The sequence below is a fragment of the Cupriavidus sp. GW822-FHT06G04 genome (genome assembly GCF_058799075.1).
This window is the reverse complement of record NZ_JBXALD010000002.1, coordinates 281,405-469,233: the sequence shown is the minus strand read 5'-3', so window position 1 is coordinate 469,233 and position 187,829 is coordinate 281,405. Positions and strand designations below refer to the sequence as shown.

At 64.2% G+C, this 187,829-nt stretch carries 171 protein-coding genes, 1 tRNA gene, 1 other RNA gene and 1 riboswitch (1 of these 174 cut by a window edge); of the genes, 99 read left to right on the top strand and 74 right to left on the bottom strand.

Features of this window, described 5'->3' with window-relative positions:
• The 5 genes from AC1RKI_RS06165 to rpmB all read right to left on the bottom strand — a co-directional run.
• A partial coding sequence (locus AC1RKI_RS06165) for a filamentous hemagglutinin N-terminal domain-containing protein (protein ID WP_492857505.1) occupies positions 1-1,738 on the bottom strand: 1,738 nt, incomplete at its 3' end.
• A 13-nt stretch (positions 1,739-1,751) separates the two neighbouring features.
• Positions 1,752-3,431, bottom strand: coding sequence for a ShlB/FhaC/HecB family hemolysin secretion/activation protein (locus tag AC1RKI_RS06160; RefSeq protein WP_492794481.1), 1,680 nt, complete (start codon positions 3,429-3,431; stop codon positions 1,752-1,754).
• 426 nt (positions 3,432-3,857) lie between these two features.
• On the bottom strand, positions 3,858-5,477 hold the full coding sequence (gene nadB, locus AC1RKI_RS06155) for an L-aspartate oxidase (RefSeq protein ID WP_490714840.1): 1,620 nt from the start codon (positions 5,475-5,477) through the stop codon (positions 3,858-3,860).
• Between the two features lie 185 nt (positions 5,478-5,662).
• Positions 5,663-5,833, bottom strand: a complete 171-nt coding sequence (gene rpmG / locus AC1RKI_RS06150) for a 50S ribosomal protein L33 (protein ID WP_008644909.1) — start codon at positions 5,831-5,833, stop codon at positions 5,663-5,665.
• A gap of 13 nt (positions 5,834-5,846) precedes the next feature.
• Positions 5,847-6,080 (bottom strand): 50S ribosomal protein L28, encoded by a 234-nt coding sequence (rpmB, locus tag AC1RKI_RS06145; protein ID WP_008644908.1) that lies wholly within the window; start codon positions 6,078-6,080, stop codon positions 5,847-5,849.
• 407 nt (positions 6,081-6,487) lie between these two features.
• Here rpmB and AC1RKI_RS06140 point away from each other — a divergent pair, with 407 nt between their 5' ends.
• The 9 genes from AC1RKI_RS06140 to AC1RKI_RS06100 all read left to right on the top strand — a co-directional run bounded on the left by AC1RKI_RS06140 (position 6,488) and on the right by AC1RKI_RS06100 (position 15,363).
• On the top strand, positions 6,488-6,991 hold the full coding sequence (locus tag AC1RKI_RS06140) for an FKBP-type peptidyl-prolyl cis-trans isomerase (protein WP_492794484.1): 504 nt from the start codon (positions 6,488-6,490) through the stop codon (positions 6,989-6,991).
• The gene (gene ispH / locus AC1RKI_RS06135; protein WP_061952849.1) at positions 6,991-7,983 is read left to right on the top strand and encodes a 4-hydroxy-3-methylbut-2-enyl diphosphate reductase; all 993 of its coding nucleotides are present in this window, start codon (positions 6,991-6,993) and stop codon (positions 7,981-7,983) included. Before AC1RKI_RS06140 ends, ispH begins: the two co-directional genes overlap by 1 nt.
• Positions 7,984-8,639: 656 nt before the next feature.
• Positions 8,640-9,848 carry a branched-chain amino acid ABC transporter substrate-binding protein gene (locus AC1RKI_RS06130; protein WP_061952847.1) on the top strand — a complete coding sequence of 403 codons (1,209 nt, stop codon included), beginning with the start codon at positions 8,640-8,642 and terminating at the stop codon, positions 9,846-9,848.
• Between the two features lie 219 nt (positions 9,849-10,067).
• Positions 10,068-11,003, top strand: a complete 936-nt coding sequence (locus tag AC1RKI_RS06125) for a branched-chain amino acid ABC transporter permease (protein WP_061952845.1) — start codon at positions 10,068-10,070, stop codon at positions 11,001-11,003.
• A gap of 12 nt (positions 11,004-11,015) precedes the next feature.
• Positions 11,016-12,170: an ABC transporter permease subunit gene (locus AC1RKI_RS06120; protein ID WP_061952843.1), complete on the top strand. Its 1,155-nt coding sequence runs from the start codon at positions 11,016-11,018 to the stop codon at positions 12,168-12,170.
• A 13-nt stretch (positions 12,171-12,183) separates the two neighbouring features.
• The gene (locus tag AC1RKI_RS06115) at positions 12,184-12,960 is read left to right on the top strand and encodes an ABC transporter ATP-binding protein (RefSeq protein WP_061952841.1); all 777 of its coding nucleotides are present in this window, start codon (positions 12,184-12,186) and stop codon (positions 12,958-12,960) included.
• A 17-nt stretch (positions 12,961-12,977) separates the two neighbouring features.
• The gene (locus tag AC1RKI_RS06110; RefSeq protein WP_150979607.1) at positions 12,978-13,697 is read left to right on the top strand and encodes an ABC transporter ATP-binding protein; all 720 of its coding nucleotides are present in this window, start codon (positions 12,978-12,980) and stop codon (positions 13,695-13,697) included.
• Positions 13,698-14,102: 405 nt separating this feature from the next.
• On the top strand, positions 14,103-14,714 hold the full coding sequence (locus AC1RKI_RS06105; protein ID WP_150979608.1) for a hypothetical protein: 612 nt from the start codon (positions 14,103-14,105) through the stop codon (positions 14,712-14,714).
• A 55-nt stretch (positions 14,715-14,769) separates the two neighbouring features.
• Complete coding sequence (locus tag AC1RKI_RS06100) at positions 14,770-15,363, top strand: hypothetical protein (protein ID WP_061952835.1); 594 nt, start codon at positions 14,770-14,772, stop codon at positions 15,361-15,363.
• A 182-nt stretch (positions 15,364-15,545) separates the two neighbouring features.
• Here AC1RKI_RS06100 and AC1RKI_RS06095 read toward each other — a convergent pair whose 3' ends face one another.
• Both AC1RKI_RS06095 and AC1RKI_RS06090 read right to left on the bottom strand, forming a co-directional pair.
• Positions 15,546-16,733, bottom strand: a complete 1,188-nt coding sequence (locus tag AC1RKI_RS06095; protein WP_061952833.1) for an acetylornithine transaminase — start codon at positions 16,731-16,733, stop codon at positions 15,546-15,548.
• A 261-nt stretch (positions 16,734-16,994) separates the two neighbouring features.
• Positions 16,995-18,050 carry a CDP-6-deoxy-delta-3,4-glucoseen reductase gene (locus AC1RKI_RS06090; RefSeq protein WP_244785986.1) on the bottom strand — a complete coding sequence of 352 codons (1,056 nt, stop codon included), beginning with the start codon at positions 18,048-18,050 and terminating at the stop codon, positions 16,995-16,997.
• A gap of 10 nt (positions 18,051-18,060) precedes the next feature.
• On the opposite strand from AC1RKI_RS06090, the gene AC1RKI_RS06085 reads away from it, so the two are divergent.
• The 11 genes from AC1RKI_RS06085 to hutG all read left to right on the top strand — a co-directional run bounded on the left by AC1RKI_RS06085 (position 18,061) and on the right by hutG (position 30,434).
• A complete protein-coding gene (locus AC1RKI_RS06085; protein ID WP_061952829.1) occupies positions 18,061-19,104 on the top strand; it encodes an NAD-dependent epimerase/dehydratase family protein in 1,044 nt (347 codons plus the stop codon).
• 336 nt (positions 19,105-19,440) lie between these two features.
• Positions 19,441-20,400: an ABC transporter substrate-binding protein gene (locus tag AC1RKI_RS06080; RefSeq protein ID WP_061952827.1), complete on the top strand. Its 960-nt coding sequence runs from the start codon at positions 19,441-19,443 to the stop codon at positions 20,398-20,400.
• Positions 20,401-20,416: 16 nt separating this feature from the next.
• Positions 20,417-21,289 (top strand): ABC transporter permease, encoded by an 873-nt coding sequence (locus tag AC1RKI_RS06075; protein ID WP_492794490.1) that lies wholly within the window; start codon positions 20,417-20,419, stop codon positions 21,287-21,289.
• Positions 21,286-22,065, top strand: a complete 780-nt coding sequence (locus tag AC1RKI_RS06070) for an ABC transporter ATP-binding protein (RefSeq protein ID WP_061952822.1) — start codon at positions 21,286-21,288, stop codon at positions 22,063-22,065. The genes AC1RKI_RS06075 and AC1RKI_RS06070 overlap by 4 nt, the downstream gene beginning before the upstream one ends.
• A 22-nt stretch (positions 22,066-22,087) precedes the next feature.
• Positions 22,088-22,849, top strand: coding sequence for a histidine utilization transcriptional repressor HutC (gene hutC, locus AC1RKI_RS06065; protein ID WP_404991767.1), 762 nt, complete (start codon positions 22,088-22,090; stop codon positions 22,847-22,849).
• Between the two features lie 92 nt (positions 22,850-22,941).
• Positions 22,942-24,504: a histidine ammonia-lyase gene (gene hutH / locus AC1RKI_RS06060; RefSeq protein WP_492794493.1), complete on the top strand. Its 1,563-nt coding sequence runs from the start codon at positions 22,942-22,944 to the stop codon at positions 24,502-24,504.
• A gap of 62 nt (positions 24,505-24,566) precedes the next feature.
• Entirely contained in the window at positions 24,567-26,270 is a 1,704-nt protein-coding gene (gene hutU / locus AC1RKI_RS06055) for a urocanate hydratase (RefSeq protein WP_227458982.1), read from the top strand.
• A complete protein-coding gene (locus AC1RKI_RS06050; protein WP_222156855.1) occupies positions 26,270-26,854 on the top strand; it encodes a HutD/Ves family protein in 585 nt (194 codons plus the stop codon). Before hutU ends, AC1RKI_RS06050 begins: the two co-directional genes overlap by 1 nt.
• On the top strand, positions 26,851-28,098 hold the full coding sequence (hutI, locus tag AC1RKI_RS06045; RefSeq protein WP_492794496.1) for an imidazolonepropionase: 1,248 nt from the start codon (positions 26,851-26,853) through the stop codon (positions 28,096-28,098). The genes AC1RKI_RS06050 and hutI overlap by 4 nt, the downstream gene beginning before the upstream one ends.
• Positions 28,095-29,567, top strand: coding sequence for a formimidoylglutamate deiminase (locus AC1RKI_RS06040; RefSeq protein WP_492794498.1), 1,473 nt, complete (start codon positions 28,095-28,097; stop codon positions 29,565-29,567). Before hutI ends, AC1RKI_RS06040 begins: the two co-directional genes overlap by 4 nt.
• 48 nt (positions 29,568-29,615) lie before the next feature.
• Positions 29,616-30,434, top strand: a complete 819-nt coding sequence (gene hutG, locus AC1RKI_RS06035) for an N-formylglutamate deformylase (protein WP_061952810.1) — start codon at positions 29,616-29,618, stop codon at positions 30,432-30,434.
• A 95-nt stretch (positions 30,435-30,529) separates the two neighbouring features.
• Here hutG and AC1RKI_RS06030 read toward each other — a convergent pair whose 3' ends face one another.
• The 5 genes from AC1RKI_RS06030 to AC1RKI_RS06010 form a co-directional block, all read right to left on the bottom strand.
• On the bottom strand, positions 30,530-32,158 hold the full coding sequence (locus AC1RKI_RS06030) for a bifunctional aspartate transaminase/aspartate 4-decarboxylase (RefSeq protein ID WP_150979618.1): 1,629 nt from the start codon (positions 32,156-32,158) through the stop codon (positions 30,530-30,532).
• Between the two features lie 41 nt (positions 32,159-32,199).
• A complete protein-coding gene (gene aspT / locus AC1RKI_RS06025) occupies positions 32,200-33,885 on the bottom strand; it encodes an aspartate-alanine antiporter (RefSeq protein WP_061952808.1) in 1,686 nt (561 codons plus the stop codon).
• Between the two features lie 84 nt (positions 33,886-33,969).
• Complete coding sequence (locus AC1RKI_RS06020) at positions 33,970-34,287, bottom strand: hypothetical protein (protein WP_492794501.1); 318 nt, start codon at positions 34,285-34,287, stop codon at positions 33,970-33,972.
• Between the two features lie 264 nt (positions 34,288-34,551).
• Positions 34,552-35,301 (bottom strand): metalloprotease LoiP, encoded by a 750-nt coding sequence (gene loiP, locus AC1RKI_RS06015; RefSeq protein ID WP_061952804.1) that lies wholly within the window; start codon positions 35,299-35,301, stop codon positions 34,552-34,554.
• A 351-nt stretch (positions 35,302-35,652) separates the two neighbouring features.
• Complete coding sequence (locus AC1RKI_RS06010) at positions 35,653-35,847, bottom strand: hypothetical protein (protein ID WP_492794503.1); 195 nt, start codon at positions 35,845-35,847, stop codon at positions 35,653-35,655.
• A gap of 122 nt (positions 35,848-35,969) precedes the next feature.
• Between AC1RKI_RS06010 and AC1RKI_RS06005 the strand changes: the two genes are divergently transcribed.
• The gene (locus AC1RKI_RS06005) at positions 35,970-36,737 is read left to right on the top strand and encodes a ChbG/HpnK family deacetylase (RefSeq protein ID WP_150979621.1); all 768 of its coding nucleotides are present in this window, start codon (positions 35,970-35,972) and stop codon (positions 36,735-36,737) included.
• Between the two features lie 265 nt (positions 36,738-37,002).
• On the opposite strand, the gene AC1RKI_RS06000 is transcribed toward AC1RKI_RS06005, so the two are convergent.
• Together AC1RKI_RS06000 and AC1RKI_RS05995 are read right to left on the bottom strand one after the other, a co-directional pair.
• A tRNA-Leu gene (locus AC1RKI_RS06000) sits at positions 37,003-37,087 on the bottom strand.
• A 126-nt stretch (positions 37,088-37,213) separates the two neighbouring features.
• On the bottom strand, positions 37,214-37,645 hold the full coding sequence (locus AC1RKI_RS05995) for an HNH endonuclease signature motif containing protein (RefSeq protein ID WP_490715126.1): 432 nt from the start codon (positions 37,643-37,645) through the stop codon (positions 37,214-37,216).
• 33 nt (positions 37,646-37,678) lie between these two features.
• Between AC1RKI_RS05995 and AC1RKI_RS05990 the strand changes: the two genes are divergently transcribed.
• Positions 37,679-38,620 (top strand): alpha/beta hydrolase, encoded by a 942-nt coding sequence (locus tag AC1RKI_RS05990; RefSeq protein ID WP_492794506.1) that lies wholly within the window; start codon positions 37,679-37,681, stop codon positions 38,618-38,620.
• Positions 38,621-38,710: 90 nt separating this feature from the next.
• Here the strand turns inward: AC1RKI_RS05990 and AC1RKI_RS05985 are convergent, their stop codons facing one another.
• From AC1RKI_RS05985 to AC1RKI_RS05970, 4 genes are all read right to left on the bottom strand, one after another.
• Entirely contained in the window at positions 38,711-39,388 is a 678-nt protein-coding gene (locus AC1RKI_RS05985; protein ID WP_157779430.1) for a LysR substrate-binding domain-containing protein, read from the bottom strand.
• Positions 39,389-39,897: 509 nt separating this feature from the next.
• Positions 39,898-40,776, bottom strand: a complete 879-nt coding sequence (locus AC1RKI_RS05980; RefSeq protein ID WP_492794509.1) for an NAD(P)-dependent oxidoreductase — start codon at positions 40,774-40,776, stop codon at positions 39,898-39,900.
• Positions 40,777-40,828: 52 nt separating this feature from the next.
• The gene (locus tag AC1RKI_RS05975; protein WP_150979624.1) at positions 40,829-41,974 is read right to left on the bottom strand and encodes a methyltransferase; all 1,146 of its coding nucleotides are present in this window, start codon (positions 41,972-41,974) and stop codon (positions 40,829-40,831) included.
• A 141-nt stretch (positions 41,975-42,115) separates the two neighbouring features.
• Positions 42,116-43,057 carry a CysB family HTH-type transcriptional regulator gene (locus tag AC1RKI_RS05970; protein ID WP_061952789.1) on the bottom strand — a complete coding sequence of 314 codons (942 nt, stop codon included), beginning with the start codon at positions 43,055-43,057 and terminating at the stop codon, positions 42,116-42,118.
• A gap of 174 nt (positions 43,058-43,231) precedes the next feature.
• Here AC1RKI_RS05970 and AC1RKI_RS05965 point away from each other — a divergent pair, with 174 nt between their 5' ends.
• The 7 genes from AC1RKI_RS05965 to cobA all read left to right on the top strand — a co-directional run bounded on the left by AC1RKI_RS05965 (position 43,232) and on the right by cobA (position 50,492).
• Complete coding sequence (locus tag AC1RKI_RS05965; RefSeq protein ID WP_492794511.1) at positions 43,232-44,005, top strand: sulfite exporter TauE/SafE family protein; 774 nt, start codon at positions 43,232-43,234, stop codon at positions 44,003-44,005.
• A 115-nt stretch (positions 44,006-44,120) separates the two neighbouring features.
• The gene (locus AC1RKI_RS05960; protein ID WP_492794513.1) at positions 44,121-45,803 is read left to right on the top strand and encodes a nitrite/sulfite reductase; all 1,683 of its coding nucleotides are present in this window, start codon (positions 44,121-44,123) and stop codon (positions 45,801-45,803) included.
• 19 nt (positions 45,804-45,822) lie between these two features.
• Positions 45,823-46,401 carry a DUF934 domain-containing protein gene (locus AC1RKI_RS05955; RefSeq protein ID WP_061952783.1) on the top strand — a complete coding sequence of 193 codons (579 nt, stop codon included), beginning with the start codon at positions 45,823-45,825 and terminating at the stop codon, positions 46,399-46,401.
• Positions 46,398-47,204: a phosphoadenylyl-sulfate reductase gene (locus AC1RKI_RS05950; RefSeq protein WP_492794515.1), complete on the top strand. Its 807-nt coding sequence runs from the start codon at positions 46,398-46,400 to the stop codon at positions 47,202-47,204. The genes AC1RKI_RS05955 and AC1RKI_RS05950 overlap by 4 nt, the downstream gene beginning before the upstream one ends.
• Before the next feature lie 38 nt (positions 47,205-47,242).
• Complete coding sequence (gene cysD, locus AC1RKI_RS05945) at positions 47,243-48,214, top strand: sulfate adenylyltransferase subunit CysD (protein WP_061952779.1); 972 nt, start codon at positions 47,243-47,245, stop codon at positions 48,212-48,214.
• A 139-nt stretch (positions 48,215-48,353) separates the two neighbouring features.
• Positions 48,354-49,658 carry a sulfate adenylyltransferase subunit 1 gene (locus AC1RKI_RS05940; RefSeq protein WP_492794517.1) on the top strand — a complete coding sequence of 435 codons (1,305 nt, stop codon included), beginning with the start codon at positions 48,354-48,356 and terminating at the stop codon, positions 49,656-49,658.
• A 39-nt stretch (positions 49,659-49,697) separates the two neighbouring features.
• Positions 49,698-50,492 (top strand): uroporphyrinogen-III C-methyltransferase, encoded by a 795-nt coding sequence (cobA, locus tag AC1RKI_RS05935; protein ID WP_492794519.1) that lies wholly within the window; start codon positions 49,698-49,700, stop codon positions 50,490-50,492.
• Positions 50,493-50,613: 121 nt separating this feature from the next.
• On the opposite strand, the gene AC1RKI_RS05930 is transcribed toward cobA, so the two are convergent.
• Genes AC1RKI_RS05930 through lptF form a run of 3 tightly spaced genes read right to left on the bottom strand, consistent with a single transcriptional unit; the run spans position 50,614 to position 53,295 of the window.
• On the bottom strand, positions 50,614-51,003 hold the full coding sequence (locus tag AC1RKI_RS05930) for a sirohydrochlorin chelatase (protein ID WP_061952775.1): 390 nt from the start codon (positions 51,001-51,003) through the stop codon (positions 50,614-50,616).
• Between the two features lie 4 nt (positions 51,004-51,007).
• Positions 51,008-52,174, bottom strand: a complete 1,167-nt coding sequence (lptG, locus tag AC1RKI_RS05925) for an LPS export ABC transporter permease LptG (RefSeq protein ID WP_061952773.1) — start codon at positions 52,172-52,174, stop codon at positions 51,008-51,010.
• Positions 52,171-53,295: an LPS export ABC transporter permease LptF gene (gene lptF, locus AC1RKI_RS05920; RefSeq protein ID WP_341248167.1), complete on the bottom strand. Its 1,125-nt coding sequence runs from the start codon at positions 53,293-53,295 to the stop codon at positions 52,171-52,173. The genes lptG and lptF overlap by 4 nt, the downstream gene beginning before the upstream one ends.
• 164 nt (positions 53,296-53,459) lie before the next feature.
• On the opposite strand from lptF, the gene AC1RKI_RS05915 reads away from it, so the two are divergent.
• Genes AC1RKI_RS05915 through AC1RKI_RS05905 form a run of 3 tightly spaced genes read left to right on the top strand, consistent with a single transcriptional unit; the run spans position 53,460 to position 56,009 of the window.
• The gene (locus AC1RKI_RS05915) at positions 53,460-54,992 is read left to right on the top strand and encodes a leucyl aminopeptidase (protein ID WP_061952769.1); all 1,533 of its coding nucleotides are present in this window, start codon (positions 53,460-53,462) and stop codon (positions 54,990-54,992) included.
• 25 nt (positions 54,993-55,017) lie between these two features.
• A complete protein-coding gene (locus AC1RKI_RS05910) occupies positions 55,018-55,452 on the top strand; it encodes a DNA polymerase III subunit chi (RefSeq protein ID WP_061952767.1) in 435 nt (144 codons plus the stop codon).
• Positions 55,449-56,009: a hypothetical protein gene (locus tag AC1RKI_RS05905; protein ID WP_341248168.1), complete on the top strand. Its 561-nt coding sequence runs from the start codon at positions 55,449-55,451 to the stop codon at positions 56,007-56,009. Before AC1RKI_RS05910 ends, AC1RKI_RS05905 begins: the two co-directional genes overlap by 4 nt.
• A 171-nt stretch (positions 56,010-56,180) precedes the next feature.
• On the opposite strand, the gene ilvD is transcribed toward AC1RKI_RS05905, so the two are convergent.
• The gene (gene ilvD, locus AC1RKI_RS05900; protein ID WP_244785957.1) at positions 56,181-57,854 is read right to left on the bottom strand and encodes a dihydroxy-acid dehydratase; all 1,674 of its coding nucleotides are present in this window, start codon (positions 57,852-57,854) and stop codon (positions 56,181-56,183) included.
• A gap of 153 nt (positions 57,855-58,007) precedes the next feature.
• Here ilvD and AC1RKI_RS05895 point away from each other — a divergent pair, with 153 nt between their 5' ends.
• Together AC1RKI_RS05895 and lgt are read left to right on the top strand one after the other, a co-directional pair.
• On the top strand, positions 58,008-59,009 hold the full coding sequence (locus AC1RKI_RS05895) for a LysR substrate-binding domain-containing protein (protein WP_492794524.1): 1,002 nt from the start codon (positions 58,008-58,010) through the stop codon (positions 59,007-59,009).
• A 188-nt stretch (positions 59,010-59,197) separates the two neighbouring features.
• Positions 59,198-60,016: a prolipoprotein diacylglyceryl transferase gene (lgt, locus tag AC1RKI_RS05890; RefSeq protein ID WP_061952759.1), complete on the top strand. Its 819-nt coding sequence runs from the start codon at positions 59,198-59,200 to the stop codon at positions 60,014-60,016.
• A 139-nt stretch (positions 60,017-60,155) separates the two neighbouring features.
• Here the strand turns inward: lgt and AC1RKI_RS05885 are convergent, their stop codons facing one another.
• The 3 genes from AC1RKI_RS05885 to AC1RKI_RS05875 all read right to left on the bottom strand — a co-directional run bounded on the left by AC1RKI_RS05885 (position 60,156) and on the right by AC1RKI_RS05875 (position 62,776).
• Entirely contained in the window at positions 60,156-61,181 is a 1,026-nt protein-coding gene (locus tag AC1RKI_RS05885) for a M48 family metallopeptidase (RefSeq protein WP_492794526.1), read from the bottom strand.
• A 23-nt stretch (positions 61,182-61,204) separates the two neighbouring features.
• Positions 61,205-62,281: a YjgN family protein gene (locus AC1RKI_RS05880; protein WP_492794528.1), complete on the bottom strand. Its 1,077-nt coding sequence runs from the start codon at positions 62,279-62,281 to the stop codon at positions 61,205-61,207.
• 90 nt (positions 62,282-62,371) lie between these two features.
• Positions 62,372-62,776 (bottom strand): hypothetical protein, encoded by a 405-nt coding sequence (locus tag AC1RKI_RS05875; protein WP_492794530.1) that lies wholly within the window; start codon positions 62,774-62,776, stop codon positions 62,372-62,374.
• Between the two features lie 326 nt (positions 62,777-63,102).
• Here AC1RKI_RS05875 and AC1RKI_RS05870 point away from each other — a divergent pair, with 326 nt between their 5' ends.
• From AC1RKI_RS05870 to AC1RKI_RS05850, 5 genes are all read left to right on the top strand, one after another.
• Positions 63,103-63,822, top strand: a complete 720-nt coding sequence (locus AC1RKI_RS05870; protein WP_150979634.1) for a GntR family transcriptional regulator — start codon at positions 63,103-63,105, stop codon at positions 63,820-63,822.
• Between the two features lie 64 nt (positions 63,823-63,886).
• Entirely contained in the window at positions 63,887-65,305 is a 1,419-nt protein-coding gene (locus AC1RKI_RS05865) for a malonyl-CoA decarboxylase domain-containing protein (RefSeq protein ID WP_490714077.1), read from the top strand.
• Positions 65,306-65,444: 139 nt separating this feature from the next.
• On the top strand, positions 65,445-66,452 hold the full coding sequence (locus AC1RKI_RS05860) for a Bug family tripartite tricarboxylate transporter substrate binding protein (protein WP_492794532.1): 1,008 nt from the start codon (positions 65,445-65,447) through the stop codon (positions 66,450-66,452).
• Entirely contained in the window at positions 66,452-67,234 is a 783-nt protein-coding gene (locus AC1RKI_RS05855; protein ID WP_492794534.1) for an enoyl-CoA hydratase/isomerase family protein, read from the top strand. Before AC1RKI_RS05860 ends, AC1RKI_RS05855 begins: the two co-directional genes overlap by 1 nt.
• Positions 67,235-67,336: 102 nt before the next feature.
• Positions 67,337-68,890 carry a malonate--CoA ligase gene (locus AC1RKI_RS05850; protein ID WP_061952745.1) on the top strand — a complete coding sequence of 518 codons (1,554 nt, stop codon included), beginning with the start codon at positions 67,337-67,339 and terminating at the stop codon, positions 68,888-68,890.
• 58 nt (positions 68,891-68,948) lie between these two features.
• Here the strand turns inward: AC1RKI_RS05850 and AC1RKI_RS05845 are convergent, their stop codons facing one another.
• The 5 genes from AC1RKI_RS05845 to AC1RKI_RS05825 form a co-directional block, all read right to left on the bottom strand.
• Positions 68,949-69,641, bottom strand: coding sequence for an SIMPL domain-containing protein (locus AC1RKI_RS05845; RefSeq protein ID WP_061952743.1), 693 nt, complete (start codon positions 69,639-69,641; stop codon positions 68,949-68,951).
• Between the two features lie 136 nt (positions 69,642-69,777).
• Entirely contained in the window at positions 69,778-70,251 is a 474-nt protein-coding gene (locus tag AC1RKI_RS05840; protein ID WP_061952741.1) for an EVE domain-containing protein, read from the bottom strand.
• Between the two features lie 95 nt (positions 70,252-70,346).
• Positions 70,347-70,564: non-coding RNA, 6S RNA (gene ssrS / locus AC1RKI_RS05835), on the bottom strand.
• A 322-nt stretch (positions 70,565-70,886) separates the two neighbouring features.
• Positions 70,887-71,210, bottom strand: a complete 324-nt coding sequence (locus tag AC1RKI_RS05830; RefSeq protein ID WP_061952739.1) for a cell division protein ZapA — start codon at positions 71,208-71,210, stop codon at positions 70,887-70,889.
• Positions 71,207-71,530, bottom strand: a complete 324-nt coding sequence (locus AC1RKI_RS05825; protein ID WP_061952737.1) for a hypothetical protein — start codon at positions 71,528-71,530, stop codon at positions 71,207-71,209. The genes AC1RKI_RS05830 and AC1RKI_RS05825 overlap by 4 nt, the downstream gene beginning before the upstream one ends.
• Positions 71,531-71,737: 207 nt before the next feature.
• Positions 71,738-72,022, top strand: a riboswitch (cobalamin riboswitch).
• Between the two features lie 79 nt (positions 72,023-72,101).
• Here AC1RKI_RS05825 and AC1RKI_RS05820 point away from each other — a divergent pair.
• Genes AC1RKI_RS05820 through AC1RKI_RS05790 form a run of 7 tightly spaced genes read left to right on the top strand, consistent with a single transcriptional unit; the run spans position 72,102 to position 79,004 of the window.
• Complete coding sequence (locus AC1RKI_RS05820) at positions 72,102-74,135, top strand: TonB-dependent receptor plug domain-containing protein (RefSeq protein ID WP_492794536.1); 2,034 nt, start codon at positions 72,102-72,104, stop codon at positions 74,133-74,135.
• Between the two features lie 3 nt (positions 74,136-74,138).
• A complete protein-coding gene (locus AC1RKI_RS05815) occupies positions 74,139-75,146 on the top strand; it encodes a FecCD family ABC transporter permease (RefSeq protein WP_492794538.1) in 1,008 nt (335 codons plus the stop codon).
• Positions 75,143-75,952, top strand: a complete 810-nt coding sequence (locus AC1RKI_RS05810) for an ABC transporter ATP-binding protein (protein ID WP_492794539.1) — start codon at positions 75,143-75,145, stop codon at positions 75,950-75,952. Before AC1RKI_RS05815 ends, AC1RKI_RS05810 begins: the two co-directional genes overlap by 4 nt.
• The gene (gene cobO, locus AC1RKI_RS05805; protein WP_061952729.1) at positions 75,949-76,578 is read left to right on the top strand and encodes a cob(I)yrinic acid a,c-diamide adenosyltransferase; all 630 of its coding nucleotides are present in this window, start codon (positions 75,949-75,951) and stop codon (positions 76,576-76,578) included. The genes AC1RKI_RS05810 and cobO overlap by 4 nt, the downstream gene beginning before the upstream one ends.
• Before the next feature lie 15 nt (positions 76,579-76,593).
• Positions 76,594-77,658 (top strand): nicotinate-nucleotide--dimethylbenzimidazole phosphoribosyltransferase, encoded by a 1,065-nt coding sequence (gene cobT, locus AC1RKI_RS05800; protein ID WP_492794541.1) that lies wholly within the window; start codon positions 76,594-76,596, stop codon positions 77,656-77,658.
• 9 nt (positions 77,659-77,667) lie between these two features.
• Complete coding sequence (locus AC1RKI_RS05795) at positions 77,668-78,444, top strand: adenosylcobinamide-GDP ribazoletransferase (protein ID WP_061952725.1); 777 nt, start codon at positions 77,668-77,670, stop codon at positions 78,442-78,444.
• Positions 78,429-79,004: a histidine phosphatase family protein gene (locus tag AC1RKI_RS05790; protein ID WP_492794543.1), complete on the top strand. Its 576-nt coding sequence runs from the start codon at positions 78,429-78,431 to the stop codon at positions 79,002-79,004. Before AC1RKI_RS05795 ends, AC1RKI_RS05790 begins: the two co-directional genes overlap by 16 nt.
• Before the next feature lie 211 nt (positions 79,005-79,215).
• Here AC1RKI_RS05790 and AC1RKI_RS05785 read toward each other — a convergent pair whose 3' ends face one another.
• The 4 genes from AC1RKI_RS05785 to cobU are packed head-to-tail and all read right to left on the bottom strand — an operon-like array spanning position 79,216 to position 82,839.
• Positions 79,216-80,115: a cobalamin-binding protein gene (locus AC1RKI_RS05785; RefSeq protein WP_492794545.1), complete on the bottom strand. Its 900-nt coding sequence runs from the start codon at positions 80,113-80,115 to the stop codon at positions 79,216-79,218.
• Positions 80,112-81,125: a threonine-phosphate decarboxylase CobD gene (gene cobD, locus AC1RKI_RS05780; RefSeq protein WP_492794547.1), complete on the bottom strand. Its 1,014-nt coding sequence runs from the start codon at positions 81,123-81,125 to the stop codon at positions 80,112-80,114. The genes AC1RKI_RS05785 and cobD overlap by 4 nt, the downstream gene beginning before the upstream one ends.
• Positions 81,122-82,111 carry a CobD/CbiB family cobalamin biosynthesis protein gene (locus tag AC1RKI_RS05775; protein WP_150979643.1) on the bottom strand — a complete coding sequence of 330 codons (990 nt, stop codon included), beginning with the start codon at positions 82,109-82,111 and terminating at the stop codon, positions 81,122-81,124. The genes cobD and AC1RKI_RS05775 overlap by 4 nt, the downstream gene beginning before the upstream one ends.
• Positions 82,108-82,839, bottom strand: a complete 732-nt coding sequence (gene cobU / locus AC1RKI_RS05770) for a bifunctional adenosylcobinamide kinase/adenosylcobinamide-phosphate guanylyltransferase (RefSeq protein WP_084003785.1) — start codon at positions 82,837-82,839, stop codon at positions 82,108-82,110. Before cobU ends, AC1RKI_RS05775 begins: the two co-directional genes overlap by 4 nt.
• Before the next feature lie 116 nt (positions 82,840-82,955).
• Here cobU and AC1RKI_RS05765 point away from each other — a divergent pair, with 116 nt between their 5' ends.
• Positions 82,956-84,524, top strand: a complete 1,569-nt coding sequence (locus tag AC1RKI_RS05765; protein ID WP_492794550.1) for a cobyric acid synthase — start codon at positions 82,956-82,958, stop codon at positions 84,522-84,524.
• Positions 84,525-84,559: 35 nt separating this feature from the next.
• On the top strand, positions 84,560-85,222 hold the full coding sequence (locus AC1RKI_RS05760; protein ID WP_061952715.1) for a nucleotide-binding protein: 663 nt from the start codon (positions 84,560-84,562) through the stop codon (positions 85,220-85,222).
• Here the strand turns inward: AC1RKI_RS05760 and AC1RKI_RS05755 are convergent.
• Positions 85,197-85,751 carry a GNAT family N-acetyltransferase gene (locus AC1RKI_RS05755; RefSeq protein ID WP_061952713.1) on the bottom strand — a complete coding sequence of 185 codons (555 nt, stop codon included), beginning with the start codon at positions 85,749-85,751 and terminating at the stop codon, positions 85,197-85,199. The genes AC1RKI_RS05760 and AC1RKI_RS05755 overlap by 26 nt on opposite strands.
• Positions 85,752-85,926: 175 nt before the next feature.
• Between AC1RKI_RS05755 and AC1RKI_RS05750 the strand changes: the two genes are divergently transcribed.
• Complete coding sequence (locus tag AC1RKI_RS05750; protein ID WP_061952711.1) at positions 85,927-87,123, top strand: PepSY-associated TM helix domain-containing protein; 1,197 nt, start codon at positions 85,927-85,929, stop codon at positions 87,121-87,123.
• Between the two features lie 100 nt (positions 87,124-87,223).
• Here the strand turns inward: AC1RKI_RS05750 and panC are convergent, their stop codons facing one another.
• The 3 genes from panC to AC1RKI_RS05735 form a co-directional block, all read right to left on the bottom strand.
• A complete protein-coding gene (gene panC, locus AC1RKI_RS05745; RefSeq protein ID WP_227459014.1) occupies positions 87,224-88,066 on the bottom strand; it encodes a pantoate--beta-alanine ligase in 843 nt (280 codons plus the stop codon).
• Positions 88,067-88,243: 177 nt separating this feature from the next.
• Positions 88,244-89,149: a segregation and condensation protein A gene (locus AC1RKI_RS05740; protein ID WP_061952706.1), complete on the bottom strand. Its 906-nt coding sequence runs from the start codon at positions 89,147-89,149 to the stop codon at positions 88,244-88,246.
• A 31-nt stretch (positions 89,150-89,180) separates the two neighbouring features.
• Positions 89,181-89,372 (bottom strand): DUF3460 family protein, encoded by a 192-nt coding sequence (locus AC1RKI_RS05735; protein ID WP_150979649.1) that lies wholly within the window; start codon positions 89,370-89,372, stop codon positions 89,181-89,183.
• Positions 89,373-89,589: 217 nt separating this feature from the next.
• Here AC1RKI_RS05735 and AC1RKI_RS05730 point away from each other — a divergent pair, with 217 nt between their 5' ends.
• From AC1RKI_RS05730 to bamE, 3 genes are all read left to right on the top strand, one after another.
• Complete coding sequence (locus AC1RKI_RS05730; protein WP_061952704.1) at positions 89,590-91,422, top strand: autotransporter assembly complex protein TamA; 1,833 nt, start codon at positions 89,590-89,592, stop codon at positions 91,420-91,422.
• Positions 91,422-95,558, top strand: coding sequence for a translocation/assembly module TamB domain-containing protein (locus AC1RKI_RS05725; RefSeq protein WP_492794552.1), 4,137 nt, complete (start codon positions 91,422-91,424; stop codon positions 95,556-95,558). The genes AC1RKI_RS05730 and AC1RKI_RS05725 overlap by 1 nt, the downstream gene beginning before the upstream one ends.
• Before the next feature lie 62 nt (positions 95,559-95,620).
• Complete coding sequence (gene bamE / locus AC1RKI_RS05720; protein WP_150979651.1) at positions 95,621-96,169, top strand: outer membrane protein assembly factor BamE domain-containing protein; 549 nt, start codon at positions 95,621-95,623, stop codon at positions 96,167-96,169.
• A gap of 74 nt (positions 96,170-96,243) precedes the next feature.
• Here the strand turns inward: bamE and metG are convergent, their stop codons facing one another.
• Both metG and AC1RKI_RS05710 read right to left on the bottom strand, forming a co-directional pair.
• Entirely contained in the window at positions 96,244-98,307 is a 2,064-nt protein-coding gene (gene metG, locus AC1RKI_RS05715; protein ID WP_061952691.1) for a methionine--tRNA ligase, read from the bottom strand.
• 322 nt (positions 98,308-98,629) lie between these two features.
• Positions 98,630-99,265: a YiaD family glycine zipper/OmpA-like lipoprotein gene (locus AC1RKI_RS05710; RefSeq protein WP_061952689.1), complete on the bottom strand. Its 636-nt coding sequence runs from the start codon at positions 99,263-99,265 to the stop codon at positions 98,630-98,632.
• Between the two features lie 365 nt (positions 99,266-99,630).
• On the opposite strand from AC1RKI_RS05710, the gene apbC reads away from it, so the two are divergent.
• The 4 genes from apbC (at position 99,631) to AC1RKI_RS05690 (ending at position 104,749) form a co-directional block, all read left to right on the top strand.
• On the top strand, positions 99,631-100,719 hold the full coding sequence (apbC, locus tag AC1RKI_RS05705; protein ID WP_061952687.1) for an iron-sulfur cluster carrier protein ApbC: 1,089 nt from the start codon (positions 99,631-99,633) through the stop codon (positions 100,717-100,719).
• 143 nt (positions 100,720-100,862) lie between these two features.
• The gene (locus AC1RKI_RS05700; protein WP_492794555.1) at positions 100,863-101,441 is read left to right on the top strand and encodes a superoxide dismutase family protein; all 579 of its coding nucleotides are present in this window, start codon (positions 100,863-100,865) and stop codon (positions 101,439-101,441) included.
• Between the two features lie 302 nt (positions 101,442-101,743).
• On the top strand, positions 101,744-102,310 hold the full coding sequence (dcd, locus tag AC1RKI_RS05695; RefSeq protein ID WP_061952683.1) for a dCTP deaminase: 567 nt from the start codon (positions 101,744-101,746) through the stop codon (positions 102,308-102,310).
• 174 nt (positions 102,311-102,484) lie between these two features.
• Entirely contained in the window at positions 102,485-104,749 is a 2,265-nt protein-coding gene (locus AC1RKI_RS05690; RefSeq protein ID WP_492794557.1) for an Orn/Lys/Arg family decarboxylase, read from the top strand.
• 95 nt (positions 104,750-104,844) lie between these two features.
• On the opposite strand, the gene AC1RKI_RS05685 is transcribed toward AC1RKI_RS05690, so the two are convergent.
• The 4 genes from AC1RKI_RS05685 to ppc form a co-directional block, all read right to left on the bottom strand.
• Entirely contained in the window at positions 104,845-106,578 is a 1,734-nt protein-coding gene (locus AC1RKI_RS05685) for a TRAP transporter large permease (protein ID WP_061952679.1), read from the bottom strand.
• Positions 106,575-107,117 (bottom strand): TRAP transporter small permease subunit, encoded by a 543-nt coding sequence (locus AC1RKI_RS05680; RefSeq protein WP_061952677.1) that lies wholly within the window; start codon positions 107,115-107,117, stop codon positions 106,575-106,577. Before AC1RKI_RS05680 ends, AC1RKI_RS05685 begins: the two co-directional genes overlap by 4 nt.
• Before the next feature lie 174 nt (positions 107,118-107,291).
• Positions 107,292-108,701 carry an argininosuccinate lyase gene (gene argH / locus AC1RKI_RS05675; protein ID WP_492794560.1) on the bottom strand — a complete coding sequence of 470 codons (1,410 nt, stop codon included), beginning with the start codon at positions 108,699-108,701 and terminating at the stop codon, positions 107,292-107,294.
• 241 nt (positions 108,702-108,942) lie between these two features.
• Complete coding sequence (gene ppc / locus AC1RKI_RS05670; protein ID WP_227459020.1) at positions 108,943-111,951, bottom strand: phosphoenolpyruvate carboxylase; 3,009 nt, start codon at positions 111,949-111,951, stop codon at positions 108,943-108,945.
• A 162-nt stretch (positions 111,952-112,113) separates the two neighbouring features.
• On the opposite strand from ppc, the gene hemC reads away from it, so the two are divergent.
• Genes hemC through AC1RKI_RS05655 form a run of 3 tightly spaced genes read left to right on the top strand, consistent with a single transcriptional unit; the run spans position 112,114 to position 116,492 of the window.
• Entirely contained in the window at positions 112,114-113,109 is a 996-nt protein-coding gene (gene hemC / locus AC1RKI_RS05665) for a hydroxymethylbilane synthase (RefSeq protein ID WP_150979654.1), read from the top strand.
• A gap of 10 nt (positions 113,110-113,119) precedes the next feature.
• Positions 113,120-115,297, top strand: a complete 2,178-nt coding sequence (gene hemDX, locus AC1RKI_RS05660) for a fused uroporphyrinogen-III synthase HemD/membrane protein HemX (protein ID WP_492794562.1) — start codon at positions 113,120-113,122, stop codon at positions 115,295-115,297.
• A gap of 4 nt (positions 115,298-115,301) precedes the next feature.
• Positions 115,302-116,492, top strand: coding sequence for a heme biosynthesis protein HemY (locus AC1RKI_RS05655; protein WP_061952667.1), 1,191 nt, complete (start codon positions 115,302-115,304; stop codon positions 116,490-116,492).
• A gap of 172 nt (positions 116,493-116,664) precedes the next feature.
• Here AC1RKI_RS05655 and AC1RKI_RS05650 read toward each other — a convergent pair whose 3' ends face one another.
• Positions 116,665-118,227, bottom strand: a complete 1,563-nt coding sequence (locus AC1RKI_RS05650) for a cryptochrome/photolyase family protein (protein ID WP_061952665.1) — start codon at positions 118,225-118,227, stop codon at positions 116,665-116,667.
• Between the two features lie 54 nt (positions 118,228-118,281).
• Here AC1RKI_RS05650 and AC1RKI_RS05645 point away from each other — a divergent pair, with 54 nt between their 5' ends.
• The 7 genes from AC1RKI_RS05645 to AC1RKI_RS05615 all read left to right on the top strand — a co-directional run bounded on the left by AC1RKI_RS05645 (position 118,282) and on the right by AC1RKI_RS05615 (position 123,949).
• Positions 118,282-119,001: a pseudouridine synthase gene (locus tag AC1RKI_RS05645; RefSeq protein WP_492794565.1), complete on the top strand. Its 720-nt coding sequence runs from the start codon at positions 118,282-118,284 to the stop codon at positions 118,999-119,001.
• Positions 119,002-119,087: 86 nt separating this feature from the next.
• Positions 119,088-119,660 carry a YqgE/AlgH family protein gene (locus tag AC1RKI_RS05640; protein WP_061952702.1) on the top strand — a complete coding sequence of 191 codons (573 nt, stop codon included), beginning with the start codon at positions 119,088-119,090 and terminating at the stop codon, positions 119,658-119,660.
• Positions 119,653-120,090 (top strand): Holliday junction resolvase RuvX, encoded by a 438-nt coding sequence (gene ruvX / locus AC1RKI_RS05635; RefSeq protein ID WP_061952661.1) that lies wholly within the window; start codon positions 119,653-119,655, stop codon positions 120,088-120,090. The genes AC1RKI_RS05640 and ruvX overlap by 8 nt, the downstream gene beginning before the upstream one ends.
• Positions 120,087-120,611, top strand: a complete 525-nt coding sequence (pyrR, locus tag AC1RKI_RS05630) for a bifunctional pyr operon transcriptional regulator/uracil phosphoribosyltransferase PyrR (RefSeq protein WP_061952659.1) — start codon at positions 120,087-120,089, stop codon at positions 120,609-120,611. The genes ruvX and pyrR overlap by 4 nt, the downstream gene beginning before the upstream one ends.
• 73 nt (positions 120,612-120,684) lie before the next feature.
• The gene (locus AC1RKI_RS05625) at positions 120,685-121,656 is read left to right on the top strand and encodes an aspartate carbamoyltransferase catalytic subunit (protein ID WP_061952657.1); all 972 of its coding nucleotides are present in this window, start codon (positions 120,685-120,687) and stop codon (positions 121,654-121,656) included.
• 156 nt (positions 121,657-121,812) lie between these two features.
• Positions 121,813-123,087: a dihydroorotase gene (locus AC1RKI_RS05620; RefSeq protein WP_492794568.1), complete on the top strand. Its 1,275-nt coding sequence runs from the start codon at positions 121,813-121,815 to the stop codon at positions 123,085-123,087.
• 43 nt (positions 123,088-123,130) lie between these two features.
• Positions 123,131-123,949: a lysophospholipid acyltransferase family protein gene (locus AC1RKI_RS05615; protein ID WP_492794569.1), complete on the top strand. Its 819-nt coding sequence runs from the start codon at positions 123,131-123,133 to the stop codon at positions 123,947-123,949.
• A 37-nt stretch (positions 123,950-123,986) separates the two neighbouring features.
• Here AC1RKI_RS05615 and AC1RKI_RS05610 read toward each other — a convergent pair whose 3' ends face one another.
• Positions 123,987-124,832, bottom strand: coding sequence for a symmetrical bis(5'-nucleosyl)-tetraphosphatase (locus tag AC1RKI_RS05610; RefSeq protein WP_492794571.1), 846 nt, complete (start codon positions 124,830-124,832; stop codon positions 123,987-123,989).
• Between the two features lie 274 nt (positions 124,833-125,106).
• Here AC1RKI_RS05610 and rfbB point away from each other — a divergent pair, with 274 nt between their 5' ends.
• The 24 genes from rfbB (at position 125,107) to AC1RKI_RS05490 (ending at position 149,012) form a co-directional block, all read left to right on the top strand.
• Positions 125,107-126,171 carry a dTDP-glucose 4,6-dehydratase gene (gene rfbB, locus AC1RKI_RS05605; protein ID WP_150979661.1) on the top strand — a complete coding sequence of 355 codons (1,065 nt, stop codon included), beginning with the start codon at positions 125,107-125,109 and terminating at the stop codon, positions 126,169-126,171.
• On the top strand, positions 126,161-127,078 hold the full coding sequence (gene rfbD, locus AC1RKI_RS05600) for a dTDP-4-dehydrorhamnose reductase (protein WP_490714055.1): 918 nt from the start codon (positions 126,161-126,163) through the stop codon (positions 127,076-127,078). The genes rfbB and rfbD overlap by 11 nt, the downstream gene beginning before the upstream one ends.
• Before the next feature lie 8 nt (positions 127,079-127,086).
• Positions 127,087-127,965 carry a glucose-1-phosphate thymidylyltransferase RfbA gene (rfbA, locus tag AC1RKI_RS05595; protein ID WP_244785909.1) on the top strand — a complete coding sequence of 293 codons (879 nt, stop codon included), beginning with the start codon at positions 127,087-127,089 and terminating at the stop codon, positions 127,963-127,965.
• A gap of 21 nt (positions 127,966-127,986) precedes the next feature.
• Positions 127,987-128,541 carry a dTDP-4-dehydrorhamnose 3,5-epimerase gene (rfbC, locus tag AC1RKI_RS05590; RefSeq protein WP_490714083.1) on the top strand — a complete coding sequence of 185 codons (555 nt, stop codon included), beginning with the start codon at positions 127,987-127,989 and terminating at the stop codon, positions 128,539-128,541.
• Positions 128,542-128,552: 11 nt separating this feature from the next.
• Complete coding sequence (locus AC1RKI_RS05585; protein ID WP_170292555.1) at positions 128,553-129,728, top strand: glycosyltransferase family 4 protein; 1,176 nt, start codon at positions 128,553-128,555, stop codon at positions 129,726-129,728.
• A gap of 109 nt (positions 129,729-129,837) precedes the next feature.
• Positions 129,838-131,253, top strand: coding sequence for a mannose-1-phosphate guanylyltransferase/mannose-6-phosphate isomerase (locus tag AC1RKI_RS05580; protein WP_150979666.1), 1,416 nt, complete (start codon positions 129,838-129,840; stop codon positions 131,251-131,253).
• Positions 131,254-131,267: 14 nt separating this feature from the next.
• Entirely contained in the window at positions 131,268-132,398 is a 1,131-nt protein-coding gene (gmd, locus tag AC1RKI_RS05575) for a GDP-mannose 4,6-dehydratase (RefSeq protein WP_244785905.1), read from the top strand.
• Between the two features lie 7 nt (positions 132,399-132,405).
• The gene (fcl, locus tag AC1RKI_RS05570) at positions 132,406-133,344 is read left to right on the top strand and encodes a GDP-L-fucose synthase (protein ID WP_150982928.1); all 939 of its coding nucleotides are present in this window, start codon (positions 132,406-132,408) and stop codon (positions 133,342-133,344) included.
• 43 nt (positions 133,345-133,387) lie between these two features.
• Positions 133,388-134,218, top strand: coding sequence for an ABC transporter permease (locus AC1RKI_RS05565; protein ID WP_492794573.1), 831 nt, complete (start codon positions 133,388-133,390; stop codon positions 134,216-134,218).
• A 2-nt stretch (positions 134,219-134,220) separates the two neighbouring features.
• Complete coding sequence (locus AC1RKI_RS05560; protein ID WP_492794574.1) at positions 134,221-135,546, top strand: ABC transporter ATP-binding protein; 1,326 nt, start codon at positions 134,221-134,223, stop codon at positions 135,544-135,546.
• Positions 135,543-136,310, top strand: a complete 768-nt coding sequence (gene rfbF, locus AC1RKI_RS05555; protein WP_150982921.1) for a glucose-1-phosphate cytidylyltransferase — start codon at positions 135,543-135,545, stop codon at positions 136,308-136,310. Before AC1RKI_RS05560 ends, rfbF begins: the two co-directional genes overlap by 4 nt.
• The gene (rfbG, locus tag AC1RKI_RS05550) at positions 136,307-137,386 is read left to right on the top strand and encodes a CDP-glucose 4,6-dehydratase (RefSeq protein WP_492794576.1); all 1,080 of its coding nucleotides are present in this window, start codon (positions 136,307-136,309) and stop codon (positions 137,384-137,386) included. Before rfbF ends, rfbG begins: the two co-directional genes overlap by 4 nt.
• Complete coding sequence (rfbC, locus tag AC1RKI_RS05545) at positions 137,383-137,934, top strand: dTDP-4-dehydrorhamnose 3,5-epimerase (RefSeq protein WP_492794578.1); 552 nt, start codon at positions 137,383-137,385, stop codon at positions 137,932-137,934. Before rfbG ends, rfbC (AC1RKI_RS05545) begins: the two co-directional genes overlap by 4 nt.
• A complete protein-coding gene (locus tag AC1RKI_RS05540; protein WP_492794580.1) occupies positions 137,931-139,160 on the top strand; it encodes a methyltransferase domain-containing protein in 1,230 nt (409 codons plus the stop codon). Before rfbC (AC1RKI_RS05545) ends, AC1RKI_RS05540 begins: the two co-directional genes overlap by 4 nt.
• 12 nt (positions 139,161-139,172) lie before the next feature.
• Positions 139,173-140,288, top strand: coding sequence for a DegT/DnrJ/EryC1/StrS family aminotransferase (locus AC1RKI_RS05535; RefSeq protein ID WP_150982926.1), 1,116 nt, complete (start codon positions 139,173-139,175; stop codon positions 140,286-140,288).
• Positions 140,278-141,048 carry a formyltransferase family protein gene (locus AC1RKI_RS05530; RefSeq protein ID WP_492794582.1) on the top strand — a complete coding sequence of 257 codons (771 nt, stop codon included), beginning with the start codon at positions 140,278-140,280 and terminating at the stop codon, positions 141,046-141,048. The genes AC1RKI_RS05535 and AC1RKI_RS05530 overlap by 11 nt, the downstream gene beginning before the upstream one ends.
• Positions 141,035-141,853, top strand: a complete 819-nt coding sequence (locus AC1RKI_RS05525) for a cephalosporin hydroxylase family protein (RefSeq protein WP_150982591.1) — start codon at positions 141,035-141,037, stop codon at positions 141,851-141,853. Before AC1RKI_RS05530 ends, AC1RKI_RS05525 begins: the two co-directional genes overlap by 14 nt.
• Before the next feature lie 20 nt (positions 141,854-141,873).
• A complete protein-coding gene (locus tag AC1RKI_RS05520) occupies positions 141,874-142,791 on the top strand; it encodes a glycosyltransferase family 2 protein (protein ID WP_490714048.1) in 918 nt (305 codons plus the stop codon).
• Positions 142,792-142,822: 31 nt separating this feature from the next.
• Positions 142,823-143,779 (top strand): class I SAM-dependent methyltransferase, encoded by a 957-nt coding sequence (locus AC1RKI_RS05515; protein WP_492794585.1) that lies wholly within the window; start codon positions 142,823-142,825, stop codon positions 143,777-143,779.
• A 36-nt stretch (positions 143,780-143,815) separates the two neighbouring features.
• The gene (locus tag AC1RKI_RS05510) at positions 143,816-144,694 is read left to right on the top strand and encodes an alpha-1,2-fucosyltransferase (RefSeq protein ID WP_341247901.1); all 879 of its coding nucleotides are present in this window, start codon (positions 143,816-143,818) and stop codon (positions 144,692-144,694) included.
• On the top strand, positions 144,691-145,683 hold the full coding sequence (locus tag AC1RKI_RS05505; RefSeq protein ID WP_341247902.1) for a glycosyltransferase family 2 protein: 993 nt from the start codon (positions 144,691-144,693) through the stop codon (positions 145,681-145,683). Before AC1RKI_RS05510 ends, AC1RKI_RS05505 begins: the two co-directional genes overlap by 4 nt.
• A 19-nt stretch (positions 145,684-145,702) precedes the next feature.
• Positions 145,703-147,139, top strand: a complete 1,437-nt coding sequence (locus AC1RKI_RS05500; protein ID WP_492880797.1) for a glycosyltransferase family 4 protein — start codon at positions 145,703-145,705, stop codon at positions 147,137-147,139.
• A 17-nt stretch (positions 147,140-147,156) separates the two neighbouring features.
• Positions 147,157-148,122 carry an NAD-dependent epimerase/dehydratase family protein gene (locus tag AC1RKI_RS05495; RefSeq protein WP_492794589.1) on the top strand — a complete coding sequence of 322 codons (966 nt, stop codon included), beginning with the start codon at positions 147,157-147,159 and terminating at the stop codon, positions 148,120-148,122.
• Positions 148,123-148,139: 17 nt separating this feature from the next.
• Positions 148,140-149,012, top strand: a complete 873-nt coding sequence (locus AC1RKI_RS05490; protein WP_244785878.1) for a glycosyltransferase family 2 protein — start codon at positions 148,140-148,142, stop codon at positions 149,010-149,012.
• A 44-nt stretch (positions 149,013-149,056) separates the two neighbouring features.
• Here the strand turns inward: AC1RKI_RS05490 and AC1RKI_RS05485 are convergent, their stop codons facing one another.
• The 6 genes from AC1RKI_RS05485 to AC1RKI_RS05460 are packed head-to-tail and all read right to left on the bottom strand — an operon-like array spanning position 149,057 to position 155,535.
• Positions 149,057-149,953 (bottom strand): glycosyltransferase family 2 protein, encoded by an 897-nt coding sequence (locus AC1RKI_RS05485; protein WP_492794591.1) that lies wholly within the window; start codon positions 149,951-149,953, stop codon positions 149,057-149,059.
• The gene (gene wzy, locus AC1RKI_RS05480; protein ID WP_170292663.1) at positions 149,934-151,289 is read right to left on the bottom strand and encodes an O-antigen polysaccharide polymerase Wzy; all 1,356 of its coding nucleotides are present in this window, start codon (positions 151,287-151,289) and stop codon (positions 149,934-149,936) included. The genes AC1RKI_RS05485 and wzy overlap by 20 nt, the downstream gene beginning before the upstream one ends.
• Positions 151,282-152,517, bottom strand: coding sequence for an MATE family efflux transporter (locus AC1RKI_RS05475; protein ID WP_244785872.1), 1,236 nt, complete (start codon positions 152,515-152,517; stop codon positions 151,282-151,284). Before AC1RKI_RS05475 ends, wzy begins: the two co-directional genes overlap by 8 nt.
• Positions 152,508-153,326 carry a glycosyltransferase family 2 protein gene (locus tag AC1RKI_RS05470; protein WP_170292662.1) on the bottom strand — a complete coding sequence of 273 codons (819 nt, stop codon included), beginning with the start codon at positions 153,324-153,326 and terminating at the stop codon, positions 152,508-152,510. Before AC1RKI_RS05470 ends, AC1RKI_RS05475 begins: the two co-directional genes overlap by 10 nt.
• Positions 153,327-153,328: 2 nt before the next feature.
• Positions 153,329-154,489 (bottom strand): glycosyltransferase, encoded by a 1,161-nt coding sequence (locus AC1RKI_RS05465; RefSeq protein ID WP_492794593.1) that lies wholly within the window; start codon positions 154,487-154,489, stop codon positions 153,329-153,331.
• The gene (locus AC1RKI_RS05460; protein ID WP_492794594.1) at positions 154,486-155,535 is read right to left on the bottom strand and encodes a glycosyltransferase family 4 protein; all 1,050 of its coding nucleotides are present in this window, start codon (positions 155,533-155,535) and stop codon (positions 154,486-154,488) included. The genes AC1RKI_RS05465 and AC1RKI_RS05460 overlap by 4 nt, the downstream gene beginning before the upstream one ends.
• 194 nt (positions 155,536-155,729) lie before the next feature.
• On the opposite strand from AC1RKI_RS05460, the gene AC1RKI_RS05455 reads away from it, so the two are divergent.
• Complete coding sequence (locus AC1RKI_RS05455) at positions 155,730-156,794, top strand: MraY family glycosyltransferase (protein WP_244785866.1); 1,065 nt, start codon at positions 155,730-155,732, stop codon at positions 156,792-156,794.
• 22 nt (positions 156,795-156,816) lie between these two features.
• Here AC1RKI_RS05455 and AC1RKI_RS05450 read toward each other — a convergent pair whose 3' ends face one another.
• From AC1RKI_RS05450 to AC1RKI_RS05435, 4 genes are read right to left on the bottom strand one after another with little or no spacing between them, the layout of a single operon-like run.
• Positions 156,817-157,911: a glycosyltransferase family 4 protein gene (locus AC1RKI_RS05450; RefSeq protein WP_150982566.1), complete on the bottom strand. Its 1,095-nt coding sequence runs from the start codon at positions 157,909-157,911 to the stop codon at positions 156,817-156,819.
• Positions 157,908-159,149, bottom strand: a complete 1,242-nt coding sequence (locus tag AC1RKI_RS05445; protein WP_341247908.1) for an oligosaccharide flippase family protein — start codon at positions 159,147-159,149, stop codon at positions 157,908-157,910. Before AC1RKI_RS05445 ends, AC1RKI_RS05450 begins: the two co-directional genes overlap by 4 nt.
• A complete protein-coding gene (locus tag AC1RKI_RS05440; RefSeq protein ID WP_492794597.1) occupies positions 159,134-160,267 on the bottom strand; it encodes a glycosyltransferase in 1,134 nt (377 codons plus the stop codon). Before AC1RKI_RS05440 ends, AC1RKI_RS05445 begins: the two co-directional genes overlap by 16 nt.
• 32 nt (positions 160,268-160,299) lie before the next feature.
• Complete coding sequence (locus AC1RKI_RS05435) at positions 160,300-161,619, bottom strand: sugar transferase (protein ID WP_150982564.1); 1,320 nt, start codon at positions 161,617-161,619, stop codon at positions 160,300-160,302.
• Between the two features lie 427 nt (positions 161,620-162,046).
• Between AC1RKI_RS05435 and AC1RKI_RS05430 the strand changes: the two genes are divergently transcribed.
• The 5 genes from AC1RKI_RS05430 (at position 162,047) to AC1RKI_RS05410 (ending at position 168,158) form a co-directional block, all read left to right on the top strand.
• Positions 162,047-163,432, top strand: a complete 1,386-nt coding sequence (locus AC1RKI_RS05430; RefSeq protein WP_404991666.1) for a phosphomannomutase/phosphoglucomutase — start codon at positions 162,047-162,049, stop codon at positions 163,430-163,432.
• On the top strand, positions 163,413-164,504 hold the full coding sequence (gene waaC / locus AC1RKI_RS05425) for a lipopolysaccharide heptosyltransferase I (RefSeq protein WP_492794600.1): 1,092 nt from the start codon (positions 163,413-163,415) through the stop codon (positions 164,502-164,504). Before AC1RKI_RS05430 ends, waaC begins: the two co-directional genes overlap by 20 nt.
• A complete protein-coding gene (waaA, locus tag AC1RKI_RS05420) occupies positions 164,504-165,778 on the top strand; it encodes a lipid IV(A) 3-deoxy-D-manno-octulosonic acid transferase (protein WP_492794602.1) in 1,275 nt (424 codons plus the stop codon). The genes waaC and waaA overlap by 1 nt, the downstream gene beginning before the upstream one ends.
• Positions 165,779-165,901: 123 nt before the next feature.
• The gene (locus AC1RKI_RS05415) at positions 165,902-166,720 is read left to right on the top strand and encodes a DUF4377 domain-containing protein (RefSeq protein ID WP_492794820.1); all 819 of its coding nucleotides are present in this window, start codon (positions 165,902-165,904) and stop codon (positions 166,718-166,720) included.
• An 82-nt stretch (positions 166,721-166,802) separates the two neighbouring features.
• A complete protein-coding gene (locus AC1RKI_RS05410; RefSeq protein ID WP_492794604.1) occupies positions 166,803-168,158 on the top strand; it encodes an O-antigen ligase family protein in 1,356 nt (451 codons plus the stop codon).
• 30 nt (positions 168,159-168,188) lie between these two features.
• Here the strand turns inward: AC1RKI_RS05410 and AC1RKI_RS05405 are convergent, their stop codons facing one another.
• The 4 genes from AC1RKI_RS05405 to AC1RKI_RS05390 all read right to left on the bottom strand — a co-directional run bounded on the left by AC1RKI_RS05405 (position 168,189) and on the right by AC1RKI_RS05390 (position 171,909).
• A complete protein-coding gene (locus AC1RKI_RS05405; RefSeq protein ID WP_492794605.1) occupies positions 168,189-169,655 on the bottom strand; it encodes a TolC family outer membrane protein in 1,467 nt (488 codons plus the stop codon).
• A 238-nt stretch (positions 169,656-169,893) separates the two neighbouring features.
• A complete protein-coding gene (locus AC1RKI_RS05400; protein ID WP_150982557.1) occupies positions 169,894-170,217 on the bottom strand; it encodes a rhodanese-like domain-containing protein in 324 nt (107 codons plus the stop codon).
• A 13-nt stretch (positions 170,218-170,230) separates the two neighbouring features.
• Positions 170,231-170,884 (bottom strand): protein-L-isoaspartate O-methyltransferase family protein, encoded by a 654-nt coding sequence (locus AC1RKI_RS05395; protein ID WP_404991661.1) that lies wholly within the window; start codon positions 170,882-170,884, stop codon positions 170,231-170,233.
• A gap of 251 nt (positions 170,885-171,135) precedes the next feature.
• A complete protein-coding gene (locus AC1RKI_RS05390; RefSeq protein WP_061952578.1) occupies positions 171,136-171,909 on the bottom strand; it encodes a TetR/AcrR family transcriptional regulator in 774 nt (257 codons plus the stop codon).
• 230 nt (positions 171,910-172,139) lie between these two features.
• Here AC1RKI_RS05390 and AC1RKI_RS05385 point away from each other — a divergent pair, with 230 nt between their 5' ends.
• The 3 genes from AC1RKI_RS05385 to AC1RKI_RS05375 all read left to right on the top strand — a co-directional run bounded on the left by AC1RKI_RS05385 (position 172,140) and on the right by AC1RKI_RS05375 (position 173,996).
• Positions 172,140-172,418: a hypothetical protein gene (locus AC1RKI_RS05385; RefSeq protein ID WP_061952576.1), complete on the top strand. Its 279-nt coding sequence runs from the start codon at positions 172,140-172,142 to the stop codon at positions 172,416-172,418.
• Positions 172,419-172,462: 44 nt separating this feature from the next.
• The gene (locus tag AC1RKI_RS05380; protein ID WP_492794608.1) at positions 172,463-173,029 is read left to right on the top strand and encodes a DUF1439 domain-containing protein; all 567 of its coding nucleotides are present in this window, start codon (positions 172,463-172,465) and stop codon (positions 173,027-173,029) included.
• Between the two features lie 85 nt (positions 173,030-173,114).
• Complete coding sequence (locus AC1RKI_RS05375) at positions 173,115-173,996, top strand: undecaprenyl-diphosphate phosphatase (RefSeq protein WP_061952572.1); 882 nt, start codon at positions 173,115-173,117, stop codon at positions 173,994-173,996.
• A 48-nt stretch (positions 173,997-174,044) separates the two neighbouring features.
• Here the strand turns inward: AC1RKI_RS05375 and trmB are convergent, their stop codons facing one another.
• The 14 genes from trmB to cls form a co-directional block, all read right to left on the bottom strand.
• Positions 174,045-174,803 (bottom strand): tRNA (guanosine(46)-N7)-methyltransferase TrmB, encoded by a 759-nt coding sequence (gene trmB, locus AC1RKI_RS05370; RefSeq protein ID WP_492794610.1) that lies wholly within the window; start codon positions 174,801-174,803, stop codon positions 174,045-174,047.
• Positions 174,804-175,064: 261 nt separating this feature from the next.
• The gene (locus AC1RKI_RS05365) at positions 175,065-175,973 is read right to left on the bottom strand and encodes a LysR family transcriptional regulator (RefSeq protein WP_003141085.1); all 909 of its coding nucleotides are present in this window, start codon (positions 175,971-175,973) and stop codon (positions 175,065-175,067) included.
• Between the two features lie 232 nt (positions 175,974-176,205).
• Positions 176,206-177,357, bottom strand: a complete 1,152-nt coding sequence (locus AC1RKI_RS05360; protein ID WP_033959556.1) for a S1C family serine protease — start codon at positions 177,355-177,357, stop codon at positions 176,206-176,208.
• A gap of 24 nt (positions 177,358-177,381) precedes the next feature.
• Positions 177,382-178,347 carry a zinc metalloprotease HtpX gene (locus AC1RKI_RS05355; protein ID WP_012761373.1) on the bottom strand — a complete coding sequence of 322 codons (966 nt, stop codon included), beginning with the start codon at positions 178,345-178,347 and terminating at the stop codon, positions 177,382-177,384.
• A complete protein-coding gene (gene psiE-GI, locus AC1RKI_RS05350; protein WP_012761374.1) occupies positions 178,325-178,822 on the bottom strand; it encodes a heat resistance protein PsiE-GI in 498 nt (165 codons plus the stop codon). The genes AC1RKI_RS05355 and psiE-GI overlap by 23 nt, the downstream gene beginning before the upstream one ends.
• Complete coding sequence (gene kefB-GI, locus AC1RKI_RS05345) at positions 178,819-180,534, bottom strand: heat resistance system K+/H+ antiporter KefB-GI (RefSeq protein WP_034067031.1); 1,716 nt, start codon at positions 180,532-180,534, stop codon at positions 178,819-178,821. The genes psiE-GI and kefB-GI overlap by 4 nt, the downstream gene beginning before the upstream one ends.
• A gap of 3 nt (positions 180,535-180,537) precedes the next feature.
• Entirely contained in the window at positions 180,538-180,978 is a 441-nt protein-coding gene (gene trx-GI / locus AC1RKI_RS05340; protein ID WP_023109331.1) for a heat resistance system thioredoxin Trx-GI, read from the bottom strand.
• Positions 180,968-182,113 carry an RNA polymerase sigma factor gene (locus AC1RKI_RS05335; RefSeq protein WP_003454962.1) on the bottom strand — a complete coding sequence of 382 codons (1,146 nt, stop codon included), beginning with the start codon at positions 182,111-182,113 and terminating at the stop codon, positions 180,968-180,970. Before AC1RKI_RS05335 ends, trx-GI begins: the two co-directional genes overlap by 11 nt.
• Before the next feature lie 79 nt (positions 182,114-182,192).
• Positions 182,193-182,804 carry a heat resistance membrane protein HdeD-GI gene (gene hdeD-GI, locus AC1RKI_RS05330; protein ID WP_016852018.1) on the bottom strand — a complete coding sequence of 204 codons (612 nt, stop codon included), beginning with the start codon at positions 182,802-182,804 and terminating at the stop codon, positions 182,193-182,195.
• Positions 182,805-182,900: 96 nt separating this feature from the next.
• Complete coding sequence (gene yfdX2 / locus AC1RKI_RS05325; RefSeq protein WP_016852017.1) at positions 182,901-183,788, bottom strand: heat resistance protein YfdX2; 888 nt, start codon at positions 183,786-183,788, stop codon at positions 182,901-182,903.
• A 102-nt stretch (positions 183,789-183,890) separates the two neighbouring features.
• On the bottom strand, positions 183,891-184,805 hold the full coding sequence (gene yfdX1 / locus AC1RKI_RS05320; protein WP_001022485.1) for a heat resistance protein YfdX1: 915 nt from the start codon (positions 184,803-184,805) through the stop codon (positions 183,891-183,893).
• A gap of 22 nt (positions 184,806-184,827) precedes the next feature.
• On the bottom strand, positions 184,828-185,286 hold the full coding sequence (hsp20-GI, locus tag AC1RKI_RS05315; protein WP_001275372.1) for a small heat shock protein sHSP20-GI: 459 nt from the start codon (positions 185,284-185,286) through the stop codon (positions 184,828-184,830).
• 87 nt (positions 185,287-185,373) lie between these two features.
• The gene (gene ftsH / locus AC1RKI_RS05310) at positions 185,374-187,191 is read right to left on the bottom strand and encodes an ATP-dependent zinc metalloprotease FtsH (protein ID WP_033959567.1); all 1,818 of its coding nucleotides are present in this window, start codon (positions 187,189-187,191) and stop codon (positions 185,374-185,376) included.
• A gap of 27 nt (positions 187,192-187,218) precedes the next feature.
• Positions 187,219-187,829, bottom strand: the end of a protein-coding gene (gene cls, locus AC1RKI_RS05305; RefSeq protein WP_033936152.1) for a cardiolipin synthase. The gene runs 820 nt beyond the window's last position; the window shows 611 of its 1,431 coding nt (coding positions 821-1,431); its start codon lies beyond the right edge, outside the window — the gene reads right to left on this strand; its stop codon occupies positions 187,219-187,221.

The window sequence follows — 187,829 nt, the reverse complement described above, 5'->3', positions numbered from 1 at the left end:
CGGCTTCAGCGTCGATCTGTGCTTGCCTGGCCGCCTGCTCGGCGGCCTGTTGCGCCTGGTATTCGGCCTGTTTGCGGGCATTCTCCTCGGCCCAATATGCTGCGCGTTCGGCGTCGGCTTGCGCACGGGCCTGAGCTTCAGCGTCGATCTGTGCTTGTCTGGCAGCCTGTTCGGCGGCCTTTTGTGCCTCGTACTCGGCTTGTTTTTGCGCGTTGTACTCGGCCCATTCTGCCTTGCGTTCAGCGTCAGCTTGCGCACGTGCCTGAGCTTCCGCCTCGGCGCGTGCCTTCTCGGCAGCCATCTGCGCCTCGTATTCGGCTTGCTCTCGGGCTTGGCGCTCGCGCCATGCCGCTTCATCCGCCGCGGCCTGCTCCTGGGCTGCCTTGGCGGCTGCTTCGGCTTGCGCTTCCCGTGCCGCCCTCTCCGCTGCCTCCCGTTCCGCGCGTGCCCGTGCCTCTGCCTCGGCTCGCGCTTCCCATGCCGCCCTATCCGCTGCCTCTTGTTCCGCACGTGCCTGTGCTTCTGCCTCGGCGCGCGCGATAGCGGCAGCCTTTTCCGCTTCGTGCTCGGCGTCGGCCTGGGCGCGTTTCGCCGCTTCGTCGGCTTCGCGGGCGGCGCGCTCTTCTGCCGTCTCGATATGCGGACGGTAGGTTGCCTGCTCTACCAGCGCATCCAGCTTGCGTTGCTTCGCGTTATCTGTCAGGCGCGCCTCGGCTTCCGGCGACCAGCCTTTTGCGCGATGCGATGCTTCTGCGTCGGCGCGCATATCGTGCCGGATACGCTCGTACAGCTGCGCTTCATCGGCCTGGCCCTTGTAGTGTTCCGTCCGAACGTCGTAGCCCGCGCCTTCCGAATGCGAAATGCCTTGGCCGGTGAGCTCAGCGCCGAACATCTCGACGCCAAGGCCGCCGTCGCCGGCCCAGATCGTGCCGGCATTGTTGACACCCAGGCCATACTCGGAGCCTTCCAGCAAGATCTTGTTGGCGTACATGCCGCCAAGTTCGGACACATCGAGCGCGACCGTCGGCTTCGTGCCTGCGGCGTCGTAGGTGAGCTTGCTTTGGAAATTGCCGTCGCTGTCCGCTTCGAACTCCGTGCCGTTCAACGAGTGAATATCCCAGCCCTTCACGGCGGCGTTGATCAGCGTGGCGCGCGAGAGCAGGTTCAGCTGCGCGGTGCCGACGTTCATGCCTTCGCCGTCGATAGAGATCGTGGCCGGCTGTGCGCGGCTGGTATCGACGGTGAATGCCAGCGCGCCGTCCGCCGTGGGCGTATAACGCGCCGCTGCCAGCGTGACCACGGGTGCGTTGATGGTGTTGCAGCCATTGCACGAGATGCCGGCGGCGTTGGCGATGACCAGATGCGCCGGAGCGCCTGCAACTTCCATCGCGCCGTTGAGCTCGGATGCCTTGCTCGACGACACGTCGGCGACGATGACCTTGGCAGCCTTGCCGCCCAGGTTGGCGTTTGCCGCCAGTTGGCCAGCCAGTTGGCTTGCGCCGGCTGCGGTCAGGTTGTTGAACACGACGCCATTCTGGTCGACGTTGAACTGGCTGAACGTATTGTGAGAAATTCCGCGGGCATTGGCGCCGGCGATATTGATGACCGGGGTATTGCCCGCGTTGCCGACCTGCGTCTGGCTGCCGCTGGGAACGATGCCAGGCGCGGCGTGGGCGCTCGCCGCGGCGAAAACCGCCAAAGCAGCGGAGCTGATGATGCGTAGTCTGAATTCAGACATATGGTTGACTTCCTTATAGTGCGAGGCTCAGCTGTGCACTGAGCACGAAAGGATCGGCATTCAACTGCGTGGGAGCCCACAGCGGGGTACCGATCGAAAGGGAGGCGTTGAGGCGCCGGTATGAGGCGGACACGCCGAGCGCGGCGCCCACTACGTTGCCGCCGGAACGGGGTTCGCCTTCCACGGGAACCACGCGCCCGGCATCGAGGGCAACCGTCAGCGCCACGTTGCCCTGGCCCCATGGCGCGGGCGAAGTCCAGTTGAGTTCGTTGCGCAGGTAGGCGCCGGTGTCGCCAAATAGATAGGCGTCGCGGAAACCGCGCACAGATGTGTCGCCGCCGATGGATACGCGTTCGCTGCCGAATAATGGCGATCGGCTCCACTGGCCGTAAGCCGAGGACAGCCAGGACAGGTGCGGGGAAATCTGCGTGTAGAGGCTGGCGCTCAGCGCGGCTTTGCGAAAGTCCGCGGGCGCGCCGCCACCGGCGCTCAAGTCCGCCGTGTAGTGGGGAATGCTCTGCGTCAGCTTCGGACCGAGTGTCAGATAGCTCTTGCTTCCCAGGCGCGTGGCGAAGTTGATGCCGGCCTGCACGGCCGCCACACGCTCCGAGCTGTAGTCCAGCCGGAATTCGTCGAGATAGGTGTTGCCCGTGTAGTGCGAAAACGCGAGAAACCCGTCGGTTTTCTGCCTGCCATTGCGCGAAAGGATGCGCGACGCCTCGACACGATGGCTGACCGTGTGGCCGTGATAGCTCAAGGTGAAGTCGTCGATCGCGAACGGGATGGCGTAGTCGCCGACGCTGCCCGAATAGCTGAAGGTCCAGGGACCGACCGGCAAGACCGCCGATGCGCCATAGTTGCGGCGAAACCGGTCACCGTCGACGGGCATGGTGCTGGTGGCGGAAAGGCTCAGTTGTTCGGCCAGGCCGAGGCCGTTGTTGAGCGACAGGATCGCGCCCGCCTGGTCCTTGCCGGTGCTTTCCTGGCCGGTGTTGTCCAGGCTGAAGGCCGCATGGAGGGCCGGCGATACGTCGCCGCTCAGGACTACATCGGAATACCCCTCGGTTGGTGCCGCGCGCACCGCAACTTGCACGCCGTCCCTGGCCACGCGCTCGATCTGCTCGACGCCCTGTTCGATATCGCGCAGGTTCAGCGGGTTGCCTGTCATGCCGGCGAACGCCATGCGCGCGGTGCGGTTTGCCGCGTTGTCGCCGCCGGAAAATTTCACGCTTGCCGTGCGGCCTTCCACGGCGGCGATGATCATGTGCCCGGGATCGGCGCTGTTCTGTGGCGGCAACCAAGCGTGACTGGTGATGTAGCCGTTGGCGACGTACCAGTCGTTGATTTCGTCCAGCATGCGCGCGACGGCTACCTTGCCGAGGCAATGCCCGGCGGCTTGCGCGGAAATCTGCTCCTTGAGCGATGCGGGTACCAGCGCTGCGCCGCGAAACTCCACATCGCGCACCTCCATGCACGGGCCGTCAGCGGGAGCCGCGTCGTCAGGCGACGCGCGCCGGGCGGGCGCGGGCGATGTCTGGCGCTGCTGGTCCAGGCTTTCCCGCTGTTCGCGGGCCTGGTCGAGCATGCGTTTTTGCTGCTGATCCTGAAGGTTGCGATCGACCGGAACGGGAACGCTCAGTGCGAAGCACGGCATGCAGGTCGCCATCAGCAGCGCGAACGCACTCAAGCGCATGCCAGGTGCCTTGTCGGCTGGCGCGGCTGACAGCTGGTTTGCTGGGATCCCTGCCTCTGAACATGAGGGGCCGCGCAGGGAAAAGGCCGGAAAGCGGGATGACATCACTGGCTCGCATTGGCTGATCGAGGCGTCCCGAAAATCCGCTTTTCATGGAGGATTGGCGGAGGGATCTGCGCCCGGAAACAGCTGAAACGCGAATTCTGCGTGGCAGTCTGATCGATAGAAATCGCTGTTCCGCGAATGTGATGGCGTGCTTGGCGCGGTTGCTGATCTTGTGCCGGCTCCTGCCGGCGATACGCCCTCTACGCGCGGAATTTCCGAACGTAGAACGCAAAAAAGGTCTGAGGCGCGCTAGGCGAGCCTCAGACCTTTCTGATCGTCAGTGCGACGATTCTGCTTCGACTAATTCTGTCGGCGGCGCATCTAGCGCTGGGCCTTGTGCTGGCGATGCCTGGCGGCCCGGCCCGTCAGCGGCTGAAGCACGGTTGGCAGTGCCTTGGGCAGCGTTTCGGGATAGTCGCGGCTGAAATGCAGGCCGCGGCTTTCGTGGCGTGAATACGCGCTGTCGACGATCATCGACGCCACTTCGACCAGATTGCGCAGTTCCAGCAAATCGCGCGTGACGCGGAAGTTGGCGTAGTACTCGGCGATTTCCTCGCGCAACAGGCCAATGCGGTGCTGGGCGCGTTCCAGCCGTTTGTCGGTGCGAACGATGCCGACGTAGTTCCACATCATGCGCCGCAGTTCGTCCCAGTTGTGCGAGACGACCACTTCCTCGTCGGCATCGGAAACGCGGCTTTCATCCCAGGCGGGCAGCGTAATGTCCGGCGCGCCGGCCTTGCCGTGCGCTGCGATGTCCGCGGCGGCGGCGCGGCCAATCACCATGCATTCGAGCAGCGAGTTGGACGCGAGACGATTGGCGCCATGCAGCCCGGTGCAGCCGGTTTCGCCTACGGCGTACAGGCTGCCTATGTCGGTGCGGCCCGCGGTATCGGTGACCACGCCGCCGCAGGTGTAGTGCGCCGCCGGCACGACCGGGATCGGCTCGCGTGCGATGTCGATACCGAGCTCCAGGCAGCGGGCATGGATGGTAGGGAAGTGTTCCTTCAGAAATGCTTCGGGCTGGTGCGTGATATCGAGATAGACGCAATCGAGGCCGCGTTTTTTCATCTCGAAGTCGATTGCGCGCGCCACCACGTCGCGCGGCGCCAGCTCGGCGCGGTCGTCATGCTCGGGCATGAAGCGCGTGCCGTCGGGCAATTTCAGCAAGCCGCCTTCGCCGCGCACCGCTTCGGAAATCAGGAACGACTTGGCGTACGGATGGTAAAGGCAGGTCGGATGGAACTGGATGAATTCCATGTTCGACACCCGGCAACCGGCGCGCCATGCCATGGCGATGCCGTCGCCGGTGGCGGTGTCCGGGTTGGTCGTATAAAGGTAGACCTTGCCCGCGCCACCGGCAGCCAGCACCGTGTGGGTTGCCGTGATGGTGCGGACTTCGCCGGAAGCCGCGTCGAGAACATAAAGACCGTAGCAGCGGTTGCCCGTCAGGCCGAGCTTGGCCGATGTGATCAGGTCGATCGCGAACTGGTCTTCCAGGATCGTGATGTTGGGGTGCTTGCGCGCCTGGTCGGCCAGCGTGGTGACCACGGCGTGGCCGGTGGCGTCGGCCGCATGGATGATGCGGCGGCGGCTGTGTCCGCCTTCGCGCGTGAGGTGGAAGCCGAGTTCGGCGTGTTCATCGCGCGTGAACGGCACGCCGCGGTCGATCAGCCACTGGATGGCTTCGCGGCCGTGCTCGACGATGAAGCGCGTCGCTTCTTCGTCGCAAAGGCCCGCACCGGCCACCAGCGTGTCCTGGGTATGCTCATCGTGGCTGTCGCCCGAGTCGAGCACCGCGGCGATTCCTCCCTGGGCCCAGTCGCTAGCGCCGGTGGTCATGGCGCGCTTGCTGAGGATGACTACCCGGTGGGTGTCGGCCAGCTGCAGCGCGACGGTGAGGCCGGCCAGACCGCTGCCGACGATCGCGACATCGAAATTCATGGTGCAGGGGAATCGCTTTGGGGGCGAAAAGCGTTGGGAGGAAAGCTGGGAAGTCTACACCCGCTTGCCACACTGCTGACATCTTTCCCTTGTCTGACAAGGGTTGCGGCATGGGCCGCGGCGCGGTGCCCCAAATGCAAAAAGCCCCGCAATTGCGAGGCTTTTGGCTGAAGACCGTGGATCAATTACTTGATCTTGGTTTCCTTGTAAGGCACGTGCTTACGGGCGACGGGATCGAACTTCGAGATCTCCATCTTTTCCGGCATGGTGCGCTTGTTCTTGGTGGTCGTGTAGAAATGACCCGTACCTGCGGTCGATTCCAGCTTGATCTTGTCGCGTCCGCCTTTGCTGGCCATGGTGTACTCCTAATTAGACTTCGCCGCGTGCGCGCAGGTCTGCGAGCACGGCGTCGATGCCTTTCTTGTCGATCAGGCGCAGACCGGCGTTCGAGACGCGCAGGCTCACCCAGCGGTTTTCCGATTCAACGAAGAAGCGGCGGTTCTGCAGGTTGGGCAGAAAACGGCGCTTGGTCTTGTTGTTTGCGTGGGAAACGTTGTTGCCGACCATCGGCGCTTTCCCGGTCACTTGACAGACGCGTGCCATGAAGCACTCCTAAATCTTATTCGTGGACAATGTTCGCAACAGATCAACAAAAGGCGCGCGGGCCCGGACTGCAGCGGATTGGTACTTCAGCGAAACGAACATTATAGACCGGAAACGAGCGGCGAATCAATGCATTCCGATAGTTTCGGAAGGATGGTGTTGCGCCGTGCCGCCTGCGTCACGTTGCGGGACGCGCGAGCCTGAGTCTCAGGAAAGCCGGTCTTGCTATGGGCGTTGCGGGAACCGCAACGCGGGCGCCACTGTAAAGGCATGCCGGTGCGATGTCCAGTCCCGTTACGCGCCGGCGCGCCACACAAGCTGCGGCGATTTCCGACACGGCAGCGCAGGCGCCCCGGCGGGGGACGGTCCAGTCGAATACAATGGCGGCTGTTGACCGGTGGATTCCCATGACTTTCCCAAATATCGCCTCCGAAGCGGCGCCGGAAGCGGACCGCAGCGGCACGACCGCGCGCAAGACCGTCCAGGCCGATTCCTTCCTGACGCTTCATTACAGCATCGCCCTCGAAAACGGCACCGAAGTCGTGAGCACGTTCGAGGAAAAGCCTGCCACGCTGCTGCTGGGCCAGGGGCAGCTCGCCCCGACGCTCGAACAGGCGTTGCTGAGCATGCCCGAAGGCGAGCGCACCACGTATCGTCTGGCGCCGGAGCACGCTTTCGGTCCGCGCAATCCTGAATTGCTGCAGTGGGTCTCGCTGGCCACGCTGCGCGAAAACAGCTCGTTCGAAGAGGAATACACGCCCGGCGATCTCGTCGAATTCAACGCGCCCGGCGGCGGCAAGTACGCCGGCGTGCTGAAGGAATACGGCGAAACCGCGGCACTCTTCGATTTCAACCACCCGCTGGCCGGACAGACGATCCTGTTCGACGTCCAGCTGATCGGAATTCTCTGATGTCCGCCGTGGCGATGGAACGCAGCATGACCGAACTCACTACATCTACCGACGCCGAAATCCTGATGGCGCAACCGCGCGGTTTCTGCGCGGGCGTCGATCGTGCGATCGAAATCGTCGAACGCGCGCTGTCCCTGTTTGGTGCGCCGATCTACGTGCGTCACGAAATCGTGCACAACGCCTACGTGGTAGCCGACCTGCGCAAGAAGGGCGCCGTCTTTATCGACGAACTGGACGAAGTGCCGGCCGGCTCGACGGTCATCTTCAGTGCGCACGGCGTATCCAAGGAAGTGCGCGCCGACGCGACGCGACGCGGCCTGACCGTGTTCGACGCCACTTGTCCGCTGGTGACCAAGGTGCACGTCGAGGTGGGCAAGATGCGCGCCGAAGGCTGCGAGATCATCATGATCGGCCACAAGGGACATCCCGAGGTGGAAGGCACGATGGGCCAGTCCGAGCAGGGCATGCTGCTGGTGGAATCGGTGGAGGACGTGAACCGGCTCGAAGTGGCCAATCCCGGACAGCTCGCCTATGTCACCCAGACCACGCTGTCGGTGGACGAGACCGCCGAGATCGTGGCGGCGCTGAAGGCGCGTTTCCCGCAGATCCGCGAACCCAAGAAGCAGGACATCTGCTACGCGACGCAGAACCGACAGGACGCCGTGAAGTTCATGGTGCCGCAAGTGGAGGTCGTGATCGTGGTGGGCAGCCCGAACAGTTCCAATTCGAACCGCCTGCGCGAACTCGCCGACCGTCTCGGCGTGCCGGCCTATATGGTCGACGATCCCGACCAGGTGAAGCCCGAGTGGGTCGCCGGCAAGCGCCGCATCGGCCTGACCGCCGGCGCGTCGGCGCCCGAAGCGCTGGCGCAGGCCATCGTCGAGCGCCTGCGCACTTTTGGCGTGAAGTCGGTGCGCGCGCTGGAGGGCGTGGAAGAGAACATGTCGTTCCCGCTGCCGCGTGGCCTCGCCAGCGTCTCCGTGCAGTCCTGACGCCCGCGCCGCTTCCCCGCGCACACCAGACGCCGCCGGCTTTGCCCGGCGGCGTTTTCATTTGGCAGACGCTTTCGATGCGCCGCCGCAGTCCGCCGTCGCGTGTCTTTCTCGCACGCACCTGACTGGTGCGACGGCTAATCCCTGCCTGCAGACATTCAAATCCCCGCAAGTATCCGCTGACCCGCTTTTCCTTTAATTATCGGTCGACAGCTGTAGTAACAGCCAGACAATATCAGGGTAATCCCCGAGAATCGGGTTTTCCCTATTATGGTGCGGCGCTACATTCTGCACATTAGAGCAGGCGTCCGGTTATTGAAATGAAATGCCTAATTAATACCAACGTATTATGTGTGAAGCCGGGACGGCCCGGATCGTGGCGCAGAATGCTCTTTCGGCCCTGTAGGCACGATTCTTGAAAGGGTAGCGGACGGGTCTGCCGAGTGGGCTTTGATTGCCCCAATCTGTGCATTGGGGAAATTCCCTAGCTCATTTGACGGGTAAATGGTTCAGGTTGTTGCGTCGCGTTATTGCATCCGCAAAGAAAGGGGATACAATGCGCGCGTTTCAAATTGAAACTAAACAAAGGCGGTCCAGGGAATACGTCCGGGAGGCGTAGTTATTTCCCTGTTTTTGAGAATCCTAGGAGATCACTCATGCAATTCACGTTTGCCAAGATTCTGCCGATCGCGGCCGCTGTGGCGCTGGTCGCTGCATGTGGCAAGAAGGAAGAGAAGCCGGCGGATGCGGCAGCATCTGCGCCGGCGGCCGCCGCGGCGCCTGCCGCTAGCGCCGGGGGCGAGACGGTCGTCAAGATCGGCCACGCCGCACCGCTGACCGGCGGCATTGCCCACCTTGGCAAGGACAACGAAAACGGCGCGCGCCTGGCCGTCGAGGAAGTGAACAAGACTGGCCTCGAGATCGGCGGCAAGAAGATCAAGCTGGAACTGGTCGGTGAAGACGACGCGGCCGATCCGAAGACCGGCACCGCCGTGGCCCAGAAGCTGGTGGACGCCCATGTCGTCGCCGTCGTGGGTCACCTGAACTCGGGCGTGTCGATCCCCGCGTCGAAGATCTACAGCGATGCCGGCATCGTGCAGATCTCGCCGTCGTCGACCAATCCCGACTACACGAAGCAGGGCTTCAAGACCACCTATCGCGTGGTCGCCACCGACGCCCAGCAAGGTCCGGCGCTGGCCAACTACGCCGCCAAGAGCCTGAACGCCAAGAGCGTGGCGATCGTCGACGACGCCACTGCCTACGGCAAGGGCCTGGCCGACGAATTCGAGAAGACCGCCAAGGCGGCCGGCGTGAACGTTGTGGCGCGCGAAGCCACCAACGACAAGGCCACCGACTTCAAGGCCATTCTTACCAAGATCAAGGGCAAGAAGCCTGACGTGATCATGTACGGCGGCATGGACGCCACCGGCGGCCCGTTCGCCAAGCAGGCCAAGGAACTCGGCATCCAGTCGAAGATCGTTGGCGGCGATGGCGTCTGTACCGACAAGGTGGCCGAACTGGCCGGCGACGCGGTGAGCAACATCATCTGCTCGGAAGCCGGTCTGGCGCTGTCCAAGATGGAACAGGGCGCCGATTTCGACAAGCGCTACCAGGCTCGTTTCAACGCGCCGGTGCAGATCTACGCACCGTTCACCTATGACGCCGTCATGGTCATCGTCGATGCGATGAAGCGCGCCAATTCGGTCGAGCCGGCAGCCATCCTGGCCGAGATGCCCAAGACCAACTACAAGGGCCTGATCGGCAATATCGCCTTCGATGAAAAGGGCGACATGAAGGAAGGCACCATCACGCTGTACGAGTACAAGGACAAGAAGAAGACCGTACTCGACGTCGTGAAGATGTAATCCGGGCTTATCGGCCCATACGAACGGCACCGTGCATCTTCTGCGGTGCCGTTCTTTTTAGTCTCGCCAACGTGTTAGCAGCATCCTTACCATGGATGGAACAGGGCGGGCAGCACACCAGCAATCCGAATACAAACCTACCCGACCGATCCAACATTACCGCCCAATCCTCGGCATCCACACCATGCCGGCCGGAGCAGGGCTGAAGCAGGAGTTTTCATGGATATTCTTATCCAGCAGATCGTGAACGGTCTGGTGCTCGGCAGCATCTACGCGCTGATCGCACTGGGCTACACCATGGTCTACGGCATTTTGGGCATCATCAACTTCGCGCACGGCGATGTGCTGATGATTGGCGCGCTGACCGCTTTGTCGGCAATTCTTGGGCTGCAGAAATACGCGCCCGGCCTGCCCGAATGGCTGACGCTGGTGATCGCCACACTGATCGCCATGCCCGTCTGTGCAGTGCTCTCATATACGATCGAACGCGTGGCATACCGGCCGTTGCGCAATGCGCCGCGCCTGGCCCCGCTGATCACCGCGATCGGCGTCTCGATCATCCTCCAGACCATGGGGATGCTGATCTGGTCGCGCAATCCGCTGACGTTCCCGCAGCTGCTGCCTTCCAGTCCGATCGACATCGGCTCCACGGGCGCCACCATCACCGGCAAGGAAATCGTCATCATCGGCCTGGCCGTGATGGTCATGGCCGGCCTGCTGGCCCTGGTCAACCGCACCAAGCTCGGCCGCGCCATGCGCGCCACCGCCGAGAACCAGAAGGTGGCGGGCCTGATGGGCGTGAACCCCAACTTCGTGATTTCGGCCACGTTCATGATCGGTGCCGCGCTGGCGGCGCTGGCCGGCGTGATGATGGCCACCAACTACGGCAACGCCCACTTCTACATGGGCTTCATTCCCGGGCTGAAGGCGTTCACCGCCGCCGTGCTGGGAGGTATCGGCAACCTCGCCGGCGCGATGGTCGGCGGCATGCTGCTGGGCCTGATCGAGGCGCTCGGCGCCGGCTACATCGGCGATCTCACCAATGGCGTGTTCGGTTCGAACTACCAGGACGTGTTCGCCTTCATCGTGCTGATCATCGTGCTCGTGTTCCGTCCGTCCGGCATCATGGGCGAACGCGTGTCCGACCGCGCCTGAGGGAGAGCATCCATGAACGCTCCAATTCAAACCGCGGCCGTGGCCGCACCGACGCGCGTACCGGCCAAGACGCTGGCCGCGCTGGTCGGATTTCTTGTGATCGCGCTGTGCGCGCCATTCTTCGTCCAGTCGTTCGGCGGCAATTACTGGGTGCGCGTGCTCGATTTCGCGCTGCTCTACATCATGCTGGCGCTGGGCCTGAACATCGTGGTGGGCTTTGCCGGCCTGCTCGACCTGGGCTATATCGCGTTCTACGCGGTGGGCGCCTACAGCATGGCGCTGCTCGGCTCGCCGCATCTCGCCAACCAGTTCGAATGGATCCAGCAGCTGTTTCCTAACGGCATCCACCTGACGATGTGGCTGGTGTTGCCCATCGCGGTGCTGATCGCGGCCACCTTCGGCGTGCTGCTGGGTGCGCCGACGCTGAAGCTGCGGGGCGACTACCTGGCCATCGTGACGCTGGGCTTCGGCGAGATCATCCGGATCTTCATGAACAATCTGGATCGTCCGGTGAACATCACCAACGGCCCCAAGGGCATCACGGCGGTGGATCCGGTCCATATCTTCGGCTTCGATTTCTCGAAAACGCACGAGATCTTCGGCATGAAGTTCACGCCGGTGTTCATGTATTACTACCTGCTGGTGTGCCTGGTGATCGTGATCGTGTTCGTGTGTCTGCGCCTGCAGACTTCGCGGATCGGCCGCGCCTGGGTGGCCATCCGCGAGGATGAGATCGCCGCCAAGGCAATGGGCATCAACACCCGCAACATGAAGCTGCTGGCGTTTGCCATGGGCGCGTCGTTCGGCGGCGCTTCGGGCGCGGTGTTTGGCGCATTCCAGGGCTTCGTCTCGCCCGAATCGTTCACGTTGTGGGAATCGATCTACGTGCTCGCCATCGTGGTGCTGGGCGGGATGGGTCATATCCCCGGCGTGATTCTGGGCGGCATCCTGCTGGTGGGCTTCCAGGAACTGCTGCGCGTGGTGGCCGAGCCGATGCAGACCGGCCTGTTCGGCCATGTGGTGGTCGATGCCGAAGTGCTGCGCCAGCTGATGTTCGGCCTGGCGCTGGTGGCGGTGATGCTCTATCGTCCGGCGGGCCTGTGGCCATCGCCGCGCAAGGAAGATCGCCCCGTGGTGCGCCGTGCCGGCAGCGTAGGCCGTTTCTGAACAGGAGGACAACATGAGCAATTCCGAATTCCTCCTGTCGGTACAGGGGGTCAACAAGCGTTTCGGCGGCCTGCAGGCGCTGTCCGATGTGGGCCTGCAGATCAAGCCGGGCGAGATCTATGGCCTGATCGGTCCCAACGGCGCGGGCAAGACCACGTTCTTCAATGTGATCACGGGCCTGTACACGCCCGACTCCGGCGAGTTCGTGCTGGGCGGCCAGCCGTACCAGCCGACCGCCGTGCATGAAGTGGCCAAGACCGGCATCGCGCGCACGTTCCAGAACATTCGTCTGTTCGGCGACATGACCGCGCTCGAGAACGTCATGGTGGGTCGCCACGTGCGCACCAAGGCCGGCCTGTTCGGCGCCGTGTTCCGCCCGCCTTCGGTGCGCCGCGAGGAAGAGGGCATCGAGGATATGGCGCACGATCTGCTCGACTACGTCGGCATCGGCAAATACGCAAACTTCACCTCGCGCAATCTGTCCTACGGCCATCAGCGTCGTCTCGAAATCGCCCGCGCACTGGCCACCGAGCCAAAACTGCTGGCGCTGGACGAACCGGCCGCAGGCATGAACGCCACCGAAAAGGTGGAACTGCGCGGCCTGCTCGAAAAGATCAAGAACGATGGGAAGACCATCCTGCTGATCGAGCATGACGTGAAGCTCGTGATGGGCTTGTGCAATCGCCTGACCGTGCTCGACTACGGCAAGGTCATTGCGCAGGGCCTGCCGCACGAGGTGCAAAACAATCCTGCCGTGATCGAGGCCTACCTCGGCGCGTCGGCGCATTGATGGCCGGAGGAAGCAACATGACACAGCAGACAATTCTGAAGATTTCCGGGCTGAAAGTGGCCTACGGCGGCATCCAGGCCGTCAAGGGCGTGGATCTGGAAATCCGCGAAGGCGAACTGGTGACATTGATCGGCGCCAACGGCGCGGGCAAGACCACCACGATGAAGGCCATCACGGGCCTGCAGGGCTGGGCCGGCGGCGATGTGGAATACATGGGCAAGTCGATCAAGGGTGTGCCCAGCTACGTCCTGCTCAAGCGCGGTCTGGCGATGGTGCCGGAAGGCCGCGGCGTGTTCGCGCGCATGACCATCACCGAGAACCTGCAGATGGGTGCCTACACGCGTGACGACGAAGCCAATATCAAGGCTGACATCGATCGCATGTTCGAGACCTTTCCGCGCCTCAAGGAGCGCGCCAACCAGCTGGCCGGCACGATGTCCGGCGGCGAGCAGCAGATGCTGGCAATGGCGCGCGCGCTGATGAGCCAGCCCAAGCTGCTGCTGCTCGACGAACCGTCGATGGGACTTTCGCCGATCATGGTCGAAAAGATCTTCGAGGTGGTGCGAACGGTTTCGGGTCAGGGCGTGACCGTGCTGCTGGTCGAGCAGAACGCGCGGCTGGCGCTGCAGGCGGCGCATCGCGGTTATGTGATGGAGTCGGGCCTGATCACCATGAGCGGCGACGCCAAACAGATGCTCGACGATCCGAAGGTCAGGGCCGCGTACCTCGGAGAGTGACCGCGCGCAAACGCGCCAAATCGTATCGATCGAGCGAAAGCCGAGTCCAGAAATGGGCTCGGCTTTTTTGTTGGCGTAATGTGCGCGCCGATGTTGCTAGCGCAGCTTCTGCACCTGACAGCTGTCAAGAATGAGGTCACGGTAATCCGATATGGTGCAAGCCGATCGATGAAGACCGCTGTCTGCGACATCCTGAAAATTCGAGGCGTGACGGCTTCATCGCGAATCTGAAAGATGCAAGGCAGTAGTGAGAGATTCCCGGCCACCAGCCCGCTGGCATTTCCGCGGCACGCCGTACGCATGGTCTGGCCGCAGACCGATCACGCATCGCTGATCGGCAAGCCCAGAAGCCGTGGGGCGACACGCCAAGCGAGAACACTTTTCGAACCCGACAAGGAGAGCGCGATGAAATGGGCTGAAGCGAGGGCGCTTGTGGTCCCTAATCCCGGCAAGAGAGCGGACGGATGGGTTCTGCGGACGGTAGATGCCTGGGCACACAGATATCGAATTCATCGATCTCATCAATTCGTGAGTGGCGGCTTCAAGGCGCCTGGATGCACGATGGCGCGCGCGACAAGCCTGAGCGGCATGACGCTCGCGTCGAAGCTGATCATCGTGGCGCACGGTAATCCGCACTGTCTGGCAGGACTATCCCCGAAGCAGACTGTTGACCTTCTATATAGCCTGGGGCTGCGACAAGTCGGCCTGTTGTCGTTCAAATCATGCGAGATCGGAGTCGGGGATTTCCTGAACCAAGTCGTCGACGCCGCCAGGCATCGCATCCAGATCGGCTGGTGCATCGGCTACAAGGATATCGTCCGAACCGCCGGACGTAACGAATTGGTGGGATCGGAGTGGCGCTGGCGGTGGATCGATGCGGCGCGCGAGATCAAGCGCTCGGACGAACGCCGGGTCAAGGTGGTGCGCGGCAATGTGCCAGTGTTGCCGCCACGAAAACCAAGTACCAGATATATGCCCTTGCCGCTGATGAACCAGCTCTACGCTCTCGGGAATTGAATGAATCGTTTTGTTTTCAGCAAGGTGATCCGCGCTGAGGTTTTTGGAGTTGGGTATGAAATGGAATGATGTCCGTGTGCTGGTGATTTCTGCAGCGGAGGACGGTAGGTGCAAGGCACTGATCAATGCCGCCAATGCGTGGGCAGATCGCTATAACGTGCCCAGTCAGCATCGAATCTTCGACGGATACGGTAGAAAAGCCGGATTCGTCAAGACGGCGACTGGCAGCCTGAGCGGGATGACCAGCGCGTCGAAGCTCATCATCATCGGGCACGCCAACGCGCACGGGATAGAGCAACTTTACGCAAAACCATTTTGTCCGTTCGGTCTGGTGAACTACCTGCATCGGATTGGCTTGCGCCAGGTAGGACTTATCGCACTGAAATGCTGCCTACTGGGACGGGGCGATTATCTTGAGCGATTCGTTGAGGAAGCCGACGGCCGCCTCGAGATTGGTTGGTGCATCGGCTATCGAGACGTCGCGTTGACCCGAGAGGGCCATGAATACGTCGGTTACGAATCTCACTGGCGAGACCTGATACCCTCGCTGAAACTCCCCGACAGCTGGCGCGTCAGGATCGTGCGGGGAACAATTCCGGTGGTGCCGCCCAATGCGCCGAGCCGACGCTTTCCGCCGTTACCGGTTTAGGCACCGCGCATCTTCCGGGGCAGGGAGTCGCCCAACCGATCCGGGTGTAGTGAGGCGGACGCTCCCGGAGCACGGGCCGCGGCTTGAGAGCGCGCGCCGCGGCTGCGCTCCGGCGCGCGCCGTATGGTGGCCCGCAAGCTGGCCCGCGCATGCAGCGCACGGCCCAGCATTACGTGCGGGCGTCAGGCCAGCTTCTTCAGCAGTTCGCGCAACATACCGATCATCTGATCGATTTCCTCGCGCGACACGTTCAGTGCCGGCATGAAACGCAGCAGGTTGGGGCGCGGCGCGTTCAGCAGCAGGCCCACCGGCGCCATCTCGCGCGCTTCTTCGACGATCTGCGGGCCGATATCCTTGTTCAGCATCAGCGCGCGCAGCAAGCCTTCGCCGCGCTCGCCGCCCAGGTTGAATTCGGCGGACAGCGCCAGCAGTTGTTCGCGTAGATATTCGCCCTTGGCCTTGACGTCATCGAGAAAGCCCGGCGCCGTCAGTTGCGAAATCACCGAGCTGCCCACCGCGGTCATCAGTGGATTGCCGTTATACGTGCCGCCCTGGTCGCCGGCTTCGAAGCTGGCCACATCCGCCTTGCACAGCAACGCCGACAGCGGCACGCCACCGCCGATGCCCTTGCCGAGCGTCATGATGTCCGGCTCCACGCCCGACAACTCGTACGCGAACAGCGTGCCGCAACGGCCGCAACCGGTCTGCACTTCATCGACGATAAACAGCAGCTTGTGCTTGTCGGCCAGCGCGCGCAGGCCTTGCATGAACTCGCGGGTGGCGGGGATCACGCCGCCTTCGCCCTGCACCGGCTCCAGCATGATGCCGACGGTCTTGTCGGTGATCAGCTTCTCGACCGACGCCAGGTCGTTCAGCTCGGCCTTCGGAAAACCGGGCACTTGCGGCGCGAAGATCGTGTCCCAGCCGGCCTTGCCCGATGCGCTCATGGTCGCCAGCGTGCGGCCATGGAAGCTGTGGTCCATCGTGATGATTTCGTAGGCGCCGTTCTTGTGTTTGCGGCCCCATTTGCGCGCCAGCTTGATCGCGCCCTCGTTGGCCTCGGCGCCACTGTTGGCGAAGAAGACCTTATCGAAACAGCTGTTCTCAGTGAGCTGGTTCGCCAGCTTGAGCATCGGTTCGTTGTAGAACGCCGGGCTCGGATTCAGCAGCTTGCGCGCCTGCGTCTCAAGCGCCTGGATCATGCCTTCGTTCGAATGGCCCAGTGCGTTGACCGCCCAGCCTTGCACGAAATCCAGATAGCGCTTGCCGTTATGGTCCGTCAGCCACGAGCCCTTGCCCTCGGTAAAGACCAGTTCGGGCCGGTTGGTGATGTACATCAGGGATTGGACGGGGTACTCAGCAAATGCCATGGCGGACTCCTGGGGTCGGCATGAAACGATGGACGGACAAAAACAAAAAGCCACGGGGATTGCCCGTGGCTTGTTGACCTGAACAGACGCTATCTACGGTCAGCCGCGCGGCACCCCGGAAGGGAGCAACGTACGAGCGCGGCGTCGGATCATGGCGGTGTTCATGGCGGCAAATATAAGACGCATGCGCCCGGGTGTCAAAGCGAAATTTGGCAGACCCGGGTGGCATTGTTGTGTCGGCGGAACGGCTGCGGCTGGCGCTCAGGCCGCGCCGGCCGGGTGCAGATCGGCTTCGGACGTGAACGAATCGGCGAAGAACGCGTCCTCGTGCAACTGGCACTGCGCGGTGAAATCGGCGCGTGCGGCGTTGACCATGACGGGCGCGCCACAGGCATAGACCTCGTGCCCGGACAGGTCGGGATGGTCGGCCATCACGGCCTGATGGACAAAGCCGGTGCGACCGGACCAGTTGTCCTCGGGCTTCGCATCGGACACCACGGGCACGTATTTGAAATTCGGCAGCTCGCGCGCCCATTTCTCGCACAGCGCGTGCATGTACAGATCCTGCGGCCGGCGGCCGCCCCAATACAGCGTCATCGGGCGCGTGATGCCGGTGTACGCGGCATGTTCGACGATGGCCTTGATCGGTGCGAAACCGGTGCCCGACGCCAGCAGGACGATCGGCTTGTCCGAATCCTCGCGCAGGAAGAAGCTGCCCAGCGGACCTTCGAAGCGCAGGATGTCGCGCTCCTTCATGGCCGGCATGCCTTCCTTCGCGCCAAACACGTAGTCGGTGAAAGCGCCGCCCGGCATATGGCGGATGTGCAGCTCGATCGGGCCTTCCTCGTGCGGCGGCGTGGCGATCGAATAACTGCGGCGCTTGCCGTCGCGCAGCAGGAATTCCACATACTGGCCGGCCAGGAACTGCATCCGTTCGGTGGCCGGCAGCTGCAGGCGCACGGCGATCACGTCGTCCGCCAGGCGCTCCATCGTGCTGACGCGGCACGGAATCTTCTTGATGGGGATATCGCCGGCGCCGTGCACTTCACGGCATTCGATCGTGATGTCCGAGGTGGCGTTGGCGCAGCAGAACAGCGCGCGGCCCTCGGTCTTTTCCTGCGCCGTCAGCGCGGACGCGGCGTGGTCGCCCTGGGCGATCGTGCCTTCGACGACGCGGCCCTTGCAGGACCCGCACGCGCCGTTCTTGCAGCCATACGGCAGGCCGATGCTATGGCGCAGCGCGGCGCCCAGGATGGTTTCGTCGGCGGCCACTTCGAACTTGTGGCCACTCGGCATGACGGTAACTTGATAAGCCATAATCGGGTCTATGAACCAAATTCTGTCGCCGCAAGCGGCGTTGTCTTCCCCACGGGGCGTCGGGCACGGCAGGCGTGGCCGCCGGCTGGGCCGGCCGCGCCTGCTGATCGTTGGCTGCGGCGACGTCGGCACGCGCATCCTGCGCCTGCTGGCCACGCGCATGCGTGTGTTCGCCGTCACCTCGCAGCCGTCGCGCCGCGCCGAACTGCGCGAAGCCGGTGCGATACCGCTGGTGGCCGATCTGGACCGCCCAGCCACGCTGGCCCGGCTGGCGCAACTGGCGACGCGGGTCATGGATCTGGCGCCGCCGCCCGGGCAGGGCAATGGCGATCCGCGCACACGCGCGTTGCTCGGCGCCCTGCGCCGCACCGCATGGCGCCGCGCGCGCACCACGCGCTTTGGCGTCGGTGTCGGCGAGGCCGCCATTCTACCCGAGCGGGGATGGCACCGGGCGTTTGAGGCGGCGGTCCGGCATCGGGCCGCGGGCGCCTTCGTCTACGCCAGCACCACCGGCGTTTATGGCGACCGGGGCGGGGCCCGCGTGCAGGAATTCCACGCCGTGCGCCCGCAGACCGCGCGAGCCCGCCGGCGTGTCGCGGCGGAAGCTGCGGTGCGCGATTTCGGCCGCAAGGCCGGCTGGCGCGTCAATATCGTGCGGATTCCGGGCATCTACGCGGCCGACCGCCTCCCGGTGGCGCGCCTGAACAAGGGCACGCCGGCGCTGGCGCCGCAGGATGACGTCTACACCAGCCATATCCATGCCGACGACCTGGCGCGCACCATGATCGCCGCGCTGTGGCGGGGCCGCCCGCAGCGCGTGGTGCATGCCAGCGACGACACCGAATTGCGCATGGCCGACTATTTCGATCTGGTGGCCGACCGCAAGGGCCTGCCGCGTCCGCCGCGCATCTCGCGGCAACAGGCGCTGACCACGATCGATCCCACGCTGCTGAGTTTCATGAGCGAATCGCGCCGGCTGGACAACCGCCGGCTCAAGCGCGAGTTGCGGTTGAAGCTGCGCTATCCCACCGTCGCGTCGTTCTTCGACCGCTAAAGCGTCGCCGCGCGTGCCAGTCCGCCGTCGCGCGGGCAGGCACGCCGATTGCTGGGAATCGTGCCGATTCATCCTGTCTATACAAGATCGACCCGGTTCGCACGCCTGCCGCAGCCGCATATGCCAGATCGTGATGCGGCATAGTGCGCAGATGCACAACCATGGCGCGTTGCAGCGCCATTTGTAGGGCAGTAGCGGAACGTGTGTTCAGGTAAACCCCGGGTTTGACTTGTATATACAGGATGGTAGATTGCCGGTCAGGCAGCGCGTGCGGTTGCGCCGCCCGACCCGCAAATCCAGCCCTGCCCTTAACGACGCCCATATGGAGCCGACAGCATGAAGCTGCACCGCCGCGCCGCACCGATTGTTTCCGCCATTGCCCTTGCCATCGCCGCCGTCCCCGCCGTCCAGGCCCAGACCACCGCAGTGGCGCTCGGCATGAGCGGCTGGACCGGTTTTGCCCCGCTTACGTTGGCCGACAAGGCTGGCATCTTCAAGAAGCACGGTGTCGATGTGGACATCAAGATGATTCCGCAGAAGGACCGCCATCTGGCACTGGCTTCGGGCGCGATTCAGTGCGCGGCGACCACGGTGGAGACCCATGTGGCGTGGAACGCCAATGGCGTGCCGATCACCCAGATCGTGCAGCTCGACAAATCGTACGGGGCGGATGGGCTGGCCGTGCGCGGCGACGTCAAGACGTTTGCCGACCTCAAGGGCAAGACGATCGGCGTGGACGCGCCGGGCACCGCGCCGTTTTTCGGGCTGGCCTGGATGCTGCGCAAGAATGGCATGACGCTCAAGGACGTGAAGCTGACCACGCTGTCGCCGCAGGCCGCCGCGCAGGCGTTCGTGGCCGGGCAGAACGACGGCGCAATGACCTACGAGCCCTATCTGTCGACGGTGCGCGCCAATCCGGACAAGGGCAAGATCCTGGCCACCACGCTCGATTACCCGATGGTGACCGATACGCTGGGCTGCGCGCCCAAATGGCTCAAGGACAACCCGAAAGCGGCGCAGGCATTGGTGGACAGCTATTTTGAGGCGCTCGAAATGATCCGCAAGGAGCCGGAGAAATCCAACGAGATCATGGGCGCGGCAGTCAAGCAGACCGGCGAGCAGTTTGCCAAGTCGTCGGCTTACCTGCGCTGGCAGGACAAGGAAGCCAACCGCAAGTTCTTCGCGGGCGAGCTGGCCAGCTTCAGCAAGGAAGCGGCCGACGTGCTCAAGGACATCGGCGTGATCCGCCAGGTGCCCGACGTGACGGCGATCTATGACGCCCGATTCCTCAAGTAAGCCGGAGGGCGTCCCGATGTCTCAAGTCACCACGCCGCCAACTGCCGCGTCCGCCCACGTCCAGCATGACGTCCAGGCCGCGGCCGGCGCGCCGCGTGCGCGTCATCCGTGGCTGTCGCCGCTGGTGCCCGTGTCGCCGCGCGCCCGCTGGACGCTGGGCCTGTCGTTTTTCGTCGTGTTCTTCGCGATCTGGGCCGTCGCCACGCTCGGCGGCTTCGTGCCGCGCACGTTCCTGGCCGATCCGCTGACGATGGCCAACGAGGGTCGGCTGCTGTTCACCGAATACGGCTTCATCGGCGATATCGGCATGACGGTGTGGCGCGTGGTGGGCGGCTTCGTGCTGGCCGCCGCGCTGGCCGTGCCGCTGGGCATTTTCATGGGCGCGTACAAGGCGGCCGAAGCGTTCTTCGAGCCTTTCGTGTCGTTCTGCCGCTATCTGCCTGCGTCGGCGTTCATTCCGCTGTTGATTCTTTGGGCCGGCATTGGCGAGACGCAGAAGCTGCTGGTGATCTTCATCGGCTCGTTCTTTCAGATTGTGCTGATGGTGGCGGTGACGGTGGGCGGCGCGCGCAAGGATCTCGTCGAAGCCGCCTACACATTGGGCGCCACGCCGCGCGGCATTGTGCGGCGCGTGCTGATCCCGGGCGCCGCGCCGGAAATCGCCGAGACGCTGCGGCTGGTGCTGGGCTGGGCGTGGACCTATGTGATCGTGGCCGAGCTGATCGGCTCGTCGTCCGGCATCGGCCACATGATCACCGACAGCCAGGCCTTGCTGAACACCGGCCAGATCATCTTTGGAATCATCGTGATCGGCTGTATCGGGCTGGTGTCCGATCTCGTCTTCAAGCTGGCCAACCAGCGCCTGTTTCCGTGGAGTTCGATCAAATGAGCGCGCTGTCGATCCAGCAGGTTTCCCGCACGTTCGAAAACCCGCGCGGCGGCAGCACGCAGGCGCTGCTGCCAGTCGATTTCGATGTGCGCGACAACGATTTCGTGACGATCCTCGGACCGTCGGGCTGCGGCAAGTCGACACTGCTGCGCATCGTGGCGGGCCTCGATACGCCCAGCGGCGGCCGCGTGCTGCTCGACGGCCAGCCGGTGGCGGGCCCGGGCGCGGACCGCGGCATGGTGTTCCAGTCGTACACGCTGTTTCCGTGGCTGACGATCGAGCAGAACGTGCGCTTCGGGCTGCGCGAACGCGGCATGAGCGAAGCCGACCAGAAAGAGCGCAGCGATTTCTTCATCGCGCGCGTCGGCTTGCGCGGCTTCGAGCAGCACTATCCGAAACAGTTGTCGGGCGGCATGCAGCAGCGCACCGCGATTGCGCGTGCGCTGGCCAACGATCCCAAGATCCTGTTGCTCGACGAGCCGTTCGGTGCGCTCGACAACCAGACGCGCGTGCTGATGCAGGAGTTGCTTCTGGGCATATGGGAGGCGTCGCGCAAGACGGTATTATTCGTCACGCACGATATCGACGAAGCCATTTTCATGGCCAACCGCGTGGCGGTGTTTTCCGCGCGGCCCGGTCGGATCAAGAGCGAAATCGCGGTGAATTTCCCGCATCCGCGCCATTACACGATCAAGACATCGCCCGAGTTTTCTGCGCTGAAGGCACGGCTGACCGAAGAGATTCGCGCCGAAGCCATGGCTGCGGCCGAGCATTGACGGGGCGATGCGCAACCACGCCATGAACCAGACCGCCGCTTCGGCAACTTCCTCATCGTCCGCGCCCGCTGCGCTGTACCAGCAGGTCAAGGAATATATCGCGCGCCAGATCCAGAGCGGCGCGTGGCAACCTGGCGACCGCGTGCCGTCGGAGCAGGAATTGGTGAACCGCTTTTCGGTGTCGCGTATGACGGTCAACCGGGCGCTGCGCGAATTGTCCGAGCAGGGCAGGGTCGTGCGCGTGGCCGGCGTGGGTACGTTCGTGGCGGAACACAAACCGCAGTCGACGCTGCTTTCGGTCGTCAATCTGCAGGACGAGATCCGCATGCGCGGCCATGACTATGCGTGCGACGTGATCCTGGTCGAACGTGTCTCGGCATCGATCGAAGTGGCCGCCGCGCTGGAGCTTCGCACCGGCGAGTCGGTGTACCACTCGATCTGCATTCATCGCGAGGACGGCGTGCCGGTGCAACTGGAGGACCGCTACGTCAACCCGCGCGCCGCGCCCGATTTCATCGCCCAGGATTTTGGCGACACGCAGCCCGGCGAATACCTGCTGCGCAATGTTCCGTACGATCAGGTGGAACACGTGGTCGACGCCATCGCCGCCACGGCGGAGCAGGCCGCGCAGCTTGAGATGCCGCCGACCCAGCCGTGCCTGCTGCTGACGCGCCGTACGTGGACGCATGGCGTGCCGGTAACCTTTGTACGCTGCCTGCATCCGGGCAACCGGTATCGGCTGGGCAGCCGCTTTCGCGCCGACGGCAATCCCGCCTTTGGCTAGAACTGGTGCCTGAGGCCGGTCAAAAGCCGGCCATCGGGTTTTATTTTCGACTAACCTGTATAGACAGGCTCATACAACATCGGCAACTGAAGATGACACAAGATTCCCGCTCTCTCCTGACTCTCAATCCCGGCCACGTTTCGCTGGACGACCTGCGCCGCATCTATCGCGGGGAGGTGCGCCTGGCGATGGCGGAATCGGCATGGGCCGGGGTCAGCGCCGCGCAGGCCACGGTGCAGGACATCATCGATGCCGATGCCGTGGTCTATGGCATCAACACCGGCTTCGGCAAGTTGGCGCAGTCGCGCATCGCGCATGACAAGCTGGCCGACCTGCAGCGCAATCTGGTGCTGTCGCACAGCGTGGGCACCGGCGCAGACCTGGCGCCCGACACCGTGAGGCTGATCCTGGCCATCAAGGCGGTCAGCCTGGCGCGCGGCCATTCCGGCGTGCGTCCCGCGTTGATCGAGGCGCTGCTGGCGCTGGCCAACCATGGCGTCACGCCGTGCATCCCGGCCAAGGGTTCGGTCGGCGCATCGGGCGACCTCGCGCCGCTGGCCCATATGTCGTGCACCCTGATCGGCGTGGGCGAGGTGATGATCGACGGCCGGCGAGTGCCGGCCGCGCAAGGGCTCGCGCACGCCGGGCTCGAGCCCTTCACGCTTGGCCCCAAGGAAGGCCTGGCGCTGCTGAACGGCACGCAGGTTTCCACGGCTCTGGCGCTGGCGGGATTGTTCGCCGCCGAAGACGCATTCGCGGCCGGTCTGGTTGCCGGGGCGCTGTCGCTCGAGGCGATCAAGGGATCGGTCAAGCCGTTCGACGCGCGCATTCACGAAGCGCGCGGCCAGGCCGGCCAGATCGCCGTGGCCGGCGCGGTGCGCGCGATGCTCGACGGCAGCGGCATCGTCGATTCGCACAAGACCTGCGGTCGCGTGCAGGACCCGTATTCGATCCGCTGCCAGCCGCAGGTGATGGGCGCGTGCCTCGACAATCTGTCGCACGCGGCGCGGATCCTGCGCATCGAGGCCAACGCCGCATCCGACAATCCGCTGGTGTTCTCCGAGCAGGGCGATGTGGTGTCCGGCGGCAATTTCCACGCAGAGCCGGTGGCGTTTGCAGCCGACATCGTGGCACTGGCCATCGCCGAAATCGGCGCGATTTCCGAGCGCCGTCTGGCATTGCTGCTCGATACCGGCCTGTCCGGTTTGCCGCCGTTCCTGGTGCGCGATGGCGGCCTGAACTCGGGCTTCATGATCGCGCAGGTCACGGCCGCAGCGCTTGCTTCGGAAAACAAGGCGCTCGCGCATCCGTCCAGCGTGGACAGCCTGCCGACCTCGGCCAATCAGGAAGATCACGTTTCGATGGCCACGTATGGCGCGCGCCGGCTTGGCGAGATGGCGGCCAACACCGCGGTGATCGTCGGCATTGAGGCGATGGCCGCGGCGCAGGGCATCGAGTTCCATCGCCCGCTGCACTCATCGCCGCTGATCGAACAGGAACTCGCGCGTATCCGCAGCCGTGTGGCATTCCTCGACGCCGACCGCTATCTCGCGCCCGATATCGAAGCGATGAAGCAATGGGTGGTGCAGGGCGATGCGGGCGCGGGCTGGCCCGCCGCCGTGCGGGCCATCCTGCCGACGAACCAGAGCGTCTGAGCATCCGAACGTGTGACACGCGGCGCCGCCGCGAACCTCTTTCCAAGAAACGCGAGACCACCATGAACGCCAACGAACACCAATTCACCGACACCGCGCGCGGCCAGCGCGAAATCCGCGCGCCGCACGGCAGCCAGCTGCATTGCAAGAACTGGCTGATCGAGGCCGCATACCGCATGATCCAGAACAATCTCGATCCCGACGTGGCCGAGCGCCCGCAGGATCTGGTGGTGTACGGCGGCATCGGCAAGGCCGCGCGCAACTGGGAATGCTTTGACGCGATTCTCGATAGCCTGCGCCGGCTGGGCGAGGACGAGTCGCTGCTTGTGCAGTCGGGCAAGCCGGTGGGCGTGTTCCGCACTCATGCCGATGCGCCGCGCGTGCTGATCGCCAATTCCAATCTGGTGCCGCATTGGGCCACTTGGGACAAGTTCAACGAACTCGATCGCGCCGGGCTGATGATGTACGGGCAGATGACGGCGGGATCGTGGATCTACATCGGCACGCAGGGCATCGTGCAGGGCACGTTCGAAACTTTCGTGGAAGCTGGCAACCAGCACTACAACGGCGACCTGACCGGCAAATGGATCCTGACCGCCGGCCTCGGCGGCATGGGCGGCGCGCAGCCGCTGGCGGGCGTGCTGGCCGGCGCGTGCGTGCTGGCCATCGAATGCCAGGAATCGCGCATCGATTTCCGCATCCGCACGCGCTACCTCGACAAGAAGGCCATCACGCTGGACGAAGCGCTCGCGATGATCGCATCGGCAACCAGCAAGGGCGAGGCAATCTCCGTGGGCCTGCTGGGCAACGCGGCGGAAATCGTGCCGGAACTGGTGCGTCGCGCGCGCGCCGGCGGCATGCGCCCGGACATCGTCACCGACCAGACCTCGGCGCACGATCTGGTGAACGGCTATCTGCCCGAAGGCTGGAGCGTGCAACAGTGGGAAGACCTGCGCCAGCGCGACCCCAAGGCAGTCGAGGCCGCAGCGCGCGCTTCGATCGTCCGGCACGTGCAGGCCATGCTGGACTTCCAGAAAATGGGCGTGCCGACGCTCGACTATGGCAACAACATCCGCCAGGTGGCGTTCGACGAGGGCGTGGCCAACGCGTTCGATTTCCCCGGTTTTGTGCCGGCCTATATCCGGCCGCTGTTCTGTCGCGGCAAGGGTCCGTTCCGCTGGGTGGCGCTGTCCGGCGATCCCGAGGACATCTACAAGACCGACGCCAAGATGAAGGAGCTGTTCCCCGAGGACAAGCATCTGCACCGCTGGCTCGATATGGCGCGCGACCGCATCGCGTTCCAGGGTTTGCCGGCGCGGATCTGCTGGGTGGGGCTCGACGAACGGCATCGCGCCGGGCTGGCCTTCAACGAGATGGTGAAATCGGGCGAACTGAAGGCGCCGATCGTGATCGGGCGCGATCACCTCGATTGCGGATCCGTCGCGTCACCCAATCGTGAAACCGAAGCGATGCGCGACGGGTCCGACGCCGTGTCGGACTGGCCGCTGCTCAACGCGCTGCTGAACACCGCGGGCGGCGCCACATGGGTCAGCCTGCATCACGGCGGCGGCGTCGGCATGGGCTTTTCGCAACATGCCGGCGTGGTCATCGTCTGCGACGGCACCGATGCGGCCGCCAAACGGATCGAACGCGTGCTGTGGAACGACCCGGCCACCGGCGTGATGCGCCACGCCGATGCCGGTTATGACATCGCCATCGACTGCGCCAGGGAAAAGGGCCTGAACCTGCCGATGGTGAAGCGTTGATGGCCGTGCAGAAGTTTGCAGTCGATGCGATCGCGCCGACGCCGTGGAAGAACGGCGGTGGCGCAACGCGCGAAATCGCCGTGTGGCCGCCTGGTGCCGCAATGGAGTCGTTTGCATGGCGCATCAGCGTGGCCGATATCGCTGACGACGGGCCGTTCTCCGCATTTCCCGGCGTGGATCGCCAGATCGCATTGCTGGAAGGCGCCGGCGTGCACCTGCAGGCGCATGACGATTCGTTTTCCCATCGGCTGGTGCGCGTGGGAGAACCGTTCGCGTTTTCAGGCGATACCGCCATGCATGCCACGCTGATCGACGGGCCGACGCGCGATTTCAATGTGATGACACGCCGCGGCGTGTGCCGCGCCGACGTGCGCCTGATGCGCCAGCCGTTCTCGGTGGTGCCGAGCGAGACCACGGTGCTGGTGCTGGCGCTCGACGGCGCCTGGGAGGCCGGCCCCAGCCTGCATCTGGCCGCCGGAGAAGGCATACTGCTGCCAGCCGGCACGCCGGCCATCACGCTGTCTCACAACGGGCTTGCCGCGCTGTGCTTGCGCGTGACCCTGCATATGGAGCGGGACCGATGAAGATCAACGATGCGCTGTCGGCAGACGGCGTCTGGCATCACTGCCATCTGCTGGCGGATGCCGATCCCGCGCACGCCACGCGCGACGCCGCCATCGCGGTCGAACATGGCCGCATCGTGTGGCTGGGCGAAGCGTCTGCCTTGCCGGAGAGCCTGCGGCGCCTGCCGCGGCACGACGCGGCAGGCGCGTGGATCACACCGGGCCTGGTCGACTGCCATACGCATCTGGTCTACGGCGGCCAGCGCGCCGACGAATTCGCGATGCGCCTGGCCGGGGCCAGCTACGAGGAAATTGCGCGCGCGGGCGGCGGCATCGTGTCGACGGTGCGCGCCACGCGCGATGCAGACGAAGCCACGCTGTTCGCGCAGGCCGCGCCGCGCCTGGAAGCGCTGCTCGCCGAAGGCGTCACCGCCATCGAGATCAAGTCCGGCTATGGCCTGTCGCTCGATGCCGAACGCAAGCAGCTGCGCGTGGCGCGGCAGCTCGGCGAGGCTTACGGCGTGACGGTCCACACGACGTTCCTCGGCGCGCACGCGCTGCCGCCCGAATATGCGGGTCGCGCCGACGACTACATCGAGCTGGTCTGCAACACGATGCTGCCGGCGCTGGCCGACGAAAAACTTGTCGATGCGGTGGATGCGTTCTGCGAGGGCATTGGATTCAGCCCCGCGCAGACCGAGCGCGTCTTCGAGGCGGCGGCGCGGCACGGCTTGCCCGTCAAGCTCCATGCCGAGCAGTTGAGCAATCTGGGCGGCGCGGCGCTTGCGGCGCGACATCGCGCGCTGTCCGCCGATCATCTCGAACATCTCGACGAAGCGGGCGTGGCCGCGATGGCGCAGGCGGGCACCGTCGCGGTGTTGCTGCCAGGCGCCTATTATTTCCTGCGCGATACCCACTTGCCGCCGTTAGCACTGCTGCGCCAGTACGGCGTGCCGATCGCCATCGCCACCGATCACAATCCGGGCACGTCGCCCACTACGTCGCTGCTGCTGATGATGAACATGGCGTGCACGCTGTTCCGCATGACCGTGCCGGAAGTGCTGGCCGGCGTGACCGTCCACGCGGCGCGCGCGCTCGGCGCGGCGGATCGGCACGGACGCCTTGCGGTGGGCCGCGTGGCCGATTTCGTGCTGTGGCGCGTCGATTCGCCGGCGGAACTGGCGTATCGCTTTGGCGGCAATCCGTGCGCGGCGGTGGTGCGTCAGGGCCGGCTCCATGTTCAAGGCAAAGGTATTCAACGATGAGTGCGACGAGTGCGACGAGTGCAGGCCGATTGTTCGCCCCCTACGCGCTGCTGCCCGACGGCTGGGCGCGCGATGTGCTGCTGGCGTGGGACGCGCAGGGCGTTTTCACGTCGATCGTTCCCAACGCGACGGGCGCGGGCGCTTCGATCGGCGCTTCTATTGCCGCTCCGACGGGCACCGCGGTCGGCGCCGCGCCGCGCGCTGCCGGTCCGGTGTTGCCCGGGATGCCGAACCTGCATTCCCACGCGTTTCAACGCGGGTTTGCCGGGCTGACCGAATTCCGCAGCGTCACGGATGGCGACGATCCGGCCGGTGGCGATTCGTTCTGGAGCTGGCGCTCGCTGATGTATCGCTTCGCGCTGCGCGTGTCGCCCGATGCGCTCGAGGCGATCGCCACGCAGCTCTACATCGAGATGCTGCGCGCCGGCTACACCAGCGTGTGCGAATTCCACTACGTCCATCACGATCCCGACGGCAAGCCTTACGCCGATCGCGCCGAGATGTCGCTGCGGCTGCTGCGCGCGGCACAGACCGCCGGCATCGGCATGACGCTGTTGCCCGTGCTGTACCAGACGGCCGGATTTGGCGGCAAGCCCGCGCAGCCTGACCAGCGCCGCTTCCTGAATGACACCGAGGCGATGCTGGCGCTGCTGGAAAAGCTTGCGCCGCATTGCGCCGCCTATGGCGCGCGGCTGGGTCTGGCGCCGCATTCGCTGCGCGCCGTGCCGCACGGCAGCCTGTCGCAGGCCGTCGCCGCGCTGCACGCGATGGACGCCACGGCGCCTGTGCATATCCACATCGCCGAGCAGCAAAAGGAAGTCGATGACTGCCTGGCGGCGACCGGCGTGCGTCCGGTGCAATGGTTGCTCGATCACGCACCGGTGGACTCGCGCTGGTGCCTGGTACACGCCACGCACATGGACTGGGACGAGCGGCGGCGGCTGGCGCACAGCGGCGCGGTGGCCGGCATCTGCCCGACCACCGAGGCCAATCTTGGCGATGGCGTGTTCGAGGCCGCGCCATACCTGGCGCAGCACGGCTGGTGGGGCATCGGATCGGACAGCCACGCCAGCGTGAGCGTGGCCGAGGAATTGCGCATGTTCGAATACGGCCAGCGCCTGGGACTGCAGCGGCGCAATGTGCTGGCATCGCAGGCGCACCCGCAGGTGGCGGACCGCTTATGGCTCGATGCCGTGGCGGGCGGCGCGCGTGCGGCGGCGCGTCCCGTGGCCGGACTGTCGGTCGGGCAGCGCGCCGATTTCATCGTCCTCGATGGCCAGCAGCCGACGCTGGCCGGGCTGGACGGCGCCCACGCGCTGGCCACCTGCGTGTTTGCGAGCCACGGACATGAGACACTAGCGGAAGTCCGCACGGGCGGCACGTGCCGCGTGCAGCACGGTGTGCATCCGCAGCAAACGGATGCGGCCCGGCTGTTCGTCGAGGCGCGCGCAGGCCTGCTGGCGGACTAGGGTCCCGAACCCTCGATAGCAGTTAACAGACCGCCGCCCCAAGACAAGATGTCCTCCTTCACCACCGATATTCCCGCTTTCACCCTGCATCGCGGCACCCGCCCGCTGCTGGTGTCGATGCCGCACGTCGGCACGTATCTTCCCGCGCAACTGGCCGAGCGCCTGACGCCCGAGGCCCGCACGGTGCCCGATACCGACTGGCACATGGATCGCCTCTACGATTTCGCGCGCGATCTCGGCGCATCGATCCTGATGGCCACGCACTCGCGCTATGTGATCGACCTGAATCGTCCGCCCGACAACGCCAACCTCTATCCGGGCCAGGACACCACGGGTCTGTGCCCGATCGACACGTTCGACAAGACGCCGGTCTACGCCGACGGCGCCAACCTGCCTGACGATTCCGAAATCGCCTTGCGCCGCGGCGCGGTCTGGCATCCGTACCACAACGCGCTGCAGGACGAACTCAAGCGCCTGCGCGCGGAACACGGCACCATCGCGTTGTGGGACGCCCATTCGATCCGCTCCGTGCTGCCGCGCTTCTTCGAAGGCAAGCTGACCGATTTCAATCTCGGCTCGGCCGACGGCAAGAGCTGCGACACAGGGCTCGCCAGCGATGTGGTGGCGATCGCCCAGCGCGTGCCGAACCACACCGCGGTGCTGAACGGCCGCTTCAAGGGCGGCTATATCACGCGCCAGTACGGCAATCCGGCCGAAGGCGTACACGCGATCCAGCTGGAACTCACGCAATCGTCGTACATGGAAGAACGCCATCCGTTTGCGTACGATCCGGCCAAGGCCGCCAACGTGCAGCCGGCCATCCGCCAGATGCTGGAAACCGTGCTGACGTTCGTCGAGGCGCGCTGACGCTTTGAGCGGGCTTTCGATAGCCCCCGCCAAAAGAAAAAACCCGGCCGCGCGCGATGCCGCCACGCGCGGGCCGGGTCTTCGGATGACGCAACTTATTTCCTGGTCACGTTCTTGTCGGCCTTGTTGCCGGTGGCCGCGTTGTAGCGCTCCACATATTCCTCGAACAGTTTGCGGATCGACTTGCCGATTTTTGCGTAGTCCGATTCATTGAGATTGGCCAGCGACACGCGACCCGACGGATGGCGCGTGCCAAATCCGCGGCCGGGCAGCAGTACCACGCCGGCTTCCTCGGCCAGGCGGAATAGCAGTTCCACCGGTTCGGCCGAGGACATCACCCATTTCACGAAATCCGGACCAAGCGCCTTGCCGCCCAGTTGCTCGATGTCGAGCAGCGTGTAGTAATCGACCACGTTCGGGTCGTCGACATTGTCCGGCGCGATGCCGATCTCGTTGAACAGCGCCGCCTTGCGGCTGCGGATCAGCCGCTTCATCGCCTGCTTGTAGGCGTCGGGCGTATCCATGAGCGAGAACAGCGAGAACAGCACCATCTGCACCTGTTGGGGCGTGGAAAGCCCCGCCGTATGGTTCAGCGCCACGGTCCGGCTGTCGGCCACGATGCGGTCGATGAACTTCAGCGTGTCGGGCGTGGTGGTGATCGAGTTGTAGCGCTTGTGCAGTTGCTGGCGCTGGTCGTCCGGCAATTTGGCAAGCTTGTCGTCGAAGATGTTGTCGCGATGGGTGGCGATGACGCCAAGCCGCCAGCCCGTGGCGCCGAAGTACTTCGAGAACGAATAAACCAGAATGGTGTTGCGCGGGCAGAGCGCGAACAGCGAGACGAAGTTGTCGGCAAACGTGCCGTAGACGTCGTCGGTCAGGATGATCAGGTCCGGGCGGTCCTTGACGATCGATGCCAGATATTCCAGGCTCTCGTCGCTCATGCGTACCGACGGCGGGTTGCTGGGATTGACCAGGAAGAAGGCCTTGACGGCCGGATCGCGCAGCTTGTCGAGTTCCTTGTTCGAATACTGCCAGCGCGATTCCGGGTCGGCATCGATCGACAGTTCCACCAGCTGGTAATCGTTGAGTTCAGGGATCTCGATATAAGGGGTGAAAATCGGCATGCCCAGCGCGATCTTGTCGCCGGCCTTGAGCAGATGATTTTCCCGCATCGAGTTGAACAGGTACGTCATCGCCGCGGTACCGCCTTCCACGGCAAACAGGTCGAATTCGCCAATGAACGGATGCTTGCCGATCATCTCCTTGCGGATGTACTGGCCGACGATGATTTCGCTCAGCTTGAGCATGCGGTCGGGCACCGGGTAGTTGCACGCCAGGATGCCTTCGCACATTTCATAGAGAAAATCGGCGGCGTTCAGTCCAAGCTGATCGCGCACGTACGATACGGCGCCGGCCAGGAATTTCACGCCGGGCACGTCGCGATTCTCGCGCGCGAACAGGTCGAAGCGCTCCTCGATGCCCTCGCGGCGCGGAAAGCCGCCGACGCCCTCGGGCATGTACTGGAACGACCGTTCCGACTCGCGCATGGCAAACAGCCCGAGCTGCCAGAAGCCGTGACGCGGCACGGTGGCCAGGAAATTGGGATTGCCGCGCCCGGCGTTCAGCATCAGGCGGTTGGCGTCGCTGCTGGCCAGCTTGATCAGCTCATCCTTGAGTTCGAACGGCGAAAGGCTGGACAGCGTGGAGAGATCCGGTTTGCTCATTGCATAACTCCTTTTGGGAATGCGTCGATTGGCGGTGCGCGTCAGACCAGGCCGACCACGAGCGGGCCGAGCAGCGTCAGCAACACGTTGGCCAATGCGTAGGTGATGGCGAAGGGCACGGTCGGCACCGGGCTCTCGGCCTTGTCGAGAATGCCGCCGAAGGCGGGGTTGGCGCTGCGCGATCCGGACAACGCGCCGGCCAGCAGTGCAGCGTTGTCGTACCGCAGCACGTAGCGGCCAAACAGCATCGTCAGGAACAGCGGCAGCAGCGTGACCACCGCGCCCAGCAGGAAGATCGTCAGCCCACTCTGGCGCAAGGTGTCGACGGCCTGCAGCCCGGAGTTGATGCCGACGATGGCCACGAACGCGGCCAGCCCGAAGTCCTTGAGCAACTGGCACGCCGCGGTGGGCATCGCGCCGTACATCGGATGCTTGGAGCGCGCCCAGCCAAACACCAGCCCGGACAGCAGCGCGCCGCCGCCCGCGCCCAGCGTCAGCGGGATCGAGCCCACGCGCACCACCAGCAGGCCGATCAGCAGGCCCACCAGCACCCCGGCGCCGAAGTAGACGAAATCGGTCTTTTCGCTCGGCGTAAGCTCGTAGCCGGCGCGCTGCGCGGCACGCTTGGTGTCTTCGGGCGTGCCGTAGAACGTGATGATGTCGCCGTGCTGCAGCTTGAGATCGGGCAGGATCGGCAGCGCGTGGTCGTAGCGCTCGATGCGCTCCAGGTACACGCCGTGGCGCATCTCGCGACTGACGTTGGCGATGATCTCGGACAGCGGCTTATTGTTCATGCCCTTCAGCGTGAACACCGCGCGGCGCGTCTGCATCACCATGCCCATGCCCTCGGCGTCGGCAACTTCTTCGCCGATCACCAGCGCCGTCGGCACCATCGCGTCGCGTCGGCCGACCAGCAAGACCAGATCGCCAGTCTCCAGCACGGTGTCCTGCGCAAACTTCATGGGCTTGCCGCCGCGCTGGAGTTTCTCGACGGTGATCAGGTCTTCGCCGCCCACCTCGATGTCCTTGATGGTCTTGCCCGCAGCGCCCGTTACACGGAACAGGCGTCCCACTAGGCGCGGCAATGCGCCGGCCTGACCGGGCCCGAACTGCGGCAGGCCGCCGTGCATCGCCGCTTCCACCTTCTTGGCATCCGTCTTCAGGTCGGACCCCATGAAACGCGGCAGGATATTGACGCAGACGATGATCGCGCCAAGCGATCCGAATACGTAGGTCACCGCGTAGCCGATCGCAACGTTGGCCTGCAGCGTCTTCACCTGATCCGGCGGCAGGCCGAGCTTGGTGATGGCGTCGCCGGCCGTGCCGATGATGGCCGATTGCGTCATGCCGCCCGCAGCCAGTCCGGCGGCGATGCCCTTGTCGAGCTGGAAGATCTTGGCAAGAACCACCACCGTGACGAGCCCCGCGACGGCCATGAAGACCGCCATGGCGATTTCGCGCAGCGAGTTGCGGTTCAGCGAGTTGAAGAATTGCGGGCCGCTTTCATAGCCGACGGCATAGATGAAGACGGCAAACATCACGGCTTTCACGCCATTGTCGATCTCTACGCCAACCTGGCTGATGATGACGGCCGCTAGCAGCGACCCAGCCACGCCGCCCAGCTGGAACTTGCCGAACGTGATCTTGCCGATGGCATACCCGATGGCCAGCGACAAAAACAGCGCTGACTCCGGCGATTTCTGGAAGATCGTATGCAACCAATCCATGGAACCTCCTGTAATGCGTGACGCAGGTTTGGGGACGCATGTCGTCGGCGCTTGTGACACCGGGACACGCCGTACAACGCTTTGCTAATGGGGAGAAGGGCCCAGCGCGCGGGCCATTACGTTTGTGAACACGGTGTGCAGGGGAAACGGAACGCGGGTGACGACGCGCGTGATGAGGCGCGCGATCACGCTTTGGATGGCTGCAGAAAGCGTCGAGGCCAGCACGCCCGGGAAGAGCGGGATCGGTCGATCTCTGTCGACCCGTACGATGCTTGCCGATGTGGCGCCGATGCCGCCTGGTCGCAGCGAGTCGGCGCATATCGCATTCACGGTGTGGCCGATGGCCAATGCCGACATCGCGATCTGCGGCGGTTCGGCAAGCAAGGCGGAAGCGATTTCCATGACGCGGCGAGGGCCTCCCTTGGATCACGGCAAGCCAGGCGGTGGGACCCGCAGGCGTGAGGCATTATCCGTGGGCGGTGCGCGTGCGCGTATTGAAAGCTTTTGATCGCGTATTAAACGCAATCAAGAAAACTGCTATGTCTGGAAGTATTTTTACAGAGTAATGACAAGGCCTCGCGCATGCAGACTGTTCGTCGCAACAGTGATGCGCTGGCGATCGACGGGCGCCCGCTGCCTATGGCCGCGAGCGCCGCAGTGCAGAACTTATTTTCCGCTGTTGAGCCGGTCCTGGATGTGCTGGGCGCGTGCCGCCGAGGCCGGGTGCGAACTGAGCAGGCTGGACTGCCCGCCGTCCAGCTTGGCCAATTTCTGGAACGCCGTGACCAGCGCCTGACGGTTGGCGTTGTTCTTGGTCAGCAGGTCAAACGAGTAGTCGTCGGCCTGGCTTTCCTGGCGCTGCGAAAACTGCGCGTTGACAAACGTTTCGCCCAGTTCACCGATTTGCGACGACGACAGCGCAGTCAGCGTGGCGTTGCCGGTGGAGCCGAGCAGTCCGCGCGCCGCTGCCGTGGTGTAAGCCACCTGCATGGCGGCCTTGGTGTGGCCCAGTGCGACGTGGCCGATTTCGTGACCGAGCACGCCGCGCACTTCATCGTCGGTCATCAGATCCATCAATCCGCTATAGACACGCACGCAGCCATTGGCCATGGCCCATGCGTTCACGTCCTTGGTCATGTAGACCTTGGCGTCGAGCGGCAGCCCGGTGTTCTTCAGCCCGCTCATGATGTTGGTCAGGCGCTTCGCATACGTGCTGTCGGCGGTGGCCAGCGTGTTTTTCTTGTCCATCTCCGCGCACGACTGGTCGGACAATTGCTTGACGTTGGTGTCGCTGAGCGTGGCGGCTGAAAACAGACTGCCGCCGGCTTGCGTCAGGCTATCCATGTTGGCGCCGGCGCAGCCAGCAAGCATTGCAGCGCAGCCGATGGCTGCGGCGGTAGCGAGTTTGCGCTTCATCGTCGATTCCCTGGTAATGACTTGGTGTTATGGTCGCGGCGCCCTATAGCCCCCATGCGGGAGACACCGCAGCGAGGAAGGATAAGCAAGGCGAAATCCGATTGCCAGCGGTGCGCGTCTGACATGGACGCCGCGCATCCATTTGCGCGAATTCAGATTCGTCTTATTGAGCGGTGTGGGTAGCTGCGGCGAAATAGCGGCATGCCACCAAAAAACAGATCGCACCCGATGTGGATCCCCAACCGTTCCCGAGCCCGCTATGTGCGCAAACGCTCAAATCGAGCGTGCTGCGAGGCGTTTCAAACTGTCAGCTGTGCGTAATCTGAGGAAAAAGCAGATGTGGTCGCATTGTCAAAATTGGCGAACCGCTTCAAATGTCACGGCATGTGCGCTGCCAGCACCGGACTGTCGTACAACGCGCGACAGCGCACATAAGCAAAGCGTGGGTGCAGGCACGATACGGGCTAAAGCGTTGTGAATGTATTGTAAAAAAAACAATAACGTCGTTGCACGGGAACGGGGATGGCCTGCGATCAGCGCGGCCATGGTCATCTAGTGTGATTTAAGCTCCATTTCCTGTCAGTTCGGCGACTCAGTCAGCATCGCGGCGGCAAAAAGCCCTCGCGGCGTTGCTCAAACCAAAAAACAGGGGAAGCGGAGATTCAGCCATGCGCAGTCTGATCATCAATGCCGACGACTTTGGTCTCGATTACGAAACCTGTGCCACGACGATAGATTGCTTCGAGGCCGGGTTACTGACCAGTGCAACGATCATGGTGGGCTGCGAGGCGTCGAAGCAGGCCTACGACTACGCCCGGCAGAATCGCAAGCGTTTTTCCTTCGGTCTGCATTTCAATATCGTCGACGGATTCGAGCCGCTTGCTGGCAAGGACACCTCGTTGTGCGACGAGCCAGGCGCGTTCCGGGAAAGCGACGCGCAGCGCTACGCGGCCATGGCCGGTTTGCTGGCCAATACCGAAATCCGGCGCGAATTTCGCCTGCAGCTCGAAGAGTTGCGGGACAACCATGTGGAAGTTACACATGTGGACAGCCACGGCCACCTGCACAAATTTCCCTCGATCATCTATTCGTTACGCCAGGAAATGCGCCGCGCCGGCATCACGTGGGTGCGTCGTCCGCAAAACGTCTTCCTTCGGCCAAACGCCCCGCGACGCATCATCAACAATGTCTTCGCCATCCCTTTCTGGGGCTTGATGCGTACCGACTATTACTGCGCCGTCGACGGCGGCGACGAAACGTGGGCGCAGCGCCTGCCGGACGCGCTGCCGGATGGCTTGACCGAAGTCTCGGTCCATCCGGGCCGCGCGGAGCCATGGCGGCGCATCGAAGCCGAACCGCTGCTGCATCCCGATGAATTGGGAACTGCACTCACCTCGGCCGGCGTTGCGCTGACGCGCTATCGGGCCCACGTCTAGTCAGCCGGCGCGCCAGCCGTCAACGCTTGCATGGCAAAAGCCAGCGCGCGGCAAGGTAACGCCGGCACATGCGTGAACGGACCGTCAACAGCGGATAGGGAAACAGCAGGAGCGGGGAGCAGCGGGGTGCGAATCGGGGGAAATAACTGCGTGGCGCGCAGCCAAGCCGAAGCAGAAAGCGGACGGGGAAAAGCGAAAGGGGGCGAAGGGTAAAACGGATAAAGCGGGGAGGGCGGAAAAGCGAGGAAAAGCGAGGAAAAGCGGATGGTGCCCGGGGTCGGACTCGAACCGACACGCCTTGCGGCGGGGGATTTTGAGTCCCCTGCGTCTACCTGTTTCACCACCCGGGCATGGGTGTCGCGATGTTCCGGAACGGGCAACGCGCTGCGATGAAACGCGGATTATGCCGCAAATCCGCACTGCGGACAACTGGCCGGCGCGCCGCCGGGCGTGTGCTCTGCGGTGTCCCGGGTGAGTTACCTCCGCGTCTTGACGGTGCGGCTACGGTCGTAGAAGCCGGGCGGCTTGCGTGCGATCCAGCGGATGAAGTCGGCCATGACCGGGTGCGCACGCAGCGCGGTCCAGTCGTGATACGTGATGGCCAGCTCAGCTTCGGAAAAGACCGAATGGATTTTCTGATGGCAGACGCGGTGCATCGGTACCACTTCACGGCCGCCGCGGCTGCGCGGCACCGGATGATGCAGATCGGTGCTGGCGTCGTCCAGCAGCGGACGGCCGCACAACGGGCAGCGGTTGGCCTGGGCGGGCGCGTCGGCGATCGGCGGTGGGCCGAGTTGATCATCCTGGCCGGCGCGCAATCGGCGTTTGACGACCATAAGGTTCCGGGCGAACAGCGGTTGACGGTAGAAGGACAGCGCTTGCGGTAGGATAGCGCGCAACTGCGACACGCGTCGCCGCCGCGATCCCAATGGAGCCGAGCCATGTCCGCCGAGCCGACCCTCGATGCCACGCCTGCCAACAGCGTTGCCGCGCTGGCCGCCTTGCCCTCGCAGGATCCGGCCTTCTATGCGCAGGCTTACAACAATCGCGCGAACGTTCCGGACAATGCTGTCCACATGGCGCGTTGGGCTGCCGATTCGGCGTTGATGCGCGCCAGCGCAGTGACATATTTCGAGAATCTCGCCTATGGCGATCCGGACTCGCCGCTGGCTGCGACGGAAACGCTCGATTATTTCCCGGCCGCCTCGGTCGATGACGACGCATTGCCGCCATTGCTGGTGTTCCTGCACGGCGGCTACTACCGCGCGCTGGACAAGCGCGATCACAGCTTTGTCGCGCATGTGCCGACCCGCCGTGGCGTGTCAGTGGCGGTGATCAACTATGCGCTGTGTCCGGCCGTGACCGTAGAAACCATCGTGCGTCAGACGCTGCAGGCCGTCGCATGGCTGTACCGCGACAGCGAGCGGCTGGGACACGATCGTCGTCGTATTTTCCTCGCAGGGCATTCGGTCGGCGGCCATCTGGTGACGATGCTGATGGCCGCCCGATGGCCGCAATGGGGCAAGGACCTGCCGCCGGATTTGATCAAGGGCGGCCTCACTATCAGCGGCCTGTACGATCTGGAACCGCTGCGCCTGGCCGACTTTCTGCAGGTGGATCTGCAATTGACGCCGGCCGATGTGGCGCGCCTATCGCCCGCCTTCATGACGCCCGCCACGCGCGCCCCGCTGATCACTGCCGTGGGGGAACTGGAATCGAGCGAATATCATCGCCAGCATGCGCTGATCCGGGCGGCGTGGCCGCACAATGCGCGCGAGAATTTCCGCCTGAAGGGACGCCATCACTTCAACGTGATGGATGATCTGATGCGGGATGACAGCCCGTTGTCGCGGGCGTTGCTGGGAATGATTGCCGGGGCCTGACGCAACCTGCCGCGTCACCCGCCCCGCGTTGCCGGTGCGCTCCCGAATCTTTCCACGACCGTTCGCCGCAAACGATTCACTACGAACAATTTACCGCGACGGTTCGCCGCAAAGTCGGCGGCGGACTTCCGGTTGCGTCACGTAATCCACGCACCATTGCCGCACGCGGCCCTTCTTCTCCGGGCGATAGACCAGGAACAGGTGCGTGGCATGCTTCTGTTCCTCGACGGCGCGGGCCACCAGGCGGCCTTGCGCGATCGCGGCTTGTGCCATGTGTCGCGGCACGTAGCCGATGCCGGCGCCTGCTTCGATCAGCGCAATGGCCACGCCGAAGCCAGGCACGAACAGCGGCTTTTGTGTATTAAGCAGCCACGCGTGCTGCGGGCTGAAGGCCAGCGATGTGTCGCGGACGTAGACCGCCGGATACTTGCGCAGGTCGCTTGAACGTAGCGGTTGTTTCTGTTGCGCCAGCGGATGGTCGGGCGCGATCACGAAGTCCCAAGCGATCTCGCCCAGCGATTCGCTGATCAATGCGTCCGAATGCGGCACCCCGTGAGGCACGCCGATGACCAAGTCGGCACGATCGCCGTACCGCGCGTCCCAGCAGCCGTTGTACACCTCGCGCAGGATGCTCAGTTCCGTGGTCGGGAATTGCTTCTCGAATTCCAACACCAGCGCCACCAAGGCATCTTGCGCGATGATGTTGTTGACGGCGATGCGCAACTCACGCTCGACCGCGTCGTTTTCCAGCCCTGTGTTTTGTCGCAAGACTTCCATTTCGTCGATGATGCTTTTGCAATGGCGGACAAGAAATCGCCTGCCTCGGGTCAATCGGATTTGACTGCCATCGCGTTGGAATTTTTCTAGCCGGGTGCTGGTCTTCAGCTGGCGGCGCGCATCGCCGGTGGCCGAAGGCATGTGGCCGAAGTGTTCGGGAGCCGACGCGTGGACTGATTTAATTGTATAAAGGCGGGAATTCCAAGGTCGAGCAATGATTGGAGTTATTCCCGTAAATAATTTGCTGATATCAGCAATATCGCAAACGCCTCAAATTTAATGCGTCACGAATTAGCGATATTGCGGTTATTGCAATATCGCTGGTTCAGGTGGGGGAATTAAGGGGAGGGAGATACAGCGGAGGGGGAAAGTGTGGCGAGGTGTGGCGGCACGTCGCCACACCAGAAGGCATCGGTCTTATCGCGATTGCAGTCTTGCAGGCGCCGAAATCTTCAGCGCCTGGCGTCCTTAGGAATTCGCATCCCTCTACGATTCGAGCCTCAGTGCTTCGAATCCTTCAGTTCCAGCATGCGCAGCAGCGACGACGTATCGTCCTTGCCCCAGCCTTGTTCCATCAGTTCGCCCAGTTGTGCCGACGTGGCGCGCATGGCGGGCAGATCGAGGTCGATTTGATTGGCGATGTCGGCGGCAAGACCGAAATCCTTGGCATGCAGGCGCGATTCGATGCCGGCGGAAAAATCGCGCGACACCATCTTCGGGCCAAGCATGTCGAGCATGCGGCTGCCCGCCATGCCCGTCGACATGGCCTGGAAGACCTTGCCGGTATCCACGCCCTGTGCATTGGCAAAGCGCATGGCTTCGGCGATGCCCTCAATGTTCACCACCTGGGCAATCTGATTGCACAGCTTGGCGACCTGGCCTGCGCCGTTGCCGCCGATATGGGTGATGGTCTTGCCCAGGCATTCCAGCAGCGGCCGCACTTTCTCCAGCGCCTCGGCGCGTCCACCCACCATGATGGTCAGCGTGGCCGCCTGCGCGCCCACCGTGCCGCCCGACACCGGGCAATCCAGTGCTTCCATGCCTTTGGCAGCCAGCGCCTGCGCAATCTCGCGCGTGACGATCGGCGAAATCGTGCTGTGATCGATGCAGATGGTGCCGGGCGCCGCGCCCTCGATGACGCCGCCCTGGCCGAGCAGCACGTCGCGCACGTCCTCGGACGATGTGACGTTGGTGAACACTACTGCCGCACCGCGAGCGGCCTCGGCCGGACTGAAAAACGGTTGCGCGCCCAGCGCACGCGCGGCTTCGGCGGCCTCGGGGCGACGCACGAAAGCGCGCACGGTGTGTCCTGCGCGAATCAGATGGCCCACCATCGGCGCGCCCATCGCGCCCAGGCCGATAAATGCTACGGTGGTCATGAATGCTTCCCTTGTCAGATAACGTTGGCGCTCCGGCGCCACGCACGGTGCGTTACTTTGCGGCGAGGCGCCACAACGAGGTGACTTCCGCCTTGCGTGCGGCGAACAGCGGATCCTCGGCGTCGTTGGCTTTGGGATGGTGCGGACGCACATCGGAACGGCCCAGCACCTTCAACCCGGCTGCATCGATCCAGCCAAGCAGTTGGTCGCGCGTGCGCAGGCCGAGATGTTCGGCGAAATCGGACAGGATCAGCCAGCCCTGGCCGCGCGGCTCGAGATGCGCGGCCAGACCGTCGAGAAAACCGCGCAGCATGCGGCTGTCCGGATCGAATACGGCGTGTTCGATGGGCGACGCCGGACGCGCCGGCACCCACGGCGGATTGCAGACGATGAGCGGCGCGCGGCCTTGCGGGAACAAGTCGGCCTCGATGATCTCGACGCGGTCGTCGAGCCCCAGGCGGGCGATGTTCTCGCGCGCGCAACCGAGCGCTCGCGCATCCTGATCGGTGCCGATCACGCGCTCGACACCCCGCTCGGCAAGCAGCGCGGCCAGGATGCCGGTGCCGGTGCCGATATCGAACGCCAGCGCGGTCGATGGCAGCATTTCGCGTGCCACAAGTTCGAGATATTCGCCGCGCACCGGCGAGAACACGCCGTACCACGGGTGAATCCGTTCGCCGAGGATCGGAATCTCCACGCCCTTGCGACGCCATTCGTATGCGCCGATCAAGCCCAGCAGCTCGCGCATCGACGCCACATAGGGCTGGCTGGATGGACCGTAGACCTGCTCGCACGCCTCGCGTACGTCCGGTGCGCGGCGCAGCGGCACCACGTGGCCGGCCTCGAACGGCAACAGCAGCATGCCCAGCGTGCGTGCACGCTGCGATTGCGCCAGACGATGCTTGTGAAACGCTTCGGTGAGGCTGGCGGGCGCCTTGTCGGCGTTGCGCGATTTGCGCTGCGGCTTGCGGTCGACGCGTCGCGCCATGGCCTGCAGCAGTTGCCGCGCATTCTGGAAATCGCCGCGCCAGAGCAGGGCGGTGCCTTCGCTGGCCAGCCGGTACGCGGTATCGGCCGGGGTCTGGTCGTCGGCAATCACGACGCGCTTCGGCGGCGGCAGTCCGGCTTCGGAGCGCCACAGCGCGCTGCGCTCGGCGCCGTCCTCGGTCCATTCGATTGTCGGGAGGGAATCAGTCACGGGTATCTATATAGAAGGGGAATCCTGACGCGCCAGGCGCGCGAGGAGGATGAAGCGATGTGGCTCCGGCGGGGCGCGCCGACCGCGTCGTCGGCAACGGTCGGGCCGCCCCAAGGCGCCGGAGTGATGGAAGCCTGCCGCTTACAGCTCGTAGGCCTCGTGGTCGCCCGACATGGCCTGTTCCACAAGCTTGCGGTTCAACGTCGGCGAGAACAATTCGATAAATGTGTAGACAAAGCTGCGCAGATACGCGCCCTGCTTCACGGCGAGGTGCGTGACATTGGTGCCGAACAGGTGTCCGGCAGGAATGCCGCGCAGGTTGCGGTCGCGCTCGGGATCATAGGCGAGTCCGGCCACGATGCCGATGCCCAGGCCAATCTCGACGTAGGTCTTGATCACGTCGGCGTCGATCGCTTCGAGCACGATGTCGGGCTGCAGCTGGCGCAGCTCAAAGGCCTTGTCGATCTTGGGCCGGCCGGCGAAATTCACGTCGTAGGTAATCAACGGGAAGGTCGCCAGGTCTTCCAGCGTCAGGTGTTTCTTTTCCAGCAGCGGATGATCGGGTGGGGTAATCACCATATGCTGCCATTGGTAACCGGGCAACGACACCAGCGCCTTGTCGCCGGAGATGCCCTCGGTGGCGATGCCGAGGTCCGCCTGGTCGTGGAGAATCATGTCGGCAATCTGCGACGGGTTGCCCTGCTGAATCGACAAACGCACCTTCGGGTAACGCTTGGTGAACTCGGCGATCACGCGCGGCAACGCGTAGCGCGCCTGCGTGTGGGTGGTCGCAATCGTGAAATTGCCCTGGTCCTGCGCCGCGTAGTCCTTGCCCACGCGCTTCAGGCTTTCCACCTCCTGCAGGATCTTCTCGACCGATGTCAGGATGCGACGACCCGGCTCGGTCAGGCTGCGGATCCGTTTGCCATGCCGTGTGAAGATATCGACACCCAGCTCTTCTTCCAGCTCGATGATGGCTTTTGAGACACCGGGTTGTGACGTATAAAGCGCTTTGGCGGCTTCTGTCAGGTTGAAGTTTTGCCTGACGGCCTCACGCACGAAGCGGAACTGGTGAAGATTCATATAACTTGGGCCGTATAAACAAACAACTTCTTATTAGTTTGAGATATGAGGCGAGTTTATTACGATTCTCGAACTTTGTTAAACGTTCGCCTGCCCGTATTGCGTCCGCGCCCGGCCTGAAAAGGTGAGGCCGGGCTCGCAGCGGCGCCAGGCGCAGTCGAGAAAAGCCCCCGCATGTCCCTTGCCTATACCGTTTCCGGTCTGCTGGTAGGCCTCCTGGTCGGTCTGACCGGCGTGGGCGGGGGTTCGCTCATGACGCCGTTGCTGACGCTGCTGTTCGGTTTTTCTCCGGCCACCGCCGTGGGCACCGATCTGGCGTTTGCGTCGATTACGAAGGGATTTGGCACGCTCGCGCACCGCGCGCACGGCCATGTGCAATGGCAGGTGGTGCGCCGCCTGTGCCTGGGCAGCCTGCCTGCCGCGCTGGCCGCGATCCTGGTGCTCAAGAGCGCCGGCGAGCTCGATGCGCGCTGGCTGCACGCGATCCGCCTGACGATCGGCGTGTCGGTGCTGCTGACGGTGGTGTCGTTGCTGTTCCGCAAGCAGATGCTGGCCTGGCTGGCGCGCAATCCGCGCTACCAGCTCGAAGGCCGCGCGCAGGTGGCGGCCACCGTGATCGTTGGCGCCGTGATCGGCGTGCTGGTGACGGTGTCGTCGATTGGCGCGGGCGCCGTCGGCGCGACGCTGATCCTGCTGCTGTATCCCCATATGAAGCCGGCCGAAGTGGCCGGCACCGATATCGCCTACGCCGTGCCCCTCACGGCGGTGGCCGGGCTGGGCCACGTGTGGCTCGGCACCGTTGACTGGAATTTGCTGCTGGCGCTGCTGGTGGGTTCGATCCCCGGCATCTGGCTCGGCGCGCAACTGTCGCGGGCGCTGCCCGAACGGCTGCTGCGCGCGGCGCTGGCGACGACGCTGACGCTCGTCGCCATCAAGCTCGTTTCGTGAGGTCGGCCATGGATGAACGTGTCGCCATGTCGTGTCGTCATACGGCCCTGCCGTGCTGACGGCTCATCCCTGACCCGCCTTCTCAACATTACCGAATACTGAACGGACCCACGCCATGTATCAGTACGATCAATACGACCAACGAATCGTCAACGAGCGCGTCGCGCAATTCCGCGACCAGGTGCGCCGCCGCCTGTCCGACGAGCTGACCGAGGAAGAATTCCTGCCGCTGCGCCTGCAGAACGGCCTGTACATGCAGCGTCACGCCTACATGCTGCGCGTGGCGATTCCGTATGGCCTGCTGGCCTCGAAGCAGATGCGGATGCTGGCCCATATCGCGCGCGAATACGACCGCGGCTACGGCCACTTCTCGACGCGCCAGAATATCCAGTACAACTGGATGGAACTGGAGCGCGTGCCCGACGTGCTGGCCGATCTGGCCAGCGTGGAAATGCACGGCATCCAGACTTCCGGCAACTGCGTGCGCAATATCACCACCGACCAGTTTGCCGGCGTGGCGCCCGATGAAAGCGTCGATCCGCGCGTGCTGGCCGAACTGCTGCGCCAGTGGAGCACGTTCCAGCCGGAATTCGCGTTCCTGCCGCGCAAGTTCAAGATCGCGATCTCGGCATCGAAGGATGACCGCGCCGTGGTGCAGATGCACGACATCGGCATCTATGCCTACCGGAACGCGCAGGGCGAAACGCGCCTGCGCATCCTGGCCGGCGGCGGCCTGGGCCGCACCCCGATCCTCGGCACGGTCATCAAGGAAGACCTGCCGTGGCAGCACATGCTGACCTACGTCGAATCGGCCATCCGCGTGTACAACCGCTACGGTCGCCGCGACAACAAGTACAAGGCGCGCATCAAGATCCTGGTGAAGGCCATCGGCGCAGAGAAGTTCGCCGCCGAAGTCGAGGAAGAGTGGCAGCACAGCAAGGACGGCCCGGGCACGCTGACGCAGGCCGAATTCGACCGCGTGGCGCAGTATTTCCAGCCGCCCGCCTATGAAAAGCTGGCCGATACCGACGCGACGTTCGAAACGCATCTGCTCGAGAGCAAGGCCTTTGCACGCTGGGTCACCCGCAACGTGCATGCGCACAAGGTGCCCGGCTACGCCGCCGTGACGCTGTCGACCAAGCCGGGCCCCGCGTCGCCTCCGGGCGATGCCACGGCCGAGCAGATGGACGCGGTGGCAGACTTCGCCGACCGCTTCGGCTATGGTGAGCTGCGCGTCGCGCACGAGCAGAACCTGGTGCTGCCCGACGTCAAGAAGCGCGACCTGTTCGCGCTGTGGGAAGCCGCCCGCAACGTGGGCCTGGCCACGGCCAACATCGGCCTGCTGACCGACATCATCGCGTGCCCGGGCGGCGATTTCTGCTCGCTGGCCAATGCCAAGTCCATCCCGATCGCGCTGGGCATCCAGCAGCGCTTCGACGATCTCGACTACGTCTACGACTTGGGCGAGATCTCGCTGAACATCTCCGGCTGCATTAACGCTTGCGGCCACCACCACGTCGGCAACATCGGCGTGCTGGGCGTCGATAAGGATGGCTCGGAGTGGTATCAGGTCACGTTGGGCGGCGCGCAGGGCAACGAGTCGGCGATCGGCAAGGTCATCGGCCCGTCGTTCAGCGCCGAGGAAATGCCCGATGTGGTGACCCGCATCATCGACACGTTCGTGGCCAACCGTGCTGGCGACGAGCGCTTTATCGACACGTTCGCCCGTATCGGCATGGCCCCGTTCAAGGAGCGCGTGTACGCCGACAAGCAGCGTGAAGAACGCGCCGAAGCCTGACGAACGAGAGAGACCGAACATGGCAAAGATCATTCAACTGCAACGCGACGCCGCCGACCAATTCCGTCCTGTCATCGTCGAAGACAACTGGACCGTGCTGCGCGCGACCGAAGCCGAGCCGCTCGACGAGGCACGCATTGCTGCCGCGGCGCAGGGCAGCGACGCCGTACTGTTTCCGCTGAGCGTGTGGAAGGCCCACGAGGCGCTGCTGGCCGGCCGCGACAAGGCGATCACCGGCGTGTGGCTGGCGCCCGAGGACGAGCCGGGCGACGCCGAAGCGCTGTTTGCGCGCGTCAGCGTAGTGGCCGTGGATTTCCCGGTGTTCCGCGACGGCCGCGGATTCTCGTCGGCCTACCTGCTGCGCACGCGCTATCACTGGGCCGGCCAGTTGCGCGCGATCGGCGATGTGCTGCGCGATCAGCTCAACTTCATGAAGCGCTGCGGCTTCGACGCATTCGCGGTGCGCGCCGACAAGAACATCGAAGACGCGATCAAGGGTTTCACCGAATTCACGGTGGCCTATCAGGCGTCGGTGGACGAGCCGCTGCCGCTGTTCCGCCGCGCGCGTGCCGATGTGACGGCAAGAGGCTCGGTATGAGCAGCGTGATCTCGGCAATCCCCGTGGTCGAGGAATCGGCCGCCATGTCGTCACTGCGCCCCCCAGCGCTGTGGACTACGCCGGTGTACACGGGATCGATCGAAGCGCTCGAGGCGAAGGAGCGCGAGCTGGCCCAGCGTCTGGCCGGTATCGCCGCGCGCTTCTACCGCGCGCGCTTTGCCACGAGCCTGGCAGCCGAGGACATGGTGCTGACCGACGCGATCCTGCGCGGCGGCGAGGCGGTGCGCGCCGGCATCCGCGTATTCACGCTGAACACCGGCCGCCTGCATGCCGAAACGCTGGCGGTGCTCGACCAGGTGAATACGCACTATGGCTACACGATCGAGCAGTTCACGCCCGATCAGGAAGCTGTGGACAACTACATCCGCAACAACGGCCTGAACGCGATCTACGACAGCGTGGACCTGCGCAAGAGCTGCTGCGCGATCCGCAAGGTCGAGCCGCTGAACCGCGCGCTGTCGCACGCCGACGCCTGGATGACGGGCCAGCGCCGCGAACAGGCCGTGACGCGCGCCGAGCTGCCGTTCGAAGAACTGGATGAGGCGCGCGGCATTCCCAAGTTCAATCCGCTGGCGGACTGGACCGAGGCCGAAGTGTGGGCCTACCTGACGCGCCATGACGTGCCGGTCAACGCGCTGCATGCCAAGGGCTATCCGAGCATTGGCTGCGAGCCGTGCACGCGCGCCGTGAAGGCGGGCGAAGACCTGCGCGCCGGACGCTGGTGGTGGGAAGGCCGCGACACCAAGGAATGCGGACTCCACGAGCAGAACATCAAGCACTGAACAGAACAATCGAGCAGAACAATCGAGGCCAGAACGACATGGGCATCATGAACGACATCGCAGACGCAGGCGTGGCCGCCAACGTGGAACACCTGCTGCAGGTCCAGAACGATCATCTGGATCGGCTGGAAGCCGAATCGATCTACATCATTCGCGAAGTGGTGGCCGAGTGCCGCAACCCGGCGCTGCTGTTTTCCGGCGGCAAGGACTCGATCGTCATGCTCCATCTGGCGCTCAAGGCGTTCCGGCTGGGCGATCGCAAGGTGGAACTGCCGTTCCCGCTGGTGCATATCGACACGGGGCACAACTATCCCGAAGTGATCGCGTTCCGCGACCAGCGCGTGGCCGAACTGGGCGCTCGCCTGGTGGTGGGCCATGTGGAGGACTCGATCAAGCGCGGCACCGTGCGCCTGCGCAAGGAAACCGATTCGCGCAATGCGGCACAGGCCGTGACGCTGCTTGAGACCATCGAGGCGCACAAGTACGACGCGCTGATGGGCGGCGCGCGTCGCGACGAGGAAAAGGCGCGCGCCAAGGAACGCATCTTCTCGTTCCGGGACGAATTCGGCCAATGGGATCCGAAGGCGCAGCGTCCGGAACTGTGGAGCCTCTACAACGCACGCATGGCGCAAGGCGAGCAGATGCGCGTGTTCCCGATCTCGAACTGGACGGAGCTCGATGTATGGCAGTACATCGCGCGCGAAAACCTGGCGCTGCCGCCGATCTACTACGCGCACGAGCGCGAAGTGGTGCGCAAGAACGGCCTGCTGGTGCCGGTCACGCCGATCACGCCTAAGCAGGATGGCGATGTGAGCGAAGTGCTGTCGGTACGCTTCCGGACCGTTGGCGACATCAGCTGCACATGCCCGGTGGCCAGCACCGCGGCGTCGCCAGTCGAGATCATCGCCGAGACCGCCGTGACCGAAATCACCGAGCGCGGCGCCACGCGCATGGACGACCAGACCAGCGAGGCGTCGATGGAACGCCGCAAGAAGGAAGGCTACTTCTGACACCGGACGCATTCGCGGGCACAGCGCGCCGTGACGCGCGCGACCGCGTACCGATGCACACGTCGCCATCCCGCGCCTAGCGCTGTATCCCGTCTATGCGCCGGAACATGCGGCGTCGAGAATGAACAGGAAAGATCATATGTCTCACCAATCTCAACACCAGGGCCTGCTGCGTTTCATCACCGCGGGTTCCGTCGATGACGGCAAGAGCACGCTGATCGGCCGCCTGCTGTTCGATAGCAAAGCCGTGCTGTCCGACCAACTGACCGCGCTGGCCAACGCCAAGAACAAGCGCACCGCCGGCGAGCAGATCGACTTCTCGCTGTTGACCGACGGCCTCGAGGCCGAGCGCGAGCAGGGCATCACGATCGACGTGGCCTATCGCTACTTCTCGACCGCGCGCCGCAAGTTCATCATCGCCGATACGCCGGGGCACGAGCAGTACACGCGCAACATGGTCACCGGCGCGTCGACGGCCCACGCGGCCATCGTGCTGGTGGACGCCACGCGCGTCACCGTCGAGAACGGCCGCGCGCAGTTGCTGGCCCAGACCAAGCGTCACTCGGCCATCCTGAAGCTGCTGGAACTGCAGCACGTGATCGTCGCCGTCAACAAGATGGATCTGGTCGACTACAGCGAACAGCGCTTCAACGAGATCCGCACCGCGTACACCGAACTGGCCACGCAACTGGGCCTGAAGGATGTGACGTACGTGCCGGTGTCGGCGCTGCGTGGCGACAACATCGTCTACGCGAGCGACGCCATGCCGTGGTACCAGGGCGAGCCGCTGCTGCCGCTGCTGGAAGCGCTGCCGGTTGAGGACCCCGCACCCGAGGGCGACGCCACGCTGCGTTTTCCGGTGCAACTGGTGGTTCGCCAGGATGGCGCGCAGTCGGACGATTTCCGCGGTTACGCGGGTCGCGTCGAGGCGGGCACCGTGCGCGTGGGGCAGAAGCTGCGCGTGCTGCCGGCCAATCGCGAGGCGGTCGTGGCCGAAGTGCTCACCCCCAACGGCGCGGCCGATTCGGCAAGCGCTGGCGATACGGTGACCGTGCGCCTGTCCGAAGATGTCGATGTGTCACGCGGTGACATGTTCGTGGCGTTCGACGCGGCCGCCACGGCGGCCAAGAAGCTGACCGCCGACCTGTGCTGGTTCGACGACGAATCGCTGAACCCGGCGCGCAAGTACGTGCTCAAGCACACTACGGCCAGCGTCTTCGCGCGGGTGTCCACGGTCGACCGCGTGCTCGACGTACACACGCTGTCGCAGGAAACCGGTCGCCGCGACATCCACCTGAACGATATCGGCTCGGTGCAGATTTCGCTGCAAAAGCCGATCGTTTGCGATACCTACGGCGATAATCCGGCCACGGGCGCATTCGTACTGATCGACGAGGCCACCAACCATACGGTGGCGGCGGGCATGATCCGTGCGTATGCCTGATATCGTCCCGAGCGGACAGCCAGCGCAATGGTGAGCGAGATGAATGGGCAGCAGGGCAAGTCGACAGGCAAGGTGTACCTGATTGGTGCGGGACCGGGCGCGGCCGACCTGATTACGGTGCGTGGCGCACGGCTGTTGGGTCAGGCGCAGGTCGTGCTGCACGACGCGCTGGTGTCGCCCGAGATGCTGTCCTGGTGCGCGCAGGCCGAACTGATCGAGGTGGGCAAGCGCTGCGGACAACGGTCCACGGCCCAGTTGTTCATCAACCGCCAGATCGTCGACCTCGCCACCAAGTTCGAACGCGTGGTGCGCCTGAAAGGCGGCGATCCGATGCTGTTCGGCCGTGCCGACGAGGAGCTGCAGGCGCTGGAAGCGGCCGGTATCGAATACGAAGTGGTGCCGGGCATTACCGCGGCGCTGGCCGCGGCCAGCGCGATCGCCAGGCCGCTGACCAAGCGCGGCGTGTCGCGCAGCGTGGCCTTTGCCACCCAGGCCAAGGCGGCCGATGCGATCGACGTGCAGGCCGATGTAAAGGCCGACACGATCGTTTACTACATGGGCCGCGACCAGGCTGCGCATATCGCCGCGCAACTGATTGCGCACGGCAAGCCGGCCAGCACACCGGCCTGGGTCGTCGAGGCGGCGACCACGCCCAATCAGCGCAGCCACCAGTTCACGCTGCGCCAGATGGCGGCAGGCGAGGCTTCGCGCTGGATGGATCCGGTGCAGCCAAGCCTGCTGATGATTGGCGAGGCGCTGGCGACGCGCGCCTCGGAATGCGCCGATGCTGGCGATCTGGACGACGCGGGCCCCGCGCACGAACGGGCCGCATAGAGACTGCGAAAGGCGCTGGGTGTAGGCGCCGGGTGTAAAGGCAAAAAGGCCAGAGTTCATCGCTCTGGCCTTTCTTTTTTCCGCATTCGGGCTGGATCCGGCCCTGCGAGTCCCGCGCGCCTTACCCGGACGCGGCCGGTGCCACCACTTGCACGCAGTACGCCGCGATCGCATCGAGCACGCTGTCCACTTCGCCCACCGCAGACGACACGCGGATGTCCAGCGATGGATGCCGTGCGCGGCATGCGTCGATCAGCAGCGGAAAATCGCGCCGCAGGTGTCCGCCCTGGCCAAAGAACACCGGGACCACGGTCACCACGCCAATCCCTTCGGCCGCCAGTTCGGCGATCGCATCGGCAAGCGTGGGCGGCATCAGTTCGAGAAACGCCAGACGCACTGCGCAGTCAGGCCGCAGCGCCGACAGCCGGGCGTGCAGGCGGTCGAATGGCTCGCGCCAGCGCGCATCGCGCGCGCCGTGGCCGAACAGGATGATGGCCTGGGTGGTTGTCATCGGCTCAGTGTCGATCCACCCAGCGCAGCGCCGACAGCGCCACCATCAGGTACAGCGTGCCGGGCACCAGCGCGGAAACGATCGGCGGCCACGTGTGCAGCAGCCCGACATGCGAAAACAGCGTGTTGGACAGGTGGAACGACAAGCCCAGCATGATCCCGCCAAACACCTTGACGCCAACTGCCCCGGCCCGCGCATGCAGGTATGCGAACGGCAGCGCCAGCGCCACCATCACGAACAGCGTGAGCGGATAGACCACCTTCTTCCAGAAAGCGATCTCGTAGCGCTGCGTGTCCTGCTTGTTGTCGCGCAGATGGCGGATATAGCGGAACAGGTCAAGCGTCGACATTCGCTCGGGCGTGACCAGCAGCACCGACAGGATCTGCGGCGTCAGTTCCGAATGCATCACCATGTTCGGGAACAGAACCTGCTCGGCGCGGAAATCGGGCGCCAGCGCATCGCGCGCTGCGGCCACCTGCGCCGTCGTGCCGGCGGCCTCGCGCAGTTCGATGAAGCGGGTCTCGTTGACATCGTTGAGCTGCCATTGCTGCGCGCCCTGGTAGCGGCCTTCCTTGGCAACGCGGATCACGCGCAGGCGGTAGTCCTTGTCGAATTCGTAGATTGTGATGCCCTGGATCGACTGGTCTGCCTTCAGCCCCTGCACGTTGACAAAGCGCGTGATCTCGCCCGAATTGTCGCGATCCCGGTCCTTGACCCACACGCCGGAGCGGAATCCCGCCGAAACCGTCGCGCCCACCGCTTCAAGCTTGATCTTCTGCGCGTACTGTTCCGCGGCCGGGCCGATGAACTCGCCGAAGATAAACGTGGTGAGGGCCAGCGGCACCGCGAGCTTGAACAGCGAAAACAGCGCCTGCCGCGTGTTCAGCCCGGCCACGCGGAAGATCGTGTATTCGGACTGGCTGGCCAGTTGGGAGAACACGTAGATCGCACTGATCAGCACCGCGATCGGCAGCACCTCATAGATGCGCGTGGGCGCCTGCAACATCACGTGGAAAAACGCCACCAGCGATGTGTAGTTGCCCTGTACGCTTTCCAGTTCGCTGAGCATGTCGAAGAACACGAACAGCGCCAGCACCGCAAACAGGATGAACGCGAAGACGCCGTAGATCAGGCGCGCGAAGTAACGCTCGTAGACCGACAGGATCCTCATGCCTTGCCCCCGGCCGCGCGCTTGCGGGGTCCCAGCCCGAATACCGCCCGCCAGCCGCCCAGGCTGCGGTTCTGCCGGTAACGGAACAGCATCAGCGCACAGATGAACACGATCACGTGGATCGGCCACAGCGCCATCCAGAACGAGAGCGAGCCGGATCGCACCCAGGCCTGCGCCAGATTGATCATGTTGCTGTAGGTCAGGTAGATCAGCACGGCGAAGACCAGCGGCGTATAGCGGCCCAGTCGCGGATTCACATAGGCCAGCGGAATGGCGATCATCACGAAGTTGAAGGCGAGGATCGGCAGCGAGAGGCGCCAGAGCAGTTCGCCCAGGTTGTCGCGCGTGGGATTGCGGATCAGGTCGATGGTGTCGCGGCTCTTGGCGGGGAGGTCCGCCTCGGTCTCGGGCGGCTTGTTGTCGACCTTGACCGCATATTTATCGAATTCGAGGATGCGATAGTCGAGCTGGCCCGGCACGCCTGCGTAACGGCGGCCGTGCTCCATGACCACCAGGCGGTCGCCGTTGGGCTGGGTCTCGAACTGGCCTTGATGCGACAGCGCCACGCCGATCTTGCCCGCTTCGGCATTGGCGACGAACACGTTGCGCGCATGCTTCATGTCGGCGTCGATGCCTTCGATGAACAGCACGTAGTTGCCGTTGGCTGGCTCAATAAAACGCCCCGAGGCGATCATCGACAGCACGCCGCGCTGCTGGAAGCGGTCGCGGAACAGCGAACTCTGCTGGTTGGCCCACGGCCAAGCGAACACGCCCAGCAGCAGCGCCATGACGAAGAACGGCGTGGCGAACTGCAGCACCGGCTTCACCAGGTCGCGCAGCGAGATGCCGGCCGAGAACCACACCACCATCTCGGAATCCTTGTACCAGCGCGTCAGTACGATCAAGGTCGAGATGAACAGCGTGGCCGACAGCAGGATCGACAGATAGCCGATGGTGGCCAGGCCGATCAGCATCAGCACGTCGTTGGGGCTGGCCTTGCCATTGGCGGCCATGCCCAGAATGCGGATCACGAGCGACGTGAGCATGAACGTCAGCATCACCAGGAACACCGCACCGGCGGTGTAGGCGAGTTCGCGTCGCAGGGCTTGTTGAAAGATCATGCGGGATCGCTTCCGGCTTCCGGCCGGAACGGGCGATGCGCCGGGGGCCGAGGGACTGGCAGGACCGCGGGCTGTCAGCTTGCAGGATCGGCGGCGGCAGATCGCGGATGAAAATCGCGGATAATGGGGGCTTTCTTTTCGACGAGCCCCTGGAAGGAAGCGCGATGGAATTTAGCACAAAAGCTCTGGATCTGAGCAAAGCCGGCCAAAATGGTTTCCTGGCCACGAAGACCGACTGCCTGGTGGTCGGCCTGTTCGAAGGCCAAAGCCTGGCCGGTGTGGCCAAGGTGCTGGACGTGGCCACCAAGGGGCTGGTGGCACGCCTGGTCAAGCAGGGCGACTTCGAAGGCAAGCGCGCAACGCAGCTGATGCTGCATGAAGTGGCCGGCATCGGCGCGGCCCGGGTGCTGCTGGTGGGCCTGGGCAAGGAAGCCGACTTCACCGACAAGGCGTTTGCGGAAGCGGTGCGCACCGCGATGCGTGCGCTGGGCGGCACGCGCGCCGCGTCGGCACTCTGGTGCCTGGCGCAGCAGCCGCCGCTGCAGCGCGACGTGGCCTGGGCGGTCATCACCACGATCTCGATCGTGCGCGACGCCGGCTATCGCCTGCTGGAACGCCATCCCGAACTCAAGCGCGCGCCCAAGGGCCCGGCCGCGGCCGACAAGCCCGCGCTGCGCAAGATCGTGCTGGCGGTGGACGCCAGCGACGCCAAGGCGGCCACGCAGGCTGTGGTGCGCGGCACCGCCATCGCCAACGGCATGGAGCTTGCGCGCGACCTGGGCAACCTGCCGTCCAACATCTGCACGCCGACCTACCTGGCCAACGCCGCGCGCGGCATCGCCAAGCGCCACAAGCTCAAGGCCGAGATCCTGGGCCGCAAGCAGATCGAGGCGCTCAACATGGGCGCCTTCCTGGCCGTGACCAAGGGCAGCGTCGAGCCGCCGCAGTTCATCGTGCTGCGCTACGACGGCGCCAGCGCCAAGCAGGCGCCCGTGGTGCTGGTGGGCAAGGGCATCACGTTCGATACCGGCGGCATTTCGCTCAAGCCCGGCGAGGGCATGGACGAGATGAAGTACGACATGTGCGGCGCCGCGTCGGTGCTGGGCACGATCCAGGCCGTCGCCGAGATGGGCCTGAAGCTGAACGTGATCGCCGTGGTGCCCACCTGCGAGAACATGCCGGCTGGCAACGCCACCAAGCCGGGCGACGTGGTCGTGAGCATGTCCGGCCAGACCATCGAAATCCTCAACACGGACGCCGAGGGCCGCCTGATCCTGTGCGACGCGCTGACCTACGTGGAGCGCTTCAAGCCGGCCGCCGTGGTGGATGTGGCCACGCTGACCGGCGCCTGCATCATCGCCCTGGGCAACGTGAACAGCGGCCTCTACGCGCGCAGCGACATGCTGGCGGACCAACTGCTGGCCGCCGGCAAGACGGCCATGGACACCGCGTGGCGCATGCCGCTGGACGACGAATACCAGGAGCAGCTCAAGTCGAATTTCGCCGACATGGCGAATATCGGCGGGCGTCCGGCGGGCAGCGTGACGGCGGCGTGCTTCCTGGCCCGCTACACCGAAAAGTACGACTGGGCCCACCTTGATATCGCCGGCACCGCCTGGAAGAGCGGCGCGGCCAAGGGCGCCACCGGCCGTCCGGTGCCGCTGCTGACGCAGTTTCTGATGGATCGCGCGTCCTAAACCGACCGCATCAAGGTAGCCAGCGATGACGCGAATCGACTTCCACAGCAACGTGCCGGACACCCTGGCCTACGTCTGCCGACTGGTCCGCAAGGCCTATGGGGCAGGGCAGAAGGTGGTGGTGTACGGCGCGCCGCAGCAGCTCTCGCAGCTTGACGCGCGGCTGTGGTCGTTTTCGCCGCTCGACTTCCTGCCGCATTGCGGGCTCGACAACCCCAATGCGGCAGTGACGCCGATCATCCTGGCCGCCACGCTCGAAGGCGTGCCGCATCACCAACTGCTGGTGAACATCGCACCGGAAGCGCCGCCGCAGTTTGCCAGTTTCGAGCGCCTGATCGAGGTGATCGGGGCCTCGCCGGACGCGCGCGAGGCCGGTCGCGAGCGCTATCGTTTCTATCGCGAGCGCGGTTATCCGCTCACTCACCATGACATCGGGCAGGCCAAAGGAGAATCGGCATGAGCGAACGCACGACATCGCGGGTGATCCCGCGGCTGGGCCCGCATGACAGCGTGCCGCTGCTGACCGAGGTCGTCGAGCTGCCTGACGAGGTGTTCGCGCCGACCCAGCCGCCCACGCAGTCACCCACTCAGGCGACTGCGCAGCCCGCGCAAGCGCAGCCGCCGCGCGCGGCAACGGTGATCGACACCGCGGACATGCCGGAGTCGGGCATGGTCACGTCAGTCGGCGATACGGAAGCGATGGCCGACATCGCAAATGTTGCCGACATCGGCGCGGCGGCCGATGTGCGCTCGCCGCAGGTCGACGCGGCCCCGTTCATGCCGGGCGAAGACGATTTGCGCGCGGTGCGCACGGAACTGCTGACGCGTGTGATGATGCGCTTTCGTACCGAATGGCCACAGGTGGTAGAAGCCCACACGGAGGCGACGCTGCAGTCGCGGCTTGCGCCGCTGACGGCGCAGTTGGCCAGCGAGCTGACGCAGGCGCTGGAGGCGCGACTGGTGGAATGGCTCGATGCAACGCTCGAGGAGATCGAGCGCGATCCGGGCGGCGTTTAGGCGGGGCGCGGCCGCGCTGCCGGTTTCTGAGACGCATAAGGCAAGGCCCGCACTGGTTGCGGGCCTTGTCATTTGCTGGCGTCGTTTGCGGACGTCGCTCGTGTGGCGTCGATTGCGCAGGCTCGCTCGGGCGGGCCTCGCGACGGTGGATCCCGCCGCGCATCCGCAATGTCAGTCCGTCACGGCGCCCTTGCTGGCGGTGGACGCCAGCTTGGCGAACTTCGCCAGCACGCCGCGTGTGTAACGCGCCGGCGGCTGGGTCCAGCCGGCGCGGCGCCTGGCCAGTTCCTCGTCCGGAACGTTCAGTTGCAGCAATAACTGATGGGCGTCGATCGTGATCGAATCGCCTTCCCGCACCAGCGCGATGTTGCCGCCCGCGTACGCTTCGGGCGCGACGTGGCCGACCACCATTCCCCAGGTGCCGCCCGAGAATCGGCCGTCGGTGATGAAGCCGACCGATTCGCCAAGCCCCTTGCCGATGATGGCGGAGGTGGGCGCCAGCATTTCCGGCATGCCCGGTCCGCCCTTCGGGCCCAGATAGCGCAGCACAAGAATGTCGCCAGCGTTGATCTTGTCGCCAAGGATCGCCTCCATCGCGCTTTCCTCGTTTTCGAACACGCGGGCCGGGCCGGTGATGACCGGATTTTTCAGGCCGGTGATCTTGGCCACTGCACCTTCCTCGGCCAGGTTGCCCTTCAGGATCGCCAGGTGGCCTTGCTTGTACAGGGCCTTGTCGATCGGCATGATCACGTCCTGATCGGCGCGCGGCTGGTCCGGTACGTGTTCCAGTTCCTCCGCCAGCGTGCGGCCGGTGATGGTCAGGCAGTCGCCGTGCATCAGGCCCGCGTTGAGCAGGATCTTCATCACTTGCGGAATGCCGCCGGCGCGATGCAGGTCGGTGGCCACATACGCGCCCGACGGCTTCAGATTGCAGATCACCGGCACACGTCGGCGGATGCGCTCGAAATCGTCGATGGTCCATTCCACTTCGGCCGAGTGCGCGATGGCCAGGTAGTGCAGCACGGCGTTGGTCGATCCGCCGGTGGCCATGATCAGCGACACCGCATTCTCGATCGACTTGCGCGTGATGATGTCGCGCGGCTTGATGTCCTTCTTGACCGCTTCGACCAGTACACGGGCCGATTCGGCGGCGCTGTCGACCTTTTCCTGGTCGGGGTTCGCCATGGTCGACGAATACAGCAGCGACATCCCCAGCGCTTCGAACGACGAACTCATCGTGTTGGCCGTGTACATGCCGCCGCACGAACCGGTGCTCGGACACGCATTCCTTTCCACGCCTTCGAAATCTTCCTCGCTCATGCGTCCGGCCGTGAATTCGCCGACCGCTTCGAACGACGACACGATGGTCAGGTCCTTGCCCTTCCAGTTGCCGGGCTTGATGGTGCCGCCGTAGACGTAGATGCCGGGCACGTTGGTGCGTGCCAGCGCAATCATGCCGCCGGGCATGTTCTTGTCGCAGCCGCCGATCACCACCACGCCGTCCATCCACTGGCCCTGGGTCGCGGTCTCGATGCAGTCGGCGATCACCTCGCGCGAAATCAGCGAGTACTTCATGCCTTCCGTGCCCATCGACATGCCGTCCGAGATGGTCGGCGTGCCGAAGATCTGCGGGTTGGCGCCAGAAGCCTTCACGGCATCGACCGCCGCATCGGCCAGGCGCTGCAGGCCGGCGTTGCACGGGGTGATGGTGGAATGACCATTGGCGATGCCGACCATCGGCTTGTCGAAGTCTTCCTTCCGATAGCCGAGCGCGTAATACATCGAACGATTGGGGGAGCGCGCCACGCCTTGCGTGATGTGCTGCGAACGCTTGTTGAATGCCATGGGTGTCTCCGGGGGAATTGTCGGCGCGCGGCACAACGGGGGGGCGCCGGGCGTGTTGTGCGGACAAGCATGCCGCTTGCGTTTTATCGTGTCAAATATATTATTTGAGGCCTATTGAGTCGAAAAACATATCAAAAGGACGGGTGCTTTACGGTGGATCTGCGCCAATTGCGTTACTTCGTCACGGTGGCCGAGGAGCTGCATTTCGGCCGGGCGGCGCGGCGGCTGGCGATGACCCAGCCGCCGTTGTCGCAGCAGATCCAGGCGCTTGAGGAGGAAATCGGCGTGCAGCTGTTTGTGCGCACGCGCCGCTCGGTGATGCTCACGCCTGCCGGCCAGCAATGGCTGCCCGAGGTGCGCCGTGTGCTCGGCGATGCCGCGGCGCTGCCGGGGCTCGCGCAGCGGCTGGCGCGTGGCGAGGTGGGATCGCTGGCGCTGGCGTTTGTCAGCACGGCCGACTACGGCATCCTGCCCGACCTGCTGCGGCACTTCCGCGCGCGCCATCCGGAAGTCCAGTTGCAGCTGCGGGAAGCCACCAGCGACGTCCAGCTCGAGGCGCTGGTCGAAGGGACGATCGACGCCGGACTGGTCATCGGTCCGCAACTGGCGGTGATGCCGCCAGGCTTGTCCTACCTGCCGCTGGTCCGCGAACCGCTGGTGCTGGCCGTGCCGGACGGCTGGCAACCACCCGGCGGCACCGAGCTCTCGGCGACCAAGGCGTCGGCGCAATCATCGGCCCGGGGAACGGCACCGACCGCAGCGCCGACATCGGTGCTGCTGCGCGACGCCGCGCACGAACCGCTGATCATTTTTCCGCGCCGAAGCGCGCCAGCGTTTTATGACATCATTACGGGCCACTATGCGCGCGACGGGCTGACGCCGACGATTGCCCAGGAAGCGATCCAGATGCAGACGATCGTCAGCCTGGTGTCGGCGGGCATGGGCGTGGCGCTGGTGCCGGCATCGTTGTGCAACCTGCGCCGGACCGGCGTGTCATACCTGCCGTTGCGCGATGCCGCGCCGGAGATCGAAACCGGCCTGGTGTGGCGCAATGGCGGAGCGGGCGTGGCGCCGGTGCTGCGCTCGTTCATCGAGATCGCCAGCGGACTTGCGCAGGCCATCGGGCTTGCGCATGACGACGGCATCCACGCATGACGCGGCACCATCGCGCCGTATCCGCTGCAAGGTGGCCGTCGTCCGCCGACCGTTACGCCCGAATCGTCACGTATCGCCCGTACACTGTGGGGCCGCCGCAGACCCGTCAGGGCCGCACCGGATCGCCATGACACATCGCGGCACGATGCCGCTCCAATCACCGACTACCGCAAACTTTTCGCTACGCCATGCTCGTTCATCCGCAATTCGACCCGGTCGCCATTCATCTGGGGCCGCTCGCCATCCGCTGGTACGGCCTGATGTATTTGGCTGGCTTCATCATGTTCCTGTGGTTTGGCCGCCTGCGCATCAAGCAGCCGCATATCGCCGCGCGCGGCTGGGTGTCGCGCGATCTCGACGATATGCTGTTCTATGGCGTGCTGGGCGTGATCCTGGGCGGTCGACTCGGCTATGTGCTGTTCTACAAGCCCACCTACTACCTGACGCATCCGCTCGAGATCTTCAAGGTATGGGAAGGCGGCATGGCGTTCCATGGCGGCTTTCTGGGCGTGCTGATCGCCATGTGGGTGTTCTCGAAGGTGCGGCGCCGTCATTGGACGGAAGTGACCGATTTCATTGCGCCGATGATTCCCTGCGGGCTGGCGGCTGGCCGCATCGGCAACTTCATCAACGGTGAACTGTGGGGACGTCCCACCGACCTGCCGTGGGGCATGATCTTTCCGCAGGCCGGCGACAACATCCCGCGCCATCCGTCGCAGCTGTATCAGTTTGCGGGCGAGGGCGTGGCGCTGTTCATCATCCTGTGGCTGTTTGCACGCAAGCCGCGGCCGATGGGCGCGGTGTCCGGCGTGTTCCTGATCGGCTATGGCGCATTCCGCTTCCTGGCCGAGTTCACGCGCGAACCCGACAGCTTCCTGGGTTTGCTCGCGCTGAAGCTGTCGATGGGCCAATGGCTGAGCCTGCCAATGATCCTGGCGGGCGTGCTGATGGTGGTGTGGGCGTATCGCCGGCAGGCGAACGGCGCCGCGGCGGGCGCCGCGCGCTGACGCTGATATGTGTGGCGCTCTCCGGCAAGCCGGGGAGCTTCGTGTAGACATGGTGGCCGGCGGCATGGCGAGGCGCCGGCGCCAGGGCGCCTTGCCGCGCGGGAGTAGCCCGATCGGCCCGGCGCGGCAGTCAGCGCGCCTACTGCTGCCGGATCGCTTCGATGCGCTCGCGCGTCAGCGGGTGACTCGAAAAGAAGCTGGCTTCGTCGTCCTCGTCGGCGGCAGGCTTGCGCGCTTGTCCGCGACCATGCGCGTCTTCGAGTTGCTGGAGCGCGTCGGCAAATGCCGACACCGGCAGGTGATTGTCGCGCATGACCTCCACCGCGAACGCATCGGCTTCGCGCTCGTGCTCGCGTGAATAGCGCATCGACATCATCGCGGCCGGCACCGCGGCAAGCAGCGAAGACACGTCCCCCAGGAAATACGCCGCCAGCGCGCCCACCGCGGACGCCTGGAAGGCCTGCTGCAGGCCATGGCGCTGCGCCACATGCCCGGCCTCGTGCGCCAGCACGCCCATCATGCCCGGGCCGCTGCCGATCGCCTTCACCAGTTCGTCCGTGACAACGATGGTGCCGCCGGGCAGCGCCAGCGCATTGGCGCCCAGGCGCTTGCCCTGGCGAAACAGGATCTGGTAGTCGTGATCCGGATCGTCGGGACGCCGCAGCGCGGCGAAGTCATTGCGAATGCGCTGCTGTCGCGCGCTGGGCAGCGTGCTCGGCGCGACCATGCCTTGGTCGAGGCTGTCGAGCGTGGCGCGTCCCAGTTCCGTTTCGATCGAGGCCGGTATCGTGCGCGCAACCAATGCGGCCGTCCAGGGCAGCAGGTACACATAAGAAAACACCAGGAACAGCAGCAGCCCCGCCAGCGCCAGGCCGGTGAGGCGCCAGCTGTTCTGCGCGCGCGACACCAGCCCTTCGCGATGACCGGTGGCCGCCAGGATCGCGTCGAAGGCGGCGTGGTCTGCGATTTCGCAGTACGCGCCGTCGTCGAACGTCACCAGCCGCGGGCCGCGCTTGATGCGCTCCGATACGCGCACCGACGACAGCGGTGCGCGGCGCAACTCCAGGCCGTCCGCGCCTTGCAGGATCGCGTGCCCATCGCGAACCGTGAGCATCACCGGATGCGCGCGCGACGAGCGCGTGTCGAAGTATTGCGCGGCAACCATGGCGGTCTCTCCGAGGCTCCCGATCAGAGTGCGATGTCGATGTCGTACCAGTCGACCGCCGCATCGCCGAGCGCACCCACGTGCTGCTGTTCGCCCGCCACGAAATCGTCGAGCTGGCCCACCGCGATCATCGTCATCGATTCCACGCGATAGCGCACCGACCGCACGCGCGCGAACGGATAGAAGAGCCCGAGCGTCAGCATCGTCAGGATCAGGTTGGTCAGCACAATCACGAACAGGCGGCCGGCGCGCACATCGCTGGCAAAGCGATGCGGCGCCAGCGTCGTATGGTTCCACACGAGGTTTTGCATCTTGGCCTGGAAGTACGGCCCGATCAGCATCAGGCCCGCGTACATGCCGAACACCATCAGTGCAATGCCCAGCGCCACCGCACCTGTCGACGAGCCTGTAAACAGCCCGAGCGTGCTGCCGACGATGCCGCCGCCGATCAGCAACGCCAACACCATTCCCACCGTACGCAGATACACGCCATAGAACGCGCCGGCCGTGGCGTTGAATGCGAATGGCGCCGTGCCGAAGCGCGTGTTGCGGTGCTGGTATTGCTTGAAGCGCTGATGCGCAAACGGCGCCAGCAGATAGAGCGACAGCACCGTCAGGATCGGCCAGAGCAGAAAGACCAGATAGCCCTCGCTGTCCTTGCCGGTGAAGGCGAAGCGCAGTCCACGATAGCTGGAATTTGCCATCCGGAACCGCAGCGAGCGCACCAGCAAAAAGGGGAAAGTAGCCGCCGCTACCAGCGCGATCAAAGCGCCGAAGGCGGGGGATGCTGCCATCGCCGCCTGGTAGCCCAGGATCAGCACGAAGATGATCGCGCGACCCTTCAATATCGCCTTGGCGCTGCCGTGATAGTCGAAGCTGGCGCCATCGAGCGAGGTGTTCCGATAGAAGTACTGCAGCGTGCGGACCTTGGCCCAGGCCGAATAGATGCCGAACGTGACGATGGTGAGCAGCGTGTTGACGATCCAGATCCGGAAGTATTCCGAGCCCGATCCCACGAAGGAAAACTTCAAGTGCCGCGGCGTGGCGTCGGCTTGGGCGCCGAAGTCGGCGCTCAGGGTGAATCGATCTTCCCAGTCCATCAAATGACCTCTCCGTTTGGATTTGCTTGGCGCCTGTTCGGTTGGCTTTCGGCGCTTGTTTCACAATTGCAACCACTTGGTGCGTGGCGTTCATGCGCTGTGCGCCGCATTCTCGCATCGCAGCGTGAGGTTTTGGCCACAATCGATGACGCTGACGGCGTCAGATGCCATTCGCAGCGTCCGCGAGGTCGTAACGACGAAGAAACATCCTGTTACATAACCCGTCATGTGTAACAAGTATAGAACCGTCCACGTCAATAAAATCAACGTCTTACAGACGATGGCACGGTCCTCGCTATAGATCCTGTTACAAGAAAGCGAGGCGGCAAGCAGCCGCTTGCGGCGATACCACAGGGTGAGCGCGCAGATAAAAGCGCGGGTGTCGCGGCAACCGACGAAAGCGAAAACGGGAAAAAGCGCGGGAAAATCTGCACCGGTATCGGTGCTTGAACGGGGCGGGCGCAGGGCAACGCCGGAAAACAATCTGACCCACATGCGTTCGGCGCGCCTGGCCCGACGCCAAAGAGATCGTCGCGGCTGTTCTTTCACGTGCGGGCAATTCTTCTGCAGGGAGGCAGGGGAATTGCCCGCCGCACCTCTGGCCACACGTCCCCTTTTTCGATTCCCCTTCATCACGGCCGCCGCGCGCGCGCTCATGTTCGATGGCGCGTCGCGCGCATGACGTCAGCACGCCACGGCAGTGCCCCGATTCCGCGGCGCAACATCGAAACCGCTTGCGGCGCGCAAGACCTTCTCCATAATTATGAATTATTGCGGCGAATGCGCCGCTCGGAGCAGGTATCTTCCGCCCAGGAGGCGTGATGCGAATCGTCCGGCAGGCGCTTTATCTGGAAGTGGCCGACAGGCTGCGCGCAATGATCGACGAGCGCGCGCTGATGCCGGGCGCATGGATCGACGAAGTCGCGCTCGCCGCCTCGCTCGGAACGTCGCGCACGCCAATGCGCGAAGCGCTCAAGGTGTTGGCCGCCGAAGGGCTGGTGCGGCTGGAGCCGCATCGCGGCTGCTTCGTCAATGCGCTGTCCGAACAGGATCTCGACGAGATCTTTCCGCTGATGGCCTTGCTCGAAGGGCGCTGCGCCTACGAGGCCGCCCGCAATGTCACGCCGGCCGATCTCGATGCGCTGGAAGGCTTGCACGCCGATCTGTCGCGATACGCGCAGGCCGGCGACATCGACGCGTACTACGAAACCAACTACCAGATCCACGAGGCCATCCAGCGCCTTGCCGGCAATCGCTGGCTGTCCGGCGTGGTCAGCGATCTGCGCAAGGTACTGCGGCTGTCGCGCCACAAGAGCCTGAAGTTGCCGGGCCGCATTCATGAATCGTGCGCCGAGCATCTGTCGGTATTTTCAGCCCTGAAAGCCCATGATCCGGAGGGCGCCGAGGCGCTCATGAAAACCCATGTGCTGCGCCAGCGCGGAGCGCTGCGCGCGCTCGACAGTGCCGAGCATGCCGGCGATGCTGCCACCGACGCCGCGCAACCGGGCGGCAACCATCTGCGCGTAGCCGGGCAGGGTTGAGCCTGCCGTCGATGCGAATTCCCGTTGCAGTTCTCACCGTCAACCGATTGAGCAGGATGCCCACATGATCGTCCTCGATCCCGCAGACCAACAAAAAGTGAGCGCACCGCTGGAAGCCAGCGAGCCCGTCAGCGATACGCTGTTCTCGCGATTTGGCCGGTGGTGGGGCCGCAAGGGCGACGATGCGCAAGCGCAGAAAGCGACCAGGGCGGAGCCCGCGCCGACGCTGTCGACGCGCGCCGTCAAGCGCCAGCGCGATCAGTTGCGCCAGTGTTTCGATGCGAGATTGACCGATGGCGCCGCCAATGCCGCCGCGCAAGCGTGGCAGGACGAATACCAGGCCGCCCCGGAGCCGTTGCGCCAGGCGATGCTTGGCGTACTGGCCGAAGTGGCCGCCGGGCGCGACGCCGCCGGGACACAGGGTGGCAGCGCTTCGGGCTTGTCGCAGGCGTTGTCGAACGCGCGCATCCGCTTTTTTAAGCGCTTTGCCGCGCAGCATGGACAACGCGGCGACAGCGCATGCGGCCTGCATTTCCTGATCCAGCTGCGGGCCGATATGCTGCGCTGGCACAAGCGCATTCCCGGTCTGCGAGAACTCGACGAGGACCTTGAGGCGCTGTTCTCCAACTGGTTCGACGTGGGACTGCTCGAATTGCAGCCGATCACGTGGGATTCCCCGGCGTCGTTGCTGGAAAAACTGATTCGTTACGAAGCGGTGCACGAAATATCGTCGTGGAACGACATGCGCAACCGACTCGATTCCGATCGCCGCTGTTACGCGTTCTTCCATCCGCGCATTCCGCGCGAGCCGCTGATCTTCGTCGAGGTGGCCTTCGTGCCCGAGATGGCGGCCAACGTGCAGGCGCTGCTCGACGAAGCCGCACCGCTGGAGGACCTGCGGCGCGTCAAGTGGGCGATCTTCTATTCGATCTCGAATACCCAGGCGGGCCTGCGCGGCGTCAGCTTCGGCAATTTCCTGCTTAAGCGCGTGATCGAGGAATTGCAGCGCGAATTTCCCAAGCTCAAGCAGTTTGCAACGCTGTCGCCGATTCCGGGGTTTGCCGATTGGCTGCGCAAGCAGGATGGCGAAACGATCGCCCGTATTCTCGGCGACAAGCGGCTGTCGCGCTGGCGTGAGCGACATGCCGACGCGCCGGCCGATGGCGCCGCGTGGCTCGCCGCCTTGCCTGCCGATGCGCAGGACCCGGTGATCCGCGATACGGCGCTGACGCTGGCCGCGCATTATCTGGTGCGCGCCGGCGACAAGGGCATGCCGACCGATCCGGTGGCGCGTTTCCATCTCGGCAACGGCGCGTGCGTCGAACGCTTGAACTGGGCGGCCGATCTGTCGCGAAAAGGCCGCGCGCAGGCGTGCGGCATGATGGTGAACTATCTTTACGTGCCGGATGCGCTGGACGACAATCTGGCTCGCCTTGGCGACGGCAATCCGCGCATCAGCCGGTCCGTCGCCAAGCTGCTGTGACCCCGGGGTCGGGCACAGCCGGCAGGCATGACAAGCCGGTGACGCGATTCAAGCCGGCAGAGGATTTTTTGTCGGGTGATAGTTGGGTGAAGTACTTCGATTGACTTTCCACGCAGTGAGTAGAGAGAGGAGACAGTACATGAATCGTCAGCGCATTCTGACCGCGTTCGCGCGTGTCTTTGCAGTAGCCGGCCTGATTGCCGGCACCGGGGCAACCCTGCATGCGCCGGCCGCGCACGCCGCCGATCCGTGGCCGAACAAGCCGATCACCGTGATCGTGCCGTTCCCGGCCGGCGGCGGCACCGACGCGTTCGCGCGGCCGCTGACCGCGCAGCTTTCCAAGCAGCTCGGCAAACAGTTCGTGATCGACAACCGCGGCGGCGCGGGCGGCACCGTCGGCGCCAGCATTGCGGCCAAGGCCGCGCCCGATGGCTACACGGTTTTCATTGGCGGTGCGCACCATGCCATCGCGCCGTCGTTCTACAAGAAGCTCGACTACGACATCGAGAAGGACTTCATCCCGATCACCGTGATCGCGCAACCGCCGCAGGTGCTGGTGGTGAATCCGACCAAGGTGCAGGCCACCACGGTCAAGGAACTGATTGCCTATGCCAAGGCGAATCCCGGCAAGCTGAACTACGCTTCGGCAGGCAACGGATCGTCGCACCATCTGGCCGGGGAACTGTTCAAGCTGCAAACGCAGACCGATCTGACCCACGTGCCGTACAAGGGCGCCGGTCCCGCGCTGTCGGACCTGATCGCGGGCCAGGTGGACCTGATGTTCGATGGACTGGGATCGTCGGCGCAGCATATCCGCGCGGGCCGCATCCGGGCCCTGGCGGTGGCATCGAAGACGCGCTCGGCCGCATTCCCGAATGTGCCGACGGCTGCCGAAGCGGGCGTGCCGAACTACGAGGTCTCGACCTGGTACGCGCTGTGGGCGCCCAAGGGCACGCCCAAGGAAATCGTCGACAAGCTCTACGCCGAAACGGCCAAGGCGCTGCACAGCCCCGAGCTGAAGGCGGTATGGCTGCAGAATGGTTCGGACACGCCGCAGTTCACGCCCGAACAGTTCGCGCAATTCCAGCATGCCGAGATCAAGCGCTGGGCAGACGTGGTGCAGCGCTCGGGCGCGAAGATCGACTGATGGGCGGCACTGTCACGTTCGCGCGCGACGGGGCCACGGCCCTGGTCACGCTATCGCATCGGGGCAAGCTCAACGCGATTTCGGCCGGCATGTGGCACGCGCTGGCGACCGGTTTTGCCGAGCTGTCGGCCGATACGTCGCTGCGCTGCGTGGTGGTGCGCGGCGCCGATGGCAACTTTGCCGCGGGCGCCGATATTGCCGAATTCCCGACCGTGCGCGGCGACGAGGCCGCGGTGCGTCGCTATCACATGGAAACCATCGCGCCCGCGTTGCAGGCGATCGCCGAATGTCCGCATCCGACACTGGCGGCGATCGAAGGCGTGTGCGTGGGCGGCGGCCTCGAAATCGCCTGCCATTGCGATCTGCGCATCGCCGCGTCGGGCAGCCGCTTCGGCGTGCCGATCAATCGGCTGGGATTTCCGATGGCGCCGGGCGAACTGCGCGGACTGCTGGCGCTGGCCGGGCGCGCGGTGGCGCTGGAAATCCTGCTGGAAGGCCGCGTGTTCGACGCCGACGAAGCCGCCCGCAAGGGACTGCTGACGCGCGTGGTGCCCGAAACCGCGTTCCATGACGAGATCGCTGCGACGATCCAGCGTCTGTGCGCGGGCGCACCGTTGGCCGCGCGCATCAACAAAGCGACGATCCGCCGCCTGTCGCCCGAGCCGGCGCCGCTCACGCAGGCCGATCTCGACGCGCATTTCCGTTACGCCACGAGCCGCGACCATGCCGAAGGCGTGGCAGCCTTCCTGGCGCATCGTCCTCCGGATTTCACCGGGGAGTAATATCCTGGCCGGCCCGCTATCATGGCCGGCTGCCACCGACGCCGTTGCCTGGCGTCAGCCATCCTTGCCACATCGGGCACGCCATTTTTCTTGCCTTGCACCATGAACGCCAATCTGTTCGCCCTGTTCGAAAGCCGTTTTCCCGCCGACCGCAGCGCCTGCTGCATCGAGACCCATGACGGGCTCTACTACACTTGGGACGACCTCGACCGCGCTACCGCCAAGCTTGCCAATCTGCTCACGGCGCTGAAGCTGCCGGCCGGTGCGCGCGTGGCCGTCCAGGTGGAAAAATCGCCCGAAGCGCTGTTCCTGTACCTGGCCACGCTGCGCGCCGGCTATGTGTATCTGCCGCTGAACACCGCGTACCAGGAAGCCGAGATCGATTACTTTGTCGGCAATGCCGAGCCGTCGGTGGTGGTTTGCAGCAGCAGCAATTTCGGCTGGGTCTCCAAGGTTGCATTTGCGCATAACACCGCGCACGTGTTCACGCTCGACGAAAACCGTACGGGATCGCTGTTGCAGCGCGCCGCCGCGCAGCCGGACACGTTCGAGACCGCGCAGCGCGGCGACGACGATCTGGCCGCCATCCTGTACACGTCCGGCACCACAGGCCGCAGCAAGGGCGCGATGCTGACGCACCGCAACCTCGCATCGAACGCCCTGACGCTGCACGAGTACTGGGGCTGGCGCAGCGATGACGTGCTGCTGCACATGCTGCCGATCTTCCACGTGCACGGGCTGTTCGTAGCCTCGCATGGCGCGCTGCTGGCCGGCGCGAAGATGATCTGGGCGCCGCGACTGGACATGGCGCAGATCCTCAAGTTCATCCCGCGCGCCACGGTGATGATGGGCGTGCCGACGTACTACGTGCGCATGGTGCAGGAGCCGCGTTTCGACAAGGAGCTTTGCCGCAACATGCGCTTGTTCGTGTCCGGCTCGGCACCGCTGCTGCTGGAAACGTTCGATGCATTCCGCGAGCGGACGGGACACACGATCCTGGAGCGCTACGGCATGAGCGAAACCATCATGCTGGTTTCCAATCCGTACGATCCCGCGCAGGGCGAGCGCATCGGCGGCACCGTGGGCATGCCGCTGCCCGGCGTGTCGGTGCGGGTGGTCGATGGGGAAGGGCAGCCGTGCGATGCGGGGGCGATCGGCAATGTGGAAGTGAAGGGTCCGAACGTGTTCAAGGGCTACTGGCGCATGCCCGAAAAAACCGCCGAGGAGTTCACCGCGGATGGGTGGTTCAGGACCGGCGACGTCGGCCGTTTTGGCGGCGCGATCGTCAGTCAGGCGGGTGAGCGTCGTGTGCCGGACAACTATCTGACCATTGTCGGCCGTAGCAAGGACCTGATCATTTCCGGCGGCTATAACGTCTATCCGAAGGAAATTGAGAGCTTTATCGACGAGATGCCCGGCGTGGTGGAATCGGCCGTGATCGGCGTGCCCCATGCGGATTTCGGCGAGGCCGTGGTGGCCGTGGTGGTGCGCAAGCCCGGTGTGGAGATCGACGAGGCGGCGATGATCGGCACCCTCAAGGGCCGCATCGCCAATTTCAAGGTGCCCAAGCGCGTGCACGTGGTGGACGAACTGCCGCGCAATACGATGGGCAAGGTGCAGAAAAACGTGCTGCGCCAGCAATATTCCGCCCTGTAGGCAAAGCATTGGGCGCTGTCCTCGCCGATGACCGGCGCAGGACAGCGCGCGGCGCGCGTTACTTCGCCATTTGCACCGACCCGTTGACCGACACGGTCACCTGGGTCTTGCCGCCTTCCACCGGGATCGGCGCGCCGGCATCGGCGGCCATGGCCTTGGCCGCGTACATGCGAGGCATCGGCGGGATCATGCCACCCGATTCATTGATCGAGACTTCCCGGATCGTGTAGCTGCTGTAGCCGAACAGCGCAGTGCTGGCCTGCGCCTTGTCGCGGAACGCCGCCACGGCCTGGTCCGCCAGTTTCTTCTCGGCCGCAAGGCGCGCCTCGCGCGACAGCGAGAACGCGATGTTCTGCACCTGCATCTGGTTGGCAAGTTCGCCGGCGAGCTTGGAGACGGCGCCAAAATCCTTCGACTTCAGGATGATTTCGGAGCGGCCGCGCCACGTACTGATCTTGCCGTTGCGGTCGGTGTTCGGATGAATCGTGAATCCGCCCGATTGCGCCTCGACGCCCGCGGTGCGCTTGGCTTGCGCCAGTGCCGCCTGGGTGCGCGACGACAGCGCGTTGGAGATGGCGGACGGCTCGGCGCCTTCCTGCTCGGCAGCGAGCGTGAGCTGGACGACGTCGGTCGGCACTTCGGTGACTGCCTGCGCAGACAGCGACAACACGCCCGAGGGCGCCGGCACCGTCTGGGCGCCAGCGATTGCAGCGGTCGTGCCGAGCAGCGACGCAGCCAGAAATTTCTTCATGGAGTTCTCCCGATCAAATGTGATGGCTGTCAGACGCGTGCCCCTGCAAATCGTTCCCGTGCGGGAGGTTGCGCGCGCCGTGCGGGACATGCAACGCGGCATTGTGCGCGGCGCTGGCCCGGCACGGCGGTCCGGCTTACTTCATCAGTTTTTCGGTGATATAGCGCCACTCGGCCGGCGTCACCGGCGTGATCGACAGGCGGTTACCGCGGCGTAGCACGACCATGTCGGCCAGCGCCTCGTGCTCGCGCAGCGTCGCCAGCGGAATCAGTGCGCTCTTCTTCACGAAGCGCACATCCACCAGCGACCAGCGCGGCTCTTCCTTTTTCGACGCCTTGTCGTAATAGCTGCTTTTGGGATCGAACTGCGTGGCGTCGGGATAGGGCTGCGAACATACCTCGGCAAGCCCGGCAATGCCGGGTTCGGGGCAGGACGAGTGATAGAACAGCACGCCGTCGCCGATGCGCATCTGATCGCGCATGAAGTTGCGTGCCTGGTAGTTCCGGACGCCGGTCCAGGGCAGGGTGCCCTGTTCGGCAAGATCGTCGATACTGGCCTCGTCCGGTTCGGACTTCATCAGCCAGTACTGGCGGGCGCGCTGGTCAGTCATGGATGACGAACGTGCTGGGTTGATCCGCGGCGATGCGCCGCAAATGCGGAAATGAAAAGGCGGTGGTTCGAACCACCGCCTCTTCACCACTTGAAGGGGTCCCCGCCTCGGCCGCTGGGTCGGCATCCTGAACCCAAGTGAGGTTCAGAGTGGCTGCGGAAGTCGTATTTCGGGTACATCGCCCACTCAGGGAGTCCAGGCTGGGCCCAGACTATGAATGCGGTAACGCGCTCGCCCACACGACATAATCCCGCACCATGCAATGCATATCGGTTCAAGGAGTTTATGACCCTCACGAACCAGGCAGGGAAACTGTCAAACGTCTGACGTTGGTTCCTGTGCGTGCAATACGCTTGGGATGTCAGACGTTTGCCGTTTCAAACTAGGATGGGATGGAAACGGCGGCCAGGCACGATAACCCGACCATCCAGCTGCTTCGGTCGCATGCACCGCGCAGTGGCTCCACTATACACCGCGACGTCAGGCATACCAAGTCGGACGTGCCGCGTCGTTACATTTTCCACAACGCCTGGCAACGCACCGCATGGCGCGCGGCACAGGCTTCACATGCACGTGATATGTGGCCATGGCCGCGCAATTCAAGCATGCGCCGACGTTTTCCCGCTGCAAGCCGGCTAGCGCGTGCCGACGTGCGCGTATTGCCGCAGCGCCTCGTCGGCGCGCTCGTTCAGTTCGCGGATACGCGCGCGCACGGCGTCCACCGGGATCGCGCCGTCTTCGTCCTGCTTGCGGCGCATGGCCAGCAGATCAGACGCAATGCTGATGGCTGCCATCACCGCCACGCGCTCCACGCCCTTGGACGCGACGCCGCCCTTGAGCTTGTTCATCTTGTCGTCGACCAGCGCCACGGCTTCCAGCAGCGCGGCTTCGTTGTCCGCGGAGATCGCGAAGCGGTAGGGCTGGCCCGCGATGTTCACTTCCACTTGCTTGTTGCTCATGCATGTTCTCCAGGGGCTTGCTGCGAGCCTTCCGATGCGGCGCGCGGCGCGCGGTCGCCAAGCAGGTCCAGCTGGCGCGCATCGCTGGCGGTGGGCAGCTTGTCCAGGATGGACTGGATGCGCAGTTGCGCTTCCTCGATCTTGATGTTGAGCAGTTCGCGGTCGGCCGCCATGGCTTCGCGGTCCGCGCGCAACTGGCTCGCCTCGGCCTGCAGGCGGTCGATGTCCGCGCGCAGCCGCTGGTTCTCGGCAGCCAGGGTGTCTGCGTGATGCAGTACGCGCCCGATCTTGGCGGCCAGCTGTTCGAGTTCGTTGAGCATAGTGCCTGTCGTGTCCGGTAGGAGTAAGGGTCAGGTTTTGGGGATTCTAGCCGATGCTCGCGCAACGGCTACCGGCAACGCCGCCGTTTCGGACCGGCGTGTCGCCCCGAAGTTGCACGGATCTGCGGCGATTGGCGCAATTTCGCGCGTCAAACACGGTTATCGGCATACCGGACCTCCGCATTGACGATAACTTTGAAACTCCCTACACTCGCGCACGTTCCAGGTGCTCGCGGACCTTGCCCAGTCGGGGCCGCAGTTCAACGGGAAACAGGGAGCCGGCGCTCGACGTGGAGGTCGGGGCGGGCCAACCTGTGCTGCCCCCGCAACGGTAAGCGACCGCGGCCGCGCATCGAGCGCGTCCGCAGGGCCGGCCAATCGCCACTGATCTTCTCGTCACGATTCTTCAGTTCTGAGGTGTCGCGCGCCGATCGGGAAGGCGGCCAGCCTGATGTCGTCAGCCCGGATACCGGCCTGAAGAACGCGGGCGCCTGTCCCTTCGGGACGGCGCGCCACATCGCCATCTGGTCCGCGGGGGAACGGGCCCGGCCGTTCTCTTCCATCCTTGCTCATGCGTTCCACGCCATTGAGGTCGACCGTCGCGGCAATGCCGCCGGTTTGCCCGTCCACGCCTGCCATCCTGGCGGCCATCGCCGTATTGTCGTACCCGTTCTGCGCTGCATCGGCGCTGGCTCAAGGTGCCACCGCCGACGAGGCAACGGCCACCGCGCCGTCTCCAGCCACATCCTCGGCCGCGTCTGCCTCGACGCCAGCCACATCGTCGGCCGCGTCTGCCTCGACGCCAGCCACATCGTCGCCCGCGCTGACGCCAACGGTCGTCACCGCGTCGCGCACCGCGCAGCGTGTCACCGATGCGCTGCCCCACACCACGGTGGTCACGCACGAGGACATCGTCAATTCGCAGGCGCCCGACCTGCGCTCGCTGCTGCGCGGACAGGCCGGCGTCGAGTTCGCGGCAAATGGCGGCATGGGCGCCAACACCACGCTGTTCATGCGCGGCGCCAATTCCAACCAGGTGCTGATCCTCGTCGATGGCGTGCGCATTGCCGGCGCCAGCGGCGGCACGGCGCAACTTGCCAACATCCTGCCGGACCAGATCGACCATATCGAGGTGGTGCGCGGCAACGTGTCGGCGCTGTACGGATCGGACGCGATCGGTGGCGTGGTGCAGATCTTCACCAAGAATGGCATCGGACAGGCGCCGGCGGCCAATGCGCAGATCGAATACGGCAGCAACAACACGCGCCAGGGCACGGTGGGTTACGGCGGCCAGGTGGGCGATACGTCATTCAACGTGACCGGATCGATCTTCAAGACCGATGGCTTTTCGTCGATCAACGCCGCGCAGTGGAATGCCGACAACCCGCGCAGCGTCGCGCGTGGCGTGGGTCCCAATCCCGGCGACAACCCGTACGAAAACAAGAGCGTGTCGGGGCAGGTGCGACACAAGATCACGCCGGACTGGGACGCCGGGTTCGCGGCGTATTACTCGAATAGCCAACTGTCGTACGACACCACCAGCGGCAAGCCGACCGACGACTATCGCATGGACAGCGAGCTGTACACGCTGTCCGCATTCACCAATGGCAAGGTGACGTCGAACTGGACCACGCATTTCAAGATCGCGCAGAGCCAGGACCGCAGCGAAGGCACCAAGAACGGCCTGTTCGACAGCCTGTTCAGCACGCGCACGCGCCAGTTCAACTGGCAAAACGAATACGCGTTGACTCCCGACCACAAGCTGCTGTTCGGCACCGACTGGCTGCAGCAGGCGCTGACATCGAGCGCCTACAACGCGCCGGTACGCAACGTGTTTTCGGTCTACGCCGGGTATGAGGGGCGCATCGGCCGCAACCAGCTGCAGCTCAACGCGCGCAACGACCACTATTCCGATTTCGGCAACCAGGGCAGCTTCTTTGCCGGTTACGGCTTTGACCTTACCGAACAGCTCAAGCTGATTGCCAACGTCAGCAACGCGTTCCGTGCGCCGACCTTCAACGAACATTATTACCCCGGGTTCGGGCAGCCCAACCTGAAGCCCGAACGCGCAAAGTCCGCCGAGGTAGGCGTGCAGTTCGATACGGCCGGCGCCGGGCTGCTGCGCGTGACGGCGTTCGAAACACGTTACGACGACCTGATCGTTTCCACGCTGACCGCGCCGGGCCTGTATCTGGCGCAGAACGTCAACAAGGCGCGGGTGCAGGGCGTCGAGGCGTCGTGGCGCGCGACAGTGTGGGGCACGGATCTCGGCGCGAACGTCACGTTCCAGAATCCGCTCGATGAAACCAACAACACGCAGTTGCTGCGCCGCGCGCGCCGTCATGCGTCGTTCGACGTCGGCCGCAACTTCGGCAACTGGCGTTTTGGGGGCGAATGGCTGATTTCTTCGTCGCGGCTCGACAGCGGCTCGCGCACGCTGGGTGGATACGGTATCGTCAACCTCAACGCCCGTTACAACATCGACAAGCAATGGTTTGTGGCCGCCCGCGTCGAAAACCTGTTCGACAAGAACTACATGCTCGCCTATCCGTACAACACGCAGGGCCGCGCCGGGTTCATCACGCTGGGGTGGCGGCAGAAATAAGCGATGAGTGAATTGCGCCGCGCGCTGATCGTCTGGATCGTCCTGGCCCTGGCCGGGGTGGCGGTGTTCGCGCTGTCGCTGGCCGTGGGCAGCGTCGCGCTCGACGCGCGCCAGCTCTGGCAGGCGCTGACCGGCGCGGATACGGGCACGGCCGGCGCGATCGTGCGCGAACTGCGGCTGCCGCGCGCGGCGGCGGCATTCGCGTGCGGCGGGCTGCTGGCCCTGTCGGGCGCGCTGATGCAAGTGCTGCTGCGCAATCCGCTGGCCGAGCCCTATGTGCTGGGCGTATCCGGCGGCGCCTCCACGGGCGCGCTGATGGCGATGCTGCTGATGCTGCCGCTGTGGCTGGTGCAGGCAGGCGCGGCCGGCGGCGCGCTGGTTTCCATGCTGCTGGTGGCCACGCTGGCGCGCCGCGATCTGCTGCATCCACAGGTGCAGGGCGGCCACCATGAAGCCGGCGCGCGGCTGCTGCTGACCGGCGTGATCCTCGCTGCGGGCTGGGGCGCGGTGATCACGCTGATCCTCGCCATCGCGCCAGAGTCACGCCTGCGCGGCATGCTGTTCTGGCTGACCGGCGACCTGAGCGGCACCGCCGTCTATGGCTGGGCGTTGGCCACGCTGATCGCGGCGCTGGCGCTGGCCATGCCGATGGCGCGCGCGCTCAACGTGATGCTGCTGGGCGAAACCGTGGCGCAATCGCTCGGCGTGCGTGTCGGGCGCGTGCGGCTGGCCACTTTCCTGATCGCGTCGCTATCGATTGCGGCGGCCATTACCACGGCCGGGTCGATCGGCTTTGTCGGCCTGGTCGTGCCGCATATGGTGCGTCTGGCGTGGGGCAACGACCAGCGCCTGTTGCTGCCGGCGTCCGTATTGCTCGGCGGGACGCTGCTGATGGCGGCCGACCTGATCGCGCGCACGATCATCGCCCCGGCGCAACTGCCGGTCGGTGTCATCACGGCATTGCTGGGTGTGCCGACATTTCTCTATCTGTTGCTGCGGAGGCCGCGATGAGCGATTGGTCCGAGCCGCTCGCGGCGTGTCCCGTGCTGGCGTTGCACGACTTGCGGCTGCGCACGCCCGGCCGCATGCTGGTCGATCGCCTGTCGATGTCGATTGGCGCGGGCCAGCTGTGGTGCATCGTGGGGCCGAACGGCGTGGGCAAGTCCACGCTGATGAACGTGCTGGCGGGCCTGCGCGCGCCCGACGACGGCGCGGTGGCGCTCGACGGCGCGGCCCTCGCGCATATTCCCCCAGCCGTGCTGGCGCGACAGCGCGCCTATCTGCCGCAGGCGGTGCACGACACGTTCTCGATGAGCGTCGAGGATGCGGTGCGCATTGGCCGACATCCGCATCTGAATGGCTGGGGATGGGGACGCCGCGATGACGACCGCATCGTGCGTGACGTCATCCACGAGCTCGATCTCGACACGCTGGCGGGACGCGATGTGCTGACACTGTCGGGCGGCGAACGCCAGCGCGTCTCGCTGGCCGCCGTGCTGGCGCAGCAGGCGCCGCTGCTGTTGCTCGACGAACCCGTGGCGCATCTGGATCTGCGCCATCAGATCCAGGTGCTCGATTTGCTGCGTCGCCTGACGCAGGCCGGCCGCCACGCCGTCGTGGTGATCCTGCACGACCTGACGCTCGCGCTGCGTTACGCCACGCATGCGCTGCTGATGGCCGAAGACGACCACGCGCTGCATGGCCCGGCGCAAGATGTACTCACTCCCGCACAGTGTTCGCGAGCACTGCGTACCCCTATCATCCGCATCAGCGACGGTTCGCATGTCGCGCTGGTGCCTGACGGAAGCCATTCATGAGCGATATCGAATCCACACCGGCCGACGACGGCCGCGATGAACGCCACAAGACGCGCATGGTGCGCAAGAAGGAAGTGGTCGATGCCAAGATCGCCGCCGCGCAGACCGAACGCGGCGTGATTGTGATCACCACCGGCAACGGCAAGGGCAAGTCGAGCTCGGGCTTTGGCATGGTGATCCGGGCGATGGGGCACGGCATGCGTGCCGGCGTGGTGCAGTTCATCAAGGGCGCGATCCCGAGCGGCGAGGAAATGTTCCTGCAGCGCTTTCCCGATCAATGCGAGTTCCATGTGATGGGCGAGGGCTACACGTGGGAGACGCAGGACCGCGCGCGCGACGTGGCCAAGGCCGAAGCCGCATGGGAACTGGCGCGCCGCATGCTGCGCGACCCATCGATCGGGCTGGTGCTGCTCGACGAACTGAACATCGCCCTGAAGTTGCACTATCTTGATGTCGACGCCGTGATCGCCGATCTGCGCGCGCGCCCCGCCATGCAGCATGTCGTCATCACCGGCCGCGGCGCGCCGCCGGCGCTGGTGGAGGCGGCCGACACGGTCACTGACATGACGCCGGTAAAGCACGCATTCCAGCAAGGCATCAAGGCCCAGCGCGGCGTTGAAATGTAATCCGAACCTGTAGTCATGACCCATATTTCCGAATTCGCCCTTGCCCTGCCACCGATCGCACCGCTCGATGAATCGCTGCGCGCCGCGCTGCAGGCCGTCATCGACGACAAGACCAAGCCGCCCGGATCGCTGGGCCGCCTGGAATCGCTGGCGATGCAGATCGGCCTGATCCGCGGCGAAACCGTGCCCGAACTCGATCGTCCGGCCATCATCGTGTTTGCCGGCGACCACGGCGTGGCCGATGCTGGCGTCAGCGCATTCCCGCCCGAAGTCACCGCGCAGATGGTGCTGAATTTTCTCGGCGGCGGTGCGGCGATCAACGTCTTCACGCGGCTGCACGGCATGGCGCTGGAAGTGGTGGACGTTGGCGTGCGCGCGCCGCTGCCGGCGGCGCCGGGGCTGGTCAACTGCCGCGTGGCCAATGGCACGCGCAATTTTGTCGATCAGCCGGCCATGACGCCGGCCGAGGCGGGCGCGGCGATCAACGCCGGCATCGCCCGCGTGCTGCGCCACGCGCAGCAGGGCACCAACGTGATCGGCTTCGGCGAGATGGGCATTGCCAATACGTCGGCGGCCGCCTGCCTGATGAGCCGGCTTGTCGGCCTGCCGCTGGAGGCATGCATCGGTCGCGGCACGGGGCTGGACGATGCGGGCCTCGCGCGCAAGCGAGAGGTGTTGTCGCAGGCGCTGGCGCGTCATCCCGAGGTGACCGATCCGCTCGATGTGCTGGCCACCTTCGGCGGCTTCGAGATCGCGGCGATGACGGGCGCCTATCTGGCCGCCGCCGCCAGCCGCATGGTGATTCTGGTCGACGGTTTCATCGCCTCGGCCGCTTTGCTGGTGGCCGCGCGCATCGACCCCAACGTGCTGCAGTACTGCGTGTTCTCGCATTGTTCGCACGAGCAGGGGCACCGCGCGTTGCTGGCCGAATTCAAGGCCGAGCCGCTGCTGGCGCTCGATCTGCGTCTGGGCGAGGGCACTGGCGCGGCGCTGGCATGGCCGCTGGTGGCATCGGCCGTGGCGTTCCTGCGTGAAATGGCGACGTTCAGTGGCGCGGGCGTCAGCAACGCACCGGCATAGGCGACGACCATGGCTGACGAATTCCGTTTTTTCCTGACCGCCGTCGGCTACTTCACGCGAGTGCCGTTGCCGCGACGCCTGTCGGCATGGGTGGGATTCGAGCCGCATTATCTGAACGCCGCGGCGCGATATTTCGCGCTGGTGGGATTGCTGGTGGGCGCTGCAGGCGCGCTGGCAACCTGGGCGGCATGGCAGGTCTGGTCGCCGCCGGTCGCCGTGGTGCTGGGCATGGCCGCCACGCTGCTGCTGACTGGCGCATTCCATGAGGACGGCCTGGCCGATTGCGTGGATGCGTTCGGCGGCGGCTATCGGCGCGAAGACGTGCTGGCGATCATGCACGATTCGCGCGTGGGCGCGTTTGGCGCCATCGCCATCGTCATCGCGCTGTTGCTGAAATGGCAGTTGCTGGTCTCGATCGGCGAGGCACAGGGCGTGGAAGCCCTGCTCGCAGTGCTGATCGCGGCCCACGGCGCCAGCCGTGCGATGGCCATCACGTTCCTTGCCACGCACGACTATGTGCGGCCCGAAGGCAAGGCCAAGCCCGTGGCGCAGCGCTTGGCCGGCCCGGGCCTGCTGCTTGCGCTGGCGTGCGGCGTGCTGCCGCTGCTGTGGGTGTCGCCGCTGTTCGCCGGCGTGGCAATCCTGGTGCTGGCCGCGCTGCGCGCTGCGCTGGGCGCCTACTTCGTCCGACGCATCGGCGGCTACACCGGCGATTGCCTCGGCATGGCGCAGCAGCTGGCCGAACTATCGATTTACCTCGTGGCGGCCGCATGGAAGTGGTACTGATCCGCCACGCCGCGCCGGACGTGTCGCCCGGCATCTGCTACGGCAGTCTCGATGTGCCGCTTGCCTCGCCGATGTCTCCTGCGGCCGCGGAGATTGTCGCGAAGCTCGCGCCCCCCGACCGCATCGTCGCCAGCCCGGCCGCGCGCGCCATGCAGACCGCGACGCGTCTGGTGGCCTGCATGGACAACGCGCCCGACATCGAGGTCGAGCAGCGTCTACGCGAACTGCATTTCGGCGCATGGGAAGGGCTGGCATGGGAGGCGATCGGGCGCGATGCGCTGGACCTCTGGGCCGCCGACCTGATGAACGCCCGCCCGCACGGCGGCGAAAGCGCGACGCAGGCGATGGGGCGTATCGGCGCATGGGCCGACTCGCTCGACGCAACGTCTGACGAGCGCATATGGGTCATCACGCACGCGGGGCCGATGCGCATGCTGGCAGCCCGATGGCTGGAACTGCCGCTGGAAAAAACGCTCGGATGGCGTCTCGCATTTGGCGCGAGCTGCGGATTTCAGGTGACGCCTGCATCGGCGTCGTTGTCCTGGTGGAATTGCCGCTGAATCTGCGCCACGCCCCGGTGCGGCCGACAGCGGCGGGCGCATTACAGGCCCGGCGGTCGGGACGGAAAGCGAATGTCTATATAGGCCTTGGCGCAGACGTACACGGGGCGGTACGGCCAGACTTCCGCGCCGTACAGCTTCGCCATATGTTCCAGTACTTCGTTGATGATGGCTTGCGGCAGCGAAGACCGGCGCCGAAGCGCACGGCGTATCAGCGGCCGCGACGCGACCTTGCGATATCGAGATCCTTGCAGATCTCCTCGGCGCCTTTCACCACGCGCGGCCCGGCGCGATTGATCAGATCGCCGTCGATCACGAACAGGTTGTTGCGCGCCACGGCCGTCACCTGTTTCCACTTTTCCCACTGCGAAAAATCGGCCAGCGGCTTGTCGGGGCGCGTGGCGCCCATGCCGGCCGTCAGCATGACCTCCGGATTGCCGGCGATGACCGATTCCACCGTGACAGTCGGCACCAGCGGCGTTTCGCTGGCAAACAGGTTGCGGCCGCCGCATAGCGTCAGCAGATCGCTGACCAGATGCCGGCCATTCAGTGTCATCAACGGTTGCTGCCAGACCTGGTAGAAAACCGTCACAGCGGGCCGCTGCGCATACGTCCTGCGCAGTGTCTCGACCTGCTGGCGAAACTCACCGGCGGCGCGATTGGCCAACGCTTCCGTGCCCATCAGCGTGCCGAGTTTTTCCAGGTTCTCCGGGATCGATTCGAGCTTGCGCGGCTCGCTGAAGAACAACGGCATGCCAAGCGCGCGCAGCCGATCGGTCTGCTTTTGCGCATTGCCATGACGCCAGACCACGATCAGATCCGGTTTGAGCGCGGCGATACGTTCGAGGTCAAGCGCCTTGTTGTCGCCGACGCGCGGAATGTCGCGTGCTTGTGGCGGGTAGTCGCTGTAGCTGACGGTGCCGACGATGCGCTCGCCGCCGCCGGCCGCGTAGATCAGTTCGGTCACGTGCGGCGCCAGCGAAACGATGCGCCGGGCGGGCTGCGCAAGCGTGACGGTCTCCCCGGCATCGTCCACGACGGAGACGGCCGCGTGCGCGTGAACGATGGCGAGCAGCGTGGCGAAAACCAGCAGGGCGGACGTGCACTTCATCGGATTCGGTTCAGGATGTGATCGAGCGCGGCGTCGAGCCGTTGCCACGCGTTCGGATGGTCGGGCGGTAGCCCGAAGCGAAGGCTGGCCGGGCAATCGCCGGCCGCATCGAACAGGCGCGTCCAGACGCCCAGTCGCGCCAGTTCGTCGTGCAGCACCGATGCGCGATCGTCGGGCACCCAGCAAAACAGCGGTTGCGAAACCACGCGCAGCCCGTGGCCGGTCAGCAGCGCGGCCAGGCGCTCGCCCTGTACGCGCAGCGCGGCACGCGTGGCAGTCTGCCAGGCATGGTCGGCCAGCGCGATGCGGGCGATGGCACGGGCCGGACCCGAAACGGTCCAGTGCCCAAGCCTTGCCGACAATGCGTCGAGCAGATCGGACGCGGCCAGTACGAAGCCGCAGCGGATGCCGGCCAGCCCGTAGAACTTGCCGATCGAACGGAGCACGACCAGCCCCGGCTTGTCGCTGTGCGCTGCCAGCGATGCGGCGGCGGTGCAATCGATAAAAGCTTCGTCGACGATCAGCGTGGACAGTTGCGCATGCCAGCGCAGCAGGATGTCGGCCGACACGCAGCGCGCGGTGGGGTTGTTGGGATTGACCACGACAAGGTGATCGAGCCCTTGCGGCAAATCGGCGCGCGCGAAATCGGCTTCATCGAGCGGCACCACGGTGTGCCCGGCCTGTGCAAAGGCGGGGGCGTATTCGCTATAGCCCAACGCCGCGATCCCCACGCGCCCCGGGCGCAGCAGTGCCGGCAGCGTGCGGATCGCCGCCTGCGAGCCGGCCACCGGCAGCGCGTGCGGTGCGCCGTAGGCGAGCGCCGCGATTTCCGCCAGGCCGTCGTCGTCCTGCGGCAGCCGTTGCCATGCATCGACCGGAAGCGCTGGAATCGGATAGCAGGTGGGATTGATGCCGGTGGACAGGTCGATCCAGTCTTGCGCCGGACGGCCGTAGCGCTTCACGGCCGCCAGAAGATTGCCGCCATGGCGAATCGGTGTGGCGCCGTTCATGCCAGACCTCGCAGCGTCGCCAGCAGCGCAGGCCATTGCGATACCAGCGGCGCGCTCAGCATCGCCACGCCGAGCCAAAGCCACAAGGTGCGCTGCACCAGCCGCAGGCACGCGCGGACGTGCGCAGCGTTGGGGGGGGCGCCGATGCCCAGCGGCGGCCGCTCTTCCCATGCGCCGTGATAGTGCGCGCCGCCGCCCAGCGCCACGCCAATCGCCCCCGCGCCGGCAGCCATGACCGGTCCCGCGTTGGGACTCGACCACGCACGCGCCTGGACACGCCAGCAGCGCAATGCCGGCGCGGTGGCGCCCAGCAGCGCGTAGGACAGCGCCGTCAGACGCGCGGGGGCCAGGTTCAACGCGTCGTCGATGCGCGCGGCCGCCCAGCCGAACATTTCCCAGCGTGCAGTGCGATAGCCCCACATTGCATCGAGCGTATTGGCCAGCCGGAACACGATCACGGCGGGCGCGCCGCCCACCAGGAACCAGAACAGCGCGCCGAAGATCGCGTCGTTGCCGTTTTCCAGCGCCGATTCGCACGCGGCGCGCGCCAGCGCTTCGGCGTCGGCGTCGGCGGTGTCGCGCGAGACGATGCGCGCCGTCAGCCCGCGTGCGGCAGGCAGGTCGCCGCGCGCCAGCGCATCGGCGATCGGCGCGATGTGCTGGGTCAGGCTGCACGCGCCCAGCGCGCAGTACAGGGCCGCCACATGCAGCAGCCACGCCAGCGCGGGATGCAGCGCGGCGGCCATGGCGAGCAGCCAATACGCGGCCGCGGCAGGCACCAGCACCATCGACGCCCACGCGGCAAGACCGGCGATGCGCTGACGCGCCGCGCCGCTTGCGGGACGATTGAGTCGATTGGCCAGCGCCGTGGCAATGCGGCCGAATCCGACCAGCGGATGCCAGCGGCGCGGCTCGCCCAGCCAGCGGTCCAGCAGCACGCCGGCAAGCGCGGCCGCCACGCAGGCCGGCCAGGACAGCATGATCATCGTGTGTGACTGCCTCGCGGCGAGGGGTCCTTGATGGCCACCGGAATGCCTGCCACCAGCAGGCGCACGCGATCGGCGGCGGCGGCGAGCTTCTGGTTCAGGCGGCCCAGTTCGTCGACATAGAAGCGGGTGATCGCGCCCATCGGCACCACGCCAAAGCCGATCTCGTTCGAGACCAGGATCACATGGCCCGGCAGCATCGGCAGCGCCGTCATCAGCGCGTCGATTTCCTCGGTAAATGCGGGCGGCGGCGTGATGACGCCATGCTCGGGGTATTCGCGATGGTCGCCGAAAAGCAGGTTGTTGAGCCACAGCGTCACGCAGTCCACCAGGATGCAGCCGTCATGACGCGCGTGCGCGTACAGCGCGTCGGCCAGATGAACGGGCTCTTCGACCAGCGTCCAGTCCGCCGGACGCCTGGCGCGATGCAAGGCGATGCGCACTTCCATTTCCTCGTCGGCCGGCTCCGCATCGTGTCGCGCCGTGGCGATGTAGGTCACCGGGCCGCGCGTGGCGGCCGCATGATCGGTGGCCAACTGCTCGGCGAAATGGCTCTTGCCGGAGCGCGCGCCACCGAGCACCAGCGTCAGTTCGCGCGGCGTGGCGCTGCCGGTTTGCGGCTGCGGGGCGGGCGCCGTTTGCGGATCGCTTGCCGTGGCGGCGCCGGTCGATGCGACGTCGGCGGCGGCTGCCAGATTGAGCGCCTGAGTGGAGGCCGTGGAGTTCATGCGGCGTATTGTAGCCGCCGCATCCGGCGCCCGCATGCATGGATCTTGCAGATTGGAACGCAGATAACCGCGCAGGTTGCGGCCCTGGCGGCAGGCCGTGCTGCGATAATCGCGCGATGCAAAATGCCACCTCGAACCCGCCTGTCTTTCCGTATGCCGCGCGTGCGCTGCGCGGCACCCTGATGATCCAGGGCACCACCTCCGACGCCGGCAAGAGCACCGTCGTGGCGGGCCTGTGCCGCGTACTGGCGCGCGCGGGCGTGGCGGTCGCGCCATTCAAGCCGCAGAACATGGCGCTGAACAGCGCGGTGACGGTCGACGGCGGCGAGATCGGACGCGCGCAGGCATTGCAGGCGCAGGCGGCCGGGCTGCAGCCGCATACCGACATGAACCCGGTGCTGCTCAAGCCCAGCAGCGATATCGGCGCACAGGTGATCATCCACGGCCGCGCGCGCATGGATCTCGATGCGCGCGCCTATCACGCCTACAAGCCGCGCGCGATGGCCGCCGTGCTGGAAAGCCACGCGCGGCTGCAACAGGCGTACGGCGTGGTGATGGTGGAGGGCGCCGGGAGTCCCGCCGAAATCAACCTGCGCGACCGCGACATCGCCAACATGGGTTTTGCCGAGCGCGCCGATTGCCCGGTGGTGCTGGTGGCCGACATCGATCGCGGCGGCGTATTCGCGCATCTGGTAGGCACGCTCGATTGCCTGTCCGACAGCGAGCGCGCTCGCGTCACCGGCTTCATCATCAATCGATTCCGCGGCGACATCGGCCTGTTGCAGCCGGGGCTGGACTGGCTCAGCGCCCGTACCGGCAAGCCCGTTTTCGGCGTGCTGCCCTACCTGCACGGGCTGCATCTCGATGCCGAGGACGCGATCGTCAGCGCCCAGGTCGCGCGCCGCGCCGGCGCAGAGGGAGAGCGTCTGCGCGTAATCGTGCCGGTGCTGCCGCGCATCTCGAACCACACCGACTTCGACGCGCTGCGCGCGCATCCCGATGTCGACCTGCAGTTCATTGGCCCGGGCATGCCGATTCCGCCCGCGGACCTGGTGATCCTGCCCGGCAGCAAGAGCGTGCGCGCCGATCTGGCATTCCTGCGCAGCCATGGCTGGGATCGCGCGCTGCTGCGCCATTTGCGTTACGGCGGCAAGCTGATCGGCATCTGCGGCGGCATGCAGATGCTGGGCCGTCGGGTGCACGATCCGGACGGCCGCGAGGGCCCTGCGGGCGCAAGCGACGGGCTGGGCCTGCTCGATTTCGACACCACGCTGGCCCCCGACAAGCAGTTGCGGCGCGTGACGGGGCGCCTGGCGGTGGGCGGCGGGAGCGACGAAATCGATGTGGATCGGTTGGCGGGCGGCGCGGCGGTCGATGGCTATGAAATCCATCTCGGCGTGACCGCAGGGCCGGGGCTCGATCGTCCGGCGCTGTGGCTCGACGACAACGGCATCAGCCGGCCCGATGGCGCGGTATCCGACGACGGGCAGGTGCTGGCCACGTATGTCCACGGCGTGTTCGACAATCCCGCGGCGTGCGGCGCGCTACTGCGCTGGGCCGGGCTTTCCGGGGCCAATGGCGTGGATCTCGATGCGCTGCGCGAGGCGTCGATCGACCGGCTGGCCGACAGCATGACCGATCACCTCGACCTTCGGGCGATGTTCGCGCCGCTGCAGTCCCGCTAGAATCGCGTCCATCTGCTGGATGTCGGAGGACTTTCATGCCGGTCGTCGTCATCGCCAATCCCAAGGGCGGCGTGGGTAAAACCACGCTTGCCACCAATCTGGCCGGGTATTTCGCCCGCCACGGACACGCCGTGATGCTCGGCGACACCGATCGCCAGCAGTCGTCGCGCGCCTGGCTGGGCCTGCGCCCGGCATCGGCGCCGCCGATCCGCAGCTGGGACATCGACGCCGACCACATCGCCCGTCCGCCCAAGGGCACCACCCATGTGGTGCTCGATACACCAGCGGGCCTGCACGGCTGGCGTTATGGCGACGTGATGAAGCTGGCGCACCGCGTGGTGGTGCCGCTGCAGCCGTCGATGTTCGACATCCTGGCCACGCAGGACTTTCTGGAAAAACTGGCCGATGACAAGCGCGTCCGCCATGGCGAAGTCAGCGTGGGCGTGATCGGCATGCGGGTTGACATGCGCACGCGCGCCGCCGAGCAGTTACAGCGCTTTGTCGAGCAACTGGGCCTGCCGGTGCTGGGCTACCTGCGCGACACACAGAACTACGTCCAGCTGGCAGCGCACGGGCTGACGCTGTGGGATGTGGCGCCATCGCGCGTGGCGCGCGATTGGGAGCAGTGGCAGCCGATCCTGCGCTGGCTCGATGGCCATGCGCCCGCCGCAGCTACGGGCCCGGTGCCAGGCGGCTGACCAGCGCGTCGACGTCGTCCCACGTGACGCGACGGATCGCCACCATCAGGTCTGTGCCGGGAAACGGATCGTTGAAGCTGTCCGATTCCACCCCGCCGAGCCGCCGATAAAACTCGCGCGCTTGCGTATTGCCTTCCAGCACGTACAGAAACAGCGGCTTGCCCGGCCACTGGCTGGCCACGCGCGCCGCGCAATGGGCCATCAACTGCTTGCCATAGCCCTTGCCATGGTGCGTGTGGAGCACATGCAGATTGTCGACATAGACGCCGTAGCCGGGCTCGGCAAGCGGCATCAGGCATGAAAATCCCGCCGGCTGGCCGTCGATGCGCAGGATCGTGACGTCGAGCGGCGCTTCCGCTCCTTCCAGCATCCGGGCGCGCCAGGTGATGCGTCGTTCATTCGCGGCGTGGTGTTCGAGATATTCGGCGGGAATCAGGCCGGCGTAGGCATGACGCCAGCTATCGGCGTGCATGGCGGCAAGCAGGTCGGCGTCGGCAGGCGAGGCGGGAACCAGTTCGATCAGGGGCATGGCGGAAGCAGGCAGCGCGTGGGCGAAAGATGGCAGGGGGCGCGACTACGATCTTAACGTCACGCTGCTAGAATCGCGAATTCTTCGCATTTGCGTTTGCGTGTTGGCGCACAGATGTGATTTCCACGCCTGATGCCGCGCCGCAGCATCGCATCCCAAGAGAAAGTTTCCAAGCATGGTCACCGGTCGTCAACGCGCCGTCCTCGTCAAGCTGCACCTCTACATCGGCCTGGTGTTCGGCTTGCTGTTCATCCTGATGGGCCTGAGCGGAACGGCCATCTCGTGGCGCGACGAAATCGACCAGTGGCTCAATCCGGACCTGCTGCAGGCATCATCGGCCACGCGCATCCCGGTGGGCGCCGCGACGGTGGAATCGATCACCGGCAAGCTGATGGCCGATCCGCACTATGGCAAGCCGAACCTGCTGATGCTGCCGATCGACCAGCACGACGTGTTCATCGCCTATTACCCGATCAAGGGCGAGCAGGCCGGCGCGGGACGTTTCCGGCAGGTGATGATCGATCCCATCACGCTGGCCGTGAAGGGCGAGCGTCTGTGGGGCGTGCCCGGCCTGTCGCGCCAGCAGATCATGCCCACCGTGTTCCACCTGCATCGCTATCTGCTGTCCGGCGACACTGGCAAGACGATTACCGGCATCACCGGGATGATGCTGCTGGTGGCCGTGCTGTTGGGCGTGGTGCTGTGGTGGCCCAAGCTCAAGCTGCGCGCGTTGAAGCAGTCGGTCCGCGTCGCGCATGGTGGCTCGTGGTCGCGCTTTGTCTATACGCTGCACCGCGCCGGGGGGATCTTCGTGGCGCCCGTGCTGGCGACCATCGCGTTTTCGGGCTGGTATCTGAATCTGCCGAAATGGGTCACGCCGATCATTGCCAGCGTGATGACCGTGAGCCCGCCTGCCAAGCACCAGTCCGATACGCCGCCGCCGGGCGTGCATGCGATCACGCCGGCGCAGGCCATGACGGCCGCGCAGCAACAGTTCCCGGGCGCGCTGGTGACGCGCGTCAGCCTGCCGCGCAAGCCGGGCGATGCGTACGAAGTGCGCTTGCGTCAGGAAGGCGAAGTGCGCGCCGACAGTGGCGCCACGCGGCTCTGGCTCGATGCCTACACGGGGCGCCCGCTGGGCGTGCGCGATCCGCACGATGCGCAGCCGGGCGACACATTGATTAACTGGCTGTTCCCGCTGCATACCGGCGAGGCATTCGGCGTGTGGGGACGCGCGTTCATCACCGTGTTCGGCCTGGTGCCGCTGGTGTTCGCGCTGACGGGCGTGCTGATCTGGTGGAAACGCCGCAGCGGCCACCGTCGTCATCTGGCGCGCGAAAAGGAGCGGTCGGCGCGCTCGGCGCGCGCCTGAGCGGCGCGAGATCGCCATCGCCAGAAACGACAAGGGCCGGAGAGAATCCGGCCCGTTTCATATGTGCGGCGCCGATCAGCGCCGACCGGCGAGTCCCCGGTCAGATTTCGAGATTGTCGATCAGTCGCGTATTGCCGAGCTTCGCGGCGCTTAGCACGACGAGCGGCTCGCCGGCGGCGAATTCTTCTCGCGTCGGCGCTTGCAGGTTGCTGCGCTTGCGGATCGACACATAATCCGGCTGCCAGCCGCGCGCCTGCAGGCGCGCCACGGCGTCGGCCTCCACCTTCAGCAGATCGAGGTTGCCGTTGCCCAGCACGGTGTCGCGCACTTCGTGCAGCGTCTTGTAGAGCATCGGCGCCTCGGCGCGTTCGGCCTGCGCCAGATAGCGGTTGCGTGACGACAGCGCCAGGCCGTCGTCGGCGCGCACGGTCTCGGCCGGAATGATGTCCACGGGTAGCGCGAACTGGTTGGCCATGCGCCGCACGATCATCAACTGCTGGTAATCCTTCTTGCCGAACACGGCCACACGCGGCTGCACGCAGCAGAACAGCTTCATCACCACCGTGCAGACGCCCTTGAAGAAGCCGGGACGGAACTCGCCTTCGAGAATGTCGCCCAGGTCGTGCGGCGGCTCGACGCGGTATTCCTGCGGCTCCGGGTACATGTCCGCCTCGGTGGGCGCGAACAGCACGTACACGCCTTCGCTTTGCAGCTTTTCGATGTCGTCCTGCAGCGTGCGCGGATATTTGTCGAAATCCTCGTTCGGGCCGAACTGCAGGCGATTGACGAAGATCGACGCCACCACCGGGTCGCCATGCTGGCGCGCCAGACGCATCAGCGACAGATGGCCTTCATGCAGATTGCCCATGGTGGGGACGAACGCCACGCGGTTTTGCCCGCGCAACTGGTCCCGCAACTCCTGGATGGAAGAAATGACTTTCATGAATGTGGTGTGCGGTCGTGGTAGGAGCCTGCCCGCTGCCATGGGACAAGGCGGACGGCGCGCCGGATTCTATGAAAAGACGTTGGCCGGCTGTCGGCGGATTGTAGAGCATCCGCGCGGCTTCATGCCCGCCCGGGCGCCGGGAAATTGACCGCGATTGTCCGCCCTGCGGAACGATCAGGCCGGCGTGTACGCCAATCGCACATAAATCGGTGCGAACGGCTCGGCCTGCGTGATTTCCACCAGCGATTCCCGCGACAGTTCCAGCATGGCGATGAAGTTCACCACCACCACGGGCACACCCTTGCCGGAGCGGATGGCGTCTTCGAAGAGTTCGCTGAACTCCATGAAGCGGGCGTGCTGCAGGCGCCGCAGGATCTGCGTCATGTGCTCGCGCACGGACAGTTCCTCGCGCGAGATCTTGTGGTGCTGGTTGAGCTTGGCGCGCTTGAGCACGTCGGCCCACGCCGATTGCAGGTCGATCGTCTCCACTTCGGGGAAACGCGGCGCCAGACTCTGCTCGATATAAACCTGCGAACGCAGGAAATCGCGGCCAAGCTGCGGCACGGTGTCCAGCCGCTGCGCGGCCAGCTTCATCTGCTCGTATTCCAGCAGGCGGCGCACCAGTTCGGCACGCGGATCCTCGGCTTCCTCGTCGCTGTCGGCTTTCTTCACCGGCAGCAGCATGCGCGACTTGATCTCGATAAGCATCGCCGCCATGAGCAGGTACTCGGCGGCCAGTTCCAGGTTGGTCCGGCGGATCTGATCGACGTACGAGAGATACTGGCGCGTCACCTGGGCCATCGGAATGTCCAGGACGTTGAAGTTTTGCTTGCGGATCAGGTACAGCAGCAGATCGAGCGGGCCCTCGAACGCTTCCAGAAACACTTCGAGCGCATCGGGCGGGATGTACAGGTCTTGCGGCAGCTTGAACAGCGGCTCGCCGTACAGGCGCGCGAACGCCATGCCGTCGACCATGTCGGCGGGATTGGTGCCGCCGCCGGCCGGCGCCACGCTGGGCAACGGCACCGGCAGGGTCAGCTTGTCCTGCGCGGCGGGCTCCAGCGGGTCGCTCGGGTGCATTGGGGAGTGTCCGGGAGGGCGGGGCGGGCGATCAGTTGTCGGACGAGTAGACGTACGGCTTCTGGGCCACGCGCGATGCGTTGGCGCGGGCGCGCTCTTCCAGGTCGATCGGGGCCTTGTCCCACAGCAGGCCGCGGCCTTCGCGCTGTTCTTTCTCCAGCGACGGGCGCTCCTGCTTCAGTGTCTTCAAGAACTGCGTGATTTCGGATTCGTACATGGCCATGGTGAAACCTGTGCCCTGGGGGCGGCGTTGGGGGTGACGGGTCAGGATTTTACCGTATCGGCAAGGCGAGCTGCGGGCGGGCGCCGGCGAATCCTGAATTTTGCTTGCACGATGGCCTTGGGCCGTCGGTGGTGTGGTCAAATAGCGACTTGATTTTGGACCGCAAGGACGGATGACGATCGCTTTGGACCGCACGGCCGCACAGCTCGGCGCCGCCATGGCACACCGCATCGCGCTGGGTGTCGGACGGCTTGCGCGCGCCGGTCGGTTTGGCGCAGTCCGGGTCGTGGCGATCGCGCTGCTGGTGCCGCTGCTGATCGGCATGCCCGGCGCCCACGCGGCGAAGGCCGCCTACAAGGTCGAGATCGACGCCCCCAAGGCGCTCAAGGACATCCTCGAGGAACATCTCGATCTTGCGCGCTACGCCACGCGGACCGATATGTCCGAAGACCAGTTCCACTACATGGTGGAAACCGTCGGCGATCAGGTGCGCCAGTTCGCGTCGACCGAGGGCTGGTTCGATCCGACCACCAAGGCCACCGTGGAAGGCGAGGGCGCCGATCGCGTGGTGAAGATCGTGGTGGACGCCGGCGCGCGCACGCTGATCCGCCGCGTGGACGTCGGTGTAAGCGGTCCCGCCGCCACGCAGTCCCCCGAACAGGTGGCCGAGATGCGCAAGAAATGGGGGCTGCCCGAAGGCAATCCGTTCCGTCAGGCCGACTGGGACAAGGCCAAGGAAGACGCGCTGGTCCAGTTGCAGAGCAAAAGTTACTACGGCGCCAAACTGGCCTCCTCGCAGGCGCGCGTGGAGCCCGACGAGCGCGCGGCGGACCTGAGCGCAAAGTACGACAGCGGTCCTGCCTATGTGCTGGGGCCGGTCGAGATCGAAGGCACGCGCCGCTATCCGCAACGGATCATCGAGAACGTCAATCCGCTGCGCGAAGGCGAGCCCTATCGCGTGGAGCGGCTGCTCGAATTCCAGCGCGCGATCCAGAATCAGCCCTATTTTTCGAACGTCCAGGTCGATCTCGAGGAGCCGCCGCCCGCCGAGTCGGCCGAGGCCGCGGCGCAGCGGCAGACCGTCACCGCGCCCGTGCGCGTCAAGGTGCGCGAATATCCGACGCATCGGCTCAGTTCCGGCGTTGGCTACACCACCGATACCGGCGCGCAGGTGGAAGGCCGTTATTCGTACTACAACCTGTTCAATCGCGCGTGGGTGTTCGATTCCCAGGCGCGCATCGAGCAGAAGCGCCAGTATGCGTTTGTGGAAACCGCGATGCCGCCCGATTCGCGCACGTTCCGCAACAGCCTCTACAGCAGCTATGAGCGGACCATCGATATCGAAAGCACCGATGTCACGAGCTACCGTGCCGGCCTGAAACGCTCCCGCTCGCGTGAGAAATACGATACGACGGTTTCGCTCGATTTCTACTACGACAAGCTGGTGCCCTACGGGCAGGCAGCGCAGTACTCGAAGGCACTCGTGCCGGCATTTGCGTGGGCGCGGCGCGATGTCGACAACCCGGTGTTCCCGCGCCGCGGCAACGTCATCACCACGCAGATCGGCGTGGCCGGCAAGGGCCTGCTCAGCGATGCCACGTTCCTGCGCCTGTATGGGCGCATTCGGCAGTACGTTCCGGTCGGCAACCGCGACCTGTTCGTCGCGCGGCTGGAGCTTGGCGCCAACATCACGTCGAACGATCCGGCGTTGATTCCGGCGTCGCTGCGCTTTCGCGCCGGCGGCACCGACTCGATCCGCGGCTACAGCTACCAGTCGATCGGCACGCCCAACGGCGCCAGCGTGCTGCCGGCGCGATTCCTGGGCACCGGCAGCCTCGAATACCAGCACTGGTTCAAGCCCGAGTGGGGCGCGGCGGTGTTCTGGGACATGGGCACGGCCAGCAACAACCTCGACGGCGTGAAGATCTATCACGGCGTGGGCGTGGGCGCGCGCTGGCGCAGTCCGGTGGGGCCGGTGCAGCTCGACATCGGCTACGGCATCCAGCAAAAGCAGTTCCGCCCGCATATCTCGCTTGGGGTGGCGTTCTGATGAACATGCCCGATATGCCGCCGATGCCGCGCGAGAGCGGCGACACTCCGCGCCAGCCGCCGCGCAGGCGCCGCCGCGTATGGAAGGCGCTGGCGTGGATTGTCGGCGTGATGCTGGTGCTGGTGATCGCGCTGGTCGTCACGGCCGTGGCCGCGCTGCGCACCGAATCCGGTACGCGGCACCTGTGGAATCTGGCGACGCGGCTGTCGGCCGGCACGCTGGCCGGCAAGCTCGACGGCGGCACCGTCGCCCACGGATTGCGGCTGCGCGATGTGGTGTTCGCCAGCGGCGACACGCATGTGACTATCGATCGCGTCGACGCCCGGTGGCAGATGTCTTGGTCGCCCACGCGGCTGCATGTGGAATGGCTGCGCCTGGGCAAGATCGACGCCAGGCTGCCGGCGTCGCCGCCGAGCACCGAGCCGGCGCGCATGCCGGCGTCGCTGGAGCTGCCGCTGGCCGTCGATGTCGATGTGCTGACGATTGCCGAATTGTCGTGGCTGCAGGGGCCGCCGGCGACCTCGAGTCCGATCGTGCTGTCGGACCTTTCCGGCGCGCTGCACAGCGATGGGCTGCGCCACCGCGTGGTGATCGACAAGCTGGCGACGCCCTACGGCAAGCTGCAGGCCAATGCGCAGATTGCTGGCCAGACGCCGTTTGCCCTGTCGGCAGAGGCATTGCTGGAGGGCCAATGGAAAGATGAGTCGTATGCGGTGTCGGCCACCGCCAGCGGATCGCTCGATGCGCTGCACGCCGCGCTCGAAGCCAACGGCGACCGGATCCGCGCGCGCGCCAATGCCGATGTCACACCGTTCGGCAAGGTGCCGTTCACGCATCTGGTCGTCGACGGTGAACGCATCAATCCGCGCTTGTTCAGCGCGTCGGCGCCCCAGGCCAACCTGACCGTGCACGTCGAATTACGGCCCGTCGAAGCGGTGCCGCCGCCGCCCCGGGTGGCCGCGCCAAAGCCCGGCGAATCGACGGCCAGCGCGGTAGCTGCCGCATCGGCGGCCTCGGCTTCCGCGCCGGTGCCAAAGCCCGCCGCGCCGACGCAGCATCCGCTGGCCGTTGCCGGCGAGGTGATGGTGCGCAACCTCGATCCTGGTCCGATCGACAAGGAGCGCCTGCCCGTACATAGCGTGCAGGCACGCGTCGAATTGAGCGAGATGACCCAGACCGTGCGCGATCTGCGCATCGCCCTGCCGGGCAAGGCGGAGATCGTCGGGCAAGGCACCATGCAAGAAGGTCGCGGCGGATTCGATCTCGACGTGCGCCGCCTCGATGTGGCCGCGCTGTATACGAGTCTGGTGCCGACCAATCTGTCCGGGCCCGTCATCCTGAGGCTGGAACCGGGCCGCCAAAGCGTGGCGCTCGATGTGGCCGGTGGCGAGCTCAAGCTGTTTGCCGACGCCAGTGTCAACCAGGATGCGGTCACGCTGTCGGCACTGCGCGCGGGGCTCGGCAAGGGCACGCTGAATGCCGAAGGCAAGCTCGGGCTCAAGGACCAGCAGGCGTTCGATTTCAAGGGCAAGCTCGCCAACTTCGATCCGTCGCGACTGGCCAAGGTGGCGCCGGGCCGCATCAATGCCGATTTCTCGGCCCGCGGGTCGCTGGCGAAGGTGCTGCGCGTGGCGTTGGACTTCGCGTTGAATGAAAGCGAATACGCCGGATTGCCGATGACCGGCAACGGCAAGGTGCGCGTGGAGGGCGAGCGCCTGATGCCTAGCGAGGCGTCGCTGCTGATGGCGGGCAACCAGGTGAACCTGAAAGGCAGTTTTGGCGCGCGCGGCGATCGCCTCAAGGTGAACATCGACGCGCCGCAACTGGATCGGCTCAAATTCGGTGTGGGCGGTCGCGCCCGCGTCGATGCCGAGATTTCCGGCACGCTCAAGCGGCCCGAGGTGGTTGGCGACTACGCCGCGCAGGCGCTGGTGATCGGCCCGCACAAGGTGGCCAGCGCGTCCGGCCATGCGGAGCTGCGCGGCGGGCTGGACGGCACGCTGTCGGCGCAACTGTCGGCGCGCGACTACCAGGGGCCGCAGGCCAGCATCCGCACGCTCGATGCGACCTTGGCCGGCACGCAGGCCAATCACACCTTCGATGCCAAGGCGGCGGGCACCATGAACGGCCGGCCGTTGCAACTGGCGCTGGCAGGTCAGGGCGCGTGGCGCGGCGAGCAGGGCTGGAGCGGCACCATCCGCACGCTGGAAGAGCGCAGCACGGTGAATCTGCGGCTGGCCGCGCCGACGACGCTCACGGTAGCCAACCAGCGCATCCAGCTGGGCCAGGCGCGAATCGTGTTCGACCGCGCGAACATGACCATCGACGGCTTCGATTTCGATCACGGTCGCATCCGCACACAGGGCAATTTCAGCGGCGTACAGGTGCTGCATATCCTCGAATTGATGGAAACCGTGACCGGCGAGAAGCAGCCGGTGCGTTCCGATCTGGTGCTCGACGGCAACTGGAACCTGAATCTCGCTGAGACGGCAAGCGGGTTTGCCGAGATCCGCCGCCGCAGCGGGGACGCCTCGGTCAACGCCGGGCGCGGCTGGACCTCGCTCGGCCTGGGCGACACCCGGCTGCGCGCCGAGTTCAGCGGCAATCGTGTCACGCTGCGCGGCGGCACGTCGGCACAGCGGATCGGCAAGCTGGCAATCGATGCCTCGGCTGGGCTGATCAGTGAACAGGGCCTGCTGACGGTCGGGCCGGCGTCGACGCTAGGCGGCACCTTCAGCGCCGACATCCCGCAGTTGAAAGCGCTGGAAGCGCTGAGCGGGCCGCAATACGCGCTGGAAGGCAGGCTCGCGGCCCAGTTGCAGCTTGGCGGCACCGTTGGCAATCCGCTGCTGACCGGATCGATCGATGGCAGCGGCATCGGCGTCACGCTGTTCGACCTGGGCATTCGCCTGACCGACGGCGTGGTGCAGGTGGCGCTCGACCAGAACACCGTGGAACTGAAGCAGGTGCGCTTCCGCGGCGGCGATGGCACGCTGACGGCCACCGGTGCGGTCAAGCTTGGCGAGACCGATCCCAACATCACCGGCAAGATCGTGGCCGACAAGCTGCAATTGTTCGCGAGCCCCGAGCGCACGCTGGTGGTATCGGGCGAGGCCGGCATCGCCAACGAAAACCGCCAGATCGCCATCCGCGGCAAGTTCCGCGTCGATCGCGGCCTGTTCGATCTGCCCAAGGCCGGCGCGCCGGTGCTGGGCGACGACGTGGTGGTGGTACGCCGCAGCGACCAGCGCGAGGTCAAGACGGCGGCCACGCCCGTGGTGCCGGAATCCAAGCCGGCGAGCCGCTTCAGCCCGCTGATCGACGTCACGATCGACCTCGGCGACAACTTCCGCTTCCGCGGCGCGGGCGCCGATATCCTGTTGGCGGGCCAGCTCGGCATCAAGAGCGAGCCGCTGTCGCCGATGCGCGCGACGGGCACGGTGCGGGTGGTCGATGGCACCTACGAAGCGTTCGGCCGCAAGCTCGAGATCGAACGCGGCGTGATCAACTTCAACGGCCCGGTCGACAATCCCAACATGAATATCCGCGCCATGCGCCGCAATCAGGAAGTGGAAGCCGGCGTGGAAGTGACCGGCACCGTGCGGTTGCCGCGCGTGCGGCTGGTGTCGGAGCCGAACGTGCCCGATGAGGACAAGCTGTCGTGGCTGATGTTCGGTTATGGCGCCGAAAGCGCCGGATCGAGCCAGCAGCGCCAGCTCAGCGCAGGCGCGCTCGGCGGCGCGGCGCTGGGCATGATCGGCGGCAAGGCCGGCAAGAGCGTGGTGTCCCATTTCGGCATCGACGAGTTTTCGATCGGTCCCAGTACGGCGGGCCTGAATGACCAGCAGGTGGTCAGCATCGGCAAGGCCGTGTCGGACAAGATTTCCGTGGGCTACGAGCAAAGCCTGACGTCGGCATCGAACGTGGTGAAACTGACCTATGCGTTCTCGCGGCGCTGGTCGTTGATTGCCAAGGGCGGGTCGATCAACGGGCTTTCCGTGCTGTTCAACCGCCGATTCAACAACTGGAGTACGCTGTTTTCCAGCGGCCCGAACCGGCGTGCAAGCGACGGCGCTGGCGCAACCGCCGATGCCAGCGCGCCGGCCGGCGATCCGGTGGAGGCCATCAAGCGATGAAACCGATGTCGAACCGATTCAACCTGCGATTTACGGAAGCGTCCAGGAGACGCCTTGCTGCCATGGGAATGCTTGCAAGCCTGCTTGCGCTGTTCGGATGCGATCAGCAGAAAGTGGACGAAGCCATGAAGAAGGCCGGCAACGTCGCGCGCGATACGTGGAACAGCGTGAAGCCGGACAGCCAGTTGTTCAAGGGCATCGAGATCGGCAAGTCCACCGAGGACGATGTGCGACGCCAGGCGGGCAAGCCGGAAATCGTCTGGGAAGAGCCGGACGGCGGCCGGCGGCTCGAATATCCGCGCGGGCCGGAGGGCGCCACTACGTGGATGGTGACGACCAATGCGGACGGCACGGTGCGGACGATCGAGCAGGTGCTGACGGCCGAGAGCTTCGCCAAGGTGCGTCCGGGCATGAACAAGGACCAGATCCGCCGCATGCTGGGCAAGCCCACCAAGGTGGAAGCGTTCCGGCTCAAGCAGGAAGAGGTGTGGGGCTATCGCTGGTTCGAAAGCCCGACCGACCGGGCCTTTTTCAACGTGCATTTCAACAACGAAGGCATCGTCACGACCACGTCGCGCAGCGACGATCCGTCGAAACGGCAGGGCGGCTAGCCCCGCGGCGACGCATAAAAAACGCCGGCGGCCATTGAGGCCCCGGCGTTTTTTGTGGGCGCAGGACGCTGCGATCAGCGGATGCGCATGCCCGGCACCGCACCGCTGTGCGGCTCCAGGATGTAGAGGCCCGGGTTGGCCTTTTCATCGGCGGCCGACGCGGCCAGCACCATGCCTTCGGACATGCCGAACTTCATCTTGCGCGGCGCCAGGTTGGCCACCACCACGGTCAGCTTGCCGACCAGCTGTTCGGGCGAGTAGGCCGACTGGATGCCCGAGAACACGTTGCGCGTCTTGCCTTCGCCCAGATCGAGCGTCAGTTGCAGCAGCTTGTTCGAGCCTTCCACCTTGTTGCAGGCGACGATCTTCGCCACGCGCAGGTCGATCTTCGCAAAGTCGTCGATCGTGATGGTTTCGCCGATCGGCTCGATCGATGCAGCCGCGCTGTCGCCGGCGGGCGCGGCGGCTTGCAGCGATTCCTTGTTGGCGGCCAGCAGCGCGTCGATCTGCTTGGTGTCCACGCGCGTCATCAAGTGCTGGTACGGCTGGATCGGACGGTCGGCGGACAGCTGGCGGTCGATGGCGCGCCAGTCGAACGGATCGACATTGAGGAAGCGCTCCACGCCGGCCGCAAGCTCCGGTACGACCGGCTTCAGGTAGACGGTCAGCAGGCGGAACGCCTCGAGCGAAACCGAGCACGCCGCGTGCAGCGCATCGCGCTTGCTTTCGTCCTTGGCCAGTTCCCAGGGCTTGTTGGTATCGACAAACGCGTTCACCGTGTCGGTCAGCTCCATCACCAGGCGCAGCGCCTTGCTGTATTCGCGGCCTTCGTAGAACGCGGCCACCTGCGGCGCGGCCTGGCGCAGTTGCTCCAGCAGCGGATGTGCCAGCGCCGCCTCGTTGACCTTGCCGTCGAAGCGCTTGACCAAAAAGCCCGCGGCGCGGCTGGCGATGTTCACATACTTGCCGATCAGGTCGCTGTTCACGCGGGCGACAAAGTCGTCCAGGTTCAGGTCCAGATCTTCCATGCTCGCATTGAGCTTGGCCGCGAAGTAGTAGCGCAGCCATTCCGGATTCATGCCGGTGTCGATATAGCTCTGCGCGGTGATGAACGTGCCGCGCGACTTGCTCATCTTGGCGCCGTCGACGGTCAGGAAGCCGTGCGCAAACACGTTGGTGGGCGTGCGGTAGCCCGAGAACTTCAGCATCGCCGGCCAGAACAGCGTGTGGAAGTACAGGATGTCCTTGCCGATGAAGTGGTACTGCTCGGCGGTCGAATGCGGGCCTACCCAGGCGTCGAAATCGATGCCGCGCTTGGCCGCGAGGTTCTTGAAACTGGCGTAGTAGCCGATCGGCGCGTCGAGCCAGACATAGAAATACTTGCCCGGCGCGCCCGGGATCTCGAAGCCGAAGTACGGCGCATCGCGCGAGATGTCCCAGTCGGACAGCGTCGACGCTTCGCCCTCGGCGCCGAGCCATTCCTGCATCTTGTTGCTGGCTTCGGGCTGCGCCAGATCGCCGACCCATTCGCGCAGGAACGTTTCGCAGCGCGGATCGGACAGCTTGAAGAAGAAGTGCGTCGACGACTTGCGCACCGGCGTGGCGCCGGACACTACCGAATACGGGTTCTTCAGGTCGGTCGGCACGTAGGTGGTGCCGCACACTTCACACGAATCGCCGTACTGGTCCTTGGCGCCGCACTTCGGGCATTCGCCCTTGATGAAGCGGTCCGGCAGGAACATGTTCTTGACCGGATCGTAGAACTGTTCGACGTCGCGCTCGGCAATCAGGTCCTGATCCTTGAGCGCGAGGTAGATTTTTTCGCAGAGTTCGCGGTTTTCCTCGGCGTCGGTGCTGTAGTAGTTGTCGAAAGACACCAGAAAGCTGTCGAAATCGCGCTTGTGCTCGGTCCAGACACGGTCGATCAGTTGCTTCGGGGTGATGCCTTCCTTTTCCGCCCGCAGCATCACAGGCGTGCCATGGGTATCGTCAGCGCCGACGTAGTAGACCTCGTTGCCCATCATTCGCTGAAAACGAACCCAGATGTCGGTCTGGATGTATTCCACCAGATGGCCGATGTGGATCTGTCCGTTGGCGTACGGCAGGGCGGAGGTAACAAGAATGCGGCGTGCGGTCATGAAAAGAGCCGTTCAGAGGGTGGAATGCGGGCGGCGGCGGCGGCCGGCGCCAGGGGGAAACGGCTATTTTAGCAAGTGCACTCGCTGAGTGCTCGATTCGGGACCGAATGGGCCGCAATGTCGTCGAATTGGCGGCACGAAGCGTGCGATCGACGATCGATCGGAGGCAATTTGATGCAAATCGGCCAAAAAAAAGCGCCGGTTGGACACCGGCGCAGCTTTCCACAACGGAAAAGGAGGAGAAATCAGGCACCGCCCGGGAGGTCAGCCACCTATCGCGAGCCAGCAACGGTGGCAAGCGGTACCTGAACTCTATGACTGATCACCCCGAAATTGGTTTCAAGAAAATTTCAACGCGACGATTTTGGGCGCGTCCGGCCTCGGTGGCGTTGTCCGCCACGGGCTGCGTCTGGCCCCGGCCCTCGGCGCTCAGGCGGTTGCGTGCCACGCCGCGGTCACCCAGGTAACCGGCCACGCTCTGGGCGCGGCGCTGCGACAGTTGCATGTTGTAGCTCGGGTTGCCGGTGCTGTCGGTATGGCCCACCACGTTGGCCGAGACGTCCTGGTGCTGGCCCAGCGTCTGGGCGACTTGATCCAGCACGGTGCGGAACGACGGCTTGATCGTGGCGCTGTCGGTATCGAAAGTCACCTGGCTCGGGATGTTGACCTTGAGCGAGCCGTCCGGCTGCTCGGTGATCTGCGTGCCGGTGCCCGCCGTGTCCTTGTTCAGCTTGCCCCGGATCGCGTTCCAGTTGTAGCCGGCAGTGCCGCCCAGCGCGCCGCCCACGGCCGCGCCGACCAGCGTGCCAGTGGTGTTACCGCCGATCAGGTTGCCAAGACCTGCGCCGACCGCCGCGCCAACGCCGGTACCGACTGCGGTATGGGTTTGCTGTTCGGTGGCGCAACCGGCCAGGGCCGCTGCGGCCACGATCGAGACGGTGACGAGCTTGAAGTTCATGCTTTCTCCTTGCGGTGAGACCCGTAAATGTTTTGCCAACGGCATGTCGCATGGTAACGCCAGCCGCACGTTGGCGGACAAGCTGCGACAAAGTTTCATGGTTACGTCTGAAAACGCTAAGTTCGACCCGTCAGATGACAGTTGCGACGACAGGTCGTCCGCGCTTGGCGCACTACAATATGGATATGGCGCTACGCGCACAAGCGCAAGAATGTGAGAAATGTAAATGTCTGTAATCACCCACTTGGCGTGGGGGCATCGGCCGCGAAGGCGGCGCACGGCGCGCCCGGCCTGCTACTGTGTTCGGACTTTGCTACATTACGCGCCTTGTCATCCCACACCCATTTCCGAAAGCGGAGTCTGTCTTGAGCCTCACCATTGAACAGGTAACCGAAGTCCTGCGCACCGTGATCGATCCCAACACGGGCAAGGACCTCGTGTCCACGCGCTCGGCGCGCAACGTGCGTGTGGACGGCGGTAACGTTTCCGTCGAAGTGGAGCTTGGTTATCCTGGCAAGAGCCAGTTTGACCTGATCCGCAACCTCGTGATCGACGCCGTGCGTCCGCTGGCGGGCGTGACCAACGTCAGCGTGGCCGTGACGATGAAGATCGTCGCTCACGCCGTGCAACGGGGCGTCAAGCTGCTGCCGGGCGTGCGCAACGTGATCGCCGTGGCGTCGGGCAAGGGCGGGGTCGGCAAGTCCACCACCGCGGTGAACCTGGCCCTGGCGCTGGCTGCCGAGGGCGCGCGCGTCGGCATGCTCGACGCCGACATCTACGGGCCGAGCCTGCCGATGATGCTTGGCATCAGCGGTCGTCCGGAGTCGACCGACGGCCAGACCATGGCGCCGCTGGAAGGCCACGGCCTGCAGGCCAATTCGATCGGCTTCCTGATCGAGCAGGACAACCCGATGGTGTGGCGCGGGCCGATGGTGACGTCGGCACTGGAACAACTGCTGCGCCAGACCAACTGGAACGACCTCGACTACCTGATCGTCGACATGCCGCCGGGCACCGGCGACATCCAGCTGACGCTATCGCAGAAGGTGCCGGTCACGGGCGCCGTGATCGTGACCACGCCACAGGACATCGCGCTGCTCGACGCGCGCAAGGGCCTGAAAATGTTCGAAAAGGTCGGCATCCCGATCCTCGGCATCGTCGAGAACATGGCCGTCTATTGCTGCCCGAACTGCGGCCATACCGAGCATATCTTCGGCGCCGGTGGGGCGCAGAAGATGAGCGCCGACTACCATGTGGACGTGTTGGGCAGCTTGCCGCTGAACCTGTCGATCCGCGAGCAGGCCGATTCCGGCCGGCCCACCGTGGTGGCCGATCCCGACGGCCCGATCGCCGCGATCTACCGCGAGATGGCGCGCAAGGTGGCGATCAAGGTCGCCGACAAGGCGCGCGACATGACCAACAAATTCCCGAGCATCGTGGTCCAGAACACCTGAGCCGGCGAAAAATCCGCACCTGTCCGACATTGCCGCAGTCGACACCTGACCTACAATCCCCACGGCAGGCGTCGCATTCACTCGCGTTCGCCGGCGCTCATCGAGCTGCGCCGGCGCTCACAAGCAAAAAAGGGAGGAATGGCATGAAACGTGTAACTTTCGGCCTGGCGGCCGTGGCAATGGGCGCCGCGGTCCTGACGGCGGGATGCGCGAACTGGGGCAAGCAGACAACCAGCGAGGCACCGGCCGGCGCCACGATGGCTGCCTCCGGCGCGACCAGGGCCACGGCTACGCTGGCGCCCAAGAGCGGGACCAGCACCGCGGGGCGCGTCACGTTCGAACAGCAATCGGGCGGCGTCATGGTGGTGGTTGCGGTTACCGGGCTGCCGCCGGGCACCCAGCATGGTTTCCACATCCATGAGAAGGGCGATTGCTCGGCCCCCGACGCGATGAGCGCGGGCGGTCATTTCAACCCGAGCGGCCGGCCGCATGGCCAGATGTCGATGCCGGACCACCATGCCGGCGACATGAACAACCTGACCGCCGATTCGGCCGGCAACGCGCGCGCGCAGTTCGTGATGCCGGACGTCACCGTCGGGCCGGGGGCGAGCAGCGTGGTGGGCCGCGCCGTGGTGGTTCACAAGGATCCGGACGACTATCGCACCCAGCCGACCGGCAATTCCGGCGGACGCATCGCCTGCGGCGTGATCGCCGCGTCGTAGTCGGTTCCTGCGGGCCGGGCTGTTGAGGCCGATGGAACAGCGGGAGCGAGCGCGCCGGGTCGATGCCTGCGCGCCGCCCCGATACTTGGCCGGCAGCGTGTCCCGCATCCGGCAACGGATTGCGCCCCAGATCCCGCATCGAATCCCAGGCCGCCACCCGCTTGTCCACCCGCCATCCCGCACCGCGGCAACCACGCCGCCGACGGGCGCGGGCGCCGCGCGGATTGGTTGTACAATGCGCCCCAATCAAGCGGCGCGCCCGGTATGGCCGGCCAGCCGTCCGTCCATACTGCCACTCCTATATGAGCATCAAATCCGACAAGTGGATCCGCCGCATGGCGGAGCAGCACGGCATGATCGAACCGTTCGAGCCCGGCCAGGTACGGGAATCGGATGGCCGCAAGATCGTCTCGTATGGCACGTCGAGCTACGGCTACGATATCCGCTGCGCCGACGAATTCAAGATCTTCACGAATATCAACAGCACGATTGTCGATCCGAAGAATTTCGACGAGAAGTCGTTTGTCGATTTCAAGGGCGACGTCTGCATCATTCCGCCGAACTCGTTCGCGCTGGCCCGCACGATGGAGTACTTCCGTATTCCGCGCAGCGTGCTGACGATCTGCCTGGGCAAGAGCACCTACGCCCGTTGCGGCATCATCGTCAACGTGACGCCGTTCGAGCCCGAGTGGGAAGGCTACGTCACGCTGGAGTTTTCGAACACCACGCCGCTGCCCGCCAAGATCTACGCCGGCGAGGGCTGCGCGCAGGTGCTGTTCTTCGAGAGCGACGAGATCTGCGAAACCTCTTACGCGGACCGTGGCGGCAAGTACCAGGGCCAGCACGGCGTCACGCTGCCCAAGACCTGACGATCTGTCATCGTCTCGCATTAGAATGCCGGCGTCTCAAGCACGCCGGCGGCGCGCCGGGGCCGACCCGGTCCGCGCCAGACCTGACGAACGAGCCACATGCCGCCGCTGCGGGGAACCTTCCGCCGGCCATGTGGCTCAAGTCTTTCCAAGCCTTCTCATCAAGGATGCCCGATGAAATTCCGCTTCCCTGTCATCATCATCGATGAAGACTTCCGCTCCGAGAACATTTCCGGCTCGGGCATTCGCGCGCTGGCCGAGGCCATCGAGCGCGAAGGCATGGAAGTGATGGGCCTGACCAGCTACGGCGATCTGACGTCGTTCGCCCAGCAGTCCAGCCGGGCCTCGACGTTCATTGTGTCGATCGACGACGACGAATTCGTGCGCGCCGACGACCAGCCCGAGGCAGCCGCCATCGAGAAACTGCGCGCGTTCGTCAACGAAGTGCGCCGCCGCAACTCGGATCTGCCGATCTTCCTGTACGGGGAGACGCGCACCTCGCGCCATATCCCGAACGACATCCTGCGCGAGCTGCACGGTTTCATCCACATGTTCGAGGACACGCCGGAATTTGTGGCGCGCCACATCATCCGCGAAGCCCGCGTCTATCTCGATTCGCTTGCGCCGCCGTTCTTCAAGGCGCTGATCGACTACGCGCAGGACAGCTCGTATTCGTGGCACTGCCCCGGCCACTCGGGCGGCGTGGCGTTCCTGAAGAGCCCGGTCGGACAGGTATTCCACCAGTTCTTCGGCGAAAACATGTTGCGCGCCGACGTCTGCAATGCGGTCGAGGAACTTGGCCAACTGCTGGACCATACCGGGCCGGTGGCCGCGTCGGAGCGCAACGCGGCGCGCATCTTCAATTCGGACCACATGTTCTTCGTGACCAACGGCACGTCGACGTCGAACAAGATGGTCTGGCACGCCAACGTGGCGCCGGGCGATATTGTGGTGGTGGACCGCAACTGCCACAAGTCGATCCTGCACGCGATCATGATGACCGGCGCGATTCCCGTGTTCCTGATGCCGACGCGCAACCACTACGGCATCATCGGTCCGATCCCCAAGAGCGAATTCGATCCCGACACGATCCGCAGGAAGATCGCCGCGCATCCGTTCGCCAGCAAGGCGAAGAACCAGAAGCCGCGCATCCTGACGATTACGCAGGGCACCTACGACGGCGTGCTCTACAACGCCGAGCAGATCAAGGAAATGCTCGCGTCCGAAATCGACACGCTGCACTTCGATGAAGCATGGCTGCCGCACGCGGCGTTCCACGATTTCTATCGCAACATGCACGCGATCGGCCGTGATCGCCCGCGCAGCAAGGATGCGCTGGTGTTCGCCACGCAATCGACGCACAAGCTGCTGGCCGGCTTGTCGCAGGCGTCGCAGATTCTTGTGCAGGATTCCGAGACGCGCAAGCTGGATCGCTATCGTTTCAACGAGGCGTACCTGATGCACACCTCGACCAGCCCGCAGTACTCGATCATCGCCTCGTGCGACGTGGCCGCCGCGATGATGGAAGCCCCGGGCGGCACCGCGCTGGTCGAGGAAAGCATCCAGGAAGCGCTCGATTTCCGCCGCGCGGTGCGCAAGGTGGAAGCCGACTACGATGTGGCCAACAACGGCGACTGGTGGTTCAAGGTGTGGGGTCCGGACACGCTGGCCGAAGACGGCATGGGCGAGCGCGAGGACTGGATGCTCAAGGCCAACGAGCGCTGGCACGGCTTTGGCGATCTCGCCGACGGCTTCAACCTGCTGGACCCGATCAAGGCGACGCTGATCACGCCGGGACTCGACGTGGATGGCGAGTTCAGCGAACGCGGCATTCCGGCGGCCATCGTCACCAAATACCTGGCCGAGCACGGCATCATCATCGAGAAGACGGGCCTCTACTCGTTCTTCATCATGTTCACCATCGGCATCACCAAGGGCCGCTGGAATTCGCTGGTGACCGAGCTGCAGCAGTTCAAGGACGATTACGACCAGAACCAGCCGCTATGGCGCGTGCTGCCGGAATTCGTCGCCAAGTATCCGCAATACGAACGCATGGGCCTGCGCGATCTTTGCGATGCGATCCACAGCGTCTACAAGGCCAACGATGTGGCGCGCGTGACCACGGAGATGTATCTGTCCGACATGGAGCCGGCGATGAAGCCGTCCGATGCTTGGGCAATGATGGCGCACCGCGAGATCGAGCGCGTGCCCGTGGACGAACTGGAAGGCCGCGTCACCGCGATCCTGCTCACGCCGTATCCGCCGGGCATTCCGCTGCTGATTCCGGGCGAACGCTTCAACCGCACGATCGTGCAGTACCTGAAGTTCGCGCGCGAATTCAACAAGCTGTTCCCGGGCTTCGAGACCGACATCCACGGCCTGGTGGAAGACGAGATCGACGGCCAGTCGGCGTATTTCGTGGACTGCGTGAAGCAATAAACGGCGAGGGCGGCGTGCGGTGAATCCGCACCTCGCCGCGCATGGCAGAAGGGCACCCGATGGGTGCCCTTTTCGTTTGCCGGCGATCCTCCGCCTTACTTGCTCTTGTCGAACTGGAATTGCGGCGCGGCCGGCTCGCTCGATTCGGTGGCGCTGCCGGGCAGCTCCAGCGTGCCGGGGGTCGATGCCGGCCCCCCGGGCTTGCCGTCGCCGTCCTGCCCGCCAAGCGGGATGCTGACCTCCGCGGCGTTGCTGTGCTTGAGCGATCCCTTGTCGAGGAACGCCGTCACCATGCCCGGCCAGAACATCACCAACAGCACCATCACCAGTTGCAGGCCTACCCAGGGCAGCGCGCCCCAGTAGATGTCCGAACTTTTCACTTCCTTCGGCGCGATGCCGCGCAGGTAGAACAGCGCAAAGCCGAACGGCGGATGCATGAACGAGGTCTGCATGTTCACGCACAGCATCACGCCAAACCAGACCAGCGCAGCGGTGGCCGCGGCTTCCGGGTTGCCGCCCATCGAATCCGCCACCACCGGGGCCAGCACCTTGACCGCGACCGGCGCCAGCATCGGCACCACGATGAACGCGATCTCGAAGAAGTCCAGGAAGAACGCCAGGAAGAAGATGAACAGGTTCACCACGATCAGGAATCCGATCCAGCCGCCCGGCAGCGAGGTGAACAAGTGCTCCACCCACGCGCCGCCGTCGACGCCCTGGAACACCACCGAAAAACAGGTCGATCCGATCAGGATGAACACCACCATCGCGGTGATGCGTGCGGTGGACTGGTAGGCATCGACGATCAGCAGGCGCAGGTCGGTCAACTGGCCGGCGCGGATCAGCAGCCAGAGCACCACCAGATAGGCGACGGCCAGCGGAATGCGGAACAGGTGCGAACCGAACGCGAACACGCCGACCGCTGCGGCGATCAGCGTGGCAGCGATGCCGACGCGATAGATGTTGCGGTCGACCCGGTTGAAGCCCTTGTCGCGCAGGACCGCCAGCACCAGCGCGCCCACGGCGCCCATCGCGCCCGATTCGGTCGGCGTGGCGATGCCCAGCATGATCGTGCCCAGCACCAGGAAGATCAGCACCGCGCAAGGGATGATGCCGCGCAGGCATTTGGCCCACAACGCCCAGCCGCGCAGCGTGCGCGCCTCGGCCGGCACCGGCGGCAGCCAGTCGGGTTTGATGCGCGTCAGCACAAACGTGTACAGCGCGAACAGCGCGATCTGGACCACCGAGGGTCCCCACGCGCCGAGGTACATGCTGCCGACATCGGCGCTGCCAGCCGGCGTCTTGAGCTGGTCGGCCAGCACCACCAGCACCAGCGACGGCGGCACCAGTTGCGTGATCGTGCCCGATGCGGCGAGCACGCCCGTGGCGTACTTCATGTTGTAGCGGTAGCGCATCATTACCGGCAGCGAAATCATCGCCATGGCAATCACCTGCGCGGCCACCGTGCCGGTGATCGCGCCCAGAATGAAGCCGACGATGATCACCGAATACCCGAGCCCGCCGCGCACGGGCCCGAACAGCTGGCCCATCGAGTCGAGCATGTCCTCGGCGAGCCCGCATTTTTCCAGGATCGCACCCATGAAGGTGAAGAACGGGATGGCCAGCAGCAACTCGTTGGCCAGCACGCTGCCGAACACGCGGCTGGGCACGGCCTGCAGGAACTGCATCGGGAAGTAGCCCCACTCGATGGCCAGGAAGCCGAAGGCGAGGCCCACCGCGGAGAGCGAGAACGCGACCGGAAAGCCGATCAGCATGAACACCACCAGGCCGCCGAACATCAGCGGCGGCATATATTCCAATGGAATCATTGCACCGGCCTTTCGTATTTCGATTCGATGCGCACCAGCCCCTTGAGGGCGGCAAAGCGCTTGATCAGTTCGGAAATCCCCTGCAGCGTCAGCAGGGCAAAGCCGATGGGCACCACGAGCTTGATCGGATAGCGCGGCAGACCGCCCGAATTTCCCGATTGCTCAAGAATGCGCCACGAAGGCAGGAACAGCGATTCCCACGACAGCCATGTGAACAGGATCGTGGACGGCAGCAGGAAGACCACGATGCCGAAGATGTCGATCCAGTGCTGGGCGCGCTCGGACACGTTGCCGTAGATCAGGTCCACGCGCACGTGCTCGTTGCGCTGGAACGTGTACGACGCGCCAAACATCACCGCGATGGCAAACATGTACCACTGCAGTTCCAGCGGCCAGTTGTCGCTAAGGTTGAAGCCGTATCGAAGCAGGGCGTTGCCTGCGCTGATCAGGCACGACAGCAGGATCATGATGTTTGCAAGCCTGCCCGTGTGCTGATTCAACCTGTCGATCTGTCGTGACAGACCAAGCAAGTAGTTCATGGGTTGTCTCCCCCGTTTTTTGCGCCGATCAGTGTATCTGTAACAATTTTTATCGGCGCTAGGGGATTCTCCTAGCGGCACGGCAAATCGGCGCGATCCGGCCGAAGTTTCAAAGAAAAAGCCGCCAGGGCCGATGGCCTGGCGGCTTTTTTACGACATTGGCTTACGCGAAACTTACAGCGTCTTGCGGGCGGCGGCGATGGCGGCGCGCACCTGGTCGGGCGCCGTGCCGCCAATATGATTGCGCGATGCGACCGAACCCTCCAGCGTCAGCACGCTGTGCACGTCGTCGCCGATCAGCGCGGCCTTGTCACCCAGACCCGATACCTCGCGCAGTTGTTCCACGCTCAGATCGGCCAAGTCGCACTGGCGGTCGTCGCAGGCGCGCACCGCGTGGGCCACGGCTTCGTGGGCGTCGCGGAACGGCAGGCCGCGCTTGACCAGGTAGTCGGCCAGGTCGGTGGCCGTGGCGTAGCCTTGCAGCGCCGCGGCGCGCATGGCGTCGGGCTTGACGCTGATGCCGGGCACCATATCGGCGAAGATGCGCAGCGTGTCCACCACAGTGTCGACCGTGTCAAACAGCGGTTCCTTGTCTTCCTGGTTGTCCTTGTTGTACGCCAGCGGCTGGCCCTTCATCAGCGTCAAGAGGCCGGTCAGATGGCCGTACACGCGGCCGGTCTTGCCGCGCGCCAGCTCGGGGACGTCCGGGTTTTTCTTCTGCGGCATGATCGAGCTGCCCGTGCAGAAGCGGTCGGCGATGTCGATAAAGCCGACGCGCGGGCTCATCCAGATCACCAGTTCCTCGCTGAAACGCGACACGTGCGTCATGATCAGCGAGGCGGCGGCGACGAATTCGATGGCGAAGTCGCGATCGGACACGGCGTCGAGCGAATTGCGGCACACGCCGTCGAAGCCCAGTTGCTGGGCCACGAATTCGCGGTCGATCGGATAGCTGGTGCCGGCCAGCGCGGCGGCGCCCAGCGGCAGGCGATTGACGCGGCGACGGCAGTCGGCCATGCGCTCGGCGTCGCGCGTGAACATTTCCACGTAGGCCATGAGATGGTGGCCAAACGTCACCGGCTGCGCCACTTGCAGATGCGTGAAGCCCGGCAGGATCGTCGCGGCGTTCTTTTCGGCCAGATCGAGCAGCGCACCGCGCAGATCGCCCAGCAGCCCGATGATGTTGTCGATTTCACTACGCAGCCACAGGCGGATATCGGTTGCCACCTGGTCGTTGCGCGAGCGGCCCGTGTGCAGGCGCTTGCCCGCGTCGCCCACCAGCGCGGTCAGGCGGGCTTCGATATTGAGGTGGACATCTTCCAGATCGAGCTTCCACTCGAACCCGCCGGCTTCGATTTCGCCGCGGATCTGCGTCATGCCGCGCTCGATCTCGGCGCGGTCGGCCTCGGCGATGATGTCCTGCTTGGCCAGCATGGCCGCGTGGGCCAGCGAGCCCTGGATGTCGAACAGCGCCAGGCGCTTGTCGAAGAAGACCGACGCGGTGTAACGCTTCACCAGGTCGGACATCGGTTCGGAGAAGCGGGCGGACCAGGCTTCGCCTTTCTTGGCAAGTTGGGAGGTCATGACAGGGGCAGGGCGCAAAATCGGAAACGGCGATTATATCGCCTGGCGTCCCCGGCCAGCGCCGTTCGTCGTGCCCCGTCCGTCCGGCGCGCCGCGGATTTCCGGAGCAGCCCGGATGGCGCAGGCTGGCCGGCGCGGTGGCACGCGACCTGCCAGACCTCGCGCCCGGCCGCCACCGCGCCGGCGTTCGCCCCGCGTCCGCACAGGCGGGCAGGGAGCGAAACCACCGATCCGGCACAAATCAGCCGCTGTTGCGCAGCCCGGCCGCTACCCCGTTGATCGTCAAGTGGATGCCACGCCGCACGCGCACGTCGTCGGCGTCCTTGCCGGCGCGGTAGCGCTTGAGCAGTTCCACCTGCAAGTGGTTGAGCGGATCGAGGTAGGCGAAGCGGTTCTTGATCGAGCGCGCCAGCAACGGGTTGTCCGCCAGACGCTCGGCGCGGCCGGTGATCAGCGCCAGCATGTCGCAGGTCAGGTGCCATTCCGTGCTGATGCGCGAGAACACTGTCTTGCGCAGCGCGGCGTCCTCGCACAGTGCGGCGTAGCGCGATGCCACGGCGAGGTCGGTCTTGGCCAGCACCATGTCCATATTGGACAGCAGCGTGCGGAAGAACGGCCAGGTCTTGACCATGCGCTTGAGCGTAGCGATCGTGGCCTTGCGCGCCTTGTCGTCCGCGGCGTCGTTCAACAGCGCCTGCACCGCGCTGCCAAAGCCGAACCAGCCCGGCAGCAGCAGACGGCACTGGCCCCAGGAAAAGCCCCACGGAATGGCGCGCAGATCCTCGATGCGGCGATGCTTCTTGTCCATCAGCTTGCGCGATGCCGGACGCGAGCCGAGGTTCAGGTCGGCAATCTCGGTGATCGGCGTGGTGGCGAAGAAGTAGTCCTTGAAGCCCGGGGTTTCATAGACGAGGTTGCGATACGCCAGGAAAGCGCGGTCCGACAGCTGCTGCATGATCGCCTCGAACCCGGCCAGCCCATCCGGCGCGTTCTGGGTGGGCAGCAGCGAGGCTTCCAGCGTGGCGGCGATCACCGTTTCGAGATTGCGCCGGCCGATTTCGGAATTGGCGAACTTGCTATTGATGATCTCGCCCTGTTCGGTCAGGCGGATCTGCCCGTTCACGGTGCCGGGCGGCTGCGACAGGATGGCGTCGTACGTCGGACCGCCGCCACGGCCGACCGTGCCGCCGCGGCCATGGAACAGCCGCAGCGTCACGCGGCGTTCCTCGAACAGCTTCACCAGCGCCAGTTCGGCCTTGTAGAGCTCCCAGTTCGACGTCAGGAAGCCGCCGTCCTTGTTCGAATCCGAATAGCCGAGCATCACTTCCTGCTCGACGCCGTGATGTTTGATCACCGAGTCGAAACCGGGCAGGTCGAGCAACGACTGCATGATGCCCGCCGCGTTGCGCAAATCCTCGATGGTTTCGAACAGTGGGATGACCATCAGCTCCATGCGCGCCGGATCGGTCTTGCTGCCCAGCGTGCCGCGCAGCATGCCGGCCTCTTTCTGCAGGAGCATCACCTCGACCAGATCGGAAAGTGTCTCCGTGTGCGAGATGATGTAGTTGCGCGCTACGCGGTTGCCGTAGCGGGCGCGCAGTTCGCGGGCCATGTTGAAGATCGCCAGTTCGCTGCGCGTCTGCTCGGAATAGTCGTGCCACGGCAGCGACAGCAGGCGCGGCTGGCGCAGTTCGGCGAGCAGCAGTTCCAGCTTGCGATCTTCGGCAAGCGCGGCGTAGTCGGCTTCGATGCCGGCCGCCTTGAACAGTTCGGCCACCACGGCTTCGTGCACGTCGGATACCTGGCGCATGTCCACCGACGCCAGGTGAAAGCCGAAAATCGCGATCGCGCGGGCCAGCGCGTCGATGCGGCCGCGCGCCAGCGCATCGCCGTGGTGCGAGCGCAGCGAATCGATGACGATCTGCACGTCAGCGGCAAAGGCTTCGGCATTTTCGTACGGCGCCACGTCGGCGACCGGATGGCGCTGCGCCACATGACCGGTCAGCCGCGCCGTGGTAGCGGCCAGGCGGGCGTAGATGCCGATTAGCGCGCGGCGATACGGTTCGTCGGCGCGGTGTTCGGAATGGTCGGGCGACGCCTCGGCCAGCGCCAGCAGTTCGGGGCTGGCGTCGACCATCAACGACGACAGCGGCAGCTCGGCGCCCAGCGCGTGCACTTCGTCGAGATACCACTGCATGATCAGCGTCGACTGTTGCTGCGCCGCATGCTGCAGCGTGTCGGCCGTGACGTTGGGATTGCCGTCGCGGTCGCCGCCGATCCATGAACCCATCTGCAGGAACGGCGCCAGCGGCGCGGGCGCGGCACCGGCGCGCGACTTGCGCGGGAAAACCTCGGCGATGTCCTCTTCCATTTCGGCCATCAGGCGCGGGATGCCGTGCAGGAACGTGGTGCGGTAATAGGACAGCGCGTTTTCGATCTCGTCGACCACCATCAGCCGCGTGTTGCGCAGCATGCGCGTCTGCCACAGCGTGGTCACGCGGGCGCGCAGTTGCGCCGTGTTGTGGTCGCGCTCGCGCGTGGTCATCGGCAAGTCGCGCTCGGCCAGCAGGCGGGCGATCTCGCGCTCGGCGTCGAGAATCGACTTGCGCTGGACTTCGGTCGGATGCGCTGTGAGCACCGGCATGATCAGCGCCTTGTCCAGGAAATCGCGCAACTGCTTGCCGGTCACGCCGGCGGCGTCGATGGCCTGCAGCGCGCGCGCCAGGCTGCCCGGCTGCGGCGGCGATCCGGCCAGCGCGTGCACGCGGCGGCGGCGGTTGTGGTGCTGGTCTTCGGCGATATTGGCCAGGTGCGAGAAATAGCTGAACGCCCGCACCACGGAATTGGTCTGGTCGCGCGACAGCCGCTTGAGCAGGCGGTCGAGTTCCATGCCCGCGGCGCGGTCGTTCTCGCGGCGGAAGCGCACCGCGGTCTGGCGGATTGTTTCCACCAGTTCGAAGGCGGCGTCGCCTTCCTGTTCGCGCACGCAATCGCCGAGCAGACGGCCCAGGAAGCGGATGTCCTCACGCAGCGGCAGGTCCTTGTCGGCACTGCGGCGCGCCGGGGCGCTGCTGGCGGCGTCGGGCGACACCACGGTCAGCTTCGGCTTGCCGGAGGCGGGCTGTACGGACGGGTTGCGGGGGGACTTGGGGGTGGCGCCGGTGCTGTCTTGCTGGCCTGAGGCTGGCGAAACTGACTTGCTGCCGGCCGAACGGGCACGGCCGGTGGGGCGCGCAGCAGGCTGCGTCATCAACTATCTCCTCGTATCACTGCGTTTTATAGGTATCGAACACCGCACAGGTTTCATGTGGCGTCGACCGGCGTCAATACCGCGCCGGAACGGCTGCTGCGGGGCTGGCAATTCGGGCTGCCGGGGGCGTGAAGCACAAAAGGTGCGTGCTAACATGCGCGCATGCAAGCACCCGCCCAACCGTCTTCCTTGTCCGCTGCAGCCTCGCGCAGCATGCCACGCAAGCTGGTCATCGCCTCGCGCGAGAGTCGGCTGGCAATGTGGCAGGCTGAACATGTGCGTGCTGCGTTGCAACAATACTATCCCCAGTGCGAAGTGTCCATTCTCGGCATGACGACACGGGGTGATCAAATTCTCGATAAGACCCTGTCCAAAGTAGGCGGCAAAGGTCTGTTCGTGAAGGAGCTGGAAGTCGCGATGGCCGAAGGCCGCGCCGACCTGGCGGTGCATTCGCTCAAGGATGTGCCGATGGAGTTGCCCGCCGGCTTCGCGCTGGCGGCGGTGATGGAACGCGAGGACCCGCGTGACGCGCTGGTGTCGGCACAATATGCCGCGCTCGACGACATGCCGCCCGGCACCGTGGTGGGCACGTCGAGCCTGCGCCGCGAAGCCGCACTGCGCGGCCGCTATCCACATCTCGTGATCAAACCGTTGCGCGGCAACCTCGATACCCGTCTGGGCAAGCTCGATCGCGGCGAATACGGCGCGATCATCCTGGCGGCTGCCGGTCTCAAGCGCCTGGGCCTGGGCAAGCGCATCCGCGCGCTGATCGAACCGGAGATTTCGCTGCCAGCCGCCGGCCAGGGCGCGCTCGGCATCGAGATCCGTGCGGATCGACCCGAATTGGCCGAATGGCTCGCGCCGCTGAATCATCAGCCGACCCTGCTGGCGGTCTGCGCCGAACGCGCGGTGTCGCGTCGACTTGGCGGTTCGTGCCAATTGCCGCTGGCCGCGCACGCCCGCTGGCGTGCCGACGCGCTTCAGCTCGATGCCTTTGTCGCGTTGCCCGACGGCACGCGCAACGTGCGCGCCCACGCCACCGTGCCGGTTGCCTCGTTGGCCGCCGCCGAGCAACTGGGCGCCGCCGTGGCCGGCGATCTGCTCGCGCAAGGCGCGGACGCCGTGCTGGCACAGCTTTCCACCGCAGGTCCCGCCTGAGGAACGCGCGATGCCTCGCCCGACCGTCGTAGTCACACGACCCGCCGGGCAATCCCGGCAACTGACCGAAGCACTGCATGCGGCGGGCCTGGATGTGCTTGGCTTTCCGCTGCTTGCGATCGGCCCCGCGTCCGATGACGCGCCGCTGCGCGCCGCGCTGAGCCATCTGTCCGACTATGCGCTGGTGGTGTTTGTCAGCCCCAACGCCGTGTCGTTCGCGCTCGATGCGCTGGCGCAGGTGCGCGAAGGCATGGATGGCCCGCGCTGGCCGCCCGAAGTCCCCGTCGCGGTAGTCGGGCCGTCCAGCGTGGCGGCGTTGGCCGAGCGCGGCATCGCGCCGCCCACGTACCGCGTGATCGCGCCGGCGGGCGCTGCGCCGGTTGGCGCGGATGCGGGCGACGAACCGTCGAACGGCGTGTCGACCGAAACGGAAATGTCGGCAGGGGTGCCGCGCTTCGATTCCGAGGCGCTCTGGTCCCAACTCGATACCACGCCGGGCGCCTTCGCCGGGCGCCGCGTGCTGATCATCCGCGGCAACGGCGGGCGCGACTGGCTTGGCGACCGCCTGCGCGAAGCAGGCGCTACCGTCGACGCCGTCGAGGCCTACAGCCGCACGCTGCCCGAGCCGACCGCCATGCAGTGGCAGGCCGTGCGCGACAGCCTCAAGCCGGGCGCGCCGCCCTACGCCTGGCTACTGACCAGTTCCGAAGCCGTTCGCAATCTCGATGCGCTGGCGCGTTTGCATCTGTCGCCGCAAGAATACGAGCGGCTCAAGCAGGTGCAGTGCATTGCGCCGCATGCGAGAATTGCGGCGCAGGCGCAGGCGTTGGGCTTTGCGCACGTGCAGCCGGCCGCGCCCGGCGATGCCGGTTTGCTGGCCGCTTGCACGCAATGGGGCAATGCCCATGCCGGGCCGGCAGCGCCAGCACCCGCGCCTGTTGTGGCGGCGGCGCAGGTCGCCGTGCCGATCGCTGAGCGCAACGAGGCGCAGACCGACCGGCCCGCCGCTTCGGCGCAGCCCATCCATGAATCCACCGGGTCCCCGGGATCCACGACAACGAAGGCCGAACGCGTGACGCCAGACACCACGTCCCCCTCGTCGAGCAGTACTTCATCGGCCGGATCGACCGGCGCGCCATTCGCCATGCATCCCGCGCAGCCAGCCGCGCGCCGCATGAATCCGTGGTGGCCGGCGGCCATCGTGCTGCTGGTGGCCTTTGCTGGCGGATTCTGGTGGCTGCAGAACCGCGTCGATCATCTGACCCAGGAACTGGCGCGTCGCCAGCAGAGCAACGACGCGCTCGTGCAGGAAACGCGCGTGCTGTCCAAGGACGCGCAGGATACGGTCAAGGCATTGCAGGCCAAGGTGGGCGCGCTGGACGGCCAACTGGTCGAGGCGCGCGACAAGCAGGCCGCGCTGGAGCAGGTGTATCAGGACCTGATGCGCAACCGCGACGATTGGGAGATCGCCGAAATCCAGCAGTTGCTGACCAATGCCGGGCAGCAACTGCAACTGACGGGCAACGTGCAGGTGGCGCTGGCGGCGCTGCAAAGTGCCGACGCGCGCCTGGGCCGTGCCGACAAGCCGCAGTACAACCAGTTGCGCCGCGCCATCGCCCGCGACATCGCGCGCATGAAATCCTTGCCGGATACGGACCTGACCGGCGCCGCCATCAAGCTGGACGAATCGATCAACCAGATCGATGCACTGCCGCTGCTTTCAGGCGAACGCATGCTCGACAGGTCGGGCGCGGACGCCGCCGCGGGCGCCAAGGTCGCTGCCGGCGCACGGGACGGTTCCGCGCCTGGGGCCGCCCAGCCCGGCGCCAACCCCGTGTCGCGCCTGTGGAACTATGTCCTTGACGAACTGGGCCAGGTGATCCGCGTGCGCAAGGTGGAAGACACCAACGCGCTGCTGTTGTCCGGCGAGCAGGGCTGGTTCCTGCGCGAAAACGTCAAGCTGCGCCTGCTGAACGCCAGGCTGGCGCTGCTGTCGCGCAATGAGCCGGTGTTCCGCAACGACCTCGCGGCCGCGCAGGCGATGATCGGACGCTATTTCGATACGCGCTCGCGGCGCGTGCAGGGCGTGTTGACGCTGCTCAAGCAGGCGCAGGCAAGCGCCGTCACCGTGTCGCTGCCGACCATGGCCGAAAGCCTTGGCGCGCTGCACGCCCTGAAGAAGGAGTAGCACCATGCGACTCCTTTTCTGGGTAGCCGTACTGTTTGGCGGCGCGGTCGGGCTGGCGCTGTTCACGCAGTTCAATCACAGCAACGTCGTGCTGTTCTATCCGCCGTACCGCGTCGAGATGTCGCTGAATCTGGCGCTGGCGCTGCTGCTGCTGATCTTCTTTGTGGTGTGGACCGTCATGTCCACCGTGCGCCATCTGTCCGAAATGCCGCGGCGGGCCGCGGCCTATCGCGAGCGCAGCCGCATGAGCAAGGCGCAGGCGGCCATGCGCGAGTCGATCGAAAACCTGTTTGCCGGACGCTTTGCGCGTGCCGAGCGCGCCGCCAAGGAAGCGCAGGCCTGGCCCGAGCAGGCGCAGACCGCCGCGCTGGTTGGCGCCCGTGCGGCACACCGGATGCAGGAATCGGAGCGCCGCGACGCGTGGATGGCGCAGGTCACGGACCCCGACCGCGAACAGGCACGCCTGGTGTCGATGGCCGAGTTGCTGGTCGACGCGCGCGATGCGGAAGGGGCGCTCGAGACCATCGCGCAGTTGCAGGAAAAGGGCGGACGGCAGATCCACGTGCAACGGATTGCGTTACGCGCGCACCAGCATCTGAAGAACTGGTCCGAAGTGCTTCGCCTGGCGCGATCGCTGGAAAAACGCAACGCGCTGCACCCGGTGCTGGCGCTGCGTTTGAAGCAGATGGCCGTGGAGGCGATGCTCGACGAGCGTCGCCATGACGCCGAATCGCTTTACCACTTCTGGCGCTCGCTGTCGCCCGACGAGCGCCACGCCGTGCGCATCGCGGAACAGGCGGCGCGATATTTCTCGGCGCTGAACCGGCAGAACGAGGCGCGCCGCATCATCGAGGATGCGCTCAAGGTCAATTGGGACAGCCGGTTGGTGCAGCGTTACGCTGATTGCGCGGAGGCGGGCAAGGCGCTGCCGCAGATCCAGCAGGCCGAGAAGTGGCTGGTGGATCATCCGAACGACGCCGATCTGTACTACACACTGGGCGTGCTGTGCTTGGGTGAGCAGTTGTGGGGCAAGGCGCAGTCGAATTTCGAGCGCGCACTGAAGTACGCAGACCGCGACGCGCAACGTCGGATTTGCGTGCGATCCCACCTGGCGCTGGCACGCCTGTTCGAGGAAACGGATCGCCCCGAGGACGCCCAGAAGCACTATCGCGAAAGCGCGATGCTGGCGGCCTGAGTCGGTCTTCGCGACTTGTTCGGCGGCGCATCGTCGCGTCGGCGGCGGGCGTTGCCAAACGGCTTTTACGCCCGGTCCGTCCCCGACCATCACCCGCCCGGCGTTTGCACAAGGCGCCGCACTGCGCGCCAGTCGCCCGTGCGCGGTGACGATGCGGCGCGCAGGCCGCTCATCACGGCCCGGTGGTTTTTGCCTTCGATTCCTTCACCGCCGCATAGCGCTGCAGGGTTTCCTTGCGCGCCACGTCGTGCTGCACGATCGGCCGCGGATAGTCTTCCCCAAGCTTTACACCGGCCGCGGCCAGCACATCGTCCGGCGCGGTCCACGGCGCATGGATGTACTTGTCCGGCAGTGCTGCGAGCATCGGCAGGTATTTGCGGATAAAGCGGCCCTGCGGGTCAAATTTCTGCGATTGCGTGACCGGATTGAAGATGCGGAAGTATGGCTGCGCATCGCAGCCCGTGGAGGCCGCCCACTGCCAGCCGCCGTTGTTGGCGGCGAGGTCGAAGTCATTGAGCTGATCGGCGAAATATTGCTCGCCACGGCGCCAATCCACGCCCAGGTCCTTCGAAAGAAAGCTCGCGGTGACCATGCGCAGGCGGTTGTGCATGTAGCCGCTTTGACGGATCTGCAGCATCGCCGCGTCCACCAGTGGATAGCCGGTTTGAGCGTCGCACCACGCCTGGAAATAGCGCTCGCCATCTGCCGGTGCGGTCCAGCGCAGCGCATCGTATTCCGCATGAAACGATTTGCCTTCGGCCACGCGCGGATGGTGATGCAGGATCATGAAGTAGAAATCACGCCAGATCAGCTCCGAAAGCCATACCGCTGCGCCGGGGCCGGCGGCGCCGCCGCGCATGGCCGCGTCGTTGGCGGCGCGCACCAGCGTGCGGATCGAGATCGTGCCGAAACGCAGATGCACGGACAGGTAGCTCGGGCCGCGCACGGCGGGGAAGTCGCGGCGGTTGCCGTAATCGCCGATGCGGTCCAGAAATTCGTCGAACAGCGCCTGCGCGCCGTCGCTGCCGGTCGGCATGGCGATTTCCGCGAGATTGCTCGGCGCAAATCCCAGCGACGCCAGTGTCGGCATGGGTTGGCGGAGCGGTTCAGGGACCGGCGCGAGCGTCTTCAGGTATGGCTGGATCGGGTACGGACGGACGTCGAACGGCTGCAGCGCGCGCAGCCACGCGTTCTTGTACGGCGTAAAGACGCTGAACGGATGGCCTTGCGCGGTCAGGATTTCATCGGCCTCGAAAATCACCTGGTCCTTGAACGTGAACAGCAGCCGCGAGTCGGCGGCGAGCGCCTTTCGCACCGAGGCGTCGCGGTCGCGGGCGGCCGGTTCGTAGTCGTGATTGGCGAAGACGGCCTCGACATCGAGATCGGCGGCGAGTTTCGGGATGGCGTCGCGCGCGCTGTCATGCAGCACTATCAGTCCGCCACCGGCCGCCGCCAGCGCGTCTTGCAGCGGTTTCAGCGACTTCAGGATGAATTCGACGCGGCGGTCCGCCTTCAGGCCGCGCGCCAGCAGCGGGTCAAGGATTTGCCGATCCAGCACGAATACGCACCATACCTGCCGGCAGTGCTTGAGGGCATAATGCAGCGCCGCATGGTCGTCGGCGCGCAGGTCGCGCCGGAACCAGACCAGCCCGCGCGCGAAGTCGCGGTCGATCTGGTAGGGCCGGCGCCCGTTGGCGGCGACCGGTTCGGAATCTGGGGAAGGTGATCTACGCATCGCCGTAACCTAACATGACCATCAGGCAATCACAGGCTTCAACCAGACATTTTCATGGCAACTACCCTTGACCGCATCCTCCAATCCCAAGGCTTCGGCACCCGTCGCTATTGTGGCGACCTTGTCGAGGCGGGTCTCGTCGAGGTCGACGGAGTACTGTGCGAGGATCCCGGCGCGCGCTTCGAGGTGGATGGCCTGCGCCTGACCGTCGACGGCGAGCAATGGCTGGCCTGCACCAAGGCGTATCTGATGCTGAATAAGCCGGAAGGCTATGAATGTTCGCAACGTCCGCGCCACCATCCCAGCGTCTACAACCTGCTGCCTGTGCCGTTGCGCCAGCGCGAAGTGCAGGCGGTGGGGCGCCTGGATCATGACACCACGGGATTGCTGCTGCTGACCGATGACGGGCAGTTCATCCACGCCCAGACGTCGCCCAAGAAGCAGGTGCCCAAGGTCTACGAAGTGACGACCTTCGACCCCGTGACGCCAGAGCAGGTCGAAGCGCTGCGCACCGGCGTGAAGCTGGACGACGAGCCCGCCCCGATTGCCGCCGACGCCTGCGTGGCCACCGGCGAACGGAGCCTGCGCCTGACGCTGATGCAAGGCAAATATCACCAGGTCAAGCGGATGGTCGCGGCGACCGGCAATCATGTGACGGCGCTCCATCGCAGTGCGATCGGCGGCCTGCAGCTAGACCCGGCGCTCGCGCCGGGCCAATGGCGCTGGCTGACGGGCGACGATCTGGCCGCGCTGAAGCCGTCCGCAGGGGCCTGAAACGGCCCGCGCCGCGGTGCGGCACGGTGCCTTCGGACACAGAAGTTTTACAGGAACCCGGGCGACGATTTGGTAGAATGCAAGCCATGGCGACGCCCGAAGCTTCCATCAATCTCACCAATCAGTTCCTGATTGCCATGCCCGGCATGGCCGATCCGACGTTTTCAGGTTCCGTTGTCTATCTCTGCGAGCATAACGAACGCGGCGCGCTTGGCCTGGTGATCAACCGGCCCATCGATATCGACATGGCGACGCTGTTCGACAAGATCGATCTCAAGCTCGAAATCCAGCCCGTTGCGCATCAGCCCGTGTATTTCGGCGGACCCGTCCAGACCGAGCGCGGCTTCGTGCTGCACGATCCCGTTGGCATCTATGTGTCGTCGCTGGCGGTGCCGGGCGGCCTGGAGATGACCACGTCCAAGGATGTGCTGGAAGCGGTTGCCAACGGTAGCGGGCCGCATCGCTTTCTGCTGACGCTCGGATACGCCGGTTGGGGTGCGGGCCAGCTCGAGGAAGAGTTGAGCCGCAACGGCTGGCTGACCGTCCAGGCCGATCCCGAAATCATTTTCAGTGTGCCGCCCGAAGAACGTTTCGCCGCGGCCGTTCGCCTGCTCGGCATCGATGTGGCGATGCTTTCAGGCGAGGCGGGGCATGCCTGATCAGCCGGGGCGCGAGGCGCCCCGCGACGGCACGGTGCTCGCCTTCGACTATGGCGAGAAAAAAATCGGCGTCGCGCTCGGCAATTTCATCACCCGGCAAGCGCGCGCCCTGACCATTCTTCCGAACGTGACGGTGGAAGGCCGCTTCCAGGCCGTGGCTGCGCTGATCCACGAATGGGCGCCGGTGCGCCTGGTGGTCGGCATGCCGGTCAATCCCGAGGCCGGCCCGGACGATGAGGAACAGCCTTCCATGCGGCTTGCGCGCCGCTTCGGCAACCAGTTGAACGGCCGTTTCGATCTGCCGGTCGAGTGGGTGGACGAACGCTATTCCTCGCGCGCGGCGTCGATGGCCGGGGCCGCTCGCGGCGCATTGGACGCCGAGGCCGCCCGGATCATCCTGCAACAGTATTTCGACGAATTCCCGCTATGACCCAGACCTCCACTCCCGACGCCGAGGCGCTGTACCACGCGCTGCGCGACCAGGCCCAGGCGCTAATGCCGGCCAACGACCGTGCCCGCTGGTCGGTGGCCGGCATCCATTCCGGCGGCGCCTGGATTGCAGAGCGCCTGGCGGCGGATCTGAAACTCGGCCCGCACGGTGTGATCAACGTGGCATTCCATCGCGACGATTACGCCAAGAAGGGCTTGCACAGCCAGGCGCAGCCGACCACGCTGCCGTTCGATGTGGAGGATCGCAACGTCCTGCTGATCGACGACGTACTGGCGACCGGCCGCACGATCCGCGCGGCGGTCAACGAATTGTTCGACTATGGCCGCCCCGCGCGCGTGGCGCTGGCCGTGCTGGCGGACCGCGGTGGCCGCGAACTGCCGTTTTCGGCCGACTACGCCGCCGCATCGATCGAACTGCCGCTCGACCAGACGCTGGTGCTGTCCCGCGAAGGCGAAGGCGCCGCCACGCGCTTCGCGTTCGCCACACAGCCGCGTGCCTGAATGTCAACCTGAAGCCCCGCCAAAACGTCAAGCCCAAGCCATACAAGACCGACCCGCGCCCGAACCACCTGCCATGACCAAGACGTTCCGAAACCCGCAGCTCACCAAGAACGGCGAACTGAAGCATCTGTTGTCGATCGAGGGCCTGTCGCGTGACATGATCACGCATATCCTCGATACCGCCAGCCAGTTCGTGTCGCTGTCCGACTCCGACCGCGACGTCAAGAAGGTGCCGCTGCTGCGCGGCAAGAGCGTGTTCAACCTGTTCTTCGAAAACTCGACGCGCACGCGCACCACGTTCGAGATCGCCGCCAAGCGGCTGTCCGCCGACGTGCTGAACCTGAACATCAACGCGTCGTCGACCAGCAAGGGCGAGTCGCTGCTTGATACGATCAACAACCTGTCGGCGATGTCGGCGGACATGTTCGTCGTCCGTCATGCCAGTTCCGGTGCGCCTTACCTGATCGCCGAACATGTCGCGCCACACGTGCATGTGATCAACGCGGGCGACGGTCGTCACGCCCATCCGACGCAGGGCTTGCTGGATATGTACACGATCCGGCATTTCAAGAAGGATTTCACCAACCTGACGGTGGCCATCGTCGGCGACATCCTGCACTCGCGTGTCGCGCGCTCCGACATTCACGCGCTGACTACGCTGGGCGTGCCCGAAGTGCGCGCCATCGGTCCGCGAACGCTGCTGCCGTCCGGCCTGGAACAGATGGGCGTGCGCGTCTTCCACAACATGGAAGAGGGTCTGAAAGGCGTCGACGTGGTGATCATGCTGCGCCTGCAGAACGAACGCATGAGCGGCGCGCTGCTGCCCTCCGCGCAGGAATATTTCAAGGCCTACGGCCTGACGCCGGAGCGCCTGGCGCTGGCCAAGCCAGACGCGATCGTGATGCATCCGGGTCCGATGAACCGCGGCGTGGAAATCGACTCCGCCGTGGCCGACGGCTCGCAATCGGTGATCCTGAACCAGGTGACGTTCGGCATCGCGGTACGCATGGCCGTGATGGGCATCGTCGCCGGCAACAACGACTGAGAGTCACTATCAAATGATTCTGGCGTCGTTGCGCGACCTTGCTGTACCACTTGTACTGTCTGCGGCCCCGCGCCTAGCCAGAACCGCTTTGCTTCCTTTTGATAGCGCCTCCCAAGGCGGCAAACCAAAAACCGAATAGACGCCAGCGAACTAGACATGAAGATTCACATCCAGGGTGGCCGCCTGATCGATCCGGCCGCAAATGTCGACGCCGAACAGGACCTGTACATCGCCGCGGGGAAAATCGTCGGCGCGGGCAAGGCGCCCGCCGATTTCAACGCCAACAAGACCATCGACGCCAGGGGGCTGATCGTATGCCCGGGCCTGGTAGACCTATCCGCGCGGCTGCGCGAGCCGGGCTACGAATACAAGGCCACGCTCGAATCCGAACTGTCCGCCGCGACGGCCGGCGGCGTGACCAGCCTGGTTTGCCCGCCCGACACCGATCCGGTGCTCGACGAGCCGGGCCTGGTCGAAATGCTGAAGTTTCGCGCCCACAAGCTGAACCAGACGCACGTCTATCCGCTCGGCGCGCTTACGGTGGGTCTCAAGGGCGAAGCGCTGACCGAGATGGGGCAGCTTACCGAAGCCGGCTGCGTCGGCTTCAGCCAGGCCGAGGCGCCGATCAAGGACACCAAGGTGCTGCAGCGCGCGATGCAGTACGCGCAGACGTTTGGCTTCACGCTCTGGCTGCGCCCGGAAGACCCGTTCCTGGGCGGCGGCGTGGCGGCGAGCGGGGCGATCGCCTCGCGGCTTGGCCTGTCGGGCGTGTCGGTCATCGCCGAGACGGTGCGGCTGCACACCATCTTCGAATTGATCCGCGCCACGGGCGCGCGCGTGCACCTGTGCCGCCTGTCGTCGGCCGCCGGCCTGGAACTGGTGCGCCAGGCGCGCAAGGAAGGCTTGCCGGTGACGTGCGATGTGAACGTGCACCACGTGTCGCTGACCGACATGGACATCGGCTTCTTCAACAGCCAGATGCGTTTTACGCCGCCGCTGCGCAGCCCGCGCGACCGCGATGCCATCGTGGCCGCGCTGGCGGACGGCACCATCGACGCCCTCTGTTCCGACCACACGCCGGTCGACGATGACGAAAAGCTCCTGCCCTTCGACGAAGCCACGCCGGGCGCCACGGGCTTGGAACTGCTGCTTCCGTTGACGCTGCGCTGGTCCGCGGAACACAAGGTTCCGCTGGCCAAGGCGCTGGCACGCATTACCAGCGAGCCGGCGCGCGTGATCGGCCTGCATGCCGGGTCGCTGACGGCCGGCAGCGCCGCCGACGTCTGCGTATTCGATCCGAAGCAGATCTGGAAGGTCGAGCGCAGCGCCCTCAAGAGCCAGGGCAAGAATTCGCCATGGCTAGGCTACGAGATGGAAGGCCGCGTGCGCATGACGCTGGTGGGCGGCCAGGTCGTGTTCGAGCAACGCTGACGCGGCAGCTTGCCGATCGCGCCAAAGGCTACCGGGGGTCGAGATGATCTGGTTACGCAAGCTGCGGCTGTTCTTGCTACTGCTTCGTGGAATGCTCCTGTGCGCAACGGTCTTCCCGTGGGCGAGCACTCACCTGCGCGAGCGCATGATCCGCAGTTGGTCGCGCAAGCTGCTGGCCATCTGCGGGATCGAGGTGGAAGTGCAGGGCTTGGCCGGAGGACAGGCCGTGCCCAAGGGTGCGATGCTGGTGTCGAACCATATTTCATGGCTCGACATCTACGTCATCCATAGCTGGCAACCGGTGCGCTTCGTCGCCAAATCGGAAATCCGCAGTTGGCCGATCGTCGGCTGGCTGTGCGAAAAAACCGGCACGATCTTTATCGAACGTGCCCGCAAGCGCGACGCGCATCGCGTGCTGCATCACATCACCGAAGTGATGCAGCAAGGCGACCTGGTATGTGTCTTTCCGGAAGGCACGACCACCGATGGCAGCAAGGTCCTGCCGTTTCATGCCAATCTGATGCAGGCGCCAGTGGCCGGCGGTCTGCCTGTGCAACCTGTCGGCCTGCGCTATCTGGACGCGGCAACCGGCCAGCCAACCCTCGCGCCCGCGTATATCGACGATCTCTCGCTGCTCGATTGCCTCAATGCCATCCTGAAGTCGCCGCCGATTAAGGCGCGCTTGATGTTAGGGCCGCAGTTGCTGGCGGGTGGGGCGGGGCGGAGGGAGCTGGCGGAGGCGGCGCGGGAGGTGGTGACTCACCTCGCTGCCGGCGAAGGCGACGCGGCCGCGCAGGTGGCGCACAATCTCAGCCTCGCACCGTCCGTCACGCCCGCCGAGGCTATGACTGCCACGTCCTGACAGATTCGTCCTCCCCGCCAGCGCGGGATACGCATTTCTAGGCGAGTGGATCACAATACTGCGGGCAGTCGACCTGGATAATCGTGCGTTTGTCCGGGTCGCTCGCCAGCAAGGCAGCGGTCAGTTTGCCGCCCCAGACGCAGCCGGTATCGAGTGCCATCAGGTTGGGGCGCATGACCAGGCCGAGCGTCGACCAGTGTCCGCACACCACGGTGACATCCGCAGTGCGTCGACCCGGGACGTCGAACCAGGGCATGACGCCGGCCGGTGCCTCGCCCAGTCCTTCCTTGGTCTTGAGGTCCATCACGCCGTCTGCGGAGCAAAAACGCAGCCGGGTCAGCGCGTTGACGATGACCCGGTGCCGCTCGATGCCGCGCAGGCTGTCGTGCCAACGATCGGCAGCGTTGCCAAAAACGTCGGCGAGGAAGCCCTGCCAGTTCGATCCGCGCAATTCGGATTCCACTTCGCGCGCCAAGTCGATGACCTGGCTTGCGGTCCACTGGGGCAGGACGCCGGCGTGGACGATCAGGAAGTCGTTTTCGCGGATGGCCAGCGGCTGATGGCGCAGGAAAGTGATTAATTCATCGCTATCAGGCGCGCTTAGGATGTCGTCGAGCGTGTCTGACTTCCCCTTCTTGCGGACGCCCGCGGCTACGGCAAGAAGGTGAATGTCGTGGTTGCCCAGGACCGTACGGGCGCGCGGACCCAGCGCAATGACCTGCCGCAGGGTTTCCAGCGACGCCGGGCCTCGGTTGATGAGGTCGCCGACGAAGTACAGGGGGGCGTCCGGTGGCAGGCGGTCCAGGAGCCTATCAAGAGAGGGGGCACAGCCTTGCAGGTCGCCGATGGCGAATGGGCGCTGAGTAGAATCGGTCGCGGTCATTGAGACGGTCGGCGGGATATCGGGGGATGGTCTATCAAATAGCAGCACTAAAAGTAACACTGCCCACACACGTGTAGCTCCCATAATCGATTTGGTCAATCGTTACAAGACGCTACAAAAAGTTGGTATCACCCCAAAAGATGGGACCCGGGCTCAGATAGAATACCGCCACTTCCACAGGGACTTAAAAACTCCGCCAGCCTCCCACGGGCACAGGCGGGCGACCGGCTTTTGTCGGCAAATCGAAACATATCGAAAGCAGGGAGCAAGCGTTTTGTCGCACATTCTGGTTACGGGCGGGGCAGGTTTTATTGGCGCCAATTTCGTTCTCGACTGGCTCGCCCAGCCGGGCGCTGACACTATTGTGAATGTCGACAAGCTGACCTATGCCGGCAACCTGAAAACGCTCGCGGCGCTGGAAGGCAATCCTCGCCACGTGTTCTCGCAGACCGATATCTGCGACAGGGCCGCGCTCGACATGCTGCTCGAGACATACCGGCCCCGCGCCGTAGTGCACTTCGCTGCCGAAAGCCATGTGGACAGATCTATCCACGGTCCCGCCGAATTCATCCAGACCAACATCGTCGGCACGTTCACGCTGCTCGAGGCGGTGCGCGGCTGGTGGGGCGGTCTGGACGACCGCGCCCGTGCCGATTTCCGCTTCCTGCACGTATCCACCGACGAAGTGTTCGGCTCGCTCGGACCAAACGATCCGCAATTCTCCGAATCAACCGCCTACGCCCCGAACAGCCCGTATTCGGCGTCAAAGGCCGCCGCCGACCATCTGGTGCGCGCGTATCACCATACGTACGGCCTGCCGGTGGTGACCACCAACTGCTCGAACAACTACGGTCCGTATCATTTTCCCGAGAAGCTGATCCCTCTGATGATCACGAATGCCCTCGCGGGCAAGCCGCTGCCGGTTTACGGCGACGGACAGAACGTGCGCGACTGGCTCTACGTGGGGGACCATTGCAACGCCATTCGCGAGGTTCTCGCGCGTGGGCGGATCGGCGAGACCTATAACGTGGGCGGCTGGAACGAGAAGACCAATATCGACGTCGTCTACACCATCTGCGACCTGCTCGATGAGCTCAAGCCCAAGGCGGCTGGTTCGTACCGGGATCAGGTCACGTTCGTCAAGGATCGTCCCGGCCACGACCGCCGCTATGCGATCGACGCCGGCAAGCTGGAGCGGGAACTGGGTTGGCGACCGGCCGAGACATTTGAAACGGGCCTGCGCAAGACCGTTCAGTGGTACCTGAGCAACCAGGCCTGGGTGCAGGATGTGGTCTCGGGAGAATACCGGAACTGGGTGGCCAAGCAATATGCAGCGTAACGCTCTTCCCACCCCGTCCATTCTTGTAACAGGAAGCAACGGGCAAGTCGGGTTTGAGTTGCAACGCAGTCTGGCAAGCCTCGGCCCGGTGACGGCATTCGATCACGCGGCCTGCGATCTGGCCACGCCGGACGCCGTACGGGCAGTAATCAGGCGCTTGCGCCCGGACATCATCGTCAACGCGGCGGCTTATACAGCAGTGGACGGGGCAGAGTCGGATGTCGAGCAAGCCTTTGCGGTGAATGGCGTGGCGCCCGGCGTACTTGCGGAAGAGGCGCGCGCGCTGGGCAGCCTGCTGGTGCACTACTCCACGGACTATGTGTTCGATGGCGCCGGCGCAGCACCCTATCGCGAATCGGATGCGGCGCGGCCGCTGTCGGTCTACGGAAAAAGCAAGCTGGCCGGCGAGCAGGCCATTGCCGATGTGGGGGCTCAGGCAATCGTGCTGCGCACATCGTGGGTGGCCGGGCTGCATGGGCAGAATTTTGCACGGACCGTGCTTCGCTTGGCCCGTGAGCGCGATGCGCTGCAGGTGATCGACGACCAGATCGGTGCGCCGACGATGGCCGCGTTGGTGGCGGATGTCACGGCGCGCATCATCGACCGGGCATGGCTGCGAGAAGATCGCAGCGAGTTCCCGGCTGGCATCTATCATCTGGCCGCTCGCGGCCAGACGTCGTGGCACGGCTACGCTACCGAGGTGGTGCGCTACGCGGCCGCGCACGGCGCTGCATTGACACTCAAACCGGAGGCGATCGAGCCCGTGAGATCGGCCGAGTTTCCGCAGGTGGCGCCGCGCCCGGCCAATTCGTGTCTTGATACCAGCAAGCTGTGCGAGACGTTTGAAATCCATCTTCCGGAATGGCGCTCAGGTGTCCATCATCTGATCGACCAGTTCCTTTCCTGATACGACACATGCGTAAGGGCATTATCCTGGCCGGCGGTTCCGGCACGCGCCTCTACCCGATCACGCGATCGGTTTCGAAGCAGCTGCTGCCTGTCTACGACAAGCCGATGATCTATTACCCGCTGAGCACGCTGATGCTGGCGGGCATTCGCGACATCCTGATCATTTCCACGCCCGAAGACACGCCACGCTTTACTGAAATGCTCGGTGATGGCGCCAAGTGGGGCCTGAACCTGCAATACGCGGTTCAGCCATCGCCGGATGGTCTGGCGCAAGCCTTTATCATCGGCCGCGATTTTGTGGGTAACGATCCCTCCACGCTGATCCTGGGAGACAATATCTTCCATGGTCATGCATTGATCCGCCAATTGAAGGACACGTCGGCACGCCAGGACGGCGCGACGGTATTTGCCTATCACGTGCACGATCCCGAGCGCTACGGGGTCGTGGAATTCGACGACGCATTCCGGGCGCTTTCTCTCGAGGAAAAGCCCCTCAAGCCGCGCTCCAACTACGCGGTGACGGGGCTGTATTTCTACGACAATCAGGTTTGCGATATTGCAGCCGACATTCGTCCTTCGCCGCGCGGAGAACTCGAGATTACCGACGTCAACAAGCGTTATCTGGAAATGGGTCAGCTGGAGGTGGAGGTCTTGGGTCGCGGCTATGCGTGGCTCGATACCGGCACCTACGATTCGCTGCTCGAGGCCGCCAGCTTTATCGCCACAGTGCAGAAGCGGCAGGGACTGATGGTGGCATGCCCCGAGGAAATCGCATTCCGCAATAAATGGATTGGCGCGGAAGCGGTGGAGGAAATGGCCAAGGCGCTGGCCAAGAATTCATATGGTCAATATCTGCACGGCCTCCTGTCGGATGGATATCGTTAAATGACCCACCCGCCGGGCCCGATGGCCACGCCCACCTCGATTGCCGATGTGCTGATTCTGGAGCCACGCGTATTCCGGGACGAGCGCGGCCATTTCCTGGAAAGCTTTAACCAGCGGATGTTCGAGAGCGTAACTGGCATTTCCCGCACGTTCGTGCAGGACAACGAGTCGAGGTCCGTGCGCAATGTGCTGCGGGGACTGCATTATCAGACACGTCGGCCGCAGGGAAAGCTCGTGCACGTGACCGCAGGCGAAATTTTCGATGTGGCGGTGGACCTGCGCACCGATTCAAAGACGTTTGGAAAATGGGTCGGCGTGACGTTGTCGGCCCGGAATTTCCGGCAACTGTGGATCCCGGAAGGTTTTGCCCATGGCTTCATGGTGATTTCCGAGTATGCGGACGTGCTTTACAAGATGACGGACTACTACGATCCGCAATTCGAATGCGCCATTGCCTGGGACGATCCGGACATCGGTATTGCCTGGCCGTCCTTGGAAGGCCTGATCCTGCATGCCCGCGACGCCGCCGCACCGAGGTTGCGCGATGTGGACTCACCATTCCGGGTGGCCCAGTGACCCAGGATTGCTTGCGACAGCCCGGCGACGCCACGCGCACGTTTGCGCGCGATGGCGCGCGCGCCAGGACAGAGCGCCGCGCGATACTGTTCTGCGCCAACACCGCATGGTCGATGTATCGCTTCCGCCGTGGCATGCTGACCGCGCTGATCCACGACGGCTACGAGGTGCACGTCGTGGCGCCGGAAGACGCCGAGGCAGCGTCGCTGCGCGCCATGGGATGCATTTTCCATCCGATGACGATGGCGGCGCAGGGACGCAATCCGTTTCAGGATCTGAAGCTGGTGGCATCGCTGCTGGCGCTGTACCGGCGTGTAAAGCCCGCGCTGATTTTCCATTACACGATCAAGCCGAATATCTATGGCTCGATCGCCGCGCGACTGGCGGGCATCCGGTCGATTGCCGTGACGACTGGGCTGGGCTATGTATTTATTAACAAGGGTCTGGTTTCCAGCCTGAGCAAGTTGCTGTATCGCATTTCGCTGCGGTTTTCCGGGCAGGTGTGGTTCCTCAACCAGGAGGATCGCCGCGCATTCGTGTCCGCGGGCCTCGTCGACGTGCGGAAATGCACGGTGCTGCCGGGCGAGGGCATCGACCTCGATTTTTTTGCCCCCGTACCGCAGCCTGTCAGTTCGGACCAGCAGTTTTGCTTCCTGCTGATCGCGCGAATGTTGTGGGACAAGGGTGTCGGCGAATACGTTGCCGCCGCGCGCGCCCTGAAGGCCAAGTACCAGCATGTGCGCTTCGTACTTGCCGGACCGGCCGGTGGGGAAAGCCCGAGCGCAATCCCGCAAAGCCAGGTCGAGGCATGGGTCAGAGAGGGCGTCGTCGAATATCTGGGAATGGTGCCCGATATTCGACCGATGATCGGCGCGGCAAATTGCGTAGTGTTGCCGTCCTACCGCGAAGGCATTCCGCGCGCCTTGCTGGAGGCCGCAGCGATGGAACGCCCGGTGGTCGCCACTGCCGTGCCCGGGTGCATGGATGTGGTGGACAACGGAGAAACCGGACTGCTGTGCAGGGAACGCGATCCGCGCGACCTGGCCTCGAAAATGGAAGAAATGGTCCTGCGTGACCGCGAAGGCATACGCCGGATGGGTGCGGCGGGGCGTGCCAAAATGCTGTCGATCTTCGATGAAAAGTTCGTGATCGAACATTACCGGAATGTGATTCACGCCCTGGTTTAGTTTCGGTGGAAAAGAATGGAATAAGCCGCGATTCATGTCTGCCAGATGGCCAACGGCATGCATCGCGAATGGAATTTGAATTGGCCGGACGCTGGAGCTTGCGATTTCTATGACTTTTGTTCCTGTGATTCTCTCGGGTGGAGCGGGTACCAGGCTGTGGCCTGTCTCGCGCGAGCTGCATCCCAAGCCCTTTATCCGGTTGGGGGGCTCGCACAGCCTGCTGCAGAAGACGTTCCTGCGCGCCGCGGCATTACCCGACGTTGCCGAAGTGCTGACGGTGACCAATCGTGAATTGTTCTTCAAGACCGAAGACGAATATCGCGAGGTCAACGAAGCTTGCCTGGCCACCTCCTATCTGCTGGAGCCCTTCGGTCGCAACACGGCCGCCGCGATTGCTGCCGCCGCGCTCGACGTGGCAGAACGCCATGGCGACGATGCGACGTTGCTGATTCTGGCTGCCGACCACGTCATCAAGGACCAGGCGGCCTTCGCCACCGCCATCGCGCAGGCGCGGGTGCTGGCCGGGCAGGGTCGGCTGGTGACGCTCGGCATTCGTCCGGACGGACCCGAAACGGGCTATGGGTATATCGAGGCGGACGGTTCGAACGTGCGCCGCTTCGTGGAAAAGCCGTCGCTGGAACGCGCAACCGAATATTGCGCCAGCGGTCGCCATTTCTGGAATGCGGGAATCTTCTGTTTCCGCGCGGGGACGCTGCTGAGTCAGCTCGAAATGCATGCGCCTGACGTGCTGGATGCCGCGCGCGCATGCATGGCGGCATCGAAGCCCCTTCGCGGCGATCGCGTGGTCCAGCGCACACTGGACGCGCAGACTTTCGAGCAGGCGCCGAACATCTCCATCGACTATGCGCTGATGGAGAAATCGTCGGACGTCGCAGTGGTGCCATGCGAAATCGGCTGGAGCGATGTAGGTTCATGGAGCGCCATCAGCGACATGACCGACGCCGACGGCGGCGGCAACAAGGTGGAAGGCGAGGCATTGCTGCATGACGCGGCGAACTGCTACGTGCGCAGCGAAGACCGTCTGGTCACGCTGGTCGGCACCAACGACCTGATTGTGGTGGACACGGCCGACGCGCTGCTCATTGCCGACCGGTCGCGCGCCCAGGAGGTCAAGGAGATCGTTCGCCAGCTCAATTCCCAGGGGCACATGGCCAGCAAGATCCACCGCAAGGTGCATCGTCCCTGGGGGACATACACGGTGCTGGAGGGCGGTACGCGCTTCAAGATCAAGCGCATCGAGGTCAAACCGGGCGCCTCGCTTTCACTGCAGATGCATTACCACCGCAGCGAGCACTGGATCGTCGTCAGTGGCATGGCGAAGGTGATCAACGGTGAAAACGAACTACTCGTCAACACGAACGAGTCCACATACATTCCGGCTGGTAATCGCCACCGGCTTGAAAACCCGGGCAAGTTGCCACTGGTCATGATCGAAGTCCAGTGCGGGGATTATCTCGAAGAAGACGACATCGTCCGCTTCGAGGATTCCTACGGCAGAGCTTAAGAACAGGATATGCAATGAAAAAGGTCGCGCTTATTACAGGGATTACCGGTCAGGATGGAGCCTATCTCGCAGAATTCCTGCTGAACAAGGGCTACGAAGTGCATGGCATCAAACGCCGCGCTTCGCTTTTCAATACGGATCGTATTGACCATCTGTATCAGGACCCGCACGTCGATCACCGCAATTTCATCCTGCACTATGGTGATCTGACAGACTCCACCAACCTGATCCGCATCATCCAGCAGGTGCAGCCGGACGAGCTCTATAACCTGGGCGCGCAGTCACACGTGGCCGTGTCGTTCGACAGCCCCGAATACACGGCCAACAGCGACGCACTGGGCGCGCTGCGCCTGCTCGAAGCGATTCGCATTCTGGGACTGGAAAAGAAGACGCGCTTCTATCAGGCTTCGACCTCGGAACTCTATGGCCTGGTACAAGAGATTCCGCAGAAGGAGACCACGCCTTTTTATCCGCGTTCGCCGTATGCCGTGGCCAAGTTGTATGGCTACTGGATTACCGTCAACTATCGCGAGTCGTACGGCATGTACGCGTGCAACGGCATCCTGTTCAATCACGAATCGCCGCTGCGCGGGGAAACCTTTGTCACGCGCAAGATCACGCGCGCGATCAGTCGTATCGCGCTGGGCCTGCAGGATTGCCTGTACCTCGGCAACCTGAACAGCCTGCGGGATTGGGGCCACGCGCGCGACTACGTGGAAATGCAGTGGCTGATGCTGCAACAGGAACAGCCCGAGGATTTTGTCATCGCCACTGGCGTGCAATATTCGGTGCGTGATTTCGTTCGTATCGCTGCGGCTGAACTCGGCATCACGGTGCGCTTCGAGGGCGAGGGCGTGAACGAAATCGGTATCGTGGACAGTGTCGACGCGCAAAAGGCCGCTGCATCGGGCCTGAAAGTGGCCGTGGGCGAGACCATCGTGCGTGTCGATCCGCGCTATTTCCGGCCCGCCGAAGTGGAGACCTTGCTTGGCGATCCGACCAAGGCGCGCGAGAAGCTTGGCTGGACGCCGCGCACCACGTTCGCCGAGCTGGTGCGCGAAATGGTGGAAGCCGACTTCGACCTGGCGCGCCGCGACAGCCTGGTGAAGGAAGCCGGCTTCAAGGCGTTCAACTACCACGAGTGACGCGATGATGAATCCTCAAGCCAAGATCTATGTGGCCGGGCATCGCGGCCTGGCCGGCTCGTCGATCGTGCGTCGACTGCGTGCGGCGGGCTACAACAACCTCGTGCAGCGTACGCACGCCGAACTGGACCTCACGGACCAGGGCGCCGTGGAAGCCTTCTTCGAGACTGAACGACCGGAATACGTGTTCCTCGCCGCGGCGAAGGTGGGCGGCATTCACGCCAACAACACGTACCCCGCCGAGTTCATCCGCGACAATCTGGCCATTCAGACCAACGTGATCCATTCGGCCTGGAAGAATGGCGCGCGCAAGCTGCTGTTCCTCGGATCGTCCTGCATCTATCCGAAATTTGCGCCGCAGCCGATGCCGGAAAGCTGCCTGCTGACCGGCGAACTGGAGCCGACCAACGAGTGGTATGCCATTGCGAAGATCGCCGGCATCAAGATGTGCCAGGCGTATCGCCGTCAGTACGGTTTCGACGCCATCTCGCTGATGCCGACCAATCTCTACGGCCCGGGCGATAACTTCGATTTGCAGAACTCGCACGTGTTGCCGGCCTTGCTGCGCAAGTTCCACGAGGCCCGCATGCGTGGCGATGAGGAAGTGGTGGTGTGGGGCACGGGGACGCCGCGCCGCGAATTCATGCATGTGGATGACCTCGGCGCCGCGGCCGTATTCCTGATGGAAAACTATTCGGACGAAGCGTTCGTCAACGTTGGCGTCGGCAGTGACGTATCGATCCGCGAACTGGCTGACATCGTCAAGGAAGTCACCGGGTTCCAAGGCCGCATCGTGCAGGACACAAGCAAGCCGGACGGCACGCCGCGCAAGCTGATGGATGTCAGCCGCCTAGATTCGCTCGGTTGGAAGGCTCAGGTGGAATTGCGCGAAGGCGTGGCCCAGACCTACGCGTGGTTCGTCGAGCACTACGCGCAGGCTCAATAAGATATCGGGCGGCTGGGTAGCCAGTGCCTGAAATACAAGCGATATGAGTACGGCAGACAACGTTACCTATCTTGAAAGCGGACGCGCCGCCAAGGACTATTGGCGGGATTTCTGGCGCCATCGCGAACTGCTCATGTTCCTGGTGTGGCGCGACATCATCGTGCGCTACAAGCAGACTGTGGTCGGTACGAGCTGGGTGCTGATCCGGCCGTTCCTGACCATGCTCGTGTTCACCTTCGTCTTTGGCAAGGTGGCAAATCTGGCATCGGGCAACGTGCCATATTCGCTGGTGGTATTCACGGGACTGCTGCCGTGGTTTTTCTTTGCGAGCGCCCTGAGCGAATGCAGCAATAGTTTGGTTGGCAATTCGCACCTGATTTCGAAGATCTATTTTCCCCGCCTGATCGTGCCGGTAGGGTCGATCACGGTCTCGATCGTCGATTTTCTTATCACCTTCGTGCTGCTGTTCCTGGTAATGGCCTGGCATCGCTTCATGCCAGGCTGGCACATCGTGTTCGTGCCATTGTTCATCCTGCTGGCCATCGCGGTGTCGTTCGGACTGGGACTCTGGACTGCCGCGCTTAATGTCCGTTTCCGTGATTTCCGTCACCTGATCCCATTCGTGCTGCAACTGGGCGTGTACGTGTCTCCGGTTGGTTACAGCAGTCAGGTGCTGCCGGAGAAATGGCGGCTCGTGTATTCGCTGAACCCGATGGTGGGTGTGATCGACGGCTTCCGCTGGTCGATCCTTGGCAGCGATTTCACGATGTATTGGCCCGGCCTGATTATCTCGATTGTCATGAGCGTTACGCTGGTGGCGACCGGTATCTGGTATTTCCGCAAAACGGAAGCCACCTTTGCGGATGTGATCTAACAATGACCACTGCGATTCACGTCGAAAATCTGTCCAAGTGCTACACGATTGCGCACCAGCGCGCCAGTCGTGACGAGTCGCTGCGCTTTGCCATCGAGCGAAACATTCGCGCGGTTGGCGCGCGCATGCTGGGGCGCGGCACGCGGCAGAGCATTGCGCTGCCGGACGACGAGATCCAGCAGACCGAAGACTTCTACGCCCTGAACGACATCTCGTTCGAGGTGCAGACCGGTGAGCGCGTGGGCATCATCGGCGCCAACGGCGCGGGCAAATCGACGCTGCTGAAGATTCTCAGCCGTATCACCGAGCCGAGCCGCGGCCGCATCACCATTCGCGGACGTGTATCGAGCCTGCTGGAAGTCGGCACGGGATTTCACCCGGAACTCACCGGCCGCGAGAACATTTTCCTGAACGGCGCCATCCTTGGGATGCCTCGTAGCGAGATCAGAAAGAAGTTCGACGAGATCGTCGCGTTCTCGGAAGTCGAGCGATTCCTGGACACGCCGGTCAAGCACTATTCGAGCGGCATGTATGTGCGGCTGGCATTCTCGGTGTCAGCTCACCTCGACCCCGAGGTCCTCATCCTGGACGAAGTGCTGGCCGTGGGCGATGCGCGTTTCCAGAAGAAGTGCATGAACAAGATGCGCCGCTTCAGTGAGGAAGGACGCACAGTGCTGTTCGTTAGTCATAGCGCCGCTGCCATCAGCCAGTTTTGCAGCACGGCCATTTTCCTGGAGAAGGGCCAGATCAAGCTGATGGGACCGGCGCAGGACGTGGTCGAGCAGTACATGCTGCAAACCACGGCGGGAATGGACGAGGAAGCTGGGCCTGAGTTGGTGGGATCCCGCACGCTTGTGCAGCCAAGCGGCGACGAATCGATCCAGATCGAGGCGATTGAACTGGTCACGCCGTCGGGGGCCAGGGACGGTCGCGTGCACATCAACGATCCGCTGTCGATCCGGTTGTCGTTCCGCGTGCTGGAGAAGACCGATCATATCTTCGTTCCCAACCTGCACGTGCGGACCATCGACGGGATGTACGTCACCGTCGTCACGCCGCCGTCTAGCGAGGTTCGGCGGCTCGACGCGGGCGTCTACGTTGCCGATTGCGAGATTCCTGGGAACCTGCTCAATAACGGCGTCTTCACGGTGCAGGCGGCCATTACATCTTTCAATCAAGGCCAAACGGTGCACGCGAACGTGCCAAATGCCTTGACGTTCGAGGTCGTCGACGATCTCTCCGACACCACCTATCGCAACGGCTACATGCAGGCCATTCCTGGCGTCATTCGCCCGCGCCTGCAGTGGCAAATTGGAGCATCGGCATGAAGGTCGTGATTCTGGCGGGCGGCCTGGGCACGCGTATCAGCGAGGAATCGCACCTGAAGCCCAAGCCGATGATTGAGATCGGGGGCAAGCCTATCCTCTGGCACATCATGAAGATCTATTCCCATTACGGGATCAACGATTTCGTGATCTGCCTTGGCTACAAGGGCTATGTCATCAAGGAGTATTTCGCCAACTACTTCCTGCACATGTCCAACGTCACGTTCGACATGGCGCGCAACCACATGGAAGTGCATGAGCGATACGCCGAACCGTGGCGCGTGACGCTGATCGACACCGGTGCGGAGACGCTGACCGGCGGCCGGCTCAAGCGTGTGCGCGACTACGTGGGCGACGAGACATTCTGCTTTACCTATGGCGATGGGGTGACCAACCTCGACATCGGGTCGCTGATCAAGTTTCACCAGCAGCACGGCAAGCTCGCCACGGTCACGGCGATTCAGCCGCCCGGCCGCTACGGCGCGTTGAACCTGACCGGCCCCGCCGTCAGCAATTTCCAGGAAAAGCCGGCAGGCGACGGCGCGTGGATCAACGGCGGCTTTTTCGTGCTCGAGCCGAAGGTTTTCGACTACATCGAGAACGATCGCACCAGTTGGGAATCGACGCCGCTGCAACGTCTGGCGCAGGAAGGCGAATTGATGGCGTATCAGCACGATGGCTTCTGGCAAGCGATGGATACGCTGCGCGACAAGAACCATCTGGAAGATCTGTGGGCGGCCACGCCACCGTGGAAGGTGTGGGCATGACCGAGTTCGGCGACGCCTATCGCGGCCGGCGCGTGCTGCTGACGGGCCACACGGGCTTCAAGGGCAGCTGGCTCGCGCTTTGGTTGTCGCGGCTAGGCGCCATCGTGACCGGCGTCGCGCTTGCGCCGGAGACGACGCCGAACCACTGGGACCTGCTCGGCCTGAACATGGCATCGCACATGGTCGATATTTGCGACCGCGACGCGTTGGCGCGCGTGGTGGCCGACGCGCAGCCTGAGGTGGTGTTCCATCTGGCCGCGCAGCCGCTGGTGCGTCGCTCGTACCGCGAACCCGTCGACACCTGGGCCACCAACGTCATGGGTACGGCCAACCTGCTCGAATGCTGCCGGAGTGCACCGTCGGTGCAGGGTGTGCTGGTCGTTACGTCAGACAAGTGCTACGAAAACCACGAGTGGGTCTGGGGCTATCGCGAAAACGATCGCCTGGGCGGTCACGATCCGTACAGTGCATCGAAGGCTGCGACGGAACTGCTGGTCGCGAGCTATCGTGCGTCATTTTTCCATGCCGTCGATGCACCGGCGCTGGCGTCAGCGCGTGCCGGCAACGTGATCGGCGGCGGCGACTGGTCGGAGGATCGGCTGATTCCCGACGTAGTTCGCGCGGTCACGCAGGGAACCGCGGTGGAAATCCGCTCGCCCGCCGCTACGCGACCGTGGCAACACGTGCTCGAATCGCTCAGCGGTTATCTTTTGCTCGGCCAGCGTCTGCTGGCGCGCCGGCATGATGCCGCCGAGGCGTGGAACTTCGGTCCGGCCGAGGAAGGCAACCGGCCGGTGCAGGCCGTGATGGAGCGCATCGCCGAACTATGGCCCGCCATGCATTGGCATGTGGCGAACAATGCGGACTTGCATGAAGCCCGGCTGCTATATCTTGACAGCGCGAAGTCGCGCGCAGGATTGCAATGGCAGCCAGTATGGGGCTTTGACGATGCGCTGGCTGCCACGGTGGCTTGGTATCGGGCCTACCTGTCGCAGGGCGCGGTGATCAGTGATGAGCAGCTCGATCAGTACGTGCAGGCCGCCCGCGCCCGCAATCTGGCGTGGTGTCAGTCATGAAGGTCGAGCCAACGCCAATTGCCGGCGCGCTGGTGGTGACAGGCCAGGCCCTGGCCGATCATCGCGGCGCCTTCCAGCGACTCTATTGCGACCGCGAACTGGCGGGCGTGCTGGCGGGACGTCAGATCGTCCAGATCAACCACTCGCGCACCACGCAGGTGGGCGCCGTGCGCGGCATGCATTACCAGTTGCCGGGCGATGCGGAAATGAAACTCGTGCGTTGCCTGCGTGGTCGCGTCTGGGATGTGGCGGTCGACCTGCGGGCCGGTTCGCCGACGTTCCTGCGTTGGCATGCTGTGGAACTGTCGGCCGACAACGCACGCATGTTTGTCATTCCCGAGGGCTGCGCGCATGGATTCCAGGTGTTGGCGCCGGAATCGGAATTGTTGTATTTGCATACCGCGCACTACGCGCCGAAGTCGGAAGGCGGCGTTCGCCATGACGACCCTGCGGTCGACATCGATTGGCCGCTGCCCGTTGCCGACCTGTCCCAGCGCGATCGTGCGCACCCGTTATTAAGCAGCGATTACTCCGGAATCCAGTTATGAAGTGCCGCCATTGCGAAAACCTCCTGTCCAACGTCTTTCTGGACCTTGGCTTCGCACCGCCCAGCAATGCCTATCTGAGCGAGGCGGCGCTGCGCGCGCCGGAAACGCATTTCCCGCTGAAGCTCTTTGTCTGCGATCGATGCGGACTTGTGCAGACGGAAGACTACGCACGGGCCGATGAACTGTTCAATGGCGATTACGCGTACTTCTCGTCGGTGTCGCGCAGCTGGCTCGATCACGCTGCACGCTACGCCGACATGATCACGAAGCGGCTGGCGCTCTCGAGCGAGAGCCTCGTCATGGAAGTGGCGTCGAACGACGGCTATCTGCTGCGCAATTTCGTCGCTGCCGGCATTCCATGCCTGGGTGTCGAGCCGACTGCCAGCACGGCGCAGGCCGCGGAAAAACTCGGCATTCCGGTGCTGCAGGAGTTTTTCGGCAAGGCGCTTGCCGCGCGTCTGGCGGAGCAAGGCCAGCGCGCCGACCTGATCGTGGGCAATAACGTATTCGCGCACGTGCCCGATATCAACGATTTCACCGCCGGGCTCAAGGCCGCGTTGAAGCCGGGCGGCACGATCACGCTGGAATTTCCGCATTTGATGCGACTGGTAGAACAGGTGCAATTCGATACCGTCTACCACGAGCATTTCTCGTACCTGTCGCTGGCCACGGTGGCAACCATCTTCCGTGCGGCGGGCTTGCGTGTTTGCGATGTCGAGGAATTGCCGACGCACGGCGGCAGCCTGCGCGTTTATGGCTGCCATGCCGACGACGCGCGTGCGGACACCGCGGCGCCTGCACGTGTGCTCGATGCGGAAGCCAGTGCGGGCCTGAGCGATTTTACTGGCCACGCTTATCGCACGTTTCAGGCGCGTGCCGACGCGGTCAAGGATGGCCTGCTGACCTTCCTGATCGAGCAGAAACGTGCCGGCAAGACGGTTGCGGCCTACGGTGCAGCCGCCAAGGGCAACACGCTGCTCAACTACGCCGGCGTGAAGCCGGACCTGCTGGGCTACGTCTGCGATGCGGCGCCGTCGAAGCAAGGGAAGTTTCTTCCCGGCAGCCATATTCCGATCGTGTCGCCGGACCAACTGGCGCAGACCAGGCCGGACATCGTACTGATCCTGCCGTGGAACATCGCCGACGAAGTGACGACGCAACTTGCCTACATCCGCGAATGGGGCGGCAAGTTTGCTGTGGCCGTGCCGGCGATCAACGTATTCTGAGGAGAGCGTCCTGTGTCGCGCATCTACTACACGAAGCCTTCCATTACCGAGCTGGAAGTCCGCTATGCAACCGACGCTGCGGCGAACGGATGGGGCGAGCACTGCTACGACTATATCCACAAGTTCGAGCAGGGGTTTGCCGAGCATCTTGGCGTGAAGCACGCAATCGCCACGTCGAGTTGTACCGGCGCCATGCACCTGGGGCTGGCAGCGCTGGGCATCGGGGCCGGCGACGAAGTGATCCTCGCGGATATCAACTGGATTGCCACCGCATCGCCGATCGTGCATCTTGGTGCGACGCCTGTACTGGTCGATATTCTCCCAGACACCTGGTGCCTGGATCCGCGGAAGGTGGAAGCGGCCATCACGCCGCGCACCAGGGCGATCATCGCCACGCATATCTACGGCAGCCTTTGCGACATGGACGCGCTGATGGCGATCGGGCAGCGTCATGGCATCCCAGTTATCGAAGACGCGGCGGAAGCTCTCGGCTCGGCCTATGGTGGCAAGCGCGCGGGCGCGATTGGGACATTCGGCACGTTTTCGTTCCATGGCACCAAGACGTTGACGACGGGCGAGGGCGGCATGTTCGTGACCAACGATCCGGCGCTGTACGAGCGTGTGCTGACGCTTAACAACCATGGACGGGCGAGAGGCGAAACGCGTCAATTCTGGTCGGAGCGGGTCGGTTTCAAATACAAGATGTCAAATATCCAAGCCGCCATCGGATGCGCGCAGCTTGAACGCATCGACGAATTGGTAGACAAGAAGCGCGCGATTTTCCAGTGGTACAAGGAGGCGTTGGCGCCTCTGGCGGCAGTCGCGAAAATGAACGTCGAACACGCTGGGACAGTGAATGGATACTGGATGCCGACACTGGTGTTTGACCAGCATGCCGGTTTCGATCGTGAGGCGGTTCTAAAGCGGTTCAAGGACGAGAACATCGATGGGCGCGTATTCTTCTGGCCCCTCAGCGTGCTCGGTGTGGACGGTATTCCTACCGATGTGGATACACCGGTAGCACACGACATTTCGCCCCGTTCGATCAATCTTCCGAGCTACCACGACATGGGCCCTGCGGAAGTGGAGCGGGTAGCAAACGTATTGCTGAGCTTCCATGAAGCCTGATCCAATACGAATCGGCTCGATTGGCTTTATGGCTGACCAGGACGTCGGCCTGGCAGCGGTTCGCTACGTGCTCGAAAATTTTCGCGACGACGTTCGCTACGTGGTGACGACCGCTGACAACGAAATCGCGGCATTGTGCAGGCTGCATCAGTGCAATGTGGTCCTGGCAAGCGCGATAACCGACGAAAACGCTGCTGCCTTGCTGGGCGACGTGGACCTGCTGATTCTTGCTTGGTGGCCGAAGATTCTGCCCAGGGCCGTGATCGACATTCCGCGTCGGGGCGTTGTGAATTTTCACCCGAGCCTGCTGCCGCACAACCGGGGCAAGCACTACAACTTCTGGACCATTGTGGAGGACAGCCCTTTTGGTGTTTCCCTTCATCTTGTCAACGAAGGTGTCGACCAAGGGGACATCCTGTTCCAGGCGCCCATTGAGAAAACTTGGGAAGACACCGGCGGTTCGCTATATGCGGCCGCGAAGCGGGCAATGGTTGCGCTGTTCGAAAGGCATTACCAGGACCTGGTAAATGGCAACTACGTCCCGCGGCCACAAGATCTTTCCAAGGGAAGTTTCCACCTTGCCAAGGAACTCGAGCCGGCCAGCGAAGTGTTTCTCGACAAGTCATATCAGGGCAGAGAGATCTTGAATCTGCTGAGGGCCCGAACGTTTCCGGGCAACCCGTCGTGCTATTTCCACGACGGGGGAAAAAAATACGAAGTGCGCATATCAATTGAAGAGGTGAAAAATGGGGCCGATTGAAGAATTCCAGCGACGCAATGCAGAACTGATCGAGAAGGGTGCAGCCGACGAGTCGCTCCGTCAATTGACGCGCCAGTGGTTCGATCGTGCCAATGCGTTTGAGTATTCGTACCATTACGCCTGGATGTCGCGCCCGATTATCCAGTACCCGCAAGACGTGATGGCAATGCAGGAGATCATCTGGCAGGTCAAGCCGGATCTGATTATCGAGACCGGTATCGCGCACGGCGGATCGTTGATCATGAGCGCGTCGATGCTCGCACTGCTCGACTACTGCGAGGCCGTCGAAAACGGCACGACACTCGACCCCAAACACACGCGGCGCCGTGTGATCGGCATTGACATCGATATTCGCGAGCACAACCGCAAGGCCATGGAAGCGCATCCGATGAGCCATCGCATCGACATGATTCAGGGATCGTCGGTGGACCCCGCGGTTGTCCAGCGCGTGCACGAGGCGGCCAAAGGCTATAAACGCGTGCTGGTATGCCTGGATTCGAATCACACGCACGACCACGTCCTGCAGGAACTTGAAGCCTATGCATCGCTAACGAGCATGGAAAGCTATTGCGTAGTGTTCGATACGGTGGTTGAAGACCTGCCCGATGAAGCGTCGTCCAATCGTCCGTGGGGCAAGGGAAACAATCCCAAGACCGCCGTTCACGAATACCTGCGCCGGCTTGAAGCCAATGCCGTAAGCGGTTCAGACGGTGCGCCACTGCATTTCGAAATCGACAAAACGATCGAGAACAAGCTGCTGATCACCGTAGCGCCGGACGGGTTCCTGAAGCGTGTGCAACGGTAAATGGTTGGGAATTTGTAAGCATGTCCGACAAGCGTATTGTTGTTGAGCGTGATCCAGTGCTATCACTGGTGAGCATTGGGATTCCCACGTTCAATCGACCGGAGGGATTGCGGCGTACGCTTGAGCAGATATGCGCTCAGACCTATCCCAGGCTGGAAATCATTGTGTCCGATAACGCGTCCACCGATCCTATGGTTGAGGAAATCGGACGGAGATTTGCGGAGGAAGACGCGCGGGTCACCTATATTCGCCAGCAGGCCAACATCGGCGCGATGCCGAATTTCAAGCATGTATTGCGCTGTGCGACGGGTCAGTATTTCATGTGGGCGGCGGATGACGACGAGTGGTCGCCATACTTTGTGGAAAGGTGCCTCGCAAACTCTCGTGATGGCGAAAGCGTCGCTTGCAAATTCGATACGCTCTTCCGATACACCGGCCATCGCGAAACCAACCCGGTGCCCGCGTTGGACCCGGACAAAGGTCAGTTGGCCAACCTGCAAGCTTTCTTCGGCCTCATGCAGCCAAGTTTGATTTATGGGTTGCATCAGCGGAAGACCTTGGATTTTTTCGCCGATCTGCCGAATTTCGATTTCGTCGATTGCTATTTTGTCTTGCAGCAGATTCTGGGGCCGGGTCTCCGCACCATTCCGGATGTGCTCTATACGGCCGGGGTGGATGCGGCAACTTATGAGATCAAGTATTCGGATGCAAAGTCTAAGAAATTCGACTATGCCCCTTTCTACCTACGCACCGCGTGGCTGGTGCTGCGGACGCCAAAACTGGGAATACGCGAAAAATACGACGCTCTTAAAGCGCTGAAACAGACGATCTTCGGACTGATCAGGCATCACGAAGGATGCGACGATCCCCAGCCGATCCTGCGAGCTCAGGTGAAGCGCTATTGGCGACGGATGTTCGTACCCGGTTTCGTCGTATAGGCGAATTCGAACACCTTGATATAGATACCGCATGTACCAGACGAACAAGATGAGTATCAACCCAAAGCGATTGAGCAAGTCGATGTGGCGAAGCTCTCGCGCGTTGCTTCAGCGCGTGCTTTTGAATTTGCTCGCCAAATCGCTCGACAGTGGAGTTTCGATTCGCTATGCGGACGCTGCGCCGGTCTTTGAAAAACTGGCCTCGCAGCATCCTGACGACGGCATTGCGATGCTGCGCGCACGCCTGGGCGATACGTCGACGGACGCGGCGAGTGCCAGCCAGATCGACGGGATCGTCAACTTCTCGGCCTATATGCGCGACGAATGGGTCGCGCAGAAGGCGGCTTCGTTGCCGGAGGGTGCAAGCGTTCTGGATGCTGGCGCGGGGCAATGCCAGTACAAGAAGCTGTTTGCCCATACGCACTATCACGCGCAGGATTTTGCTCAGTATGGCGGGACCGAAAACGGACCGCTACAGGAAACCTGGGACTATCCACCGCTCGACTACGTTTGCGACATCACCAACGTCCCAGTCGACGACGGTGCGTTCGATGCCGTGATCTGCACCGAAGTGCTGGAGCATGTTCCAGACCCGATTTCGGCAGTGCGTGAGCTTTGCCGGGTGACAGCGGAAGGCGGACGTCTGTTTATTTCCGCGCCGCTGGGTAGCGGAATCCACCAGGAGCCCTATCACTTTTTTGGAGGGTTCTCGCCGTATTTCTATCGGAAATATCTTGCCGAGTTCGGATGCGAAATTGTGGAGATAAAGCCAATTGGCGGACTGCTCCGACATGTTGCGCAGGAAGTCCACCGCGCGGCACGGACAATGGATCATGATGGAGATGTACTGACGCGCGAGCGTCGTTACGTGATGATGGATTGGTTGCCGCGTCTGCTTGACGACCTGGACGACAAATACTTCGTCGAACAATTTACCGTCGGCTATCTCGTCGAAGCGCGCAAGTGTGCGAGCGGTGAAGCTCCCTGAGCAATTACAGACACGGGAATCTAGAAGTTGACCTCCATGATCATTGCCAACCTCATCGGCGGACTGGGCAACCAGATGTTTCAGTACGCCACGGGCCGCGCCGTGGCGCATCGGCATAATGTGCCGCTTCTGCTCGATGCCAGCGGTTTCGCGCATTACGATCTGCGTCGTTATGAACTGGGCGAACTGTCGATCCGTGCGCGCGTGGCGTCGGAAGACGAGTTGACGCGTTTCGGCGTCAAGGCAAAGGCACCGACGCTGTTGAATCGCCTCGGCAAGGCACTGGGATTGGACAAGCCTGCCAATCAGCTCAAGGAGGCGTCGTTCACCTACGACGCGCGTATCGAGCAGGTCGTGCCGCCGGTATATCTCGATGGCTATTGGCAGAGCGAACGCTATTTCGCGAATATCGCAGACTTGCTGCGCGAGGAATTCACGCTGAAGGCGCCCGTCGATGCGGCCAATGAACGGATTGCGGCGCAGATTCGCGAAGCCGGGGCCGCCGCGGTGTCGTTGCATATTCGACGCGGGGACTATGTGAACAACCCGCAGACCGCGCAATATCACGGCGTCTGTTCGCTCGACTATTACCGGGCTGCGGTGGACTACATTGCCGCGCGCGTGTCGGCCCCGCATTTTTTCGTGTTCTCCGACGATCATGCGTGGGTGAGCGAAAACTTCAAGCTCGATCACGCGGTCACGCTGGTCGATGTGAATGGCGCCGATCGCGGCGTGTGGGACATGGCGCTGATGAAGGCGTGCCGTCACCACGTGATCGCCAATAGCTCGTTCAGTTGGTGGGGCGCATGGCTGAACCCGCACGCGGATAAGATCGTGGCGGCGCCGCAGCGCTGGTTCAGTGGCGCGTCGCATGATACGCGCGATCTGATTCCCGCTTCCTGGATCCGACTATGACGACGCCGCTGATCAGTGTCGTGCTGCCGGTGTACAACGGCGCGGCGGATGTAAGGAAGGCCGTGGAGAGCATTCTCGCGCAGACCTTCGAGGACTACGAACTCATCCTCATCAACGACGGGTCGAAGGACGACTCGGCTCGGGTGCTGGAGTCGCTGAGCGATCCACGGATTCGTCTGTACCACCAGGACAATATGGGCCTGGCGGGAACGCTGAATCGCGGTATCGGACTGGCGCGCGGACGATATATCGCGCGTCAGGACCAGGACGACCTGTCGCATCCGGAGCGCTTCGCGCGTCAGGTCGACTTTCTCGAAAAGCACCCGGATCATGGCCTGCTGGGTACGGCCGCGCAGATCTGGGTGGGCGACACGCCAACCGACCGCGCGCACGATCATCCCACCGATCATGGCGCACTGAGCTTCGAGCTGCTGTTCAACAATCCGTTCGTGCATAGCTCGATCATGATGCGCAAGGCCACCGTCGAAGCGGTGGGCGGCTATACCACCGATCCTGCGCGTCAGCCGCCTGAGGACTATGAGCTATGGTCGCGCATGGCGCGCGCCGGCCGCGTGGCCAATCTGCCCGAGCGGCTGCTGGTGTATCGCGAGGTACCGGCCAGCATGTCGCGCACCGGCCCCAATCCGTTCCTGGAGCGCCTGGTGCTGATTTGCGCGGAGAATGTCGCGGCGGTGCTGGGGCAGCAAGAACCCTCGGTCGATGTACTTGATGTGGCGGCGCTGACACATTCAGCGCTTCATCGGCTGTCGCCGCGCCCCGATATCGAACGCATGTGCAACGTGGTTCGCCTGGCAGGCCAGAAACTTGCGGCACAATCTCCGCAATCGGATGTGATGCGCCGCACGGAAGTAAAGATCCAGAATTTGCGTCATCAGTATCTGATCCAGAAGCACAACATGAGCTGGGCCCGTCCCATCGCGCGCGCTGTGCGCGACTTCGGTCGCCGAATCGGCATCCTGCCGCGCTGATGCGAAAAAGTAGGTGACGATGATGCGGATTCTGTTCTGCTGCGAGTTTTATTACCCCAGTGTTGGCGGGGTACAGGAAGTCATGCGCCATCTGGCGGAGCGTCTGGTGCAACGCGGCCATCATGTGACGGTGGCCACGACGCGACTGGCCGAGCGCGACTTTACATCGCATAACGGTGTGGAAATCGTCGAGTTTGGCATCACGGGCAATGCAGTCCGTGGGATGCACGGCGAGCTGGACCGTTACCGCGACTATGTGAAGGCGTTCGACGGCGACGCCATCATGATCAAGGCCGCGCAGCAATGGACGTTCGACGCGCTGTGGCCTGTGCTGGACCAGATCCGCGCGCGCAAGGTGTTTATCCCGTGCGGTTTCTCGGGATTGTACGAGCCCACTTATTCGGGCTATTTCGAAGCGCTGCCCGACGTGCTGCGCCAGTTCGATCATCTGATTTTCTATGCCGAGCGCTATCGCGACATCGATTTTGCGCGCCAGCACGGACTCGAGCACCGCACCATCCTGCCCAACGGCGCTTGCGAGGTGGAATTTTCCGTGCCGCGCGACAAGGAATTCCGGAGCAGGCATGGCATTCCCGAAGACAGCTTCGTCTTTCTGACCGTTGGCAGCATTACGGGCGTCAAGGGGCACAAGGAAATCGCCGAAGCGTTTGCGCGGCTGCGCAACGGGCGCCGCAAGGTCACGCTGATTCTGAATGGCAACCCGCCGCCGGCACCCGCGGTCGTCGTCACGCCGCCGCAGGAAGCGACGCAGGCGCCGCGCAACGACGTGCAAAAAGTGATCGGTTTCCTTGGCGGACGGGTGCGCCGCGTAGCGGGACTGGCCTGGCGATCATTCGGGGTGTTGCGACGCGAAGGCCTGCGCGGTGTGCGCTCGCGCATCTACGCGCTGGCGGCGGCGCAACTCGATGCGGCAGGACATCTGCACTGGTTGCCGCATCGCATGCGCAAGGCGGCCGATCCTATCGGCTACTGGGTGGACCGTGCCAGCCGACAGCAGAACAAGCAGGTACTGCAGATCAACCTTGGCAGGCGGGAACTGGTGCAGGCCTACATGAATGCCGACCTGTTCGTGTTTGCGTCGAACATCGAATACTCGCCGCTGGTGCTGTTCGAAACCGCCGCGGCAGGCACTCCGTTCCTTTCGGTTCCGGTAGGCAACGCCGACGAGATCGCGCGCTGGACCGGGGGCGGCGTCATCTGCGACGCGCCGAAGGACGAGCGCGGTTACACGCGGGCCGATCCGGAACGCTTCGGCGCGGAGATGAAACGTCTGATGAACTCGCCCGCCGAGCTCGACGTGTTGGGTCACACGGCGCGCGATCGCTGGCAAGAGCAATTTACGTGGGCGAAGATCGCCGATCGTTATGAGGCGATCCTGCAGGGCGCTGTGACCGCGCCGACGCGGGAAACGCTGACCGAACCGACGGAAGGCTGAAGATCAGGTCCGCATCCATGACAAACAGTATTCAACGAAATACACGCGCGCGTTGCTGCGTGATTGGCGGCGCGGGATTCATCGGCGCATGGCTGGTGCGCGAACTGCTGGCGACGGGGCGCGAGGTTTGCGTGCTGGGCCGGCGTCCGACACGGCCGGCAGCGCTGCCTGCGGGCGCCGAATACACACCGGTGGGGGAGGGCGCGATCGACTGGCCCGCATTGCTCGCGGGCGCCAACGAGATTGTCGATCTGGCCTATGCAACCGTACCGCAGACCAGCTACGCCGATCCCGTTTACGACATTCTGGCCAATCTGCCGCTTACCGTCGGCCTGCTCGAGGCCACGCGCAACCTGCCGCTGCGCAGGATGATCGTGGTGTCATCGGGCGGTACGGTATACGGCCACGTCGATTCGCTGCCCATTTCTGAAAGTGCCCCGACCAATCCCGTGTCGCCATATGGCATCACCAAACTCACGCAGGAGAAGTACGCGCTGATGTTCCACCGGCTGCATGGCGTGCCCGTCAGCATCGTGCGGCCGGCCAATGCCTATGGACCGGGCCAGCGAGCCTTCACCGGGCAAGGGTTCATCGCAACGGCGATGGGCGCCATTCTCAAGCGCGAGGAAGTGACCGTGTTTGGCGAAGCCGGCACCATCCGCGACTACATCCATGTGGCGGATGTCGCGCGCGGCATTCTGGCGGTGCTCGACGGCGGGGATGCAGGGCAGGTTTACAACCTCGGCACCGGCGTCGGCCGTAACAACCGCGAAGTGCTCGCGGCGCTTGAGCCGCTGGCCGCAAGGCACGACCTGCCGGTGCGGATTCGCCTGGCGGCGGCGCGCGATTTCGATGTCCGTGCAAACGTGCTGGACAGCACGAAGTTGCGCGAATGCTCGGGATGGGCGCCGGCGGAAGATTTCAACCAGGGGCTGTCTTCCATGTGGGACGCCATCGCCAGCGACATGGAAGGGCAGGCATGAACCCTGTGAATTCGGCAATGACTCCAACCGTTTCCATTCTTCTTCCCGCCTGGAACGCCGAGCGCACGCTGGGCGTCGCGTTATGTTCGCTGCTGTCTCAGACGTACTCGGACTTCGAGGTGCTATTGCTCGATGATGGATCGAGCGACGGTACGGTTGCGGTGGCGCAGGCGTTTGCCGACCCGCGCGTGCGCGTGTTGCGCGACGGACGTCGTCTGGGATTGGCGCGCCGGCTGAACATGGGGATCGAGCTGGCACACGGCCGCTATCTCGCCCGCATGGATGCCGATGACGTCAGCTTTCCGGAGCGGCTGGCACGCCAGGTGGCTTTTCTCGATGCGAATCCGCAGATCGATCTGGTGGGCTGCAGGGCGGTGGCGTTCCGCAGCGACGGCGAAATTCTCGGCATGCTGCCTTTTGCGGGCACCCATGAAGCCATGTGCGCGCGACCGTGGCGTGGCATTCCGCTGCCCCATCCGGGCTGGATGGGACGGCGCGAGTGGTTTGCGCGGTTCCGCTACGGGCTGCCCGAAGTGATGCGCGCGGAAGATCAGGAACTGCTGTTGCGCAGCCACAAGGAGAGCCGCTTCGCCTGTCTCAACGAGGTTCTTCTCGGTTATCGCCAGGGGTACTTCGACCTGCGCAAAACATTGCTGGCGCGCCGGTCGCTGCTGGCGGCCCAGCTCAGGTATTTTGTGCGCGAGCGCGAGATCGGCTACGCGGCGGGCGCCCTTGCGTTGACGGCCGCGCGTGTCGCGGTGGACCTGGTTGCGGCGCTGCCACGGGCCGACAAGCTCTATTTCGTGCGGATGTCCGAGTGCGCGCCGACAGAAGCGGTTCATACGCTGCGCCACAGTCTTGCGCATTGCGCATCGGGCACGCCCGGCTAGCTGAAAGCGCCTGGCGCCGGGCTGCCTTGTCGGGCGCAGCTTTCCTATCGTGCGGACAGCTTGCGAGCCATCGCGCTGCCTACTCGCGACAGTACGGCAGCGACGCGACCCTGGACGTACCAGCCCAGCATCATGGCCGCGTTGCAGCGCGCGTCCGCCACCTTCAGTGCCTGCCGGTTTCGGAACAGGAAGCGCGCGGTGTTGTAGAGCGCGTAGCTTTCGTAGGACAGCCGCCCGCGCCCGCGCGCACCGCCGGTCGCTTGAGACGGCGGCAGGTTGATCTGCACGGCGCGCGGCTCGTAGACAATCTTCATGCCGCGCGCCCGCGAGCGTACGAGGTAGTCGGTTTCTTCCCGGTAGCAGTTGCCCACGTAGCCTGTGTCGAAATCGATTGCCTTGGCGGCGTCGGTGCGGATCAGGAACGATGCGTGGCACACCGGTACGTCGATGGGCCGCGATGCCGCCGCGGCGAAGTCGAACTGCAGGCGATCGAGCCGCACCACGTCGTCGGCATTGCCGGCGACGTTCCGGCGTCGCATCACGGCCTCATCGGTGTCCCTGTCGTCGCGCAGGTAAAGCGCGGAGGCTCCCACGATATCGGCGGACGTTTCCGCCGCGGTCAGCAGCAGCCGCGCCATCGCGCCGGGCTGCAGGATGGAGTCGTCGTCGCCGAAGTACACGTACTCGGTCTGCGCCAGCGCCTTGCCCCGGTTCTTCGACGTCGTCTGCTTGCCATTGACCGCGTTGCGCAGATATGTGACCTGCGGATGGCGCTGCATCAACTGCCGGGCCACCTCGGGCGTATCGTCCGGAGAGCAGTCGTCCACCAGAACGAGCTGCGCCACTTCAGGCTGCAGATACGATGCGATGGTCTGCGGCAGCAGATGGGCGCGCTTGTAGGTCGGGACGACCACCGTCACCTTAGGCTGGCTGTCTGACATGGTGGATCTTGGCAATGACGTAGACGATTGCGGCAAACAGCAGTGCCTTGCACATCGGCACGACGAAGAAGAGCTGGTTTTCGCGCGGGATCAGCAGGAAGAAGGGCAGCGTTGCCGCCAGAATGAACAGGCCCAGCGGCGCCATCCTGGCTACGCGATAGAGCACCTTGAGCACGCCGCCTGTGAAAGCACCCGCCAGCAGCGGTCCGACCAGCGGCGTGTACAGCATCGATTCGGCCACCGCCGAGCCGCCCATGCCCTTGCCGTTCAGGTACATTTCCGCATCGACGATGAACGACAGCCGATGCGCGAGGCTGGCCGTCTGGTGCGCGAATTCCAGCGTCTGGCCCGTGGGCAGGCTGCCGAAGGTGCGATGGTAGCCATCGATGAAGATCGCAAAGGTCGATTGCAGGCCGTCCACGACCGGCGTGAACTGCGCGATGTGCTTGAGCGTGGACACCACGAAGATCAGACTCACGCCCTGGCCGTAGAAAAAGCCGAACAGTGTCTCGAACGGATCGCCGGTCAGCGCAGTGGTAATGGGCATGCCGATTCGCACGCGACCCACCACGTCGGCCAGCAGCGCCATGCTGAATACCGCGGCGCCGGCTTTCCACCAGGACACGCGGATGTCCTGCGTCGTCACCAGCAGCCACGTCAGGCCGATGATCTGCGCCATGGGAATGCCGCGGGCGCCCTTGAACATGTCCAGCGCGCAGAGCAGGATGCCGACCGCGTATCCGGCGAGTGCCGGGCGCAGCCGCGGGCGCGACGCCAGGTAGGCGAACACGCACAGGATCAGCCAGCCGCCCAGCGCGTAGGGAATGCCGCCGGGACCGCCGTACTTGTACATTGCCAGGTAGTCGCCCGTGCGCCACGTGTCGACGTTGATGTAGACCCGATACAGCGTGAACGGCAAGATCGCCAGGCCCATGCGCAACGCGATTGTGCCAAGGTAGCTGTCCTCGCGGCGGGGCAGATCGCCAAGCCGGCCAGCCACAATCGCAATGCCGCAGAGGAACAGACAGATCGCTGCAAGCGCCTTGGCGACGAGCACCTCGTCCATCGGACCCATCAGAAACCAGTCGCCATAGCGATAATCGGCCCATCCGGCGAAGTAGGTAATCAGGAAACGGCTCAGCAGGAACAGCGTCGTAGTGGCGCAGATGAGCATCGTTGGATTGAACCGGCTGGTGGCCGCATGACTGACCCTGTACATGCATGCGAAGAACGTCAATGCGGTCAGCGGAGCCTGCCAGGCGAGATCGCCAAAGGCGCCGCTGATCAGATTCGCAACCGCCAGAAGCAGTATCGCGAGTAACGACAGCTCAGGCATCCCGGACTCCAAGAAACAAAACGAAAGCAACCACCAGCAGTACGAGGTTTGCCAGTGCATAGGCCACGGCCGCACCTGCGAGGCCGCTCATGCCGGTCAGTATGTAGGTGGCCAACACGAAGCAGGCCGAAAAAATCAGCTCGAGCGCCCAGGAAAAACGCAGATTTCTCTGGTAAATGAAGAACGCCACGAACGGCATGGCCAAGGCTTTGAACGCGTCGCCAAGCAGTTCGATCCACAGCAACGGGGCGATGCCCGAAAAGGCATCCGAATACAGCGTGCGCACCACGACGTCGGCAGCCTGCCAGAGGATGGCCGCACCCACGGCAAAGCCCAGGGCCACCAGCGCCGCATATGTCGGCAGGCGCGACTTGAGCGACCGGCCAGGCGCGCCGCTGCGAAACACTTCCGGAAGCAGCACGAAGCTGACCACGGCCTGCGCCATGGCGACAACGGCATCCGAAATGCGGAACATGCCCTGCCAGAGCCCCGCCGCCTCGGGTCCGACGCGCACCGAAACGACTTCACGCACCGTGATCACGGCCGCCGTGCCGACCACCGCCGGCGCTAGCGCAATCAACACATAGGGCGCCAGCGCGCGCGCCGCGGCCATGCCGTCGGACAGCGACGCCAGGCCGCCGTGCCAGCGGGTGCGGGTGAATGCGGCAACCGCGAGCCAGGCGACGAGCGTGGCGGCAAATCCGGCGATCAGGGCATGGACGGCGCTTTGCACCGAGCCCGGCGTCACGAACCACCAGTAGCTGGCAAGCGCCGCGATGCCCGAGAACGCCAGCACCAACGCGTTCAGCCTCGAGCGGCCTTGCGCCAGCACGCTTGCCTGGATCTGCAGTGCAAGTCCGGCCAGCAGGCCAAGCGCCAGCGCCGCCAGCGGACCAAGCGCCTGCGCGCCGCTGACGATACCCAACTGCCGGAAGCCGCTGTGCCACACCGCGATCAGCACCGGTACGCAGAGCGCAAACAGCATCCCGCCGTTCAGCCACTGGTCGCGCGCGCGCTCGTCCTGAGTTGGCGTCGAGAGCCGTGCCACGAGGCCCTGCGCAATGCCGCCGTTCGAGAAGGTGGTGTAGAGGGTGGCCAGGCTGAAGACGTTGCCCCAGGCGCCAAAAGCGATGGGGCCGAGCTGGGTCGAGAGGATCTTGTTGGCGGCAAGGCCGCAGAGCAACTTCAGTAGAACGCCCAGACCCGAGATCAGGGCATTCAATGCCATGGAGGCGATGCCAGAGTCTGGTGCGGGCTGGCGATGCGCGCCATCAGCCGCGATGTCATGGCGTTTAACAGGTAGCTGGTTAGGAAGAACGCCGACGTGATCTTGCCGAACCCTTCCATGGTCCGCATGATGAACCAGACGGAATGGGCGGAGCGAATCTTGTTCGACGAAAAGGACCGCTTGCGAACGCGGTACCACGCCAGCGTTTTCGGCAGGCGTTCACCACGCAAGCCACCTTTGATGAGGATGGCCCATGCCGCGAAGTCCTCGGCGACATGGCCGGGCGGCATGGCGGGAAACACGCCGTCGCCGGCGATGTCGCGCTTGAGCATTACAGCCAGACACCCGACGCCGCGTCGCGAATTATGAGAAAACAACGTCAATCGATTCGGCCCGCATATTTTCGATATTGGCCGGCCGCTGCCGTCTTCGAACGGAATATAGTCGTGGTAGCTGAAATCGAGATCGTGTTCGCGCATAAACCGCACCTGCTGCTCCAGTTTATGTGCATCCCAGATGTCGTCGGCATCGAGAAATGCGACGAATTCGCCCTCGGCTGCCGCGATTCCGATATTGCGCGCGCGCGCGGGGCCATATGCGACCGGATTGGTAATGATTCGAATACGTGAATCGGACGCGGCGAGGCTGGCCAGGACGGAGGCCGTCTCGCCATTGGAGCCATCGTCGACCAGAATCCACTCAAAATCGGTCAGGCTCTGCTGCAGAATCGAGCTGGCAGTTGCGCCGATATACTTTCCGTCGTTATGAACGGGTGTAATGACGCTAACCAGTTTTTTTGCGCTCGGCATGGTCATTGTGCAGGGAGAAGCAGTTCAAGCCGCCTGGTTTGCGACGCATGCGAGTATAAAGCATTGAATGCTGCGGTTGCAGCATGCCGGAGTGGCGAGAGATCCCGGGTTTGTAAAATTCTGTGAAGTGTGCTCGCCATCTCCGAGGCATTTTCCACCACGCAAATTGCACGGCAGAATTCGGTGTCACTCAGTGCGGCGTCATAGCCAACCGCCGCATTCGGCATGCAAATCACGGGCAGCCCAAATGACAGCGCTTCCGCCACCTTGGTTTTCATGCCGCTGCCCCAGCTGACGGGTGCCAGGTAGACGGTGGCGCCTGCAAAGGTCTGCGCCATGGCTGCCGGCGAAGGCCCGTCCACCACCGTCAGTCCGGGGTAGCCGGCCGCCATTTCGGCCGCCCGTGCGCCTGCCACGACGAAGTCCGCCCGCACGTCCGATATTCGGGAAAACAGTCGAGCCACCTCGGCAAAATCACGCAGGGCGCTTTGATTCGGTTCGAACCCGAAATGTGCCGTAAAGAGAATTTTCGGGATGCTGGACGCGCCGCCGGCGCCCGCTTCGCCCGACTCACCCGGCGGCAGCGAAATCGGCAATATTCCGGTGCGCCCGGGCGTGCCGTATTGGCGATCAAATAGCGCGCGATCCGCCTCGGTGATAAATGTCACGAAGTCGGCAAAGCGGCTCGGTGCTTCCGCGCGACGGATCAGCCAGGTATCGACGGCATTGCTTACCTGTCGTAACACATTTCCTTCACGATGCTGGCGTTTTAGCTCGGCCTCGACGTTGTCGCTCAGGATGCCATAGGTCTTGCCCGGCATTTTCCTGCGCATTTCCGCCATCAACCCGCCGCAGCGCGAATTATGGAACAGCACCACGTCGGCGGTGCGGGCGTGGCGCATCAGCAGCGGGCGATGGGTAATCAGGTACGTGGGGTAAAGGCGCAGCCGCGCGACGACGTCGCGGGTTTTGTTCTTTTCGAGATATACGCGTTGGCAATGGGACGGGAAATCGAAAATCTCGCCGTCTCCCATGTCCTTGCTGACGACCGTGACCTGGCTTACGCCCCGCACGCCGCAAAGCGCCTGTGCCAGCGATCGCAGGTAGAGCCCGCCTCCCGATAGTTCCTGCAGGCCGTTGGGTGAAATCAGCAGAACCTTCACGAATTCAATAATTGCAATTGGGCGCGGAGCTGATCGCAGAACCGCGCAATGGAAAAGGAGCGCGCAATCAGGGCATGCATCGCGGCGGGATCGGAATGCTGACGCAAACGGGCGAAAATCCCGGGCGCCTGCTCGAAGAAGGCCGCGGAGTCCGCTGGCAATTCGCTGACCCATGGCACACCCTGGCGCAGGAATACGTCGCACGCGCCGACCCGCGTGCCCAGTACGCTGACGCCCGAAGCCAGTGCCTCGAGGGTCACCAGCTCAAACCCTTCGAACAGCGAAGGGAAGACCATCACGTCGATTCGGTCGTAGAACTCGCCCATCCGCTGCGGCGCGAGGCCCGACATGATCGTGACGTTGGGCAGGCCTTGCAGCGCGGCCGGCGCGTCGCTGGTGGTGGCGATGGTCAGTTCGACATCGCGCTGGGTGCCGACCCAGCGGGCAATATCGATCAGGTATGGCAGTCCCTTGCCATACTCGAGCCGGCCGGCAAATCCGAGCCGCACCCTGTCGCCAACGAACTTCGGCCGCGGATGGAATACGGACGCGTCGATGCCGTTATGAATGACCGTGCATTTTTCGGCGGGCACGTCATGCGCTTCGACGCAAATGTCGCGCACCGCTTCCGAGACGCAAACCACCCGGCGCGCGCGGCGCATCGTCATGCCTTCCAGCAGCGCCAGCACCCGCATGCCCAGAAACCGGTTACCCGATCCGGCAAGCGCCCGAATATAACCGGTGGCCGAGCCGTGCACGATTACTGCTTCGGAGGGGTAGACCGGTGTGTACGACGAATTCGAAATGGTCTCGAACCTGTGTCCCGATATTCGGCGCACCCACAGCCAGGCAGAAGCGGCCAAAGGAAACAAAAACTGGGTAATGCGCTTGCCGCGCAGGAACTGTGGTAAAACCGTTGCTTCGTCAACTAGTGCTACTTGGGCCCCGTGGCGGATCAGGTCATTTTGGAGCAGATGGACCACACGTTCGACTCCGCCGGTATTTTTGACCCCGTTACGCGATACAAGATAAATAGGCAAGAGCATGGACGAAACCGAAGTGGCGCGTGTGCCGTGCACAACGCTGAGGGCCGGCCCCACTATCGGAGCATCATGATGTGAAGTTTAATGTTGGCTGCGCGCGCACCTGGCTGCGGCGTGAACCCGGCACATTCTACGCGAATCGTTTTTGCGCGAAAAAAATCGCAACCTTCGCGCTGCCGATACAGATCTGAGTTTCCATGTTCGAATTTTTCTGGCTCCCCGCGATCTCGGCCATGCTGAGCGCGGGCGCTGTACTGATCCTGCGGCCGTTGGCAACGCGCGGCGGCCTGCTTGACCACCCTGGCGGCAGGAAGCGGCACGAAGGATCCACGCCGCTGGTGGGCGGCATGGCGATCCTGATTGCGTTATGGATTTCCAGCGCAATGTTCGTGCGGGGCTACGATCACTACACCGCGCTCTATATCGGCCTGACATTGCTGGCGCTGGTCGGGCTTTTCGACGACCTCAACGGCGTGTCGCCGCTGAGCAAGCTGGCGTTTCAGTTCTTCGCGGCGATTCTGATGACGTCGTGGGGCGAGGTGTATCTGCACTCGCTGGGAGACCTGCTGTACAAGCGCGACGTGATTCTCTACGCCTGGGGCATCCCGCTCACGCTGCTGGCCACGCTGTCTGTGGTCAATGCCATCAACATGACCGACGGCATGGACGGCCTGGCCGGGGGCTTGTCGTTGATCGTGTTCGCATGGTTTTCGTGGCTGGCGCATGACGTGGGCAACCCCGGGGCGCTGCGGATCTGCCTGCTGATGTGCGGCGCGATTGCGGGCTTCCTGCTTTTCAACATGCCGAGTCCGCTGCGTCAGCGGCTGGTGTTCCTCGGCGACGCCGGCAGCCTGCTGCTTGGCTACGGGATCAGCTGGTTCTCCGTCGAACTGTCGCAGAAGGAGTACAACCCTGGCGGCCACGTGCCACCGGCGGTGATGCTGTGGGTGGTCGGACTGATCCTGATCGACCTGCTGGCCGTCGTGATCCGGCGGGCGGTGCAGGGCAAGAATCCGCTTTCGGCCGACCGCACCCACCTCCACCATCTGCTGCTGCGCATGGGTTTCAGCACCAAGCAAACCGTCTGGTTTCTGCTCGTGGGCAATTTCGTGCTGGGCCTGATCGGCGTGGTCGCGTGGAAAAAGGGCGTGCCGGAGTCGATCATCTTTGCCGGCTTCCTGCTTTTTACAGGCCTCCACTTGCTGGTGATGCAACGGGCGTGGATCGTCATCCGCTGGGTGCGGCGCATTCGCTCGCGCTAGTCGCCCGCGGCATGGCCGGACGTCATGCCCGGGCCGCCACGTCCCGCAGAAGCGATTCCCATTGGCCAACTATTTGGTCGACGGTGTGTGCCCTGGCCGTCTGCCGGCCGCCATCAGTCAGCCGATGCCGCAAAGGTGGGCTGTCCATGACATCGAGCAGCCCCGCCGCGAGCGCGTCCGCCGAATCCACGGGTACGACGCGCGCGTTGACACCGTCCTGCAGCAGCGACCTGGGCCCGGTGTCGCAGGCGGTTGCCACCACCGGCAGGCCATGCGCCATCGCCTCCAGAAGCACCAGTCCGAATCCTTCATAGCGCGAACTCAGGCAGAAGACACTGGCGCCGCGATATGCGGTTTCCACGTCGCGCCGCGCGCCGGGCATCGACACGGTGTCACCGATGCCAAGCTCCTCGATCAGCGTCTGTAATGCCTGCCGTTCCGCACCTTCCCCGACGATCTCGAGCTGCCAGCCGGGTGCGGCGACAACGACTGTCTTCCACGCGCGCAGCAGCACGTCGAAGCCTTTTGCCGGCACCAGGCGGCCCACCGCAAGGACTTTGCGTGTGTTGCCCGCCGCGGGTTCGGCAGGCAGGTCGAAGGGCAGCGGATTGGCGATGGCGCGCACGTCAAATGCGTGCCGGATCGCCGTGCGCCAATGCGCTTGATCTGCGGCCGTCAGCACCACGATGGCCGACGCGGTGCGCGCCGCAAGGCGACGCGCTACGCGCCGCAATGGCTTGCCCAGGTCCTCGCCAAAATGACAGTGTTCCCAGCCAATGCGGCGCACGCCGGTTCGGGCCAGGGCGGGCAGGGTGAACAGCGTCAACATCGGATCGACTTCGATCATGATGTCGATGCCGTGGCGCCTGGCGTCCTCGCGGATGCGTCTGACTGCGGTCAGGTAATGGCGCTTGAACGACGGCCGCGTGTCAAACAGGGCGCGCAGTTCCACATCCGGATGCAGCGCGAAACATGTCGTGGGATCGAACAGACTGACGATGTGAACCACGTAGCCGCGCGCGGCGAGCGCGTTGGCGACAACCGCCGTCATCCGCTCGGCGCCGGCGTACGCGTTCATCGTGCCCGTCAGGAAGCAAATGACCGGCGTCTGGCTCATGACTGCTGTGTCCGGCGTGCGTACGCCCATGTGACGATGCCGGCCAGCACTGCCAGCGCACCAGATGTCGCATATCCCAGGATTGCCCCGCGCGCGCCGAGTCGCGGAATGGCAAGCAAATCCACGGCAACGGTCGCCGCGCATGCGAGCGCCCACTTGGCTGCGATCCAGCGCGGCTTGCGCAGATAGGCGGCCAGAACGGTGAAGCCGACGTCGGCGAACACCAATGGACTCGCCAGGATCGCGAGTTGCATCAACACAATGGCATCCGCAAAGGCCGAGCCGTAAAGCAGATGTACGATCCACGGCGCCATTACCGCCAGGACGATGGCGCCGGCCGCGCCTACGACGGCCAGGAAGAGTGCGAGTTTGCCAACGTTGGCAATGCCGGCGGCGCGCTCGCTTTTTGCGTACACGAATAGCGGCGCGATGCCGCTGGCCAGGATACTGCCCAGCGCCGTGAAGTTGTCGACGATCTGCATCGACGCGGCATAGGCGGCAAACTCCGCGGCCTCGACATGCGGATGGAGAATCAACTGGTCGATGCGCCGTGCCGCCATCATCAGCATGAAGCTGACCCAGAACAGCGCACCGTCGTGCAGCAGTTGGCGGCTCAAATTGAGGTCGATCGGCACACGCGAAACCGGCATCCGCCGGCGGTAAAGCGCGCAAAGCAGGATGGCGGCAAGCACCGGTTCCAACACGAACGCCGTCGCATAGGCGCCCGTCAGCTCGATGCTGCACAGCGCCAATACGATGACCGTGCCGACCTTCAGGGCCAGCGCCGCAACATTGATCAGTACGACGGGCCGGGTTTCGGTGCGCGCCTGCATCCAGGCGATGACCACGCCGAAGGGTTCGCGCAACAGGATAGCCAGGCCAAGAATCAGCGCGGGCCACCAGTTCCGCGCTGGCTGACCGGTGGCGGCCAGGAAGCCGGCGACCAGGGCGTAGCCGCCCACGCCCGCCAGCAAGCGCAGCCAGAAGACATGTACGAGCAAGCGGTGCTGACGTGTGGCGTCGCTTAGTGCAACCAGTCTCGGGATGACCACTTCGCCGCCACAGATCAGTGCGACCGATGCGCCAATGAACACGAGCGACTGCGCGTACTGGAAGGCGGCGAAGCCGTCAGTGCCAAGTGTGCGCGCCAGGATTGCAACGACGCCGACACCCGCAAGCACCTGCGCGCCCCGGTCCAGCAGCATCCAGCCGACATTGCCTGCTATGCGCCGGCGCATGGATGGGCGTGGCCGGTGTGGCCGCGCGAGGGGGCGCTGAGTTCGTGGTAGAGCGCCAGCCACCGATCCGCGGCGGCCGCGATGCCGAAATGCGTGACGATGCGTTCGCGGCCAACCCGACGGTCGGCGGAAGCCGTGTCCACCGTGGCCAGCGTGCGCAGCATGGCGCGCGCCAGCGCATCGGTATCCCCCACCGGCACCATCGCGCCGACATCGCCCAGCAACTCGGCCACGCCGGGTGCCGATGTGGCCACGACCGGACACTCGCAAGCCAGGGCCTCGCCCAGCACGAGCGGCATGCCCTCGATGCGCGACGATAGCGCGAAGACGTCGGCCGCATTCAGCAGCGCTGGAATATCGTGACGCGTGCCCAGCAGCACGGCCTGGTCCTGCAGGCGATGATGGGCGATCCGCGCTTCGAGCGCGGGCCGTTGCGGCCCGTCGCCGGCAATGAACAGCCGCGTCGGCGTGGAGCGGTCCAGGCGTGCAAACGCATCGATCAGCGCCGCCTGGTCTTTCTCGGCGGCAAGGCGGCCGATGTTGAGCACCATGCGCGTTCCCGCGCCCAGTCCAAGCTGCGCGCGTGTCTGCTCGCGCAGCAGCGCGTCGGGTCTGAATTTGTCCGTGTCGATGCCGTTGTACATCACGCGCACGCGGTCGCCCGTCACGGCGCCGGCCCGTATCATCTCGGCTCGGCTGGACTGGCTCACCTGCGTGGTGAGCGTGCACCAGGTGTTGGTCAGCCGATACAGCGTCATGCGCAACCGGCCGCCTTCGGAAAAGCTGTGCGCGGCGCAGATCAGCGGCGGCAGAGCCGCCACGCGCGTCAGCACGCGGGCGAACATGTTGGCGTGGAACATGTGCGCGTTGACGATGTCCGGCTGCCAGCGGCAGGCAAAGCGGCGCGCCGCCGCGAGGGCCAGGGCCATCGAGACCGGCGTCTTGCGCATGTCAAGCATCAGACGCTCCACGGCGTCCGGCATCGGCACTTCGCAATCCGGGGTGAGGCTGATCAGGGCCACGCGGTTGCCTCGATCGAGGAATTCACGCGCCAGCGCGGCGACCTGTTGTTCGGCGCCCCCCATGCGCAGGCCCGTGGTAACCAGGAGAATGCGCAAGGGTCGTTCAGTGGCGGAAAACGCGTGAAGGGTCAACGTGCACCGTAGCCGGTCAGAAGGGTCCGCAAGGTCTTGATGGCAATCAGCAGATCAAGGGCGAACGAGCAATGCTTCACATAATAGAGGTCGTAGCTGAGCTTGGTGACCGTTTCCGCGTGCGTGCCCACGTAACCCTGCTGAACCTGCGCCCAGCCCGACAGGCCGGGCCGGACCAGGTGGCGATACGGATAGTAGGGAATGCTCTGCGAGAACTGCTCGACCATCGGCACCTGCTCGGGGCGCGGCCCGATCAGGCTCATGTCGCCGATCAACACATTCCACAACTGGGGAATCTCGTCCAGCCGGTATTTGCGGATGATGCGGCCGACGCGGGTGACGCGCGGATCCTGCTTGGCCGCGAACTGCGCCGGAGCGTCCGCATCGGTGGTCATGCTGCGGAATTTCAGCATGACGAAGTGCCGGCCAAACAGGCCGACGCGCTGCTGGCGGAACACAACCGGTCCGGCCGATTCCAGCCGTACCGCGAGGGCCGTCACGATGCTCAGCGGCAGCGCGATCGGCGCCAGGCAAAGCACCGCAACGATGTCGAGCAGTCGCTTGAAGAAACCGTAGAAGTAATGCTTGGCGTAGTCGTCGAGAAAATTCTCATCGATATGTGCCAGACCGACGCGGCCGGTCAGCATCTCGCCGATACGTTCCACCGAATAGAGCCGCACATGCGTCATTTTCAATTGCGACAACTTGCGCGTGCGGTCGGGGTCGGCCGTGGCGTTGCGATCGACCATCAGCGCATCGCATCCGGTGGCGTCCTTCAGCGAATAGATTTCCTCGAGCCGATGCGGGCTCGGCGGCGCTGCGCCCGGCATGCTGAGAATGCTCTCAAGCTGGGTGAGCGCTGCCTGGTCCGAGTACCCGAACGTCGGAATGTAGTTGCGCACGAACAGGCGGTAGCCGATCCAGGCCCACGCAAGCGTGCCGAAGTAGCTGAACAGCAGGGCGACGCGCGAATACTCGAGCCTGACGATTGCAAACCCGACCAGTAACCCCGCAAACGACAGCGTTACCGACAGGCCAACCAGGCTGTTGCCCTCTGCCGCGGGCAGGTGCAAGGACCGCAGCGTGAGCACGAATGCGAAAAGGTATGCAACGCAGGACCAGATCAGGGTGCGGGTAAACAGGTTGGTGACCAGGCCGGTCGACCGGCGCAGCATTTCCGCCCCAAGAATGGAAAGACCCAGCAGCACCAGTCCAAGTAGCGCCCACCCCACCATGCGGCTGGCCCGGCGGATGATTTCGGATCCTCGGGCGCGTACTGCAGGCGCTGAGCGGGGAATACTATTTGTTTTCGTCATTCGCGATTCTAGCCTTGCGTCCACCGCTCACCCCGGTCGTCGGTGCCATGGATTTACAAATATTTTCAATCTGAAACCAATCATTCCGCGATCACTGCCATGCCGTTTCAGCAAGTATGATGGCCGGACGTGGTGGAAGAAGGTGCACAGTAGAGCTCAATTCGAAGGGGCGGTCTTCCTGATCGCTCCGGCGCGGGCGGACAGGCAATTGACGGCCGGCGGCGGCGCACGATTATAACTGTACCCCTGCCCGGATTTCACGAAAGTGGGCGTAAGCGCAACGACCCGGCCGCACCTGCCGCGCGTGCGGACACCCGCTTCGATGGTTACCCGGACTTCACAATCCGGCACAATGCTGGTTTGTCACCGGAATGGCTTCGCCTGTCTTCCACTGTGGTGAACACCGCTCATATCGACTGGAACGCTTATGCAAATTGACCCCTCGATCTTCAAGGCCTATGACATTCGCGGCATTGTCGGCAAGACGCTGACTCCGGAAGTTGCCCGTGCCATCGGCCTGTCCTTTGGTTCGGCCGCTGTCGAGCTTGGCGAAAAATCCGTGGTGGTGGGCCGCGATGGCCGTCTGTCCGGGCCGGACCTGCTGGGCGGGCTGGTCGAAGGCCTGCGCGCCGCTGGCCTTGATGTCATCGACCTGGGCATGGTCGCCACGCCGATGGTGTATTTCGGCACCAACGTCGAACTCGACGGCCGCCGCGCGACGTCGGGCATCATGGTGACGGGCAGCCATAACCCGCCCGACTACAACGGTTTCAAGATGGTGCTGGGCGGCAAGGCGATTTATGGCGACCAGATCCAGGCGTTGCGCCAGCGTATCGAAGCGGCGAATTTCACCAAGGGTGCCGGCGACTACAAGCTTGTCGACATCCGCCAGCAATACCTCGACCGGATCTTAGGCGATGTGAAGCTGGCCCGCCCGATGAAGATCGCGCTGGACGCCGGCAACGGCGTGGCGGGCGCGTTCGTCGGCGACCTGTTCCGTGGGCTGGGCTGCGAGGTCGTGGAGCTGTTCTGCGATGTGGATGGCCATTTCCCGAACCATCATCCGGACCCGGCGCACGTCGAAAATCTGCAGGATCTGATGAAATGCCTGCGCGAGACCGACTGCGAGCTGGGCCTGGCCTTCGACGGCGACGGCGACCGCCTGGGCGTGGTGACCAAGGACGGGCAGGTGATCTTCCCCGACCGCCAGTTGATGTTGTTTGCCGAGGAAATCCTGTCGCGCAATCCCGGTGCGCAGGTGATCTACGACGTGAAGTGCACGGGCAAGCTGGCGCCGTGGATTCGCCAGCACGGCGGCGAGCCGCTGATGTGGAAGACCGGCCATTCGTTGGTCAAGGCCAAGCTCAAGGAAACCGGCGCACCGATCGCCGGCGAAATGAGCGGCCACGTGTTCTTCAAGGACCGTTGGTACGGTTTCGACGATGGCCTGTACACGGGTGCCCGCCTGCTGGAAATCCTGTCGCGCCACGCCGATCCGAGCGCCATCCTTAACGCGCTGCCGAATTCGAACTGCACGCCCGAACTGCAACTGAAGGTGGCCGAAGGCGAAGCCTTCACGCTGCTCGACAAGATTCGCGCCAATGCGAAGTTCGACGGAGCGAAGGAAGTGATCACGATCGACGGCGTGCGCGTGGAATATCCGGACGGCTTCGGTCTGGCCCGGCCGTCGAACACCACGCCGGTGGTGGTGATGCGCTTCGAGGCGGACAACGACGCCGCGCTGGCGCGTATCCAGGCCGAATTCAAGCGCGTGATCCTGGCGGAAAAACCGGATGCAAAGCTCCCGTTCTGACGTGGCGCAATCGGCTACCGTCGCGACCCCGGCGCCCCAGGCGTCGGGGTCGCCGTTTGTATTGCCTGCGCGGCCGCGCATCCTGATCGTCAAGGTGTCCTCGCTGGGCGACGTCGTGCACAACATGCCGCTGGTGCACGACCTGCGCGCGCGCTGGCCCGATGCCGAGATCGACTGGGTGGTCGAAGAAGGCTATGTCGATCTGGTCCGCCTGCTGCCCGAGGTGCGCCGCGTGATCCCGTTTGCGCTGCGTCGCTGGCGCAGACGCTTCTGGCAGGGCGAGACATGGGCCGAGGTGGGCGCGCTGCGCGCGGCCATCCAGGAGCAGTCGTACGACGCCGTGCTGGAAACGCAGGGATTGCTCAAGACGGCCATCGTGGCGCGCACGGCTGCCCGCGCCGCTGGAGCACCGGTGATCGGGCTGGGCAATGCTACGCAGGGTTCGGGCTACGAGCCGGCGGCGCGGCTGTTCTACACGACGCCGGTAACGGTGCCACGGCAGACCCACTCCGTACGGCGCTCGCGCTTGCTCGGCGCCGCACTGACCGGCACGCAGCCGACCACCGTTCCGCGTTTCTTCGGGCCGGCCGCCACTACGCTGCATGTCGACGATCCGCTTTGGCGCGATCTGCCGCAGCGCTATGCCGTGTGTTTCCATGCCACGGCCGGCGCCAAAAAGCGCTGGCCGGTGGCCAACTGGCACGCACTGGGCCAGAAGCTTCACGCCGAAGGGCTGAGCGTCCTGCTGCCGTGGGGCAACGAATCGGAAAAACGCGATGCGCAAGCGCTGGCCGCTGGCATGCCCGGCGCGCGGGTCCTGCCGCGCTTTTCCGTGATGCAGGGATTTGGATTGATCAACCATGCCGAAGTGGTGATCGGCGTGGACACGGGCCTCGTCCACATCGCCGCCGCGCTGTGTCGGCCGACTGTCGAAATCTACACGGCCACTTGGCGCTGGAAGACCGAAGGCTACTGGTCTGACCGCATCGCCAATGTGGGCGACGACGGCGTCGTGCCGGACGTCGACGAGGTGTATGCCGCCGCGCGGCGCGTGCGCGGGGTGTCTGTCTGATGCTTCGTCTTGTTTACAGTTTGCTGTGGCTGTTGATTCTGCCGCTGGCATTGTTGCGTCTGGTCTGGCGTTCCCGCAGGGAACACGGATATATCGAGCATGTGGGCGAGCGCCTGGGTCGTTATGGCGGCCTTTCCGCTCAGGGGCCGTGGCTGTGGGTGCACGCCGTGTCGGTCGGCGAAACGCGCGCGGCGCAGCCACTCATCGACGCGATACTGGCCGAGTATCCGCAACATCGGCTTCTGCTGACGCATATGACGCCTACCGGCCGCCAGACCGGCGCGCAGCTTTATGGCGACAACCCGCGCGTGCAGCAATGCTATCTGCCATACGACATGCCGCCGCTGGTCCGACGATTCCTGTCGTATTTCAGGCCGGACGCCGGGCTGATCATGGAAACGGAAGTGTGGCCGAACCTGGTGCACGTGACGCGCCGCGAAGGCGTGCCGCTGTTTCTGGTCAACGCGCGCTTGTCGCCGCGCAGCTATCGCCGCACGGCGCGCTTTGGCAGCGCGGCGGCGTCTCTGTACAACGACTTCACCATGGTGCTGGCGCAAACTGCCGGCGATGCCGAGCGATATCGCGCGCTTGGCGTGAAATCGGTACACATCACCGGCAATCTGAAATTCGACATGCAGTTGCCGGAAGCGGGTCTGGCGCGGGGGCAACAGCTGCGGCGTGCGTTTGGCGGACGGCAGGTGCTGGCCGCCGCAAGCACGCGCGAAGGCGAGGAGCCGTTGATCCTGGAGGCGTTCGCGCGCTGGCCCGGCGCGCGCCGGCCCGCGCTGCTGTTGGTGCCGCGGCATCCGCAGCGGTTTGACGAGGTGGCGGCAATGGCCGCACGCGCCGGTTTCAGCGTCCAGCGCCGCAGCGCGCTCGATATCGACCGGGGCGACGCGCGAATCGACGCCGACATCGTGCTCGGCGATTCGATGGGCGAAATGGCGATGTATTACGCGGCATCGGATATCGCCTATATCGGCGGCAGCCTGATTCCGCTCGGCGGCCAGAATTTGATCGAAGCCTGTGCGGCGGGCACGCCCGTGCTGATGGGGCCGTATACGTTCAACTTCGCACAGGCCACCGAAGATGCGATTGCGGCGGGCGCGTGCGAGCGCGTGGCCGACGCGGTCGCATTGATGGCGGCAGCGGCGGAGGTACTTGACGACTTACCGCGCCTGACGCAGATGCGCGCCAATGCGCTGACGTTCGCGGGGCTGCATCGGGGGGCGACGGCTCGCACGTTGAGCGCGCTCGCGCCAGTGTTGCGCTGACATACAGCGCCGGCCGGTACCCATAGACTATTGGTGACTGATGGTTGCGGGCGGCTTTCGGGCCACTTGCGCACTAACCATGATGACGCTTCACCTGATCGAAGGAGTCCATCCATGCCCAAGATGTTCGTGTCCCGTTGTCTCGCCACAGTGCTGGCGTTGGGAGCCGTTTTGATGATTTCAGCCTGCGCCACGGGCCAGCCGCCGGATAATCCGTCGGCCGGCGCCAGCCTCAATGAAACGCGCTCGAGCGGCCCCAGCCGCTGGGAACTGGTGCGCTGGCAGCGCACGGACGGGTCGCTGCGCGATATTCCCCATGGCGACAACGGCGAACCGATCGTCTTCAATTTCAGCGACGGGATCGACTCGTCCCAGGGCACGGTCAGCGGCACCAGCGGCTGCAATCGCTTTACGGGCGGCTATGGCAAGACGTCCACGGGGATTCGTTTCGATCGCATCGCCGGCACCCGGATGGCCTGCCCGGGACCGCGCATGGAGCTGGAGTCCGCGCTGCTCAAGGCGATGCAGTCGCCGCTCACGACCGTCGGCACGCAACCATCGGCGGGGTCGACGGGACGCCAGATCATCTGGAAAACCGCCGACGGCGAACTGTTGCAGTTCGTGGAGCGCGAGGGCGTGGGCAGGCGCGGCGACAAGATCGATCCGGCCACGGGCGGGGCCAGCGGCAAGGAGAAAATCGTGTACATCGATTCGCAGCGCGTAGAGTGTTCCGGTGTCGGCAAGATGCAGTGCTACCGCTGGCGCGAATCGCCCGATGCTCCGTGGCAGCTCTGGTACGGCCCGATCGAAGGGCTCGATTTCGAGCCCGGGGTGCGCTACAAAATTCGCGTGCGCGAGTACCAGGTACCGAATCCGCCCGCCGACGCCTCAACAATTCGCTGGCAATTGCTCGACGTGGTGGAGCGGCAACGGGGCGGATGATATCGCCGATCGTTTAAAATGCCGGCCTGATTCTTATGCGCTCGGTCAGGTATCGAGCGCCGGCTGACTGTCCAGGCTATCCATGATCTCCAGCAAGAACCGGCTATCGACGATAGCCGATGTCCTAGTCTTTGCGTTTCCCATTCTTGTCCTGTGCGTACCGCGGGGGGCAGGGGTGTTTCTGGCGGGCGTGGTTCTACTGGCAATCCTGGGCTGGCGGCACATGCGAGACGCCTGGCGCCAGCATAGTGCCGTCCTGAACCCGATCAGCTGGGCCGTGCTGCTGTTCCTGGCCGTCTACGTGGTTTCGAAGGTCTACCACCATACGCCGTGGAACGTGATCGACAATCCATCGCGTGCGCTGTTGGCCATCCTTACCTGCTGGGTCATGGTCTGCGTGGCGCCCAATGCGGATCGCCTGTGGCAGGGCATTACTGTAGCGCTCGGCGTGGCGCTGCTGATCGTCGGCTATCAGTACCTGGTGATGGGCAATGGCCGGCCTTCGGGATGGGTGCAGCCCATCGCATTTGCCAACATGGTGGCGGCGCTGGCGCTGGTCGGCTTCGCGCGTCCAGGCGAAAGCCATCGCATTGACGCGCTGGCGTGGCTCAATGTTGCCTGTGCGGTGCTCATCCTGGTCATGAACGAGACGCGCGGTGCCATGGTGGCGATGCTGCTGACGATGTTTCCGTTGCTTCTGGTGCGATATCGCCGATTTGGTCTGAAGATGTTTGTGGCATCCGCCGTCGCCATCGTTGTGCTCCTGGCGGCCGGCTACGCCGTGCCGGGCAGCCCACTGGCCAGGCGCGTCGATCAGGCGGTGACCGAGGCAAGCCGCTTCGTCGAACAGGACAAGGTCGAGACGTCGGTCGGTGCCCGGCTGAAGATGTGGCAAATCGGCATGTCGTATTTCGCCCAGCATCCGGTGATGGGAGCTGGCGTCGGGCAGTTTGCAACGGTTCTGAAGGCATCCGCGTATTGCCGGCATCAGGCCGAACTGGTCAGAAACGCCGATGCTGAAGACCTGCCGGAAAAACAGGTGGTCTGCGTGCTGGAGCACGCCCACAACGACATCGTAGAGGCGGCGGCGACCACTGGCGTTCCGGGTTTGTTGGCGATGCTCGGGCTGTTTCTGGTGCCGGCCGTCCTGTTCCGGCGGGCATTGAAGACCTGCCACGCCGCCACGAACCTGCGCGGCGTGAGCCTGGCCGCCGCTGGACTCGGCGTGGTCATGGCGTCATTGATTTCCGGCCTGACGCAGGTGACCACAGCGCATCAGGCCAACATCGTCTTCTATGCGGGGCTGATTGGCCTGCTGCTGGGACTTGCGGCGCGCGAGGCCCGCAGCACCGCGCTGCAATCCAACTCGTCCGATGAGAAGGTGCGCCAGGCAGGGACCTCCGCTGCGCGCGTCGGCGATCTGGGTCGCGTTGCCTGAAGCGACGGATGTGGGCCTGGCAGCGGGGCGCTAGCTTTGCGGCAAAGCGCCTTCGCGTCGGCTGCGCTCCCGGCGCACCGCGCCGGCTCCAGCCACCCCCACCTTCCCCTTCCCCGGCAATCTATACATCGCCCCCGGCGTCTGCGTCAGCAGGGTATTGATCCGCACCACATCCTCTTCCGACAGCACGCCTGTCGATGCCTTGAGCCGCAGGCCGTTCATGATCGTGTCGTAGCGGGCCTTGGCAAGGTCGCGGCGTGTGGAGAACAGTTGCGCTTCGGCGTTCAGCACGTCGATGTTGATACGCACGCCCACTTCGTAGCCAAGCTGGTTCGATTCCACGGCGCTTTGTGCGGAGCGTTCCGCCGCTTCCAGCGCCTTGACCTGCGCCAGACCGTTGAACACGCCGGAGTAGGTCTGCCGCGCCTGTTGTGCGGCGGTGCGGCGCGCGAATTCGAGGTCGCTGGCGGCCTTGTCGGCCAGTGCCAGCGTCTCGCGCACGCGTGACTGGATCTGGCCGCCGGCGTAAAGCGGGATGCTCAACTGCACGCCGACCACGCCGGAGTTGTAGCGACTGCCGACATTGCTGAGCTGCGTGGCCGTGCCCTGGGCGTTGGTGTATCCGTAGGACGCCACCAGATCAACGGAGGGCAGGTGGCCGGCCTTGGCCTTGTTGGTTTCGCGCTGGGCCGTTTCGAGGTTGTAGCCGGCGATGCCAACCTGCGGATTGGTTTGCTCGGCCTGCGACGCCCAGGCATTGACGTCGGCCGGCATCGGGCCGGGAATCGCGGCTTCAGGGCGCAGGCCCATCAGCTCGTCGACGGGCTTGCCGGTGATCTGCTGCAGCGTGGCGCGCGCGACTTCCAGCGCGCTTTGCGCCGCGATTTCCGTGGACGTGGCCAGATCGTAGCGCGCCTGTGCATCGTTGGCGTCGGTGATCGTGGCAGTGCCGACTTCGAAATTGCGCTTGGCCTGTTCCAGTTGTTCGCCGATGGCCTTTTTCTGCGCGCCTGCCAGATAGAGGTTGTCCTGTGCGGCGAGTACATCGAAGTACGCCTGAGACGCGCGCGTGATCAGGTCGAGCTGGGCTTGCTGGAACGTGACTTCGCCGGCGAGCGATGCCAGTTCGCCCTGCTTGTACGTTTCCCACCGATCCCAGCGGAACAGCGGTTGCGTCAGCTGCAGTGCCCAGGTATTGGCGTTGAAGTAGCGCGTGGTGTCGACCGGCGAACTGTAGTCGGCCATCGTTCGCTGGGCGCCGGCGGTGCCCAGAACCTGCGGCAACAAGCCCGCGCGGCCCTGCGGCAGCTTCTCGCGCGTGGCCAGCAATTGCGCACGGGCGCTGGCGAACTGGGCGTCATTGGCTTGCGCGTCGCGATACACCTGCAGCAAATCGGCCGCCGCCGCGGCGGGCATATGCAGCCAGGCGAGCAGGGCGGCCGCGAGTACCAGGGGTTTCCTGGCCGCACGGGGCACGGCGGAAAGCGCAAAACTCATGACTTCTCCAGCTCGGCCAGCGGCGCGCGCGGCCAACTTCGGTTAGTGCGACGGGTGTACTACGGCAAGGATGAGGTACGGCGACTACGACGACTCGGCGGAAGCTGCGGGGGCTGCTTTGCTGCTGGCGGACTGTGGCCAGCCGGCGCGACGCGGCGTCGGCGGGCACAGCGCTACGGGCATGACAACGGTTGCCGCAACGGCGCCGCCGGCGCCGGCATCGATCTGCCAGGAACTGCTAGTACTGCGGGACGGACGGATCCACCTGAGTCGACCAGGCATGAATGCCGCCGGTCAGGTTGTAGACCTTGGCATAGCCCTGGCGCTCCAGGAAGCTTGCCACCTGCATGCTGCGCGCGCCGTGGTGACAGATGCAGACGATCTCTGCGTTCTCGTCGATGTCATTCAAGCGCGCGGGGATCTGACCCATTGGAATATGCGTGATGCCGGGCATCGCGGCGGTCTGAATCTCCAGGTCTTCACGGACATCCAGCAATACCGGTTTGGCGCGGCCGTCATCGGCCAGCCATTGTGCGAGTTCGGGGGCGGAAATCACCTGCATGGCTGGCTCCGTATCAGAACTTGAAGCGTGACGGTTGGGCGGCGCCTTGCAGCGGCTTGGCCAGCGTCTCGAACAGGTTCACCACCTGGTATTCGGCGTCCGAGACGCGCGTCACGATGCGGGCTTCCATTACCGGCGCGGTGCCGACGATGGCGGCAATGCGACCGCCCACCTTCAACTGCGACAGGATCGACTGCGGAATTTCCGGCACCGATGCCGAAATGCAGATCACGTCGTACGGCGCGGCGGCGGCCCAGCCTTCGGCGGCGTTGCCTTCGGCGACATCGACATTCGAAATGCCGGCGTCGGTCAGGTTCTTGCGTGCCAGCGCCACCAGTTCCGGATGGATGTCGACGGTCAGCACGTGGCGGCCGCGATTGGCCAGCAGCGCGGCCATGTAGCCCGAACCCGCACCGATTTCCAGCACATTTTCATGCTTGCGCACGTTCAGGTCCTGCAGGATGCGGGCCTCGACGCGCGGCGGCATCATGTTTTCGCCGGCGGGCAGCGGGATCTCCATGTCAACGAACGCCAGCGCGGCATACGCCTGCGGCACGAACTGCTCGCGCTTGACCACGGCCAGCAGGTCCAGGATTTCCTGGTCCAGCACGTCCCATGGGCGGATTTGCTGTTCGATCATGTTGAATCGGGCTTTTTCGAGATCCATCTTGCCTTTCCTTCCAGATACTTGCGGGGTGCGCTGCCGGATGCGGATGCCCCGCCGTCAGCGCTGTTGTTTCGATTGATGCCGGCCGCGCTACCCCCGGGCGGGCGTTGGCGCCCGCTGGGAAGTTACGCAAAAGCCCGCTATTTTACCTCCGGCGACACCGTTGCACCGTTTACAAACGATTGCCGCCGGGATGTCGACCGGCACTGTTGCGTCGTCGCAGCGCGGCCGCCGAGGCGCGCGGGAAATATTCATGTCCCCCGCTCCTGCCCGGCGTCCTTGTCGGATTGCGCGGCTGCGCGCTCGGCCAGCAATTCGTCGCGGATTCGTTCCCAGACAAAGGGGCCGTCCGGCGGCGGCAGCGGCGTATCGCGCGCCGGGCCCGCGGTCAGGCCGAACAGCAGCACCTGGATCAATTGATCGACAAATGCCGCGGGATCGATCACCGCAACGTTCACCTGAGCGAAGGCGCTGCGCCACAGCATCAAAAAGACCAGGGGCGCACAGATCAGCGTGGTGGTGGGATTGGTCGGCGCATTGCGGAATTCTCCGCGCGCGACCCCTCGCGCCAGCACCTTGGCGAACAGTTCGTCGCCGGGCCCCATCACTTCGTCCTGATAAAACTGCGCGATATCGGGAAAATTGCCGGATTCGGCGATGATGAGCTTGGTCAGGCCCGCCACCCGCGTGGCGCCGATCAGCCCCCACCATCCCAGCAGCAGCTCGCGCAGCAGTTCCGGCGTGGAGCCCTCGAAGGTTTCGACCAGATCGGTACCCTTGACCACGGCGGGCACCATGTTTTCGCGCACCACGGTCTTGAACAGCTCTTCCTTGTTGGCGAAATAGAGGTACACGGTGCCTTTGGACACCCCGGCGGCGGCGGCGACATCTTCGAGCCGCGTGGCTGCGTAGCCGCGTTCGACAAAAAGCTCCAGCGCGGCGGCTACCAGTTCCTGGGGCCGCGCGGCCTTGCGCCGCGTCCAGCGGCGCGCATCGGTGTCTTTCTTTGGCAAAACTGAAGTCACGGGCGGGACAGTGGTGCGCCGGCGGCGCGCTGACTATTAATAACTTGTCGGTCAGTAATGTAGAGGACCGAAGTTGCGCGGTCAAGTTGGCGCGATGGTCGTCCAAAATGGACAATACGACTCTTTTTCCAAATGTTGCAAGTGTGACGGATCGCGTCGGGCACAATGGCGGGCTCCAACGGCTCGCTTTCGGCCTCGATATTGACGGCATCTGCCGCTGAACCTTCACCATGTCCTGCCAGTCTCAACCAACCTGCCGCGCGGGTTGTGGTGCGTGCTGCATCGCGCCCTCGATCAACTCGCCGCTTCCGGGCATGCCCGAAGGGAAGCCGGCGGGCGAGCGTTGCGCCCAACTGTTGCCCGACATGCGCTGCGCGGTGTTCGGGACGGCCGCCCGGCCGGGATTTTGCGGCGGGCTGCGCCCCTCGACCGAAATGTGCGGCGATTCGCGCGAGGCCGCCCTGGCATGGCTGACGCGCCTGGAAATGGCAACGGCCCCCACGCAATGACGCGCAAGGCTTGCGGCCTTGTGCCAGAAGATGGAGAAGGATCAATGATGGCGACAACGCGCAGGCGCTGGCTGGCGGCCGCAGGCATGGCAGCGCTCGCAACCACGGGCTGGCTGGCGGGATGCGGCGCATGGCGCAGCGAATATACGTTCTCGCAGAGTCAGTTGCAGTCGGCCTTGCAGCGCAAGTTTCCCTTCAGCAAGCGCTATATGGAGCTGTTCGATATCCAGCTCGCCAATCCCCAGCTGGCGCTGGATGCCGCGCGCAATCGGGTTACCGTGACGTTCGACGCAACCATCGATAATCGGCTCTTTTTCCGGCAGCCGCTGACGGGGCGCTTCGCACTGGACAGCGCGCTGCGGTATGACTCACCGACGCGCTCGCTGGTCCTGCAGGATCCCGAAGTCCGCCAGTTCGACGTGCAGGGTTTGCCAAGCCAGTTTTCGCGCCAGTTGAATGCGCTGGGCGGCATCCTGTCCGAGCAGTTGCTGCAAGGCTATCCGCTATATACGTTCAAGCCCGACGAACTGCGCATGGCCGGCACGGCGGTCGAGCCCGGTACAATCACGGTCCTGCCTGACGGTATCAACGTCAAGATTAATCGGCCGTAAATTCAGAGCAACAATAATGCGGTGCGCCTGCGCATCGCGGGCGGATGGTTGATTGCCGCTCTTGCACCCACTTTTTCGAGTCCTCATGGATATTGCACTCGCTCTTAAAGCCGTCATTCTCGGCATCGTCGAAGGTCTGACGGAATTCCTGCCTATTTCCAGCACCGGCCACCTGATCCTTGCGGGGCAACTGCTCGATTTCAACGACGAGAAAGGCAAGATTTTCGAGATCGTGATTCAGTTCGGCGCGATCCTGGCGGTGTGCTGGGAATTTCGCCGCCGTATCGGCGCAGTGATAAGTGGCATCGCGTCGGATGCCAAGGCACAGCGTTTTGCCGTGAACGTCATTGTCGCCACGGTGCCGGCCATCGTTTTGGCGCTGGTGTTCGGCAAATGGATCAAGGCGCATCTGTTCAACCCGATAACCGTCGCGCTCGCTTTCATCATCGGTGGCGTGGTGATTCTGTGGGCCGAATGGCGGGAAGGGCGGCGCGGTACGGTGTCGCATCCGCAAGGCAACGCGTTGCTGGAGGCCGCCAAGGCCGGCGCGCCGCGCATCGAGTCGATTGACGATCTGAACTGGCGCGATGCCGTGAAGGTTGGTCTTGCGCAGTGTTTCGCGCTGGTGCCGGGCACCTCGCGTTCGGGGGCGACAATTATCGGCGGCATGCTGTTTGGCCTGTCGCGTCAGGTGGCGACGGAATTCTCGTTTTTCCTCGCTATCCCGGTGATTTTCGGTGCGACGGTCTACGAACTCTACAAGGCGCGCGCACTGTTGTCGGCCGACGACCTCGGCATTTTCGGCATCGGTTTTGTCTTTGCGTTCCTGTCCGCATTCCTGTGCGTGCGCTGGCTGCTGCGTTTCGTGGCCACCCACGATTTCAAGCCGTTCGCATGGTATCGGATTGCCTTCGGGCTCATCGTGCTGCTGACCGCGTGGAGCGGGATCATTTCCTGGCACGCGTAAAAGCGCTGGGTTGAACGAGAAAGGGGCTGCAGATGCAGCCCCTTGTTCTTATTTCTTGCGGAACACCACGTCCCACACGCCATGACCGAGGCGCAAGCCGCGCTTCTCGAATTTGGTCACCGGCCGATAGTCCGGACGTTCCGAAAATCCGTCTTCGCTTTGTGTAGTGTTTTCCAGCGTCGCTTCGCCTGCCAGGACGTCGACCATCTGGTGCGCATATTCTTCCCAATCGGTTGCGCAATGAATATAGCCGCCGCTTTTCAGCCGGCTGGCCAGCAGCTTGATCAGCGGTGGCTGCACCAGGCGACGCTTGTTATGGCGCTTCTTGTGCCACGGGTCGGGAAAGAAGATGTGCACGCCATCGAGCGATTGCTCGGTCAGCATGTGTGCGATCACCTCGACGGCGTCGTGATTCATGATTCGCACATTCTGCAAATCCCGCTCGCCGATCAATTTGAGCAGCGCGCCAACGCCGGGTTCATGCACTTCACAGCCAAGGAAATTGTCCTGCGGACGAATGCCGGCGATATGGGCCGTGGTTTCGCCCATGCCAAATCCGATTTCCAGAATGGCCGGCGCTTCGCGCCCGAACGTTGCGGTCCAATCGAGCGGCTCGGGCTTGTAGGGAACGATAAAGCGCGGCCCCAGATCGTCAATGGCGCGCTGCTGACCGGTTGACGTACGCCCAGCCCGCCTCACAAACGAGCGGACGCGGCGCGGATGCGCAACATCTTCGCCGGGTTTGGGGGTGGCGGCGGCAGCGTCGTCACCGGGCAGCGTATCGGTTTGGGTGTCTTGGGGAAGCATGGCAACAAAAAACCGCCGGGCGGATCGCCGATCTTGCATCGACCGGGGGCCTGAGGCGGCTTGTCAGATAAGAAGTGGAGCGGGCGATGGGAACATCATCGTGTTCCCAACTCGTTGATTGATAACGAGTTTTCCGCACTCGGCGAACCGAGATGGACATAATTATGGACTGAAAACCACGCTTGGTCAACGCGCGCTCCGAGCAAGTCCAGTGCGAGCCATGGACAGCCAGCAGTAGCCAATGTACCCGAGCGCTCAACGTCACGAGGCCGGTTCATCTCCCTTTGGCAGGAACTCCTCGCGGGCGCGCTGCAGAAACCGCTTCATGGGCTCAGAGGGTTCGGCGCTGCGGCGCAGCAGGTAGGTAGACAGCATGGGCGGCGTGCCGGCCAAGGGGCGAACGGTTATGTCGGGGCGGTTCAGGGTCTGCACCTGCGAGGCAATGGCGAAACCTAGGCCATAACCGGCACCGACCAGAGTCAGCATCACGCCTAGGCTCGTCACCTGATCTACCAGCTTGAGCGGCTTGGACGCACCTTGAAGCACCGCCTGGATCTGGTGGTGGCAGCCCGATCCCGCGTCCGGATGGCACAGTACCAACGGAAACTTCAAGGCTTCATCCAATGGCACTTCCGCGTGCGCCAACAAGGGGTGGCGCACGGGCACGATCACCGACAGAGGATCGGTCCACACGGGCTCGGCGACAAGGCCTTCGCTCACCGCGTCCGACAGCGCAAAGCCGATGTCCAGCAGATCGTTGTGCAGGCCCTTGAGCTGCTGCGCGAAAGGCAGCTCGAAGACGCGAATCTCCAGTTCGGGCTCTTCCTCGCGGCTGCGCGCCAGCAAGGTGGCAATGTGGGGCTGCGCCAAGCTGTCGCAGATGGCGATGCGCAGATAACCCTGATAGCCCTGCGCCGCCGCCTTTGCGGCACTCACCGCCTGCTCCACGGTGGCCAGCACACGCCGGCACTCACCGAGGAACACTTGACCGGCCCAGGTCAGTCGCGTCTGGTGCGCGCTGCGGTCGAACAACTGCACGCCGAGCGTGGCTTCGAGATTGCGCATTGCGCGCGACACAGGCGATTGTTCTACGCCAAGGCGCTCGGCCGCTCGCGCGAAATGCAGTTCTTCCGCGACCGCAACGAAATAGCGCAGTAGTCTGAGTTCCAATGCGGCCTCCTGTTTGCCTCGTTCCTGGCCTGCGTCCACCTCATGCGGATTGCGCCTCGCTTTCTCCTTCGATGATTGGCAAGAGGTTCCGGCGTTGCATGCTTGCCTATTCGGATAGGCAGATCGCATCCGAAAATTACGGAGGTTGAGGCGGAACGCTACCTGGCCGAAGACCTGAGAACCTCAATCACCGCGACGCTGCACTACCGCCTGATCCACAGGTTCAGTTCAATCAATTCCCGGGTTGCAGCTCCACACGCACCTCGCGCGATTTGCCGGCCCGTTCCACTGACAAGACCACCACATCGCCGACCTTCCCGTCGTCTAGCCGCGCGAGCAGCTTGGCCACATCGTCCGTCGCCTTGCCATCAACATCGATGATGCGGTCGCCCGGCACGATGCCTTGCGGCGTGACTTCGACACCCGCGAGGCCGGCCTTGTGCGCTGCCGAACCAGGGGTAACACGCAACACGAACACGCCCTTGCTTCCGGTCAGTGCAAGCAGACGCTGATTGAGCTGTTCGTCCACCTCAATGCCCAGCGCCGGACGGATGTACTTACCGGTCTTGATGAGTTGCGGGACTACGCGCATGACGGTGTCCACCGGCACGGCGAAACCAATCCCGGCCGAGGCGCCGGAGGGGCTATAGATCGCCGTGTTGATGCCGATGAGCCTTCCTGCCGAATCGAGCAGCGGCCCACCGGAGTTGCCAGGGTTGATGGCGGCGTCGGTCTGGATCAGGTGATCGATGGCCGGGCCGCCCGCTTCTCCGGGTAACGAGCGGTCGAGCGCGGAGACGATGCCGGTGGTGAGCGTCCAGTCCAGGCCGAAGGGGTTGCCGATAGCGAACACCTTCTGACCCACCTTGAGGTCGGCACTGGTGCCGACCGGCACGGCCGGCGGGCGCTTGAAACCGACGCCAATCTTGAGCACGGCGATGTCGTGCGCTGGGCTCGTCCCCACCAGCGCGGCCTGGTAGTCGCGGCCATCGGCGAGTTTGACCGTGGCTTCAGAAGCACCCTGGATGACGTGGAAGTTGGTGACGACGTGGCCGGCATCGTCCCAGATAAAGCCCGAACCGGTGCCGCGCGGCATGGAAAAGACATTGCGAGTCCAGACGTCGCGCACCAGCTGCGCGGTGGTGATGTAGACCACCGAAGCGCGCGATTCTTCGAACAGTTCGATGGTGGCTTTCTCGTCCGCCGCCAGATCGCCACGCGCCGTCACGGTGCGATCTGCCGCCTCGCGCGGACTGAACCAGGCCTCGATGGCGGGCAGGAACTGCCACAGCAGCATGAGCGTGGCAATACAGGCGGTGATGAAGAGCCAGCGCCGGATGAAGGGGTCCGGTGCGGGGCGTGGGTACGGGTCGGGGTAGGCCATGAGAAGTCTCCTGTTGATAGGCAATCAGCGCCACAGCCCGCTCGGGTGCCAGCGCGGCGGGCGCGGCGTCACAGCGGATTCCGGCAAGAAATGGGGCGCGTGGAATGGCAACGCTGATGCTGGCCCAGGCGCCAACGTCAGCAGGCGTGCGATACGCTCTTGCGTTGCCGGATGCGTGCGCAAGCAGGAGGGCTCGGGATTGCCCCATCCCGGCCACAGCCAGGCACGCCAGGAGCGGCTGACCCGCTCGATTTTCGCCAGCGCGGACGCCAGCCCCTGCGGGTCGCCCGTCAGTTCCGCCGCGAGGCGGTCAGCGTCGAACTCACGCACGCGAGACAAGCCGAGCTGTGCGAGCAGGGCCAGCTGGGGCGATGCGGCCAATAACAATAGACCAGGCCAATAGACCTCCGCCGCGCCAACCAGCAGCGCGGGCAGGTTGAGCAGGATCGCGATTTGTCCCATGAGGGCCAGCAGGCTCGTGAGGCGACTGACGGAATCCGCCAGCCTCATGACGCGCAGATCCTCATTGGTGATGTGCGCGATCTCGTGCGCGAGCACACCCGCCAGCTCGCGTGGGCTCAGGCTGCGCAGCAGGCCATCGGTGAGGGCGATCGATGCCTCCTGCTTCGATCCGGTGGCGAAGGCGTTGACGACGGCACTGGGCACATAGTGCGGCACCGGCGTGGCGGGCAAACCGGCACGGGCGGGCAGCTCGCGCAACAGGGCCCACATCTCGTGGGCTTCTTGCGGGTGCAAGGCCCGTACGCGGTACAGGCGCAAGCTCAGCGCCGACGCGGCTACCGGTTCCAGCAGCAACGCACCTGCAACGGCAAACAGCGCGAGCCACAGGCCGCCTTCCCCAAACGGCAGTCTCCCTGCTGCGGCTGCGATCCCGACCAGGGTCAGGACCAACAGCCCGGTCTGCAGGCGGTTGAGCCAGCGGTGTTGCAACAGCGCCGTGCGCGGATCACTGGGATGATGACGGGTCATGCTCAGAGGTCTCGGCGGCGCGGTCGCCGCGCTTGCGCAGCAGCCAGTAGGTCGCACCCAGAGCCAGCGTGGCGCCTGCCAGCGCGGCTATCTTTGCGGGGCTCGCCTCGGGGTCAAGGATCACGAACTTGCGCGCCAGCGCGATCAGACCGATGAGGATCACGGTCTTGACCTGGATGATGCTGTCCCGACGCAGCGCCACGCGCACAATGGAATGCTTGAACTCCATCGCGATCAAGAGCGTCATGATCATGCCGAACACACTCTGGAATACCTTGTGATCCAGGGGATTGAAGGCATCGAGGACCAGCAGCGTGAAGACGATGGCGATGAGCTGGAACAGCGACACCACGATGATGACGGCAATTACCGCCGACAGAACGAGGGCGACGACCTGCTCGAAGCGCTCGTATAAACTCATGATGGCCCATTGGTCACGGAAGACCTGAAATGGATTGCGGCCTGTTGACTTCATGCAGATGGACTCCCTGCGACATTGCCGCTGTCGAGACGGCGGCGCATCGCACTGATGTGTCCTTCAATCAGCTCGGTCGACATGCCAAGCGTCGACATCACCTGTTCCGCCAGCCCAATAGCTGCGGCAAAGGATTGCTGATACACGCGCACGTTGGGCATGGCGCGAAATGCATCGGCCGCGGTCGTACTTCTGCATGACACCCACAAGGTCAGCGCCGGACGGCGCTCGGCAATCGCCTGGGCGATGCGCAACGCTTGCTGGGCATGGGCGAACGTCAGCACCACCATGTGCGCATGCGTCAAGCCGGCAGCCAGCAAGGTATCGGGCCGACTGGCATCGCCATGGAACACCGGCGCGCCGGCGGCACGCGCGGCCTCGACCTTCTGCGCGTCCGCCTCCAGTAGCAGATGCGCCACGCCGGCGTGGCGAAGAATCTCGCTGACTGTCAGGCCAAGCTCGCCCGCGCCGCAAACGATGACATGGTCTCGATATCGCGCCGTCTGCGCGGCGATCTCGACTTCTTCAGCCTGGGGTGGCTGAATGACGCCGCCGGTGCGGCTCAAGAACCGGGCAAGTACATCGTGATGGCGGATCAGTAGCGGTGCCAGGGCCATGCTGAGCACCAGCGCAACTAGCATGGGTTGTACGACGGTCGCGGGGATCAGATGCTGCTGCAAGACCATGCCCAACAACAGCAGGGCGAACTCGCCGCCATGCCCCAACGCTATGCCCGTGCGCCAGGCATCGAGGGCGGACAGGCGCGTCGCCCGCAAGGCCAGGGTGTTGAGCCCGATCTTGACCGGTACCAGCACTGCCAGCCACGCGAACACCGCCAGTGGTGCCGAAAGAATCTGCGCTCCGTCCAACTGCAGGCCGATGGTCACGAAGAACACCCCCGACAACACATCGCGAAACGGTTTGAGGTGGCTTTCCATGTGGTGACGGAAGTCGCTCTCGCCCAGCACCATGCCGGCCAAAAACGCACCCAGGGCGGCGGATACGCCGACCGCGTGTGCAGCAGCGGCGGCAGCCACCACCACGCACAAGGAAACCAGCACGAAGGATTCTTCGTGGCCCTGCCGCGCCACCCAGCCCAGCAGGCCATGCAACAGACGACGGGAGGCGAGGGCCGCTGCCGCGAACAACATCAGCACGCCCAACACTTCGAGCAGCACGCTCTCGATCTTCGGCGACTCGCCGCGCGCCCAGATCGCCAGCAGGGCCAGCAGGGGCACGCTGGCCAGGTCCTGAAAGACCAGCACGGCGATGGCGCTGCGGCCGTGGCGGGTGGTGAGCTCGCCTTGGTCGGCCAGCTGTCGGCTGACCAGCGCCGTGGACGACATGGCCGCCGCAGTGCTGAGCAACGCAGCGCTCTGAACTGGCTGTCCCAGCCACATCAACATCAAGGTCAGTGGCGTGGCGACAGCGATCATCTGCAAGCTGCCGGCCGCCAATACGGTTTTACGGGAAAGCCAGAAGTGCCCGAGGGAGAACTCCAGCCCAACCATGAACAGCAGCAGGGCCACGCCCAGCTCGGACAGAAAATCAAGCGCTTCTCCCGGCGCGACTACACCGCTGACCGACGGGCCCAGCAAGGCGCCGACGGCGAGGTAACCCAGCAAGGCGGGTACTCTGAACGCCGCCGTCGCCACCGCCGCGAGGCTGCATGCCGCCAGCAGGATCAGGGTGGCGCCGAGCAAGTCCTGCATCGGTCAGCGCCCCACCTGTGCAGATGCCCAGCGCACGATGTCCTGCGCGCCCAAGGCGCCGGCCTGACGCCCGATCTCCCGCCCACCCTGGAACAGGGCGAGCGTCGGAATGCTGCGGATGCCGAACTGCGCGGCCAGGTGGGGTTCTGCCTCGGTATTGACCTTGGCCAGCCTGACCCTGGGTTCGAGCTGGCGCGCCGCTTGCTGGAACTGCGGGGCCATCATCTTGCACGGCCCGCACCAAGGTGCCCAGAAATCGACCAACAGTGGCAGGTCGCTGCGCTCCACGTGGCGCGAGAACGTCGCCGTGGTCAACTCGATGGGTTCGCCCGTGAACAAGGGCTGCTGGCAGCGGCCGCAGTTGGGATGTTCCGATAGCTTCGCAGTCGGTACGCGGTTGATGGACTGGCAATGCGGACAGACGAGGTGAAGATTATTCTTCATGGTTCGCCTCCTTGGACCACAGTGAGGCTGCCGCGCTTCGGGTCACAGACAATGCCGACCAATCAACGCCTTGGAGCCAATCGTTCCCGTCTTTGCTTACTCCGGCCTCTTCCAAATGAGCAGCGATGAACGCTTCGGCCTGCATGAGCCACCTTTGGACAGTATCTTCCTTACTAGGAATCAGCAGGATTTCAGAGACGCTGCTGGCATCCAGCCCGTCCACACGGATAAGCAGAAAAATGCGCCGCCACAAACGCGGCATGTCCTTCAGCAGGTCGAATGCAAAAGCGAACTCGCTCGACCGATCAACTAGCTCCTCCTGTTCCGCGATCGTTGCGGCATCGGGATGCTGACTGTCAGCGATGATATCGGCCAGCCTGAGTGTGTCATCGGGCTGATAAAATTCGAAGACTTCCTCTTCCACCATGGCCTCGGCGACGTCTTGGGCATCCGGTTCGACCGGCGCGTCCAGAGAAACGAATTCGCCAAATTGCCGGCTGCTTGCCACTTCGTTATCCAGGACGGCGAACAGATGCTTCAAAAGACCGGTGTAAGCCTCTTTTTCCCCCGGCACGGATTGCCATTCCACCTCAGCTCGGACAATCGCTTCATCCACCACGTCGCGCAGCGTCGGATAATCGCGCGGTAAATCGCCGACGGCCCGCAGATAAGCCAGCTCACGCCTTGCGACAGCCTCAAGTTTCGACAGTAGAGGCATTCGGGTCGCCTCGGCCTCATGGGCGGCTGATGCGGGTTTTGCGGCAATCCGCACCTTGAGCTCGCGCAAGCGCTCGCGTCGTGCTTTGCGCTTGATTTGATCCTGAGCATGCAGTCGGTCAAAATGCTTCTTGGCCTGACGGAACAACGACTGTGCGAGCATCTGCGCGAGGGGCGTCAGCTCGTCATGTGATGCAGTAACGCTGACAGTCTTTTTGCCGGGCAGGTGCATATAGCCACTGGCCAGAAATTGCCGCTTGATCTTGTCGCGATCAAGGACGATTTGAAGTTGCGCTGAATCTTTAGTGTGTTTGTCGAGCAATGGCTTGAGGGCGTGCTCGATCACATTTCCCAAAGCTCTCTGCCAAGGTTCATGAAACTCTTTGTCGATAGCTCGATAGCTATATTGCATCTGCATGTATGACTCCTTCGATGTCATTTCTATGGAGGTATGAATCGAGGATGCTCATATCCATAGAATTTAGTTTGACCCGCTCTTATCCCTGGCGCGTTTTGCGAAGACGCCAACTCAAGAACAAAAGCGTGACACCATAGACTGCCGCATAGAAGCCCAACAGCCAGCCTGCGGCCAGGAATGACTCGACCGGACGGGAAAAAAATATCCACAAGACGATAGCGCCAAGGACAATCGAGAGCAGTCCACTGAAGGCAAGCCAAATTTCACCCTTGATTTCTTGACGCAGCCGAACGGCGGCGGATATCTCCAGCACACCGGTGAAAATCGCCCAGAAGCCCACGCTAGCCCATAAAAAAGAAGCCAAGACTATCGTGGCGACCCAAGGAGCAACCAGGACGACGACGCCCGTAAGTATGCCGACAATGCCGCTGAACAGCAGCCAGCCCCAGCGCTCTTTTTTCTGGATATGGCGCACCGCTGCAAACAAGTTGAACGCGCCATTGACCAAGGAAAATGCGCCGAACATGATGGTCATGGCCAACAGAGCCGATTGTGGCATCCAGAACGCGAGGGCTGCGAAAATCAATGCCAAGACACCGCGCAACGCAAAAAGCCACCAATTTTGGCTCAGCGAACACAGTGCTTTGGTGGGGTCATCCGCACTGGAATCGGCGATGGTGTCTGTGTTCATGCTATATCTCCTAAAGATCTAATGGGGTGAAAAAGCAAACACTCCTGAGCCAAGAGAGGGGCGCGACGCGCCCCTCTTACGCCCTATCCAGCGGTTTCAGAACAACTTGGACAGCTTTGCCTTGATTTCATCGAGCCAGCCTTTTCCGCCGCCTCCCCCAGCCGTCTTTTGCTTGACTTTCTTGAGTTCAGCATACAGGGGCTCAAAGTCCTTCTTCTTTCCATAACCCAGCAGTTCTGCCATTTCCAACTGCTGCCGCGCTTCGTTCAATAATGTCTCCAGGCGCTCATTGGACGCTTCGCTCCGCTGACCATCTTCTACCAAGGTCTCGGCGCGCTTCAGGAGCAGCCTGGCGCGCAGGGCGGGCAGCGGATGCACGCTGCGCGTCTCGACCAGCGTGCTGAGCGCTGCCTGCAGCGCGGCTTTGGCTTCTTCAATCTTGCCCTGATCGATCAGCGGCACGACTGACTTCACGGCTGCGGGATAGGACGCCAGAGGGATGTTGGTGACCGCGATCACGATTTCACTGGCCAGCAAAGCCAGCACGTGACGTGCCTGTTGCACCTCGCCATGTTTGAGGGCATCCAGCGCCTCGTCGGTCATCGCCTCAATGGTTTCCGTGTTGGCGAACAAGTCGTGCACGATGGTGCGCACATCAACGGGGGCCAGGGCGAGCGTGGGTTCGCGCGCAACGATCAGCTCCAGCTTTCCCGTCACTTCGGCCAGCGTTGCCAATGCGCGTGCAGCGTCCTTGCCGTCAAGTGCGGCCAGCGCTGATTTGGTCAGCGCCAAGGCCGAGACGGCCTCATCGAGGACTTGTTTACGTTTGTCTGCCGCCTGCGAGTCCGTTTCTTTCTGAACCTCAGGCTGTACCTCCGTGACGACTTCAGGCTTGGACTCTGGACTGACAGGAAGGCTGCTTACCGCGGCCTGTTCGTTTATTCCTTCGTTCGTCGCATTGGGATTCGGTGTTTGCTCATTCATGGTGATATGCCTCGTATGAGATAGTGAAAATAGGCGAATCTATTGGGGCTGACTGCGAACATCGCGAGACTGACCGACAGAGCAGTCAGCCCCTTCATCACCTCAAAACAGCTTTTGGATGCGCGTCTTCAACTCGTCGAACCATCCCTTGCCGCTTTTGCCACCAGCCGACTTTTGCTCAATGGACTTCACCTGATCGAAGATGGGTTTGAAGTCCGCCTTCTTGCCATAACCCAGGATCTGCGCCATCTCGATCTCCGTGCGCACGGACGACAGCAAGGTGCTGAGCTCCTCGTTCTGCTTGGCATCGCGCCTGTCGGTCTCGGCCAGCTTTTCAGCTTTTGCCATCGCGGCTTCGGCCCGTAGCACGGGCAGAGGAAAGGCGACCGAGGTCACCACCAGCGTGTTCAGTGCTCGGGCGAGTTCCGCTTTGGCGTTGTCGATCTTGCCGCTGTCGATGAGCCGTGCGGCCGACTTGATCGCTGCCGGGTACGTTGCCATCGGAAGGTTGTCGGTTTGGATTACGATTTCGCTGGCCAGATTGGCAACGATGGGCCGGGCCTTTTGCACCTCGCCATCACCCAACAACTCCCGAGACAACTTGACCGCTTTCTTTACCGATTCCACGTTGGCGTGGATATCGTGGGTGATGACGCGTACATCGACCGGCGCCAAAGCAAGTTTGGCGTCGCGTGCCAATACCAGTTCCAGCTTTCCGCTGGCCAGTTCCAGCGCAGCAAGCGCCTCCTTGGTCTTCTTTGCATCAAGGAGGGTCAAAGCCTCCTGGGTCTTGGTGAGCGCCGTGATGGCGTCTTGAGTGAGCTCGGCACGCTTTTTATCGGCTTCCCGGGCGGCCTTGTCATCTACCTGTGGCTGTGCCGCCTTGGATGCGGCAGAGGGTGCTGCAGCTCCTGGGCTAGAACCTGCCGCCGATTGGGCCAGAGCCGGTCCGCTCAGTCCGACGACGACCGCCAGGGCAAGTGCGGAGAAGGTGTATTGTGGCTGTTTGATATTCATGATCTTGGGCTCTTGATTGAAGTTAGTTGACTGAGATTTCAATCTGTTTCGGTTTGGCTTGCTCGGCCTTGACAAGCCGCACTTCCAGCACGCCGTCTTTCATGGAAGCCGTCACCTTGGTCGGATCAACGTTGTCAGGCAAGACAAAGCTGCGCACAAAGCGGCCATACGCACGTTCGATGCGGTGGAACTTCTTGCCCTGCTCCTCTTTTTCCAGTTTGCGCTCGCCGCTGATGGTGAGCACACCGTTTTCCGCGCTGACGCGCACGGCATCCTTGGGGACCTCCGGCAGATCCAGCTTGAGGAGGAATGCGTTCTCATCCTCGCTGATGTCCGCCATTGGTGCCCAGTCCGCCGTGGTCATGGCTTCGTTGCCGGTACGGGCGCCCTGTCGCTGGGGTATTCGTCCGAACATCGTCGCCAGGCGGTTTTGCAATTCATCCAGTTCCCGGAAGGGGTCCCACGGAGTCAATGCAGACATATCGGTTCTCCTTGAACAATGCCGACGAATTGGATGACGCACTGAACAGAGCCGTCGGTTTACTCTGAATGGCACCTACTACTGTTTTCAGTTCCGAACAAGTCCTTGAGTCAATTGACGGATATCGCTTTCGTCGAGCGTTTCCCGCGCCAGCAGCTCGCGCGCACAGCGCTCCAGCACCGCGCGGTTGATGTCGAGAATCCGGTAGGCGCGCTCGAACACGCCCATCACGATGTCGCGGATAGCCTGATCGATGCGCGCCTGGGTCGATTCGGCCACCCGGCAACCGCCGTGGGCCAGTTCAGGTGTATCGAGAAAGCGGGGCCGCTGCGCCTCGAAGGCGATGTAGCCCAGGCCCTCGTCCATGCCAAAGCGGGTGATCATGTCACGGGCGATGTCGGTGGCTCGCGCCAGATCGTCCGCCGCCCCGGTAGACAACTCGCCGAACACCAGCTTTTCGGCGGCACGCCCGCCCAGCAGTACGGCGATCTTGTGCTCGAGATCGGTACGCGTCATCAGGAAGCGGTCTTCGGTGGGGCGCTGCAAGGTGTAGCCCAGCGCGCCGATGCCGCGCGGGATGATCGAGATCTTGTGTACGGGGTCGGTTTCGGGCAGCGCCAGCGCCACCAGCGCATGGCCCATCTCGTGATGGGCCACGGTTTCCCGCTCCTTGGGATTGAGCACTCGGTTCTTCTTCTCCAGGCCCGCCACGATGCGCTCGATGGCGGCGGTGAAATCCTGCAACTCCACGGCGGACGCTTTGCGCCGGGTCGCGGCCAGCGCGGCCTCGTTGACCAGGTTCGCGAGGTCTGCACCCGAAAAGCCCGTGGTCAGCGCAGCCACCTGTTCGAGATCGATATCCTGAGCCAGCGTCACCTTCTTGACGTGGACTTTCAGGATGTCCAGCCGTCCCTTCTTGTCGGGCCGGTCCACCAGCACCTGGCGGTCGAAGCGGCCGGCACGCAGCAGCGCCTGGTCGAGGATTTCGGGGCGGTTGGTGGCGGCGAGGATGATCAGCCCCACCGAGCTGTCGAAGCCGTCCATCTCGGTGAGCAGCTGGTTGAGCGTCTGCTCACGCTCGTCGTGGCCGCCGATGGGCCCGCCGACGCCGCGCGCGCGGCCCAGCGCATCGAGCTCGTCGATGAAGATGATGGCCGGCGCCTGCCCGCGGGCCTGCTCGAACAGGTCGCGCACGCGCGCTGCACCCACGCCGACGAACATCTCGACGAACTCCGAGCCTGAGATGGAAAAGAACGGTACCCTGGCCTCGCCCGCCACGGCCTTGGCCAGCAGGGTCTTGCCCGTGCCGGGCGGGCCAACCAGCAACACACCTTTCGGGATGCGCGCGCCGAGGCGGCCGTAATCCTGCGGGTTCTTCAGGAAATCGACGATCTCAACCAACTCCGCCTTGGCTTCATCGACGCCAGCGACATCGGCAAAGGTCACGCCAGTGTTCTTCTCCATGAATACCTTGGCACGGCTCTTGCCGATGCTCAGGAAGCCACCCATGCCCTGCTTCTCGGCGAAGCGGCGGAACAGGAAGAACCAGACGCCGAAGAAGGCCACCGCCGGCAGAATCCAGGAGAGCACATCACGTAGCCAGGTGCTTTCCACCACCCGCGCATAGGGCACGTCGTACTTGGACAGCCGCTCGGCCAGGTCGGGTTCGACACGGGTGGCCACGATGGTGGTCTTGCCCCGGCTGTCCGGCGATTTCAGGCGCCCGGTGACCGTGCGGTCCGACACCAGCACTTCGGCGACGCGCCCCTCGGCCAGCGCCTTCTCGAATTCGCTGTAGGGCACGGGCTCGACGGTCTTGGCCGCCTGCCAGTAGTTCTGCAGCGTCAGCAGCAACAGGCCGGCGACGATCCAGTAGCCAATGTTCCATTGATCTTTCTTTTCCATGGGCAATGTTCCTCGCAAGTCGTGTCGCTAGAGAATGGGGGTGAACAGACGGGCCACCCCGTCGCGCAAGCGGATGGCCAGCGGGCGGGCGCGCAACGCCTTCGCCGATATCTCGCCCGACGCATCACGAGCGGCATCAAAAAGGGATTCCAGCCGCGTAGACAGCGCGGTGTCGTACACCTCCACATTGAACTCGAAGTTGAGGCGCAGGCTGCGCGCATCCCAATTGGCAGAACCCAGGCAGCACCACTGGCCGTCTATCAGCATCAGCTTGCTGTGGTCGAACGGGCCAGGCCGTTCGAAGATGCGTACACCGTGCTCCAGCACCTGCCAGTAGTGGGCGCGCGCGGCCCATTGCACCGTGGGATGGTCGCCGTTTGCGGGCGTCAGCACCTCGACGCGCACGCCGCGCAACGCGGCCGTGCTCAGCGCCGCGATCATCGGCTGATCGGGCACGAAGTAAGGTGTCCAGATGCGCACCGAATGCTTCGCCGCGCTCAAAGCGCCCATGAAGGTCCAGCGCATCCTGTCCAGGGCCTCATCGGGACCGGCCTCGATGCCGCGCGCCCAAGAGGTTCCTTGCTCATCAGCCGTTGCGGGCGGTTCGCCCCAGAAACCCTTGCTGAGCCGCTCGCCCG

What these genes read in the sequence shown, in the direction of transcription:
- AC1RKI_RS05955 (WP_061952783.1), top strand. Translation starts at nt 45,823, where the DNA reads ATGGCAAAGATCATTCAACTGCAACGCGACGCCGCCGACCAATTCCGT.
- AC1RKI_RS05795 (WP_061952725.1), top strand. Translation starts at nt 77,668, where the DNA reads ATGGCTGACGAATTCCGTTTTTTCCTGACCGCCGTCGGCTACTTCACG.
- AC1RKI_RS05965 (WP_492794511.1), top strand. Translation starts at nt 43,232, where the DNA reads ATGTCCCTTGCCTATACCGTTTCCGGTCTGCTGGTAGGCCTCCTGGTC.
- AC1RKI_RS05845 (WP_061952743.1), bottom strand. Translation starts at nt 69,641, where the DNA reads ATGAAGAAATTTCTGGCTGCGTCGCTGCTCGGCACGACCGCTGCAATC.
- lptG (WP_061952773.1), bottom strand. Translation starts at nt 52,174, where the DNA reads ATGAGGATCCTGTCGGTCTACGAGCGTTACTTCGCGCGCCTGATCTAC.
- AC1RKI_RS05415 (WP_492794820.1), top strand. Translation starts at nt 165,902, where the DNA reads ATGTTCGTGTCCCGTTGTCTCGCCACAGTGCTGGCGTTGGGAGCCGTT.
- trx-GI (WP_023109331.1), bottom strand. Translation starts at nt 180,978, where the DNA reads ATGAAGAATAATCTTCACCTCGTCTGTCCGCATTGCCAGTCCATCAAC.
- AC1RKI_RS05335 (WP_003454962.1), bottom strand. Translation starts at nt 182,113, where the DNA reads ATGCAGATGCAATATAGCTATCGAGCTATCGACAAAGAGTTTCATGAA.
- rfbF (WP_150982921.1), top strand. Translation starts at nt 135,543, where the DNA reads ATGAAGGTCGTGATTCTGGCGGGCGGCCTGGGCACGCGTATCAGCGAG.
- panC (WP_227459014.1), bottom strand. Translation starts at nt 88,066, where the DNA reads ATGAAAGTCATTTCTTCCATCCAGGAGTTGCGGGACCAGTTGCGCGGG.
- AC1RKI_RS06140 (WP_492794484.1), top strand. Translation starts at nt 6,488, where the DNA reads ATGACTTTCCCAAATATCGCCTCCGAAGCGGCGCCGGAAGCGGACCGC.
- hutI (WP_492794496.1), top strand. Translation starts at nt 26,851, where the DNA reads ATGAAGATCAACGATGCGCTGTCGGCAGACGGCGTCTGGCATCACTGC.
- cobO (WP_061952729.1), top strand. Translation starts at nt 75,949, where the DNA reads ATGAGCGATATCGAATCCACACCGGCCGACGACGGCCGCGATGAACGC.
- ruvX (WP_061952661.1), top strand. Translation starts at nt 119,653, where the DNA reads ATGCCTGATCAGCCGGGGCGCGAGGCGCCCCGCGACGGCACGGTGCTC.
- AC1RKI_RS05840 (WP_061952741.1), bottom strand. Translation starts at nt 70,251, where the DNA reads ATGACTGACCAGCGCGCCCGCCAGTACTGGCTGATGAAGTCCGAACCG.
- AC1RKI_RS05980 (WP_492794509.1), bottom strand. Translation starts at nt 40,776, where the DNA reads ATGACCACCGTAGCATTTATCGGCCTGGGCGCGATGGGCGCGCCGATG.
- hdeD-GI (WP_016852018.1), bottom strand. Translation starts at nt 182,804, where the DNA reads ATGAACACAGACACCATCGCCGATTCCAGTGCGGATGACCCCACCAAA.
- AC1RKI_RS05830 (WP_061952739.1), bottom strand. Translation starts at nt 71,210, where the DNA reads ATGAGCAACAAGCAAGTGGAAGTGAACATCGCGGGCCAGCCCTACCGC.
- waaA (WP_492794602.1), top strand. Translation starts at nt 164,504, where the DNA reads ATGCTTCGTCTTGTTTACAGTTTGCTGTGGCTGTTGATTCTGCCGCTG.
- AC1RKI_RS05500 (WP_492880797.1), top strand. Translation starts at nt 145,703, where the DNA reads ATGATGCGGATTCTGTTCTGCTGCGAGTTTTATTACCCCAGTGTTGGC.
- AC1RKI_RS05765 (WP_492794550.1), top strand. Translation starts at nt 82,956, where the DNA reads ATGCAAAATGCCACCTCGAACCCGCCTGTCTTTCCGTATGCCGCGCGT.
- AC1RKI_RS05790 (WP_492794543.1), top strand. Translation starts at nt 78,429, where the DNA reads ATGGAAGTGGTACTGATCCGCCACGCCGCGCCGGACGTGTCGCCCGGC.
- gmd (WP_244785905.1), top strand. Translation starts at nt 131,268, where the DNA reads ATGAAAAAGGTCGCGCTTATTACAGGGATTACCGGTCAGGATGGAGCC.
- AC1RKI_RS05395 (WP_404991661.1), bottom strand. Translation starts at nt 170,884, where the DNA reads ATGGATCTCGAAAAAGCCCGATTCAACATGATCGAACAGCAAATCCGC.
- AC1RKI_RS05680 (WP_061952677.1), bottom strand. Translation starts at nt 107,117, where the DNA reads ATGAACTACTTGCTTGGTCTGTCACGACAGATCGACAGGTTGAATCAG.
- AC1RKI_RS05470 (WP_170292662.1), bottom strand. Translation starts at nt 153,326, where the DNA reads ATGCCGAGCGCAAAAAAACTGGTTAGCGTCATTACACCCGTTCATAAC.
- AC1RKI_RS05875 (WP_492794530.1), bottom strand. Translation starts at nt 62,776, where the DNA reads ATGTGGGTCAGATTGTTTTCCGGCGTTGCCCTGCGCCCGCCCCGTTCA.
- rfbC (WP_490714083.1), top strand. Translation starts at nt 127,987, where the DNA reads ATGGCCACGCCCACCTCGATTGCCGATGTGCTGATTCTGGAGCCACGC.
- AC1RKI_RS05815 (WP_492794538.1), top strand. Translation starts at nt 74,139, where the DNA reads ATGAGTGAATTGCGCCGCGCGCTGATCGTCTGGATCGTCCTGGCCCTG.
- AC1RKI_RS06010 (WP_492794503.1), bottom strand. Translation starts at nt 35,847, where the DNA reads ATGGCCGCGCTGATCGCAGGCCATCCCCGTTCCCGTGCAACGACGTTA.
- AC1RKI_RS06130 (WP_061952847.1), top strand. Translation starts at nt 8,640, where the DNA reads ATGCAATTCACGTTTGCCAAGATTCTGCCGATCGCGGCCGCTGTGGCG.
- AC1RKI_RS05520 (WP_490714048.1), top strand. Translation starts at nt 141,874, where the DNA reads ATGTCCGACAAGCGTATTGTTGTTGAGCGTGATCCAGTGCTATCACTG.
- AC1RKI_RS05730 (WP_061952704.1), top strand. Translation starts at nt 89,590, where the DNA reads ATGGCACACCGCATCGCGCTGGGTGTCGGACGGCTTGCGCGCGCCGGT.
- AC1RKI_RS05485 (WP_492794591.1), bottom strand. Translation starts at nt 149,953, where the DNA reads ATGTCAGACAGCCAGCCTAAGGTGACGGTGGTCGTCCCGACCTACAAG.
- psiE-GI (WP_012761374.1), bottom strand. Translation starts at nt 178,822, where the DNA reads ATGAAGTCAACAGGCCGCAATCCATTTCAGGTCTTCCGTGACCAATGG.
- AC1RKI_RS05940 (WP_492794517.1), top strand. Translation starts at nt 48,354, where the DNA reads ATGTCTCACCAATCTCAACACCAGGGCCTGCTGCGTTTCATCACCGCG.
- AC1RKI_RS05785 (WP_492794545.1), bottom strand. Translation starts at nt 80,115, where the DNA reads ATGAAGTGCACGTCCGCCCTGCTGGTTTTCGCCACGCTGCTCGCCATC.
- ftsH (WP_033959567.1), bottom strand. Translation starts at nt 187,191, where the DNA reads ATGGAAAAGAAAGATCAATGGAACATTGGCTACTGGATCGTCGCCGGC.
- AC1RKI_RS05355 (WP_012761373.1), bottom strand. Translation starts at nt 178,347, where the DNA reads ATGACCCGTCATCATCCCAGTGATCCGCGCACGGCGCTGTTGCAACAC.
- AC1RKI_RS05960 (WP_492794513.1), top strand. Translation starts at nt 44,121, where the DNA reads ATGTATCAGTACGATCAATACGACCAACGAATCGTCAACGAGCGCGTC.
- ppc (WP_227459020.1), bottom strand. Translation starts at nt 111,951, where the DNA reads ATGACGCAGCCTGCTGCGCGCCCCACCGGCCGTGCCCGTTCGGCCGGC.
- AC1RKI_RS05750 (WP_061952711.1), top strand. Translation starts at nt 85,927, where the DNA reads ATGGTCACCGGTCGTCAACGCGCCGTCCTCGTCAAGCTGCACCTCTAC.
- argH (WP_492794560.1), bottom strand. Translation starts at nt 108,701, where the DNA reads ATGACCTCCCAACTTGCCAAGAAAGGCGAAGCCTGGTCCGCCCGCTTC.
- AC1RKI_RS06085 (WP_061952829.1), top strand. Translation starts at nt 18,061, where the DNA reads ATGAACCAAATTCTGTCGCCGCAAGCGGCGTTGTCTTCCCCACGGGGC.
- AC1RKI_RS05950 (WP_492794515.1), top strand. Translation starts at nt 46,398, where the DNA reads ATGAGCAGCGTGATCTCGGCAATCCCCGTGGTCGAGGAATCGGCCGCC.
- AC1RKI_RS06040 (WP_492794498.1), top strand. Translation starts at nt 28,095, where the DNA reads ATGAGTGCGACGAGTGCGACGAGTGCAGGCCGATTGTTCGCCCCCTAC.
- AC1RKI_RS05810 (WP_492794539.1), top strand. Translation starts at nt 75,143, where the DNA reads ATGAGCGATTGGTCCGAGCCGCTCGCGGCGTGTCCCGTGCTGGCGTTG.
- AC1RKI_RS06020 (WP_492794501.1), bottom strand. Translation starts at nt 34,287, where the DNA reads ATGGAAATCGCTTCCGCCTTGCTTGCCGAACCGCCGCAGATCGCGATG.
- kefB-GI (WP_034067031.1), bottom strand. Translation starts at nt 180,534, where the DNA reads ATGCAGGACTTGCTCGGCGCCACCCTGATCCTGCTGGCGGCATGCAGC.
- cysD (WP_061952779.1), top strand. Translation starts at nt 47,243, where the DNA reads ATGGGCATCATGAACGACATCGCAGACGCAGGCGTGGCCGCCAACGTG.
- AC1RKI_RS05865 (WP_490714077.1), top strand. Translation starts at nt 63,887, where the DNA reads ATGATCGTCCTCGATCCCGCAGACCAACAAAAAGTGAGCGCACCGCTG.
- ilvD (WP_244785957.1), bottom strand. Translation starts at nt 57,854, where the DNA reads ATGGCATTCAACAAGCGTTCGCAGCACATCACGCAAGGCGTGGCGCGC.
- AC1RKI_RS06090 (WP_244785986.1), bottom strand. Translation starts at nt 18,050, where the DNA reads ATGGCTTATCAAGTTACCGTCATGCCGAGTGGCCACAAGTTCGAAGTG.
- AC1RKI_RS05475 (WP_244785872.1), bottom strand. Translation starts at nt 152,517, where the DNA reads ATGGCATTGAATGCCCTGATCTCGGGTCTGGGCGTTCTACTGAAGTTG.
- lgt (WP_061952759.1), top strand. Translation starts at nt 59,198, where the DNA reads ATGCTCGTTCATCCGCAATTCGACCCGGTCGCCATTCATCTGGGGCCG.
- AC1RKI_RS05405 (WP_492794605.1), bottom strand. Translation starts at nt 169,655, where the DNA reads ATGAGTTTTGCGCTTTCCGCCGTGCCCCGTGCGGCCAGGAAACCCCTG.
- loiP (WP_061952804.1), bottom strand. Translation starts at nt 35,301, where the DNA reads ATGAAGCGCAAACTCGCTACCGCCGCAGCCATCGGCTGCGCTGCAATG.
- AC1RKI_RS05740 (WP_061952706.1), bottom strand. Translation starts at nt 89,149, where the DNA reads ATGCACCCGAGCGACCCGCTGGAGCCCGCCGCGCAGGACAAGCTGACC.
- pyrR (WP_061952659.1), top strand. Translation starts at nt 120,087, where the DNA reads ATGACCCAGACCTCCACTCCCGACGCCGAGGCGCTGTACCACGCGCTG.
- cobA (WP_492794519.1), top strand. Translation starts at nt 49,698, where the DNA reads ATGAATGGGCAGCAGGGCAAGTCGACAGGCAAGGTGTACCTGATTGGT.
- trmB (WP_492794610.1), bottom strand. Translation starts at nt 174,803, where the DNA reads ATGCTTCCCCAAGACACCCAAACCGATACGCTGCCCGGTGACGACGCT.
- AC1RKI_RS05990 (WP_492794506.1), top strand. Translation starts at nt 37,679, where the DNA reads ATGTCCGCCGAGCCGACCCTCGATGCCACGCCTGCCAACAGCGTTGCC.
- fcl (WP_150982928.1), top strand. Translation starts at nt 132,406, where the DNA reads ATGAATCCTCAAGCCAAGATCTATGTGGCCGGGCATCGCGGCCTGGCC.
- metG (WP_061952691.1), bottom strand. Translation starts at nt 98,307, where the DNA reads ATGACCGCACGCCGCATTCTTGTTACCTCCGCCCTGCCGTACGCCAAC.
- wzy (WP_170292663.1), bottom strand. Translation starts at nt 151,289, where the DNA reads ATGCCTGAGCTGTCGTTACTCGCGATACTGCTTCTGGCGGTTGCGAAT.
- AC1RKI_RS05655 (WP_061952667.1), top strand. Translation starts at nt 115,302, where the DNA reads ATGCGACTCCTTTTCTGGGTAGCCGTACTGTTTGGCGGCGCGGTCGGG.
- AC1RKI_RS05510 (WP_341247901.1), top strand. Translation starts at nt 143,816, where the DNA reads ATGATCATTGCCAACCTCATCGGCGGACTGGGCAACCAGATGTTTCAG.
- AC1RKI_RS05645 (WP_492794565.1), top strand. Translation starts at nt 118,282, where the DNA reads ATGGCAACTACCCTTGACCGCATCCTCCAATCCCAAGGCTTCGGCACC.
- AC1RKI_RS06075 (WP_492794490.1), top strand. Translation starts at nt 20,417, where the DNA reads ATGTCTCAAGTCACCACGCCGCCAACTGCCGCGTCCGCCCACGTCCAG.
- AC1RKI_RS05615 (WP_492794569.1), top strand. Translation starts at nt 123,131, where the DNA reads ATGATCTGGTTACGCAAGCTGCGGCTGTTCTTGCTACTGCTTCGTGGA.
- AC1RKI_RS06110 (WP_150979607.1), top strand. Translation starts at nt 12,978, where the DNA reads ATGACACAGCAGACAATTCTGAAGATTTCCGGGCTGAAAGTGGCCTAC.
- AC1RKI_RS05625 (WP_061952657.1), top strand. Translation starts at nt 120,685, where the DNA reads ATGACCAAGACGTTCCGAAACCCGCAGCTCACCAAGAACGGCGAACTG.
- AC1RKI_RS05620 (WP_492794568.1), top strand. Translation starts at nt 121,813, where the DNA reads ATGAAGATTCACATCCAGGGTGGCCGCCTGATCGATCCGGCCGCAAAT.
- AC1RKI_RS05735 (WP_150979649.1), bottom strand. Translation starts at nt 89,372, where the DNA reads ATGGCCATGTACGAATCCGAAATCACGCAGTTCTTGAAGACACTGAAG.
- AC1RKI_RS05430 (WP_404991666.1), top strand. Translation starts at nt 162,047, where the DNA reads ATGCAAATTGACCCCTCGATCTTCAAGGCCTATGACATTCGCGGCATT.
- cobU (WP_084003785.1), bottom strand. Translation starts at nt 82,839, where the DNA reads ATGAACTCCACGGCCTCCACTCAGGCGCTCAATCTGGCAGCCGCCGCC.
- rpmG (WP_008644909.1), bottom strand. Translation starts at nt 5,833, where the DNA reads ATGGCCAGCAAAGGCGGACGCGACAAGATCAAGCTGGAATCGACCGCA.
- AC1RKI_RS05725 (WP_492794552.1), top strand. Translation starts at nt 91,422, where the DNA reads ATGAACATGCCCGATATGCCGCCGATGCCGCGCGAGAGCGGCGACACT.
- hutU (WP_227458982.1), top strand. Translation starts at nt 24,567, where the DNA reads ATGAACGCCAACGAACACCAATTCACCGACACCGCGCGCGGCCAGCGC.
- AC1RKI_RS05700 (WP_492794555.1), top strand. Translation starts at nt 100,863, where the DNA reads ATGAAACGTGTAACTTTCGGCCTGGCGGCCGTGGCAATGGGCGCCGCG.
- AC1RKI_RS05505 (WP_341247902.1), top strand. Translation starts at nt 144,691, where the DNA reads ATGACGACGCCGCTGATCAGTGTCGTGCTGCCGGTGTACAACGGCGCG.
- AC1RKI_RS05885 (WP_492794526.1), bottom strand. Translation starts at nt 61,181, where the DNA reads ATGGTTGCCGCGCAATACTTCGACACGCGCTCGTCGCGCGCGCATCCG.
- AC1RKI_RS05610 (WP_492794571.1), bottom strand. Translation starts at nt 124,832, where the DNA reads ATGACCGCGACCGATTCTACTCAGCGCCCATTCGCCATCGGCGACCTG.
- AC1RKI_RS05915 (WP_061952769.1), top strand. Translation starts at nt 53,460, where the DNA reads ATGGAATTTAGCACAAAAGCTCTGGATCTGAGCAAAGCCGGCCAAAAT.
- AC1RKI_RS05380 (WP_492794608.1), top strand. Translation starts at nt 172,463, where the DNA reads ATGATGGCGACAACGCGCAGGCGCTGGCTGGCGGCCGCAGGCATGGCA.
- yfdX1 (WP_001022485.1), bottom strand. Translation starts at nt 184,805, where the DNA reads ATGAATATCAAACAGCCACAATACACCTTCTCCGCACTTGCCCTGGCG.
- AC1RKI_RS05450 (WP_150982566.1), bottom strand. Translation starts at nt 157,911, where the DNA reads ATGAGCCAGACGCCGGTCATTTGCTTCCTGACGGGCACGATGAACGCG.
- dcd (WP_061952683.1), top strand. Translation starts at nt 101,744, where the DNA reads ATGAGCATCAAATCCGACAAGTGGATCCGCCGCATGGCGGAGCAGCAC.
- AC1RKI_RS05525 (WP_150982591.1), top strand. Translation starts at nt 141,035, where the DNA reads ATGGGGCCGATTGAAGAATTCCAGCGACGCAATGCAGAACTGATCGAG.
- hutG (WP_061952810.1), top strand. Translation starts at nt 29,616, where the DNA reads ATGTCCTCCTTCACCACCGATATTCCCGCTTTCACCCTGCATCGCGGC.
- AC1RKI_RS05400 (WP_150982557.1), bottom strand. Translation starts at nt 170,217, where the DNA reads ATGCAGGTGATTTCCGCCCCCGAACTCGCACAATGGCTGGCCGATGAC.
- yfdX2 (WP_016852017.1), bottom strand. Translation starts at nt 183,788, where the DNA reads ATGAATGAGCAAACACCGAATCCCAATGCGACGAACGAAGGAATAAAC.
- AC1RKI_RS05970 (WP_061952789.1), bottom strand. Translation starts at nt 43,057, where the DNA reads ATGAATCTTCACCAGTTCCGCTTCGTGCGTGAGGCCGTCAGGCAAAAC.
- AC1RKI_RS06080 (WP_061952827.1), top strand. Translation starts at nt 19,441, where the DNA reads ATGAAGCTGCACCGCCGCGCCGCACCGATTGTTTCCGCCATTGCCCTT.
- AC1RKI_RS06105 (WP_150979608.1), top strand. Translation starts at nt 14,103, where the DNA reads ATGAAATGGGCTGAAGCGAGGGCGCTTGTGGTCCCTAATCCCGGCAAG.
- AC1RKI_RS05850 (WP_061952745.1), top strand. Translation starts at nt 67,337, where the DNA reads ATGAACGCCAATCTGTTCGCCCTGTTCGAAAGCCGTTTTCCCGCCGAC.
- AC1RKI_RS05855 (WP_492794534.1), top strand. Translation starts at nt 66,452, where the DNA reads ATGGGCGGCACTGTCACGTTCGCGCGCGACGGGGCCACGGCCCTGGTC.
- AC1RKI_RS06030 (WP_150979618.1), bottom strand. Translation starts at nt 32,158, where the DNA reads ATGAGCAAACCGGATCTCTCCACGCTGTCCAGCCTTTCGCCGTTCGAA.
- AC1RKI_RS05515 (WP_492794585.1), top strand. Translation starts at nt 142,823, where the DNA reads ATGTACCAGACGAACAAGATGAGTATCAACCCAAAGCGATTGAGCAAG.
- rfbD (WP_490714055.1), top strand. Translation starts at nt 126,161, where the DNA reads ATGCAGCGTAACGCTCTTCCCACCCCGTCCATTCTTGTAACAGGAAGC.
- AC1RKI_RS05375 (WP_061952572.1), top strand. Translation starts at nt 173,115, where the DNA reads ATGGATATTGCACTCGCTCTTAAAGCCGTCATTCTCGGCATCGTCGAA.
- AC1RKI_RS05905 (WP_341248168.1), top strand. Translation starts at nt 55,449, where the DNA reads ATGAGCGAACGCACGACATCGCGGGTGATCCCGCGGCTGGGCCCGCAT.
- rpmB (WP_008644908.1), bottom strand. Translation starts at nt 6,080, where the DNA reads ATGGCACGCGTCTGTCAAGTGACCGGGAAAGCGCCGATGGTCGGCAAC.
- waaC (WP_492794600.1), top strand. Translation starts at nt 163,413, where the DNA reads ATGCAAAGCTCCCGTTCTGACGTGGCGCAATCGGCTACCGTCGCGACC.
- AC1RKI_RS06050 (WP_222156855.1), top strand. Translation starts at nt 26,270, where the DNA reads ATGGCCGTGCAGAAGTTTGCAGTCGATGCGATCGCGCCGACGCCGTGG.
- lptF (WP_341248167.1), bottom strand. Translation starts at nt 53,295, where the DNA reads ATGATCTTTCAACAAGCCCTGCGACGCGAACTCGCCTACACCGCCGGT.
- ispH (WP_061952849.1), top strand. Translation starts at nt 6,991, where the DNA reads ATGTCCGCCGTGGCGATGGAACGCAGCATGACCGAACTCACTACATCT.
- AC1RKI_RS05530 (WP_492794582.1), top strand. Translation starts at nt 140,278, where the DNA reads ATGAAGCCTGATCCAATACGAATCGGCTCGATTGGCTTTATGGCTGAC.
- AC1RKI_RS05385 (WP_061952576.1), top strand. Translation starts at nt 172,140, where the DNA reads ATGTCCTGCCAGTCTCAACCAACCTGCCGCGCGGGTTGTGGTGCGTGC.
- AC1RKI_RS06115 (WP_061952841.1), top strand. Translation starts at nt 12,184, where the DNA reads ATGAGCAATTCCGAATTCCTCCTGTCGGTACAGGGGGTCAACAAGCGT.
- hemC (WP_150979654.1), top strand. Translation starts at nt 112,114, where the DNA reads ATGCAAGCACCCGCCCAACCGTCTTCCTTGTCCGCTGCAGCCTCGCGC.
- AC1RKI_RS05435 (WP_150982564.1), bottom strand. Translation starts at nt 161,619, where the DNA reads ATGACGAAAACAAATAGTATTCCCCGCTCAGCGCCTGCAGTACGCGCC.
- AC1RKI_RS05910 (WP_061952767.1), top strand. Translation starts at nt 55,018, where the DNA reads ATGACGCGAATCGACTTCCACAGCAACGTGCCGGACACCCTGGCCTAC.
- rfbG (WP_492794576.1), top strand. Translation starts at nt 136,307, where the DNA reads ATGACCGAGTTCGGCGACGCCTATCGCGGCCGGCGCGTGCTGCTGACG.
- AC1RKI_RS05775 (WP_150979643.1), bottom strand. Translation starts at nt 82,111, where the DNA reads ATGATCATGCTGTCCTGGCCGGCCTGCGTGGCGGCCGCGCTTGCCGGC.
- cobD (WP_492794547.1), bottom strand. Translation starts at nt 81,125, where the DNA reads ATGAACGGCGCCACACCGATTCGCCATGGCGGCAATCTTCTGGCGGCC.
- AC1RKI_RS05445 (WP_341247908.1), bottom strand. Translation starts at nt 159,149, where the DNA reads ATGCGCCGGCGCATAGCAGGCAATGTCGGCTGGATGCTGCTGGACCGG.
- AC1RKI_RS05490 (WP_244785878.1), top strand. Translation starts at nt 148,140, where the DNA reads ATGACTCCAACCGTTTCCATTCTTCTTCCCGCCTGGAACGCCGAGCGC.
- cobT (WP_492794541.1), top strand. Translation starts at nt 76,594, where the DNA reads ATGACCCATATTTCCGAATTCGCCCTTGCCCTGCCACCGATCGCACCG.
- AC1RKI_RS05860 (WP_492794532.1), top strand. Translation starts at nt 65,445, where the DNA reads ATGAATCGTCAGCGCATTCTGACCGCGTTCGCGCGTGTCTTTGCAGTA.
- AC1RKI_RS05495 (WP_492794589.1), top strand. Translation starts at nt 147,157, where the DNA reads ATGACAAACAGTATTCAACGAAATACACGCGCGCGTTGCTGCGTGATT.
- AC1RKI_RS05870 (WP_150979634.1), top strand. Translation starts at nt 63,103, where the DNA reads ATGCGAATCGTCCGGCAGGCGCTTTATCTGGAAGTGGCCGACAGGCTG.
- AC1RKI_RS05825 (WP_061952737.1), bottom strand. Translation starts at nt 71,530, where the DNA reads ATGCTCAACGAACTCGAACAGCTGGCCGCCAAGATCGGGCGCGTACTG.
- AC1RKI_RS06160 (WP_492794481.1), bottom strand. Translation starts at nt 3,431, where the DNA reads ATGCGCTTGAGTGCGTTCGCGCTGCTGATGGCGACCTGCATGCCGTGC.
- AC1RKI_RS05710 (WP_061952689.1), bottom strand. Translation starts at nt 99,265, where the DNA reads ATGAACTTCAAGCTCGTCACCGTCTCGATCGTGGCCGCAGCGGCCCTG.
- AC1RKI_RS06070 (WP_061952822.1), top strand. Translation starts at nt 21,286, where the DNA reads ATGAGCGCGCTGTCGATCCAGCAGGTTTCCCGCACGTTCGAAAACCCG.
- AC1RKI_RS05755 (WP_061952713.1), bottom strand. Translation starts at nt 85,751, where the DNA reads ATGCCCCTGATCGAACTGGTTCCCGCCTCGCCTGCCGACGCCGACCTG.
- AC1RKI_RS05650 (WP_061952665.1), bottom strand. Translation starts at nt 118,227, where the DNA reads ATGCGTAGATCACCTTCCCCAGATTCCGAACCGGTCGCCGCCAACGGG.
- AC1RKI_RS05565 (WP_492794573.1), top strand. Translation starts at nt 133,388, where the DNA reads ATGAGTACGGCAGACAACGTTACCTATCTTGAAAGCGGACGCGCCGCC.
- rfbC (WP_492794578.1), top strand. Translation starts at nt 137,383, where the DNA reads ATGAAGGTCGAGCCAACGCCAATTGCCGGCGCGCTGGTGGTGACAGGC.
- AC1RKI_RS05410 (WP_492794604.1), top strand. Translation starts at nt 166,803, where the DNA reads ATGATCTCCAGCAAGAACCGGCTATCGACGATAGCCGATGTCCTAGTC.
- hutC (WP_404991767.1), top strand. Translation starts at nt 22,088, where the DNA reads ATGAACCAGACCGCCGCTTCGGCAACTTCCTCATCGTCCGCGCCCGCT.
- hemDX (WP_492794562.1), top strand. Translation starts at nt 113,120, where the DNA reads ATGCCTCGCCCGACCGTCGTAGTCACACGACCCGCCGGGCAATCCCGG.
- hsp20-GI (WP_001275372.1), bottom strand. Translation starts at nt 185,286, where the DNA reads ATGTCTGCATTGACTCCGTGGGACCCCTTCCGGGAACTGGATGAATTG.
- AC1RKI_RS06120 (WP_061952843.1), top strand. Translation starts at nt 11,016, where the DNA reads ATGAACGCTCCAATTCAAACCGCGGCCGTGGCCGCACCGACGCGCGTA.
- AC1RKI_RS05560 (WP_492794574.1), top strand. Translation starts at nt 134,221, where the DNA reads ATGACCACTGCGATTCACGTCGAAAATCTGTCCAAGTGCTACACGATT.
- AC1RKI_RS05460 (WP_492794594.1), bottom strand. Translation starts at nt 155,535, where the DNA reads ATGCTCTTGCCTATTTATCTTGTATCGCGTAACGGGGTCAAAAATACC.
- AC1RKI_RS05640 (WP_061952702.1), top strand. Translation starts at nt 119,088, where the DNA reads ATGGCGACGCCCGAAGCTTCCATCAATCTCACCAATCAGTTCCTGATT.
- AC1RKI_RS06100 (WP_061952835.1), top strand. Translation starts at nt 14,770, where the DNA reads ATGAAATGGAATGATGTCCGTGTGCTGGTGATTTCTGCAGCGGAGGAC.
- aspT (WP_061952808.1), bottom strand. Translation starts at nt 33,885, where the DNA reads ATGGATTGGTTGCATACGATCTTCCAGAAATCGCCGGAGTCAGCGCTG.
- AC1RKI_RS05690 (WP_492794557.1), top strand. Translation starts at nt 102,485, where the DNA reads ATGAAATTCCGCTTCCCTGTCATCATCATCGATGAAGACTTCCGCTCC.
- AC1RKI_RS05685 (WP_061952679.1), bottom strand. Translation starts at nt 106,578, where the DNA reads ATGATTCCATTGGAATATATGCCGCCGCTGATGTTCGGCGGCCTGGTG.
- nadB (WP_490714840.1), bottom strand. Translation starts at nt 5,477, where the DNA reads ATGAATTTCGATGTCGCGATCGTCGGCAGCGGTCTGGCCGGCCTCACC.
- AC1RKI_RS06125 (WP_061952845.1), top strand. Translation starts at nt 10,068, where the DNA reads ATGGATATTCTTATCCAGCAGATCGTGAACGGTCTGGTGCTCGGCAGC.
- hutH (WP_492794493.1), top strand. Translation starts at nt 22,942, where the DNA reads ATGACACAAGATTCCCGCTCTCTCCTGACTCTCAATCCCGGCCACGTT.
- AC1RKI_RS05930 (WP_061952775.1), bottom strand. Translation starts at nt 51,003, where the DNA reads ATGACAACCACCCAGGCCATCATCCTGTTCGGCCACGGCGCGCGCGAT.
- AC1RKI_RS05540 (WP_492794580.1), top strand. Translation starts at nt 137,931, where the DNA reads ATGAAGTGCCGCCATTGCGAAAACCTCCTGTCCAACGTCTTTCTGGAC.
- bamE (WP_150979651.1), top strand. Translation starts at nt 95,621, where the DNA reads ATGGGAATGCTTGCAAGCCTGCTTGCGCTGTTCGGATGCGATCAGCAG.
- AC1RKI_RS05580 (WP_150979666.1), top strand. Translation starts at nt 129,838, where the DNA reads ATGACTTTTGTTCCTGTGATTCTCTCGGGTGGAGCGGGTACCAGGCTG.
- AC1RKI_RS06095 (WP_061952833.1), bottom strand. Translation starts at nt 16,733, where the DNA reads ATGGCATTTGCTGAGTACCCCGTCCAATCCCTGATGTACATCACCAAC.
- AC1RKI_RS05880 (WP_492794528.1), bottom strand. Translation starts at nt 62,281, where the DNA reads ATGGACTGGGAAGATCGATTCACCCTGAGCGCCGACTTCGGCGCCCAA.
- AC1RKI_RS05820 (WP_492794536.1), top strand. Translation starts at nt 72,102, where the DNA reads ATGCGTTCCACGCCATTGAGGTCGACCGTCGCGGCAATGCCGCCGGTT.
- AC1RKI_RS05455 (WP_244785866.1), top strand. Translation starts at nt 155,730, where the DNA reads ATGTTCGAATTTTTCTGGCTCCCCGCGATCTCGGCCATGCTGAGCGCG.
- AC1RKI_RS05360 (WP_033959556.1), bottom strand. Translation starts at nt 177,357, where the DNA reads ATGGCCTACCCCGACCCGTACCCACGCCCCGCACCGGACCCCTTCATC.
- AC1RKI_RS05760 (WP_061952715.1), top strand. Translation starts at nt 84,560, where the DNA reads ATGCCGGTCGTCGTCATCGCCAATCCCAAGGGCGGCGTGGGTAAAACC.
- rfbA (WP_244785909.1), top strand. Translation starts at nt 127,087, where the DNA reads ATGCGTAAGGGCATTATCCTGGCCGGCGGTTCCGGCACGCGCCTCTAC.
- AC1RKI_RS06005 (WP_150979621.1), top strand. Translation starts at nt 35,970, where the DNA reads ATGCGCAGTCTGATCATCAATGCCGACGACTTTGGTCTCGATTACGAA.